At 45.6% G+C, this 230,686-nt stretch carries 215 protein-coding genes, 1 tRNA gene and 2 riboswitches (1 of these 218 cut by a window edge); of the genes, 141 read left to right on the plus strand and 75 right to left on the minus strand.

Translation table 11 applies throughout. The annotated features are described in order from the left end of the window. Positions 1–577: 577 nt before the first annotated feature. The 5 genes from CES81_RS00005 to CES81_RS00025 form a co-directional block, all read right to left on the minus strand. Positions 578–1,063 carry a GNAT family N-acetyltransferase gene (locus CES81_RS00005; protein WP_089120178.1) on the minus strand — a complete coding sequence of 162 codons (486 nt, stop codon included), beginning with the start codon at positions 1,061–1,063 and terminating at the stop codon, positions 578–580. Positions 1,064–1,169: 106 nt separating this feature from the next. Continuing rightward, positions 1,170–1,799, minus strand: a complete 630-nt coding sequence (locus tag CES81_RS00010) for a BglG family transcription antiterminator (protein ID WP_089120179.1) — start codon at positions 1,797–1,799, stop codon at positions 1,170–1,172. Positions 1,800–2,052: 253 nt separating this feature from the next. Further along, positions 2,053–5,124: a carbamoyl-phosphate synthase large subunit gene (gene carB, locus CES81_RS00015; RefSeq protein ID WP_089120180.1), complete on the minus strand. Its 3,072-nt coding sequence runs from the start codon at positions 5,122–5,124 to the stop codon at positions 2,053–2,055. Next, positions 5,117–6,187: a carbamoyl phosphate synthase small subunit gene (locus CES81_RS00020; RefSeq protein WP_089120181.1), complete on the minus strand. Its 1,071-nt coding sequence runs from the start codon at positions 6,185–6,187 to the stop codon at positions 5,117–5,119. The genes carB and CES81_RS00020 overlap by 8 nt, the downstream gene beginning before the upstream one ends. 554 nt (positions 6,188–6,741) lie before the next feature. Beyond that, the gene (locus CES81_RS00025) at positions 6,742–6,969 is read right to left on the minus strand and encodes a P8 family protein (protein WP_089088278.1); all 228 of its coding nucleotides are present in this window, start codon (positions 6,967–6,969) and stop codon (positions 6,742–6,744) included. A 234-nt stretch (positions 6,970–7,203) separates the two neighbouring features. On the opposite strand from CES81_RS00025, the gene CES81_RS13405 reads away from it, so the two are divergent. After that, a complete protein-coding gene (locus tag CES81_RS13405; protein ID WP_089088279.1) occupies positions 7,204–7,350 on the plus strand; it encodes a hypothetical protein in 147 nt (48 codons plus the stop codon). 90 nt (positions 7,351–7,440) lie between these two features. Here CES81_RS13405 and CES81_RS00035 read toward each other — a convergent pair whose 3' ends face one another. Beyond that, positions 7,441–7,812, minus strand: a complete 372-nt coding sequence (locus CES81_RS00035; protein WP_089120182.1) for a biotin/lipoyl attachment domain-containing protein — start codon at positions 7,810–7,812, stop codon at positions 7,441–7,443. A gap of 146 nt (positions 7,813–7,958) precedes the next feature. On the opposite strand from CES81_RS00035, the gene lplA reads away from it, so the two are divergent. Both lplA and CES81_RS00045 read left to right on the plus strand, forming a co-directional pair. Continuing rightward, a complete protein-coding gene (lplA, locus tag CES81_RS00040; protein WP_089120183.1) occupies positions 7,959–8,999 on the plus strand; it encodes a lipoate--protein ligase in 1,041 nt (346 codons plus the stop codon). 7 nt (positions 9,000–9,006) lie between these two features. Next, on the plus strand, positions 9,007–9,315 hold the full coding sequence (locus CES81_RS00045; RefSeq protein WP_089120184.1) for a DUF7671 family protein: 309 nt from the start codon (positions 9,007–9,009) through the stop codon (positions 9,313–9,315). Positions 9,316–9,437: 122 nt separating this feature from the next. Here CES81_RS00045 and dapF read toward each other — a convergent pair whose 3' ends face one another. Together dapF and CES81_RS00055 are read right to left on the minus strand one after the other, a co-directional pair. Continuing rightward, a complete protein-coding gene (dapF, locus tag CES81_RS00050) occupies positions 9,438–10,448 on the minus strand; it encodes a diaminopimelate epimerase (RefSeq protein ID WP_089120185.1) in 1,011 nt (336 codons plus the stop codon). A gap of 71 nt (positions 10,449–10,519) precedes the next feature. Then, a complete protein-coding gene (locus CES81_RS00055) occupies positions 10,520–11,884 on the minus strand; it encodes an aspartate kinase (protein WP_089120186.1) in 1,365 nt (454 codons plus the stop codon). A gap of 371 nt (positions 11,885–12,255) precedes the next feature. Next, positions 12,256–12,435: riboswitch (Lysine riboswitch) on the plus strand. 98 nt (positions 12,436–12,533) lie between these two features. Between CES81_RS00055 and lysA the strand changes: the two genes are divergently transcribed. The 8 genes from lysA (at position 12,534) to recQ (ending at position 21,867) form a co-directional block, all read left to right on the plus strand. Next, on the plus strand, positions 12,534–13,850 hold the full coding sequence (lysA, locus tag CES81_RS00060) for a diaminopimelate decarboxylase (RefSeq protein WP_089120187.1): 1,317 nt from the start codon (positions 12,534–12,536) through the stop codon (positions 13,848–13,850). A gap of 47 nt (positions 13,851–13,897) precedes the next feature. Next, the gene (dapD, locus tag CES81_RS00065; protein ID WP_089088286.1) at positions 13,898–14,608 is read left to right on the plus strand and encodes a 2,3,4,5-tetrahydropyridine-2,6-dicarboxylate N-acetyltransferase; all 711 of its coding nucleotides are present in this window, start codon (positions 13,898–13,900) and stop codon (positions 14,606–14,608) included. 4 nt (positions 14,609–14,612) lie between these two features. Further along, positions 14,613–15,764: an N-acetyldiaminopimelate deacetylase gene (locus CES81_RS00070; RefSeq protein WP_089120188.1), complete on the plus strand. Its 1,152-nt coding sequence runs from the start codon at positions 14,613–14,615 to the stop codon at positions 15,762–15,764. Between the two features lie 45 nt (positions 15,765–15,809). Continuing rightward, the gene (gene dapA / locus CES81_RS00075) at positions 15,810–16,718 is read left to right on the plus strand and encodes a 4-hydroxy-tetrahydrodipicolinate synthase (RefSeq protein WP_089120189.1); all 909 of its coding nucleotides are present in this window, start codon (positions 15,810–15,812) and stop codon (positions 16,716–16,718) included. A gap of 16 nt (positions 16,719–16,734) precedes the next feature. After that, positions 16,735–17,514: a 4-hydroxy-tetrahydrodipicolinate reductase gene (gene dapB / locus CES81_RS00080; protein WP_089120190.1), complete on the plus strand. Its 780-nt coding sequence runs from the start codon at positions 16,735–16,737 to the stop codon at positions 17,512–17,514. A 51-nt stretch (positions 17,515–17,565) separates the two neighbouring features. Further along, positions 17,566–18,750 (plus strand): aminotransferase class I/II-fold pyridoxal phosphate-dependent enzyme, encoded by a 1,185-nt coding sequence (locus CES81_RS00085; protein ID WP_089088290.1) that lies wholly within the window; start codon positions 17,566–17,568, stop codon positions 18,748–18,750. Between the two features lie 72 nt (positions 18,751–18,822). Continuing rightward, complete coding sequence (asd, locus tag CES81_RS00090; RefSeq protein ID WP_089120191.1) at positions 18,823–19,914, plus strand: aspartate-semialdehyde dehydrogenase; 1,092 nt, start codon at positions 18,823–18,825, stop codon at positions 19,912–19,914. 174 nt (positions 19,915–20,088) lie between these two features. Continuing rightward, positions 20,089–21,867 (plus strand): DNA helicase RecQ, encoded by a 1,779-nt coding sequence (gene recQ / locus CES81_RS00095; RefSeq protein ID WP_089120192.1) that lies wholly within the window; start codon positions 20,089–20,091, stop codon positions 21,865–21,867. Positions 21,868–22,103: 236 nt separating this feature from the next. Here recQ and CES81_RS00105 read toward each other — a convergent pair whose 3' ends face one another. Then, the gene (locus tag CES81_RS00105) at positions 22,104–23,765 is read right to left on the minus strand and encodes a peptide ABC transporter substrate-binding protein (protein ID WP_089120194.1); all 1,662 of its coding nucleotides are present in this window, start codon (positions 23,763–23,765) and stop codon (positions 22,104–22,106) included. A 94-nt stretch (positions 23,766–23,859) separates the two neighbouring features. Between CES81_RS00105 and CES81_RS00110 the strand changes: the two genes are divergently transcribed. The 10 genes from CES81_RS00110 (at position 23,860) to CES81_RS00150 (ending at position 30,835) form a co-directional block, all read left to right on the plus strand. Continuing rightward, the gene (locus tag CES81_RS00110) at positions 23,860–24,672 is read left to right on the plus strand and encodes a MerR family transcriptional regulator (protein ID WP_089120195.1); all 813 of its coding nucleotides are present in this window, start codon (positions 23,860–23,862) and stop codon (positions 24,670–24,672) included. Positions 24,673–24,676: 4 nt separating this feature from the next. Next, positions 24,677–25,801 carry an A/G-specific adenine glycosylase gene (gene mutY, locus CES81_RS00115; RefSeq protein WP_089120196.1) on the plus strand — a complete coding sequence of 375 codons (1,125 nt, stop codon included), beginning with the start codon at positions 24,677–24,679 and terminating at the stop codon, positions 25,799–25,801. A gap of 35 nt (positions 25,802–25,836) precedes the next feature. Further along, positions 25,837–27,306, plus strand: a complete 1,470-nt coding sequence (locus tag CES81_RS00120) for an MDR family MFS transporter (protein ID WP_089088296.1) — start codon at positions 25,837–25,839, stop codon at positions 27,304–27,306. Further along, a complete protein-coding gene (locus CES81_RS00125; protein WP_089120197.1) occupies positions 27,303–27,806 on the plus strand; it encodes a DUF4811 domain-containing protein in 504 nt (167 codons plus the stop codon). Before CES81_RS00120 ends, CES81_RS00125 begins: the two co-directional genes overlap by 4 nt. An 86-nt stretch (positions 27,807–27,892) precedes the next feature. Further along, the gene (locus CES81_RS00130; protein WP_089088298.1) at positions 27,893–28,234 is read left to right on the plus strand and encodes a hypothetical protein; all 342 of its coding nucleotides are present in this window, start codon (positions 27,893–27,895) and stop codon (positions 28,232–28,234) included. 314 nt (positions 28,235–28,548) lie between these two features. Then, on the plus strand, positions 28,549–28,749 hold the full coding sequence (locus CES81_RS00135) for a cold-shock protein (protein WP_054736490.1): 201 nt from the start codon (positions 28,549–28,551) through the stop codon (positions 28,747–28,749). Positions 28,750–29,160: 411 nt separating this feature from the next. Continuing rightward, positions 29,161–29,868 carry an NAD(P)H-dependent oxidoreductase gene (locus CES81_RS00140; protein ID WP_089120198.1) on the plus strand — a complete coding sequence of 236 codons (708 nt, stop codon included), beginning with the start codon at positions 29,161–29,163 and terminating at the stop codon, positions 29,866–29,868. Further along, entirely contained in the window at positions 29,868–30,044 is a 177-nt protein-coding gene (locus CES81_RS13410; protein ID WP_180949673.1) for a hypothetical protein, read from the plus strand. The genes CES81_RS00140 and CES81_RS13410 overlap by 1 nt, the downstream gene beginning before the upstream one ends. A 75-nt stretch (positions 30,045–30,119) precedes the next feature. After that, complete coding sequence (locus tag CES81_RS00145; protein ID WP_089088300.1) at positions 30,120–30,437, plus strand: DMT family transporter; 318 nt, start codon at positions 30,120–30,122, stop codon at positions 30,435–30,437. Between the two features lie 11 nt (positions 30,438–30,448). Further along, entirely contained in the window at positions 30,449–30,835 is a 387-nt protein-coding gene (locus CES81_RS00150) for a DMT family transporter (protein ID WP_089120199.1), read from the plus strand. Between the two features lie 159 nt (positions 30,836–30,994). Here CES81_RS00150 and CES81_RS00155 read toward each other — a convergent pair whose 3' ends face one another. Together CES81_RS00155 and CES81_RS00160 are read right to left on the minus strand one after the other, a co-directional pair. Further along, complete coding sequence (locus CES81_RS00155) at positions 30,995–31,684, minus strand: potassium channel family protein (RefSeq protein ID WP_089120200.1); 690 nt, start codon at positions 31,682–31,684, stop codon at positions 30,995–30,997. Further along, on the minus strand, positions 31,677–33,020 hold the full coding sequence (locus CES81_RS00160; RefSeq protein WP_089088303.1) for a TrkH family potassium uptake protein: 1,344 nt from the start codon (positions 33,018–33,020) through the stop codon (positions 31,677–31,679). Before CES81_RS00160 ends, CES81_RS00155 begins: the two co-directional genes overlap by 8 nt. 201 nt (positions 33,021–33,221) lie before the next feature. Between CES81_RS00160 and codA the strand changes: the two genes are divergently transcribed. After that, positions 33,222–34,478, plus strand: coding sequence for a cytosine deaminase (codA, locus tag CES81_RS00165; RefSeq protein WP_089088304.1), 1,257 nt, complete (start codon positions 33,222–33,224; stop codon positions 34,476–34,478). A gap of 169 nt (positions 34,479–34,647) precedes the next feature. Here the strand turns inward: codA and CES81_RS00170 are convergent, their stop codons facing one another. Continuing rightward, positions 34,648–35,121 (minus strand): hypothetical protein, encoded by a 474-nt coding sequence (locus tag CES81_RS00170; RefSeq protein ID WP_089088305.1) that lies wholly within the window; start codon positions 35,119–35,121, stop codon positions 34,648–34,650. A 193-nt stretch (positions 35,122–35,314) separates the two neighbouring features. Here CES81_RS00170 and CES81_RS00175 point away from each other — a divergent pair, with 193 nt between their 5' ends. Next, a complete protein-coding gene (locus tag CES81_RS00175) occupies positions 35,315–36,154 on the plus strand; it encodes a ribonuclease H family protein (RefSeq protein WP_089120201.1) in 840 nt (279 codons plus the stop codon). A gap of 22 nt (positions 36,155–36,176) precedes the next feature. Here CES81_RS00175 and CES81_RS00180 read toward each other — a convergent pair whose 3' ends face one another. Then, positions 36,177–36,749, minus strand: coding sequence for a DUF2179 domain-containing protein (locus tag CES81_RS00180; protein WP_089120202.1), 573 nt, complete (start codon positions 36,747–36,749; stop codon positions 36,177–36,179). A gap of 122 nt (positions 36,750–36,871) precedes the next feature. Between CES81_RS00180 and CES81_RS00185 the strand changes: the two genes are divergently transcribed. The 5 genes from CES81_RS00185 (at position 36,872) to CES81_RS00205 (ending at position 42,659) form a co-directional block, all read left to right on the plus strand. Beyond that, a complete protein-coding gene (locus CES81_RS00185; protein WP_089120203.1) occupies positions 36,872–37,423 on the plus strand; it encodes a sugar O-acetyltransferase in 552 nt (183 codons plus the stop codon). A gap of 465 nt (positions 37,424–37,888) precedes the next feature. Further along, positions 37,889–39,484 (plus strand): BCCT family transporter, encoded by a 1,596-nt coding sequence (locus CES81_RS00190; protein WP_089088309.1) that lies wholly within the window; start codon positions 37,889–37,891, stop codon positions 39,482–39,484. 422 nt (positions 39,485–39,906) lie between these two features. After that, the gene (locus CES81_RS00195; protein WP_089120204.1) at positions 39,907–41,046 is read left to right on the plus strand and encodes a GGDEF domain-containing protein; all 1,140 of its coding nucleotides are present in this window, start codon (positions 39,907–39,909) and stop codon (positions 41,044–41,046) included. A gap of 75 nt (positions 41,047–41,121) precedes the next feature. Next, the gene (locus CES81_RS00200; protein WP_089120205.1) at positions 41,122–42,063 is read left to right on the plus strand and encodes a phosphoglycerate dehydrogenase; all 942 of its coding nucleotides are present in this window, start codon (positions 41,122–41,124) and stop codon (positions 42,061–42,063) included. Between the two features lie 170 nt (positions 42,064–42,233). After that, positions 42,234–42,659 (plus strand): OsmC family protein, encoded by a 426-nt coding sequence (locus CES81_RS00205; protein WP_089120206.1) that lies wholly within the window; start codon positions 42,234–42,236, stop codon positions 42,657–42,659. A gap of 257 nt (positions 42,660–42,916) precedes the next feature. Here CES81_RS00205 and CES81_RS00210 read toward each other — a convergent pair whose 3' ends face one another. Together CES81_RS00210 and CES81_RS00215 are read right to left on the minus strand one after the other, a co-directional pair. Further along, a complete protein-coding gene (locus CES81_RS00210) occupies positions 42,917–43,579 on the minus strand; it encodes a YczE/YyaS/YitT family protein (protein ID WP_089120207.1) in 663 nt (220 codons plus the stop codon). Between the two features lie 138 nt (positions 43,580–43,717). Then, positions 43,718–44,077: a DUF488 domain-containing protein gene (locus tag CES81_RS00215; RefSeq protein WP_089120208.1), complete on the minus strand. Its 360-nt coding sequence runs from the start codon at positions 44,075–44,077 to the stop codon at positions 43,718–43,720. Between the two features lie 57 nt (positions 44,078–44,134). Here CES81_RS00215 and CES81_RS00220 point away from each other — a divergent pair, with 57 nt between their 5' ends. Further along, on the plus strand, positions 44,135–44,770 hold the full coding sequence (locus tag CES81_RS00220; protein WP_089120209.1) for a DNA-3-methyladenine glycosylase: 636 nt from the start codon (positions 44,135–44,137) through the stop codon (positions 44,768–44,770). On the opposite strand, the gene CES81_RS00225 is transcribed toward CES81_RS00220, so the two are convergent. Both CES81_RS00225 and map read right to left on the minus strand, forming a co-directional pair. Continuing rightward, a complete protein-coding gene (locus tag CES81_RS00225) occupies positions 44,771–45,496 on the minus strand; it encodes a demethylmenaquinone methyltransferase (protein ID WP_089120210.1) in 726 nt (241 codons plus the stop codon). A 91-nt stretch (positions 45,497–45,587) separates the two neighbouring features. After that, the gene (gene map / locus CES81_RS00230; protein ID WP_089088317.1) at positions 45,588–46,379 is read right to left on the minus strand and encodes a type I methionyl aminopeptidase; all 792 of its coding nucleotides are present in this window, start codon (positions 46,377–46,379) and stop codon (positions 45,588–45,590) included. A 506-nt stretch (positions 46,380–46,885) separates the two neighbouring features. On the opposite strand from map, the gene CES81_RS00235 reads away from it, so the two are divergent. From CES81_RS00235 to CES81_RS00275, 10 genes are all read left to right on the plus strand, one after another. Then, the gene (locus CES81_RS00235) at positions 46,886–48,064 is read left to right on the plus strand and encodes an RNA-guided endonuclease InsQ/TnpB family protein (protein WP_225356306.1); all 1,179 of its coding nucleotides are present in this window, start codon (positions 46,886–46,888) and stop codon (positions 48,062–48,064) included. A gap of 151 nt (positions 48,065–48,215) precedes the next feature. After that, positions 48,216–48,923: a zinc metallopeptidase gene (locus CES81_RS00240; protein WP_089120211.1), complete on the plus strand. Its 708-nt coding sequence runs from the start codon at positions 48,216–48,218 to the stop codon at positions 48,921–48,923. A gap of 48 nt (positions 48,924–48,971) precedes the next feature. Then, entirely contained in the window at positions 48,972–49,142 is a 171-nt protein-coding gene (locus CES81_RS13415; RefSeq protein ID WP_179211618.1) for a hypothetical protein, read from the plus strand. Positions 49,143–49,315: 173 nt separating this feature from the next. After that, positions 49,316–50,695 carry a DHA2 family efflux MFS transporter permease subunit gene (locus CES81_RS00245; RefSeq protein ID WP_089120212.1) on the plus strand — a complete coding sequence of 460 codons (1,380 nt, stop codon included), beginning with the start codon at positions 49,316–49,318 and terminating at the stop codon, positions 50,693–50,695. 670 nt (positions 50,696–51,365) lie between these two features. After that, the gene (locus tag CES81_RS00250) at positions 51,366–52,613 is read left to right on the plus strand and encodes a carboxylate--amine ligase (RefSeq protein ID WP_089120213.1); all 1,248 of its coding nucleotides are present in this window, start codon (positions 51,366–51,368) and stop codon (positions 52,611–52,613) included. Between the two features lie 1,214 nt (positions 52,614–53,827). Further along, a complete protein-coding gene (locus CES81_RS00255; RefSeq protein ID WP_089120214.1) occupies positions 53,828–55,480 on the plus strand; it encodes a bifunctional aspartate transaminase/aspartate 4-decarboxylase in 1,653 nt (550 codons plus the stop codon). A gap of 27 nt (positions 55,481–55,507) precedes the next feature. Next, the gene (locus CES81_RS00260; protein WP_089120215.1) at positions 55,508–57,154 is read left to right on the plus strand and encodes an aspartate-alanine antiporter-like transporter; all 1,647 of its coding nucleotides are present in this window, start codon (positions 55,508–55,510) and stop codon (positions 57,152–57,154) included. A gap of 93 nt (positions 57,155–57,247) precedes the next feature. Continuing rightward, positions 57,248–59,032, plus strand: a complete 1,785-nt coding sequence (gene aspS, locus CES81_RS00265; RefSeq protein WP_089088323.1) for an aspartate--tRNA ligase — start codon at positions 57,248–57,250, stop codon at positions 59,030–59,032. A 57-nt stretch (positions 59,033–59,089) separates the two neighbouring features. Then, the gene (locus tag CES81_RS00270; RefSeq protein ID WP_089088324.1) at positions 59,090–59,812 is read left to right on the plus strand and encodes an aspartate/glutamate racemase family protein; all 723 of its coding nucleotides are present in this window, start codon (positions 59,090–59,092) and stop codon (positions 59,810–59,812) included. Positions 59,813–60,475: 663 nt separating this feature from the next. Further along, on the plus strand, positions 60,476–62,176 hold the full coding sequence (locus CES81_RS00275; RefSeq protein ID WP_089088325.1) for a phosphoenolpyruvate carboxykinase: 1,701 nt from the start codon (positions 60,476–60,478) through the stop codon (positions 62,174–62,176). A gap of 207 nt (positions 62,177–62,383) precedes the next feature. On the opposite strand, the gene CES81_RS00280 is transcribed toward CES81_RS00275, so the two are convergent. Continuing rightward, positions 62,384–63,331 (minus strand): hypothetical protein, encoded by a 948-nt coding sequence (locus CES81_RS00280; RefSeq protein ID WP_089120216.1) that lies wholly within the window; start codon positions 63,329–63,331, stop codon positions 62,384–62,386. 295 nt (positions 63,332–63,626) lie between these two features. On the opposite strand from CES81_RS00280, the gene CES81_RS00285 reads away from it, so the two are divergent. Continuing rightward, positions 63,627–63,857, plus strand: coding sequence for a YbaN family protein (locus CES81_RS00285; protein ID WP_089120217.1), 231 nt, complete (start codon positions 63,627–63,629; stop codon positions 63,855–63,857). A gap of 63 nt (positions 63,858–63,920) precedes the next feature. Here CES81_RS00285 and CES81_RS00290 read toward each other — a convergent pair whose 3' ends face one another. Further along, positions 63,921–65,276 carry a DUF2252 domain-containing protein gene (locus CES81_RS00290; protein WP_089120218.1) on the minus strand — a complete coding sequence of 452 codons (1,356 nt, stop codon included), beginning with the start codon at positions 65,274–65,276 and terminating at the stop codon, positions 63,921–63,923. Between the two features lie 218 nt (positions 65,277–65,494). On the opposite strand from CES81_RS00290, the gene CES81_RS00295 reads away from it, so the two are divergent. The 5 genes from CES81_RS00295 to CES81_RS00315 all read left to right on the plus strand — a co-directional run bounded on the left by CES81_RS00295 (position 65,495) and on the right by CES81_RS00315 (position 72,255). Next, entirely contained in the window at positions 65,495–67,222 is a 1,728-nt protein-coding gene (locus CES81_RS00295; RefSeq protein WP_089120219.1) for a phospho-sugar mutase, read from the plus strand. 262 nt (positions 67,223–67,484) lie between these two features. After that, a complete protein-coding gene (locus CES81_RS00300; protein ID WP_089120220.1) occupies positions 67,485–68,657 on the plus strand; it encodes a galactokinase in 1,173 nt (390 codons plus the stop codon). 98 nt (positions 68,658–68,755) lie between these two features. Next, positions 68,756–69,760: a UDP-glucose 4-epimerase GalE gene (gene galE, locus CES81_RS00305; protein WP_089088338.1), complete on the plus strand. Its 1,005-nt coding sequence runs from the start codon at positions 68,756–68,758 to the stop codon at positions 69,758–69,760. Between the two features lies 1 nt (position 69,761). After that, positions 69,762–71,225, plus strand: a complete 1,464-nt coding sequence (locus CES81_RS00310; RefSeq protein ID WP_089120221.1) for a UDP-glucose--hexose-1-phosphate uridylyltransferase — start codon at positions 69,762–69,764, stop codon at positions 71,223–71,225. A 34-nt stretch (positions 71,226–71,259) separates the two neighbouring features. After that, positions 71,260–72,255, plus strand: a complete 996-nt coding sequence (locus CES81_RS00315) for a LacI family DNA-binding transcriptional regulator (RefSeq protein ID WP_089120222.1) — start codon at positions 71,260–71,262, stop codon at positions 72,253–72,255. Positions 72,256–72,428: 173 nt separating this feature from the next. Here the strand turns inward: CES81_RS00315 and CES81_RS00320 are convergent, their stop codons facing one another. Next, complete coding sequence (locus CES81_RS00320) at positions 72,429–74,348, minus strand: M13 family metallopeptidase (protein ID WP_089120223.1); 1,920 nt, start codon at positions 74,346–74,348, stop codon at positions 72,429–72,431. Between the two features lie 213 nt (positions 74,349–74,561). Continuing rightward, a complete protein-coding gene (locus CES81_RS00325; RefSeq protein WP_089088342.1) occupies positions 74,562–74,786 on the minus strand; it encodes a hypothetical protein in 225 nt (74 codons plus the stop codon). Positions 74,787–75,029: 243 nt separating this feature from the next. Between CES81_RS00325 and CES81_RS00330 the strand changes: the two genes are divergently transcribed. The 3 genes from CES81_RS00330 (at position 75,030) to CES81_RS00340 (ending at position 79,153) form a co-directional block, all read left to right on the plus strand. Further along, positions 75,030–75,458 (plus strand): universal stress protein, encoded by a 429-nt coding sequence (locus CES81_RS00330; protein ID WP_089120224.1) that lies wholly within the window; start codon positions 75,030–75,032, stop codon positions 75,456–75,458. Positions 75,459–75,620: 162 nt separating this feature from the next. Beyond that, the gene (locus CES81_RS00335) at positions 75,621–77,354 is read left to right on the plus strand and encodes an ABC transporter ATP-binding protein (protein WP_089120225.1); all 1,734 of its coding nucleotides are present in this window, start codon (positions 75,621–75,623) and stop codon (positions 77,352–77,354) included. Beyond that, the gene (locus tag CES81_RS00340; RefSeq protein ID WP_089120226.1) at positions 77,351–79,153 is read left to right on the plus strand and encodes an ABC transporter ATP-binding protein; all 1,803 of its coding nucleotides are present in this window, start codon (positions 77,351–77,353) and stop codon (positions 79,151–79,153) included. The genes CES81_RS00335 and CES81_RS00340 overlap by 4 nt, the downstream gene beginning before the upstream one ends. Positions 79,154–79,231: 78 nt before the next feature. Here CES81_RS00340 and CES81_RS13725 read toward each other — a convergent pair whose 3' ends face one another. Further along, positions 79,232–79,354, minus strand: a complete 123-nt coding sequence (locus tag CES81_RS13725; protein ID WP_263849857.1) for a hypothetical protein — start codon at positions 79,352–79,354, stop codon at positions 79,232–79,234. Between the two features lie 184 nt (positions 79,355–79,538). On the opposite strand from CES81_RS13725, the gene CES81_RS00345 reads away from it, so the two are divergent. Next, entirely contained in the window at positions 79,539–80,675 is a 1,137-nt protein-coding gene (locus CES81_RS00345; protein WP_089120227.1) for a YibE/F family protein, read from the plus strand. Then, positions 80,654–81,421 carry a YibE/F family protein gene (locus CES81_RS00350; RefSeq protein WP_089088347.1) on the plus strand — a complete coding sequence of 256 codons (768 nt, stop codon included), beginning with the start codon at positions 80,654–80,656 and terminating at the stop codon, positions 81,419–81,421. The genes CES81_RS00345 and CES81_RS00350 overlap by 22 nt, the downstream gene beginning before the upstream one ends. A gap of 225 nt (positions 81,422–81,646) precedes the next feature. On the opposite strand, the gene CES81_RS00355 is transcribed toward CES81_RS00350, so the two are convergent. The 3 genes from CES81_RS00355 to CES81_RS00365 all read right to left on the minus strand — a co-directional run bounded on the left by CES81_RS00355 (position 81,647) and on the right by CES81_RS00365 (position 83,853). Then, positions 81,647–82,645, minus strand: coding sequence for a peptidoglycan recognition protein family protein (locus CES81_RS00355; RefSeq protein ID WP_089120228.1), 999 nt, complete (start codon positions 82,643–82,645; stop codon positions 81,647–81,649). Positions 82,646–82,918: 273 nt separating this feature from the next. Continuing rightward, complete coding sequence (locus tag CES81_RS00360; protein WP_089120229.1) at positions 82,919–83,383, minus strand: Fur family transcriptional regulator; 465 nt, start codon at positions 83,381–83,383, stop codon at positions 82,919–82,921. 80 nt (positions 83,384–83,463) lie between these two features. After that, on the minus strand, positions 83,464–83,853 hold the full coding sequence (locus CES81_RS00365) for a hypothetical protein (protein WP_089120230.1): 390 nt from the start codon (positions 83,851–83,853) through the stop codon (positions 83,464–83,466). A 180-nt stretch (positions 83,854–84,033) separates the two neighbouring features. Between CES81_RS00365 and CES81_RS00370 the strand changes: the two genes are divergently transcribed. The 3 genes from CES81_RS00370 (at position 84,034) to CES81_RS00380 (ending at position 86,403) form a co-directional block, all read left to right on the plus strand. After that, positions 84,034–85,077 carry a lactonase family protein gene (locus CES81_RS00370; RefSeq protein WP_089120231.1) on the plus strand — a complete coding sequence of 348 codons (1,044 nt, stop codon included), beginning with the start codon at positions 84,034–84,036 and terminating at the stop codon, positions 85,075–85,077. A gap of 193 nt (positions 85,078–85,270) precedes the next feature. Continuing rightward, complete coding sequence (locus CES81_RS00375) at positions 85,271–85,552, plus strand: hypothetical protein (RefSeq protein ID WP_125924006.1); 282 nt, start codon at positions 85,271–85,273, stop codon at positions 85,550–85,552. A 137-nt stretch (positions 85,553–85,689) separates the two neighbouring features. Continuing rightward, on the plus strand, positions 85,690–86,403 hold the full coding sequence (locus CES81_RS00380) for an SGNH/GDSL hydrolase family protein (RefSeq protein ID WP_089120232.1): 714 nt from the start codon (positions 85,690–85,692) through the stop codon (positions 86,401–86,403). Between the two features lie 238 nt (positions 86,404–86,641). Here CES81_RS00380 and CES81_RS00385 read toward each other — a convergent pair whose 3' ends face one another. Genes CES81_RS00385 through CES81_RS00395 form a run of 3 tightly spaced genes read right to left on the minus strand, consistent with a single transcriptional unit; the run spans position 86,642 to position 90,623 of the window. Further along, the gene (locus tag CES81_RS00385) at positions 86,642–87,541 is read right to left on the minus strand and encodes a sce7725 family protein (RefSeq protein WP_089120233.1); all 900 of its coding nucleotides are present in this window, start codon (positions 87,539–87,541) and stop codon (positions 86,642–86,644) included. Continuing rightward, a complete protein-coding gene (locus tag CES81_RS00390) occupies positions 87,538–88,233 on the minus strand; it encodes a hypothetical protein (protein ID WP_089120234.1) in 696 nt (231 codons plus the stop codon). Before CES81_RS00390 ends, CES81_RS00385 begins: the two co-directional genes overlap by 4 nt. Positions 88,234–88,235: 2 nt before the next feature. Beyond that, positions 88,236–90,623 (minus strand): ATP-dependent DNA helicase, encoded by a 2,388-nt coding sequence (locus CES81_RS00395; RefSeq protein WP_089120235.1) that lies wholly within the window; start codon positions 90,621–90,623, stop codon positions 88,236–88,238. A gap of 386 nt (positions 90,624–91,009) precedes the next feature. Here CES81_RS00395 and CES81_RS00400 point away from each other — a divergent pair, with 386 nt between their 5' ends. From CES81_RS00400 to CES81_RS00415, 4 genes are all read left to right on the plus strand, one after another. After that, a complete protein-coding gene (locus tag CES81_RS00400) occupies positions 91,010–91,954 on the plus strand; it encodes an aspartate carbamoyltransferase catalytic subunit (RefSeq protein WP_089120236.1) in 945 nt (314 codons plus the stop codon). 2 nt (positions 91,955–91,956) lie between these two features. Beyond that, positions 91,957–93,237, plus strand: coding sequence for a dihydroorotase (gene pyrC, locus CES81_RS00405; protein WP_089120237.1), 1,281 nt, complete (start codon positions 91,957–91,959; stop codon positions 93,235–93,237). Between the two features lie 74 nt (positions 93,238–93,311). Beyond that, positions 93,312–93,521 carry a hypothetical protein gene (locus CES81_RS00410; RefSeq protein WP_089120238.1) on the plus strand — a complete coding sequence of 70 codons (210 nt, stop codon included), beginning with the start codon at positions 93,312–93,314 and terminating at the stop codon, positions 93,519–93,521. A 133-nt stretch (positions 93,522–93,654) separates the two neighbouring features. Continuing rightward, a complete protein-coding gene (locus CES81_RS00415) occupies positions 93,655–94,044 on the plus strand; it encodes a hypothetical protein (RefSeq protein WP_089088360.1) in 390 nt (129 codons plus the stop codon). Positions 94,045–94,111: 67 nt separating this feature from the next. Here CES81_RS00415 and CES81_RS00420 read toward each other — a convergent pair whose 3' ends face one another. Further along, the gene (locus CES81_RS00420) at positions 94,112–94,450 is read right to left on the minus strand and encodes a hypothetical protein (RefSeq protein WP_225356308.1); all 339 of its coding nucleotides are present in this window, start codon (positions 94,448–94,450) and stop codon (positions 94,112–94,114) included. 216 nt (positions 94,451–94,666) lie between these two features. On the opposite strand from CES81_RS00420, the gene CES81_RS00425 reads away from it, so the two are divergent. The 3 genes from CES81_RS00425 to CES81_RS00435 all read left to right on the plus strand — a co-directional run bounded on the left by CES81_RS00425 (position 94,667) and on the right by CES81_RS00435 (position 96,249). Then, the gene (locus tag CES81_RS00425; RefSeq protein ID WP_089088362.1) at positions 94,667–95,347 is read left to right on the plus strand and encodes a Crp/Fnr family transcriptional regulator; all 681 of its coding nucleotides are present in this window, start codon (positions 94,667–94,669) and stop codon (positions 95,345–95,347) included. Between the two features lie 68 nt (positions 95,348–95,415). Beyond that, positions 95,416–95,488, plus strand: a tRNA-Ala gene (locus CES81_RS00430). Positions 95,489–95,586: 98 nt separating this feature from the next. Further along, the gene (locus tag CES81_RS00435; RefSeq protein WP_089120239.1) at positions 95,587–96,249 is read left to right on the plus strand and encodes a hypothetical protein; all 663 of its coding nucleotides are present in this window, start codon (positions 95,587–95,589) and stop codon (positions 96,247–96,249) included. Between the two features lie 81 nt (positions 96,250–96,330). Here CES81_RS00435 and CES81_RS00440 read toward each other — a convergent pair whose 3' ends face one another. Then, the gene (locus CES81_RS00440) at positions 96,331–97,038 is read right to left on the minus strand and encodes an MIP/aquaporin family protein (RefSeq protein WP_089120240.1); all 708 of its coding nucleotides are present in this window, start codon (positions 97,036–97,038) and stop codon (positions 96,331–96,333) included. A 90-nt stretch (positions 97,039–97,128) separates the two neighbouring features. Beyond that, the gene (locus CES81_RS00445) at positions 97,129–97,497 is read right to left on the minus strand and encodes a hypothetical protein (protein ID WP_089088365.1); all 369 of its coding nucleotides are present in this window, start codon (positions 97,495–97,497) and stop codon (positions 97,129–97,131) included. 173 nt (positions 97,498–97,670) lie between these two features. Between CES81_RS00445 and CES81_RS00450 the strand changes: the two genes are divergently transcribed. Together CES81_RS00450 and CES81_RS00455 are read left to right on the plus strand one after the other, a co-directional pair. Further along, on the plus strand, positions 97,671–99,122 hold the full coding sequence (locus CES81_RS00450) for an MFS transporter (protein ID WP_225356309.1): 1,452 nt from the start codon (positions 97,671–97,673) through the stop codon (positions 99,120–99,122). Then, positions 99,123–99,809 carry a YjjG family noncanonical pyrimidine nucleotidase gene (locus CES81_RS00455; protein WP_089120241.1) on the plus strand — a complete coding sequence of 229 codons (687 nt, stop codon included), beginning with the start codon at positions 99,123–99,125 and terminating at the stop codon, positions 99,807–99,809. Positions 99,810–100,111: 302 nt separating this feature from the next. On the opposite strand, the gene CES81_RS00460 is transcribed toward CES81_RS00455, so the two are convergent. Together CES81_RS00460 and CES81_RS13420 are read right to left on the minus strand one after the other, a co-directional pair. After that, positions 100,112–101,389, minus strand: a complete 1,278-nt coding sequence (locus CES81_RS00460; protein ID WP_089120242.1) for an O-acetylhomoserine aminocarboxypropyltransferase/cysteine synthase family protein — start codon at positions 101,387–101,389, stop codon at positions 100,112–100,114. A gap of 403 nt (positions 101,390–101,792) precedes the next feature. Further along, positions 101,793–101,945 carry a hypothetical protein gene (locus CES81_RS13420; RefSeq protein ID WP_180949674.1) on the minus strand — a complete coding sequence of 51 codons (153 nt, stop codon included), beginning with the start codon at positions 101,943–101,945 and terminating at the stop codon, positions 101,793–101,795. Positions 101,946–102,077: 132 nt separating this feature from the next. Here CES81_RS13420 and CES81_RS00465 point away from each other — a divergent pair, with 132 nt between their 5' ends. After that, entirely contained in the window at positions 102,078–103,244 is a 1,167-nt protein-coding gene (locus CES81_RS00465; protein WP_089120243.1) for a hypothetical protein, read from the plus strand. Positions 103,245–103,260: 16 nt separating this feature from the next. After that, entirely contained in the window at positions 103,261–103,596 is a 336-nt protein-coding gene (locus CES81_RS00470) for a hypothetical protein (protein ID WP_089120244.1), read from the plus strand. Between the two features lie 155 nt (positions 103,597–103,751). Here CES81_RS00470 and CES81_RS00475 read toward each other — a convergent pair whose 3' ends face one another. Next, a complete protein-coding gene (locus CES81_RS00475) occupies positions 103,752–104,591 on the minus strand; it encodes a DegV family protein (RefSeq protein ID WP_089120245.1) in 840 nt (279 codons plus the stop codon). A gap of 143 nt (positions 104,592–104,734) precedes the next feature. On the opposite strand from CES81_RS00475, the gene CES81_RS13425 reads away from it, so the two are divergent. Beyond that, the gene (locus CES81_RS13425; protein WP_179211622.1) at positions 104,735–104,911 is read left to right on the plus strand and encodes a hypothetical protein; all 177 of its coding nucleotides are present in this window, start codon (positions 104,735–104,737) and stop codon (positions 104,909–104,911) included. Between the two features lie 9 nt (positions 104,912–104,920). Beyond that, positions 104,921–105,412 (plus strand): O-acetyl-ADP-ribose deacetylase, encoded by a 492-nt coding sequence (locus tag CES81_RS00480; RefSeq protein WP_089120246.1) that lies wholly within the window; start codon positions 104,921–104,923, stop codon positions 105,410–105,412. 91 nt (positions 105,413–105,503) lie between these two features. On the opposite strand, the gene CES81_RS00485 is transcribed toward CES81_RS00480, so the two are convergent. Continuing rightward, the gene (locus CES81_RS00485) at positions 105,504–105,692 is read right to left on the minus strand and encodes an LBP_cg2779 family protein (protein WP_089088373.1); all 189 of its coding nucleotides are present in this window, start codon (positions 105,690–105,692) and stop codon (positions 105,504–105,506) included. Between the two features lie 284 nt (positions 105,693–105,976). On the opposite strand from CES81_RS00485, the gene CES81_RS00490 reads away from it, so the two are divergent. Both CES81_RS00490 and CES81_RS00495 read left to right on the plus strand, forming a co-directional pair. After that, positions 105,977–106,570 (plus strand): C40 family peptidase, encoded by a 594-nt coding sequence (locus CES81_RS00490; RefSeq protein ID WP_180949675.1) that lies wholly within the window; start codon positions 105,977–105,979, stop codon positions 106,568–106,570. Between the two features lie 103 nt (positions 106,571–106,673). After that, positions 106,674–107,267: a hypothetical protein gene (locus CES81_RS00495; RefSeq protein ID WP_089120247.1), complete on the plus strand. Its 594-nt coding sequence runs from the start codon at positions 106,674–106,676 to the stop codon at positions 107,265–107,267. 97 nt (positions 107,268–107,364) lie between these two features. Here the strand turns inward: CES81_RS00495 and CES81_RS00500 are convergent, their stop codons facing one another. The 5 genes from CES81_RS00500 to CES81_RS00520 all read right to left on the minus strand — a co-directional run bounded on the left by CES81_RS00500 (position 107,365) and on the right by CES81_RS00520 (position 111,940). Then, entirely contained in the window at positions 107,365–107,724 is a 360-nt protein-coding gene (locus CES81_RS00500; RefSeq protein ID WP_089120248.1) for a hypothetical protein, read from the minus strand. 49 nt (positions 107,725–107,773) lie between these two features. Beyond that, positions 107,774–108,430, minus strand: a complete 657-nt coding sequence (locus CES81_RS00505; protein ID WP_089120249.1) for an energy-coupling factor transporter transmembrane component T family protein — start codon at positions 108,428–108,430, stop codon at positions 107,774–107,776. Next, positions 108,427–109,866: an ABC transporter ATP-binding protein gene (locus CES81_RS00510; RefSeq protein WP_089120250.1), complete on the minus strand. Its 1,440-nt coding sequence runs from the start codon at positions 109,864–109,866 to the stop codon at positions 108,427–108,429. The genes CES81_RS00505 and CES81_RS00510 overlap by 4 nt, the downstream gene beginning before the upstream one ends. A 15-nt stretch (positions 109,867–109,881) precedes the next feature. Beyond that, positions 109,882–110,454: an ECF transporter S component gene (locus tag CES81_RS00515; protein ID WP_089120251.1), complete on the minus strand. Its 573-nt coding sequence runs from the start codon at positions 110,452–110,454 to the stop codon at positions 109,882–109,884. Between the two features lie 105 nt (positions 110,455–110,559). Next, positions 110,560–110,649, minus strand: a riboswitch (TPP riboswitch). 67 nt (positions 110,650–110,716) lie between these two features. After that, positions 110,717–111,940, minus strand: coding sequence for an MFS transporter (locus CES81_RS00520; RefSeq protein ID WP_089120252.1), 1,224 nt, complete (start codon positions 111,938–111,940; stop codon positions 110,717–110,719). A gap of 271 nt (positions 111,941–112,211) precedes the next feature. Between CES81_RS00520 and pyrF the strand changes: the two genes are divergently transcribed. The 4 genes from pyrF to CES81_RS00540 are packed head-to-tail and all read left to right on the plus strand — an operon-like array spanning position 112,212 to position 115,254. Beyond that, positions 112,212–112,922 carry an orotidine-5'-phosphate decarboxylase gene (pyrF, locus tag CES81_RS00525; protein ID WP_089120253.1) on the plus strand — a complete coding sequence of 237 codons (711 nt, stop codon included), beginning with the start codon at positions 112,212–112,214 and terminating at the stop codon, positions 112,920–112,922. A 2-nt stretch (positions 112,923–112,924) separates the two neighbouring features. Next, positions 112,925–113,569 (plus strand): orotate phosphoribosyltransferase, encoded by a 645-nt coding sequence (pyrE, locus tag CES81_RS00530; RefSeq protein WP_089120254.1) that lies wholly within the window; start codon positions 112,925–112,927, stop codon positions 113,567–113,569. Between the two features lie 15 nt (positions 113,570–113,584). Further along, the gene (locus tag CES81_RS00535; RefSeq protein ID WP_089120255.1) at positions 113,585–114,391 is read left to right on the plus strand and encodes a Cof-type HAD-IIB family hydrolase; all 807 of its coding nucleotides are present in this window, start codon (positions 113,585–113,587) and stop codon (positions 114,389–114,391) included. Between the two features lie 53 nt (positions 114,392–114,444). Beyond that, positions 114,445–115,254, plus strand: coding sequence for a Cof-type HAD-IIB family hydrolase (locus CES81_RS00540; RefSeq protein ID WP_089088383.1), 810 nt, complete (start codon positions 114,445–114,447; stop codon positions 115,252–115,254). 87 nt (positions 115,255–115,341) lie between these two features. Here CES81_RS00540 and CES81_RS00545 read toward each other — a convergent pair whose 3' ends face one another. After that, a complete protein-coding gene (locus tag CES81_RS00545) occupies positions 115,342–116,301 on the minus strand; it encodes a nucleoside hydrolase (protein ID WP_089120256.1) in 960 nt (319 codons plus the stop codon). Between the two features lie 263 nt (positions 116,302–116,564). Here CES81_RS00545 and CES81_RS00550 point away from each other — a divergent pair, with 263 nt between their 5' ends. Together CES81_RS00550 and CES81_RS00555 are read left to right on the plus strand one after the other, a co-directional pair. Continuing rightward, on the plus strand, positions 116,565–117,584 hold the full coding sequence (locus CES81_RS00550) for a PrsW family intramembrane metalloprotease (protein ID WP_089120257.1): 1,020 nt from the start codon (positions 116,565–116,567) through the stop codon (positions 117,582–117,584). Between the two features lie 21 nt (positions 117,585–117,605). Further along, positions 117,606–118,598, plus strand: coding sequence for an NAD(P)/FAD-dependent oxidoreductase (locus tag CES81_RS00555; RefSeq protein ID WP_180949676.1), 993 nt, complete (start codon positions 117,606–117,608; stop codon positions 118,596–118,598). A gap of 125 nt (positions 118,599–118,723) precedes the next feature. Here CES81_RS00555 and CES81_RS00560 read toward each other — a convergent pair whose 3' ends face one another. Continuing rightward, positions 118,724–120,859, minus strand: a complete 2,136-nt coding sequence (locus CES81_RS00560; protein WP_180949682.1) for an LTA synthase family protein — start codon at positions 120,857–120,859, stop codon at positions 118,724–118,726. Positions 120,860–121,062: 203 nt separating this feature from the next. Between CES81_RS00560 and CES81_RS00565 the strand changes: the two genes are divergently transcribed. Further along, positions 121,063–121,719 (plus strand): histidine phosphatase family protein, encoded by a 657-nt coding sequence (locus CES81_RS00565; RefSeq protein ID WP_089120260.1) that lies wholly within the window; start codon positions 121,063–121,065, stop codon positions 121,717–121,719. A 129-nt stretch (positions 121,720–121,848) separates the two neighbouring features. Here CES81_RS00565 and CES81_RS00570 read toward each other — a convergent pair whose 3' ends face one another. Next, positions 121,849–122,778, minus strand: a complete 930-nt coding sequence (locus CES81_RS00570; protein WP_089120261.1) for a VOC family protein — start codon at positions 122,776–122,778, stop codon at positions 121,849–121,851. Between the two features lie 116 nt (positions 122,779–122,894). Here CES81_RS00570 and CES81_RS00575 point away from each other — a divergent pair, with 116 nt between their 5' ends. Further along, positions 122,895–123,317 (plus strand): GNAT family N-acetyltransferase, encoded by a 423-nt coding sequence (locus tag CES81_RS00575; protein WP_089120262.1) that lies wholly within the window; start codon positions 122,895–122,897, stop codon positions 123,315–123,317. A gap of 77 nt (positions 123,318–123,394) precedes the next feature. Here the strand turns inward: CES81_RS00575 and CES81_RS00580 are convergent, their stop codons facing one another. Continuing rightward, positions 123,395–123,883, minus strand: coding sequence for a C40 family peptidase (locus tag CES81_RS00580; protein ID WP_089120263.1), 489 nt, complete (start codon positions 123,881–123,883; stop codon positions 123,395–123,397). Positions 123,884–124,130: 247 nt separating this feature from the next. Here CES81_RS00580 and CES81_RS00585 point away from each other — a divergent pair, with 247 nt between their 5' ends. Further along, the gene (locus tag CES81_RS00585; RefSeq protein WP_089088392.1) at positions 124,131–124,586 is read left to right on the plus strand and encodes a MerR family transcriptional regulator; all 456 of its coding nucleotides are present in this window, start codon (positions 124,131–124,133) and stop codon (positions 124,584–124,586) included. A 53-nt stretch (positions 124,587–124,639) separates the two neighbouring features. Here CES81_RS00585 and CES81_RS00590 read toward each other — a convergent pair whose 3' ends face one another. Continuing rightward, positions 124,640–127,354, minus strand: a complete 2,715-nt coding sequence (locus tag CES81_RS00590; protein ID WP_089120264.1) for an MMPL family transporter — start codon at positions 127,352–127,354, stop codon at positions 124,640–124,642. A gap of 254 nt (positions 127,355–127,608) precedes the next feature. On the opposite strand from CES81_RS00590, the gene CES81_RS00595 reads away from it, so the two are divergent. The 8 genes from CES81_RS00595 (at position 127,609) to CES81_RS00630 (ending at position 134,410) form a co-directional block, all read left to right on the plus strand. Beyond that, positions 127,609–127,854, plus strand: coding sequence for a hypothetical protein (locus tag CES81_RS00595; RefSeq protein ID WP_089120265.1), 246 nt, complete (start codon positions 127,609–127,611; stop codon positions 127,852–127,854). 4 nt (positions 127,855–127,858) lie between these two features. Then, the gene (locus tag CES81_RS00600) at positions 127,859–128,836 is read left to right on the plus strand and encodes a linear amide C-N hydrolase (protein ID WP_089120266.1); all 978 of its coding nucleotides are present in this window, start codon (positions 127,859–127,861) and stop codon (positions 128,834–128,836) included. An 85-nt stretch (positions 128,837–128,921) separates the two neighbouring features. Then, the gene (locus CES81_RS00605) at positions 128,922–129,551 is read left to right on the plus strand and encodes a glycoside hydrolase family 73 protein (protein ID WP_089120267.1); all 630 of its coding nucleotides are present in this window, start codon (positions 128,922–128,924) and stop codon (positions 129,549–129,551) included. A gap of 87 nt (positions 129,552–129,638) precedes the next feature. Continuing rightward, entirely contained in the window at positions 129,639–130,406 is a 768-nt protein-coding gene (locus CES81_RS00610; protein ID WP_089120268.1) for a TerC family protein, read from the plus strand. After that, positions 130,381–130,701, plus strand: coding sequence for a thioredoxin (gene trxA / locus CES81_RS00615; RefSeq protein WP_089120269.1), 321 nt, complete (start codon positions 130,381–130,383; stop codon positions 130,699–130,701). Before CES81_RS00610 ends, trxA begins: the two co-directional genes overlap by 26 nt. Positions 130,702–130,713: 12 nt before the next feature. After that, positions 130,714–131,580 (plus strand): NAD(P)-dependent oxidoreductase, encoded by an 867-nt coding sequence (locus CES81_RS00620; protein ID WP_089089104.1) that lies wholly within the window; start codon positions 130,714–130,716, stop codon positions 131,578–131,580. Between the two features lie 511 nt (positions 131,581–132,091). Then, positions 132,092–133,225 carry an aminotransferase class I/II-fold pyridoxal phosphate-dependent enzyme gene (locus CES81_RS00625; RefSeq protein WP_089120270.1) on the plus strand — a complete coding sequence of 378 codons (1,134 nt, stop codon included), beginning with the start codon at positions 132,092–132,094 and terminating at the stop codon, positions 133,223–133,225. Between the two features lie 15 nt (positions 133,226–133,240). After that, on the plus strand, positions 133,241–134,410 hold the full coding sequence (locus CES81_RS00630; RefSeq protein ID WP_089120271.1) for an aminotransferase class I/II-fold pyridoxal phosphate-dependent enzyme: 1,170 nt from the start codon (positions 133,241–133,243) through the stop codon (positions 134,408–134,410). 90 nt (positions 134,411–134,500) lie between these two features. Here the strand turns inward: CES81_RS00630 and CES81_RS00635 are convergent, their stop codons facing one another. The 5 genes from CES81_RS00635 to CES81_RS00655 all read right to left on the minus strand — a co-directional run bounded on the left by CES81_RS00635 (position 134,501) and on the right by CES81_RS00655 (position 138,712). Then, on the minus strand, positions 134,501–135,274 hold the full coding sequence (locus CES81_RS00635) for an ABC transporter ATP-binding protein (RefSeq protein ID WP_089120272.1): 774 nt from the start codon (positions 135,272–135,274) through the stop codon (positions 134,501–134,503). After that, the gene (locus tag CES81_RS00640; RefSeq protein WP_089120273.1) at positions 135,267–136,175 is read right to left on the minus strand and encodes an ABC transporter permease; all 909 of its coding nucleotides are present in this window, start codon (positions 136,173–136,175) and stop codon (positions 135,267–135,269) included. Before CES81_RS00640 ends, CES81_RS00635 begins: the two co-directional genes overlap by 8 nt. Then, positions 136,172–137,167: a tryptophan ABC transporter substrate-binding protein gene (gene trpX / locus CES81_RS00645; RefSeq protein WP_089089109.1), complete on the minus strand. Its 996-nt coding sequence runs from the start codon at positions 137,165–137,167 to the stop codon at positions 136,172–136,174. The genes CES81_RS00640 and trpX overlap by 4 nt, the downstream gene beginning before the upstream one ends. Positions 137,168–137,623: 456 nt before the next feature. Beyond that, positions 137,624–138,298, minus strand: a complete 675-nt coding sequence (locus tag CES81_RS00650; RefSeq protein ID WP_089120274.1) for a CPBP family intramembrane glutamic endopeptidase — start codon at positions 138,296–138,298, stop codon at positions 137,624–137,626. Positions 138,299–138,328: 30 nt separating this feature from the next. Further along, positions 138,329–138,712: a VOC family protein gene (locus CES81_RS00655; protein ID WP_439951261.1), complete on the minus strand. Its 384-nt coding sequence runs from the start codon at positions 138,710–138,712 to the stop codon at positions 138,329–138,331. A gap of 447 nt (positions 138,713–139,159) precedes the next feature. Here CES81_RS00655 and CES81_RS00660 point away from each other — a divergent pair, with 447 nt between their 5' ends. Beyond that, positions 139,160–140,707 carry an ABC-F family ATP-binding cassette domain-containing protein gene (locus tag CES81_RS00660; RefSeq protein WP_089120275.1) on the plus strand — a complete coding sequence of 516 codons (1,548 nt, stop codon included), beginning with the start codon at positions 139,160–139,162 and terminating at the stop codon, positions 140,705–140,707. A gap of 86 nt (positions 140,708–140,793) precedes the next feature. Beyond that, the gene (locus tag CES81_RS00665) at positions 140,794–141,381 is read left to right on the plus strand and encodes a L,D-transpeptidase (protein ID WP_089120276.1); all 588 of its coding nucleotides are present in this window, start codon (positions 140,794–140,796) and stop codon (positions 141,379–141,381) included. A gap of 45 nt (positions 141,382–141,426) precedes the next feature. On the opposite strand, the gene CES81_RS00670 is transcribed toward CES81_RS00665, so the two are convergent. The 4 genes from CES81_RS00670 to CES81_RS00685 form a co-directional block, all read right to left on the minus strand. Further along, complete coding sequence (locus CES81_RS00670; RefSeq protein ID WP_089120277.1) at positions 141,427–142,509, minus strand: DUF4097 family beta strand repeat-containing protein; 1,083 nt, start codon at positions 142,507–142,509, stop codon at positions 141,427–141,429. Continuing rightward, positions 142,502–142,855, minus strand: a complete 354-nt coding sequence (locus tag CES81_RS00675; RefSeq protein WP_089120278.1) for a PadR family transcriptional regulator — start codon at positions 142,853–142,855, stop codon at positions 142,502–142,504. Before CES81_RS00675 ends, CES81_RS00670 begins: the two co-directional genes overlap by 8 nt. A gap of 155 nt (positions 142,856–143,010) precedes the next feature. After that, the gene (locus CES81_RS00680; RefSeq protein WP_089120279.1) at positions 143,011–143,922 is read right to left on the minus strand and encodes a proline-specific peptidase family protein; all 912 of its coding nucleotides are present in this window, start codon (positions 143,920–143,922) and stop codon (positions 143,011–143,013) included. Between the two features lie 50 nt (positions 143,923–143,972). After that, a complete protein-coding gene (locus CES81_RS00685) occupies positions 143,973–146,372 on the minus strand; it encodes a Xaa-Pro dipeptidyl-peptidase (protein WP_089120280.1) in 2,400 nt (799 codons plus the stop codon). A gap of 128 nt (positions 146,373–146,500) precedes the next feature. On the opposite strand from CES81_RS00685, the gene CES81_RS00690 reads away from it, so the two are divergent. Further along, on the plus strand, positions 146,501–147,643 hold the full coding sequence (locus CES81_RS00690; protein ID WP_089120345.1) for a cation:proton antiporter: 1,143 nt from the start codon (positions 146,501–146,503) through the stop codon (positions 147,641–147,643). Positions 147,644–147,706: 63 nt separating this feature from the next. Here CES81_RS00690 and CES81_RS00695 read toward each other — a convergent pair whose 3' ends face one another. After that, a complete protein-coding gene (locus tag CES81_RS00695) occupies positions 147,707–149,113 on the minus strand; it encodes an amino acid permease (RefSeq protein ID WP_089120281.1) in 1,407 nt (468 codons plus the stop codon). 211 nt (positions 149,114–149,324) lie between these two features. On the opposite strand from CES81_RS00695, the gene CES81_RS00700 reads away from it, so the two are divergent. From CES81_RS00700 to CES81_RS00740, 9 genes are all read left to right on the plus strand, one after another. After that, positions 149,325–149,750 (plus strand): bis(5'-nucleosyl)-tetraphosphatase, encoded by a 426-nt coding sequence (locus CES81_RS00700; RefSeq protein WP_089089117.1) that lies wholly within the window; start codon positions 149,325–149,327, stop codon positions 149,748–149,750. Between the two features lie 11 nt (positions 149,751–149,761). After that, positions 149,762–150,325, plus strand: coding sequence for a nucleoside/nucleotide kinase family protein (locus CES81_RS00705; RefSeq protein WP_089089118.1), 564 nt, complete (start codon positions 149,762–149,764; stop codon positions 150,323–150,325). A 113-nt stretch (positions 150,326–150,438) separates the two neighbouring features. Further along, positions 150,439–150,876, plus strand: coding sequence for a Fur family transcriptional regulator (locus CES81_RS00710; RefSeq protein ID WP_089120282.1), 438 nt, complete (start codon positions 150,439–150,441; stop codon positions 150,874–150,876). 110 nt (positions 150,877–150,986) lie between these two features. Further along, complete coding sequence (locus CES81_RS00715; RefSeq protein WP_089120283.1) at positions 150,987–151,496, plus strand: hypothetical protein; 510 nt, start codon at positions 150,987–150,989, stop codon at positions 151,494–151,496. A gap of 14 nt (positions 151,497–151,510) precedes the next feature. Continuing rightward, a complete protein-coding gene (locus tag CES81_RS00720) occupies positions 151,511–152,452 on the plus strand; it encodes a DUF6681 family protein (RefSeq protein WP_089120284.1) in 942 nt (313 codons plus the stop codon). Positions 152,453–152,992: 540 nt separating this feature from the next. Further along, positions 152,993–153,733: an amino acid ABC transporter ATP-binding protein gene (locus CES81_RS00725; RefSeq protein ID WP_089089122.1), complete on the plus strand. Its 741-nt coding sequence runs from the start codon at positions 152,993–152,995 to the stop codon at positions 153,731–153,733. Between the two features lie 18 nt (positions 153,734–153,751). Further along, on the plus strand, positions 153,752–154,585 hold the full coding sequence (locus CES81_RS00730; RefSeq protein ID WP_089089123.1) for a transporter substrate-binding domain-containing protein: 834 nt from the start codon (positions 153,752–153,754) through the stop codon (positions 154,583–154,585). After that, on the plus strand, positions 154,582–155,220 hold the full coding sequence (locus tag CES81_RS00735) for an amino acid ABC transporter permease (RefSeq protein ID WP_089089124.1): 639 nt from the start codon (positions 154,582–154,584) through the stop codon (positions 155,218–155,220). The genes CES81_RS00730 and CES81_RS00735 overlap by 4 nt, the downstream gene beginning before the upstream one ends. Positions 155,221–155,232: 12 nt before the next feature. Further along, entirely contained in the window at positions 155,233–155,886 is a 654-nt protein-coding gene (locus CES81_RS00740) for an amino acid ABC transporter permease (RefSeq protein WP_089089125.1), read from the plus strand. A 320-nt stretch (positions 155,887–156,206) separates the two neighbouring features. Here CES81_RS00740 and hflX read toward each other — a convergent pair whose 3' ends face one another. After that, positions 156,207–157,484, minus strand: a complete 1,278-nt coding sequence (gene hflX, locus CES81_RS00745; protein ID WP_089120285.1) for a GTPase HflX — start codon at positions 157,482–157,484, stop codon at positions 156,207–156,209. Between the two features lie 385 nt (positions 157,485–157,869). Here hflX and CES81_RS00750 point away from each other — a divergent pair, with 385 nt between their 5' ends. The 5 genes from CES81_RS00750 (at position 157,870) to CES81_RS00770 (ending at position 163,659) form a co-directional block, all read left to right on the plus strand. After that, positions 157,870–159,501 (plus strand): peptide ABC transporter substrate-binding protein, encoded by a 1,632-nt coding sequence (locus CES81_RS00750; protein ID WP_089120346.1) that lies wholly within the window; start codon positions 157,870–157,872, stop codon positions 159,499–159,501. Between the two features lie 110 nt (positions 159,502–159,611). Next, a complete protein-coding gene (gene opp3b, locus CES81_RS00755; RefSeq protein ID WP_089120286.1) occupies positions 159,612–160,541 on the plus strand; it encodes an oligopeptide ABC transporter permease in 930 nt (309 codons plus the stop codon). Positions 160,542–160,557: 16 nt separating this feature from the next. Beyond that, positions 160,558–161,580: an ABC transporter permease gene (locus tag CES81_RS00760; RefSeq protein ID WP_089089128.1), complete on the plus strand. Its 1,023-nt coding sequence runs from the start codon at positions 160,558–160,560 to the stop codon at positions 161,578–161,580. 13 nt (positions 161,581–161,593) lie between these two features. Further along, positions 161,594–162,691, plus strand: a complete 1,098-nt coding sequence (locus CES81_RS00765; protein WP_089120287.1) for an ABC transporter ATP-binding protein — start codon at positions 161,594–161,596, stop codon at positions 162,689–162,691. After that, positions 162,691–163,659 (plus strand): ABC transporter ATP-binding protein, encoded by a 969-nt coding sequence (locus CES81_RS00770; protein ID WP_089120288.1) that lies wholly within the window; start codon positions 162,691–162,693, stop codon positions 163,657–163,659. Before CES81_RS00765 ends, CES81_RS00770 begins: the two co-directional genes overlap by 1 nt. A gap of 144 nt (positions 163,660–163,803) precedes the next feature. Here CES81_RS00770 and CES81_RS00775 read toward each other — a convergent pair whose 3' ends face one another. The 3 genes from CES81_RS00775 to CES81_RS00785 all read right to left on the minus strand — a co-directional run bounded on the left by CES81_RS00775 (position 163,804) and on the right by CES81_RS00785 (position 168,275). Beyond that, complete coding sequence (locus tag CES81_RS00775; RefSeq protein ID WP_089120289.1) at positions 163,804–165,582, minus strand: ABC transporter ATP-binding protein; 1,779 nt, start codon at positions 165,580–165,582, stop codon at positions 163,804–163,806. 147 nt (positions 165,583–165,729) lie between these two features. Beyond that, positions 165,730–166,392, minus strand: a complete 663-nt coding sequence (locus tag CES81_RS00780) for a histidine phosphatase family protein (protein WP_089120290.1) — start codon at positions 166,390–166,392, stop codon at positions 165,730–165,732. Positions 166,393–166,418: 26 nt separating this feature from the next. Continuing rightward, positions 166,419–168,275, minus strand: a complete 1,857-nt coding sequence (locus CES81_RS00785) for a monovalent cation:proton antiporter family protein (protein WP_089120291.1) — start codon at positions 168,273–168,275, stop codon at positions 166,419–166,421. A gap of 106 nt (positions 168,276–168,381) precedes the next feature. Here CES81_RS00785 and helD point away from each other — a divergent pair, with 106 nt between their 5' ends. The 3 genes from helD (at position 168,382) to guaA (ending at position 173,562) form a co-directional block, all read left to right on the plus strand. Beyond that, positions 168,382–170,676: an RNA polymerase recycling motor HelD gene (helD, locus tag CES81_RS00790; RefSeq protein ID WP_089120292.1), complete on the plus strand. Its 2,295-nt coding sequence runs from the start codon at positions 168,382–168,384 to the stop codon at positions 170,674–170,676. A gap of 213 nt (positions 170,677–170,889) precedes the next feature. Further along, on the plus strand, positions 170,890–171,813 hold the full coding sequence (coaA, locus tag CES81_RS00795; protein WP_089120293.1) for a type I pantothenate kinase: 924 nt from the start codon (positions 170,890–170,892) through the stop codon (positions 171,811–171,813). A gap of 198 nt (positions 171,814–172,011) precedes the next feature. Further along, a complete protein-coding gene (guaA, locus tag CES81_RS00800) occupies positions 172,012–173,562 on the plus strand; it encodes a glutamine-hydrolyzing GMP synthase (protein ID WP_089120294.1) in 1,551 nt (516 codons plus the stop codon). Between the two features lie 267 nt (positions 173,563–173,829). Here the strand turns inward: guaA and CES81_RS00805 are convergent, their stop codons facing one another. The 5 genes from CES81_RS00805 to CES81_RS00825 form a co-directional block, all read right to left on the minus strand. Beyond that, positions 173,830–174,198 carry a hypothetical protein gene (locus CES81_RS00805; protein WP_089120295.1) on the minus strand — a complete coding sequence of 123 codons (369 nt, stop codon included), beginning with the start codon at positions 174,196–174,198 and terminating at the stop codon, positions 173,830–173,832. Then, positions 174,188–174,655, minus strand: a complete 468-nt coding sequence (locus CES81_RS00810) for a hypothetical protein (protein ID WP_089120296.1) — start codon at positions 174,653–174,655, stop codon at positions 174,188–174,190. The genes CES81_RS00805 and CES81_RS00810 overlap by 11 nt, the downstream gene beginning before the upstream one ends. Before the next feature lie 102 nt (positions 174,656–174,757). Continuing rightward, positions 174,758–175,141, minus strand: a complete 384-nt coding sequence (locus CES81_RS00815) for a hypothetical protein (RefSeq protein WP_089120297.1) — start codon at positions 175,139–175,141, stop codon at positions 174,758–174,760. A gap of 13 nt (positions 175,142–175,154) precedes the next feature. Further along, the gene (locus CES81_RS00820) at positions 175,155–175,556 is read right to left on the minus strand and encodes a hypothetical protein (protein WP_089120298.1); all 402 of its coding nucleotides are present in this window, start codon (positions 175,554–175,556) and stop codon (positions 175,155–175,157) included. A 24-nt stretch (positions 175,557–175,580) separates the two neighbouring features. After that, on the minus strand, positions 175,581–176,765 hold the full coding sequence (locus CES81_RS00825; protein ID WP_180949677.1) for a restriction endonuclease: 1,185 nt from the start codon (positions 176,763–176,765) through the stop codon (positions 175,581–175,583). A gap of 923 nt (positions 176,766–177,688) precedes the next feature. On the opposite strand from CES81_RS00825, the gene CES81_RS00830 reads away from it, so the two are divergent. Together CES81_RS00830 and CES81_RS00835 are read left to right on the plus strand one after the other, a co-directional pair. Further along, positions 177,689–178,270 (plus strand): zinc ribbon domain-containing protein, encoded by a 582-nt coding sequence (locus CES81_RS00830; protein ID WP_180949678.1) that lies wholly within the window; start codon positions 177,689–177,691, stop codon positions 178,268–178,270. A gap of 35 nt (positions 178,271–178,305) precedes the next feature. Further along, on the plus strand, positions 178,306–178,887 hold the full coding sequence (locus CES81_RS00835) for a hypothetical protein (RefSeq protein ID WP_089120301.1): 582 nt from the start codon (positions 178,306–178,308) through the stop codon (positions 178,885–178,887). A 68-nt stretch (positions 178,888–178,955) separates the two neighbouring features. On the opposite strand, the gene CES81_RS00840 is transcribed toward CES81_RS00835, so the two are convergent. Then, complete coding sequence (locus tag CES81_RS00840) at positions 178,956–179,798, minus strand: homoserine O-acetyltransferase/O-succinyltransferase family protein (RefSeq protein WP_089120302.1); 843 nt, start codon at positions 179,796–179,798, stop codon at positions 178,956–178,958. A gap of 554 nt (positions 179,799–180,352) precedes the next feature. Between CES81_RS00840 and CES81_RS00845 the strand changes: the two genes are divergently transcribed. Next, positions 180,353–181,225 (plus strand): hypothetical protein, encoded by an 873-nt coding sequence (locus CES81_RS00845; protein WP_089120303.1) that lies wholly within the window; start codon positions 180,353–180,355, stop codon positions 181,223–181,225. A 108-nt stretch (positions 181,226–181,333) separates the two neighbouring features. Here CES81_RS00845 and pdxT read toward each other — a convergent pair whose 3' ends face one another. Both pdxT and pdxS read right to left on the minus strand, forming a co-directional pair. Further along, complete coding sequence (pdxT, locus tag CES81_RS00850) at positions 181,334–181,906, minus strand: pyridoxal 5'-phosphate synthase glutaminase subunit PdxT (protein WP_089120347.1); 573 nt, start codon at positions 181,904–181,906, stop codon at positions 181,334–181,336. A gap of 15 nt (positions 181,907–181,921) precedes the next feature. Next, positions 181,922–182,806, minus strand: coding sequence for a pyridoxal 5'-phosphate synthase lyase subunit PdxS (gene pdxS, locus CES81_RS00855; RefSeq protein ID WP_089120304.1), 885 nt, complete (start codon positions 182,804–182,806; stop codon positions 181,922–181,924). A 117-nt stretch (positions 182,807–182,923) separates the two neighbouring features. Between pdxS and CES81_RS00860 the strand changes: the two genes are divergently transcribed. Both CES81_RS00860 and CES81_RS00865 read left to right on the plus strand, forming a co-directional pair. Next, the gene (locus CES81_RS00860; protein WP_225356311.1) at positions 182,924–184,363 is read left to right on the plus strand and encodes an aminotransferase-like domain-containing protein; all 1,440 of its coding nucleotides are present in this window, start codon (positions 182,924–182,926) and stop codon (positions 184,361–184,363) included. A 174-nt stretch (positions 184,364–184,537) separates the two neighbouring features. Then, positions 184,538–185,410 carry an SDR family NAD(P)-dependent oxidoreductase gene (locus CES81_RS00865; protein ID WP_089120306.1) on the plus strand — a complete coding sequence of 291 codons (873 nt, stop codon included), beginning with the start codon at positions 184,538–184,540 and terminating at the stop codon, positions 185,408–185,410. Positions 185,411–185,515: 105 nt separating this feature from the next. Here CES81_RS00865 and arsB read toward each other — a convergent pair whose 3' ends face one another. Continuing rightward, entirely contained in the window at positions 185,516–186,595 is a 1,080-nt protein-coding gene (gene arsB, locus CES81_RS00870; RefSeq protein WP_180949679.1) for an ACR3 family arsenite efflux transporter, read from the minus strand. A 218-nt stretch (positions 186,596–186,813) separates the two neighbouring features. Here arsB and CES81_RS00875 point away from each other — a divergent pair, with 218 nt between their 5' ends. Genes CES81_RS00875 through CES81_RS00885 form a run of 3 tightly spaced genes read left to right on the plus strand, consistent with a single transcriptional unit; the run spans position 186,814 to position 188,857 of the window. After that, on the plus strand, positions 186,814–187,272 hold the full coding sequence (locus CES81_RS00875) for a MarR family winged helix-turn-helix transcriptional regulator (protein ID WP_180949680.1): 459 nt from the start codon (positions 186,814–186,816) through the stop codon (positions 187,270–187,272). A gap of 14 nt (positions 187,273–187,286) precedes the next feature. After that, positions 187,287–188,240, plus strand: a complete 954-nt coding sequence (locus CES81_RS00880) for an alcohol dehydrogenase catalytic domain-containing protein (protein ID WP_089120308.1) — start codon at positions 187,287–187,289, stop codon at positions 188,238–188,240. A 20-nt stretch (positions 188,241–188,260) separates the two neighbouring features. Then, entirely contained in the window at positions 188,261–188,857 is a 597-nt protein-coding gene (locus tag CES81_RS00885; RefSeq protein ID WP_089120309.1) for a hypothetical protein, read from the plus strand. 90 nt (positions 188,858–188,947) lie between these two features. Here CES81_RS00885 and CES81_RS00890 read toward each other — a convergent pair whose 3' ends face one another. Both CES81_RS00890 and pnuC read right to left on the minus strand, forming a co-directional pair. Next, positions 188,948–190,519 carry an alpha-L-rhamnosidase-related protein gene (locus CES81_RS00890; RefSeq protein ID WP_089120310.1) on the minus strand — a complete coding sequence of 524 codons (1,572 nt, stop codon included), beginning with the start codon at positions 190,517–190,519 and terminating at the stop codon, positions 188,948–188,950. Then, entirely contained in the window at positions 190,516–191,325 is an 810-nt protein-coding gene (gene pnuC / locus CES81_RS00895; RefSeq protein WP_089120311.1) for a nicotinamide riboside transporter PnuC, read from the minus strand. The genes CES81_RS00890 and pnuC overlap by 4 nt, the downstream gene beginning before the upstream one ends. Before the next feature lie 670 nt (positions 191,326–191,995). Here pnuC and CES81_RS00900 point away from each other — a divergent pair. Together CES81_RS00900 and CES81_RS00905 are read left to right on the plus strand one after the other, a co-directional pair. Next, on the plus strand, positions 191,996–193,168 hold the full coding sequence (locus CES81_RS00900; protein WP_089120312.1) for an aminotransferase class I/II-fold pyridoxal phosphate-dependent enzyme: 1,173 nt from the start codon (positions 191,996–191,998) through the stop codon (positions 193,166–193,168). Between the two features lie 170 nt (positions 193,169–193,338). Beyond that, positions 193,339–193,971, plus strand: coding sequence for a hypothetical protein (locus CES81_RS00905; protein WP_089120313.1), 633 nt, complete (start codon positions 193,339–193,341; stop codon positions 193,969–193,971). A 122-nt stretch (positions 193,972–194,093) separates the two neighbouring features. Here CES81_RS00905 and CES81_RS00910 read toward each other — a convergent pair whose 3' ends face one another. Further along, a complete protein-coding gene (locus tag CES81_RS00910) occupies positions 194,094–195,080 on the minus strand; it encodes an AraC family transcriptional regulator (protein ID WP_089088887.1) in 987 nt (328 codons plus the stop codon). 139 nt (positions 195,081–195,219) lie between these two features. Between CES81_RS00910 and CES81_RS00915 the strand changes: the two genes are divergently transcribed. From CES81_RS00915 to CES81_RS00930, 4 genes are read left to right on the plus strand one after another with little or no spacing between them, the layout of a single operon-like run. Beyond that, positions 195,220–196,497: an MFS transporter gene (locus tag CES81_RS00915; protein WP_089120314.1), complete on the plus strand. Its 1,278-nt coding sequence runs from the start codon at positions 195,220–195,222 to the stop codon at positions 196,495–196,497. 37 nt (positions 196,498–196,534) lie between these two features. Continuing rightward, positions 196,535–198,136: an alpha-L-rhamnosidase-related protein gene (locus CES81_RS00920; protein WP_089120315.1), complete on the plus strand. Its 1,602-nt coding sequence runs from the start codon at positions 196,535–196,537 to the stop codon at positions 198,134–198,136. Next, entirely contained in the window at positions 198,126–199,397 is a 1,272-nt protein-coding gene (locus CES81_RS00925) for an MFS transporter (RefSeq protein WP_089120316.1), read from the plus strand. The genes CES81_RS00920 and CES81_RS00925 overlap by 11 nt, the downstream gene beginning before the upstream one ends. A gap of 52 nt (positions 199,398–199,449) precedes the next feature. Further along, complete coding sequence (locus tag CES81_RS00930) at positions 199,450–201,408, plus strand: alpha-L-rhamnosidase-related protein (RefSeq protein ID WP_089120317.1); 1,959 nt, start codon at positions 199,450–199,452, stop codon at positions 201,406–201,408. A 140-nt stretch (positions 201,409–201,548) separates the two neighbouring features. On the opposite strand, the gene CES81_RS00935 is transcribed toward CES81_RS00930, so the two are convergent. Together CES81_RS00935 and CES81_RS00940 are read right to left on the minus strand one after the other, a co-directional pair. Further along, a complete protein-coding gene (locus CES81_RS00935) occupies positions 201,549–202,676 on the minus strand; it encodes an aminotransferase (RefSeq protein WP_089120318.1) in 1,128 nt (375 codons plus the stop codon). A gap of 12 nt (positions 202,677–202,688) precedes the next feature. Next, complete coding sequence (locus tag CES81_RS00940) at positions 202,689–203,735, minus strand: ornithine cyclodeaminase family protein (protein WP_089120319.1); 1,047 nt, start codon at positions 203,733–203,735, stop codon at positions 202,689–202,691. Positions 203,736–204,037: 302 nt separating this feature from the next. Here CES81_RS00940 and CES81_RS00945 point away from each other — a divergent pair, with 302 nt between their 5' ends. The 12 genes from CES81_RS00945 to CES81_RS01000 all read left to right on the plus strand — a co-directional run bounded on the left by CES81_RS00945 (position 204,038) and on the right by CES81_RS01000 (position 218,583). Continuing rightward, positions 204,038–204,694, plus strand: a complete 657-nt coding sequence (locus tag CES81_RS00945) for an ABC transporter ATP-binding protein (protein WP_089120320.1) — start codon at positions 204,038–204,040, stop codon at positions 204,692–204,694. After that, positions 204,687–205,445: an ABC transporter permease gene (locus CES81_RS00950; protein WP_089088879.1), complete on the plus strand. Its 759-nt coding sequence runs from the start codon at positions 204,687–204,689 to the stop codon at positions 205,443–205,445. Before CES81_RS00945 ends, CES81_RS00950 begins: the two co-directional genes overlap by 8 nt. Positions 205,446–205,458: 13 nt before the next feature. Continuing rightward, positions 205,459–206,136: a type 1 glutamine amidotransferase gene (locus tag CES81_RS00955; RefSeq protein WP_089120321.1), complete on the plus strand. Its 678-nt coding sequence runs from the start codon at positions 205,459–205,461 to the stop codon at positions 206,134–206,136. Between the two features lie 101 nt (positions 206,137–206,237). Then, positions 206,238–207,578: an MATE family efflux transporter gene (locus tag CES81_RS00960; RefSeq protein ID WP_089120322.1), complete on the plus strand. Its 1,341-nt coding sequence runs from the start codon at positions 206,238–206,240 to the stop codon at positions 207,576–207,578. 374 nt (positions 207,579–207,952) lie between these two features. Beyond that, entirely contained in the window at positions 207,953–209,074 is a 1,122-nt protein-coding gene (locus tag CES81_RS00965) for an NAD(P)-dependent alcohol dehydrogenase (protein ID WP_089120323.1), read from the plus strand. A 56-nt stretch (positions 209,075–209,130) separates the two neighbouring features. Beyond that, complete coding sequence (gene aldA / locus CES81_RS00970; RefSeq protein ID WP_089120324.1) at positions 209,131–210,606, plus strand: aldehyde dehydrogenase; 1,476 nt, start codon at positions 209,131–209,133, stop codon at positions 210,604–210,606. A 265-nt stretch (positions 210,607–210,871) separates the two neighbouring features. Beyond that, the gene (locus CES81_RS00975; protein ID WP_089088874.1) at positions 210,872–212,095 is read left to right on the plus strand and encodes an NAD(P) transhydrogenase subunit alpha; all 1,224 of its coding nucleotides are present in this window, start codon (positions 210,872–210,874) and stop codon (positions 212,093–212,095) included. Position 212,096: 1 nt separating this feature from the next. Beyond that, positions 212,097–212,408 carry an NAD(P) transhydrogenase subunit alpha part 2 gene (locus tag CES81_RS00980; protein ID WP_089088873.1) on the plus strand — a complete coding sequence of 104 codons (312 nt, stop codon included), beginning with the start codon at positions 212,097–212,099 and terminating at the stop codon, positions 212,406–212,408. Continuing rightward, on the plus strand, positions 212,408–213,826 hold the full coding sequence (locus tag CES81_RS00985) for an NAD(P)(+) transhydrogenase (Re/Si-specific) subunit beta (protein WP_089088872.1): 1,419 nt from the start codon (positions 212,408–212,410) through the stop codon (positions 213,824–213,826). Before CES81_RS00980 ends, CES81_RS00985 begins: the two co-directional genes overlap by 1 nt. A gap of 171 nt (positions 213,827–213,997) precedes the next feature. Then, the gene (locus CES81_RS00990) at positions 213,998–214,951 is read left to right on the plus strand and encodes a serine hydrolase (protein WP_089120325.1); all 954 of its coding nucleotides are present in this window, start codon (positions 213,998–214,000) and stop codon (positions 214,949–214,951) included. Positions 214,952–215,188: 237 nt separating this feature from the next. Next, complete coding sequence (locus CES81_RS00995) at positions 215,189–215,986, plus strand: CPBP family intramembrane glutamic endopeptidase (protein WP_089120326.1); 798 nt, start codon at positions 215,189–215,191, stop codon at positions 215,984–215,986. A 62-nt stretch (positions 215,987–216,048) separates the two neighbouring features. Then, positions 216,049–218,583: a M1 family metallopeptidase gene (locus CES81_RS01000; protein WP_089120349.1), complete on the plus strand. Its 2,535-nt coding sequence runs from the start codon at positions 216,049–216,051 to the stop codon at positions 218,581–218,583. A gap of 139 nt (positions 218,584–218,722) precedes the next feature. On the opposite strand, the gene CES81_RS01005 is transcribed toward CES81_RS01000, so the two are convergent. Continuing rightward, positions 218,723–219,037, minus strand: a complete 315-nt coding sequence (locus CES81_RS01005; protein ID WP_089120327.1) for a hypothetical protein — start codon at positions 219,035–219,037, stop codon at positions 218,723–218,725. 85 nt (positions 219,038–219,122) lie between these two features. On the opposite strand from CES81_RS01005, the gene CES81_RS01010 reads away from it, so the two are divergent. The 5 genes from CES81_RS01010 (at position 219,123) to CES81_RS01030 (ending at position 224,188) form a co-directional block, all read left to right on the plus strand. Beyond that, complete coding sequence (locus tag CES81_RS01010) at positions 219,123–220,214, plus strand: hypothetical protein (protein WP_089120328.1); 1,092 nt, start codon at positions 219,123–219,125, stop codon at positions 220,212–220,214. A 95-nt stretch (positions 220,215–220,309) separates the two neighbouring features. After that, the gene (locus CES81_RS01015) at positions 220,310–222,070 is read left to right on the plus strand and encodes a thiamine pyrophosphate-dependent enzyme (RefSeq protein WP_089120329.1); all 1,761 of its coding nucleotides are present in this window, start codon (positions 220,310–220,312) and stop codon (positions 222,068–222,070) included. Positions 222,071–222,090: 20 nt separating this feature from the next. Next, on the plus strand, positions 222,091–222,972 hold the full coding sequence (locus CES81_RS01020) for an RluA family pseudouridine synthase (RefSeq protein WP_089120330.1): 882 nt from the start codon (positions 222,091–222,093) through the stop codon (positions 222,970–222,972). A gap of 161 nt (positions 222,973–223,133) precedes the next feature. Further along, positions 223,134–223,325: a hypothetical protein gene (locus CES81_RS01025; protein WP_089088861.1), complete on the plus strand. Its 192-nt coding sequence runs from the start codon at positions 223,134–223,136 to the stop codon at positions 223,323–223,325. Positions 223,326–223,465: 140 nt separating this feature from the next. Next, complete coding sequence (locus tag CES81_RS01030) at positions 223,466–224,188, plus strand: DUF1003 domain-containing protein (protein ID WP_089120331.1); 723 nt, start codon at positions 223,466–223,468, stop codon at positions 224,186–224,188. A gap of 225 nt (positions 224,189–224,413) precedes the next feature. Here CES81_RS01030 and CES81_RS01035 read toward each other — a convergent pair whose 3' ends face one another. Then, positions 224,414–225,358: a dihydroorotate oxidase gene (locus CES81_RS01035; RefSeq protein WP_089120332.1), complete on the minus strand. Its 945-nt coding sequence runs from the start codon at positions 225,356–225,358 to the stop codon at positions 224,414–224,416. Between the two features lie 198 nt (positions 225,359–225,556). On the opposite strand from CES81_RS01035, the gene CES81_RS01040 reads away from it, so the two are divergent. The 5 genes from CES81_RS01040 to CES81_RS01060 form a co-directional block, all read left to right on the plus strand. Continuing rightward, positions 225,557–225,967, plus strand: a complete 411-nt coding sequence (locus CES81_RS01040; protein WP_225356312.1) for a hypothetical protein — start codon at positions 225,557–225,559, stop codon at positions 225,965–225,967. A 212-nt stretch (positions 225,968–226,179) separates the two neighbouring features. After that, positions 226,180–227,544 (plus strand): cytosine permease, encoded by a 1,365-nt coding sequence (locus tag CES81_RS01045; protein WP_439951262.1) that lies wholly within the window; start codon positions 226,180–226,182, stop codon positions 227,542–227,544. Positions 227,545–228,572: 1,028 nt separating this feature from the next. Beyond that, entirely contained in the window at positions 228,573–229,118 is a 546-nt protein-coding gene (locus CES81_RS01050) for a GNAT family N-acetyltransferase (protein ID WP_089088858.1), read from the plus strand. 113 nt (positions 229,119–229,231) lie between these two features. Further along, positions 229,232–230,155, plus strand: a complete 924-nt coding sequence (locus tag CES81_RS01055) for a cation diffusion facilitator family transporter (RefSeq protein WP_089120333.1) — start codon at positions 229,232–229,234, stop codon at positions 230,153–230,155. Positions 230,156–230,172: 17 nt separating this feature from the next. Then, positions 230,173–230,686, plus strand: the 5' portion of a protein-coding gene (locus CES81_RS01060) for a metal-dependent transcriptional regulator (RefSeq protein WP_089120334.1). The gene runs 146 nt beyond the window's last position; only the first 514 of its 660 coding nucleotides appear in the window; the start codon lies at positions 230,173–230,175; its stop codon lies off the right edge, out of view.

Below are 230,686 nucleotides of genomic sequence, written 5' to 3' on the forward strand. Positions count from 1 at the left end.
AAAGCCCCGGCGTGCCGGGGCTTTTCTGTATTATTTAACTTTCAACCTTTAGTCATGTATTAAAGGTGCTCTTGCTTAACGTTTCTGTATGGCTATCTTACCTGGAAATTAGCTAGGGAATTTTAATACAAGGGTAAACATTACCTGACAGTCTGTATCGGTATAAGATAGATGAGTGGTTCTGGGAGCGATTTATAACAGCGCCGGTTAATATTGGAGAGAATATTAATTTGACTGCAACTGCTAAACGACTTGTTTACCGTAACCGTATAGATCAAGCAATTAAAGTTGTGTTTGTCGAAGCGTGGGGGCGCAGCGACAAGTTGCAACGTTAGATAAAAGCGTTTGATGATGACGAATCATTTAAACGCTAGCGGTAATGATTTTGAGATGATACCACTGGTTTCCCGTCAGAGTGTTTCATTTATGAAATTACCGCAACAACTTCAAGACTTTACTTCGCGTTCCCCAACAACGGTAAGGTTAAAAAATAAACAGGTGATCAATGCGTAGGGACATTGATCACCTGTTTTTGTGTCTAATCTTAGCATCTTGAGGCACAATCAGTCAGGATATGCTAAAGCTCGTTTACCATGTTATACCAAGTTTCACCGGCGTGTTTTGAAGTAGAAACACCTTCGTTAACGTAGCCGTTATGCTCATAAAACGGCACCCGTTTTTTTAAACAGGTCAGGGCGATGGCTTGACGATGTTGTGCTTTTGCGACCTTTGCCAATTCAGCAAGCAGTTTACTGCCCACCCCGTGACCACGAACACTTTTGGCTACAGCCAGGCTCAAAACAGTTTGATAACGGTCTGTTGGGTTGTTAGCTTCAAGGTGATCGTAAAGCGCATCACTCAGGTAACGGGTATTGGCTGCGGGTCCCACAATGTAACCTAAAACGCGTTGGTTTTGCGTAGCAACAATAAAAGTATCACTAATACGTTCGATGCGTTCGGCCATGCTGGCTTTGGTGGCGGCTTCATCTGGGGTGAACCCCTGATTTTCGATTGCCATGATCGCATTGAGCTGAACGGGTTGGGCAGGTTGAAATGTAAGCATTTTATCCTCCGGAAAGTTTTAAAGTTAACAGTAATGATTTCATTATAGTCGGCCTTGAGGCAAAAAGAAAACGCCTCAGTAAGTGTCAACCAAGACGTTGATAAGGCTAATTAGCATAAAGCCAAACTCTTAATGTCAATAGGTAAGCTTCGACGAGCGGTAAATCTTTGTTAGCTGGTAAGTCACCCTCTAAAACTTCGATCGTTTTTTGTGACCACGGGTGGATTTCCTTTTCATTTGAAATCAGTGCCAACTGACCGGGCGTAAACAGTTCTGCTAAGCCCAATCGTTTAACGCTGCCGTACCGATAGCGCATTGCTAACGTCCAGATGTAATCATAAATAGATTGCTGAGCAGCGAGGTCTAGCGGTGTTATCTTAACTAGTGCTTCCAAACGTTCTTTTAACTGTGTCTCTAATTTTTTATCGGTGATTGGGAATGATGTTGTCAGTTGATCGGGTTTCGAGCAAGACTTTAAAATGTCTAAAGATGCCCGGAACAAGTGATTTTCCTGACCGTAAACGGCTACTTGCTGGTCAACGGAAGGATCAACAACCAGATTGTAAGGTTCGAAAAAGTCTGAGACCCAGTTCAAATCATGACGAATCGTATCAGTATCGGCGTTTAACGTTTTGGTCAATTCTTCTAAGGAAACGTGGTTAGGTGCGTGAACCACTAACAAAAGAGTCAAATGAGTGAGTCGATCAGTGGCTTGCGGATCTTGGTTTTTAATCATTTTCAATCCCTCCCTAGTGGGTGTCGGTTACAATTCTGAAATATTCTAACTTTATCATCGCAGGTTCAAAGCTGGGTGTCAATTAGAAAGTAAACGTTTTCGTTAAAATCCCATTTCCCAGTTATTTCCAACTCGTTTTTACTAAAGCAGCATGAATTTATTTGGCAATCATTGTTTCGTTTTCATTTTATTGGGAATTGTAAAAACCTCCAGCAATTGACTGTTGGAGGTTTTTACAGTTTGGTTTTAAAATTTAGCCCGCTTGTTTAGCACTGCTGTGTTTGACTAGTGCAGCAACGGTATCAGAGGCAGTGAACAAAGTAACTTCGTGGCTTAAAGCACGGGCTGTTAACTGCTTAGCCAAGTCACTTTCATCTTCGGTAGCCAGTACAAAGGCTAAGTTGTCCGGCCATTCCTGATCCATTTGGTAAACCTGATGCGGGTAACCGCCAGCATCAAGCGCGGCCATTAGTTCAGTGTTTTTGGCATCGTACGGGGTCACAAGAATTGGCCCGGTTGTGTCACTATCGAAATGGTAACTGTCAAAGAAGGCTTTATGGAGGGCCTCGGATAACGTTTTCCCGTGGCCAAGGTCTTCACCAGTTGATTTCATTTCCGGACTGAGTGCCGTTGGCGCGCCTGGCAGTTTAGCAAAGGAGAAGACGGGCGCTTTGACATAGACGCTGTCCGGTTCTGGGTACATCCCCGGCTGCAGGTCAATTTCGCTTAACGACTTGCCGATAATCAGTTGCGTCGCAAGTTGTGCTAGGTGCATGTGGGTGATTTTACTCATGAACGGCACGGTTCTAGAAGCCCGTGGGTTAACTTCAATGACGTAAATCTGATCCGCGGCGATAAACTGGATGTTCATCATGCCGATGCAATGGACCGACTTACCGATTTTAGTTGCGATCTGTACGATTTCAGCTTTTTGTGAATCAGTCAATGTCTGCGGCGGGTACATGGCAATTGAATCACCGGAATGCACACCGGCGCCTTCCAAGTGTTCCATGATGCCGGGAATAAAGACTTGTTTGCCATCGCTGAGAATATCGACTTCACACTCGGTTCCCTTGATGTACTTATCGATGAGAATCGGTTCGCCATGACTATGCTTTAGCGCCGGGACTAGGTAGTCATTCAGTTCGTCTTGGTCGTGGACGATTGCCATTCCTTTACCGCCAAGAACAAAGCTTGGCCGTACCAAAACGGGATAGCCTAGTTTAGTCGCGATTTTGTGAGCACCAGGGATGTCAGTTGCCGTATCACCAGCTGGATGTGCAATTCCTTGATCGATCAGCAGTTCTTCAAATGCGTGCCGGTTTTCGGTCTGCTCGATTCCCGTCATGTTGGTGCCAAGAATCTTCACGCCGCGAGCAGTTAGTTGCTTAGTTAAATTGATTGCGGTTTGACCGCCGAATTGAACGATGACGCCAATCGGCTTTTCCAAATTAACAACGTTCATGACCGAATCAACGGTGAGCGGTTCAAAGTAAAGCTTATCGGAAATCGAGAAGTCGGTTGAAACAGTTTCGGGGTTGTTATTAATAATGATGGCGTTGTAGCCAGCAGCCTGAAGGGCTTTAACGGAGTGAACGGTTGTGTAATCAAATTCAACTCCTTGCCCGATCCGGATTGGGCCGGCACCAAGGACGATCACGCTATTTCCTAATGGCTGGCTTTCGTTTTCAGTTCCCACCGTACTGTAGAAGTAGGGGGTCTTACTTTCGAATTCAGCAGCGCAGGTGTCTACCATTTTATAAACGAGGTGCTGATCAGTCATGCTATGGAGCTTGGCAAGTTCCTGGTCGGAAACGTCGGTTACCGCTTTGATCATATTATCATCGAAACCGAGCTTTTGCGCTTTTTGAACCAGCTCAATGGTGAGGGTGCTCGTTGCCAGTTCTTTTTGCATATCGATAATATTGATTAACTTTGCCAGAAAGAATTCATCGATTTTAGTGGCGTCGTGCAGTTGCTCAACGGTTGCGCCTTTGTCAATAGCAGCAAATATTTCAAACAGGCGAATATCCGTTGGGGTCTTGATCGTTTCCAGCAGGTCTGCCAGAGATTTACCTTTAGCATCGTCCGGTACCAGACTAGTTTGCATATGAGTATCTAATTCCAAGGATTGAACCGCTTTTAGCAGGGATTCTTCAATGTTACTGCCAATCGCCATCACTTCTCCAGTGGCTTTCATTTGAGTCCCTAGTTTACGGTCGGCGTGGTAAAACTTATCGAACGCAAAGCGTGGGATCTTAGCAACGACGTAATCTAGGGCTGGTTCGAACATGGCATAAGTTGTTTGGGTGATGGGGTTGATAATTTCGTCAAGGTTAAGGCCGACCGCGATCTTGGCCGCAATCTTAGCAATCGGGTAGCCAGTCGCTTTTGATGCCAGTGCTGACGAACGGCTGACACGCGGATTAACTTCAATCACGTAGTAGTGTTCGCTGTAAGGGTCTTGGGCGAGTTGGACGTTGCAGCCACCCTCAATTTTAAGCGCGTTTACAATGGTCAATGACGCGTCACGCAAGCGTTGATATTCTTTGTCGGTCAGTGTTTGGGTGGGTGTAAAGACGATTGAGTCGCCGGTGTGAACCCCAACTGGATCGAAGTTCTCCATGCCAGCAACAATGATGGAAGAACCCTTATGATCGCGCATGACTTCAAATTCAATTTCTTTGAAACCAGCAATGCTCTTTTCGACTAGGCATTCCGTTTCCGGCGACATGGTCAAACCACGGTTTAAAACGGTTTTCATTTCGGCATCGTTGTGAGCAAAACCGCCACCGGTTCCACCGAGCGTGTAAGCTGGCCGAATAATGACCGGATAGCCGATCTCATGAGCGAAATCCAAACCGGTTTGGAGGTCATAGACCGTTTTCGAAGGTGGAATCGGCTGATTAAGATCCTTCATTAAATCTTTGAAAGCTTCACGGTCTTCGGCTTGATTAATGGTATGCAGGTTAGTTCCTAACAGCTCAATCCCCAATTCGTCAAGCGTACCCTTTTTGGCGAGTTCCACGGCTAAGTTGAGCCCCGTTTGGCCACCCAAAGTAGGCAGGATAGCGTCCGGTTTTTCCTTCTTTAAAATAGCGGTGACACTGTCTAACGTTAATGGCTCCAGATAGACTTTATCAGCAATCTCATCGTCCGTCATAATTGTGGCGGGGTTGGAATTGATCAGGACTGTGTCGTAGCCCTCTTCTTTTAAGCTCAGGCAGGCTTGACTGCCGGCGTAATCAAATTCTGCGGCTTGGCCAATCACAATTGGGCCTGAACCGATAATGACAATTTTCTTTAAGTCGTTTCTTTTAGGCATGCTGTACTCCCCCGTTCGTGTGCATTGAATCAATGAACTTACTAAATAAACGCGTCGCCTCGTGCGGTCCTGGTGCAGCCTCCGGGTGATACTGAACGGAGAAGACTGGTTTGCCGGGATAGCGGAGCCCTTCGCAAGAGTGGTCATTGATTTCAACGGCAGTGACTTCAAGGGGTGTGTCAGAAACTGAATCGATGTCAACAGCGTAACCGTGGTTTTGAGTGGTGATAACGACTTGGTCAGTAAGTAAATTCTTAACTGGATGATTGATTCCCCGGTGACCAAACGTCATTTTATACGTTCGAGCACCGTTCGCCAGTGCTAGCAGCTGATGACCAAGGCAAATCCCGAATAACGGGTAGTGTTCCTGTAATTTTCTAATAACCGGCAGAAAGTCGCACCAGTCTTCGGGATCGCCAGGACCGTTAGACAGCAGAATGCCGTCTGGGTGCAACGCGGTAATCGCATCAAAACTGGCTTCTGGTGTTACAACCGTGACGTTGGCACCGAAGTTCTTGAGCGATTCAAGAATATTAGCCTTAACACCAAAATCCACTAAGACAACGTGTTTCGGGTTTTCGTCTGAGTGATGTGAGAAAGTTGCCGATTTAACGACCATGTCAACTGACTTGGTTTTATTAAACGTACTTTTTGCCAGCGGCTGGTTAGTCAAGCTGGCTTTCATGGTACCGTGTTTTCTAATGATCTTAGTCAACTTACGGGTATCTACGCCAGTAATACCAGGGACGCCTGATTTCTTTAAAAAGTCGTCCAAAGTCATGACACTTTGATAATGAAAAACCGTCGTTGCAATTTCTTGCATAACAACGGCCGATGCGGCAACCGTTGGCGATTGATTCGCGTGAAGCGAAATGCCGTAGTTGCCGATTAGTGGATAGGTAAAGGTAATGATCTGGTTCGTATATGAAGGATCAGTGAGTGTTTCTTGGTAGCCTACCATACTGGTAGTAAACACTAACTCGCCCTTGATCTCTTTTGCTAGATCGCCAACGGCGGTGCCGACGAATTGATCCCCGTTTTCAAGCGTTAAATATTTTTTCATGTCTAATAACCTCCTCAATTGTCGCCTCGCTGGACGGAATTAATTGCTTTTTGTATAAGATAAGATTTTTTAGGGGAATTGTCAAGACGATTTATACATAAAATGAGCTATTTTTAATTAAATATAAGCTATTTAGTTCATATATGAATACTTATAGAGAAGAAATGTAACTTTATTTTATGCATTTATGTTAAAAAGTCTAGCGGTATTCACTAGCTCAAACCCTGATACAAAAAGGTTTACAGTAAACAATGGCAAAATCAGTAAGTCGTTAAGCAACCCATGTTATGCAGGAAAATGAATATGCAAAAGTTTTTTCTGAATATTGGTAGTCAAACCTAACAAACTTACTAGATTTGAATTGATTTTATACTATATTTACGAATAAAGCTAGTCAAAATCAAATAATTAATCGTATTTAATTGACGTTTTTCGGTGCAACACCAATTATATCGTGCACGATATTGTAATTCACAAACAATTTCATACAAATAAGGGTGACCACCAATAACTGGTGGTCACCCTCGTTTTAAAAATCTTTTACTAATGATAAATTACTTAGCATCCGCAGTCTTCAAATTATCTTCAACAAACTTGCGAATATCAGCTTCGGATTCAGTCATGAATGGTTTCATTTGTTCTTCAGTCTTCATCGTATCATGACTGTTTTGCTCCATGAAGTAATCCCAAATGGCGTCGCGGACTGGCATTTCTTGATCGCTCCAGTCAAAAGCGTCATTCATATTATAATCTAAGAATAAAGTCTTATCTACATCTGCCATATTGAATTCCTCCTTATAAATACAGTGTAGTCCCTTTATTCTGGTGTGTTAAATTATTAGCTTATGGCTTAAATTAGATTGGTTTAGGTGATTTGTCAAAAGTGTTTAAGAGACTATTAAATCAAGGCGCAGCCAAGGTCAATATTTAACAAAGACCACGATTAGTGCTACGATGAAGTTGTTAGAAAAGTTCTAACATATTAATTTATGAAAATAAAAGGGAGCGCGATTTAAATGGCTAACAAGTTAAGCAAAGAACAGCGTAAGGCATTGATCGAAAAGGCAGAGGAAGACCGTGCTAAGCACCCAAAGGCTAAGAGTGGCAAGTCAGGTTTCGCAACCATTGATGAAGCTGCTGAAAAGCTAGAAAACCAAAACTAATCAAAAACGGCTTTGGCAAATGCCAAAAGATAAATGAAAAGAACGTGATCATCGGCTACTCGGCTGATGATCACGTTCTTTTTGGCTATTTTAAGCTGTTTTAACATCGACTAACCAATTGTCCTGAGTTGAATGCTTTGCTAACGCATCACTTTGTTTCAGCAACTCGTTGTTACGAGCAATAATGGTGCCCTTAACCGGTGATTTTAAAGTTTCAACGGCTTTGGCACCCTCCATCTCAAGCAAGTCATCGTCTAACTCTAACTGGTCACTTGGGGATGAAAAGTCCATGAAGGTAATGTCGCCCAGATCTTCGTAAGCCTGATCAGCAATACCGACGCGAACAATGCCGGGCTTAATTTCCTGATACCAGACACCGTCCCTTTCCGTTGGCTCAAACTGAGCTGCCTTCTTGCTGAAGAGATGTTTGAAACTGCTGATTAATTTGGTCCAAAATGCCATAATGATCCCCTTCTTTTTGTTTCTTAATGGTTTAAGTATACCGACCTTGATGAAAGAAAGAAAGCGTTTCACATTATGCTGGTATCGGTGGTGGAAAAACCGTAAAATGGAAGTATCAAATATCAGAAAAAGGGGCGTCTCTTCCTATGTTCTTAATCGATACGAGCCGCGATGGCAAACCAGTTTATGATCCAATTGTGAATCAATCGCTTGATAACTATTTGATCAACGATCTTAAGCTGCCGGGTCACGGACTCATGGTGTACATTAATGAACCCTCAGTGATCGTCGGTGTGAATCAAAATGTGTTTGCCGAGGTCAACGTCCCGTATTTGCGTGAGCATAACATTGCGTTAGTTCGGCGAACGTCAGGCGGTGGTGCTGTCTATCATGATATGGGTAACTTAGTTTTTGAAAATATCGTGGTGGGTGACACGGATGACGATGCACAGTGGGGAAATTACCATGTCTTTGCCCAACCGATCCTCGATGCGCTGCACGAGTTAGGCGCAACGGATGCGGTGTTGCGCGGTAATTCCGATCTTGTGGTTAATGATCATAAGTTTACCGGAATGACGATGGTTAAATCGGGCGATGCCTACGCAGCTGGTGGTACACTGATGTATGATATGGATCTGCAAGCTGCCAGTCAGGCGCTTCACCCAGTAGAAACCCGGATCAACGGAAAGTGGGTCAAGTCTAACCGCAGTAACATTGAAAATATTAAAGGTCATTTGGCACCAGAATATCAGCAACTGACCAGTGAAGAATTTAAAACGCAGCTGTTACTGAAGCTATTTCATGCTGAGCGGTTAGAAGACATTGAAACTTATCACTTGAATGACCATGATTGGCAGATTATTGATGAACGGCTGGCGGAGCAATACCGGACAGTTGATTGGAATTTCGGGGCTAATCCCGGTTTTAACCGTTATCGGGTTAAGCACTTTGACGCGGGCTCAGTGGCACTAAATTTGATGGTTGAAGGCCAACAAATCACCAAAGCTGCCGCTTATGGCGACTTGTTGGACGATAAACAGACGCGTCGATTAGAAGGGCAGCTGACCAATGTCGCTTTGGACAAAAGCGAGCTGCAAAAACGGCTCAGCAAGCGCTGGTTGCGTAAGGTACTGAGTGACACAGAGATTGACGCGTTAGTTAATGAATTATTAATTGAAAAGCAGTAGGTGAACCATGGCAAAAGCAAAGTATCCAGTTGAAGAATATATTGGTGTACCAGTTGAACAGGATGATAGTGGGCAGTACGTGATTCGTGACGAACGGGATTTTCAGCTGCATTCCTGGCGTACTGGCCGGCATACCAAGGGGAAACTTAAACGTATTGGGCAGGTCTTTTTGACTGAAAACCACTTAACGGTAGCGGTTATTGCGACCAAACCGGTGGCGTATAAGGACCGTCACGCGATCACTCCGATGCAGCGGTTTACCAGTGAATTTGTCAGCGATGATTTGATCCAACTGGCAAAGACCAAACTTAAATAAGCATCATGCATTAACCAATAAAAACCAATAAACGCCATTCCGTTGAAAATCGGAATGGCGTTTATTGGTTTTACAAGATTAGTGTTCGGGTTGCGGGGCTGATCTTGTATACATATTCATATTTATTTTTTAACAGCAATTGCCGAAACCTTTGGCAGCTGATCAACAAATTGCTGGTAAGCGGCTTCTTCAGTAGTTTGCTGAATCGAAGCGGTCTCAGTTGTCACGTTAGCGTGATGAAGTTCAGACTCATCGACGTTGATGAGGTGAGTTTGCGTGGCATTGCCAATCAAATCGATCCAGTAACGGTCGCCTTCTTGATGTACCTGAGTTTTGACCATACCACCTGGGTTATAAACCGTAATAGTTTGGTCAAATTGGCCCACGTTCGGGTGGGTCATCGCAAAGGCCAAGCTGGTAGCAGACATTCCCGTACCACAGGCATTAGTAAAGCCAACGCCCCGTTCGTAAGTGCGAACGAAAAGCTGATTTTGACCCAGAATTTGGGCAAAACTGACATTTACGCCATCTGGGAAGTAGTCGTTAGCACCGTTTAACCGTGCGCCTAATTCACCTAGAGCATCACTGTTCATGGTATCTTCGTCCACAAAGCTGATCAAATGAGGATTCGGCACAGCAATTGCAGTGAAGTTTAACCCCGGAACGAAGGCGGGAATCGGTTGATCGATTAGTGCACCGTCACCCAGGTTGGCAAACGGAAAGTCAGCGGGCTTAAAACGAACCGGTGAAATCTCCACACTGAAGGCGGGAACTTCTGGCGCCAAGTCATTTTGGCGGCTGACCTGTAAATCAGCGGTGAGGGTCTCAACTTTAAATTGATTGGTGTGGTGCTTCTCGGCTAGATACCGGGAAACGGTTCGCAAGCCGTTTCCGCACATTGAAGCTTCACTGCCATCAGCGTTAATGACACGCATTTGGCCTAAAACGTTGTCATGATCAGAAGAATTAACAACTAAAATGCCATCAGCACCGTCTAAAATCCCGGTTTTCGGATTCGTGACCTGCTGGGCTAGGGCGGTTAACTCACTGTCAGTTAGCGGCTGGTTAAGGGTCGATTGATCCAGCAAGAAAAAGTGGTTTTCGGATCCGTGTACCTTACGTAATTGCACCATAATTTTTACTCCTTATTGTCGAAAATAATCGTGAGGCCATTCTATCAGTTTCTTGATCAAATGTCCCTTTTTTAAACTGTTTCTTTGCTAAAAAAAGCGTTATAGATACTTTTAACGGCTTCCTCGGCATCTGCACGGCGGGTACCTAACATAATTGAAATCCGTGAAGCACCCTGGTTAATCATGTGTACGCCAATGTTGTGCTGGGCTAATGGCTGGATGATTTGTTCAATGACGCCGATCTTATCTCGCATACCTTCACCCACCACCATGATGATGGCGTAGTCATCGATCCATTCCATAGTGTCAGGCTTAAGTGCTTCACGAATATCGTGGCACATGTTATGAACCGTATCTTCATCAAACTGGGTACGGTCGAAAATAACGGTTAAGTCATCGATCCCAGAAGGCATGTGTTCATACGATACGTTGTACTTTTTAAAGACTTGCAGCAGCTTCAGGGTGAAACCGACTTCTTTGTTCAGCAGATAACGGTGAATGTAGAGGGCGGCAAAACGGGTAGAACTGGCGACACCCGTGATGGTTTGAGCCGGCTTGAAGCCCTTTTCAGGGACGATCAAGGTACCCGGTAATTCGGGTCGATTGGTATTCTTTACGTTGATGGGAATATCACCTTGGATTGCGGGAATAATCGCTTCATCATGGAATACAGAGAAACCGGCGTACGAAAGCTCCCGCATTTCCCGGTAAGTCATTCGGTGAATGGCAATGGGACGATCAACGAGTTTGGGATTTGCCGCGTAGATGGCATCCACGTCCGTAAAGTTTTCGTATAAATCGGCTTTTAAGCCGCGGGCGACAATTGCACCAATGATGTCAGAACCGCCCCGCGAAAAGGTGGCAATTTGACCTGCTGGTGTAAAGCCAAAGAAGCCAGGAAAGACGAGGATGGCATCGTCAACGTTAAAGTGAGATAGGTTTTCGTAAGTTTCTGGCAGCACCATCGCGTTATTGGGTTCGTCACTGACGATAATCCCCGCTTCTTTAGGGTCAACGAAGCGGGCCTTCATCCCCAGGTGATTCATCACGGTGGCCATTAAACGGGCATTCAGCCGTTCACCGTGCGCTTTAAAGGCCGCCATCAAGTAATCATCATCAGGATAATCAGCGTTTGGTAATTCGCTTAGTGCCTGCAAAATGGGAGCAAGGGCAGTTTCATTGAGATCAAAGTATGCACCAATGGCTTGATAACGGCTGAAAATCTGCTTCAAGATCTCACTGGTATTTGCATGTTTAATCGTTAATTTTGCATATTTTATGAGTAGGTCTGTCACCTTAATATCGCCATCATGACGTTTTCCCGGTGCGGATGTAATGATCACCTGACGCTCAGGATCAGCTTTCATAATCGAAATCACTTTTTCAAATTGAGGACCATCAGCTAATGAGCTGCCACCAAACTTAACGACTTTCACATTTAACACTCCTTGTCTATCTGGATTTTGCCAGAAACTGTTAATAATTACATTGAATTCTAACAGTTTATTTTTCTTTGGCAACTGTTTCATTAACGGAAAAGCGCCGTGTTTTGGGGAGCTATAGTAGGTGCAACTTTTTTTGAAATTAAGTTTATTAAGTTTGAGTGGGTGGCTGAAAATGCCTTATTGCTACGTTTCCCAATCAGACTACATCGAGCAGAGCCTTGCACCTAAGGACACTGGGGCATAAATCCAAGCCCGGGATTTATGCCCCAGTGTCCTTAGGCTCCAGTCTCTTAACGCTCGTTTCCGCACCTTTATTTTCATAATTCCCTTGACTATCTTAAAAAACAATTATAGAATTTGATTAAATCGAAGAGGTTGCAACCGACATTAGTCAGTTCACTCAGTCACTGTTATGACGATGAGGTGAACCAAAAGGGGACGTTGCCGAAGCACTGGTTGTTGCAGCAATCAGTTAGCTGGGACGTGATTCAACAAATCACGGACTGTCGCAGATATAACGTCTGCGGAGCGCTATCGAAAATGAGTCCATAATGAATTAGTCATTTAATTGGGGTCCTTTTGTTTAGCGTAAACAAAAGGATCCTTTTTCGTACAATCTATAATTACCGGAGGGCAAAACATGAGCGAGCAATTGACAGATGAACAGATCAACGAAGCAGGACATTTAACCATTGGCGGGGTCGATGCGGATGAACTCGCAACGAAATACCAAACACCGCTGGCAGTGTATGATGTCTCCAAAATTCGTGACCAGATTCGCCGGTTCAAATCAGTTTTTGAAGCCAACGGCGTAGATTACGCAGTCAGTTATGCCAGCAAAGCTTTTGCCACGGTGGCTATGTTTCAAGTGATCGACCAGGAACAAGGGCACATTGATGTAGTTTCCGGTGGCGAGTTATATACAGCTATTCAAGCTGATTTCCCAATGGCTCGGGTCAGTTTTCACGGTAACAACAAATCACGTGCAGAATTGGAAATGGCCGTTAGAAATCATGTTGGTGTGATCGTGTTAGACAATTTTCACGAAATTGAATTGTTAGATGAGGTTCTAAAAGAACAGGATGCCAGTTCAGCAGTGATGCTGAGAATCACTCCGGGCATTTCAGCCCATACTCACGAGTATATTTCAACCGGTCAGGAAGACAGCAAATTCGGTTTTGATTTGAAGACCGGCCAAGCCGACAAGGCCCTTCAGGAAGTCTTGGCGAATGACCGCATGAATATGCTAGGCATTCACGCCCACATCGGCTCACAAATTTTTGAACTAAACGGGTTTCAAATGGCAGCCCAAAAATTGGTTGAAATTGCTGCTAACTGGCACAATCAGTATCAGTATCAACCAGAAGTCATTAACGTCGGCGGTGGATTTGGTATTCGTTATACTAAGGACGACCATCCATTAGCACCTGAGGACTTCGTTGATGCTATCGTTAAAACCATCAAGCAAAGTGCAACGGATCAAGGCCTCGATATGCCGGCAGTTTGGATCGAACCTGGTCGTTCCATTGCTGGACCAGCTGGGTACAATCTTTACACCGTTGGTTCCCGTAAAGATGTTCCTGGTTTGACTTCCTACTTAACCGTTGATGGCGGCATGGGGGACAACATTCGACCAGCACTTTACCAAGCCGAGTACGAAGCGGTTTTAGTTGATCAGCCAACAGCGTTACCGACTGAAACGGTCCACATTGCCGGCAAGTACTGCGAGTCCGGTGATATTTTGATCGATCAGCAGCCGTTGCCAGCCAGCAAGCCGGGTGACGTTCTTGCCATCTTGGATACGGGTGCCTATGGTTATTCCATGGCTTCCAACTACAACCGTAATCCGAGACCAGCAGTGGTCTTCGTTGAAGACGGTAAATCAACGTTGGTCGTTAAACGTGAAACCTATGCTGATTTGACACGGTTAGATCAACCGTTACCTGAATCATTTTAAATAAAAACTACCTATTATAAATAACTTAAGAGAGACGAGGTCATGACATGGCAAAATTAGACGCACAGGAAATTATTGATTACATTGGCAATGCACCAAAGAAAACGCCCGTTAAGGTCTATATCAAAGGTGACTTAGCAAAACTGAAAGTACCAGATAGTATTAAAGCCTTCATTGAAACTAAGACCGGCGTGCTGTTCGGTGACTGGTCAGATGTCAAAACCTTCCTGGATCAGCATCAAGCAGAAATTACCGATACTGAAATTGAAAATCAGACCCGTAATTCGGCTGTGCCTTTGCTGGATATGAAAGACATCAACGCCCGGATCGAACCAGGTGCCATCATTCGTGACCAAGTTTTGATTGGGGATAATGCCGTTATTATGATGGGTGCCACCATTAATATTGGTGCCGAAATTGGTGATGATACCATGATCGATATGGGGGCGGTCCTCGGTGGCCGTGCCATTGTGGGAAGCCATTCCCACATCGGTGCCGGTACCGTTTTAGCCGGCGTCGTTGAACCCGCCTCAGCACAGCCGGTCCGGGTTGACGATAACGTCTTGATCGGAGCGAATGCGGTGGTGATCGAAGGCGTTCACGTTGGTGAAGGTGCCGTTGTTGCTGCTGGTGCCATCGTCACTAAAGATGTTGCGCCGCACACAATGGTCGCTGGTGTACCAGCGCGGTTCATCAAAAACGTTGACGAGAAGACCGAATCAAAGACCGGGCTCGAAGACGATTTAAGAAAGTTGTGATGAAATGGCAGTTTTAACGGAAGAAAATCTCATTAAAATTCGTCGTCATCTGCACCAGATCCCAGAATTAGCGTTAAAGGAAGTGCAGACGGCAGCCTACCTTGAAAAAGTGATTGCCAGTTTTGATCAGACCCATTTGCAAGTTAAAAAAATTCCCGATTTACCAACCGCGTTACTGGTTCGCGTTGAAGGCAGTGCCCCGAAACGCACGGTTGGCTATCGCACTGACATTGATGCCCTACCCGTTAGCGAGAAAACCGGCTTACCGTTTGCCTCGAAAAATCCCGGGGTCATGCACGCTTGCGGACACGATATTCACATGACGGTAGCGTTAGGCGTGCTGAGCTACTTCGCTGAACACCAGCCAACTGATAATCTGGTATTCTTCTTCCAGCCGGCTGAGGAAAGTCAAAACGGCGGGAAGCTGGCCTACGAACTAGGTGTCTTTAAGGGACAGTGGCGACCGGATGAATTTTACGGTTTGCATGATAACCCTGATTTACCAGCTGGTGCTATCGGCTGCCGGATGGGCACCCTGTTTGCTGGTACGACAGAAGTGAACATCGACCTTGAAGGCAAGGGCGGCCACGCTGCTTACCCGCAAGATGCCAATGATATGGTAGTGGCAGCGGCGGCGTTGATCAGTCAGGTTCAAACCATTGTTTCCCGGAGCATTGACCCCATCGAAAGTGGCGTCATCACTTTGGGCAAACTGGAAGCCGGTACGATTCGTAACGTGATTGCTGGCCATGCCCGCATTGAAGGGACGATTCGCGGGTTGACGCAGGTGATGATTCAGCGGATTGATCAGCGCCTCAAAGACGTGGGTGAAGGAATCGCCAGAAGCTTTAATGCCGAGGTGACCGTTGACTTAAATCAGGGCGGTTATTTACCGGTTGAAAATAACCCGGAACTAACTAAACGTTTCATTACTTATATGCAGGATAATTCTGACGTGAACTTTGTGGAAACGAAGCCTGCCATGACGGGTGAGGACTTCGGTTACTTACTTTCCAAGATTCCAGGAACCATGTTTTGGCTGGGAGTCGAAGATGACTCACAGCTGCACTCAGCAACGTTAAACCCTAAAGAATCAGCCATTGAGGCAGGTGTTAATGCCATTACCGGTTTTATCACCGCCAGAATGGCCGAGTAGTTAATCGTTAATCGAATCAGTCAATGAAAAAGGAGACGTATCAGCATGACAACATTAAAAAACGTAGATTTAATGACGGCTATCATCACCCCGTTTGATGAAGATGGGCATATTAATTACGCTGCTTTGGAAAAATTAACGAATCACTTGATCGATACGGGCAGCAAGGGATTTGTCATCGGTGGAACTACTGGTGAGACCCCAACTTTGACCCATGACGAAAAAATTGAATTGTACACGCGTTTTGGTCAAATCATTGGCGGCCGGGTTCCCGTAATTGCCGGGACTGGCAGTAACAACACTTGTGAAACGGAGGCTTTCACCAAGGAAGTCAGTGAAATCCAGGGTGTGGACTATGAATTAGTCGTGGTTCCTTACTACAACAAGCCAAGCCAGCGCGGCATGATCGCGCACTTCACCGCGGTTGCCGACGCCGCTGAAAAACCGATTATCATTTACAACATTCCTGGTCGTACCGGTGTGACGATGGCTAATGAGACGGTGGTGACCTTATCCAAGAACCCTAATATTGTTGGTGTTAAGCAGTGTACCTCAATTGATGACATTGAGTTCTTAGTGGAACACACTGATGATGATTTCTACGTCTACAGCGGTGAAGATGCTCAGGCATTGTCTGCCCGTGTAGTTGGCGGTGCCGGTGTGATCTCGGTTGCTTCCCACATTTACGGTGAACAGATTCGGACAATGTACGATGCGCTCTATGCTGGTGATCTGACTAAGGCCGGCGGTTTGAAGCGCCAGTTAACACCAAAAATGGCAGCGCTTTTCATGTTCCCATCACCAGCCCCCGTTAAGGCGGTGTTAAACGCCCAGGGTTATGCTGTTGGCGACTGCCGTCTGCCAATCCAGTCATTGAACGACGAAGAACGCCGTCAGCTGGCGATTGCTTTGGACATGGACGCGGATGCATTATCAGACCAATTAGTGGATTAAGCAAGGAGTTATTAAAATGACAAAAGTATTAGTTGCAGGTTTTACCGGTGCGATGGGCCAAAAGGCGGTTCACCTCGTTCAAGAAAGCGATGGTTACGAATTAGTTGCGGGCTTTGCCGCTGGGCTGAAGTCAAAGGATCCTAAAAATTACGGTTTACCAGCCGGGGTCGCCATTTATGGTGATTTGAACGAGATTCAAACCGATGCTGATATCTGGATCGATTTCACGCTGCCAAGTGCGGTTTACGCCAACACCAAATTTGCCATTGAACAAGGTATCCATCCCGTGATTGGGACCACCGGGTTAACCGATGAACAGGTCAGTGAACTGCAGTCCTTAGCTTCAGCCAAGCATCTTGGCGGCTTGATTGCACCTAATTTTGGGATGTCGGCCGTTTTGCTGATGAAGTTTGCCAAGGAAGCTGCGAAGTATTTCCCAGACGTGGAAATTATTGAAATGCACCATGACAATAAAGCCGATGCACCATCGGGGACTGCGCTGAGTACCGCTAAACTGATCGATGAAGTTCGGCCAGAGCACGAACAGGGCAATCCTGATGAAACGGAGAGCTTACCGGGTGTCCGCGGCGGAAACTACCACGGGATTCCGATTCACGCGGTACGCTTACCCGGTTACGTTGCTCATGAACAAGTTTTGTTTGGCGGTCCGGGTGAAGCGTTGACGATTCGCCAAGATTCGTTTGACCGTCAGTCGTTTATGGGCGGGGTCAAGGTTGCTATGGACCACGTTTTGGACTTGAAGGACTTAGTAGTTGGTCTCGAAAACGTCCTTTAATAACCAATAAGATTAATATTAATAAATTTAAACTAAAAATGGAGTGACAACATGCCTCAATTAGCCAGTGATTTAAGTCAGCAAGTCAATCAACGATTGAATCAAGTGGGTCCTTCCGGTATCCGGGAAGTTGCCCAAAAGTTCTCAACCATTCCGGGACTCATTCAACTGACCCTGGGTGAACCCGATATGAACGTCCCAGAACACGTTAAAAATGCCGCCATCAAGAGCATTCAAGACAACGATTCCCATTATTCACCCCAAAAGGGAACCATGTATCTGCGTGAGGGGATTCACCATTATCTGATGGAAAGTCAGGGCTTAAACTACGATCCCGAAACGGAAATTATTGCCACAGTGGGTGCTACTGAAGCGATCTGCGCTTCGTTATTCACCATTTTGAATCCTGGTGATAAGGTGGTTATTCCGACACCCGCCTTCGCGTTGTACTTTCCGCTGGTAACGATTGCCGGTGCGACCACAGTCCAGGTTGACACGTCAAACAGTCATTTTATCTTGACACCAGAACGGCTGGAAAAAGTCCTCGATGAAGAAGGCGATTCGGTCAAAGCCGTGTTGCTGAACTACCCAGGCAATCCAACCGGGGTTGAATATCCCCAGTCGACGATTGAGGGCTTAGCCAAAGTCATCGCTGATCATCACCTGTTTGTGATTGCCGATGAAATTTACAGTGAACTAACATACGGTGTTGAGCACTACTCGATTGCAAACGTCATTCCCGAACGCACGATCCTGATCAACGGGCTCTCTAAGTCGCACGCCATGACGGGTTATCGAATGGGCTATCTGGCGGGGCCAGCACAGCTGATCGCCAGTGCGACTAAGATGCACGCGTTTATGGTAACTTCGCCGTCTAACCCGGCACAGGCCGCTGGTGCCGAAGCCTTACACAACGGCCTGCAAGATCCAGTAGCCATGCGCAAGGTTTACCAGAAGCGCCGCGATTTTGTGCAAAAATCGATGGATGAAATGGGCTTATCAATGGCAACGCCATCCGGCGCGTTCTACGCCTTTGTTAAAATTCCTGCTAGTTATGGTAAAGATGATGTTAAGTTTGCTTACGATCTGGCGGAACAGGGCAAGGTCGGGGGCGTTCCTGGCAGTGCCTTTGGTGCCGGCGGTGAGGGTTACGTCCGTTTCTCTTACGCTGCTTCTGATGCTGATTTAGCAGAAGCCATGAAACGGCTGAAGGCTTTTATTGCCAGCAAGGGTTAAGACTTGATTAATTTAGAACAAACAAGTTAATGTTAATTACTAAAAATACTGTGTTAAAAAGAGGGATATCTAATGAGTGAGAAATTACGAGTAGGAATTATTGGTGCAACGGGTATGGTCGGGCAGCGTTTCATTAAGATCTTGGCTGATCATCCCTGGTTTGAGATCGCGTTAGTTGCAGCTAGTGCGCATAGTGCCGGCAAGACGTACGCTGAAGCTGTAAAGGGCCGTTGGAAGATGGAAGGCGACATCCCAGAAGCTGTAAAGGGCATGGTACTGCACGATGCAGCTAATGTGGACGAAGTTGCCTCCCAAGTTGATTTTGTTTTCAGTGCGATCAAGTTAGATAAGGCGGATACCCGCAAGCTTGAAGAAGCTTATGCTAAGGCCGAAACGCCGGTAGTTTCTAACAACAGCGCCCACCGGTGGACGCCAGACGTCCCAATGGTGATTCCTGAAGTTAACCCCGACCACACGGATGTGATCAAGTATCAACGGGAACGTTTGGGGACGAGCCGTGGGTTCATCGCCGTTAAACCCAATTGTTCGATTCAAAGTTATACGCCAGCCCTTTCAGCATGGCGCCAATTTGAGCCAACTCAGGTTATTGCTACCACTTATCAAGCGATTTCTGGTGCCGGTAAGACCTTTAAAGACTGGCCAGAAATGGAAGGTAACGTGATTCCCTATATTGCTGGTGAAGAAGCTAAGTCCGAAGGCGAACCGTTAAAAATTTGGGGCCACGTTGATGACGAAAAAAAGGCCATCGTCCCGGCAGACGATACGGTGATCACGTCTCAATGTCTCAGAGTACCCGTTTTATACGGACACACGGCCGCGGCCTTCGTTAACTTCCGTCAGAACCCGTCAAAGCAGGATCTGATCGATGCATTGGAAAGTTACAGTGGCGAGCCGCAGCGCTTGGGCTTACCGAGTGCACCCAAGCAGTTTATCCGCTACATGACGGAAGATGATCGTCCCCAAGTTCGCTTAGACGTGAACTTCGAACACGGGATGGGCGTCTCCATTGGCCGGCTTCGCGAAGACAAAATCTTCGACTGGAAGTTCATTGGCCTGTCACACAATACCGCTCGTGGTGCTGCCGGCGGTGCCGTTGAATGTGCTGAATTATTAAAAGCTCAAGGTTATCTCACAGCTAAATAAGTCCTTCAAACCAGTTAGACTATTTGTTTGACTGCTTACCGCCAGGTCCTGTTGCATGCAGGCTTGGCGGTTTTTATTTGGTTTTAAATTTTACTGGCGTGATTAGCGTAGTTAACATTCAGATCGGTATTCTGTTAAACTGGAAGAAGATTATTTTGGAGGGGACGGAAATCCATGAAGCCGCAAACCATATTAAAATCCCAGTTCGGTTATGACAGCTTTCGGACAGGGCAAGAAGAAGCAATCAACGACGTTTTGAATCACCAAAACGTGCTGGCAATTATGCCCACCGGTGGCGGTAAATCGCTTTGCTACCAGATTCCGGCTTTGATGCTGGACGGCGTCACACTCGTGGTGTCACCGCTGATTTCACTGATGAAAGACCAGGTAGATGCCCTGAATGAAAATGGCATTGCGGCAACCTTTATCAATAGCTCGCTGGATTATGATCAGATCAATCAGCGGTTTAATGACGCGGCTAGCGGCAAGGTCAAATTACTGTACGTTTCACCGGAGCGGCTGGATTCAGGGTATTTAAACCGCTTAGCTGAGCTGCCCATTGATCTGGTGGCCATCGATGAAGCCCACTGTATTTCTCAGTGGGGGCATGACTTTCGCCCCAGTTATTTAAACCTGGCACAAACCATTCAGCAGTTACCTAGTCAGCCGACGATCATTGCCTTAACAGCTACTGCAACACCGATCGTGGCAAAGGATATTCGGCAGCGGCTGGGGTTGGATGAAGAAGTGAAGACCGGTTTTTCCCGGCCAAACTTAGCCTTTAAGGTGATCAAGCACCAGGATAACGATCGGTACCTGATTGATTATTTAAAGCAAAATCCTGGTCAGTCTGGCATTGTTTACGCCAGCACCCGGAAAGAAGTCGAACGGTTAACCAAGCTGCTCAATAAAAAGCACATTGAAGCAACCATGTATCACGGCGGCCTTTCCAAGGACGTTCGCCGGCAAAATCAAGAAGATTTCTTGTATGATCGCGTGCCAGTTATGGTGGCGACGAACGCGTTTGGGATGGGGATCGATAAAAGCAACGTTCGGTTTGTGATCCATGCCCAGGTGCCCGGCAGCCTTGAGTCGTACTATCAGGAAGCTGGCCGTGCAGGGCGTGATGGTTTGCCCAGTGAAGCAATCTTACTGTTTCGGCAGTCGGACGTTTCGATTCAGCACTTTTTGATCGATCAGTCCGAACGAGACGACGCCGGTAAAAAGCAGGAATACGAAAAGCTGCAGGATATGACGCAGTATGCCAACACGCAGGAATGCCTCCAGCGCTTTATTTTGAATTACTTTGGCGAGGAAAGTACCGACTGCGGGCAGTGTTCTAACTGTCTGGACGACCGCGAACAGCAGGATATTACCGTTGATACGCAAAAGGTGCTGTCGTGTGTTAAACGGATGGGCGAGCGGTTCGGGAAAATCTTAGTTGCCCAAGTACTGACCGGTTCCAGTGTGGCACGAATCAAGCAGTTCCACTTTGAGGAACTGTCAACCTATGGCATTATGAAGGGTTCATCGCAAAAGTCGGTCGCCGAATTGATTGATTTCTTAACGGCCTCAGGGTATTTAATCGCCGAGGGTGGTCAATACCCCGTGCTGCGGGTTAGCGATAGCGGTGTGGCGGTTTTACAGGGCAAGGAAAAGGTTTATCGCAAAGTTGCTGTTAAGGCCACTCACGTATTACCGCAAAACGATGATCTGTTTGAGCGGCTGCGAGCTATTCGCCGTGAATTTGCCAAAAAGCAGGGTGTCCCGCCGTTCGTTATCTTTTCGGATAAAACGTTGCGCGATATGTGTACGGTGATGCCGCAAACCAAAGCAGAAATGCTGACTGTTAGCGGTGTCGGTGAAAGCAAACTAGCTAAATACGGCGAGGCTTTTCTGAACGAATTAAAGGCTGAAAACGACTTCGAATCGGACGATGTAACGGTTAATTAAATAGCGAAAAGGAACTGTGACTCAAGGCTATATCGATAAGAATTCCAGTTGATTTCTTAACTAAAACACAGTCTAAAATGTGCTTTAGTTCACTACTCAAATATAGCCTTAGCCTGTTCCACAACTCAGATTCCGGCCATATAACACCCAAAAGCACGATTCCGATGGTTTTTATCGGGATCGTGCTTTTGGGTGTTATATTCTGGAATCTACCGAGTTGTGTCGCAGCCTCTTTATTACTTGACCCAGTAAGCACTCTTATAATCTTCAACGACACCGCTGATGTTATGAACGACCCCGTTTAACTTGGGATTGGTCAGGAAACTGTCAGCTTGCTGGTATAACGGTGTTACACCCTGCTGCTCAGTGAGCCTTTTTTCGGCAGCCAGCATTTGTTCCCAGCGTAACTGGTTATTAGTGCTTTGGTTATTACTGATGGTATTTACTAGTCGATCGTACTTGGCATCGTGCCAGTGGCCATAGTTATGGCGGCTATTACTGGTCATGGCCTGTAAGAATGAGAGTGGATCGGGATAATCTGCTCCCCAGCCAGTCAGTAATAAATCAAATTTACCGCGGCTGACCCGACTGGTTAAGCGGCTTGAATTCGACAAATTGACGTGAATTTTCAGACCTGGCAGGTGGCTTTCTAACTGGCCCTTAATATTTTGGGCAACCCTGGTGCTAATGGCATCGTTTGAGGCTGATAGGGTTAGCGTCGCTTTTTTCAGGTGCAGCTGTCGTTTAGCTGCCGTCCACTCCCGAACCGCTAGCTTAGAATTGTTCTTCACAACAGAAGATGCTTCCTGCTGGTTGGCAAAGTCGGAGTGGTTGAGGTTGTTTTTACTTAGCCCGGCGGTAACAAATCCCTTTGGTGGCAACGATGCGTTTTGCAGTGCATGATTAATAAGCTGACGGCGACTAATTGCGTGCGAAATTGCGAGACGTGCGTTACGATTATTAATGAGTTTTTTATTGGTAGCATTGCTTGTGTTAAAATTGTATGCGATTATGCGCATTAACGAGAACGGCCGGACAACGTAGTCCCGGTTATTTTTATTTTCGGGAATCTGTTTGCCGATGAGTTGGATCTCGGCAACCTTGCCATCGTGGTAAGCTTTTAAGTCTTGAGAGGGAGATTTTGAGGTGACGATGGTCAAGCGCTTTAAATAAACGTGGGACTTATCCCAGTAATAGGGGTTAGGTACCAACGTTCGGGCAGCACTGTTGGCATGCCATTTGACGAGCTTAAACGGGCCGCTATAAATTTGTTTGTTAGCGCTGGCACCGTATTGTGAGCCGTAGTGCTGAACGGTGGCTTGATGCTGCGGTGCAAACAAGGGGTAGGCCAGCAGGCTTTCAAAGTAAACCATGGGGTGGTCCAATGTCACCCGAAGTTCGTGCATCGAGAGGGCTTTAACGCCCAGACTGCTTACCGGACGTTCCCCCTTTCTAATTTTTTCGGCGTTCTTAATGCCGTCAAATAAATTAGAATTCACGGATCGGGTTTGGGGTTTTACGCTTCGCTGCCATGAGTAAACGAAATCAGCAGCAGTAATCGGCTGGCCATTGCTCCAACGGGCGTTTTTTCGTAGCTTAAAGGTGTAGGTTTTGGCGTTTTTGCTGATTCGGTAGCTCTGGGCTAAGCCATGATTGACCCGCCCGTTATTGCCTAACCGAAAAAGGCCCTCCGTTGAGCTGCGCAGCTTATTGAAACTGTTGACCTTTGAAATGTCGACGGTGTTCAAACGGGTCTGTTCAACGACGGTGACGTTTTGGTTTCGAGACATGACACCTTTGCTGTCCGAAACCTGCTTTGAATTTGACATGTTTTGCTGGCAGCCGCTTAGAAAAAAGGCTGCCGCAATCACAGCAATAAATTTTAGTTTTACTTGCATGGATGATTCCTCTCAATCCCATTAACTCTATGTTGATAATAATGAAGCTGTTTCATAACGTCAAGTTACGAGACGCTTTACGAGGTGAATAATATTGATAGAAGGGCAACAACTTTCTGCAGGGCAGTTTGCACAACTGATGGGAATTGATCGGCACGTCCTGAACCGGTTTGATGAACTGGGACTATTTAAGCCAGCTAATCGGGATAAGAACGGCCATCGGTCATACGATTTGACCCAGATCAATCAGTGGCTGTCTCTGCAAGCGACGGTTAAATTGGAAAATGATCTGAACAAAACTAAAGCTACTCTACAAGCAAATAAGAACAATCACGTTGCTATGCTGAAGTATCAGCAGCAATTAATTGAAGAACAGCTTCGTCAGTTAAGTACGGCGCATCAACAGATCTCCCAGGAGATCACTAACCAAGAAACGGCTCGCCGGGCGATGCCGGAAGCCGTTACAGTGGTAGACCGGTCGCCCATTAATTTACTAACGACGACTTTTCCGGAAGAACGAGAAGTTACGGGTGAACAGGTTCAAAAACATGTCAGCCACGTGCTGTCGGTAATGGGGACGCCCCCCGTCAACTTGCTGGTTGGCAGGGTACGTTCACGGCACGCGATTGAGGCAAGCCGAACTGAGTTGATCACTGCGCTGTATACGCCGCTCAATCCCGGCAGTAAGATAAAGGCTGATATGACGGAACTGGGCGGTCGGGCAGTCCTTACCTATCACCATTTGGACACACCATTAATAGAAGGGTTTAACCACCTGCGTGACTACGCGAAAGACCACCATCTTTCACTGGGTACCAATTACTATGAGGAACCAGTAGTTGGCTGTTGGCAAACGGATGAGCTATCAAAGCAAGTGGTTCGTCTGTTAGTTGAGGTAAGGGAGTGATTTAATGATTGAATGGTCGAAAAGCCAAATTCACGCCTTTCGGAAAACGTTACTGGATTGGTATGACGCCCATGGCCGCCAATTACCGTGGCGAAGAGACCATGATCCGTACCACGTTTGGGTCTCAGAAATTATGCTCCAGCAGACTCAAGTCAATACTGTCATCCCGTATTACGAACGGTTTATGGCGCAATTTCCAACCGTCCAAGATCTGGCCAATGCGCCTGAGGAAAAGTTGATGAAAGCCTGGGAGGGCTTGGGTTACTATTCTCGAGCTCGTAATTTACAGAGAGCTGCTAGGCAAATTGAAAATGAACACAACGGTCAGTGGCCTCAAACTGCCGAGGGACTGCAAGAACTGGCTGGCATCGGGCCTTATACGGCTGGTGCCATTGCCAGTATTGCTTTTAACGAGCCGGTCCCTGCCGTGGACGGTAACGCATTTCGGGTCTTTGCCCGTTTGTTGGAGATTGATTTAGACATTGCTAAACCGCAAACCAGACTAGTTTTTGAACGCGTAATTGGCCGCATTATGTCCCCTGAGCGACCCGGCGATTTTAATCAGGCAGTGATGGATTTGGGTGCCAGCTACATGACGGCTAAGAATCCTGATTCGGCCCATTCGCCCGTGAAGGCTTTCAACCAGGCCTATTTAGATGGTGTTGAAGAACGGTATCCGGTAAAATCAAAAAAGCCTAAGCCGGTTAAAGTAGCCTACTATGGCTTAGTGATTCAACAGGGCAAGCGATTTTTAATGCAGAAACGGCCTAGTACAGGATTACTGGCTAACTTTTGGACGTTTCCGCTGATTGCAGAAGACGACGTGCTTGCTTTAAGTGAAACGCCTGAGCTAGTGACGGACGAGGAACGGCTAACGTTATTGGAACGGTTGGTTCAGCAAGAGTTGGGGCTGGCGGTTCACGTCGTCCCAATGGGCGGTAAACCCGTCAAACACACTTTTACCCACCGTCAGTGGCTGATCTCATTGTTGAGTGCGACAGTGAAGCCGGATGCGGACCTCAGCTTTTTTCCCGGCAAGTGGTTAACTAGTGATGAGCTCGAAAAAACGGCACTGTCAAAAGTTCAGGAGAAGTTATTTACCCGGATACACCAAATCGGGAAACCATAAACGTTAAATATTTAAAGAGAAAGAAAGTGATACTCATGGCTGGAAAAATCGACACTTCAAGGCAGCCAGTTGATCAAATGGGACGGCCATATAATCGAATTGCACTCGTTTTTACGATGCTTGTTGGGACGTTTAGCACCTTTCTGACGTCCACCATGCTAACAACGGCTTTTCCAACGTTAATGAAGTCGTTTCTCATTTCGGCGAATACGGTTCAATGGCTAACCACTGGGTTCATGTTGATGATGGGAATTACCATCCCCATTACCGGCTTTTTCCTCCAGCGCTTTGATTCACGGAAATTATACTTATCAGCTATTTTAATTTTTAGTGTTGGGACGATTATGTGTCTTTTTGCAACCGATTTTGGGGTGATTTTAGTTGGTCGGCTCATTCAAGGCGCCGGGGTCGGTATTACGGCTCCGGTGTACCAAACCATTATGACTTCTATCTTCCCGCCGTCGCAACGTGGCACAGCCATGGGGACCGCTGGAATGGTGATTGGACTGGCGCCTGCGATCGGGCCAACGCTTTCGGGCTGGATTTTGATGCACTATTCCTGGCGCATGCTGTTTCTATCTATTTTGCCAATCTCGTTGCTGGTTGTGATTATGGGCTGGTTTACCTTACGCAAAGTACTACCAACGAGAAAAGCACCCATTGACTGGCTGTCAGTATTACTGTCAGTGATCGGTTTCGGATCCATGCTGTTTGCTTTTTCAGCGGTTGGTGATTACCAGTGGACGGATCCGGTTGTATACGTTACGCTGACGATTGGGGTAGTTGTCGTTTGTCTGTTTATTTGGCGGTCGATAAAAATTAGTAATCCATTATTGCAGCTCAAAGTTTTTACTCACCGCGAGTTTTCGCTATCAGCAGCTTTAGTGGCAGTATCATTTATGTCGATGAACGGCTTTACACTGATCTTACCCCTTTATCTGCAGACTATTCGTGGCGAAACGCCGTTAGCATCAGGACTAACGCTGTTGCCCGGAGCAATCGTGATTGGGCTGATGAACCCGATTACTGGTCGAATCTTTGACCGGATGGGTGCGCGAAACATGGCCATGGCCGGTATGTTCTTGTTAACGGTGACGACCGGGTTCTTTATTCCAATTACCGCGACTACGCCTGTGGCCGATATCGTCTGTGTGTACATGGTACGAATGCTGGGAATTTCAATGGTGATGATGCCCGTCACCACTACTGGTATGAATGCCTTGCCGCTAAATTTGATCAGCGATGGGACCGTTGTTAACAACACCGCGCGACAAGTTTTTGCTTCGATGGGGACGGCTGTTTTGGTTTCAGTGATGTCAAACGTGACAAAGAATCATTTTCCAAATCGTGCGGTGGTGAAGGCAACTCCGATCCTGTTTAAAAAATTGGCCTTACATGCCAATGTAGTCGGGTTTCGGTACGCGTTTGCGATTGCGACCTGCTTTGCTTTGATCGGCCTTGTGATGACGTTCTTTTTGAAACCGCACAAGGAGGTGGCATCATGATTGCTGTCATTTTATTTGTTGGCGCCTTACTCTTTGCCTGCAGCATGATTTTTATCTCTGGGGGCTTTAAAAAGGCCTTTTGGGTCACCGTTGGGCTGATTCTGACAGTCGGCAGTATTATTTTGATGAGTCTCAACTATAATCAGTCCTTCGGTATGAAGCCGGTGACGGTGAGTCATCGATATCCGCTGACTTCTAGTATTTCTGGAAAACGGCCGGTTTTGCTTTACCATCAGCTTGGTACCAAAAATGAGCGGGTATACCTTTATAAGTCCAATCCGCTTGAGCACCGCTTGCAACGGACGAAGCCAGCTCAAGGGCCGGTGACAGTGACGCCAAATGCCAGTCGCAATCAAGTAGAAGTGACCAAAACGTATCGGGTTTACCAAAACGAAGAGCTGCGGCTGCTGTTTAGTGTGGGTGTTAAAGACCATCAGTATGTGATGACTCAGTGGCACTTTAGTCTCAAACCGGGGTGGCGGCTGGTTGGGACTAAGTAAAAGATAACAAACGATTATCTTTAACAGTAATAAAACATCATGTATAATAAGCACAATGTGATAACTAAATTAGGGGGGTGCTAAATATGAATAACGTTTTTGATGTATTAAACGTTTTTGATGTATTAAAAATGGTTACGATCAATCACCAAGGGATTGATGGTGCGCAACTTGTTGTCACCGATTTGGAAGGCAAACCCAATAGTCTGCTGACCGACCTTTTACGCGATACAGTGGTTAATATGCGATTATTTATTGATATGAAAAAAGTCGATTCACCTGACGAGGTTTTAGCAGAATTAGGGGATACGACACCACTTCCAAATGATGTTTTGGATGAATACTCGAAGATCCTTAAAGAACGTGTTGCAGGACTCAATTTTGCGCCTCAAAAAGACATGATTGAAGTGCTGATTCGAGGCATTTAATAAGCAATTGCTAAACTAACGATAATTAAATTAATATCATTTTTTGCTTATGCGGGGGGGTGTTTAAACACCCTAAAGTTACTATAAATGCCCGTATTTAGGCATAATCAATTGCTGGGATAAGATGGGTTATTCAAAATAAAGTTTCGTTTTTAGGGAGTTTATTGTTGCACTTTTTCGCATTACCTGTTATTGTATTGTTAATGTATTTATGCTTCGGAATTAAGGTACAACGTTCTTTTTAGAATGGCTCCTTATTCAAAAGTTTCAAATGCAAAATTTATTTGCGCATAGCGCATGGAGGTTTCATTCTAATGGAACAAGGTACTGTTAAATGGTTCAACGCTGACAAAGGTTACGGTTTTATCACTCTTGAAAACGGCTCAGATGTATTCGTACATTTCTCAGCTATTAATGCTGACGGCTTCAAGACTCTTGAAGAAGGCCAAAAGGTAACTTTGGACGTTGAAGACGGCGACCGCGGCCCACAAGCTGCTAACGTTACTGTTGCTTAATTCTTAATTAAGCCTATAAAAACCACCAATCATTGCGATTGGTGGTTTTTTTATGCAGGTAAGTAAGTCACGATTTTAGTTCATAGTGCTAAACAGAGACAAATAGACTATCCTGCAAACTTTACGTAATCGATACGAAAATGACAAACAGTCATTACAGAAAAATGGCATACTTATCTCGAATAGTAAGGGTGTAGTGGCAGAAGCCACTTATAAACCCCATTGCTATTCCCAGTAGTTCGGTCGCTACTGTGCTCTCCCTATAAGACACTGCATAAAACGGTTTTGAGAAGCCTACTCTCAAAACCGTTTTGTAGTCGCTAGTTTTCCCAAAGCGTGAATTTGAGTCTTGAGACACCCAGTTACTAATTGATGTGATAAGATGAGCTTAATTGAAAAAATCGTAGAAAGGTGAGTGGGGGTGTTTTTATCAAAACTTTAGTTGTTGTGGGTCATCCACAAATTGAAGATTCCAGTACCCAGCAGTTTTTAAAGGAAGCGGCCAAATTACCAGATGTCACGTGGCATTCATTAACGGGTTTTGATGTCAATGTTACGGCAGAGCAAACGCTGATTGAACAGGCTGATCGGTTGGTACTGCAGTTTCCGCTATATTGGTATGCTGCTCCGGCAATTCTAAAAAATTGGCTGGATCAAGTGCTGACGCGGCAATTTGCTTACCCCGGGGCAACGGGAGGCTTGATTGGCAAAGAATTGGGAACCGTTGTGACCCTAGGATCACCGGCCCGAAACTTTGCCGCGGGAGCTAGTGAGGGCTATAGTCTTTCCCAAGTGATGACGCCGTTTCAGGCGCTGGCACATAAACTACAAATGTCTTTTTTGCCAACGTTTGCGGTTGACCAGTTTGGTTATCAATCTGATGAGATGAAGGCTCGTTTATTGATCCAATATCAACGTTATTTAACTCAGGAACAGCTTGGCCATTTTAATGATCAGGCAAATTGGTTAGTTGATCGGTTAACGAAACAGATTGCTGCGGCGCCAGAAAAAAAGCGGCAGCAGCTGACTTTAATTTTGGAACAGCTTAAAAATAATCAGGCAACGTTAGAGGACTTGCAAATGAATCTTAAAATGATTCAGGATATGGAGGATAGCTAATGGCAGAACAGACCTGGGCGGCTCAGCAATTATTAGCGCTAGCAGCACAAACACCGCAGTTTAAAGAACGAGCGTTATATTTAGCCCTAGCAGAACTTAGCGAAGAGCAGCAGCGGCGAATCAAACTAGCACAGGCTGAGTTGGATGGCAGGACTTGGAACCCATCACGGTGGTGATGACTGATGGTTTTCTGTTTGGTTAATTAGGGTTAGAATAATCTGTAATGAAGTTTTTGGAAACGGGATGATCGCTTGTTATTAGGATACGGCTTTTTGTGTGCCGCGATAGTGTTTGAAATTATTAGCAGTTCGTTGTTGAAGGAATCAGATGGTTTCCATCGGCTGATTCCAACGATTTGCTTGGTAATTGGCTATGCGATTACCTTGTTTCTGTTTTCAAAGTCGCTGCGATGGATGGATCTGGGTATCGCATATGCATTGTGGGGCGCTATTGGCACGCTATTTACGACCATTATTGGGATCATTTTTTTCAAAGAACGGGTTAATCGCTCTAAAATCGTCGGCGTTGCGTGCATTATCATTGGAACGGTGATGCTTAATGTATTGTGAGGTGAGGACGGATGTTTAAATACTATGTGGCACTGGCAGTTTCAATCGTGACTGAGATTGTGGGCACAATTTCGTTGAAATTATCGAAGGAGTTTACGCAGCTTTCCTGGACTTTCTTGTGTCTAGCGGCTTTCTTGGTGATGTTATACAGCCTGTCATATGCTATGCGAGTGGTTCCTCTAAGTGTGGCGTACGGTCTGTGGTCCGGTGCCGGGACCGTCTTAACCGCAGCACTGGATGTCGTGATGTTTCAGCAATCGTTTTCAATTGGCGAAATTCTTGGCCTGGCGTTGATCGTGGTCGGTATTGTGTCTTTGAACTGGTCTGGTGAAGCAGAAGAGAAGATCGATTATGAATCTTTGCAAGTGGAAGATAAGATGAACATCAATAGGCCGTGACATCGCCCAATTGATGCCAGAGTTTAGCACCCAAAGGCGTCGTTTCGATGATCTTGATCGAAACGGCGCCTTTGAGTGCTAAATAGTCAGAATATGAATTGTAAAGCCTGGTGAGAAAGTTAGGCTTTTAGCTCAGAAATTACTTATCAATCAAAACGCTTAGTCGGTCATTGCAGATGATTGTGCGTCCGCATTAAATTGATTAACATCGGTGGTGTAGCCAACAACCGAAATTAAATCGTTAGCCTTTAGCCGATCATTAGCATCAGGTGAAAGGTTCACCTTTCCGTCGGAGTTGATCGCAATGATATTGATATGGTATTTATTACGCACGGCGAGTTCATCCAGTGATTTACCTACGAAATTAGGATTATCAACTTTGATTTCGGCCATGGTCACCTGATTATTTAACATGAGGTAGTTGACGATGTTGGGCTGGAGATGATGAAAGACGATTCGCCGGGCCATATCACGTTCTGGACGCACGATTTGATCTGCACCAATTTTTTCCAGGACCCGAGCATGACTTTCATTTTCAGCCTTACAGATGACATCTTGGGCACCCAGCTCTTTGCTGAGTAAGGTAGCCATGATGCTCGCTTGAATGTTTTGACCAATGGAAATAAAAACGTGGTCAAAGCTGCCAAGTTCAAGTTCTTTCATCGTGTCTTCATCCTGGGCATCGGCAATCACCGCCCGTGTAACCAGGTTAGTGAATTCGTTAACCTTGTCCTCATCAATATCGATAGCGAGAACTTCTTGTTTGGCCTCAACTAATGACTGGCAAATGGCACTGCCAAATTGTCCCAGGCCGATTACGGCGTAATTTTCACGTTTTTGTTTAGCCAATTGGCACACTCTCCTTTGGATAACGATAGGTGGGCTGTTTGCGGTTAGCGTTCAAAATGGAAAACATGACGGTGTAAATGCCGACCCGGCCGATAAACATCAAAAACATAATGATCAGTTTACCCAGTACGTTCAGGTGCGGCGTTAACCCCAATGAAATGCCGGTTGTTCCAAACGCTGCTAAGACTTCAAAGGTGACGGTTTCCAAACCATTGCTCTTGGGAATCGGCTGAGTGGCGCACAGGATCAAAGTGGCGATAGATAGGATCGTTAACGCAACAAAAATAAGGGTTAGCGCGCGAAAAATGTTATCCTGCGTAAACCGCCGGTGACCAAAAGTCGTATCACGTTTACCACGTAAAGTCGCGATGCTTTGTAACGTGAGTAAACCGATGGTTGTCGTCTTGACACCGCCAGCAGTTGATCCGGGAGTGCCGCCAATGAACATCAGCAGCATGGTGAACGCAATTCCGGCAAGGGATAATTGCTGGTAAGGTAGTGTAATGAGGCCGGCAGTTCGCGGGGTAATGGCCATAAAAACGGTGTTGACTAGCCGGTTACCATAGGAAACGCGTGAACTCAGAACGGCTAAATTATTTTCGCTGAGCAGGTAAACAACGATTGAGAGCATAAATAAAGTGGCGCCGGTTCCTAGGGCTAACTTGGTATGAAGCGAAAGGTGATGGCGTTTGGGATATAGTAATAAATCCTGCCATACTAGGAAGCCAAAGGAGCCCGCAATAATTAAGACTGACATGATAGTGAGTACATAAGAATCATTGGCAAAGCTTTCCAGACTGTTACCGAATAAATCAAAGCCCGCATTGCAGAAGGCCGAAACAGCGTGAAAGACACTGAACCAAAGGCCCTTAACCAGCCCGTAACGCGGATAGAAATCCACCAGCAGTAAGCCGGCACCCGCCAACTGAATAATGAGGGACAACAATAAGATTAATTTGACCACGTTGAGCTGAGATAAGTTATCGAGATTTAGTGACTCCTGTGCTAATAATCGGGTAGAGAGTTTCATCTGACGACGCATAAACAAGAACAGCATGACGGTAAATGTCATGAAACCCAGACCGCCGATTTCCATTAGGAATAAAATGACTGTCTGCCCAAAAATTGTCCAGTGAAAGGCGGTACTGACTAGTGTCAATCCAGTAACGCACGTTGCACTGGTGGCGGTGAAGAGGGCATCTAGTACGGAGGTAGTATGTGCTCCGCGGGTGGCGATTGGCAGGCTGAGCAGCAAGGTACCAATAAAAATGATGCTCAAAAAGCCCAGTGTCAGTGTTTTGGGAAGTGAAAGATGCTGACGTTTAGGGATCGACATGGTCTAGCCTCCTTTTGACTGCTTTAGTTTAACTATAGCGAAGATGCTGGTGCTTGGAAAGCAATATGGTATGATTTAGCGTAACCGCTTTCAAAAACGGATATCAATATCGTGAAATTGATAACGTGATAAATAATTGGGATGTCTCGTGTTATAATTTGATTGTATGCATTAACTAATTCTGCTGGAGGTTGTAATAAGATGCTGATACAGCAAGTGTCAATTGAAAATAGCGAGACCTTGAAAGACGTTCGGATCGAAGACAGCAAGTTTGTTGAAATAGCTGACCACATTACGCCAAAGGAGAGCGAAGGCCTCATTGACGGTCGCGGTAAACTTTTATTGCCGCCGTTTGTTGACCCCCACGTTCATTTGGATTCAACTTTAACAGCTGGGGATCCGGAATGGAATCAATCCGGTACGCTGTTTGATGGGATTCGAATCTGGTCGGCAAGAAAACAAAAGCTGACGATTGAAGACGTAAAAAAGCGTGCGACACAAACTTTGATGAAGCAGGCTAGTCATGGGACGCAATTCGTCCGTTCACACGTTGATGTGACGGACCCTAATTTGACGGCTCTAAAGGCGCTGCTTGAAGTGCGGGATGAGGTCAAAGATTTCATTGAATTGCAATTGGTCGCCTTCCCCCAAGAAGGGATCCTTTCTTTCCCTCACGGTAAGGAACTAATGACTAAGGCTGCAGAAATGGGTGTCGATGTGATCGGTGGGATTCCCCACTTTGAATTCAACCGTGAATATGGCGTGCAGTCCCTTCATTTTGTGAGTGATTTAGCCGAAAAGTATGATAAGCTGATCGACGTTCACTGTGATGAAATTGATGATCCAGCGGCCCGGGGGCTTGAAACACTTGCTACACTGGCTTATGAAACCGGTATGCACGATAAGGTGACCGCTAGTCACACTACGGCGATGGGCTCTTATAATGACGCCTACGCCTATAAACTATTCCGCTTACTGAAGATGTCTGGCATCAACATGATTGCTAACCCGTTGGTCAACACGTTTTTGGGCGGTCGTTTCGATACTTATCCTAAGCGTCGGGGCATGACCCGGGTTAAAGAACTGACGGAAGACGGTATCAACGTTGCTTTTGGTGAAGATGATATCAAGGACCCTTGGTACCCAATGGGTGACGGCAATATGCTGGATCCATTGCACCTTGGCCTTCACGTTGCGCAGACGATGGGTTATGATCAGATCATGAACTCATACAAGTTCGTTACCCAAAACGGTGCTCGAGCAATGCATATTTTAGACCATTACGGCATTGAAGTTGGCAAACAGGCTAACTGCATTATTTTAAACCGCGATAACTTCTACGACGCACTCAATGAACGTGCCGAAGTCTTGTACGCTATTCACCATGGTGTTGTCACCGTTAAGACACGGCCACAGGAAGTTAAGACTTACTTTGGTCAAAGCAGCATCACAAAGTAAATAAACCGCACAGTTGTATATGCAACTGTAACTATCAAGGTAAACACTAAAATCCCTTAGGGCAGCATTGGTTGATCAACTGCACTAAGGGATTTTAGTAAATGATTTAGGCAATTTTGGTTATTTACGTCAAACAAAAAAGTTCTGAATTTAATCAGAACTCATTTGGTTAACCGTGTTTTTTAGCCTTGGCTTTGGCCTTAGGCTTGTGAGCGTGAGACTCCGTCGCTTTCTTTTTGGCAACCGCATCCTTATGCAAGGAACGAAGCTGTTCCTTATAGCCTTCGATTTCATCCGCGTGGCTGTCATGCCATTCTTTGAATGAAAATTGACTATCGGTATCGCCTGGCTTAAGGCCGGTTTGAAGCCAGAACAAAGCTTGGGTTAAACTTGAAAAATTACGCATCCAAAGGGTTTGACCATTCTCAGAATCGAAGGCCACGTAGGACTTGTAATGTTTCTTCAAAAAAGTATGTCGACGAATTTTAAAAGCTTCCCGTTTACGAGTTAGTCGATAATCTGGTAGGATGTATTGGCCAGTAAGCGTGAGCTCTGGGAAAAATTCGTTTGCTTGGCTATGCTGCTCTTTCAACAGGGCGTGGGCTTGATCGATGTTGATGAGCTGAGCGCGGATTTCAGACATCAGAGTTCCTCCTCTTGAACAACTGGTTAAAATGACAAAGTTCACGAATGAACGTCGATTTTCTAAATAAGTTTCTTACACTAATAACTTTAGCATAATTTTCACAGAATTAGTATGATTGACTATCGTAAAATTGGGATTGTAATAAGAATTTACTAAATTAAATCAACTTTAAACGGATAAGCGGGTGACAATGATGGGTAAATATTACGCAGTACGAAAGGGCCAGCATCCCGGCATTTATACTAGCTGGCCTGAAGCTCAAAAAGAAGTTTCGGGTTATTCGGGAGCTGAGTTTAAGGGCTTTAATACTGAAGAAGAAGCAAAAGAATTTATGGGTGGACCCAAGCCCGTTGTTTCTAATAATCATGACATGATTATTGGTTACACGGATGGCGGTACACGTAATTCAGGCAACGTCAAGGGCGGTCACGTTAAAGCATCAGACCCGGCTGCCTGGGCTTATAGGTTAGAACTGCCGCATGAAGTACTGAGCGACTCTGCTGGTGAATGGGGTGCCACTAATAACCGGATGGAAATCATGGCGTTTATAAAAGCGCTGGAAGAGTTGATTGCACAAAACCAGCAAAAGTCCGATATTACGCTGGTTTTAGACTCAAAGTACGTGTTGGATGCCATTAACAAGGGGTGGCTAAAAGGCTGGCAGAAACGTGGCTGGCGTCGCTCAGGCGGTGAGTTGATGAACGCTGAGCTTTGGCAGAAGGTCAGTCAACTCTTGCCGCAGTTCCCCAAACTGTCGTTAGTGTGGACTAAGGGACATGCGGATAATCAAGGTAACATTTTTGTTGATACTTTACTCAATAAGACGATGGATGCGATGGTAAAGTCCGGTCGGCCGGTTCGTACCGAAGCAGCCACTGAGCATCAGCCTGCTGATGCAAAAACAGTTAAGCCAACACAGCCAGCTAAAACCACTGACAAGCCAGAGCCGAAGCAGCAAAAGAAAGTTGATCAGTCGGTTTCAGACATTCAAAAAGCACTGGGACAACTGGATTTATTCAAAAATCCATAGCCTAGTGCTCATTCAATGCCATTTAATTTTGCTTTCCTTTATGGGTGACTTTTCTGAACCGTCGTTCGACTTCTTTACTCCAAAAACCGCCGGACATCTGGGTTGGCTCATTGACCATCACGAAAGCCTCAGGTGCCAGCTGATGAATCAGATCCATGAGGCGGTGGTCAGCTTTTCGGGGTGCTAAGATGTTTAAAATCAGGCGCGAACCATCACGGCCGTAGCCCCAAGTTTCCGTAACCCCGTAGCCGTTGTTACGCAGGGCTTCCGGAAGCTTTTTATTTTGCTGATACTTAGGGTCGTCATTATCAATTTTAACCGTGACTTGAAAGTTGACCCAGCCCAGGGCAACGTGATCTTCAATGAGAATGCCAAGGTAGATTCCCAGGCCGAAACCAACGGTATAAGCGATGACGTTAACTGGGGAATGGATGTTCTTCAACGCGATTGCCAGTGCAATAACGTACACGAATTCTTCCAGGACGGCTAGCAGCGGCGCCCATAAGCGTTGGCGACGGACGACTAGCATTGTTCGAAACGTATTTAACGTAATATAACAAGCATTTAAAAGAAAAATAGTCAGTGCAAGTTTCAAATAAATCGCCTCTTCTTTCTTAGTTGTACCCTTACAGTTTAGTGCAAATAACGGCTGATGAAAGTAATTTAACTCAAATTTGTGACGTGTGATATGCTTATTGACAAAGGAGTGTTCAATCTATGACAACAGAGCGTGAAAAAATGACGGCGGGGGAGCCTTATAACCAGTTTGATCCAGAACTGATCAACCGCCGGGTATACATGAGACAGCAGCTGGAAGAAATTAATCATATCACGGATAACGACGATCGAAATAGCCGCTTTAAAGCGTTGCTGGCAGACGTTGGCGACGATTTCTTTGTGGAATCATCGTTTAAATTTGATTACGGCTTCAATATTCATATTGGCAATCATTTCTATGGTAATTATGATATGACGTTTTTGGATACCTGCCCGATTACCATTGGTGAACACTGCTATTTTGGTCCCAATATTGGGCTTTACACGCCAGTGCACCCATTGGATCCCGTGCAGCGAAACGCTGATGTGGAACTCGGAAAACCAATCACGATAGGTGATAATGCTTGGTTAGGCGGTCGGGTAACAATTTTACCTGGTGTGACCTTAGGCGACAACGTGGTTGTGGGCGCCGGTTCAGTGGTGACCAAGTCATTCGGCGATAACGTTGTTATAGCAGGCAACCCGGCACGGGTCATTAAAAAAGTTAAATAGGTTTGTTTTTCAGAAAATGCCAGTCATTTTACTTATTCTTTCAAACGTGTATAATAAAAATGTAAATTCATACGGGTTACATTAGGAACTGGCAATTTGTTGCAGAGAAAGCTGTTGCAGGTGGTCTTAGACGATCTCGACAGTTTTTTTGTGTTTTGTACTTTGCTGACCTGGATGAAAATACGTCGGGCGTTTTCAGAGTTGAAAGGTAACAATTTCATAAGTGGTTTCAAGTACATCCTAGCTAATAAAAAGTCACGGTGTACTTCACGAATTAAAGCACGAGACGCAAGGTAGAGGTTTTAACCGGCTCACAAATGGTTTGAATTCAATAACGGGATTCTGATTGAGGAGTGGGCTGGAAGCAACCTTTTACAGCCTTGCCGGACACTTTGACTTGCGCCACACTCTGTCCCCGGTATGTACAATTATTAGAGGAGGAATATTATTTTAAGAAGCAAGTTAATCAACAAGTGGGTCTTTGTACCAACTGTGGGATTATTCTTACTGGCAACTTTAGTGTTAATGATAGGTGGAAAGGGTCTTCAATCACCTCTATCTGGCCTATTGAGCTGGATGAACCTAAAGTTAGGGTGGATGTATCTGAGTATTTATATCATCAACTTCGTCTTCTTAATCGGATTGGCATTTAGCCGATATGGGAAAATTAAAATTGGAAAACCTGATGACAAACCGGTTTACAGTGGGTTCAAGTGGGGCGCTATGGTGTTTGCTACAGCGATTGATGCCAGCATTATGATGTTGTCGATCACTGATCCATTGACGGTTATTCAAAACCCACCCTTTCATCTTAAAGCCTATTCAAACGCCGCTTATGTTTCTGCCACAATGACTGGGCAGTTTAACTGGGGGCCAATGGCTTGGATGATGTTTGCACCCGCCGCTGTTTTGATTGGTTACCTGTTGTACCGTAAAGGGCAACCCGTTCAAAAGCTCAGTGATGGGATCGGCATGTTGGATGGTGACAAGCATCAATCGATTAAAAGATTCGTTGGTGGCTTGATCAACGTCCTTGTCGTCATTGGTATTATTGGTGGTGTCGGTTCATCAATCGGGATGGAAGTCCCAATTACAGCCAAAGCATTTTCAAGTGCAACCGGTATTAAGTACGGTTTGCCACTGGAAATGGGCTTATTCTTTGTTTTATTCTGTCTCTTTGCCGTGACGGTCTTTAAAGGCTTGAACGGTGGAATTGACCGCTTAAGCATGGCACATATTTGGTTAGCCATCGGTTTTCTGGTCTTAATTTTACTCTTTGGTCCTACACGTTACATTATTACTAACGAAGCACGCAGCTTAGGCATGCTGGTTCAAAAGTTCGTACCAATGGCTACGAATACGCATCCAAGTGCTCCTCAACAGGATACGATCTTTTACTGGGGCTGGTGGTTGTCATACATGCCAGTGATGGGATTGTTCATTGCGAAAATTTCTCGTGGTAAGACGATTCGTCAGATGCTTATGGGTATGCTGATGTACGGCTTTACCGGCTGTGCTTTGTTCTACGCGGTAATGGGCGGCTACTCACTCTGGCTGCAACAAAACGGGGTCATTAACTTGGTCCACATTTTAAACACTCAGGGTCAGGCTGCTGTGATTGCGACTGTCATTGGAACATTACCAATGAAACAAGTCATGACATTACTTTACTGCCTGTCATGTTTTATCTTCTTAGCAACGACTATTTCTGGTTCAGCTTACATTCTGTCATCCTTTACCAGTACGCCGTTAAAGCGCCGCGAACCAACTCGCTTCAACCGAATGACTTGGGTCGTCGTCTTCATGGTCTTTGCAATTTCACTGGTCTTAGTGGGTGGCTTCAAAGTCATTCAGACGATTTCGGTTTTGGCTGGCTTCCCGTTGATCGGGGTTTGTGCGGTGATATTAATGTCGATCCGTCGCTTAGTTAAGCACGATCACGAACTGGTCTTTACACCGTCTCCGGAAATTACCGAAATGGCGCATCAACCAGTTACAGTGGAACGCAAGTCAGCGATCCGTGGCAAGCTTATTTTATCGCCTAACCGACTGGCTAACTAACTTATAGTTATGATTAAATCGTAGTTCTGAAGCCGTGACATAACTCGGTAGATTCCAGAATTTAACACCAAGAAGCGTTCTTCCGATGGGTTTTATCGGGAGGACGCTTCTTGGTGTTAAATGGCTGGAATCTGAGTTATGGAGCGGGTTAAGGCTACATTAAAGGAGTGAACGAAAGTAAATCCTAAAATGTGTTTTAGTCAAAAAACTTGATTCCAGGTTTATCAATAGAGACTTATAGTACAACTTCAGAACTTTTTTGTTAAAAATAGGGTTAAATTAATTTGTTGAATCCCCTTAATTAAGGGCGTTTATCGACTATGTACTTTTGGGAACGATAAGTTTTCCTTTACAGAAATCGTCTAGTGAGGCAAACTAAAAGTGGTAATTTTCAAAATTAAATTGAAAATGGGGGAAACAACATGTTGATATGGGCAATTCGGGGTGTCACCTTTGTCATCAACCTGCTGCTATTAACGGGTTTTGCATTACTGTATTCTTGGCTGCAGCGAACTCGGTTTCAGTTTTCAATTGGGGGACGGTTTCGAAATGCCAGTCAGATTACTTTAACCATCGGCTTTTTGGTGCTTTATCACTTAGCCTCAGTTCTGCGCATTATGGTGAATGTTCATAATAGTGAGGCCTTTGGCTGGAGCTATCTAGCGTTTCAAATTGGGGTATTGATTTTTGCACTGTTCTTTAATCAAAGTCGCTGGCTTTTCTTATATTTATCGGTAACGCTGCTGCTTTGGTATTGGTGGCTGCCAAACGTGGAGTGGTGGGGTTACTTTTTCGTTGCTAGCATCGTGATGATGTATATTGCGGAACGGTTCGGTCGCCTGATCATTAATCGGCCATTGCTGTATTATCCGTTTTGTTTTTTGTTTGCGACGCCGTTTATGTGGGCTAACTGGATTTCCCTAGACGGCATCGAACCAGGATGGCTATGGGAACTGACTGCGAGTCTATGCGTTTTTTATCTGATCTGGTTCATTTATTATCGCTTAAAATGTCGGGCAGAATGGCAGGCTCGTCTTATTCGGGATGCCCGGCAGGATAATTTGACAAAGTTAAGCAACTTTAGGGTCTTTAACGATGATTTACAGCGGGCGTTTAAAGATTATCAGGAACATGGGACACAATATTTGCTGTACACGTTCGACGTTGATCATTTTAAATGGGTGAACGACCGTTATGGGCATTTGGAAGGTAACGAAGTCCTCAAGCGAGTTGCCGGTGAGCTGATCCGGCAAATTCCTCAAATCAGCTGTAATGCCAAAGCTTATCGGGTTGGGGGAGAAGAGTTTTCGTTTCTCGTTTTTGATGATCAAACGCAGCGTAACACACCGGAAGCGATTGCTAATCAAGTCCGTAAAGCTATTGGTCGCTTAAAATTTAGGACGAAGCAGGGCACCCAGTTTCAAATCACCATTTCCATGGGTGAGGATCAAATTGATGCGGAAGACCAAAATTACTTGGACGTTTATAAGCGCGCCGATCAACGCTTGTACCGTTCCAAGGAGACTGGCCGAAACCGGGTGACTACGGCGGAAAAGGCTTAAATTCGGGTACTTGAATGGAATCATGTTAAAATTTAAGCAGTATCAAACTCTTTAGACCAGAAAGGAATTTTCAGTATGCAAAAAGTAATCATCCCTGAGGTGGCTGACAGGCAAACTGATCACTATTTAACCAAGCGGGGCTATGAAGTCCTCACGGTTGATAATCCAGACGAGGCGACGATTTTAGCCACGGCACCCGACGTTGCTGGGATCATGATGTTTGTCGCGCCTTTCCCTAATCATTTGTACGATAAATTACCTCAATTAAAGGTTTTGGCTCGCTATGGCGTGGGCTATGACAGTATCGATGTTGACTACGCGGCAACTAAGGGTGTTTGGGTCACCAACACACCAGGTGCGAATGCAACAAGTGTCGCTGAAAATGCAGTCACTGATATTATGTTGCTGGCCAAGCGGTCATTTGAAATATCAACGTTAATGCGGCAGGGACAGCAGAGAGCTGCCAAGCAGATTTTTGGCCACGAACTAGCAGGTTCGACAGTTGGTATCATCGGGTACGGCCACATCGGGCAGGCAGTGGCTAAGATGCTCAGCGGTTTGGGTGTGAAAACGCTGATTTATAACCGCACGAAGCGCCCGACCAAGTTCGGTGAATACGTTGATTTAGAGACTTTATTGCAACAATCAGATTTCGTTACACTTCACATTGCCGCCACCAAGCAAACGGAGCACTTACTCGGTGAGCGGGAATTCGGCATGATGAAGCCGAGTGCTTCGCTGATTAATCTAGCACGTGGCTCCGTCGTCGATGAACAGGCTTTGATCAAGGCGCTTAATGCACGTCAAATTGCCAGCGCCGCTTTGGACGTGTTCGATGAAGAACCGCTACCTGCCGATAGTCCGTTTTATCAGATGGATAACGTCTTTTTAACGCCGCATACGGGTTCAAGTACCGTTGAAGCTGGTCAAAATATGGCCATGGGTGCGGCGAAAATGATTGATGAGGTGTTATCGGGGCAAAAACCGGAATGGGCGGTCAATGAGCCTCAGGTTTAAGCGTGATTTTATCGATTAGCCATAATTTACCCCTCTTATAAGCTGATTTAAAATTTTAATGATTATTTTAACGCCTATTTATTTGCCATTTTAAAACAAGCTAAACGTTTTGGAATCGCTTTTTTGCGTGCTACACTACAGGCACTAAAAACAAAAGGGGGATCCTGACAATGGCAATTGATGGATCGTTGTATCATACAGAGGCAGTAAATGAAAAAGGTTTAAGCGGTGTCAGTTTTATTCGTGGTAATGAAGGCCTAGCACTGGGCGTCAGCAGCTCATTAGTCAAGGGTTCTGGTACTAATCCAGAGCAGCTAGTGGGCTTAGCAATCAGTACGTGTTTCAACGCGACCATTCAAATTATTGAACAGCAGCATCACTTACCGCACACCAGTGTTGTGCAGACGGGTGTGGATCAATTAAAAGATGAGACGGGCTACAAGTTTGTGGTGCGTGTTCAAGTGATGATGACAGGCGTTGACCGTAATCAGGCACAAAGCCTCGTTGATGAAGCCAAAAACTATTGCCCAGTCGCTAAGATGATCAAACAAAACGCTAACGTCTCGTTTGAAGTTGTGGATGAGTTTTCGTTTTAGAGACTAATAGTTAAAGAGATATACAGCAAACGTGTCTGTGACTTAAGTCTATGTCGATAAGGATTCCAGTTGATTTCTTGACTAAAGCACAGCTTAAAATGTACGCTGGTTCAATACTGGAATATAGCCTTAGCCTGCTCCACAACTCAGATTCCGGCCATATAATGCCAAAATGCACCATCCCAATGGTTTTTATTGGGATGGTGCATTTTGGCATTATATTCTGGAATCTACCGAGTTGCGTCACACCCGCTTATTTACAAGCGTTGGTGCTTTAATCTTCGAAAAACGTAGCGGTCGCTTAGCGCAATGAAGGTGCCTTGGAACAGCAGCGCTACGATGGTACCGATGTTGACGGCCCATAACTGATGCTGAATGAGAAAACAGACGGTAATAATCGTGATGGGGGTAATAAAGGCGACTAACGACGCAATCACCGCGTTACCGTGCAAGTATTTGAACCTGAGGATCTGCATGAAATCATCGTTGGGATGAAGAATTAAATTAATCCGTTGATAGATCGAAATCCCGCAGCCAATCATCATCACGCCAATTACATCTAGGACCACGGAAGGTATGAGTGGCAGCTGCTGGATATGAAAAACGGTCAGCAACTGAGCGATACCGCTGACTAAGTAGCTAAACGGTACCATGAACAGGAGGTTGCCGAGCATCCGGTGCCAATCAAACTGTCGCAGTAAGACAGCATTGGATAAAATGACGGCAATGCCTTCGAGAAACAAAACGTTACCTAAGTTCATCTGAAAGAGGTGTGCCATGTTGACAGCAGAAGCGGTCCATAACGCGCTGCCTAAGTTAAGGGAAACGGTTAGTGCGTTTCCTAATGAGTTGATGATAATAGAGACGATAAGTAGTATACAGTCTCCCAAAATAGTTGGTTTGCCGTTATCTTGATACACGCGTTGATCCCTCCGTAACGATTCTATTATACGGGACTTAGTTGAAAAAGAAAGGCTAGTCGCCCTTAAACGGTCCGAGTCAAAACCCCCAAAGCAGATTTACTTTGGGGGTTCGCATCAAACAAGTCAGTTTTTTGATTATAGTAATTTTTCCAAATATTCTTTGAGTACAACCGCTTGATTGTGGGTCTCGTCCTTTGCGCCATAGAGCATGATGACGTTGCCTTCAGCTAAGTGGTTTTTGATCAATTCCAGAAATTGGTTTCGATCGGGGTTAGCGTCTAGTTCAGCAATATAGCGGGATTTAAATTCCTCATATTTTTCGGGATCATGGCCGAACCACTGACGCAGTTCCTTCGAGGGAGCGATGGTTTTGAACCATTCATCTAACGCAGCCTTTTCCTTAGAGATCCCCCGTGGCCACAGACGGTCGACTAGGATCCGATAGCCGTCCATGTCAGCAGGTTTTGTGTAAATTCGTTCAATTTTGAGTGCCATTTTGTATCACCTCTTCTATAATTAAATATAACATAACGACGGGAGGGGGAAAAAATAATGATAACTATGGCAGAATTTTTCAGTGGTCGTTCGACTGAAACCGTTACTCGTGATTTGTTGGGGAAACTATTGCGCTACAGGTCACCCAAGGGACTGGTCAGCGGCTACATTGTTGAGGCGGAAGCCTATTTAGGTGCTGCTGATTCGGCGGCTCACGCGTATCAAGGGCGCCGTACGAAGGCCAACGATGCCTTGTATGGTGCACCCGGGAACATTTACATTTATACGTCACGCGGTTACTACGCGTTTGACATTGCGGCTCAAAGTGAAGGCGAACCGCAGGGAATCTTAATTCGTGGCGTTGAACCCAAGGACGGTCTGAGCATTATGATGGCTAACCGACCGAAAACGGGTTCAGAATTGACTAACGGACCGGGTAAACTGATGCAGGCATTTGGTGTCAATGATTTACACTGGAACAACACCATGCTTGATGATAGTCCGTTTAGTATTGATCTCCAGGACAGCCGGACGCCAGTCAAAATTGTCAGTTCCGCACGAATCGGCGTCAGCAAACGCGGTGGGCAAACGAATGCGCCGTACCGGTATTACGTTGCCGGGAGTCCTTACGTTTCTGGTATGCGGAAGCGGGATATGGACTTTGAGACGCACGGCTGGCAAGAAGTGAAGTAATTAGCTTTGAGTGTATGGTTTTCTGGCGCTATGGAATGCTGCGGCGCCCATATCAAAGGTTTGGTAGGCGATGCGGTTAAAGCCTGCTTTAGCGTACATGGCGGCTAATTGCTTCGCGTTCACAAAGTTGGCTGCGGTCTGTTCCAAGTAAACGTAGTCTTGATAATTGTGGACGGCCAGTTTAGTCATCATTGGAATCAGTTTGAAGTAAATCTTCCAGCCTAGTTTGACCACTGGATGAGTAGGCTGGGAGGTTTCCAGGGAGGCAACTTGGCCACCGGGGCGGACTACCCGGTACATTTCGCGTAGCACTTGATTGGCATCCGGAACGTTACGCAGGCCAAAACCGATCGTAATCACGTCAAAATGGTTATTAGCGTATGGCAGTGCCATGGCATCGCCCTGGACTAAAGTGACACGATCATTCAAGCCGGCTGAGGCAACTTTTTTCTTGGCAACGGAAAGCATTTCCCTGCTGAAGTCCAGCCCAACAACCTGGCCGGATGGGCCGACCGCTTTAGCTAATGCGATTGTCCAGTCACCGGTACCGCAACATAAGTCCAGTACAAAACTGCCAGGCTTGATAGCTAGGCGGGCCATCGCTACTTTTCGCCAGTGCTTATGCGTACCCAGTGAAATAAGATTATTCATTTGATCATAATTAGCAGCTACTCGTTTAAAGAGTGACTGAACCTGTGATTCAGGTGTTTGATTAGTTAGTGACATCGTTTGCCTCCTTGGTAAATTCAACAAATTAATCATAACAAAAAAACGTCCCGCCGGCTCATTTGAGCTGCGGAACGTTTTTCATTTTAAGTTAAAGGTACTTGGCATCTTCGACCGGGTCTTGAGAAGTTAAGATCTTAGGACCGTCTTTAGTGATGACCAAAGTATGTTCGTACTGAGCTGAAGGAGTACCGTCAGCTGAAACGTAGTATTCCCAAGTATCACCAGGAACTTGCTTAGAAGCAATCTCCCAGGTACCAAGGTTAACCATTGGTTCGATAGTGATGGTCATGCCTTCACGTAAACGTAAACCTTGACCAGGTTCGCCATAGTGAGGGACGTTGGGTTCTTCGTGCATGGTCGGTCCAATACCGTGACCAATCAACTCACGGACGTCGCCCATGTGGTTTTCGTCTTCAACGTAGTGCTGAATTGCGTAACCAATGTCACCGATCCGGTTACCGACAACGGCTTGGTCGATGCCCAAGTAAAGGGCTTTTTTAGTGACGTCCATTAAGTGCTGCTTTTCTTCGCTGATCTCGCCAACGGCGTAGGTCCAGCAAGAATCACTCATGAAGCCGTCCAAGTTGACCACCATATCAACGGCAACAATGTCGCCGTTCTTAAGTAAGAGATCCTTACGAGGAATGGCGTGGGCAACTTCGTCGTTAACGCTGACGCAGGTAGCGTATTTGTAGCCTTCAAAACCCTTTTCTTCGGCCTTAGCGTGGTGTTCTTCGATGTAGTTGTTGGCAAACTTTTCGATGTCCCAGCTAGAAATACCTGGTTTGATGATGTCGCGTAGACCCAGGTGAACACCAGCTAAAACGGCACCGGATTTACGCATCATTTCAATTTCACGTTCTGATTTTAAAGTAATCAAGAATTTATGCTCCTTTGTTCTTTTTGAATTCAACAGTTATAATGGTACACCAAAAACCGATGGTGTGGAAGCAAGCGTTTTGAGACTGGAGCATAAGGCGCTTTCGGCAAAAATCCATGGGTCTCGGATTTATGCCGAAAGCGCCTTATGTGCAAGTCTCAGCTTGCTGCAACCCGAATAGGCAATGATGCCATTCCCCCTTATTTCTTTACCCAACAGTAACCTTAAGCATTCATTAAATTTCTTGTTCCCGCTGCAATTCCTTGCTACAATGTTCTGCAACGATATGACTGACAATAGATAGGAGGTATGAAAAGTAACTGTTTTGCTGTAAAAGAATATCAATCTTTGTAAAGCGGTGCTTCTATACTATTTCGTATTATCTGATAGCATATAAGTAGTGATTTATATGAATTTGATTAAAGAGCTTTTTGGGATAAATCCATCCTGTATAATGTGAGGGACACCTCATCTTGGTGATTAAATTCAATAAGGCGGCACAACTGATGTTACTCACCTATAAAGTCGAAATTAAGCCGACTAAAAAACAAGCCTGGCAGATTGATTGTCATATTGGTGGCAGTCGTTGGGCCCATAACCTGTTTTTGGATATCAATCAGCAGCGCTACGAAATGGGTTACTGCTACTTAAACGCATACGCCTTTAGTAAGTGGTTTAACCATGAGTATCTAGAAGCTAATCCTGATGACAGGTGGATCAAGGATTTATATGCCAAATCGGTTAAACAGGCCTTCATCGATGCCGATATGGCTATGAAACGGTTCTTTAAGAAACTGAGTGATTTCCCACATTGGCGCTCGTTTAAACGTGGTCAGGGCTGTTACTACTTTGTTAAGAACGGTAAAACGCAAATCATCCCTTGTCAGCGCCACCGGATCAAGTTGCCGAAACTTGGCTGGGTACGCCTCAAAGAATTTGGCTACATTCCTACAGACTCAGAACACTTCGTTATCAAACAAGGCCGAATCAAATGCAAGGCTGGTCGGTATTATCTGACCTGTTTAGTGGAACAGGCTGAATTGCCGAAGTTAGAACTAACCGGTGAGCCCATTGGCATCGACCTTGGTTTAAAAGAATTTGCCATCTTAAATGATGGTACTTTGTATCATAATCAAAACAAAAGCAGCCGCGTAAGGCGCATCAGAAAACGTCTGCGCAGGCTGCAAAGAAAAATGTCCCGTCAGTATCACGCACTGAAAGCTAGAAGACAGAAAGAAGGGAAAACTGCTACTGATTTGAATCTAGCCAAAACTCAGCGGAAGGTGCAACGCTTGTATCAACGATTAACCAACATTCAGTTGGATTACCAAAATAAGATTATTGCTGCTGTGGTGAGAACCAAACCGCAGTGGGTAGCCTTAGAAGACTTGAATGTTAAAGGTATGATGAAAAATCGGCATTTAGCTAAAGCGGTCAGTTACCAAGGCTTCTATAATTTTCGGCTTAAACTGATTGCTAAGTGTCAGCAGTTAGATATTCCGGTACACTTAACCAATCGTTTTGAACCAACTTCTAAAGTATGTCATCAATGTGGCCATAAAAAAGTTGATTTAAAACTGCAAGATCGGGTGTATGAATGTCAGAATTGCAGCTATACCGCGGATCGTGATATTAATGCGGCCCTGAATATCAGGGATACTGAAAACTTTGAATTAGCCTACTAAAACAGGCATCAGAGTATGTACCGGTGGCTAGCCGGGAATTAACGCTTGTGGACTATCATATCAACTGTATTAGCGAGTTTCATGCGGGGCAGGATAGGGAGAAGCAAGAATAATCTATAACTTTTTATAAGTTATCAGTAGCAGGGGTTAAATGACATCACCGATCTTCGCTTTTTTTGATCCAACGTATATTTTAGTGATTGCTGGATTACTGTTATCCATGGCAGCTTCGGGTTACGTTAATTCAACTTATGCTAAATATGACCGTTACCGCGCCCAGAGCGGCGTGACGGGGACAGCTGCTGCCCAATATATTTTGCAGCAGTCGGGTATTAACAACGTTTCGGTGCATCCAATTGCTGGTAACTTAACCGATAACTATAATGGCAGCAACAAAACACTGAATTTGTCGGAATCAACGGCTAATTCATCTTCGGTCGCAGCGGTTGGTGTCGCGGCGCATGAATGCGGCCACGCGGTCCAAGATGCCCGGAATTATTTTCCAATGAGGCTGCGAACTGCTATTGTACCGGTTGCTAACTTGGGTTCAACGCTTTCTTTCCCACTGATTTTAGTTGGTGTGCTAATGGGAATGAACCAGACTTTGATTCACATCGGGATCCTCTTGTTTTCATTAGCACTGCTTTTTCAGCTAGTGACATTACCAGTGGAGTTTAACGCGTCGCACCGTGCACTGCGAATTCTCAGTGATGGCGGTTTGTTAACTGCTAATGAAGTGCCAATGGTTAGACGGGTGCTGACATCTGCGGCACTCACTTATGTTGCTGCTGCGTTAGCTACCTTTTTACAGCTCTTAAGATTAATCCTTCTCTTTGGTGGAAATCGTGACGACAATTAAGCATGATTGACTTATAATGGTAGTAGGACGAAAAGGTTGGTGGAGATAATGGACTTAATTTCATATTTAAAAGATCAAATTGAATTTTTAACTGAGCAGTTTAATCAAGCAGAAACAGATAAAGACGTAACGATGAAGTACATTACGGAGTCACGTTTGGACGAAGCAAAGAAGATTAAAAAAGCAATTGACGATGGCACAATTAACAGCCTGAGTTAATTTTGACACGGCCAAGGTTGCCGTGTTTTTTTGTGCCGATATGTTTAGGCAAGCATGACTTAAAAGTAAAATAAATTGTAGTTTTATCTGTGTTGTTGTTTAATCTACGTTTTGTGCAATTGATTTTAGCCTCTTTTACGCTTATGATAATGGTAATAAGGGGGAATCTGAAGATGAGTCAATCAACGACTACGTTATCCGGCCGCGCACGTTTGTGGTTCGTGATGACACTACTGATGGGGACATTTACAATGTCAATTAGTCAATCAGCAGTGTCCACCGCCTACCCAACGTTGATGCGGTATTTTTCAATCTCAGCTTCAACAGTTCAGTGGTTAACGACGGGGTTCATGCTGATTATGTGTATCATGATGCCGGTAAGTCCATGGCTGCTGAGTAATATTGGTTTTAAGTCATTATTTTTATCCGTTTTAATCATGTTCGATGTTGGGACACTGTTAATTATTTTAGCACCAAACTTTCCGTTAGTTCTCTTGGGACGTGCACTGGAAGCAATTGGTGTGGGCATCCTGTTTCCGTCGTATCAAACGGTTCTTTTAACCATTACACCCCGGGAAGAACGTGGCGGTGCCATGGGCTTGGCCGGATTGGTCATGGGGTCCGCACTAGCAGTTGGACCGATTATTTCTGGGATCGTTCTGCGTTTTACGACTTGGCAGGGATTGTTCATCGTCTTTATGATTATCATTACTTTGGTCATTTTACTGTCACTAAAAACGATCATTAACGTCATGCCGCAAGTGTCCTCGCACCTTGACTGGCTTTCAGTTGTCAGTTTAGTTGGCTTTATCGGGGTCCTTTATGTGATCAATTTGGTCGGTACGCCAGGTGTCAACTGGGGAAGTGCCAGTGTTATTTTGATCGTCAGCATTTTGTTGCTGCTATTTTTTGGTATCAGACAATTACGCTTAAAGGAACCGCTGCTTGATTTACGGGTCTTTAAGGTCGTGCAGTTTAATAAATCGGTCTGGTTAACCGGGCTGTCATATATTGCGCTGATCGTCGTCACCATTGTTTTTCCACTGTATTACCAAATTATTTTGGGTGTTAGCCCGTTTATTTCAGGAATGGCGCTGGTTCCAGGGGCTGTGTTCCTAAGTATTTTGAATCCGGTAACCGGTCGATTAGCTGATAAAATCGGCTTTAAAAAGGTTTTGCTGATTGGCATGACCATGATCTTAGTTGGCTGGGGTATCTTAGCATTGATTCCAGGTAAGTTCTCACTATGGGCAATGATGCCGATTGCCATGCTGATTGAAGGCGGTAACGCCTTTGTGATGATGCCTGCGACTACTTTGGGTGCGGATGCACTGCCAAACGAAAAGGTTTCTCACGGGACGGCCGTGATTACGACTATGCGTCAATTACTGGGGTCCACCGGGGTTGCTGTTGCAACGATTTTACTCTCGCTAGGGGGCGTTGCTACGGCGACACTAGGCAATTTCCATATTGCTTTCATTGTTTTCTTTATTCTGGAAATCATTGGTTTGCTTTTAGCTTTGAGTTTGAAAGATAAGAAAATTCAAGATTAATCAGGAGTATGACTGTCAGACTAAAAATCTTGACTAGATTAACCAATTTTTAGGTAAGAGGGTTAAAAGAAGAATCGAAATGCTAACGGCATTTTGGTGCTTCTTTTTAATTTACAATTATTATAATAAAACTACAAATTGGTGTGATTGCGGTAAATTGAGTCCCTAACTTGAAGAAGATTGCTGTGCAAGCTATCGAAACTTATTGCTTTGTAATTGAGTCAGCTAATGTTGCACGGAACAATTATCACTTTTAGTAAAAATGGGATATTGATGTGAAAAATATTTGTTGATCTTTTTAAGCTAGTCAATTTGGAATTAAGCGAGAAATTAAACGGATATTTATAAAATATATAAATTAAGATAAGCTAATAATTGATAACATAGCTAGTTGAAGTATTGAATAAAGGCGTGATTCATAGTATTCTGAATTGAGGTCAAGTATTGATTTGTAATGTAAACGATGAAGTGGTAATCGTTTAGCACTGGGTTAATTTAAATTATGAATTTATATTTTTGACGGCGAATTATTTTAGATGCTTATTTTTGATGTATATAAATATATATTTATGTAACCATTAGTGAGTGCGTGGCCAGTGACACTAAATTTGGTTGCCTTAATAATAAAAGATATTCGTATGCGGGCAAAATTCTTTTTGAGGTGTACATGATGAAAATATATAAACAATTTGTTCCAGTTATTTTGGGAAGCGATTTTAACGCATATGGGATGGCTCGAGGATTTTTTGCAGAATATGGGATCAAATCTGAACTTTATGCAAAAGCACAATTGGCGCCTACAAGATTCAGCAAAATTGTAAACATACACCTAGTAGAAAATTTTCAGGCTCCTAGTGTTTTTACTAAAAAGCTAGTCGAAGTAGCAATGCACTATGAACAGCAGCATATCACCCCAGTACTCATTAGTTGTGGGGATGACTACACAGAGCTCGTTTCGAAGAATCGTAAGGAACTAGCTGCTCATTTTGTCTGTCCATATCCTGAGTATGACACCGTTGAACAATTGACCGATAAAGAAAAGTTTTATGAGGTTTGCGAAGCTACGGGCTTACCATATCCTAAAACGAAGATCATTTCTTCCAGTATGGATTACCAGCATACTAAATCACCATTTGGCTATCCGGTAGCATTGAAAGCTGCTGATGCTGTTGAATGGCATAAGGGTAATTTTGATGAATATGAAAAGGCATATATCATTAAGGATGAAAAATTTTTGCAGCATATTCTAACGCGAATTTATGAAGATAGTCCGTACAAGGGGGATATGATTTTACAAGATTATATTCCTGGCGATGACAGCAATATGCGAACCATTAACGTTTATGTTGATCAAAATCATCAGGTAAAATTAATGAGTTTGGGACACCCACTTCTAGAAGACCCTACTCCGGATGCGGTGGGTAACTACGTCGCCATAATGCCCGCTTATGATGAGCAAATTTACGGTGCAATTAAGTCGTTTCTGGAAAAAGTTCACTATACTGGTTTTGTGAATTTTGATCTCAAATATGACAAGCGTGATCAGACTTTCAAGGTATTTGATTTAAATCCTCGTCAGGGCCGCAGCAGCTTTTTTGTCACTTTAAGTGGCGAAAATCTAGCCAGCATGCCAGTTAAAGACTATATTGAAAATAGCTTAAGTGGCGCTGAAACTATTTATGCAAATAAGGACACCCAAAAAGCACGGCTTTGGTTAGGTGTGGGTGTTGGAACATTCAAAAAATATGCAAAAGATAATCAAATTAAGCAGGACGCACTGGAGTTAATTCGCCTCGGAAAAGTTGGCAATACTTATCATTTTACGAGTGATTGGAATCCTAAACGTTGGTTAATGGAGAAATACATTGATCATCGTTACGAAAATACGTTTAAACAGTATTTTGTTGAAAAGCAGTAACTCACGGCTTTTCGAAGAATTTTAAAGGACCATTTTTTCAGTTAAGGCTTAGTATTATTAAAAAAGCATTAGAAAAAATAGTGGAAATTCACTTAATCATCATAGTTATTAAAGATAAATCAGCACTACCGGTAAAAAAACTTAAGTTTCATCCTTTTTTTAAAAAAGTGTTGGATAGGCCTTGCTACGGGGTTTGTTGCAGGACACATAGCAGTTTAAAACTTGTAAATTAAAATAAATATAGCTTGTAAATTGACAAATCTGAAGTTGGGAATTAACATGAAGCCATACTAAAAAATAATAATTAAAAACCAATGAAGATGAATTATTAGCGCATTCGGAAATTTACAGCAAGCGATGATGATGGAAGATCGTAATTAACCAATGTGTGAAGACAGCATCCAGGCGGTAATCCGTGTAATTTTTTTCTTTCACGTTATCCAAGAGTGATAAATTTAAGGTGGTACAGCGTAACGCGCCCTTGTTAAAACAAGGGCGCGTTTTTTTATACATAATTACGGTGATTCATACACTTTTTGATAAATTTATACACACGTCAACTGTAAAAGGAGCGGTAGAAATGAAAATATCAGCAGATTTTAGCCACGGTTCTGGATAAATTAGATGGTTTGGTGAATTACAAATATGTCAGCCATGCGGGGCCAGAACATATATAAATAAAACTATCTCTTATCTTGATCTTTCGAGACCTAATCAATCTCGAGTTAAAGCAACTCATTCTGCTTTAGCGTTAAAAATGATCAATATAACCGTTGGCAGGGAATCTAATCGTGAGGTTAGGTTCTTTTTATTACATAAATTAATTTTCCAAGATTTTGGTGGTGTACATCTTTGCGAAATTAGCTAAAAGTATTTAATAAAATTTTTTTAAGAATAAATTAAGATAATAAGAAATTTCACTTTTTTAAAATTAGTTTGTGAAGCATTGAGCCGCTTTCTCACTGCAATATAAGTAATTCTGAAATTTATTTATATAATTTTTTTATTGTTTAATTAGGGAAAATATTTTTTATTGTAAAAAAAAACGTGAGTGTTATAACTGATTTGGATGGAAACGATTTCTTGCCCCGCACAAAATGTCGTTCTCCGCCAAACTACTGGCCGGTAGAAAAAATAATTTGCACATTTAGTTAATTGACTTGAACCGATTATTCAAGTTTTATGCTAAATGTCATGGAATGAGGTTATTAATTATGGCTGACAATACAGTATCAACAACAACGGATCTGGATACTTTTGAAAAAGTTGACGAATCTGAATTAAGTAAATTCACCAAACTATCTAATTTTGAAGTTTCTGCAATCTTTTTACAGTACGCTCAAAATAACCTTAGAGACAACCGTGTAATTAACGCAGGACGTGGTAATCCAAACTGGATCAATACGTTGTCTCGTGCCGCTTTTGCTAAATTAGTTCAGTTTGGGATTGACGAGTCGGGCAATACCTTTCAGCGTGATGATGGGGTAATGGCCGGCTATATTGAGTCCAATGGTGTTGCCGACAGGGTACTGAACAAGTTATCTGACACTGATACCGTAGATCAATTTATTCGTTCATCCATTGATTATGGTGCAAATAAATTAGGCTTTGATAAAGATGCCTTTGTAGCAGAATTATTGAATGGTGTCATTGGTAACAATTACCCAGTCCCATCACGTTCTCTTAAGTACACTGAAGACATTTTGAAGCAATATTTACAAAAGAATTTATTTAAAGATGCTGACTTAGCTGATGAAACGGACGTTTTCCCAACTGAAGGCGGAACGGCTGCAATGGTTTATTTATTCCAAGAACTAAGTCAATCACACATTCTAAAACCTGGTGACACGATTGCTATTAATTCACCAATCTTCACACCATACCTTCAAATTCCAGAATTGCGCGAATACAATCTTAAGATTGTTAAATTAGCCGCAACTGAGGACGAGAATTGGCAAATGACTGATGAGCAAATGGATGTTTTAAAGGATCCTAGAATTAAAGCGTTCTTCGATGTTAACCCAACAAATCCAGCAGCTCGTGCATACAGTCCACACACTCTTGACAAATTTAAGGATGTCGTTAAAGAAAATCCAAACCTTATCGTCGTTACTGATGATGTTTATGGGACTTTTGCTGATGATTATCAATCTATCTACGCATCTATTCCTGAAAACACGTTGCTTGTATACTCATTCTCAAAGCTATATGGTGCAACTGGCCATCGCTTGGGCTTGATTGCCATGGACAAGAACAATGTTTGTGACAAGATGATTAAGGAAGAAACAGCTAAAGATCCAGAAATCAAGAAAGAATTCGATGAACGTTATTCAATGGTTGTTACTGAACCTGAGGACATGAAGTTTATTGATCGTACTGTTGCTGACAGTCGTGCTATTGGGTTGTACCACACATCTGGATTATCAACCCCACAACAGATCATGATGGATTTGTTTGCTATGAACAGTTTGATTTCAGGCGACGTGGTAGATGATTATCTTGTTGAATCTAAGAAATTAGTTAACTACCGTTACCATGCACTTTGGGATGAAATCGGTGTAAACGTTGATAATTCTCATGGAAATACTAAGTACTACACTCTAGTTAATATTTATGATTTAGTTGAAAAAATTCATGGTGCTGATTTTGCAGAGTACTTCCGTAACCATTATTCATATCTTAGCTTCCCATATCGACTTGCTCGTGAATTTGGCGCGGTTGTAATGGATGCTTCTGGATTTGGAGCAAATGAAGGATACGTACGTATTTCGTTAGCAAACTTAACTTCTGCTGATTACCGCGATTTGGCACATTGCATGAAGACGTTAATTGACGAATATTATCTAGAATTTCGGGCAAACAAATAATATTTAGGAAGCGCAGGCAGGATAGTTATGAATTCACTAGCAAGTTTTATGGTTGCAACTCCTATTTTCTCAATTTTTATTTGCCTAGGCTTGGGATACCTGTTAGGCAAGGTTAAGTTTGGTTCCTTTAACCTTGGTGCTACAGTTGGTGTCTTAATCGTCTCATTAATTATTGGGCAAGTTGGAGTATTTACCAGAGATAAGGTTCTTGGCTCTATTTTCTTCGACGCATTTATGTTTGCGGTCGGATATAGAGTTGGACCATCATTCGTTTCAAGTATGAAAAAGTTTGGGACGAAAATTGTTATTCAAAGTTTGTTTTATTTGATGTCAGCCTTTTTAGTGGCTTTGGCATGTTTCAAGATTTTCCACGTTGGGCCAGGGATCGCTGCTGGTACTATCGCTGGTTCATTAACGCAATCAGCTGTTATTGGTAGTTCTTTGCAGACCATTACCAAGTTACCAGTTAGTGCGGCAGTGAAATCAACGTATGCAGCGCAGATACCAATTGTGTATGCACTGACATACGTGTTCGGTACCATTGGTGTATTGATCTTTCTACGTGATATCGCACCTAAACTGTTACACATCGACATCAAAAAGCAATCTACAGATGTTGCATTGAAGATGAAATTTCATACAGCACAACCAACTCGGACTAGAATCAGAACGTTTGAAATTCTGAGTGAATCACGTTTTATTGGCTGGACATTACCAGTATTAAGTAAATCAATTGGCTATGGCGTTGTAGTTCTGAAGGGCTATCACAATGGCAATCCTATTGACGATAACTATGAACTTCAAGCTGGTGACCAAGTTACACTTGCTGGCTATATGAATGATGTTTCTAAGGCTGCTAATGGTGAAGATGTTTCTGAAGTTGGGAATCCTAAATCTCGCTTTAAAGAAAAGATGTTTGTTATTGGTCGTCATTTTAAGGCTAGTCAAATTCAAAAGTTACAAAGTAATGGTGTTTTTGTTAACTTCTTTAGTCCCAAAGATGGCAACGAACAAAAGGTAGAAGATTTGCGTGCTGGCTCAATCATCGGATTAACTGGTACTGGTGAATCAGAAGTAGTCAAAGACACGTTGAAACAAATGGGTTCTTGGCGTTCTGAACGTGATGCCATTAATTACGCTCTGTTCTGTTTCGGTATCGCATTCAGTGCGTTGCTAGGTGTCGTTGGTATAAAGGCTAATGGCATTCCACTTGAACTTGGTGATGGTACTGCTGCCTTACTGTTAGGGTTAGTTATGAGTATCTGGGTCAACCGGTATCAATCGCTTGATTCTATTCCCGATAGCGTCATGATGTTTTTTCAAAGCCTTGGATTAAACTTGTTTATTGTTACTGTTGGTCTAAGTGCGGCACGAACATTCGTTGGTGCGTTTAAGTCAATTGGTATTAGTATCTTCCTGATCGGAGCGATTATTTCGATTTTGCCTCATATTATTGCTCTATACTTCGGCAAATGGGTATTGCATATGGAGCCAATCTCACTTATTGGTTCGTTAACTGGTGCTGATACGTTATCAGCTGGATTAAATGCGATTACCGTCAAGTCTGGAGAAATTGGTGGACCTTACTATGCAGCGACCGTAGCGCCAGCTTATGTTATTGGTAATATTGTATTGACATTGTTGGGACCGATTTTCTTAGTATTATTAAGTTAAAAAAGAATCCTGAAAATGTAGATTACATTTACGTTGGGTAATCGTTTAGGTTATCTTTCCAGTAAAAATTCATTTGAACGGAGTCTAGAGAGAATGGAAAGAACAAGCTATGCTGGTTTGGTCGATGCTGATTTAATTGATCAAAAAGTTGTGTTAGAAGGATGGGTTCAAAAGCGTCGTAATTTAGGCGGATTAATCTTCGTTGATTTAAGAGACCGCGAAGGAATTGTCCAATTAGTATTCAGCCAAGAGTTTGATGAGAAAGCTTGGCAAGCTGCAGATAAACTGCGCAATGAATACGTTATTGCAATTGAAGGGGTAGTAAAAAGACGTAAGGACGCAGAGATTAATCCGAATATGAAGACCGGCGAAGTTGAAGTTGAAGTTCATAAACTGAATGTTTTAGCTAAAGCTGATAATTTACCATTCGAAATTGAAGACGGCATCAATGTTTCCGAAGAGCTCAAATTAAAGTATCGTTATTTGGATCTTCGTCGACCAGAAATGCAACGAAATATTCGAATTCGAAGTAAAATCGATCAGGTAACTCACAGCTACTTCGATTCACATGATTTTTATGATATTGAAACACCTGATTTGACGGCTTCCACTCCGGAAGGAGCTAGGGACTACTTAGTTCCATCCAGAGTATATCCAGGTCACTTCTATGCGTTACCTCAATCACCTCAACTTTTTAAGCAATTGCTTATGGGGGCTGGCTTTGATAGGTATTATCAAATTGCGAAGTGCTTTAGGGATGAAGATTTACGAGGAGATAGGCAACCAGAGTTTAGTCAAATCGATGTAGAAACCAGTTTTCTTAGTGCGGAACAAATTCAAGATCTCACTGAAGGATTTTTGAAGAAGGTTATGCATGACGTTCTAGGGATTAACATCAAAACGCCTTTGCCTCGTATCGAGTGGCAAGATGCAATGGATCGGTTTGGTTCAGAGAAACCAGATGTTCGGTTTGGCATGGAAATTAGGGATCTATCTAAAGTCCTACAACATACTGATTTTAAGGTATTTAAAAATGCGTTAGATAATGGTGGCTTTGTAAAAGCAATTTGTGTCTCTGATGGGGCAGAAAAGTATTCGAGAAAAGATCTTGATAAAAAAGAGCAGTATATCGAAAGATTTGGCGCAAAAGGTTTACCTTGGGTTAAAGTAACTGAAGATGGATTCTCTGGCCCAATTGCAAAATTTATCAATGATTATTCAGACGATATTTGCAAAGTTTATGATGCTAAGCCTGGGGACTTAATCCTATTTGCTTCGGACACTTTCAAGGTTGTCTCTGATACTTTGGGGTATTTGAGAAAATCCATCGCACATGAGATGAATTTGATTGATGAGTCAGAGTTTGCCTATGTTTGGGTGGTCAATTGGCCATTGTTTGAATATGATGAGGGAGATCAACGTTGGGTTCCAGCGCATCATCCATTCACAATGCCAAATGAGGAAGATCTGCATTATCTTAATGACGGTGAAGATCCTCACAAGGCGCATGCACAAAGTTACGACATCATTTTAAATGGTCAAGAAATTGGTGGTGGTTCGATTCGTATCCACACCAAAGAAATCCAAGAAAAAGTCTTGAAAGCTTTAGGCTTTACTCACGAAAGAGCACAAAAATCATTTGGATTCTTAATCAACGCATTCGACAAAGGATTTCCGCCTCATGGTGGTATCGCAATTGGAATCGATCGTTTCACGATGATGTTGGCTGGACGTCATAATATTCGTGATGTGGTAGCATTCCCAAAGAATTCGAAAGCAACTGAGCCTATGACGGGTGCGCCTGCGGCAGTTACGGACGACCAGCTGAAAGAATTGGGTATTCAAACAATTCATAAGAGTGACGATTCAGATTCTTAATGGTTAACGAGGTTTGTATTCAATTCGAGATTAAATAGATTTAAGGAGGGTTGTATGATGAAACATTTCTTTACAATTATTGGTGGTATGGGTACTGAAGCAACTGAAACTTATATTCATCAGTTGAACGATAGAACACCTGCAAAACAAGACCAAGACTATTTAAACTATATTTTGGTAAACCATGCTACGATTCCTGATCGGACAACTTATATTAAGGATCACAGCAAGCCCAATCCACTTATACCTCTTTTGGAAGATGTTAAAGCTCAGAGCAAACTTGGACCAGATTTCTTCGTGTTACCTTGCAATACTGCTCATTATTTCTATGATGAGATGCAGGCTGCGACAGATGTCCCAATTCTGCATATGCCACGTGAGGCTGTGAAGGAAATTAAGTCTAAGTATCCTAAGGCACGTAAAATTGGATTGATTGCGACTGAAGGTACGATCTACGATCACATTTATGATCATGAAATTATGAATGCTGGTTATGATTTCTTGGCACCTAGTAAGTCAGTTCAAGAAAAAACTAATGCTTTAATTTACGATAACATTAAGGAAAACAATTATGTTGATCGTGATTTATATCACGGCTTAGTAGACCAAATGTTTGAAGAGACTAACTGTGATGCGTTAGTTCTTGGTTGCACAGAGCTTTCATTAGCACAGGATCGTGAACCAGTTACAGATAAACCAGTGATCGATAGTCAATCTATTATTGTTGACAGGTCTTTGGAGTTAGCATTAAAGGAACAAAAAGCTGTTGTCCAACAATAAGTAGTTAGACTTTAAAACAGATTGAGAGTTCTTTTGACGTCAGTTGATTCCTTGTTAACATAGTTGTAAAATTTCAAAGAATTTGAGGTATCGTTCAGATTCTAAGAATAAAACAGTACGACAATTTCCAGTTTTGGATATTTGCCGTGCTGTTTTTGATTATTCCAACAAAAATAGACCTTATTTTAAAGTTAATTGATGAAGGAATGGCGTTAAGGTGCTTTCTTGGGGCAACGAAGATTCTGGTTGTGCTTTTAAAGTTTTGCAGTAACCATGGAAATTAAATTCAAATGATACTTGCTTTTCTAGTTGTTAACCGTTCATTTTAAGGTTAAATTTGGTTAAATTTAGTTTATTTCGACACCTTCAAAGATTCGTACTATTTAATAGATAAGCTTTTTTAGATTAATAAGCTTTAATTGAGAAAAGCTGGCCAGTATTTGGATTCATAAAAATTGCTTAAATATAATAACATTCTAAAAAGGTCAAATCAAATTCTCATTATAATTATTGAAAATTCTCTGAATCCCTGATATTATAGGGCGAAATATTTAATTTATTTCTAATTGATTACTTATAATTCTCATTTTTACTTGAGTTTAAATTTTTTTAAGCTACAATAGAACTATGCAAGACAATTGCATTGGAAGGAGAATTGTCCACATGACTGAGTCAGGAAAAGTTGAAACGTCTGCGTTATATATGAATCCAAGTCGAGATGTTGCGGTGCTTAATTATACGAACAAATATATCTCTGATATCTTTGCCTTAATTAATAGTAAAGAAGCAGAGGAAGTTGTTCGATTATTTCTAGAGGATCGGCATCATACTGCTGAAAGCCAACGAAACGATTTTGAGGATGCAGATCCGCAAACTTACATTGATACATTGAAGGCAGTTCTACTTGATCGTCCCGACGCTTACGATACATATAATCGGGATGAGATTTTGTTTAGCGTTGAAGAGCTGTATTCATACTACCGTTCGTACCTTCGAGTTGGCGTTATCAATTTGCATGGTAGTGAAGCAACCGCGAAGAACTTCATGCAAATGGATAATCAGTTTAACGACGTTGTGATTGAAGCTTATCGAACAATTGAAGAAAAGCTTCAGGGTTTCCGTATTAAAACTTATCGGCAGGTCAGTGCCGGGACTTCCGCATGTGTCCTGACTCAGTCGCTGGACTGGCCGATTCCAAAAGGCTATGAAGCATTAAAGCCAATCCGCTTCCTGGAAACTTTAATGTTACGGCCGCCAATGATGATGAAAACTCCTTCTAATAAGCGTGAAGGGACCTTTACAGCGGTACCTGATAACCCGATTAATAAATTTCACGGATCACGCAGCGAGTGGTACTGCTTCCCAGCAAAAATTGGTGAAAGCTTAGCTTATATTTACTTCCACCGTGATTACTTCGTTAGTGGTGTTTCACTAGCCAACTTGTTTGAAGTCGCTAGTGCTAAAGAAGTTGCTGGTCATAAGCCAGACGAGATTTTACTGTTTGGTTTACCAGAGACTGAGGGCGATGTTTGCCACTACCACCACGATGAAGAAAACGATATCTGGGTCGGTGAAGTACCTTACAACGATAAGACCACTTACTTCGGCTACATGAAGAAGATGTGCTTAACGTTGCATAACCTGCACATGATTTATGAAAAGCGTTTGCCAATTCATGGTTCAATGGTTCGCATCAAGTTTGCTAACGGTAAGAACAAGAACGTGGTCTTCTTTGGTGACTCTGGTGCCGGCAAGTCAGAATCCTTGGAAGCACTGCAAGAAATTGCCGATGACAAGATTTTGAGTTTGGAAACCATTTTCGATGACATGGGTAGCTTTGCTTTAACGGATGATGGTGATTTGTACGCGCAAGGGACTGAAATCGGTGCCTTTGTTCGACTGGACGATTTAAGTTCAGCGGTGGCCTTCAATAACATGGACCGTGGTGTGTACTTGAACCCTGACCGGAAGAACGCTCGGGTCATCATTCCTGCTGATACGTACAATCGGGTCGTCAAGCACCATGGCGTTGATATGTGGGTCTACGCTAATAACTACGATAAAGATATTGGTATTCACCGCTTCGACACTGAAAAGGAAGCTAAGGCAACCTTCATTGAAGGTAAGCGGTTCGCCTTAGGGACCACTGATGAAGTCGGTATGAGTACCACCTTCTTCGCTAACCCATTTGGGCCAGTGCAAGAAGAAGAAAGAACTCGTCCAATTATCGATAAGGTGTTCAAACACTTCTTTGATAAGGGGACGTACGTTGGTGAAATTTATACTCACCTTGGTACGGATAAGAGTAAAGATAGTTTGAATGAAAGTGCTAAGCAGCTGTTGGATGTGCTGTGGAATAGCTAGAGCGTGAACCACGACGGTTAGATAGCGGCGTGTAAGACAAGGACCACCTAAATCCCTGAACTTGGGATTTAGGTGGTCCTTGTCTTACACATAGCTATCTGTCGTGGTGAACGCGTTTCGGCAATGTAATATTAATGATCCCCGACCTTGGGGTTGGGGTGGTCCTTCTTCTCAAAATATCTAAATGAAATGTCCGCTTAGTATCTTTTAGTAGGTAGAAAAGTTAGTATCCTTCTTAAAACTTTGATTACTTCTGTTCAGCCCCGTAATCAGGTTCGAAATATCACCAGCAAGCTGGCCACTGTAAGCACTGCCGCTAGTATCCAATGATGAGCCCATTACATGATGAAGTTCATAATTGACATACTCACTTTCACTCATCTTCGAAAATGATTTCAGCCGATTATATTCTTTATCATAAGCTTTCATGGATGGTACTTCTTTGGCAAATCTTGGTCGGAAGTACTCGTAAACTCGCATAACGAATTTAACGTTTTCAACGGGATCGGAAGTATCATCGTCTTCATTATTTGAATCAATTTGTTCTGAGTTATCTAAGGCGTCGGTAACGACATCACCAAGAGCTGTAAAGTTATTGTCCGCCATTGATTTTTCAAAGTTACTCTCGGTTAAGGTCATCCAATGTGAAGGCCAGCCATAATTGGAGTATGCAGTTCCCGGTTCAACCTTACTCAATTCATTTAAAGCTTGCTGACGTTCTTTTTCCGTTCTGAGCAAACTGATGGCGCTTTTCATGAACGCAATATCTTTTTTAGGTTGGCTTTGACTGACTTTGTGGTATAAATGCTTGTGCCATGTCCAGCCGGCCAGCCGAGGTTCACTAATTGTCATGCCGGGAATCATGGCGCCAACACCGTAATAGATTGCTTTTTTTCCAGCTGGCGTTTTGACCGTTGCTTTATACAAAGTACCAAAATAAGTTGATTTATGGCGGTCTTTAGACGTGACTTTCTTAGTAAATTTTTCGTTCCAAATCGTTCCTTTGACCCAGTATCTCTGAGGATTTTTGATCTTCGAAATTTTTTCGATTTTATAGTGACTTTTAGCGGATGCTGAAGTGTTTGCTATTCCTAGAAAAGCTAAAAAAGATAGCGAACATACTGCTGCCATTAAGAAAAATTTTTTTCGCTTCATAAGTTTCCCCCCAAGTCTTCAAATCAATAGACAACGTTACTTATCTGCCAATGACCAATGGTGACATTAACTTTACTTGATATTATCATCAGGCAGTTAGATGTTCAAGCAGATATTATTCAATCATAATGGTTTATTTGCCGTCGAAAAATTGAAATTTTCAATAAGTAATTGTTACCGACAGATGTATCTGTTACGAAATGATTAACATTATGTAAACTCACTTCATTTTTCTTGCTAGTCGATTGATTTGCAGATATAATACTTTCAAATCGAAGTAAAAAGGGATGGTAACGTGCAATTAATTTTTACAAGACTGCTATGGTCAACGTTAATGGTGACAGGGCTAATTGGGTCAATTATTGGCTTCGTACTGCCAATCATCCCGGGAATTCCGTTCATGATCTTAATGATTTATAGTCTGAAAAAACTCTCACCAGCATTTCACCGTTGGCTGAGCCGAACACGGCTGGCAGAATGGTTAAAAAAACATCAGCCAGCGTTAGCAAAATGGCTGGTTAATTAAATAAGTACCAAAACGGGACTTAAACAGCAATAAAACGCTGTTTGGGTCCCGTTTAGTTTCGGCTCATAATCGATACTGCTTAAAGGCGCTATAATCTTGATCCACCTGTTTAACATAAGCGGTTGTCCAATTTTGGATGGCGCTACCGAATTGATCTGAATGGCCGGTATAGCCGAGAACAACGCCAGCGGTGGGACTTTGAGCATGGGCGGTACCCAATACCCAGGCACACGTTTTGGCGTAGGCTTCAAACTGATCCCAGTCAAGCTCGGTAAGTTCGATTGACGCTTTCATATCACGGAACTGACGCACGTAAAAACTCTTCTTTTCCGTTGCAAAGTAGCCTAAAAATGGGTCAGAAGCAGACTGGAGGATTCGTTGGCAATCGACGATCCGCTTACCTTCATTTTGCTCATACTGGGCATCTTCTTCATCTAACTGGTCGGCTAATTGACGATGAGGAAGGGCTTCTTTGATCTGTAAAACCAAGTGCGAGCTGTCGGTGCCGGTTAATAGCAGCAAATAGCACAGCGAGCCGAAACTACCGACGCCGACGCTGTGACGAACGATGTCTGTGACGCTGTATTGTGACAGCATCAAACTGACATCAGGTGCGAGAGTTTCACGGTACCGAACCAGGTATTTTTCAACGTGCTTGGTAAGCCGATCCTTAACGTGACGGGTTTTAGGTGGGTTTTCCTTAAACGAGATCTGTCCGGCACCATCCGTCATGGTAAACTTACGAACCACTTGTTCGGAGTCACGTTTGCCGGCTTTGGTGAGAAACTTTTTCAGCTTCTTAGTATGCATTTCCTTAGACGGGATCGTATTCAAAATATTCTCAACGCTATTGACTGGGTAGAAGCGGTTCAGCGCAGTTCTTTTAAACATATCCTGCAAACTCTTCCGGTAAGTGTCACCGAGTTCTTTTACTAAGCCCGTTAATTTATCAGTTTCAAAGTGATGTTCACGACCAGCTAAAAAGGTACTGACGGCTAACCGCTTAACGTCCCACTCAAAGGGGTTGATGCCAGCTTCATCAAAGTCGTTCAAATCGAATAATAACTGACGTTCTGGTGAGCCGAAGAAGCCAAAGTTACCGATGTGAGCGTCACCGCAGCTGACGGTATGAATGGGTGAATTATCTTGGTGGGCCAAATCATATTCCATTAATTCAGCTGTCCCACGGAAGAAGGTAAAGCTGGACTGACTCATGCGCTGTGTTCGTTCCGGCAGTAGTTCCGGGATCAAAATCGAACGGACTTCATCCATTAATTGGTTGGGATCCCGCTTAACGGCAGTGTAGGTTCCCAGTTTTTCGAACGGGTAGGCGGAACGCAGCTTTTTGCCGAACCTTTTTTGTTCTTTTAACGGTAGCTGCACGAATAACTGACTAAAATCAAACGGTTTAACACTCATCACAGTCTGCTCCTCATTGATATTATTACGTTTAGTTTAGCATGATAAGTTGCATGCAAACAAAAACGAAAAATGGTAAACTTGAAAAGGCATTCATAGAATTCCAAGAATTAGAATTGTTTAGTAAAATTTTTACTATTTTCAGGCATTTCGGCTTATACTTAATCTGTAAGCATAATAGAGAATGAGCAATTTAAAACAAGAGGAGTGGCGATACGATGACTTGGCAAGATAACTATCAAGTATGGAAGAACTATCAAGACTTAGATCCATCATTAGCACAAGAATTAGCTGACATGGCGGGTGACCAAGAAGCTTTGGAAAACGCCTTTACGAAGCCGATGGCCTTTGGAACGGCCGGTATGCGGGGCTTGATTGGTCCCGGAATCGGTGAGATGAACATTTACACCGTTGGTTCAGCTGCTGAAGGATTGGCCCGTTTCATGGACACCTTAGACGATAAGGATAAGCAGCGCGGGGTCGCAATTAGTTTCGACTCACGTTACCATTCACGTGAATTTGCCCACCATTCAGCACAAGTGCTGGGTGCCCATGGCATTCCAAGTTATGTGTTCGATGATATTCGGCCTACACCAGAACTGTCCTTTGCCGTTCGTCACTTGCACACCTACGCAGGTATTATGATTACGGCTAGTCATAACCCTAAGCAGTACAACGGGTTTAAGATCTACGGCCCAGATGGCGGTCAAATGCCACCAAAGGCTGCTGACCAGATCACTGAATACGTCAACGGTATCGATAATATGTTCACCATTAAGACCGTGAAGGAAACAACGCTTCGCAAGCAAAACCTCGTTCACATTATTGGTGAAGACGTTGATGAGGATTATCTGGCAGGGGTCAAAGCGGTTTCAGTTAATCCTAAATTGGTCGATGAAGTTGGTAAAGATATGACTTTGATCTACACGCCGCTGCACGGGACTGGTCATATCATCGGTTACCGGGCACTAAAGGATACCGGCTACAACCACTTTACGATGGTTAAGGAACAAGCCATTGCCGATCCTGAATTTCCAACGGTCGTTCACCCTAATCCTGAATTTCCAGAAGCCTTTAATATGGCGATCAAGTTAGGCAAGAAGGAGGGCGCTGACCTGTTAGTTGCTACTGACCCTGATGCTGATCGGTTAGGTGCTGCTGTACGGATGCCTAACGGTGAGTATCAACTGATGACGGGTAACCAGATTGCCTCTGTACTACTAAACTACATTTTAAAGGCTAAACAGGATGCTGGAAAGCTGCCGGCTGATGGCATGGTAGTTAAATCCATTGTCTCCACTGAACTAGCAACTAAGATTGCTGAGCACTATGGCGTTAAGATGGTCAACGTGCTGACTGGGTTCAAGTACATTGCCGAGCAGATCAAATTGGCTGAACAGAACCACGACCACACCTTCCTGTTTGGCTTCGAAGAAAGCTTTGGTTACTTGATCAACCCGTTTGTCCGTGATAAGGATGCCATTCAATCCACGATTCTGCTGGCTGAAGTGGCTGCTTATTACAAGCAGCAGGGGCTGACACTTTACGATGGTATTCAGCAACTGTACAAGACGTATGGTTATTACAGGGAAAAGACGACTGCTAAAGAATTTGATGGTGTTGATGGCGCCGATAAGATGGCTGCCATTATGAAGTCATTGCGTAACAGTCGCCCAACTGAATTTGCCGGCTTTAAAGTCAACACGACTGACGATTATCAAACCCAAGTTGCCACCCATGCAGACGGCAGTACTGAAAAGCTGACGTTACCAGTCTCCAACGTTTTGAAGTACTGGCTGGAAGACGGCACCTGGATCGCCGTTCGGCCGTCAGGGACTGAACCGAAGATCAAGTTCTACGTTGGGACTAACGGTAAGACTGACGAAGAAGCTACTCAGAAATTAACGCAATTTGAAGCGGCTTTAAAGCAGTGGGTCAAGGATTAAAATAGCTGACAGTAAAAGTTCGTGACAGGATCATCAAAAATAAAAGCAATTTGATTTAATCAATATTTTAGTGATTAAGTCGGATTGCTTTTATTTCGCTAAAGCCCGCCAGTTTGGTAAGCGTTAATATTGATCAGTTCTGAACACGTCAAAAGATTGATGTGAAGCTAAAGAAAACGATTTCATTTTGCATTGACATCAACTAAGTTTTAGGGTACTTTAGAGGTAGTAAAAATTTAGTAAAATTTGTGGAGGCATTATTATGGACTATCAAAGCTTAAAAGATGAATTTAACAAAGCTTTTGGTTACGAAGGCGATCGCGTTTACTTTGCACCAGGCCGCATCAACTTGATTGGTGAACATACTGATTACAATGGTGGTCACGTTTTCCCTTGCGCCATTACAATGGGTACTTACGGTGTCTATAAGAGCCGTGACGATGATCAAGTCCGCGTCTATTCTGGTAACTTCCCGGATGCCGGCATCTTGAGTTTCCCAATCGATAAACTCGATTTTGATAAAAACGATAGCTGGGCTAAATTCCCACGTGGTGTGATGTATGAAATGGCTAAGCAGGGTAAGACCGTTAATCATGGGTATGACCTCTTCGTTCACGGTGATTTACCAGATGCTTCAGGACTTTCATCATCAGCATCAATTGAACTTTTAATTGGTAACATTTTAAACAAGGAATTCAACTGGGGCGTTGATCAATTGACCTTGGTTAAGAACGGGCAAGCTGTTGAAAACGACTACTTAGGCTTGAACACCGGGATCATGGATCAATTCGCTATTGGCATGGGCAAGAAAGACCAAGCTATTTTGCTTGATACCAATACCCTTGATTACGAATACGTGCCCGTTAAGTTAGGCGATAACGTGGTTGTCATCATGAACACTAACAAGCGTCGTGAGTTAACTGACTCGAAGTACAACGAGCGTCGTTCAGAATGTGAAAAGGCTTTGGCTCTGATTCAAAAGGGCGGCGAAGACGTTAAGACGTTAGGTGATCTATCACAAGAAGAATTCGATAAGGATGCTTACTTGATCAACGATGACACTTTGATCAAGCGTGCCCGTCACGCAGTGATTGAAAACCAGCGGACGTTGCGTGCTAAGAAGGCGTTGAGCAACGGCGAGCTTGAAGAATTCGGTAAGTTAGTCAACGCATCACACGTTTCCTTACACTATGACTACGAAGTTACTGGTAAGGAACTGGATACGCTAGCTGAAACCGCATGGAAGCAACCAGGTGTCTTGGGTGCTCGTATGACTGGTGCCGGCTTCGGTGGCTGTGCCATTGCCATTGTTAACAAGGCCAACGTTGATGACTTTATTAAGAACGTCGGTGACGTTTACAAGAAGGAAATCGGTTACGCCGCTAGCTTCTACGTAGCAAGCATTGCTGATGGTCCTAAGGAAATTAAAGCTTAATCTTTATAGGTTATAGGCAAAAAGCGCAAAGCAATTAAACTTGCAGAGCGCTTTTGTATCGAAATTAGGTTAAAGAGAAAGTATGGAGGTAATTATTTATGACAGTTGTTGTATTAGGCGGTGCGGGCTATATTGGTTCCCACACTGTTGATCGATTGATTGAAAAGGGGTACGACGTTGCGGTAATCGATAACCTGATCACGGGTCACCGGGCAGCGGTTAACCCTAAAGCCCGTTTTTACCAGGGTGATATTCACGACCGAGCCTTTTTGGATGAAGTCTTTAACAAGGAAACCAACGTTGAAGGTGTCATTCACTTTGCGGCCTTCTCAATCGTGCCGGAATCAATGAAGGATCCGTTGAAGTACTTTGATAACAACACCGGTGGCATGATTACCTTACTTAAGGCCATGAGAGATCACGATATTAAGCGGATCATCTTCAGTTCAACGGCTGCAACCTATGGCGAACCAAAGCAGATTCCAATTAAGGAAACTGATCCGCAGATTCCAACCAACCCATATGGTGAGAGTAAGTTATGCATGGAAAAGATCATTCACTGGTCTGATTTAGCATACGGCATCAAGTTTGTGGCTTTGCGTTACTTCAACGTTGCCGGTGCTAAGGCCGATGGTTCTATCGGTGAAGATCACCACCCAGAAACCCACTTGATCCCGATTATTTTACAAGTTGCCGCTGGCGAACGCACGGGCTTAAAGATCTTCGGTACTGACTATCCTACTAAGGACGGTACCAATGTCCGTGACTACGTTCACGTTGTGGACTTAGCGGACGCTCATATCCTGGCTTTGGAATACTTGAAGGCTGGTAATGACAGCAATGCCTTTAACCTTGGCTCATCAACTGGGTTCTCCAACAAGGAGATCCTGGAAGCTGCCAGAAAAGCAACTGGTCAGCCGATTCCTGCAGAAGATGCACCGCGTCGTGCCGGTGATCCTAGCACTTTAATTGCTGCGAGTGATAAAGCCCGTAAAGTCTTAGGCTGGAAGCCGCAGTACGATGATGTGGAAGAAATTATCAAGACTGCTTGGAACTGGAAGCAGACTCATCCAAAGGGTTACAACGACCGAGGTGAAGCTTAGTATGTCAAAAACTGTTGATCAATTTGTTGATGCCATCATCGATAGCGGTACTTATCAGCCCCTGGACCGCATTTACGTGACTAATCGGGTACTGGGATTAGTTGGTGACGATCCAGCGGTTGACGCTAAAAGTGATGACCTGTTAGACATCGTTGATGCCTTACTTGAAACTGCAGTTAAGAACGGCAAAATTGAAGATGGTCAATCTGACCGGGACATTTTGGAAGCAGAGTTAACGGATCTACTGACACCTACGCCAGCAAAGGTCAACCAAAAATTCTGGAATGAATACGAAAAATCACCGGAAGACGCGACTAACTTCTTCTACGATTTAAGCCGTAAAAACGACTACATTAAAACGCGCTCCATCGCAAAGAACATCGTCTTTAACGCGCCGACACAGTATGGCAATCTAGAAATCACCATTAACTTGTCGAAGCCCGAAAAAGATCCGAAGGCCATTGCGGCAGCGCGGAATCAAAAGAGCAATACGTATCCGCTGAGTCAATTAGCCATTGAAAACGAAGGCTACCGTGGTCGACTGGGTTACCCAGCACGGACGAACCACCGGGTCATTCGCTTAGACCTTGGCGGTGAACCTTGGGGCTTCCAGTACTCGCCGTACGCTTACTTTAGCGAACACGCCATCTTCTTGCTCCAAGAGCACCGGCCAATGCTGATCAATCAGCATACCTTCAGTAACTTACTGGAAATTGTCCGGTTGTTCCCGCACTACTTTGTGGGCAGCAACGCTGATTTACCAATTGTTGGCGGTTCGATGCTGGCACAAGACCATTATCAAGGCGGCCGGCACGACTTCCCAATGATGAAATCACCGGTGGACCGTAAAATTAAGTTAGCCGGTTTTGATGATGTGGACGCTGGTATCGTTAAGTGGCCAATGTCGACGATTCGGCTTTCGGGCGATACACCTGAGCCGCTGATCAACGCTGCCACTGCCATTGCTAATAGCTGGAAGCACTACGATGACGAATCAGTTGATGTTCGTTCGTACACTGATGGCGAGCGGCACCACACGGTGACACCGATTGCTTACCGTCGTGGGTCTAAGTTCGTTTTGGATGTCGTTTTGCGTGATAACCAAACCTCAGAGAAATACCCAGATGGTATCTTCCATCCACATCAGGATGTTCAACATATCAAGAAGGAAAACATTGGTTTGATCGAAGTTATGGGCCGGGCAATTTTGCCAGCCCGCCTCAAGACTGAAATGCAAGAAGTCAAGAAGTATGTCTTAGGTCAACCGAACGAAATGAAGGATTACCACAAGACCTGGGCAGATCAATTGAAGGCCGACAACCAATTTACCGATGATAATGCTAACGACATTATTGACCAGTCAATCGGTCAGGTCTTTGCACGCGTTCTGCAAGATGCAGGTGTCTTCAAGTGGGACGACCAAGGACAGGCAGCATTTGATAAGTTTATTGCTCAAATTGGTTAGTCAAGTAGCGGTATAAAAGGAGGGAAACATCAAGATGAAAGTGACTTTAAAAGACATCGCTCAAAAAGCCGGTGTTTCCCTGTCCACGGTTTCTCGCGTTCTCAATTACGATACCACGCTGTCGGTTAGTGACAGTACGCGGCAACGTATTTTTGAGGTTGCGGAGGAGCTGAACTATACTAAAACGAAGCGGGTCTCGCAAACACCTGAAACTTATAAAATTGCGGTCGTTCAATGGTATTCGATTAATAAGGAGCTGGATGACCTCTACTTTATGACGATCCGAATGGAAATTGAAAAGCGGAGTCAAGAGTTGCATATTCAAACGATCCCCGTCTTTCAAAACCAAGTCTCGGAAATCAGTAAGGATGTTGATGGCATAATTGCGGTCGGTAAGTACAGTGAAGCGCAGGTTGACGAACTCAGTGCCATTAGTGACAATTTGGTGTTTGTTGATTGGAGCGAAATGCACCGCGGCTTTGATAGCGTGATGACTGAATTTAAGCCAGCCGTCCTCAAAGTCGTTGACTATCTGTTATCCAAAAGTCAGAACTTAGGCATTATCTACGGGTCTGAGTATACGACGGATGGCAAGCTGAAAATTCCTGATCCGCGGTTTAAAGCTTTCAAATCGATTATGACCGAGCGCGAACTTTTTGATCCGCGGTTTGCTTATGAAGGTAACTACACCAATCAGTCCGGTTACGATGCCATGAAAAAGGCTATCAAGGACTTAGGTGATGATTTACCGCACGCTTTCTTTGTCAGCAACGATCCGATGGCAATCGGCGCGCTCAAGGCTTTGGGTGAAGAAAACATTGCTATTCCTGACCGGGTCAGTCTGTTTAGCTTCAATGATACTTCAGTTGCTAAGTACGTCTATCCAGAATTAAGTGCGGTACACGTGGCAACTGATCAGATGGGAATCAGCGCCGTTGAGTTGATGAAGAGTCGCTTGGAAAACGGTCGCGAGGCCCCGCTAAAGGTCACTGTTGGGACTAAACTGGTGATTCGAAAGAGCACCCGGTAAAGTCCGGTCAAATAAGGGTATATTTAAAGCGTCTAGTGAGGCATTTGGCCAAACTGGACGCTTTTTATTTGCACAATCAAAAAATCCCCCTGAAACAAGCGGATGTAATGAAAGAAAATCATCTGCCAATTTCAAGGGGACTATTTTAGTATTCGGTAATGAACCGTTATTTTTTACCAGATTTTTACGCGGTTCTCAGGTGCCCGGTACATCTTATCGCCAGGTTGAACGTTAAACGTGGTGAAGAAATCATCTAGGTTTTGAACCTGAACGTTCGCCCGGAGTTTAGCGGGGGCGTGAACATCAATGGAGAGTAACAATTGTTCACGTTCTGGGGTGGCCTTTTGGCGCCAGATCTTTGCCCAGTTAAGGAAGAAGGCGTTAAGGTCGGCGTCTGGTTCTCCCTTAGCAGCTTCAAGGGCACAGCTTAAGCCGCCGCCGTCCGCGATGTTTTCGGAAACGGTTAGTTTACCGTTGACCTTTTGACCGGCGTATGGCAAACCGTCAAATTCTTTGACCATCTTTTCTGCTAACTTGTGGAAGTGGGCGTTATCCGCCTCAGTCCACCAGTTATTTAAACTGCCGTTTTCGTTAAACAACGAACCGTTGTTATCGAAGGCGTGGGAAATTTCGTGAGCAATGACGGCGCCGATACCGCCAAAGTTTTTACTGGAAGACTGCTTCAGACTGTAGAACGGTGTCTGTAAAATGGCAGCAGGGAAAACAATAATGTTGTAGAACGGATGGAAGTACGCGTTTACGGTTGCCGCACTCATTTCCCACCGGGTTCTGTCTACCGGCTGATTCCAGCGTGAAAAGTCGTCTTCATTGCGGATGCGGGTGAACGTCATGAGGTTTGATAAGACGCTGCCACCGTCATTAGCTGCAGTGACTCTGAACTTGCTGTAAAGCGGGTCGATTTTATCCGGGTAGCCAACTTGAATACCAAGTTTATCAAGCTTTAAAATGGCTTTTTCCCGGGTAGTTTTACCCAGCCACGTATTGTTGGCAAGTCGCTTCTTGTAAACGTTGATCATTTTAACGACCATGTCATGGACATCTTGTTTAGCAGCCTCACCAAAGTATTTGCGGCCGTAGTAGTCGCCGACAACTTGATCAAAAACGCCGGTTGCTAAATCGTACGCGGCTTTTTGCTGGCTGCGGGCTTCTTTGCGGCCGCTCATTGCTCGGCTGTAAGTGGTGCTGGTTTGACGCTGTTCTTCGGTTAAGTAGCCGGAAAGGCCCATCACCGTCTTAAATAATAACCAGCTCTTCATCATCTGGAAATGATCATCAGTCAGTAGATCGTTTAAGGCATCGAAATAAGCTGGTTCAGTCGCGATGATCTTTTCTGGTGTACCGTGAACTAAGGACTTAATAGCCGTTCTTAAATCCAGTTTTTCGGTACTGTCAGCTATTTGATCGAGTGAGCGGGGATTATACATCTTACTGTAGTCGGCGCCCTCTTCGGCTGATTTTACGTGCGGAGCGATCAGTTTATCAAAAGCAGTGGCGTTTTCGATAATGGCTTTCGCCTGAGCCTCTTCATAACCGGCTTGCTGGAATAAAGCCGTCATCATTTTTTGAAGTACGGGCATTAATTGCTTGGCGGCCTGGTTATCCTTTTCATAATAGGTTTTATCAGGCAAGAATAAGCGCGGACCACTGGCGAAGAGGGCGTACTTTGTGGAATCCTTCATATCCGAATCAATGTCGAGTGAAAACGGTGTTGGCAGACCGGTCAAAATCCAGTCAGCCAGCTGATCGCTGAGATCTTGATAACTGTTGAGAGCTTCTATGCGGTCAAGGTAAGGCTTTAAAGGTGCACTGCCGTCTTTTTCCCGTTTATCAAAATCACTGACCAGTTGATAGAATTGCTTGAATTCGTTCATTTCATCATTATCAGGTTTTAAGTTACCGGCTAATAATTCTTTAAAGTCCGCCATTAAGGTCTTTTCAATATTATCTGAGAGATCGGTAAACCCACCCGTGGTTGAATGGTCACCCGGAATCGTGGCTGTTTTGAGCCATTCGCCGTTTACGGCGTCATACAAATCTGTTTTGATTAAGCTATGATCAATTTTATCTGCCATTTGATAACCTCCATCTTTTTGTAGACTGTGTTCATTATACAGCTACCTGAATTGCTTGGATACAGCCGACCAATCAAAAAACGGCGGTATCCAAGGTTGGTTTTCCCCGGGTAATCGCCGAATGCTTATACTGATTATTTTTGGTCAAGTTACTTTAACAAATGAACAATTCTAACGACCTGTAAGCCGCACTTCGGAAAGTTGACTCACTTGTTAAACTTTCCACCAGTGTTTTTCAATGACCGTGACGTCGTTTAAATCGTCCAGGTCAAATCGCTCGATGTCACCATTATGCGTCAGGTAGAATGCGCCATTACTTGGGGAAGTATTGACCATTCCCGTGACTGCTTGAGATCGGCTTAGTTTAAGCTTAATCACCCAGTTATGATGGTAAGCTTCTGTAATCGTCGATGATAAATCCTTTGTCGTTTCTTGCATTGCTATCCCCCCGATTTGAAAACTCAAGCTCCATTATAGGGAGCCAAAATTTGGAATTCAATCTTGACATTTTGGGAAGGTGAAGCGACATACTGTTACGGTGCGATTTACAAAAATAAAATTTTTTTGTGCCATTTCCATGAAAGAAGGCGTGAAAAGCGTTTCAGTTTTTAGACCGAATTTTAACGGTGGCGCTTTCAAATGTGGTAGCATACAGGTATACAATTAGTGGAGGTGTCAGCCATGTTTGAAAAAATTTTGGTACCAGTAGATGGCAGCGAGAACGCCTATCGGGCACTTGATGCTGCAGTTGACATTGCAAAGCACTACGATTCAAAGATCACCGTCGTTGCGATTGCAAATGATCAAAGCTACACCCAGTATGGGGCAGTCTTTGGTGATGACATTATGGCACACATGAAAAAGCAGGCTGAAGAAACGTTAGTGGCAGCCAAAGCACGTGCTAAGGATGACGGCGTTGAAGTGGAAACGGATTTTGAAGTTGGTATTCCCAAGCAGGCAATCTCAGAAACCTTACCGGACCTGCTCGATACCACACTGACCGTCATTGGCAAGTCTGGTGTGAACGGGTTGAACCGGGCCATTATGGGCTCCACGACGGGCTATGTTGTTCGTCATTCCATCACACCGGTGCTCGTTGTGGGTGATTAAAATTAAAGGATGTATCTAGGATATGAAAAGCATGTATTACGGCTGCTTCTTAGTCGGGATACATGCTTTTTGTGACATTTAAATAGCAAGTGTTTATTTCATTAAAATGTGATGACCCATGGTAAACTTACGGTAATTTCAACACGTGGGGGTGTGTAAGCGATGCTGCACACGTTATTAAAATCGGTTCGTGAATACCGTATCCAAACGATTATTTCACCGTTGCTGGTCGTTTCAGAGTCAGCGATTGAAACACTGATTCCGTTTTTGATGGCCGCCATTATTGATCAGGGAATTCGTCCAGGTAATCTCTCTGTTGTGATTCGAATTGGTTCGTTGCTATTGTTCATGTCACTCCTATCGTTAACGTTCGGCGCCAGTGCCAGCTGGGTATCAAGTCAAGCGGCAGCCGGTTTTGCCAAGAACCTACGGCACGATATTTTTAGTCAGATTCAGACTTTTTCCTTCCAAAATTTGGATCATTTTGCGACTTCCAGTTTAGTGACCAGGTTAACGACCGATATCACTAACATTCAGACGGCTTATCAGATGCTGATCAGAGTGGCTGTGCGGGCGCCTGCCATGCTGCTGTTTTCGATTGTGATGGCTTTCTTAGTGAGCAAGCAAGCCGGCTGGCTGTTTGTTTGCGTGGTTCCGGTACTGGCGATCGGTCTGTTTGAGATCGTTAAAGAATCACGGCCGTTGTTTCGGCAGGTGTTTAGGCAATACGATAAGTTAAACCGGGTTGTGCGCGAAAACCTGCGGGGAATTCGGGTAGTCAAAACCTATGGTCAGCAGAACGCGGAAACGGCCAAATTCCGTCAGTCGGCCAGGGAGATCGCCCAAGTTTTCGCTAAGGCACAGCGAATCGTGGCGTTCAACATGCCCCTGATGCAGTTTGTGATCAGTACGACGATGCTGATTTTATCGTGGCTGGCGGCGAAATTGATCGTCGGCAACAGCCTTGAAATCGGTCAATTTGTGAGCCTATTTACTTACAGTATTTCAATTTTGTATAGTCTCAATATGCTGGCCATGATCTTTTCTCAGCTGTCCGTGTCACAGGCTTCTGCAGAACGGGCGGCCGAGGTACTGGAAACGGCACCGGACATCGTGGCTTTGCCAGTTGCTGAAACCAACGTTACTAATGGCAGTATTGATTTTGAACACGTGTCGTTTCGTTATCCTGGTACCGATGAGGATCAGTTGGAGGACGTTAACCTGCACATCAATAGCGGTGCGGTTGTCGGGATTATTGGTGAGACCGGGACGGCGAAGACCACTTTAGTCTCGCTGATTCCACGCCTGTATGATGCCTCTGACGGTGTGGTACGGGTCGGTGGCAAAAACGTTCGGCAGTATGACTTGAAGGCACTGCGTGACCAAGTTGCCATGGTTCTGCAAAATACCATTTTATTTTCAGGAACGATTCGCGAAAATTTAAAGTGGGGTAATTCTGAGGCAACGGATGCACAGTTGAACCAGGTACTTGAACAGGCGCAAGCAAAGGACTTTGTGGCGGCTTTACCCGAGGGACTGGACACCAAAATTGAACAGACTGGTCAAAATGTATCGGGCGGTCAGCGGCAGCGGCTGACCATTGCACGAGCCCTTTTGAAACGGCCGAAGATCTTGATCCTGGATAACGCGACCAGTGCGACTGATACCCAAACCGAAGCACGGATTCGGCAGATCTTTAAACGTGATCTGCCCAACGTTACTAAGCTTATGATCACGCAGCGAGTCGCCAGTATTGTTGATGCTGATCAAATTATTATCATGCGCCACGGCGGTATCGAAGCCGTTGGGACACACGCTGAGTTAATGGCGGCTAATCAGTGGTACCGTCAGCTTTATCAGGCGCAGCAGAAGAGTACTGGGGGTGATCACGCATGAACGGACGACGTGAGACGTTCTGGCGGCTATTGCGACTGCTGGTGAGTGATTACAAGGGCTGGCTTTCAGTTAGCCTAATCGCCATCATTTTAAGCGCTTTATCGGGGGTAGCGGGTTCCCTGTTCATTCAGCGGCTGATTGATCATTATATTATGCCGCTGACCCGAACGGCTAACCCGGATTTTAAACCGCTCCTATTTGCCATTGGTGTCATGGCCGTGATTTTCTACGTTGGGGTGATGGCTACCGTGATCTACTCGCAGATCATGGCCGTGATCGGTCAGCGGATCCAAGAAGCAATTCGCGACCAGATGTTTGAGAAAATGCAGTCGCTGCCGCTGCGTTACTTTGATCAAAACGACTATGGCAACGTGATGAGCCGCTATACTAACGATGTTGATACACTCATGCAACTGATCACGCAAAGCTTTCCGCAGTTTGTGGTGGCCTTGTTCAACGTCACTTTTGCACTTGGGGCGATGCTTTTGTTAAGTCCGGTACTGACCGTGGTGTCACTGGCAATTTTTGCTGCCAGTATCATCATAGTTCGCTGGCTGACGCATCATAGTGCACGATACTTCCGTGCTCAGCAGGCGTCTCTTGGCCAACTGGATGCTTTCGTTGAAGAAATGCTGAACGGCGAACGGGTGATCAAGGTCTTCTCCCACGAAAAACAGGTTCAAGCTGCCTTTGAGACGTATAACGATGCGCTGCGAAACGATGCCAGATACGCCAACGGGTTTGCTACCATGCTGTTTCCGATTATGGGAAATATGGGAAACCTGCTTTACGTGCTCATTGCACTATTGGGCGGCGGCTTAGCCATTGTGCACCCAACATTGATTACGTTGGGCACCATCGCCGCGTTTTTGCAGCTTAGCCGGTCTTTCAGTCAGCCGATCGCGCAGATCTCACAGCAGCTCAATTCAATCGTGCAGGCCATGGCAGGTGCCGGCCGCATCTTTCAACTGCTGGATGAACAGCCCGAAGATGATCGGGGGACCACTACCCTGGTTAAAGAGGGTGAAAACTGGTTTTGGCAGCCGGCTGATCCTTCGCAGTCACGGGTACCAGTAAGGGGAGATATTCAATTCCAGCACGTGAACTTCACTTATCCGCAGTCTAAGGCTGGCCTGCATGATTTAAATTTTGAAGCTCAGGCCGGCACAAAAATTGCCCTAGTCGGCGAGACCGGGGCGGGGAAGACGACCACGACGAATATGCTTAATCGTTTTTATGATATTGATAGCGGTCAAATTATGTATGATGGCGTGGCGATTTCAACGATTAAAAAAGCTGATCTGCGCCGAGCGTTAGCCATCGTTTTACAGGATACGCACTTATTTACGGGCACTATCAGGGACAACATTCGGTATGGTGTGCCTGAGGCTGATGATGCGGCGGTGCTTGCTGCTGTGCAGTTAGCCCGCGCGGATGTTTTTATTAAGAAACTGCCGGCGGGCTATGATACCGAAATCACGGGTGACGGGGAAGAATTATCTTCAGGTCAGCGTCAGATGCTGGCCATTGCCCGGGCAGCTATCGTGGACCCGCCAGTGATGATTTTGGACGAAGCAACGTCTAATATCGACACCCGAACGGAGCGTTTGGTGCAAGCTGGGATGGATAATTTGATGGCTAACCGGACGACCTTTGTGATCGCCCACCGACTGTCAACGGTGTTTAACGCGGATTTGATCTTAGTGATCGACAACGGTCGGATCATCGAGCGCGGGACCCACGAAGAACTGCTCCGGTTGCATGGTCGTTACTACGAACTCTACCAGGGTTTAGCGTAAAAAAAGTCTCATTTAAGTGACCATGCATAGCCGCTTAAATGAGACTTTTTTACTCGCAATGCTTGCTAATCAGAAGAATTACTTCTTGTTTTCGCTCTTAAGCCATTGTTGCAAGTTTGAAATTTCTTTTTGGCGCTTCGTGTCCTTCTTTTGGTTCACTGGACGGCGACCTTGTACGCCATGTGGATGTGCTTTTCTCATGTGTCTAACCCTCACTTTATAAATATGATGTAATCAATCACTCGACCATTCTACCTTATATACCCACTCAATTGCAAGGACAGTTATTTAAAAAGTAAAGCTAACGGTTAGTTTAAATCTGCAAATGCGTTTAATTCAGGCACTCCCGTTATGATATGATGGTTTGTGACAAGGTGGTAGTGAAATGATAAATGAAGCAAATAAGCCGCACTCATTTTGGCAGCGCTGGTGGCCGTACGTAGTGGTAATTTTAGGCGCGCTGCTAGTGCTGGGGGTGGCACATGATGACGGCCTTTATCAGACCCCAATTTTAAAGATCCAATCAGTGAAAACGATCAGTTCGGACAAGCAGACCGATCAATTCAATAATGAGGATCGTCAAGTCGAACAAGAACTGCATGGTGTAATTACCAATGGCCCCAACAAAGGGAAGAACTTGAAGATTGAGAATACCTATTTAAAGTCAGGAGCCACGACCCTCGGTTATCATACGGGGCAGAAAGTGTTTTTGACCGTGCATCACCATCAGGGGCATCTTTCAGCCACCATTAGTAATCTCAAGCGGGATACGGCGCTGGCCTTTACGGTTTGGCTAACCATTAGCCTACTATTAATACTAATGAGGTTCAGCGGGTTAATGGCACTGTGCAGTGTCGTTGTTAACGGTGTCCTGTTCTGGCTGGCTGTCAGCTGGAACACGCATACACAGGGCGGTATTGTTTTACTGATATTCGGCGGTTTAGCAATTGTCTTTGCGGCGCTGACACTGCTGATCGTAATCGGCTTTAACCGGCAGATGCTCATGACGCTGCTAGCAACGATCGGTGGAACGGCGCTTTCCATTATTGTGGCACTGATTGTCTTCGCCCTGACTCATGAACGCGGCGTGTATTACGAGTCGATGCAGTACGTGACGCAGCTGCCGCGACCGTTGTTTTTAGCAGAAACGATCCTCGGTTCGTTGGGCGCCGTCATGGACGAATCAACGGATATCATTGCGTCTTTAATGGCGCTGAAAACGGAAAAACCGGATATTTCGGCTAAACAAATTTTTAAATCAGGCAGACAGATTGGCGGCGAAATCATGGGGCCGTTAGTGAACGTGCTGTTCTTTATTTTCGTAGCCGAAACGCTGCCGCTGGCTTTGTTATTCTTAAAGAATGCCAACTCTTGGGGTTACACCTTCAATATGACCATGTCATTGGGAGTTGTTCAAAGCCTCATTAGCGGCATTGGTATCGTACTGACGATCCCACTTGCCTGCGGGATTACAAGTCTAATGATTGGAGGTCATAAGTCATGGGGACGATTACGGCACTAGGATTGATTTTGCTGATTTGTATGGTTGCAGTGGGCGGTACCCAAGGTTTACAGGCTTGGATCAGTTTGATCTTTAATTTTAGCGCACTCTTCTTTGCCATGGTCTTAATGGCCTTTCATTTACCGCCAGTTCTCGTGACGCTGGTGACTGGTGTCATCGTGTTAGCCATGACCATCTTCTTAGGTGGTAATGATTCAAGCAGCACGATGGTGGCGTTTTACGCTTCCGTGGCAGTTTTGATCTTACTAGTGATCCTAATTATTCCAGTTGAACACTGGTCTCAAATTCAAGGCTTTGGTCAAGAAGATAGTGAAGATTTAGAAGGGATGTCCACGATTTTAGGGATTAGTTATCTAAACGTGGCAATCTCAACGGCGATCCTCAGTACGCTGGGGGCAATCGCTGAAGCGGCGATTGCGATTGCTGCCGGCTTAGCAGAAATCTTGGAACAGCACCCCAAAATCACGTTAAAGAACTTGCAGGGTGCCGGGTTTAAGGTCGGTTCACAAATTATCGGGACCACGTTTAATACGTTGTTCTTCGGCTTCTTCGGTGGCTTTTTGGCACTGTTCATTTGGTTTGCTGGGGTTCATTATTCTCCGGGTGAAATTTTAAATGATAAAATCTTGGTGGGGGAAGTCCTCATGGTCCTGTTTTCAATGATGGCTGTGATCGCCACTATCCCGTTAACCACTTGGGCAATGGTCGCTAGTGAACGTCAGGCACGAAAAAGGTTTTTGAAGTAGCAAAAAGGCCCTGTTACTTAAGGCTATACTGATAAGAATTCCAGTCGGTTCCTTGACTAAAACACGACGTAAGATTTACTTTCGTTCACTCCTTTAATGTAGCCTTAACCCGTTCCATAACTCAGATTCCGGCCATTTAATACCAAAAAAGTCCTCCCGATAAAGCCCATCGGAAGGACGTTTTTTGGTATTAAATTCTGGAATCTACCGAGTTATGTCACGACTTTAGTTTAACGTAATCGCACCAGAGTATGCCCAGTACGTTTTAGCGTTAGCTGCATTGCTAAAGCTGAATCGGTACCAAGTTGTGCCAGCCTTGTCCTTTACACCCTTATTGTTGATGTAAATGGGTTTGCCTGGTGCAGCCTGAACGGATGTCCAACTGTACTTGGTTGTGTTAGCGTAGGCGTTTTTAACGTGATTATAAAGCCGGTAGTTAGCATATTGATTAGAAAGTTTACCCGTTGCGGTAGTCTTGGTGTAAGTGACTTTGTCCAACGGCTTTGCAGAAGCTGAACTGCTTGCTTTGGAAGCAGAACCGCCAAAATCACTATAATAGTAAGAATGAACTAATTGATAGAAGGAGGCCATGTTGTAGCTTTGGCCAAAGTACCGCTTACCAGTGGTTGAATAGTAGCCGACTGGATCAGTGTGATCAGATCCGCCAAGGTGTTTAGCAACTGAAGCGTGAGACCAAACGGTTCCCTTGCCATCATAGGCAGCGTCGTTTGGTTTCAAGCCATATTCGTGAAGCAGGTATGCCGTGTACCAAGCAGCGTTAGCAACTTCGTGTGCAAAAGCACTCTTACTGTGAACTTCAACTTGTTCGAACTGAACAAACCGGGCGTTACCTGGGAAGGCAACTCCCCAAGCAAGGTAGTTGGTATTCGCAATGTTGATGATGTGTGAGGCATCAACAAATGAGTGAACGAAAGCACTTCGGTAATGTGACTTCATATAAGCGATTTCGTTGTAAATCGTGGAGTTGGGGTTCGCCGTTTCGTGGACGACCACACCTTCAGGTTTACCGACACCATGACGGTAAGCATTCTTAGGGAAACCGCCCCAAATGCTTTTGGTAACACCAGCAGGTTTAATATTTTGACTCTCAATATAACTATTTACGGCAGAACTGGCATGAGCAGTAGTCGCGTTCGCAGCCCCCACTGTGAACAGCGTCAGCAAACCAGTAAGCAACAATGAAAACTTTTTCACATTAATCATCTCTCTATAAACAAATTTTTTAATGAACGGTCGATTCATTCTCTGAAGCCATACTACCGAGAAAAAGGTGTGTTGACAAGTGAGCAAACGCCATAAAACCCTAATATTACAGTCATAGATGCTGCTTTAGTAGGCTAAGCCGGGCTTGTTTTCATTCATGTTAAAAACAGGTAACAAAACGGGCAATGTTCAAGCAATTGTCCACACCATTTTAAAAAGCCGAATTAACTTAAGAAATAAAGTTAACTCGACTTTGCGTTTGAAATTAATAAATTAAGAAGCGAGGGTAACGCCCTTCGCCTGGCATTCAGGACAAAGACCGTAAAGTTCGATGTGGCAGGAGTTAAATTGATAACCAGATTGTTTCTTGGCTGTGTTTTGCAGCATACCATCGATCTGGGGCAGGTTCGGATCGTAAATATCCGTGACCTTACCACAATTTTCGCAGATTGCGTGATAGTGAGGCCGGCCAAAGAAATCGTACCGGACACCACCGTTTTCATTTGGAATTTCAATGACGATTCCCAACTCAACGAAAAGGTTCAGCGTGTTATACACAGTGGCCAAACTCAGAGATGACATTTTGGGTGCCAGTTCTTTATAAATTTCTTCCACTGGCGGGTGATTTTCATGGTTCATCAAGTAGTCTAGAATTAATTTACGCTGAGGGGTAATACGAACGTGCTGCTCGCGGAGCTTTTGCAGGGCAGAACTAAGGGTAGCGTCAGGTTCTTTCATGACTATGGTCTCCTTTCAGATTAGAGTAATTATCAGTTACCTTTATTAAAACACTTTTTTTAGAAAGATTCCAGAGAGCTTTATTTTAATTTGGTTTCCAACGGGGAACTTTGAAGCTGATTTTTTGCAAACTTAGTCATATAAGCTTGAATTTCAGCCACTAGATCCTGGTCATCTTCGTTCACCCGGATAATGGTCAGAACTGCCGTTTTAAAATGATTATCGCCGGGTGCTAAATTAACGATGCCGATAAAATCGTCTTGTTGTTTGTTACTGATGCCCCAGGTGAGCGCTTGATCGTTCATTACCGTGCTCATTTCACGGTTAACGTAGGTCGCCGTTTCAATCATCGATTCATGAATATTGAGCCGTTGGCGCAGGGCATTAATGTCTTTCACCTTGAATTGAGTCAGCCAGTTCAGCTGATAATGCGGCGTTAAGATAGGATGATAAAGTTCAAATTTTGCCATGTTATGCTTCCTTTTGATAAGTAGATGCTTAAAAGTGTAACATAAATGAACCGTAATTCGAAAGCATTTAAGTCCTCGTAAGATTTATCACAAACTTTTTTCTGGGGCTGTAGAGCTGGCCTAGACCTGTGCTATAATTAACACGTTAAAATTAATCTATAGCATAGCGGAGGATTGAACATGATCGAAACATTTTTAATCGGTACCTATACGCATAAAAGCAGTGAAGGTGTCTACGAACTGCAATTGGACACGGATAAGAAGCAATTACAAAACCTTGAAATAGTCGGCCAAGCCGGGAACCCCACCTACGTTGCTGAATCAAAGGCGCACAAGGTTTACGCCATTGATGCTGAATCAGCTGACGGTAAGAAGCTGGGTGGCTTGAAGGTATTTGACGCAACGGAAAAGCCGTTCAAGGAACTGGATAAGAACCTCACATCAGGAGCTAATCCAGCTTACGTGGCCGTTGATGAGGACCGCCAGCTGGTCTTCACGGCTAATTACCACACCGGTGTCATTACGGTGTACAAGATCAATGCCGATGGTACACTGACCACGGCAGATACCGTTCAGCACACTGGTGCCGTTGGTCCCGCTCCCGAACAGCAGGACGGCCCGCACCCGCACTTTGCGGATCTTACCCCGGATAAGCGGTTAGTTTCCTGTGATCTGGGTGAAGACGTGGTCTACCTTTACGATTTGAGCAATGAAGGTCAGCTGACTGAAAAGTCCAAGTTTAAGTGTGCACCAGGCTTTGGCCCACGGCATATCGTTTTCAACACGGATAAGAACGTGGCATACTTAGTCGGTGAATTAGGCAGCGGCGTGGATGTCCTGGACTACGATGCGCAAGCTGGCACGTTTACCTTACGCGAAGAATTAAAGACGATTCCTCGTGATTGGACCAAGCATAATGGGGCAGCAGCCATTCGCTTATCCAGCGACAACAAGTACGTCTACGTATCGAACCGAGGGTATAATTCAATCGCAACGCTTAAGGTTGAAGATAACGGTGAGTTATCGCTGATCGATCAAATTTCTTCGGAGGGTGATTTCCCACGTGATTTCAACTTTAACGCTGATGAAAGCTTCATTATTCTGGTTAACCAAAACACGGATAACGCAACGCTATACAGCCGTGATGCTGACACCGGCAAATTAACTTTGGCACAGAAGGATTTTAAAGTACCAGAAGGCGTTTGCGTTGCTCCTGTTAAATAAGTAAATAGCAGTGGATAAATAAGATTTATCTAAGCACTCTCATTTTTAAAAGCCCGTGTCTATCATCTTTATGACACGGGCTTTTTGACTGTATTAGAACTTGCTAAAAACGGCTATAAATCCTTATAAAACGGTATTGGGGGCGTTACAATGTCCTTGGTTAGAAATCTATAAGGTTAGGAGTGAGTTAGACATGATGAATCGGATTAATCTTCAGTTAGTGGCTATGGGACGAGAGGTAACATGGGGGCGAGTCCTAGTATTGATACTGAACTTTGTCACCTTCATCAGCCTGATTCTAGGCACTTCAGAACTACTGTATGCCGGCCTGTTATTTGCAAGCCTGGTGCTTTTCAGCGGTCACTTTATGGCCTTCGATACAACGAAACAGGCACGCGGCCTGCAGGAACTTGATTTGTGGCTGATTGGCTTGACACTGGCTGCCGGTTATTTGAAATTAGTGATGGGAATTTAATAATAGAAAAATAAGGCAAGTGTTCGCTAGGTATCCTTCAAGTTTGAGGGATACCTTTGTAGTTGTTTGATGCGGATCACTAATTTCCCGCAAAAATGGTAAAATGAAAGTAGTGAATAAAGAGGAGAAAGTTTGCCATGAAACGACGTGCAGCACCAAAAAAATTTTTGCTAAAGCGACCCGCTTTTTGGATCGTCCTCATCTTGATTGTGGCGCTCGGCAGCGCAGCAGTTGCTCATGAGATGCTTACCCGCTTGGCCAACCGCGAAGCGGCGGTCAAGACTATTTCCAAGCCCAAACCTAAGCCCGTTAAGTTGACGGCGGCTGAGAAGAAGGTTGCCAAAAAATATTATTTAAGTCCCAGGGTGACCGCCAAAGCACATGCCGCTAAGGTAACCGCAATTGGTGATTCGGTGATGGTTGATATCAAACCGGAAATAAAGCAGGTTTTTCCGCATGTACTGATCAATGGTGCGGTGGGCCGGCAATTCTATGAGTTACCCAACATTACCCAAAGTTTAAAAGCCGAAAATAAGCTGGCGGATAACGTCGTCGTCAATCTAGGAACTAACGGACCGCCCGAGAAGGCCGACGTTTCGCGATTCTTGAAAGTGGTCGGCAATAAGCGGCAGGTTTACTGGATCAACACCCACGTCCCATCGCAAAAGTGGGAAGGCAAGACTAACCGGCTGATTGCATCCACCGCCAAGAGCCACCGCAACGTGCACATGGTGGATTGGCATGACTTTAGTGAAGGCCAAACTAACTTTTTTGCTTCCGACGGCGTGCATTTGCAAACCAATGGTGCGATTGCATACGTTGCCTTGCTGGCGAAAACAATGGCTGAATAGAAGCCGTGACATAACTCGGTAGATTCCAGAATTTAACACCTAAAAGCGTCCTTCCGATGGTTTTTATCGGGAGGGCGCTTTAGGTGTTAAATGGCCGGAATCTGAGTTATGGAGCGGGTTAAGGCTACATAAAAGAGGTGAACGAGAGTCAATCCTACGCTATATTTTAATCAAGGAATTAACTGGCATCCTTATTGATATAGACTCAAGTCACAGGCCCCATTATGCTTCACGTGATTCAAATCGAAGCTGAGTCTAAATACCTGGTCATGATTGCCAAATGGTGTTCGATCGTCAGTGCCTTCAGCACCCCCATACCAGGGAAGTGATGGTCCTCAGCTAACGTGGCCAGCTTAGCGGTAGCAGTTGTTTGATTGATAGCGGGTTGGGTTTTGATCCATTTCACCGCTTTTGCCAACGCTTCAAAATACTTCTCCCGTTGATGTTTAAAGTCATCGTGCTGGTCGGAAACGAAGTGGCGGATGCGTACTTGACCGTTCGCTAGGTAAATCAAATGAAGTGCGACGGTGCGACTCGGATGACCATGGTCAAAGTACGTAGCACCCTGAGTGAGATAATCGCTAAAGCCGATCTCATGATACTGGCGGGCGAATTCGATATCGTTTGACCAAAAACTGTCGGGCATCTCGGTGAAATCAAAACTATGCTCTGGTACCGCGTAATGGTCAAAGAGGTGACCGAAGCGGCGTCCCGTCAATAGCTGACGAATGCGTGCTTCAGGTGGGACCAGCAGCGTCGCGGAATCCGGAATCCAGCCACGGTCAAGGAACAATTTTAAATCCGCGTAATGTTGAACGATTACCAGGCTGTCATTTAACAGGCGAGCGGGTAACAGCGGCGTCAAGACGTAGGCACGCTGTATGCTAGGCGCCGTAAACAAGTCATCGATGGGGTAACGCTTTGCGGCCTGAAAATTGTAGTGGTCCACCTGCGGGTTTTGAATCACCGCTAATGGCTGCTGATGCGCACCAAAAGTAGCAATCGTCTTTGGCAATGCCGGCACGTCACGCACCGGTTCAATGATGGGGATAACGTTTTTCGTCATAGCTTGGCTGGCAAATTCAGTTAGGGCGCGCAGATCGAACTGGCGACCGCGAAAGTAAGGATAATAGATCATTTTGAATTCGCCTCGTAAAGCTGGTGCTGCAGTTTGGCAATTTCCAAATTGAGCGCATCAACTTCTTCTTGCAGTGCTGTTACGGCATTCGTCCGGGTTTCATCTATAAAGCGGTCGTAGAAGTTATTTTCCGGATCATAGATGTCGTAGTGCTGGTGACGCTTTTTGAGTTCTTTAAAGAGCCGGTCAGTTGAATATTGGCTGATGCCGGTTTCAACCCGTTTAGCTTTACGAACTTCGCGCGCTAAAGAATAGAGGAAGTGGCGCATTAACTCATCTTGATCAAGGGTGATCTCCTGATAACACGGTTTCTTCTCCACGGTGAGGTATCCGGGTGCTAAAACTGGTTCGGTACTGGCGGCTAACTGAGCGGGATCATATTTTTGATAACTCAGTACCCCAATTTCAGCCGGAATTTCGGCTTGCACTTCCTGATAAAGCGCTAGCGGCAAGACAAAATAATTATAGTTACCAACAAAGGAAAGTTTGGCGTTTGAATGAAAATCACTTTTAGTGACCTTTAATTCGTAACAGCGCCACTCATCTTCGCCGCTCGGTAAATGCTGGTAGCTTAAGGTGTCCACGATGCCCTGATCATCTGGCATGGTCACTTCTTCAACTGCAATACTGCCTGCTTCAACGCAGGTTTCATACAGCGTCTTTTCCAGTTCTAGCGTGAGTTTGGTTTTCACGATTAATTCGACTCCTTATCGGTCAATTCCCAGAAATGTTCAATGGTGGGTGCCAGTTCGTTAGCAGCGTGCAGGATTCGATGATACTGCCAGTGCGGCGGGAAGTAGCGGGTATAGCGCTGGCTGGCAAACCGCTGATCCATCAAAAGCACGATGCCCTGATCAGAAGTACTGCGGATCAAACGGCCAGCAGCTTGAAAAACGTGGTTCAAGCCGGGAATTTGATAGGCGTATTCAAAACCGGGTTCGCCCTGAGAATCGAAGTAGTCGCGCAGCAGGTTATTTTCCGTGCTGATGCCCGGCAAACCAACGCTGACGATGGCAACACCAATCAAGCGGCTAGCGGTGAGGTCAATTCCCTCGGAAAATAAACCACCTAAAATGGCGAAACCAACCAGCGACTCATTAGGGTCAGATTTGAACGCGGCTAGGAAATGTGCCCGGTCTATCTCGCTCATATTAGGGGCCTGGGTGACCGTTTTTAAATCCGGGTAGGCGGTTTGGAACGCTAGACTGACAGTACTCAAAAAGCTGTAAGAAGGCAGAAAGACTAAGTAGTTGCCCACTTTCCCGTTAACGAGGGTTTTGATACTGGTAATGATTTTGGCTAAGTTGGCGTCCCGGCTACGATAAGTGGTGCTGATGTAGTCGGTGATCAGAATACTTTGGTGTTTGGGCGGAAAGGGTGATGGCAACTGGTAACACAGGCTGTCATCGCTGCCGCCCAGGACGCGTTGATAGTAAGCTAACGGCGACAGTGTAGCGGAAAACAAAACTGCACCGCGGCCCTTGTCCAGACAGTCGCGCAAGAAAGCACTGGGATCCAGGCACAGCTGTTTAAAGGTGATCTCACGGTCATGGTCGTCGCCTAAATTAATTTTGGTACGGTAAGTTTCATCGTAAAAATCGGCAATCTTCAGGTAGCTTAAACAAGCAAAATAGTAATCGAGGACCGCCTTCGTGTAGTCGGTTTGCGGCCGCTGTTCGTCGCCGAGCCAGTCACTGATATGGTCGCTTAACTTGGTAACGGCCTTGTTAAAGTCATCGGCAGGACTGTTAAACACGCTTTCTTCCTCACCGCTTTCCAGCAGCGGGCCGGCAACCTTAAAGAATGCCCGCCGCATGGCGCGGAAAGCTCTCAGTAGGGTTGGCGTGCCCTCATCGGCATTTTTAGTGGTGGCGATCAAATCCGTCAATGGCGCCAGTGAGAGTTCCGTGGAGTACATATCCCGGGAGCGGCTGACCAAGTTATGTGCTTCGTCCACCAGGAAAAAATTATCGTCGTCATGGTCGACAGAAAAGAAGCGCTGCAGGTAGACTTGCGGATCGAACAGATAGTTGTAGTCGCAGATGATCACATCACAAAATAAGCTGACATCCAGTGAAAATTCAAAGGGGTCCAGCTGATGTTTACGGGCGTAAGTTTCAACCGTTTCCCGGGTGATCGCCGTTTCGTTGGTTAAAATATCCTTCAAACCGGGTTTTAAGCGATCATAATAACCCACCATATACGGGTTTTCTTCTGGGGAGAGATCTGCTTCCTCTGGAAAGGTGATCGTATCCTTAGCCGTCAGCGTAATGCTGCGCAGCTTGAGTCCTTGTTGTGCCATCAAGCCGAGTGCCTGTTCGGCGACCCGGCGCGTACTTTGCTTAGCGGTCAAGTAAAACAGCCGCTGAATCTGATCTTCACCCATGGCTTTAATGCACGGAAAGACGGTGGAGATGGTTTTGCCGGTGCCGGTGGGGGCTTCGATAAAGAGCTGCTTTTTTAAACGCAGGGCTTTGTAAACGGCAACGGCTAGCTCTCGTTGCCCGGTTCGATAATGATCGAAGGGAAACGGCAGGTCCTTGATTGAAGCGTTGCGCGTTCTGCGTAGGTCAGCCTGCAGTTTCAGCCAAGTTTCATACTCCGCGGTGACGGCATTAAAAAACTTCGTGGCTTCCGCTAAAGTGTAACTGATTTTTTTGGTAGTGACTTCTTCGGTAGTTCGCCGGTAGTAGGTCAGTTGCAGGGTCAGCTGACTGAGATCCTCATCAGTCATCAAAATGTAGGCATACATTTTAGCCTGTCCCCAGTACAGCGTGAGGGTGTTTTCAGTGAGGTCTTCAAAGGCAGCGTCAGACGTTTTGATTTCCTCAATCAAAGTGTCGTTGCCGTTTAAAATGACACCGTCCGCCCGGCCGTGAACCAGGTAGGGCTTACCCGCCAGTTCGACTTGGTGCTCAAGGCTATATTCTTTTTGATAGTTGGCTCCGCGGGACTTTTGCAGCATACGGTGGATCTGGGCGCCTTCTAACGCCGTATTCATACTGTTCATACTAGCGTTCAGGTCGCCTGACCGTAACGTAAATTCAACTAGTTCGCGGATACCTAATTTGGTGATCGTCATTTTTTCGAATCCTCTTTGTTCATAGCTGAAACCCATTATAGCATGATACGTCACTGACGAATGAATGATGCTGGATCGTGGAATTAGAAAAGACGGCGTTGGAAAACGCTTAAAAAAATTGAAAAAAAGCTTGTTTCAGACAAGCAAACAGGGTATGATATCACCAATGAAACCTTTAACAAATAGTCCTGTGAGGCTAAGAAGGTACGGTGAAATAGGCGTAAAGTCTAGCTTTTATTGAACCTCTCTACCCACAGGCGGCAGAGAGGTTTTTGTTGTCTGACGATTTAATTGTCTCCCGTGAGAGCAAAACGTCCAATGGTCAAACCCAAAAAGGCGCGCTTTGCAAACACGGCAAGGCGCGTTTATTTTAGGAGGAAAAAACTATGATTGAAACCACCAAGCCGTTAAGTTACGCAAACGTACTCAGTATGAAAGATCTGGAAGCCGATGAAGTGATGGCCTTCGTTAGGGAAGCCCAGGCTTTTAAAGCTGGTAAGCAAATTCAGTTGACCAGACCGGCATACGCAGCCAACCTGTTTTTTGAAAATAGTACCCGGACCCACACCAGTTTTGAAATGGCAGAACGCAAATTGGGCCTGCAAGTCGTTGATTTTAACCCAGCTGTCAGTTCGGTCAATAAGGGTGAAACGATGGCCGATACTGTGAAAGCCCTGCAAGCCATTGGTGTGGATGTAGTGGCTATTCGTGACCGGCACAACGAGTACTATACCAAGCTGGTTAACGACCGCCACATTCATCTGGGGATTGCTAACGGTGGCGACGGTTCCGGTGAACATCCTTCACAGTCCTTATTGGATATGATGACGATCTACGAAGAATTTGGCAGTTTTGCAGGCCTGAAAGTAGCCATCATTGGTGATTTATCACATTCCCGGGTGGCCCGCTCCAACATGGAGGTCTTGAATAAGCTGGGAGCTCAGGTCTTCTTTGGCGGCCCCAAGAAGTGGTTTGACGACCGTTTTGATGCTTATGGCACTTGGATGCCGGTGGACGATTTGGCAGATCAAATGGATGTCATGATGTTCTTACGGGTTCAGCACGAACGGCTGGACGCTTCAGAAAACAAGCACTTTACCGCTGCCAAATACAACGCAGAGTACGGCTTGACACCCGCCCGTAAAGCGCGGATGCAGGAACACGCCATTATCATGCACCCGGCACCAGTTAACCGCGGCGTTGAAATTGCCGATGAGTTGGTTGAATGCGACTGTTCCAGAATTTTTCAGCAAATGGCCAACGGTGTTTACGTTCGGATGGCGATTATGGCCAGTCTGCTGCGGTATCAAGGACTGGTGGATGAGGATTAATGATGAAACGATTAATTAAAAACGGCCAGTGTTTAGTTAACGGGCATTTACAAGTCAGGGACATTTTAATTGCTGATGGTAAAATTGCGAAGATTGGCCAGCACCTGAGTGCCCAAACGCCCGTTGATCAGATTATTGATGCACAGGGATTATTTGTGAGCCCCGGGTTGGTGGATGTTCATGTACACTTGCGCGAGCCTGGACAAACCGCTAAAGAAACGGTTAAAACGGGTAGCTTGGCTGCTGCACACGGTGGCTATACCACCATTGCAGCGATGCCCAACGTAATTCCAGCGCCGGATACGCCGGAACGGCTGAAAGCCATGCTGGCGCTAAATCAGCGTGATGGGGCGGTACACATGGTTCAATACGCCACGATCACCACTGACCGCGGCGGTGACGAGCTGGTAGATATGGCTGGTTTGAAGGCCACGGGGGCCTTTGCGTTCAGTAATGACGGTAACGGTGTCCAAACGGCGGGGACCATGTATCAAGCCATGCAGCAAGCTGCCCAGTTAAACATGGCCGTGGTTGCCCACGCGGAAGACGATAGTTTGACGTTTGGCGGTGTGATGCACGAAGGCGGCGTATCCAAACGGTTAGGACTGCCAGGAATCCCCAGTGTATCTGAAACTGCCCAAGTGGCACGCGACGTGGCCTTAGCGGCAGCAACCGGGGCCCATTATCACGTTTGCCACGTGTCATCAGCCGCCACGGTACAAGTGATCCGCGCGGCTAAGGCTGCCGGCGTAAACGTGACCTGTGAGGTTTCACCGCATCATCTACTATTGCGTGATGAGGATATTACCAGCGATAATGCCATGCTGAAAATGAATCCGCCGCTAGGCAGTGAGCAGGATCGCCAGGCCCTGATTACTGGCTTATTGGATGGCACCATTGATTTAATTGCCACGGATCATGCTCCGCACACGGATGCAGAGAAGGCGCGGTCCATGCTTAAAGCACCCTTTGGCATTACCGGCAGTGAAACGGCCTTTGCTATGCTGTACACCAAGTTTGTTAAAACGGGATTGTTTAGCTTGGCGCAGCTCATTAATTGGATGGCTGCTTCACCAGCGGCACGTTTTGGGTTAAATGCCGGTCAGCTAATGGCTGGTGCACCAGCAGACGTGGTACTGTTTGATTTAACCACCCCATTTACGATTCAAGCTGCGGATTTTCTTTCTAAGGGACATAATTCACCCTTTATCGGTCAACAAGTTCTGGGAAAAACCATCCGGACTTTAGTTTCGGGTGAGGATGCTTACATCAATCGGCCTTAACTTTGGGGTTGTGCTTGCGGGGAACTCCCTCCAATCAGTATAATGAGTGTGATGAAGATTGGAGGGGAAACGGTATGACTGAGGAAGAATTGATCGCATTAAAACCGCTTTTGGCAGCGTATAACGTGGAACTGGTCACTCAGGGGACCATGGTCACACGCGTGAATGACCATGAAGCACAGTTAGACGCAACCGGGTACATGCCGGAGCAGTTGATCAAAGTTGTTTTAGAGATCATTGCTGCTGATTTAAGAGCAGCGTTGTTTAAACAAATGCACGCATAATATAACAGAAGTATGACAATTGTTTCAAAACACCAACAAATATTAACTTGAATGAGACGCCTACGTAATTTTCTTTGATTATACTAGTCCCTGTTGTATAAATTAGGAATTAGTTATTTGAGGAGACTTTATCTTGTCAATTAAAACTTGGGTAGCGGGGTTATTACTTGCTATATCAATGTTTGTGGGCGTTGCTGGTGTGACCGGAACGACTGCAGCTGCAAAAGTTAAATATAATCCAAAGGCTGATGCGATTATGAGTGTGTCAGCGTTTAAACGAATGGGCCGGGTGCATTACCATAACCGGGTCTTCACGTATTACTCACCAAACGGCTCGCATATTTTTGGGCTGGGTGCGTATACTTCAGATGGTACATACACGTTGAACGGTCATGATAAGAACGGTTATTTGATTTTAGCGAATAATAAGAAGTTTGGGACTAAAATCAAGACACCGTTGGGCGTAGGCGTTGTTCACGACCGCGGCACCTATGGCGGTCATTATGACATTGTCGTTAAATAAAGGCGTAAAATAATAGCGGCTAGTTTTCCGAATCGGAAGACTAGCCGCTATTATTTTACGTAATGGATCAATTAAATTTCCAATTGTCCAAGTCTTTTTCGTGTTTACCAAGATAATTAATTGCTTGGTGAACCAGTGATTCCGAATCCTTATCAAGCTGGTCAGCCGACTTATCGCTCTCATAGTCTGAAAGGAACCCTTTACCAATGGCTTTGTAGATGCGTTCACGGGCTTCACCATTATCTTTAAACAAGGTATCTAAACCCTTAACATCATCTTTTGCTGCTTTGTAAATGACTTCAGCAAGGTCGTCACGGTTGCCTAATTTCTTAGCACCGTATTCCATTAAGAAGTCGTTCATATCGACAATAACACTCTCTTTGCGTTCTCTCTCAGATTTTTTCAAGAATAATCACCTCTAAGTTTATTTTAAGGCTTTACTAGGTCGGAATTCAACGTGTAAGCGCGGATAAATCAATGTCAAAGGTGAATCTTTTTCGATTGACCGATAATGGTAAAAAAATGGGCGTTACTTGATGTCCGTCAAGTTAAGTTACTGTTCTAACGGCTACAATCAAGTTAGAATAAAGTTAGTGGCCAACTTGATTGGAGGGATAACGTTATGTTAGAGCATCATGATGCGATAGCGTGTGTCAAATTAGTACCGATCTTTCAACAGCTCGATCACGAGACGATTTCTGCCGTGGCCGACTTGGTGCAGGAACGGCACGTCAATAAGGGTGAATTTGTTTTTATGGCAGGTGAGCATGCCGATTCATTGATGATTATGGCTCACGGACAAGTAAAGGTGACGCAGAGCTCAGCTAGCGGCCGTGAACAGATGATTCGGCTGCTTCAGACGGGTGATTTTGACGGTGAGTCAGTTCTGTTTGAAGATAAGGAACGTCAAACTAGTGCTGAAGCATTGACTGACACACAGATCTGCTTGATCACCCGGCAGGACTTTCAGAAGTTGATCAAGCAATCCCCAGCGGTGGCGATCAATATGCTGAATGCTCTGGGCAAACGGGTGTCTGAACTTGAAGCTCAAGCGGCTGCTACTTTGACCACTAGCGTTGGTGAGCGGTTAGCGAATTACTTAGTTGAAACCGGCTCAGAATTGGACACGAACGATTTTGACCTACCGTTGCAAAAAAAAGATCTGGCGCTTTATTTGGGCACTTCTCCCGAAACAATTAGCCGTAAGTTAAAGCAGTTCTCAACGTCGGGGCTGATTTCTCAGCGCGGGCGTAACCATATTAAGCTCAATGATATTGATGGTTTGATGATGGTTGAAAGTTAATCATTAAAATTAAAACGCTTAACCATTTAACAGACTATGCAATTAGTGGTAGTCTGTTTATTGTTGTTGGGTCCATAGCTCAGTTGGGAGAGCGCCTGCTTCGCATGCAGGAGGTCGACGGTTCAAGTCCGTTTGGATCCATTTTATTTTTAGAAAAAAGGTAATAATTGTATTAATAGTTTTTGCATGATATGATGCGGTTAATGTTATTGGTTACTATTTAAGGGGGAACCGCAACAATGAAAAAAATTGGAACCAAGCTGTTAGTTGTGTTGACGGTGGCACTTGGCGGTCTCGTGGCTTCACAGGAGCCGACCACGGCGCACGCTTCAACGACTTTTTCTTCAATTCCAAGTGGTCATTTTAAGGTCTCAAAGGCGGGGTATGCGTTTCGTTGGCAGACCTTTAAGAGCGGGAGTAAAAAGGGGAAGATTCTCGTATTTGGTGATTTTAAGAACTTTGCAGTTCGGTATGGTATTCCTACTAAGTATAAATTGAGTAAGAGTCACCGGACGCTGACGACTTATTATCGGCTAATGAATAACAACAAGCTCGATAAGACCACTTACCGGATGGATGTTTACAAGTATAGTAACAGTAAATACCGGGTCAAACTAAACCACTACAAAGCTGGACTGTTCCCAAGCTATAAGGGCTCATCCTATAAGGTCAGTCTGACAAAGAGTTCACCTGCTCAGTCCTTTGCAACGACTTATTCAAAGCCGGCATTACTAAAGCAAGTAACTGCAAGCTACATGCAGCAGATTCAAAGCCAGTTTGATCAGGGCAAAACCAAGATCGACCCAAGTGACGCAAGCGTTCAGCAGCAAATTAAGGATAAAGCAGCTGGCGATGTTGATAAAGCGGTTCAAGGTTTCGTTACTGCATATAACGCATATTAGTATGATTAACATCAATTAAAAATCTGTTTATCAGTGATTTACTGATAAACAGATTTTTTTGAAGAGTTAATCGTTTAAACGTTATTTAATTGCCACTTTAATTGCCGTTGCAATAATACCGCCTAACAGCGGACCAAACATCGGCACCCAGGCGTAATTCCAATGAGCGGAGGCCTTGTTAGGGACCGGCATGATGGTGTATGCAAACCGGGGTGCCCAGTCACGGGCGGGGTTAATGGCGAATCCCGTAGTTGACCCTAAACCGGTACCGACAACGAAAATCAGCATACCAACGATAAAGGGTTTGAGCCCGGTTGTAAAGTTCCCTAAGTTTAACAGGGCGAAGACGAAGGCAAAGGTTGCAATGACTTCAGACAGGAAGTTAAAGAGGGGTGATGAAATGGCGGGCTTTGTCGCAAAAATGCCCACGGTATTCCCGGCTTCTTCCCCCTTAGTTGTTTTAAAGTGCGGGGTAAATTGAATGATGACTAAAGTTGCCCCGACAAAGGCACCTAAAAATTGTCCTAAAAGATAAGGTACCACATTGTGCCACGGAAACAGACCGAATAAAGCGTACGGAATGGTTACCGCTGGATTTAGATGACCGTCTGAACCTAGCATACCGGCGATATAAACACCCATCGTAACGGCCATTCCCCATGAAAGACTGATGTAAGTCCAATCTGCTCCCGTCGCGTAGGTCTTTTTGAGGTTAACGGCAGCGCAGGACCCCGTTCCAAATATGATCAAGAAAGCGGTTCCAAAAAACTCACCAATAAATCCTTGCATAATGATACCCACCTTTATAGAATAATTTAACATCAGAAACAATCCTAATTTTAGCAGGTTAAAGGTCTGATTACAAAGGCTTGCATTCCCTTAATGACGAACCGAACGGTGGCCGCCGCTTCTACGGCCCTTAATGACCTTGCGTTTAAATTTAGGTTGAGCGTTATCAGGTTCGAATTTAAAGTGCCGCATTTTGCCGGCAAACGGCTGGCCGCTCATGCGGATCCGTAACCAGGACTGCATGGTTTGCACCATTTGATTGGCGTTTGCCACTTGCAGCGGCTGATTGTCCCTTTGGGCTGTCGGTAAAATATCTTCTTGAATCTGTTTGACCAGTTTTTGATGATAAGCAACTAATTCCATTGTCAGTGGTGCCTGTGCGTACTGGTTGAATAAGCCCTCGATATAGCGCAGGGCATCCTTAGCATTTTTAGGTTGATAATAGCGATCATCTGTCATGTTTTTACACCTCGAATATATAGAATAGCAGTCCCAAACAGGTTAAGCAAGAAGGGTGATCATTGGTGGTAGAAAATTAATGAGGCTGCGGGGTTAGTGTTTGATTAAAACGACAAAAAAGCGTAAATTTAAAGGTTGTAAATGGTTAGTTTTAAGAGTGAAAGAGGTGCAACGTGGCAACTAAAAGTTATTCAACCGACCAGCGAGTTCAAAGTCATCGCTGGTGGATTTTAGCCGCAGTAGGATTGTTTACCTTCATGTCGACATTAGATGCCAGCATCGTTAATATTGCGCTGCCAGTTATTTCAGGTGACTTAAAGATACCGATGAACCAGGCAGAATGGGTGGTTTCAATATACTTGATCGTCATTTGTTCACTGTTGCTATTATTTGGTAAATTAGGCGATTCTGTTGGCAAAATTAAGGTTTTTCGGATCGGTACTGGGCTATTTGTTTTCGGGTCTTTATTAGCCGGGTTTAACGGCAGTTTTTACCTATTATTATCAGCCCGGGTCGTTCAGGCACTGGGTGCATCAATGACCATGGCCAACAATAATGGGATTATCACCGAAGTTTTTCCCTTCAGTGAGCGTGGCCGAGCGCTAGGGATGATTGGATCGTTCGTAGCATTGGGCTCCATCGCGGGACCTGGATTGGGCGGTATTGTACTCTCTCACCTTTCGTGGGGGTATATTTTCTGGCTGAACGTACCGGTTGGTGTCGTGACGATCATTATCGGCCACGCCATTTTACCCAAAGACATTACGAAATCACACGAAAAGATCGATCGCTTAGGCGCGGTTACAATGGCATTATTCATGGTTTCGTTATTCGTGGGGATCTTTTTAGGCCAGGAAATTGGTTTTTCTAATCCCGTGATTTTAGGTCTATTTGCTTTTGCAATGATTATCGGAGCGGTTTTTGTCCGCATCGAAAATCACAGTGCTAAACCGTTATTAGCGTTTAGTTTGTTTGAAAACGGCGCTTTTACAATGAGTCTGCTGTGCGGCTTTTTAATTTTCGTGACGAACTTCTTCTTTAACGTGATCTCACCGTTTTACCTGGAAAATGCCCGCGGGTTAAGGCCGAATATTGCCGGCTTGATCTTAATGGCCTTTCCAATTGTCCAGGTGATCGTGGCCCCCATGGCCGGGGCACTGTCGGATCGTATTGGGCCGGAATTAATTACCTTTTGCGGTTTGATATTGATCCTCCTGAGTCAAATTGGGTATATGCTGACAGATCTTGGCACACCGCTGTGGCTTTTTACCGCCATCGTGGGCTGCGTTGGCTTAGGAAACGGGATTTTTCAGGCGCCCAATAACACGATTGTGATGAATTCAGTGGCCCCTCAAGACCTGGGAATTGCGGGCGGTATGAATGCCCTGGTACGTAATTTAGGCATGGTCGTCGGTATTTCCTTTGCAACAACGGTACTTTTCGCTGGTATGAGTCATGATAAGGGGACCAAGGTGACGACTTACCTTAAAGGTCAGCCCGACGTGTTCATTTATGGCATGCACATCGTCTTCTTAATTGCCGCGGTGATTTGTGCGATTGCCGCGTTAATCACCGGGTACCGATTAATTAAACGACCGACTAAACCAGTAAAGGATGAATTTTAAATGGCATACCAAACATTACTTTTTGACATTGACGATACGCTTTTGAACTTTCAAGCGGCGGAAAAGCAGGCTTTAGAGGGGTTGTTTAAGGAACTTAAACTGCCGCTGACCAGCGCCACTTACGATTTCTATCACGCTAAAAATTTAGCCCTGTGGCAGCAGTTCGAACTCGGTAAAATTAGTAAGCCCAAGCTGCTGGTTAAGCGCTTTGCAGCGCTCTTTGATCGGTTGGGAATTCATGATATCGATGGTCAAAAAATGGAAGAGCGCTATCGCTTTTATTTGGGACAGGGGCATGAACCGATGCCACAAGCACCGGAAGTACTAAGTGACTTGAGTACGGATTATGATTTATACGTGGTCACAAACGGCGTTGCTAAAACCCAGAAAAAACGGCTTGCAGCAGCTCACTTTGATCACTACTTCAAAAACGTTTTTATCTCTGAATTAGTGGGTGCGCAAAAACCTTCCAGGGCCTTTTTCCAACGGGTGACGGCCGATATTTCAGACTATCAGCCAGCACAAACCATCGTCATCGGGGATTCCCTGACTTCCGATATTAAGGGTGCCGCCAGCTTTGGTTTAGACTCTGTGTGGTATAATCCGATGCATCAGTCCAATCAAACCGGTATTAAACCGACTTATGAAATTGACCAGCTTGAAAAGTTGGAACAGATTGTTGAGTAGGAAGAGTGTGTGGCAAAACTCGGTAGATTCCAGAATTTAACCTAAATAGTGCCTGTTCCGGCGAACTTTGTCGGGACAGGCACTATTTAGGTTAAATGGCCGGAATCTGAGTTTTAGAGCACGATTAAACTATGTCGACACATTGAACTAAAGAAACACTTTTAGCGAATTTCAATCAAAAGCCAATTGAAAGACTTATCAATACAGACTTATGTCACAACCTTTTACGTTTGAAAAACCGTTTTTAGTTTAATCATTCATGAACGGGTAAGTCGAGAAATTTGCACTTCATCGATGCTAAACTAAATTTTATCTAATCCCTGTTTCAGGTCAGCAATCAAATCATCCACGTTTTCGATACCAACTGAGATCCGGATCAAATCTGGCGTGATCCCCGTTTGTTTCAGTTGTTCTTCATTCAGCTGTGCGTGGGTGGTTGAGGCTGGGTGAATGATCAGTGAGTGAGCGTCACCGACGTTAGCAAGCAGTGAGAACAGCTTCAGGTTTTCAATCAATTTCTTACCAGCTGCTTCACCGCCCTTAAGACCCAGTGTGAAGATCGAACCGGTCCCCTTAGGAAAGTACTTCTTAGCTAAGGCGTGATACTTGCTGTCTTCAAGGCCTGGATAGTTCACCCAAGCGACCTTTGGATGATCGTTCAAGAAACGGGTAATCTTTTCCGTGTTGGCAACGTGGCGTTCAACACGCAGTGATAAGTCTTCTAGTCCTTGAAGGAGTAAGAATGAATTAAATGGGCTGATCGCACCGCCAATATCACGTAGCGTTTGGGCACGTACCTTGGTTGTGAAGGCCGCCGGTGCGACATCGTTCCAAACCAGGCCATTGTACGTTGGATCAGGTGTTGTAAAGTCTGGGTACTTGCCAGAAGCCGCGTAGTCAAACTTGCCGTTTTCAACGATCACACCGCCCATAGTTGTACCATGGCCACCAATGAACTTGGTTGCTGAATGAACGACCACGTCAACACCGTGATCTAGTGGCTGAATCAAGTACGGGGTACTAAAGGTGTTATCGGCGATCAGGATGATGCCGTGATCGTGGGCCACTTTTGCGACGGCTTCAATGTCGATTAAGTTGATACCGGGGTTACCAATGGTTTCAATGTAGAGGGCCTTAGTATGGTCGTCGATGGCTTTGGCAAAGTTTTGCGGGTCGTCCGGGTCAACGAAGGTCGTGGTGATCCCTAGTTTTGGCAGCGTGACGCTAAATAAATCATAAGTGCCGCCGTAAAGGGTGCTGGCAGAGACAATGTTGTCACCTTGATTAGCAACGTTTAAGATGGCTGCCGTTACCGCGGCTGAACCAGTTGCTAGAGCAACGCCGGCAGTCCCGTTTTCAAGGGCAGCAACCCGCTTTTCTACCACCGCGGTAGTGGGGTTGGTCAAACGGGTGTAAATATTACCTGGATCCGTTAACGCGAAACGTCCCGCAGCTTGTGCGGCATCTTTAAAAACGTATGAGGTCGTCTGGTAAATCGGCACTGCTCGAGAACCCGTTTCATCGACAACTTGACCTGCATGTACTTGTTTGGTTTCAAAATGTAATTGTTCTTCCGTCATATCAATCGCTCCTTATTATTTTTTGCGAATCCGTTATCCGTTGTTAACTATGTGTGTTAGAAATTGAAATTAAAAAGCGTTCGCCCCATACTAGCTCAAAGCCAGTATGGGACGAACGCCGTGTTACCACCCATTTTTCACAGTTTACTCACATAAACTGCCTCAACGACACCTGCTGATGTCTGGAATGATAACGCATCCTTGCGAGCCAGCTGCGTCAACAGCTGACCATCAATTTGGGCTCATTCGCTAAGTCGACTATCCGCTGTCTTTCACTATCTGCAGCTCGCTGTATGACGTCTACTCAGGTACTATTCCCATCAGAATTTCACTTTCTAATTACTGTCTAATATAGACGCTCTTAGTTTAGAAGTCAAATTTTTTTAGGTAATGATGCAATTGCTTATTTTTTGTTCTTCTTAACAAAGAGTGACTTGAACCACGCGAATAGCGGTCCCCAGTTCATGACGCCGCCGGAACTGGGCGGTGTTTTAATATCAGCCTTAATTTCAGGCAAGCTGTGGTGCTCTTTAACTTTTGGGGGCTTTTCCGGCATCTTAAAATCTCCTTATCAGTGAAACAGAATTTTAACTACATTTTAACGCAAATCGATTGTTTTCAGCCCCAAAATAGCGTAAAGTTTCAGTGTTGTACCAGATGAATTAATCAACGGAAAGGTGGTGTGCTAATGAATTCAATCGTGAATGACCTGCAATTTGCGTTGCAGCGAAAAGCCTTAGTCAATGTTTATCAGGTTAAGCAAGACGTCGTTTATACGGGATACGTAGATATTGTTGATGCGGCTGGCATCATTTTAACCACGTTTGACGATAGCGGCAGCGAAGATGGTGCCGTTTACTTGACGTTTGATGTGATTGAATTTGTTGAGTTTGAAAGCGACGACCTGGATAACATGCGTTATCGGATCGAAAACGCCACGGCCGAACACTTTTTCACCTTTGGCCGCATGACCACTGAATTTGATCAAAAACGACCGTTGATTCGGCAGGTACTGGAGACTGCAATGGCGGATGAAGCTACCGTGATGGTCCTTGATCGAAAGAACAACCAGCTTCAGGAGGGCGAAGTGACCCAGATTTCAGACCGGCAGTTTGGCTTTCAGGTCTTTAATAAATTTCATTTAGACCAGCACCCCAAGGTGATCATGAACTTTGACGAAGTGGGTTTGATTGAATTTGAAGGTAAGGAATTGACCTTACAAACCGCCGCAATGGGGTATTTACAGACCCTGACGCCAGTTAAAAAGGTGGCCGTCTCCAGCTTAACCGACATCGCCACCGTCCTACATCAAGCTGAACAGACCCAGCAGCTCATTTCTATTAACCCAGTGGCAGATGAAGGGATGTTTTTCGTTGGCCGGGTAAACACCATCGGCGAAAACAGCGTGGTGATCAATTTAGTTGATATGACGGGCCAGTTTGGCGGGTACTGGTTAGTTAAGCTGACCGCTATTGCGCAGGTCACTGTCCAATCGGATTACTTGGCGGTGATGAAAACTTACATTAACTTGGATAAAGCTTTAGGCGTTGTCTCCCAGCCGGGATTAAATGATGAACGGCTGTTTGACAGTAACGATGATCTTTTTCAAGAAGTGCTGAGTCAAGCCAGTAAGTTTCAACGAGTGATTCGGTTGCAACTGGACGATGATGAAAGCGTTACGGGCTATATCAGCAAGTTTGGCGGTAACGAAATTATTTTTCACTTGGTTGAGCAGGAAACTGTCGTCGACAAAGTAGGAACGTTAATCGACTTAGGTGAGATTGATGAAGTGGCGTTTGATTATTTAGACGCCCTTTTAACCGAAAAGCAGTTACGCAGCCAAGGCGAGCTTTAGGGAGGGATCTCCTGTGATGAAGAGATGGCAGAAAATGCCGAAATGGTTTAAGGATACGATGGCAATCATCGTACCAATGGCAATTTTGCTTATTTTGTATGATTTATTCGCGCCGCAGTTGACGCATCAGTCATACTCGTTAATCACTTTTATCGCATTTCCCTTCCAGGTGATCGTCGGGTTTGTACTCGTTGCCCTCTATAATTACCGCAAAAATAAATTAATTGAAAAGGAAAAAGCACGAAAGGCTGAAGCTAAGCGGCTGGAACAGCTCAAAAAAGACCAGCAAGATCGCCAGCACGCAGAAAATAGTCAGCGTAATCGACACGCAAAACAGCACCGATCACGTTGATTGAATGAACGCAGGAAGTTGCGGCGTAAGTCGACAGCGTTTAAGCGTGCGCTAAAATTCAGATTAACCCAAAAAGAGTGCCTGTTCCGGCAAGTTTGTCGGGACGGGCACTCTTTTTGGGTTAAATGCTGGTAACTACCAAGTTTTAGCGTATGTTAGTCTGTATAGAATTCAATTGCCAGGGCCCCCACACTCGTATAAGTGCTGATGACGGGTCCGGCTTCATGAATCGTGACCAGGGTGTTTGGTAAAGCAGCTTTAATTTGATTGGCCACTTCACTGGCCTGGGTCAGATTATCCACGTGGGTGAGGCCAACTTTTGCTGGCGCAAGTAACTTAATGCGCTCAACGAGGTCGGTGATTTGTTTGCGGATAAACCGTTTGCCCCGCCCTTTGGCGGCAACCCTTAATTCGCCATCTTTGACTTCTGCCATAACTTTGATATTCAGCAGGTTGGCGATACCGCCGGCTGCTTTACTGATGCGGCCGCCCCTAATGAGATTTTCGAGGGTGTTGAGAAAAACGTAAATTTCAGTATGGGAACGGTGCAGGTCAATGGCATTTAGAATGGTTTCCAGCGGCGCACCATTTTGGGCCAATTTAGCAGCCGTGATCACCTGGAAGGCTAACCCACGGTCAATTGACAAAGAATCCACAACGGTGACTTTAGTTGATGACATTTGCGCTGCTTGTCGGGCGGCGTTAACGGTGCCGCTTAAAAAGTGAGTGAGGTTTAGGCACAAAACTTCATCGCCATTTTTGCCGAGCCGGTCAAAGACCTCTAAGAACTGGCCGATTGAAGGCTGGCTGGTTTTAGGGAGCTCGTCATCATTGACTAGGTGACTGAGAAATTGTGCGTTCGTAATTTGTTTACCATCATTCAAAAATTCGTGATTTCCTAGACGAACGATCAATGGCACCACTGTAATCGGCAAAGTTGCTAATTCTTGCGCGGTTAGCTGTACCGTTGAGTCCGTTACGATCTGAATAGACATAAGGCCACCTCTTTAACAAAATCAATGTCCTTAACTAAAGGGCATCGTCATTCACCAAATTCAAGTTTGGCTGTATACTAAATATACGTACTAGCCACATTATACCGTAAAACAAGGTCAAAAAATGAAAGATGGGTTTAAAAATGACTGACACACAAAAACATGATCATCCAGATGAGCCCGATTTAAAAAAGACGCCTTTGAACCTTAACGAATTAGCTGCTAATCCCATGCGAGTCGGGATGGCAAGGTTGGGTAAAGGCAAACAGCCGCAGTCAAAACAGCCAAAGAAACACTGGTGGTCCAGAAAAACGAAGTGAGGTGGTAAAATGGCTGATTTAAAATTAATTAAGGGTGACGTTACGCAGTTTAAGGGGGATGCCATTGTTAATGCTGCTAATACTGGCTTGGTCGGCGGTGGCGGGGTTGACGGTGCCATTCACCGTGCTGCGGGGCCCCAGTTAGACATTGCTTGCCGGAAACTCCACGGCTGCCCAACCGGTGAGGCCAAAGTAACCCCCGGTTTTAATTTACCGGTACGGTTCATTATTCACACGCCGGGTCCGATATGGCGTGACGGCTCTTTTGAAGAACCTAAATTACTGCGCAGCTGTTATGAGAATAGTTTGAAGCGCGCCGTGGAAAACGACTGTCAAACGGTGGCCTTTCCTTCGATCAGCACCGGAATTTACGGGTACCCATTAGCTGATGCCTGTCAAATTGCAGTGTCGGCGATTCGCCAGTTTAACGCGCCGCTTCAAGTCACAATGGTGGCGTTTGATGAAACGACTTACCGTGCGTTTGAAAAAGCAATGGGATAATCAAAAACCGCTTGCTTATCAGAGTTGATCTGGTAAACAGGCGGTTTTGCCTATCTATTGTCCTCATACTGCTTGTGCTGCCTTCAATGAGTTAGTTTACACCGATAAAATGGTTTAGTACCGCAGTTTCTTCAGAGGTTGGGTTGCTTTCCATTGATTTAATATTGTGCAACCGTTCAACTGTAATGTGAAGATTTAAGGCCAGTTCAGTATCTGTAAGATTATGTTTCTTTTGATATTGAATAATTTTTTCTGCAATACCGCTTACTTCTTGCTCCATAATATACCTCCACCTGATATGACTTAAAACTAAACACAATTGTACTTACACTTTATTATATACGATTTTTAGGAGTCCGCCAAAGATTTAGAGCGGTTTTGATATGTGAATTAGGCTACAAACTATAAGACAGAACTAAATGAGTGATTGCAATGGGCTAACTTAAGCTTCTATTCGGGGAAGATAGATCAACCGATGTTACATAAACCCAATTATCCTGTAACCTTGTCGTGATGTGGACCACGTATAATTAACACCATCAATAATTAAATGAGGTGATGAATTTGAAACTGACACACAGTTTATTAATGTTAACAGCGGTCACCGCCTTATTTGGAACAACGGTGACGACGGCTTCAGCCGCAACGCGCTCTGAAATTCAGGCTTTGCCTCACCAGAGTGCCACACGGGCAGCCCACGATGCGGTTGAGGGAAGCAGCAGTACAGCTGGCATTCAAACCGATGATGTTCATGCTGATACCGTGATCAACGGTGGTCAGACTGCTCAAACCTCACGGTCAAAAGCAGTGGTGAACTTAGCTAAGAAACTTGCTAGCATGAATATTCCTTACGTGTGGGGCGGAGAATCGCTGCATGGTATGGATTGTTCCGGGTTAACGGATTACGTTTACGCGCACGTTGCTGATATCCATCTCGGTCATTATACGGTTACGCAAGAAAGTAAAGTGACGACCAAACCAGTTTCAAAAGCGAAACCTGGCGATCTGCTTTTCTGGGGTTCGGCGGGTGCGACCCACCACGTTGCCATTTACATTGGTAACCACCAGTTCGTAGCTGCGCCGCAACCGGGGCAAAACGTGGATGTTGAAACAATCTGCAGTAGCTTCATGCCAAGCTTTGCCGGGACAGTTAAGTAACCTTGACTTACCCCTTATTTCTATTGAGACTCATGTTATAATGGGCGTAAATAACTAAGGGGGAGAGGCAGACCCGTGGGATGAGTTTGCCGAATGATAAGCTATGAAACAATTAATTAAAGTCGTTTTACCTTTAGCCGTTTTGGGATTACTTGGCGGTTGCGGTTCACAGACGAAGTCACATTCTGACTCGGCTAAGACTAAAACTGCCAAGGTGACCAAAAAAACAGCTAATCACGTGAGTTCAACCAGTGAATCTACGTCAGAAAAACCGGCTTCCAGTGTTGACTCATCAGCACAATCAGGCAAAGCCAGTGGGTCCGCTGAGGAAAATACGGCTTCAGCGCCACAGCAGACTAAGACTAGTCAGGCTAAGACAAACACCAACAATGGCTCAAAGACGGCGGTGACTAAAGCCCATCCGGCAGTAACTCAGCAGTCGGTTGCGAGTCGCATTTCGCAGTCTTTAAGCAGTCAATACAAGCCGCAAGATTTAGCTTTTCAATTTAGTCAGTCCGGATCCGGTACTTATACTGTTCAAGTGCAGGAAAACCACCAGTCGGCTAATATGCAGGCTAAGGGGGCTGATCCAAGCACGAGTCCGACAATTGCCTGGTTCAAGACCAATGCTAGCGGTCAATTGCTGAAGTCAGTTGATGGCGGTGTGACTTATGCCGTTGTAGGGAACGCTTATTAAACTAAAAAGAACTAAAAACAATCTGCCTACCGTTAATCTTGACGGTAAGCAGATTGTTTTTTTGATGGACCTGGGTTTAACTAATGAGCGGATGGCACTACCACATGCCGTGTTTTTTTCGGATGGATGATCTAAACCCAAACAGGGTGATGATAAAAGCAAAGAATGCTATTGCAGCGATGATCGTCCACAGCCAGCTATGCGTTTGAACGAAAATATAATAGCCAATTCCAATTGAACTGAAAAACGTTAAAAATAATGATAGTAATAAGTTATCAGTGCCATAAAAGGCATGGCCGACAGTCACAACAATGGCCCCCGTAAAGACGGCCTCGGCACTGACCATACTGCCGTTGTTGTAGAAAAACGCGCCCAGTTCAAGTAGCGCTCCCAGTACCATGACGATGACGCCGAATGCTGTAGTGAATTTGAGTGGCTTTCGAGCGATAATGATCACCTTCTTTAGACAATATTATAAGTCTTTTAAGTAAAATGAGGTAATCAAATTACCGGAGGTGCAGGCCAAACAGCGCGATCTGAAGCAGTGCCAGGCTACCGGCAAAGATCAGCCAGTCCCACCAATGGATGCGAATCCGTTTAAAATAAGTCCGCGGCGCACCTTCAGTAAAGCCGTGTGAAGTCATTGCTTCTGCAAGATTTTCTGACCAGTCCAGTGAAGCAAGAATCGCTTTAAAGTATAGCTGGGGCGACCAAATATGCAGCACCTGTCCCCGCATATTGCCGGCTGCCCGAATGACATTAACTTCACTGACGATTTTAGGCAGTAGGTTAAAAGCACCCAAAAAGCCGTAGGCAAATTTACTGGGAATACGTGCGTTTTGTTCCAAGGACATGACTAAATCGGTAACGGTGGTGGTTAAAGTGGCAGCTGAACCGACAAAAACGTAAGCGTAGATCCGGGTGAACAGAACCAGTGCAAAATGCGTGCCGGCATTTGACTGCAACAAGATGGCCACTGCCAGCGCCAGAGCTGGAATTAAAGGGACAAAGAACAACATTGCCAGGCGTTTGAGCGTTGGCCGACTACTGAGAATGATGAGTAAGCCAATGACAGCCAGCCCTAGGTTGACTAGCCAGGTACTGGTGAAAGAAATTTCCAATGCTATCAAAACGGCTAATAAGAATTTTAAACTCGGATTCACGCTAATTCCTCCACATACTGTAATCGTTTGTTGGTAAGTGTGACGTGGTAGTCGACTAGGGTATCCAAACCAAAGAGCTGGTGACTGACGATAACCAAGGTTTGCTGATTGTCATGGGTCACTTGTTTCATGATTGCGATAATGGTCTGAAGTGAACTAAAATCCAGTCCAGTAAACGGCTCATCAAGCAGTAGAACCGGCGTAGCCATGATCAGCATTTCCAGGATCTGCAGCTTTTTCTTCTGACCGCCGCTTAACGTGTAAACAACGTGATCTTGCAGGTCTTCTAAATGCAATTTGGTTAAAAATTCTGGCAGCCGTTCTTTGAAATAAGCTGGTGTTCGGCTATTTTTCAGGGATAAAGTTAATTCTTCCGAAACGGTCACGTTTAAAAACTGCTGGTCAGCGTCCTGAAAGATGAGAGCCACTTGCTGATACAACTGGCGGGTCCTCATTTTGGCAATTTCCTTTTGGTTCAGCAACAGTGAACCAGCGTACTGGTGAAGCTTAGAAATAGCCAGCAGCAGGGTGGATTTGCCAGTACCGTTAGCCCCGGTTAGTAAGGTAATGTGATGCTGAAAAAAATTGATTTCAGGCTGTGCCAGTAAAGTTGAATTGCCTGCAGTTAAGGTTAAGTGGTGAGCCTGAATGAGTGGCTGATCAGTTGTCGCAGGTAAACCCAGCTCTTGATTGGAAGTGTCCTGACGCTTAAAGTGATCCAGTTTCTGTTTGGCAGCTTCGTCACTCAATAATTTTAGTGAATCGCCGTTGGCATTAAGGACGAAAAGATGGTCAATATAGTGGTCATAGTCTTCCAGGTCATGATCAGAGATGAGAATTGTTTTGTGTTCCTCATGTTGCAGCTTGGCGAGCTTGGCTAACAATAATTGACGGGCAACTGGATCAACACTAGCGAAGGGTTCATCCAGTAAAATCGTGTCCGCTTGCATCGCAATGATAACCGCCAGCGCGACTTTTTGCTTTTCACCGCCGGATAAACTATTCAGCTGACGTTGACGCAGCTCGTTAATTTCCACGTAGTCCAGTGCACGGTTTACCCGAGCCATCATGTCAGCTGGTGGCACGCACTGGTTTTCCAGTGCAAAAATCAATTCACGCTCTACGGTATCCATGGCAAACTGCTGATTAGGGTTTTGAAACATCATCGCAACCAGGTGACCACGATCCGTTTCGGGAATGTTACTGATTTTCGTGCCGTTTAAGCAAACTTCACCGGCGGTAATCAAGCCGCCGAACTTTGGGTAAAGACCACTGATGATTTTCATCAGGGTTGATTTACCAGAACCGGAAGGACCGGTCAACAACGAAAAGCCACCACTGGGAAAGGTGGTTGAAAGATCAGCCAGAGTTAACGGCTTTTGACCGTCTTCAGTTGGATAGGAAAACGATAAATGATTGACCGAAATAGTTGCCATGATGTGACCTCAATTCTAGCGAGTTTGGGTTTGCATTAAGTGTGTTCGGTCAAGCAGGTTAACAATTGCTTTAACCAGCACACCAGCAAAGAGCCAAGTGGAAACCAAACGGATGATGAACAGGGCGATCAACAGTCCAAGATGATACTGAGCGTATCCGTTACGGATCATATCCCAACCGAAAGTGACAATGGTGGTGGTCAGCACGCTCAGGTTCAAGCTGAACCAGTCATAGCGCTTGTAGCCGGTAAATGCAAAACCCAGTTCGGAGGCAACCCCTTGGACAACGCCGGAGATCATTGTGCTAGCGCCCCACTGACCGCCAAGAAACATTTCAACCACGGATCCGAGAAACTCACCCAGGGTAGCGGAACCGACTTTCTTAAAAACATAGCCCGCTAGCGGACCGGCCATGACCCAGATCCCCATCACAACGTCGTTGGCTCCCGGTCCAAGACCAATTGGGGTCAAAGCAACCGTTAGAACGTTGTACAGCGGACCGACGACCCAGTAAATGACCCCAAAGAAGATGGCGATCAAAGTTAATAGGATAATGTCACGTAAATGCCAAGCATTTGAATATTTCATCGTGTAAAGCCTCCTAATAAATTGTCGCTAAACGTTTTCCACGCAAAAAAAGAGTCAAAGATAAACGTTTATCTTTGACTCGTCCCTTTGGCTTTTATAATTAAAAATTAAAATGCATTATGCTCCCTTCGCTGGTATTGTCCAGATCAGGTTCAATGGGTGTATCTCAGCCAAAAGGCACCCCAGATAACGTTTAGTTCACGCTTAAGTTTACACGGCCTACTCAGCTTTTGCAAGTGGGCAGCCGACGAGTCCAACGGTTTTAAGCACGGCCTAATTTCTTAAGGTTCGGAATAGTCAGCATCGTGCATAAACTGATGAGGTAGAGCACTGACAGAAAGCCCATGACGACGATTAAACTGTAGTGGTCCATCAAAAAACCGATTGCAACACTGGAAAAGCCGCCAATTGCACGGCCAATATTGACGATCACGTTATTAGCAGTTGAGCGGATTTCGGTTGGATAGAGACGGGAGATGACGGCGCCATAGCCCCCAAACATGCCGTTGGAGAAGAAACCCAGTACTGCGCCGGCAAGCAATAGAGTCACCTCGTTGACAGCCAGTGTGATACTAAATACTGCTAAAGCAGAGCAAACCAGGAAAATGCCAAACGCTAATCGCGGACCAAAGTAGTCCAGGATGCTACCAAACGTCATCATGCCGATGCTCATACCGACGATGGTTGCAATCATCCAGATTGAAGAACCGGAAACACTGAGGTGAAGCTTTTGCTGCATGATTGACGGTAACCAGTTCATCAGGCCAAAGTACCCCGCAATTTGCACGATGACCATAACACTCAGGGCAATGGTTTGGTAGGCCAGCTTCGGTGTTTTAAACAGCGCGCTGATCCGTACCCGCTTATTGGGGTCGGCCTCGGCCTTTTTAGCAGCCAGGAACTCGTTGCTTTCGTGCAGGTGCCGACGGATGAAGTAGGTCAAACCGACGGGGATCAAGCCGAACAAGAACAGTGCCCGCCAGCCAAATGCCGGAATAATGAAGGCAGCGGAGATTGCCGCCAGAATGGCACCCAGTTGGCCGCCAATGGCAGCGATGGACGTCATCTTGCCAATTTTATGATGGTTAAAGTTTTCGGCGATCAGCGTGATGCCGACGCCGTATTCACCACCGGCACCGATACCGGCGATGAAACGGCAGAGGTAAATCAGGGTAATGCTATTAGCAAAGTACATGGCAGCAGTGGCAAAAGCAAAAATAAAGACGGTGTGCGAGAAGGTCCGTACCCGGCCAAAGCGGTCAGCGATGACCCCAAATAAAATACCACCCACTAGCATGCCCAAATTAGTGATCGATGAAATCAGCCCTGCCTGAGCACCGTTGATATGTAAATCAGCGATGATGGAAGAAAGTGCGAAGGAGAGGAATAAAACGTCCATGTTCTCCAGTGCAAATCCTGCCGAGGTAGAAGCGATCGTCCACTTTTGGTTCTTGCTTAGTGCGTGGCGTTGTACAGTAGTTTCCATATTTAGTTGCCTCCAAAATAAGTGCTCACTGGCACTTGTTATTTTTGCGGTTATGGTTCTAACCATCGCTGGTATTGTGCCATAGTTTATTGACGAATACAAGTCCTTCTTGACGCTGGCTAGCGGACTGATGTAAACTCAATGCAAGATATCTTTAACTTAGCCCAGAGAGACTAACAAGTTTACGGCAGAAGACCACTTTTTTAGTGGTATCAGTGAACCGTTTAGCGCTCGAGCTAGACGGTTTTTTTGTGCAGAAAGGAGAAAACGTATGCGACCCATCATTATTGCGTTAGATTTTGAAGACCGTGAGCAGGTGTTCAGCTTTCTTGATCAGTTTGAACACCAGGATCAATTATTTGTAAAGGTGGGGATGGAACTCTTTTACTTTGAGGGGCCCAAAATCTTGCTGGCATTACGGAAACGCGGCATTCAAGTTTTTCTGGATTTGAAACTGTACGATATTCCCAATACCGTTGAACAGGCGATGTATCAGTTGGGACAGCAGGAAGTTTCCATGGTCACGGTCCATGCGGCCGGTGGTGCGGAAATGATCAGCAGGGCTAAACGGGGACTATTGCGTGGCAGTCAGAAAGCTGGCGTCAAGCCTGCCAAGTTGCTGGCGATTACCCAGCTGACGTCCACTTCCGAAGAGCAAATGCGGACTGAACAGCTGGTCAACGCCAGTTTAACGGAGTCGGTTCGGCACTACGCCCAACTAGCGGAGGGCAACGGTGCGGACGGGGTCATTTCGTCAGCCCTTGAAGACCCGATGATTCACCGTTCTACGAGTGATGAGTTTCTGTGTATCAATCCCGGTATCCGGTTAGCCAGTGATAGTGCGGATGATCAAAAGCGGGTGGTTACGCCAGCTCAGGCTGCTGAACTGGGCAGTGACGGGCTGGTAGTCGGCCGTTCGATTACAAAAGCAGCTGATCCAGCAGCTGCATATCGTAAAATTGCTAAAGAATGGGAGCTATGACTATGACAGAAATTGCGCGTCAAATTGCTAAGGATCTTCTAGATATTAATGCTGTGACCTTATCCCCTAAAGCACCCTTTACTTGGGCCAGCGGCATCCAGGCACCGATTTACACCGACAATCGCCGGACGATTGCTTTTCCAGCAGTCCGAACGCACATTGCGGATGGTCTTGCAGCTTACATCAAGGCTAATTTCCCGGAAGCAACCGTCATTGCCGGTGTTGCGACAGCCGGGATCCCCCACGCTGCCATTGTGGCCAACAAGCTGGAGCTGCCGATGAGTTACGTGCGCTCAAAGCCTAAGGATCATGGAACAGGCCAGCAGATTGAGGGGCAGATTTTAGCTACTGACAAAGTGGTCTTGATTGATGACCTCATTTCAACCGGTGGCAGCGTGTTAGGCGCCGCCAAAGCCGTTCAGCGGTCTGGTGCAGAGGTGCTCGGCGTTCTTGGAATCTTTTCTTACGAATTGCCAGACAGCACCGAAAACTTTGCTAAAGCAGAACTTTCCTTGCACACGCTGACAAATTACAGTACGCTGATTCAGTTGGCTAACGAAAACCATGACATTGATCAAGACGAACTCGATTCACTGCGGCAGTGGCGAAAGGATCCGTGGCACTGGCAGCCAGCTCAAACTAAGTAACGGAGATGATTTGCCGTGTCCATTAAATTAATCGCGACTGACATGGATGGGACCTTTTTAAACGATCACAGTGATTATGATCATACACGTTTTCAACGGCTGTTAACTAAGATGCAGGAACAAGGTGTCCGGTTTGTGGTGGCCAGTGGTAATCAGTATCCCCACTTGCCCCAGTATTTCACTGACTTGACTGGTGAAATAACGTATTTAGCTGAGGACGGGGCACACATTGTGGCCAACGGACGGACGATCAGTGAAGACGTGATCCCCCAGCCGGTGTTGACGGCGTTCTTAAGCTGGATCCGGACTCAGCCCCTGTTTGAAAAGGCTTGGGTGCTGCTTTCTGGTCGGCAGGCAGCTTGGACGGAAATGTTGGCATCGTCCAAACGGTTTAAGCAGTCGAGTTATTTTTATGGTAATTTGACCCACGTTATGGATCTGACGGAAGTCACGGATGCGATTTATAAGGTGGACATTACGTGGCCTTCGTTTGACGTTTCCGCGCAGGAAGCCTTAGTGAACCAGGCCTTTGGCGGTAAATTACGTGCGACCTCCAGTGGATTGGGCGGGATCGACGTGATCTTGCCCCAGGTTAATAAGGCGTACGGCTTGTCAAAACTGCAGCAGATTTGGCAGATCAGTCACGATGAGACGCTGGCTTTTGGAGATAGGGGTAACGATTTAGAAATGGTGCAGCAAGCAAAGTACGGGTACATCATGAAAAATGCACCTGAAGCAGTTCGGCGGCAAGCCAATTTAACGACACCCTTATCAAATAATGAGAGCGGTGTCCTCGCGATTATTGAAGATTTCCTCAAATAGTGTTAAAAGCGTTATACTAAATTAATGATGAATTCAATAATGAGGTGGACAAAATGATTAAATTAGTGGCTTTAGACTTAGACAATACGTTACTCACCAACGATAAAAAAATCAGTAAGGTCAACGAAAGAGCGTTGAAAGCATTATCCGCGAAGGGCGTTAAGGTGGTTATGTGTACGGGAAGACCCATTAACGTGATTTGGCACTTTATTGAACAGCTTGGTTTGACGGCGGATGATGACTACACTATTACGTTTAACGGTGCCCTGGTGATCAACAATAATTCGCGTCAAGCAATCGCTAAGCAGGGGATGAGTAAGGCTGATTTGGAGCCTATTTATGATTTTTGTAAGCAAAATAATTACCCGCTTGATGTTTTGAGCTTTGAAAAGGTCTACCCAATTACTGATTTAATGAAGTCAACTTATAAACTGAATGGTGACATTAAATTTGAACCAACCACTTTTGAAGAACTGCCTGAACAGACTTACGCGAAGGCTGTAGCTTCCCAAAAACCGGCCTTATTGGATAAAATGGCCGCTGAGTTAACGCCTGATCTCCGTAAGAACTATCAGCTTTATCACGTGGTTCGGTCACAGCCGCATATTTTGGAATTCTTGAGTCTGACAACGGATAAAGCAGTCGGCCTGCACGCTTTACTGCAGCACTTCGGCTGGGATGAAAGTAATTTGATGGCGTTCGGTGACGCGGAAAACGATGCCGGTATGCTGCAAAAAGCTGCCGTGGGCGTTGCTATGGCAAACTCTCAACCAGAAATTGCGGCATTGGCCAAGTACCACACCGGAACGAATGAAGAAGACGGTGTAGCGGAGTTTGTTGATAAGTATTTTAAACTAAGTTAAGCATCGCTATTCATCAGCAAAAGAGCACCTGATTTCCTAGCTGGAATCAGGTGCTCTTTTACGATACTTTAATTTTTAGTTTTAATGCTAGTTCTTAGCAAATAGTCCAGTTAAGTACTTCATGAAGGTTGCTAAGTAACGGTCAGCATCAACGTTGATGCCGACGTTAACGTTGGTCTTAGGCTGATCTAAGCGAGCTTGGTCACCGATCGTCCGGCCGTAGGTTTCTTTGTCGGTAGAAACGAACATGTTCAGTCCCAGTGTGGTAATGAAGCTTGGGTCTAAGGCAACACCAACGGCCAGTGGGTCATGCAGCGCGCAGCCAGGAACTTGCGGGTTAGTTTCTTCGTAAGCTTCAATGTAATAATCAACGATATCAGCGAAGGCAGTACCAGCTTTGGTGTTCAACTCACGCCATTGAGACGTTTCTTTACGCGTTAACAGGGTCCGTAAAGTAACGTCCAAACCAACCATCGTTAACTGCATTGGGCTAGTGAAAACGGCGTTAGCAGCTTCGGCATCCTGGTTAATGTTTGCTTCTGCGTAAGCGTTAACGTTACCTTCAACGGTTAAAGCACCGCCCATAAAGGTGACGTTGCCGATTTCAGTAGCAATTTCCGGGGCCTTTTTAAGTGCCGTAGCTAGGTTGGTCATTGGACCAGTTGGGACTAAGGTCAGGTCTTTACCGTATTTCTTAACTGAATCAATCAAGAAGTCCACGCCAGAAGTGGTCTCTAATTGACGTTTAGGGTCTGGCAGTTCAACTTGACCGATCCCGTTTTCACCGTGAATTCGAGCACTGACTGCCATCCGGTCGAAGTGGTCACTTGTAAGGGAGTGACTTTCACCGAGATAAACGGGGACATCAGGAGCACCCAATAATTCCAAAATCTTAAGTGAGTTGATACCGCCGTCCTTAACGTAGACGTTACCATATGAACCGATAATACCAATTAAATCAACGTTTGGAGCTGCCAAGGCATAGGCAATTGCTAGTGAATCATCAATACCCGTATCCAGATCCAAAATCATTTTTTTTGTAGCCATCAGAAAACCTCCATTGAACAATTTATACCTCATTGCTCTTTGATATTATTGAAAGCACTGCACTATACCCTTTAATGATAAGTGAAGAAGCAGACAAATACAAGAAATTTACCAGTGAATTCGGGGATTGTCGGGGGTCTAGCTGAAAACCGACAGGGGGTTGAAAACCACATCGGGACACACACGGCTACTGGCTGTCGAAGACATGTGGTACAATATTTTTGTTCAGCACTACGAAAGAAGCAAGCAGTTGGGGGCAAATCATGACTGAGAACTTATCAGAAGAACAGTTAAAAAAGAAGCGTAAAGAAAGCCTCCTGGATGATGCTACTAAGGAACTCAATGAGTGGACGGGTGATGATACTGCCGTTGAAATTCACTTATTCCGGATGTTTTCGGAAGTGTTTAAGCGCCACGATAAAGACGATGCGGATGCACTCTTTATCGTTGGAACGAAGACGACCACGCCCAGTTTATCGGCAGTTTCCTCAGCACCGGTTAAGCCGTGGGTCTTCTCGCGGGTTTTAGCATTATTAGGGTTAAGCTTTGGGTTACTGACATTATTATTTTTAGTTTTCCATAGTGATAAGGCCGTTCCCGGTATGGTTTTCATTGGCTCGCTGGCAGTGCCGTTTTCATTAGCCATCATGTTTTTTGAAATTAACGTGTATAAAAATATCTCCGTCTTTCAGGCGACGGAAGTATTTCTGATTGGCGGCATCGCCTCCCTGGTAGCCACTATGGTCTTGTATCAGATCATTCCTTCGGGAAACGGTGTCGACTTGGGCTCAGCGCTAACGATCGGCTTCATTGAAGAGACTGGCAAACTGTTAATTATTGGCTATTTTATCAACAGTTTCAGAGTGAACTATATTTTTAACGGGATGCTGATCGGCGCGTGTGTCGGTGCCGGTTTTGCTGTCTTTGAGACTTCCGGGTATACCGGTGAATTTGGATTAGTTACCCTGTTTGTACGGAGCTGGCAAGCCATCGGCACCCACACCATTTGGTCAGCCATGATTGGTGCTGCCATTATTTTGGCCAAGGGCCGTCATAAGCCGGTCAAGGGAAAAACGATGGTGCGGCCAAAGTTTCTGCGGTTTTATTTGTTGGCCGTTTTGCTGCATGCCGGCTGGGATTGGCAGGCGCCAATGCCGTGGCTATCAGACTTTGATATTCAAAAGTGGCTGATTATCATCGTTGGCTGGATCGTCATCTTTGTCCTGATTGACGCCGGTCTGCGTGAAGTAAGGACATTACAGGGACAGCATATTATTAATTAAACGTTTGGAGAGGTGTCGAAATTGGATAAACAATACGATTTAACCATTATTGGCGGAGGCCCCGCCGGTATCTTTGCCGGTTTTTACGCAGGGTTAAGGGAAGCTTCTGCACAGCTGATTGAAAGCCTTCCCGTTTTAGGTGGACAAGTAAGTGCGCTGTATCCAGAAAAAAGGATCCTGGATGTGGCTGGGATTCCGGACATTCAAGCCCAGCACTTGATCGATCAGCAACTGGAACAGTTTAAACAGTTTCCAATCGATGTTAAAACGGACCAAACCGTCACCAATATTGAGCAGACCGAAGACGGTTTTACCGTCACGACACCCAGTGAAGTGACCCATTCGAAAACGGTGCTGATCGCCGTTGGCAACGGTTCTTTTTCACCGCGGCCACTAGCCATTGATAACGTCAAAGAATTCGAAGGCAAAAGTTTATTTTACGCCATCACGGATTTAGACCACTTCAAGGGACACCGGGTATTGATCGCGGGCGGCGGCGACTCCGCCTTGGATGAAGCTTTAATGTTAGAGCCAGTGGCTAAATCGGTTCATCTGGTTCATCGGCGAAACGAATTTCGAGCTTTGGAACACACGGTCGCTCAGGTCAAGGATTCTACCATTGATATTCAAACGCCTTACATGATCAACACCATTCAAAAAACGGATAACGGCATGCTGGTCACCATCAAGAAAATGCGTTCGGAAGATGAAACGCAAACCATTGAAGTTGACGATGTGATCGTTAGCTACGGCTTTACTTCCGACCATAAAACCGTCGATGGCTGGGAAATCAATTTGGAGACAGATCACCGCTTGTTTAAAGTAAATACGCAAATGGCTACCAGTGTGCCCGGCATCTATGCAATCGGTGATAGTGTGACGTACCCTGGCAAACAGGCGTTGATTGCTACCGCTTATGGTGAGGCACCAATTGCGGTAAATGCCATTATGGCGTCACTCTACCCTGATCGGCGTGGCCCAATGCATTCTTCATCGATCATTCGACAAAAGTAAACTGTTTTTTTAACACAAAGAGTCAAACTTTAACATCAGCTAAATGTGTTTCAACCCAAAAACGCCATCCCGATAAAATTTGGGATGGCGTTTATTTTGTTAGTTGTCGATTTACAGTAAAAGCATTACTTATCGCCACTCGTATCGTCCGGATTGGTAATCTTGATTCGGTTAGTATCCGTTGATTTGTGGTGCAATTCCGGCGCATCCGTCTGGTAGTCCGATTGCGTTGATTTATTGCCATTCAAACTGTAAAGACTGGTGGACTTACCCTTTAAGCGACGTTCAATCTTAATTTCCTTACTCAGACTATTAGCATAGTTATACTTGCGTGGGTCAACGGGTTTCAATCCCTTAGGGTGGTAGAAGCGCAGCAGGTTTTTTTGGTTAAGCGAATCCGACAGGCTGAGTTCAAGCTTGACCTTAGCCTGCATTTGATTGATCTTTGCTTGCAACTTCTTATTCGGGTGCAGTTCCTGTCCCGTCTTGTTGTCATAAACGACACCGGACAGACAGGTGTACTTATCGCTGACCCAATCCTCATTTCGAAAGGCAACGACCGTATCGTGCTGCTTTGAAAAGAGGTCGGTTCCAAATTGAATGTACTGCTTGGTACTGATGCCCAACAAATGTAATAGCGTTGGCAAAACGTCGATCTCACCGCCGTAGGTGTGGTCAATGTAGCCACCCTTCGTGCCGGGCATGTTGTACATTAATGGGACCCGTTGCAGCTGGGCGTTGTCAAAGTCGTTCCAAGTACTAGGATTCTTACCCAAAAGCTTGGCGAGACTAGTGTTTTCAGAGTTAGAAATACCGTAATGATCACCGTACAAAACGATGATACTCTTTTTATCCAAACCGGTTTTATGCAAATAGCTGTAAAATTCTTTGATTGATTCGTCCAAGTAATGAGCGGTCTCAAAGTAGTGGTCAACCGTTTTGTCGCCGGTATTAGGGCCCTTAAACCCATCATCTCGGTCTTCTTTATCAAGTGAGAACGGGAAGTGGTTAGTGACCGTCAGGTATTTAACATAGAATGGCTGCTGAAGGCGCTGCAGGTACTTCACGGAATCGTTGAACAATAACTTATCTTTCAAGCCGAAACCAAGGGACTTATCCCCCGAAGTATCGTAGTAGCTGGCATCGAAGAAGTATTGATACCCGAGATTTTTATACGTGTTATTCCGGTTCCAGAAACTGGCCACGTTGCCATGGAACACGGCACTAGTATATCCGGCCTTTTGTTTCAGGATCGATGGGGCACCTTGGAAGGTGTTATCGCTGCCGAGCTGTGCAAACAGTGATCCTTGAGGTAAACCATAGGTACTGGTTTCCAGCATGTTTTCAGCGTCACTGGTTTTACCCTGGCCAACCTGGTGGTAGAAATTGTCGAAGGAATAAGTTGATTGACTGTGGTAGAGCTTATTTAAAAATGGCGTCACTTCTTTACCGTCGATTTTTTTGTCAATCATAAACTGCTGAAAACTTTCGAGATGCAGGACGATCACGTTCTTACCCTTGGCTTTGCCGTAGTAGGCTGAGTTGGGCTTGGCGTAATGTTTATGGACAAACTTTAAAATATCGGTGAGCTGAGATTTTTTTGCTGTCGCACGCACATCACTGTTATGCTGAGTTTTGAGGCCATCGTAAATGGTAAACGAATCTAATCCCAGATATTTAACCACGTATGAGCGGTCAAAGGTCTTGGTCAGTAATTGAGGCCGGTTCATTTCACTAATAGCCATGTTAAAACCAAAGACTAGAAAACCAATTGAAGTAACGGCGAAACCTGCGCGCCAGTTTAGCTTGTGATTGTCAGTCTTGATTCTTCTAGTGAGGAGTAAGCCAACGATAATGACGAGGTCCAGCCAGAAGAAAATATCGTGAAAACTGGTGAGGGCGACGGAACTGCCACTGAGTCCCTGATTGACTTTGTTGTAGCCCAACATGGTGGCCACGGTCATGAAGTCGGTGAATTCACGGTAATAAATGACGTTCAAGTAAAGCAGAACGGTATTCAAGATATCCAGGACAATAATTGACGTATAAAACAGCCGGGTACGCTTAATGTAAAACGCCAGGCTGTAGAAGATGATGGCAGTGGGAATCGGGTTTAAAATATATAAAATTACTTGTAGCGGATCGTTGAGCGTAACGTGGAAATCAACGAAGTAGGCAAGCAGTGTTTTTAACCAAAAACAAATCAGCAACAGGGTCGCGAAACCAAGCCGCGTATTTGTTCTTTGCCATAAGCGCTTTATGAACTGCAAAATAATGACTCCTTTTAACGATGATGTATTAATGTTCATAAGTTTAGCAGACTTTTGAGCCCTGTGCTGAATTAGCAGTAAAATTTATCAAAATGTAAGAAGTAATCAGGGATAGGCAACGCTTTCATTTTGCACTTTAGTTCCTTAGAGATGGTGATATACTTAAATTAACTAAAGAAATGAGGTCCCAAGCAATGACAAAACTCAATCTATACGTTGTCCGTCATGGGCAAACTTATTTTAATATTTATAATAAATTACAGGGCTGGAGTAATTCACCACTCACACAAAAGGGCATTGATGGTGCGGTGGCTACGGGTAAACGATTAGCTGATATCCATTTTGATGCTGCTTATTGCAGCGATACTACCCGAGCAATGGATACTGCAAAATTAATTTTAAAGGAAAATCAGGCTTCTAATATTAAAGAACCGCAAACGACCATGTTCTTCCGGGAAGAATTTTACGGCTATTATGAGGGCAATGATATGGCACAAGCCTGGTATCTGGCCGGTGCACCTCACGGCTTGCCAACGTTTAAAGACATTGTTACCAAGTACTCCATCGGTAAGGCCAAGGATTACTTAAAGGAAGCCGACCCCTTTCATCAAGCTGAAAATAACGAGGAGTATTGGGCAAGGGTGGATCAAGGCTTTGATTTGATTCGGCATAATGCGCATCTCAAAGACGGCGATAACGTCCTCTTGATCAGTCACGGCAATACACTTTTGAGCCTAATGGAGCGTTACGGCGGCGGTAAGTATGACTTGACCGTACGCCCAGCTAACGGCAGTTTGACTAATCTTACATTGACGGATGACGATGTGATCGTGGAAAGTTATAACAAGTAAGTGTGAAACCAAGCAGTTAGAGAGCGAAGATTAAGAAAAGCCCACCAAAATTCTCAAGTTCACGAGAATTCTGGTGGGCTTTTTTAATTGTAACTGTTCGCCTGGCGCAGCCTAATCAGTAAGGTTGACTTAATGATCCTGCCAGCTCAAATCACCGTCATCGCTAAAATCAATTCCTTGCTTGGCGTAGTAGGCCATAATCGTTGGCCGCAGTGATTCAAATTTTGGCGGCAGCCCGAGACTGTTGCCCAGCTTTAGGATGGATTCATCCAAACTGAACCCGGGGGTAGGCGTTGCTAATTCGATGCGATTATCACCGGGTTCGCGAATGTAGAGACTCTTAAACCAGCCGCGATCACGGTACATTTCGATGTCCCAGCCCTGTTCTTCGGCCAGGTGATAATAGTGCACTAGTTCGGCTTCATCTGCTACTCGTAAAGCAACGTGGTCGATTGAACCGCGACCGAACCGGGTTACCTGACTAAAGTCGGGTGTTGGCACGAGTTTGATTTGTTCGACCCCCTCCAGTTCAACCACGTTGTTGGTGACAGTTAAGTGTAATAATTTTTCAAAAAAAATCTGTGAGGCGCTCACGTCTGGCACGTGGAGCTCGGTACCTAAAAAGCGGCTGATTTGATACTTAGGCTCGATGCCATTATGGGGAACGATTTGCCACTCGGTCAACTGATGGTCCGTCTCGATCATGGTAATGGGAATCTGATCAGGATCAGCGAATGCAAGGCCTTCGCTGGTTTCAGTTACGGTAATACCCGTGTTGGATAGTCGCTCTTTCCAGAAGGCTTTGCTGCCGGTTGGAATGGCTAAACGAATGCCATTGATGAAGTGATTGCCGTCTGTCCGGTGGCCGAGGAGGGGCAGGACAAAGAAGGTGATCACGGAACCAGGGGTGCCTAAGTAGTCGCCGTAAAATAAGTGGCGGATATGGATGTTCTCCTGGTTAACAGAGTTTTTGACTAGCCGTAAACCTAAAACATAGGTGTAAAGATGGATATTTTGCTTAGCGTTTTTTGTCAAAAGTGAAATGTGATGAGTTTGCACGACCGTCGCCTGCTTTCGTCATTTTATTGCTCCAAGTATAGCATATGACCGCTAAAATCCCGTGTATTTCGCTTATCAGAATTAGGGTATAATATAATCTAAAAGGAGTGTCAGTAATGAAAATTGAGTCAGCTGCAGGCACTAACAATCAGGTCTACACGGATGCTGTCAGTATTCGTCAGACGGTGTTTGTAAAGGAGCAGGGGATTTCAGCAAAGTTAGAATTTGATGGTTTAGACGATCAAGTGATTCACTACGTCGGCTACGTGAATGATCAGCCAGTCGTGACCGCTAGGATTCGCCTGGAAGATCATACGGCGCGCATTCAGCGGGTGGCCACTTTGAAGCCGTTTCGCCACCACGGTTACGCCAACATGCTGCTGCAACAAGTAATTGCGGAAATGGCTGACGGCACGTTTTTAGAGTTGAACGCGCAAGTAACAGCTATCGGGTTGTACACCCAGCTTGGGTTCCAGCAAACGGGTGAGCCGTTTGAAGAGGTGGGCATTAAACACGTGAAGATGGTTAAGCAGGTGTAGCCTATTTAAAGCTTTATTCTAAGGGTATTAAAAAAACGTGATATCAGTTGATATCACGTTTTTATTATATGTGCAAATTAATCTTGTGAAGCAGTGGTACTGAAGTCTGTCACGTGTGCGTAACCAACAACGTGCCACCATGGTGCATGAACTCTTTCCTTCACAACACCGCGGTTTTGTGCATCGATCATCTTGCCGTGACCAACGTATAAACCAACGTGGCTAATGCTACCTGTGCTGTAACCGAAGAAAACTAAGTCACCCTTTTTAACACTTGGGCCACTGACATGCTTATAAGCATTGTATTGTGCTTGAGCTGTCCGTGGAATGGTAATCTTGGCTGCTTTTTTATAAACGTAACCGGTAAATCCGGAGCAATCAAATGCAGAAGGACCAGTAGCACCCCAAACGTATGGCTTGCCTAAATTTTGCTTTGCTGTCTTGTAAACGGTACTGTAAGATGCGTCCGTGCTTGCAGCGTGTGCGGTGGTCATTTGACTACCAGCAACTGCTAAACTAAAGAATGCCACGATGGCAATGATACTTTTTGTGAATAAATTCTTCATTGAACTAGAAACCCCTAACTTTTCCGTTTTTTATGTACAATGATTAGTGTACGTGTTAATTATTTCATTCTTGTAACAAAGCAGTGTCAATGACGTTAAACAATCATTTTGATACTGTAATTTACGTAATAATTTTCACAAATGAGCCATTTGACCCCTACTATTTGAATGATTCAAGCAACTCACTTTGCTCAATAAGTCAGAATGTGAAATAATAAAGGGGCAATATTTGAGAGGCGGTTATGAGATGAAATATCGAATCCCTAATTTAGTAAATTTCGATAGTTTTGTATTTCGAATTGGTGAACTGAGCCGAATGACAGGTGTATCATCCCGCCAGCTTCGATACTGGGAGCAGCGTGGCTATATTTCAGCCATTACTCGTGATGACCAAAACAAAGCGCGGGTTTATGATTTTCACACTTTTATTCAGGTCAGTATTATAAAAAAATTGCAGGACGAAGGGTACCGGCTTCCGGCAGCCGTTGAGAAAATGCGCAGTATTGAAGAAGAAATTTCGCTGTCGAGAAAGTTCTTTCAAGTGGCTTTTGACGGGGTTGAAGTTATTGATGGCAAGATGTTTTTAAACCTGGGTTACTTTGATAAAGCTAAAACTAAAATTCTTTATGGTCTGTACGAAAATGGCGAAGCCAGCTATGAGGTTCGACCAGCAACTAAAAATAATAATGATGAAGTAAAATAAAAGAACGATCAAAACAGATAACACTGTTTTGATCGTTCTTTTTTTAATGACTTCTATTTTGCGTGACGCTTCAAATGCGGTCGCATTGAAGGCAAAGTCACGGTTAACTTGCCAACCGATGTGACGATGATTGGTAAGATAATATCGAAAATGACTGTTGCAAACAAGATGATCAGACCAGCCTGTGTTAGTGGGGCAAAATTGGCACTAAACAGGACTAAGCAAATCACAATGGTAGTGAAGAGCTGGTAGCGAAGCGTTTGTCCAAGAGAACTGACCCCCGGCTCCAGCCAGTCCATTAAGCTCGAATCCCTAAAGCGGTAGCTAATGGCGAGTTGAATCAGCAAACTGGTATTGATAACCAGTAATGGCACGAAGGCAATAAACGGTACTTGCCAGTTGAAACTCGGGTCACCAGACATGAAGTGACTTGTGAGCTGTGCCAGCTGAACGCCGCCCATTACTGCTAGTACTAAGCTTGCCAACCAGTAAATCGGCTGTAGGACGGAACCGCTGATTAAAGCAATGATCAGGAAAGTAATGATGCCAATGGTTAACAGCACCCAACCGGCATTAGTTCTGACAGAATGTTCAACCGTGTTTTGAACAACTGGCTGACCAGTGTAGGCAACCTTAGCCTGACCTAAGGACGTTCCCTGCAGCTGGGTCTTAACTTCGGCCTGCAGCTGTTTGATCGTTGCTGCGTTATTATGACTTGATGCTGAATGCTTCAAGTAAACCTGCAACTGGGTAGTCTTGTAATCCTGGCTGGTGTTATCGGAAAGTGACTGCTGGAACTGCATGCCAGTCAGCTGCTCAGGAGTAATGTAATAAACTTTGGCAGCGTCGGAGGCCTGCAGAGCAGATAAGTAACTGTAAATGTTATTGTATGACTTGATCAGCCCGTTCATACTGGTGGTCGTCTTCTTTAGACTGCTCTTGACGGAAGAAACTTGAGCGGCGTAGTCGGAAACGTTGCTTTGAACGCTTTGACCAGTATTACCAGCGGAAGTTGCTTCATCGTTAAGTACGCGCATGTTACTTTCGACGGTCTGGAGTTGGCTGCTGACTAAGTTCAGTAAGCGCTGGTAATTTCTAACCCGGCGAGAGGCGGATGCACTTTGTGAAACGCTGGCACGTCCAGCAACTTGGGAAACTTGTGACCGAACGGTGCTGGTGTCATCAGAAAGACGGTTCGTTCTTGAAACTAAACTGTCAAGCTTATCGGCGGATTCACTTAACTTAACTTGACTCAAATCAGACCGGTTACCCTTTAAATCCGATTGAAGCTGAGTCAGCTGATCCGTAGCACCTTTAAGGGTCATATTCATTTGGTTCAACTGGGTGTTGACGTAATATTCATTCATCGGCTGACCGTTGGGCTGAGTCAATGACGTTACGCCAGCAACACCCGGCATTGATTTTAACTTGGTAGTTAAATTATCGATTTGAAGAAGGGCCTTTTCGTTGTCGACCCGGTCCTTATTTTTAATGTAAACCGTAACCGGCGTTGCCTTCCCTTCGCCAAAATGGGCGTTGAGTACTCGCATCCCAGCAACCGCTTCATTGGTCGGTGCCACCGTTTTGGCAGCTGAAAAGTTCAGGTTATCGCGGTACAGGATCGCAAAGGGACCAACCACGTAGAGAACAGCAATGATTGCGATAAATGGCTGCCAGAGACCGAAACGGGCCATCCAGTTCCAGAAACGGTGCGGCTGTGAAGGTAAATCAACTGCTGGCCAGAAGAAGCGATCACCAAGAAGCTGCATGAAAATGGGGGCAATCGTGTAAAGACCGATAATAGTGACCACTGTGACGATCGCTAAGCCAGACATTGCGCGGATCGTTGAAAAACCGAAGGCGTAAAAACTAGCGAAAATAATCGTTAGTGCTCCGCCGAGGATCAACAAGAAATTGCGAATCGAGTGGACACTGTGGGTAGTGGCTTCTTCGGGTTCCTGCCCATCGGCCACGCTTTGTTTGAACGCGTTAAAGAGGTAGTAGTGCCCTAACGTCCCAAGTACGAGTGTCAGTAGAAGCGTTAATAAGGGCAGGTACTCCGAATACGGGAAGCTGGTGTGATCAGCTAAATTGTTGATGATGCCTAACGAGACGGCGTACATCATTAACATCGATAAGGTCGAAATCAATGGTGCAATCAAGGATTTAAAGATGACACCGATGATCAGTAGGCTTAAGATGAAGCCGAGAATTGCGGTAAAAGTAGTGACACGGCTGATGTTTTCGTTTGCTGCATCGTTAACTAGTTCGGGACTGGTCAGATAAGTGGACAGACCCGAAGTTCGAATCTGCGTTCGTAACTGTTTAGCGAGCGTCCGGAAATCACCCTGATTTTGGGCAATGGCTAGTTGAACGGTTTCAGTAGAACCATCCTTCGAATAAAACTGGCTCTTAGCAGCGGGATTAGTGGTCATGGTCTGAATGGACTGAATCCCGTAAGTCCTTTGTTTCTCAGATAATCGTTGAACAGTTTTATTGATGTTAGCCTGTTGCGCTGCGGACAACTTACCGTTAGGATTATTGAAAACTGCTGTAACTTTATAGGTGCCGGAAATGTTGCGTCCCCAGGTGTTTTGCATACTTCTTGCCACCATGGGCTGGCTGTTATTAGCCAATTGCGGCTGACCCTTTGTTTGAATCATATCAGAGGTGTTGGGCATCATGACGATTGCAACAAAGATTGCAATGAGCCAAAACAGCAATGAAAAGATTCGATGATTGTGTAACTGACGTATCCGCTCTTTCATTGAATAATATCTCCCTTAAAATGTCGCCATTGAAGACGCATATATGTAACTACTATATTAACATAGCCGATAAAGCTTTGTATTTCAATTCCCAAAACTGAAATAATTAACATTCGGACTGGTTGATGGCTCAAAAGCTCAATTATTCCACTTTAGCTTTCTGTCGTCAAAGATATTTTGAAGTCAAATTGCTTCTATTTAAGTCAAAGTTTGCTTATAATTAGACTTTTCGAAATGAAGGGTGGAAGAAGAGAATGCCGAAGCACGATCAAAGTCGTTTTGCCGGATTAAATACCAATCGTCGATTTGAGATTGCGAAACAGTTAGCTGCCGATTATCATTTAGATGTCAGCCAAGTTTTGTTTACCTATTTAAAGGTTGCAGAACCCATACTTGCAAAAAATCAGGCGGCCAAGCAAATTTCTGAAACAGCGCAGAGAAAAATTGACGAACGGTTCGAACAGGCTTTAACCAAACTGAGTCAAATAAAAAAGGGGTAGCAATATGTGTACTAGCATCTATCAAATTGCAATCGATGGCACTCACGTCCTGGGTCGGACAATGGATTGGCACGTGTTAGGTGCTAGGCCCGTTTTTGTTCCCCGTCAATTTCAATGGCGGTCGGTGTACGATAATCAAGCTTATCAAAATCGTTACGCCATTATTGGCAGCGGCGGTGCTCACGATGATGAAATTGACATTTCTGACGGCATTAACGAATTTGGCTTGAGTGTTCAAAAACTCACTTTTGCTAACGGGGCGCTTTTTGAAGATCAGCCGGATCTGAACAAACATTCCATTGCACCCTTTGAATTGCCGCTGTATCTGTTAGGCCATTTTAAGTCGATTGCTGAAATTGAGGCGCACATGGATGAAATTCAGCTGATGAGCGGCGAACGGGCATTTAAGCCGTATGGACATCCGGAACTGCACTACGTTGCGGCGGATGCAACGGGACGGATCGTTGCAATCGAAACCTCAGCAAAGCCGTTAAAAATATACGAAAATCCGTTGGGAATCCTGACGAATGCCTACGATTTTAAGCGGCAACTCAACCAGTTGAAAGATTATATGACCTTTACGCCAGCCTTTGAGAATGGCACGGTGGCATTGAACACACCGCGGGTGACTACTGGCAGTTTCTCGGGTAAGAAAATTCCCGCTGGGTCGTATACCCCAGGTTCGCGTTTTATTCGAGCAGCTTATTATAAGGAAAGAACTGATCAGCCAGCTGATGAAGCGTCCGGCATTGTCAGTATGTGGCACCTTTTAAATGGTGTCAGTGTGCCCAAGAGTACGGCTTATCAGCAGAATTATTCAGTTTACCGAGCAGCAACGGTAACCGAATCGCTTTCGTATTATTATGAACCCTATAATCGGTTAGGAATGGTTAAATTACAGCTGACGCCGAAATTGCTGCAGCGCAAAACGCCCAAGCTTTATCAGGTCCCTGACAAGTTGCAGGTATCTAAGCTAAATTAATGAATTATTAATTCTTGTTGAACGGCGTCGCATGTTAAACTAAGTTTAAAAGTATGTCAGTTTTTGAAGAATGGAGACGCAGTTTTTGGCAAAGAAAAGACGCCGTAGTCGAAAAAAGAATAATTCCCAGGGGACCGCGACCATCATCTTTCTGTTAGCGCTATTTGTCATTGGCGGCGGGATGGGTGTACGCTATGTGATGGATAATTATATAGCTGATCAACGAACCCAAACCAGTAAGCCGGCTAAATCTGAAACACCTGAACAGCGCCAGCAGCACCGCTTTATTAATTCGGTGGCAAAACCCGCAGTTAACGTCTATAAGGACAATCATCAAGTTTTGCCCAGTATCGTGATTGCTCAAGCCATTGTTGAGTCCAATTGGGGACACTCGCAACTGTATCAAGAGGCAAATAACCCCTTTGGTATTAAGGGCAGCTATAATGGGCACACAAAGTCGTTTCCCACCAGCGAATACGTGAACGGGAAAGAGGAACGGATCAACGCGAACTTTCGGGTCTACCCTAACTTAGCGGCTGCCATATTGGATCACGATGCCGTGGTTGCCCAGCGGTTTTTACCACCTCACGTGACGAACTACCGCACGGCGGCCAAACTGCTGCAGCAAAATGGCTATGCAACGGATCCGTCCTACGCCAAAAAACTAGTTAGCGTCATTAACACTTACAGCTTAAATCGGTTCGATGGTTACTAAAAAAACGTTGAGACTTCCTACTTGCGACCACTAGTAGGTTTCTGTATGATGCGAATATCAACACAATGATAGGAGATAGGTACGAGATTGTTTGATCTAATAGGAAAACTTTATGGTCCCTTTTTTAGTGTTCATAATTGGGAAACTGTCATCAGCTCTGGGAGTGACTGGCTGGTTATTTTCTCCCTAGTGCTGATTGAATGTTTGCTTTCGGTAGATAACGCGGTAGTACTAGCCGCACAGACACAGGCTTTGCCAACCCAGAAACTACGCGAAAAGTCCCTTTTCTACGGGATTTGGGGCGCCTATATTTTTCGTTTCTTAATTATTGGCATTGGTGTTTATCTAATCAACCTTTGGGAAATTAAGGTTTTGGGAGCTGGCTACCTGCTCTTCTTGACCGTTCAATACTTCTCAAAATCACGGGTGAAGCATACCCGTCGGCTAGTTTCTAATAAGAAGCGGCATATTTCAATGTTCTGGTCCGTTGTGATGCAAATTGAGTTAATGGATATCGTCTTCTCGATTGATTCAGTGTTAGCTTCACTGGCGATTTCATCTAATCCAGTCATTGTGCTGATTGGTGGGATGATCGGTATTTTAGCGATGCGTGGTGTGGCTGAAATGATCATGAGACTGATGCGGATCATTCCCGAACTTGAACCCATGGCATATGGTTTGATCGCCTTGATTGCGATTAAGCTATTTATTAGTATTCCAATGATTGATATTGAGGTACCAGCTGCTGCTTTTGGTCTGATCGTTGTCGCGGCAGTTGTGATCACACTTATCATCCACTTCATTCGCAGAAAGGGGAAGCAGACAACAAATGGCAGTCACGATAACCAAGGCTAATTTAGCCTCAGAAACAGCTACCGGATTGGTGCTGATTGATTTTTGGGCAGACTGGTGCGCGCCGTGTAAAATGATGGATCCGATCCTGGAACAGTTGGAAGCAACGTATGGCGATCGTATCAAGTTTGGTAAGCTGAACGTGGAACACAACCAGGACCTGGCCATGAACTACAAGGTAATGAGTATTCCTAGTCTGGTCCTGTTTCGCGACGGTAAAGCGGTTGAAAAGGTAACTGGGTTGTATCCAAAAGAAAAATTAGCAAAGTATTTAGACCGGAAATTGGCAACCGATTAAGGGGGCTGTATCATGAAATTAGGATTTATCGGTACGGGTGTTATGGGCGGTGCCATTGCTTTGCACCTGTTAGAAGCTGGTCATGATTTAGTAGTCTATAACCGGACCAAATCAAAAACGGATACGTTAGTAGCTAACGGTGCTACTTGGGTGGAGACACCTGCTGAAGTAGCTGAGCAAGCAGACGTCATTTTTTCAATGGTCGGGTATCCGGCCGACGTCGATGCTATTTATTTTGGTGATCAGGGTATTTTTAGTACACTGGCTGCTGGTAAAACGGTGGTTGATATGACCACTAGTACACCAACATTGGCTGAGAAGATCGCTGCTAAAGCAGACGAGCTCAATGCGCACGCGCTAGACGCCCCCGTTTCCGGTGGGGACGTCGGTGCCAAAAAGGCCACGCTGACGGTGATGGTTGGCGGTGATCAGACCACTTACGATGCCGTGAAACCATTATTTGAGTTAGTGGGTCAAAAGGTGCATCGTTTTGGACCAGCCGGTAAGGGTCAGCATACTAAAATGGCCAATCAAATCATGATTGCCGGTACCATGACTGGCACCGTTGAAATGATGGTTTACGCGCAGCACGCGGGGTTAAACATGACTGACGTGCTTGATACGCTTAGCAGCGGCGGTGCTGACAACTGGAGCATGGATAATTACGCCCCCAGAATTCTAAAGGGTGACTACACGCCGGGATTCTTTGCCAAACACTTCCTGAAAGACCTACGAATTGCATTAGATGAAGCCGATAAAATGAAGCTCGACCTGCCAGCTACCAAACTGGCAAAGCAACTCTATGAAACCATGGTGGATAAAAAGGGCCTTGGCGACGATGGTACTCAGGGCTTAATTAAACTGTATGAGAACCTTTAAAGGTGATGTTTCAGTAACTCCTAAAATGGGGTTACTGAAACTTTTTTATTCTCATTTAAGTTACTTAGGGATGACCGTTTCGAAGCCGTGGCGAACACCGACTTTCAGGTGAAAACAAACCTGTGGAAGAAAGCGGCTTGACATGCTGTAAAATGAGAGTTACATTAAAAACAATCTCATATTAAGTGATGACGAGAAGAGTACGTTGGGTCGATTTGTTAAGAGAGCTGCGGCAGGTGCGAGGCAGTCAAATTGAACAACCGAAGATGATCCCCGAGCTTGAGTGGGGGTAGATGTCTGCTACCCACTCCGTTAGCAATCGATATCTTGCAGAGTATAGCAGAAAAACTGCCGTACTTATTAAGGCTTGAATTGTGAGATTCAAGTAAATTTCAGGTGGTAACGCGAAACCTTCGCCCCGATCAATTTGGGGCGAAGGTTTTTTATTGTCCTGATATGAGACCAAACATTGATGATGACGCATTTGGATTAAGTCAAGGAGGACAAGTGTATGACAAAAAGGGAACACATTGAAACAATTTTAGCTCAAGCAGGTAACCGTACAGACGATGCTAAGACAGGATCAGTTTCGACCCCATTGTATTTTTCCACGGCTTATCGCCACGCAGGTTTGGGCCAGTCAACCGGTTATGATTATTCCCGCGAATGCAGTCCAACAAGAGATGTTCTGCAGCAAACACTGGCGAAGCTGGAAAACGGGGTGGCAGCGTTCGCACTTAGTTCCGGGATGTCTGCGATTCAGCTGGTCTTTTCTCAGTTTAAAACTGGTGACGAAATTATCGTTTCTGACGATCTTTACGGTGGCTCGTACCGGTTCTTTGATTTACTAACGGATAATTACGGGCTGAAATTTCACCTTTGGAACGGGCAAGACTTTGATCAGTTAGATCAGTTGGCGGCTCATGAGCATGCCAAAGGGATTTGGTTAGAAACCCCGTCCAACCCAACCATGAAAATAATTGATATCCAGCAAACGGCCAAGGTAGCGCATCGTCACGAGGTGCAGGTGATCGTAGACAATACCTTCTACACACCGCTGCTCCAGCAACCGTTAAATGAGGGTGCTGACCTGGTCGTTCATAGCGCAATGAAGTATTTGAGCGGGCACAACGATATTTTAGCTGGCGCTGTGATCTGTAAGTCCCAGTCGGATGCCCAGTGGCTTGAGCGCAACTTAATGACAACTGGGGCAACGTTAGATCCCTTTGACTGTTGGCTCTTGCTGAGAAGCCTTAAAACACTGCCGTTGCGATTAGCGCAGCACGAACGCAACGCCAAAGCAATCGTGGCAGCACTGGAGAAAAATGGTGCGGTTGATCGGGTCCTTTATCCCGGCCATGGCGGCATGATCAGTTTTTACGTCCATCGTAGTGAGTGGGTGGATGCCATTTTAAAGCACCTCAACGTGATCTCGTTTGCTGAAAGCCTGGGCGGTGTGGAAAGCCTAATGACGGTCCCAGCAATCCAAACCCACGCTGATTTATCGGAAGAGCAACGTCAAGCTAAACACATTACCGCAAACCTGCTGCGCTTGTCCGTTGGGCTTGAAAACAGTGACGATTTAATTGATGATCTAACGCAGGCGATTCAAGCTGCCATTGCACCAGCTAAGGTTGCAAAATAGGGAGGAGAGATTCGTATGAGTCATTCAGAATTTAGCGATGCCACTAAAGTAATTAAAACCACAACTAAACCGGATCCAGCAACGGGGGCGCTGAATACGCCCATCCAGTTATCATCAACGTTTGTTCAACCGGATCTAGATCACTTTGGCAAGTATGATTACACGAGAAGCGGCAACCCGACCCGTGATGTGCTGGAAGACAGCATTGCAGCCCTGGAACACGGGACTCGCGGCTTCGCGTTTGCCACTGGCATGGCGGCCATTTCAACGGCGTTTTTAACCTTGCACCAAGGGGATCACGTGATCGTTACCAAGGACGTTTATGGCGGTACGTTCCGGTTGGTGACTCAAATCTTGCCCAATTACGGCATTGATTATACGTTTGTTGACTGCGGTGATAAAGCGGCACTTGAAGCAGCGTTTAAGCCGAATACGAAGGTGGTTTACATTGAAACGCCGTCTAACCCGACACTTAAGGTAACGGCTATCAGGCAAGTCGTTGCGGTGGCACATGCACACGATGCGTTAGTTTTTGCTGATAATACCTTTATGACCCCAATTTTCCAAAAGCCGCTGGACCTTGGCGCTGATCTGGTCTTGCATAGCGGCACCAAGTTTTTAGCTGGTCACTCGGATATTTTGGCTGGCTTGATCGTGACCAAGACCAAGAAATTAGGTGACGCTGTTTACTTTATCCAAAACGCAATGGGGGCCACACTTGGCATTAGTGACTGCTGGTTACTGCTGCGGGGTATTAAAACGCTGGGCGTTCGCGTAAAAGCGGAGGCTGATAGTGCGTTGACTCTAGCAAAGTGGTTCCAAAAACAACCCCTTGTTACGAAGGTCAATTATCCTGGGCTAGCCGACTTTGACGGGCATGACGTTCAGTTCAGCCAAGCCACTTCCGGCGGTGCGGTGCTCTCCTTTGACGTCGGGTCTGAAGATAACGTCCGCCGGTTAGTCCAAGACTTAAAGATACCGGTATTTTCAGTGTCACTCGGTGCCGTGGAAACGATCCTTTCATACCCGCCAAAGATGTCCCACGCGGAAATGTCAGCTGAGGAGCGCCACGCTTGCGGGATCTCTGATGGATTGTTACGATTATCCGTCGGGGTTGAAGACGTTGATGACTTGAAGGCGGACTTCGCGCAGGCCTTTGCAAAAATTGAACAGCTACAGCATTAATGAAGACGACTTCTTAGCAGCGTGACTAAAAACAGCGTTTCAGCATATCCGAAAGATGGATGCACTGAAACGCTGTTTTTTAAATGGTGATTATTCTTGCAGATCCGAGAAGAAACTGTACAGTTTCTCCTGTGTTAATTGCTGTTTTTCTTCACCGGAAACGTCATAGGTAATTTTACCGTCGCTAATGACGATCAGCCGATTGCCGTACTTTAACGCATCATCCAAATGGTGGGTGATCATTAAGCAGGTAAGCTTCTGGGCAGTAATTCGTTCGTTGGTAGCTGCCATCAGCTCCTGAGAAGTTTTCGGATCAAGGGCGGCTGTATGTTCGTCTAACAGTAAGATGTCGGGCTTCTTCAGCGTTGCCATCAAGAAGCTTAGGGCTTGCCGCTGACCGCCAGACAGGCTGCCAGTTGGCGTTGTCAGCCGTTCATCCAAGTCGTTACCCATGCCGCTGGTCATTTGCTTAAACTCAGCCATGTGCTGTTTCAGGTGGCGGGGTTTCAGGTGACGGTGCTCACCTCGTTTAGTGGCTAACAGTAAGTTCTCCGCAACAGTCATCCGCGGTGCAGTCCCTAACTTGGGATCTTGGAAAACCCGGCTCAAGAACCGGGTGCGCCGTTCCTCAGATTCATTGGCAATAGATTGGCCCCGCAGTAAGATATCGCCGGAATCGATGGTTAAATTACCCGCAATAGTGTTGAACAGCGTGGACTTACCAGCACCGTTTGAACCCAAGATCGTGATGAAGTCGCCCTCGTTAATGCTGAGGTTTAAATCTTTCAGTAGGGTGAGTTCTTCAGGTGTGTTGCGGTTAACTTTGGTAACAACGTGACGTAATTCTAAAATTGGTTTAGTCATGAGCGGCAATCCCCCGTTTCCAAACGCGTTTGAGATCGAACATGTCCCGGAAGACTGGTACCATCATGCAAAGGGCTAAAACCACGGATGAGAACAGTTTCAAATCATTTGTGTTAAAGCCTAGTTTCAAGACGATCAGCAGGACAAACCGGTAAAGAATCGACCCTAATGTGACGGCCACTAAACGCTGGTTCATGGTCAGTTCACCAAAGGCGACTTCACCGATAATGATGGAAGCCAGTGCGATCACGATGACCCCGATCCCCATATTAACATCAGCGTAACCGTCGTTTTGCGCGACCAAAGCACCGCCTAAACCGATAACACCGTTAGAGACCATGAGGCCCATGATCTTCATGTTGTCGGTTTTGATTCCTAATGACCGGGCCATTTTTTCGTTATCGCCCGTTGCGATGAAGGCTTGACCGAGGTCGGTTTGCAGGAAGTAAATCAACACTAACGTGAGAATGACGATCACGGTAAAGCCAAGGAAAACACTGTCGAAGTACATTGGTGTGTGTGCAAAGATCGGCAGCTTTAATAGTGACGGCTTATCTAGCAGCGTTAAGTTTGAACGGCCATGCATGATCCGCAGGTTAACCGAATACGCTGCGGTCATGACCAAGATACCGGCCAGCAGAATCGGAATCCGGCCCTTGGTGTATAGCAAGCCAGTTGCTAACCCGCATAACATCCCGACACCGATGGCAATTAAGGTTGCCCAAATCGGGTTGATACCGTTATTGATTGCTGCCACACAGGCCGCTGCTCCCATAGGAAAAGTCCCTTCAACGGTCATATCAGGGAAGTCTAAAATTCTAAAGGTCAGAAATAATCCGAGACCGAGGGTTGCCCATAATAGGCCTTGACCAACGGCAGAAACGCCTAATCCAAATGTCATTTGATGATTTCCCCCTTCTTTTGGGCTTCTTTAACCAGTGAGCCGGGGAAGGTGATCCCCAGTCGCTTAGCTTCTTTCATGTTTAAAATCAGATCACCGTGACGAATGAACTTCACGGGAGTGGTGGCCGGCTTTTTACCCTTTAAGATGGCAGCCGTCATCTTGCCAGTCAAAACGCCAAGCTTGTATTGGTTGATACTGTAAGTTGCTAAGCCGCCGCTTTTAACCATGGTGTCAACGGCTGGAAAAACGGGTACTTTGGCAGCGTTGGAATTTTTGATCAGTGTCTGCATAGCAGAAGCCACCGTGTTATCGGTTGGTACGTAAACCGCGTCCACGTTTTGGACCATTTGCTGTGAGACCTGGTCTACATCATTGGTGTTAGAAATGGAGTAAGCTTTTAACCGGATGTGTTCCTGCGCGCATAATACCTTAAATTGCTTGTACTGAGCAGCAGCTGAATCATCGCTAGAAGTGTAGAAGATGCCTAACGTTTTCATTTTCGGCATGACTTGTTTGATCAAACCAAGCTGTTCTTTTAATGGGGCTTGGTCCGAAACACCGGTGATGTTGTGGCCGGGTCGCTGGTTGTTCTTCACTAAGCCAGCCCCCTGCGGATCGGTAACGGCACCTAAAACGATGGGTATTTTAGACGTTGCGTTTGCTAGAGCTTGAGCTGACGGTGTGGCAATTCCAATAGTAGCGTCAGCGTCTTCGTTAACAAACCGGTTGCTCATGGTCATTAAGTTGCTTTGATCGTTTTGAGCGTTTTGAAAATCAATTTTGATGTTCTTGCCTGGTCGATAGCCCTCCTCCTTTAAACCGTGAATGATACCGTGGTGGATGGCATCTAGGGCCGGGTGAGACATCAGTTGCAAGATACCGACCGTTGGTTTGGCAACCGTAGCTGGTCGGCCAGTTCCGCCTTCACCAACGTAAGCGAAGCCTAGAAAAATAACAATAATAGCGATTAATGCATATAGTCGCTTCATGATTCGATTCCCCAATCTAAATAAAATTATTGAACAAAAAAAGACGACCCCTCACAGAAGTCGTCTAGGAAGCGCGACGTGCAAGGTTAGTCATGCAGCGTCACTCAAAAAACAAAGTAACCGGCATAGACACGTATTGAACATGGTGTTCAAACCGCATCAAATCAGCGGTTCGGTTACCGGGACTGCCAAGGATCAAACTGTTTAGTAGTCCTTGCCAGTTGAATTCCTCCGAACTAGAATATCTCCTATTATAGAGACCGGCACTGGGTTGCGCAAGTATCACTTGTGTTTCATTGTGATTGACCGTCATGTAAAAATAGGTGAAACAAAAGGACCCAACCCCGTAAATGAGGTTGAGTCCCTTCGCGCTTGATGAACTACATTTGTAGTTATCGTGACTATATTATACACCATGCTTTGTAATATAGAAACAAGAATATGTTTTTTTTCATGCTAGATAACGGCCCAGAGATTATTCAGGAAATGCAGTGCAATACTGTATCTGATGTCTTTAAAGTAAAGATACGCACCGGCCAATACCCAGCCCAATGAGGCGTAGAACAGGGTGGTTACTGAAAACGACATCGTGTGCAGATAACCGAAAATCAAGCCGCTGACTAGAACGCCCAAAACGTTGCTGGTCAGCGAGTTTTTTGAAAAGAAGAAGTTGAAAAAGAAACCGCGAAACAGGTATTCTTCAAAGACGGGCGCAATGGCAACACCGTAAGCCATATTCCAAAAGGGCAGTTGCCGTATCTGACCGTTCAAGGCGGACTGATTACTTGGTATGGGCAGCAGGTGGTGGATAATAAGCTGCGACCAGCCAACTTGAACGGCAAGCATTAGCATAAAGAACATCACTAGCTGGCCAATACGGTGGCGATTAAAGGCCCAATGACCCAGCCGTCTGGGATTATATCGTTTAAGTTGTCGCTGGTATAGCCAAGTATAGAGTACTAGTATCGCTGCCGCAGAAATCAGCATGGCACCGATAAACTGATCAGCTAACGGCACGTTTTTGCCGGCGTACTTGGTTGCAAATTCCAGCAGTATGGAATTGGTCAGGTACGCAATGAGTAATAATATAAAAGCGCCGATTCGTAAAGCTTGTCGTCTGATGTAGGACATGGTTCGGCACCCCGTTTCTGTTAATTAAAGTTAATAGGTAATGATCTTAATGAGATTCTGATCTGGATCGCGTACCCACAGTGCGGTTGCCGCACCCTTTGCGCCTTCGTATGGGACGGGCCCATCAGCAATTTCTACCGCGTAATTCGTTAGGTGAGACAGGGTGTTTTCCAAGTCGTCATGGGTCTCTAAAGCTAATTCTGCGCTGCCTGGTGTCACGACGTGAGCGGTGATAACGTCCTTGTCATTGACGGTGCGAAATTCCAAGTGATGGTGACCTAGAAGTAGGCTTGGCTGTTTAGCATCCTTGATGATGGGCAGGTCAAACACTTCGTGATAAAAACGCATTGCGCGCTCAACGTCACTGACAGTTAAAGTCAGGCTATCAATATCTTTAATATTCAACTTTGTCATCCTTTGTTTGGTTTATAGTATGGCAATTATTATACCACAGGACGTCAAAGGCTAATGGCTTTCAATATGATGGCTAATTCGCAAAGTGATAGTGGATAAACAGTTAAATGGCAAAAATTATAAATCAAAATGCAAGCGGAACCATCTCATTCACAAGCGGAATCAGACATATTTCAAATCATGTTTTAGAAACCCCGATATCATGCCGGTTTAGGGCTTGATTTCTTGCTATTAAAAATGTTTCGTGATAATGTAAAGTGTTGTGAAAAATTGAAAATGAACTTAAATTTAGCCGTTAAAGGCTGTTTAAATGATGGTGTTCCGGCAGGCTGGGAGTCGCAGCTAAGGGACTTTTAACAAACGGGTTAGTATCAGGTTTGTTGAAAGTCCCTTAGATATGCTTTAAAGCTTACCGCTGCACACGATTGAAGGAGGTAAATTAAAAAAATGTCTTTACTAGAAGTTGAAAACTTAAGTATGGCCTTTGCTGATAAACAGCTGTACGATGATGCGAGTTTTCAGCTAAATAAGGGTGAGCACATGGGAATCGTGGGCCAAAATGGCGTTGGTAAATCAACGCTGATCAAGGTGCTGACTGGTGATGAATTGCCGCTTTCCGGTTCCGTGAAGTGGCAGCGCGGGGTCCACGTTGGTTACTTGGACCAGTATGCCGATATTCCAGAGGGCATGACGCTGATTGAATTTTTACACACTGCGTTTCAGGACCTGTATGATAAAAACGCCCGCATGACGCAAATGTATACTGATTATGCTGAAACGGCGGATGACAAGTTGTTGGAACGTGCCGGTCGGATTCAAGAAGAACTGGAAGCCAGCAACTTTTACGATATTGAAACTGAAATTGAACGGATCATTACGGGGCTTGGCTTGGATGATATTGGCCGGGACCACGAAGTCGCTCAAATGTCTGGTGGCCAACGGTCTAAAATCATTTTAGCCAAACTGCTGCTGCAAAATCCCGACGTTATTTTACTGGATGAACCGACAAACTACCTGGACGTGGCCCACATTGCCTGGTTAGTTGATTACTTGAACGGTTTTGAAGGTGCGGCCATGATCATCTCCCATGATTATGACTTCCTGGAACAAGTGACTAACTGTATTATTAACGTTGCGTTTGGTAAGATCACCAAGTATCGTGGCAGTTTTAAATCAGCCATGAGACAACGTGCAGAACGTGAAGAAGCACAGCGTAAAGAATACGAAAAACAGCAAGTTAAGATTGAAAAAACCGAAAAATTCATTGCAAAGTTTAAGGCTGGGACGCGTTCTAAACAAGCTAAGTCCCGTGAGAAGCAGCTGTCGCACATGGAGTTGGTGGATCCGCCTTCGAGTAATATCCAAGCAACCTTTAACTTCCCGTATGAAGATACTGGTTCGCAGAACGCGTTAGTCGTTGACCATCTGTCCGTTGGTTATAACCGGCCGTTGCTGAAGCCCGTCACATTTTCTGTGAATACCGGCGAAAAAGTCGGATTTGAAGGGTTTAACGGGGTTGGTAAGTCAACTTTGATCAAAACGATTCTTGGTCTGATCAAATCAAAGGGCGGTTCAGCTCAATTTTCACCATCGGCTAAGGTCAGTTACTTCAGCCAGGACTTGGAATGGGAAAACGATCAGGAGACACCATTGAAGATTATTCAAGCGAAGTACGAAAAGCTGCCCCAAAAGGCCATTCGAACTAAGTTAGCCAAGTGTGGGTTGGACGCCGCTAACGCCATGAAGCCGATCGGTCAGCTTTCTGGTGGTGAACAAACCAAGGTCAAATTAGCCATGATGGAGTTTGAACCAAGTAACTTTTTGATTTTGGATGAACCCACTAACCACTTGGATGAAGAAACCAAGGAAGCGCTAAAAGACGCCATCAATAAATTCCCTGGCAACGCGATCGTCGTCAGCCATGAGGTTAGTTTCTACGACGGTTTAGCTGATAAAGTGCTGAACGTTGAAAAATTAAGTCTTAAGAATCAGTAATAATCTTTTATCATTACCTGAATGTTATCCACTTGAAACATTCACATGCTACAATAATGGTACTAAGTCATGTTTGGAGATTAATTATGAAGCGGGTTTTGCAAATCATTGCTGTTATCATTGCCATCACCGTGCTAGGAATTACGGCCAATCATTTAATGATGCCAGATACGCACGATCAGGCAGCAACGCAAATGACAAAAAGGGCGGCCGCTCCTAAAAAAGCGTCGCCGACTCATATTAACTGGCGTCAGCCTTCTGAGAATAAACCGTATCCTAAGTGGAAGCAGCTGAAGGATCCCTGGGTTCACGTCTCAGTTCAGCAGCAACGGGTTTTCATTATGGATGGTCGCAAGACGGTTTATACCATGTATGCTTCAACTGGTGTTGATAATTCGACGCCGCGCGGGACCTACCACATTCAAGCTGAACGGGGTAAGTTTTTCTATAATGGTGAATCTAAAGAGGGCGCCAAAGATTGGGTGTCATTCAAGGATCACGGCACGTATCTTTTCCACACCGTACCTACTGATCAGTACGGTCACTTTAACGTTAAGGAAGCTGATATGCTGGGACGAACTGCTCATTCCCACGGCTGTGTGAGATTAGCAGTTCCGGATGCTAAGTGGTTCTACGACAACGTTACCTATGGGACTAAAGTTGTGATTAATTAGTGATACCAAAAAAGGCTGACTTTTAAAGTCAGCCTTTTTTGGTCGTTAACTTAAACGAATCGTCCCGGAATGGTCTTCCACCTTGACGTCATATTGCGGCCTATCACCAACTTGACCGATTGCAGCGCCAAGTACTTGAACGCTATAAGTTGCGTTACGGGTAACTTTGACTGTACCTGATTTTGCTTGCAGGTCAAACTTGAACGAATCTTTCATGGGCGTTTGGATTTTCACGGTTCCCGAATGATTAATGACAGTCACGTCACCATTGACGTGCTGCCAATCCAAGAAAAGTGCGCCTGAATGGGCGGTAAATTGACCCTTTCCTGTCAATACATTCCCCTTAATTGTTCCGGAATGGGTACTAATATCAAAGGTGGACTCTACGTTTGATAATTGAATCGTCCCGGTGTGAACATCGAGTTGTAAGCTGTTGCTGGCAAAGTGACGGGCTTTGAATTGACCAGAGTTGATTTGGGCACTTAACGTTTTGATCCAAGCGTGGTTAATTGAAAGACTGCCCGAAGACAGTACCACTTTCGCCTGAAGCTGATTTTTTACATTTTCTATGGATAGGGTACCGGATTTTAGTTCGGCCTCTAAATGGCCCGCAAATTGTGACGGAAGGGCAATTTCAACCGTGGATTTTGGGTGTCGAAACGGGATTAGGTACTGAAACCACCGAGGTGAAGGTGCTTCTATGGACAGCGTATTTTCAAGTGTCTTGATTTGAACCTTGGTGGACGCTAATTTTGGCTGCTGATATTGATGTACATGAATCTGATCATCAGGACTAGCCACCAGGTTAACCTTGGTTTCGTCAGCGTGCATAACAATACGTGTTATCAGATCGGCTGACCAACTTGAATTGGCTGAGCTGTTTTGGCTGATAGCTGGTGATTGAGTACCGCTGATTAATTGCAGTGGTTCCGTTAAATCACCTAGTGAATCAACGGCCAGTTTAACCGCTTGTTCCGGAGTAGTTGCATCGTTGCTATCCAGTAAATCCTGTGCTGCTTCCCGGACATCAGCCGCTACCTCGTTGTAGAAATCACGGCTATCATCGGTTTGCGGATAGTTCGCAAAAATGGGTTTTAAAAAAGTTGAAATCAAGTTGTCATCAATCATGTTTTAACACTCCCGTTGTGAGTTGAGTAATGGTATTTTTAGCGAACTGCCAATCTTTACGGAATTGCGCCAGTTCAGTAATACCAGCTTCAGTAATGTGATAGTACTTTCTTCGGCCACCCTGGGTCTCGGACCCGTAGTAGCTGTCGATTAACCCCTTCTTGCTTAGTCGTCGAAAGACCGTATATAGAGTCGCTTCGTTGATTTCATAGTGACCATCGGAAAGCTCAGCTATTTGCTGAACCATCTGGTAACCATATGAGTCGCCTTGTGACAGAACGTTTAGGATGATACCATCCGTGGCGCCACGGATAAGATCTTTTGAGATATCGGGTCGGATAGTCATGATCCGCCTCCTCTAATTACTATTTGACAAATAATAATTTACAGCATATTACTGTGTGTGTCAATATAATATTCGAGTATTTACGTGAGCCTTCATTTCTAACCGGCAAAAAAAGTCTGGCTACCAATTAACTGGTAGCCAGACTTTTGTATTGATTAATCGTTAAAGTTGTTGTTTTCAACATCGCGGATAAAGGTTGCTAAGTGATCGTAATAAACTGGCGCGTTATCGATCATGTGGTGATGGCCGCCTTCAGGCGTAGTCACTAAGCGGGCGTGCGGAATTTCTTTTGCCATCCGCTTAGCCGTTGAAATCGGCATGGTTTCGTGTTCGCCAAAGGTCAGCAAAGTTGGTACTTTGATCTCCTTCAGGTGCGGTTCAAATTGCCATTCCTTCAGTTTACCAGTGATGACGAATTCGTTGTCACCCTGGAAAGCACCATAAACGGGGCGTGACATGGTTGGAATCAAGTGGGAAATAGCTGCTGGCTTTTTACGATCAACGTAGCCATCATTTAACACGTCTACGTACTTTTGGTACTGTGGGTCATCGTAGTTGTTGGCAGCTTCCTGCTTTTTCATGTAAGCCACAGCATCAGCTGGCAAAGCTTCTTCACGGACTTGGTTGATGTGAGTGACGTATTCGTCAATGTTATCGACCATGGAAGAAATAATGGCACCCTTTAAGTGCTGGCCGTATTTCGCTGCGTACATTTGAACTAATGCACCGCCCCATGATTGACCGATCAGGTAGAAGTGATCCAGACCTAGTTTTTGACGGACTTCTTCAACTTCACCTAAGAAATAGTCGTAAGTTAAGTATTTTTCAGCAATCTTGGGATCACTGTAGTCGGGCTGGTCTGAGTACCATGAGCCCAGTTGGTCGTACATATGAACCTGAACGTTAAGGCCCTGTTTCTTGAGCTGCTGAGCAGTGTCTTCCCAGTATTCATGGTTGCCGCCGGGGCCGCCGTGTAATGCTAATAGGTGAATGTCGCCTTCACCCTGCGTGTTGGTCCACAGATGATAGCCGTTATCTAGCGTAATGATCGTGGTGCCTTGTTTCATGTGAATTACCTCGTTTCAAATTGAAGTTAGTTACCATAATATCACGAAGTCTATAGGTGGGGAAGTTCTAGCCAGCTATTTGCCAGTGATAATGTGTAGGTGATGTTTTGGTTACCACGGACGGTCATGCCAAAGTCGGTGGCATAAACGATCAGTCCCAACTGATGGCCCGCTGCCAGCCGGTAATGAGTCGGCTGCAGTTCCAGCTTGATAGAATAGGTCTGACCTGGCGTAATAGGATCGACTTGGGTTAATGCGTGCCGGTTTTGTAAATTCATGTGGGCTTTTGAAATCAGCTGATAGGATGTTTCCTTTTTAGCGAGTTCATATTCACGTAAGTCTTCTTTGCGAAAATGATTGCCCAGTGCCATAGCCTGTCTGGCCAGCGTGGTTGGCAGCGGGTTAAGTCGCGTAAATTCGCCTGAGTCTACCAGTTCAGCACTAACCAGGCCAATTGATTGGTCGGACGCAGCATCGAGATGCAGGATTGGGCAGCCATCGATAACCAGTTCATTAGTTTGAGCAGATGCTTGGAAAAGCTGACGGTGGCCTTGGAGGGGCGAAGAAGGCTTAACTAAATCGCGCTGCCACCGACCGTTGTCCTTGGCATACAGCTGAAAGGTTGATTTATCCAGTTGATCATTGAACTGAACCGTTTCCTGGCTGGACGTGTCGGTGGAAAGACTATTCGGCGTTAAATGATACTGAGTTGTCTTGTTAGCGGGGTCACCCCAATCCGGATAGGCCTGCCAGTTTTCAGCACTGGTATTATCCTGAATTAAAACGTCGGGCAAGATCTTTTCAGCGTGATTATCCAAATCATAGAGTTCATGGGATAACCAAAGGTTGACCATGTCAGTGAAGTCTAATGAACGGAAATTATTGATGTAAATGTGTGGTCCCTGGTGCAGGATGATTTTATGGTTGATGGGTAAGTCATGAATGGCCCGCCATAGTTTTTCGGCGTTACGCGGTTTAACGTTCCAGTCGTTGAGCCCGTGAACGATCATGACGTCAGCTTTGATTTTTTTAGCGTTTTTACGGTAGTTCCGCGCGTCCCAGAAATCATTGTAGTTGCCGGTACTGCGGTCTTGGCCATTCTTAATGGCGGTTAATTGTTGCTGCCACTTATTCTTGATGCGGTCGTAGTCGCCGGCCTGCTGCTGGCGGGAGAAGGTTTCTTCTGCCAAGACGTCGGCGTCTTCACCAGGGAAGCCACCGGGAGCAATCACCAAGCCGTTTTCACGATAATAGTCGTACCAACTAGAGATCCCAGCCTCACAAATAATCGTTTTGAGGCCGTCCACGCCAGTTGTGGCAGCGGCGGTGGCCAACGTACCGAGATAAGAACGACCGGTCATTGCCACGTGCCGGTTTGACCAGGTTGCGTCAATAGCGACGTTTGCGGTGCGGTTAGTAAAGGCGGTCCGCTTGCCGTTTAACCAGTCGATGATTGCCGTAGTCGACGTTGTTTCTGCCGGATCACCAGTGGTGCGCAACCCGTCAGACTCCTTGGTGCCGATGCCGGCAGCGTAAACCACCGCGAACCCGCGGGCCAGAAAATAATCGTTCAGGCTGTAATCAAAGGTATTGCCGAAACCTTCGTCAGCCTGTTGGGTGCGGCTGTCGACCACCCGTGGATCGGGAACCTTTGCTTGGACCGATCTTTTGCCGCTGAGAGTGTTGGCAGTTGCTGGCTTTTCTGTCAGTGGGACGTTGACATTGTGTGTCAGGGCGTCACCATCGGCATCGTTAGTACCCTGATTATAGGGTGACGCGGTATAAAGCACGGGTACCGGCTGCCGATTCGACTCGGCTGGCCTGGTGATCTCGGCTTTTAGCAGATCACGCAGGCCATCGTGGTCGCTATCTTGCGAAGATTCCACGTAAACGACTTCGTGAATCAGCCGTGAGGTATCGAAGACGGGCTGAGCCTTACCATTGAAAAATAGCGGTTTCGGCAGGTTCTTTAACCGGTGGTAGTAGCCGCGACCGGCTAACTGATCAAGAAAAGTCTGACCAGTAGTGGTATGGGTGATCAGCAGCTGATACCAGGCGTGAATTAAGTCATCGTTAGCTAACGCCTCGTGATCAAATTCGGGCAGGTTAACTTTAGAGGTGATTTTTTCCGGCGCATCGATCTGAAAATCTCGACCGGCTTCAAAACCAAGCAGCTGCAGAATTAGGTTGTCAATATGTAACGGTTTAATGTCATCGCTCATTTGAGTCAGCGAAAGGGCATCTAAATGGTCAGCTGCCAGCAAGTTAGCTATTTTACTATCCGCGGCTTCATGGCTGGTGACTTCCGGGAAACTCTGCTGGAGCAGTCGGCGTAAAAACCGGTGGGGTGTCAGCTGTAAATCAGATTGGCGGACGAACTGAATTTGCTGCAATTCCTTTTTTTCATCGGCTAAAGTTGTTGGTGCAATTGCAAATTGATTGATTTTCATTAAGTAAAACCTCCTGCAGTCGAGTATTGGTTTCATTATAACGCAGGCGGGCTGATAGCCAGGGATGTTTGAGTCATGATACACTAGGAGATGTTAACTGATTGACGCGGACAGAAAGGAACATTCATTTGAACTATATCGGCGAAATTGCCCTTATTTTATTTGCCACCACCATTGCTGGTGCCCTTAGTCAGAGAATCGGGATACCAAGTGTGATCGGCCAGCTGCTGGTCGGCATTTTACTTGGCCCGGCGCTGCTGAACTGGATTCGACCGGGGGAACTATTAACTGCCGGGGCGGAAATCGGCGTGATCATTTTGATGTTCATGGCCGGCTTGGAAAGTGATCTGAAACTGTTAAAGAAGTACTTTAAACCCGCCATTAGTGTTGCCACTCTGGGTGTGATCCTACCGATGGCTTGCTTCTACATTTATGGTGTCGTCATGCATCAAAACTTTGAACGCGCCATTTTCTGGGGTGTGGTTTTTGCCGCTACTTCGGTGTCGATTTCGGTTGAGGTTCTGCGGGAGTTTGGCAAATTAAATACGAAGGAAGGCGCCACTATTCTGGGGGCTGCCGTGGTTGATGACATTATGGCGGTACTGATTTTAAGCATTTTTGTCAGTATGTTTTCCAGCGGCAGCAGCCAGCCTAATTTAGCCCTCAGCATCGTTGAACAAATCGCCTACTTCGTGATGGTTTACGTGGTGATTCGCTGGGTCGCACCGCTTTTGATCCGGTTGTTCGAACGGCTGCCGGTGCCGCAGTCGGTTCCCATCATGTCTTTGATTATTTGTTTGGGGATGGCTTACATTGCGGATCTCACTGGATTAAGCGCCGTTATTGGGGCCTTCTTCGCCGGAATTGCGGTGGCCCAAACCAGTGCCCATGAGGAAGTTGCCACTAATATTAGTCCTATCGGCTACGCCTTTTTTGTACCCATCTTTTTTGTCAGTATCGGGGTGGAAATGCGGTTTGACCATTTCTGGAGTAATATTTTGCTGATTTTGGGAATGACGATCGTTGCCATTTTATCCAAGCTGATTGGCGGCGGACTGGGTGCCAGAATTTTAGGCTTCAGTTTTAACAGTGCTTACGTTGTCGGTGCCGGCATGGTTTCCAGGGGTGAAATGGCACTGATCATTGCTCAAATCGGGTATCAATCCAAACTGTTGGCACCTGAACTCTATTCGGAACTGATCGTGGTCATTATTTTAAGTACGGTGATTGCACCGTTGCTGCTAAAACACGCCATTGCGCGCTTGGAATGAACTTAAACAGACACGAAAAAGCCACAGAAATCATATTCGATTTCTGTGGCTTTTTCGTTTTAGCTATTCGACGTTATCCGGATTATTCAGCCGGCTATGACGCACACCGTAACTGAAGTAAAGGATCAGTCCGAATAAGAACCAGACGCCAGAGGCAATCCAGGTTTCGGCCTGCAGCTGCGTCAGCATGAACATGCATAGCAGCCCAGAAATCACGGGTAATACTGGATAGCCGGGAACTTGGAAACCCTGGTTGTTTTCAATCTCCTTATTGTGGCGAAGGGGAATGATACCAAAGGAGACGAACAGAAAGGCAATTAACGTGCCGATATTAACTAGGTTAGTCAATTGATCCAGAGGGACGAAACCGCCCATGACTGCAATGACAACGGTGATGGTGCGTAAACTGTTGATGGGATTCCCGCGACGGTCTAACTTACCCAAGAACTTAGGCAGCAAGCCGTCACGACCAACCGAATAAATCAGTCGCGAGGAACTGTAGATCATGGTCACCATCATCGTAAACATACCGGCTAACGCACCTAGTGCAATAATACCGGCAGCCCAGTTTTGGTGGACGACCTGCAGGGCAAAGGAAACCGGGTCAGCAACGTTTAACTTGGTGTAGCTGATCATCCCAGTAAGGACAATGGCAACCAGCACGTAAAGCAAAGTTGCAATGATCAAGGTACCAATGATGCCAACGGGCATGTTCTTTTTTGGATTCTTAACTTCCGCTGCGGAACTGGAAACCGCATCGAAACCAAGATAGGCAAAGAAGACGGCTGAAGAACCGGCCAATACACCGTGGAAGCCGAAGGGCATAAAGGGGTGCCAGTTTCCTGGCTTGACGAAGAACGCACCGACAACGACAAACAGTAAAATAATAGCAATTTTCACAAAAACGATAATGTTGTTCAGCCGGACGGAAGATTTCACCCCGTGTGCCAGCATTGAAGAAATGATCAGTACGATGATAATGGCGATCCAGTTACCGTAGGAACCATGGGCAATGTCTAGGGGACCAACGATGGCTGCTGGAATATCAACGCCAAAACCGCTCATAAAGGATTTAAAGTAAGCTCCCCAAGCACTGGACACGGCAGCAACGGCCAGCACGTATTCCAGGATTAAGGCCCAGCCGAGGATCCAGCCGATGATTTCACCATAGACCAAGTTACCATAAGAATAGGCACTCCCAGCGACGGGTAAAGCGGAAGCAAACTCGGCGTAACACATGGCAGCGGTGGAGCAGACCACAGCCGCTAAAACGAAGGATAAAATAATTCCGGGACCGGCCTTAGTAGCGGCCACAGTACCGGGCAGAATAAAGATCCCGGTACCAATGACGGCACCGATTCCAAGGGAGATCAAGTCAACGGCTGACATGGTTTTAATGAACTTCTTGTCCGTTTCCAAGTAGCGGTCAACTTTCTCTCGACGAAATAGACGCGAAACAAATGATGACATATGGGTTCCTCCAAATTAAATATTGAAAAGAATTTTAAGTCTATCTTAACCATGTTGCACTTTAAAAGCAATGCGTCAATTGATGTTAAGGTTGTAAATGAAACATATTTTTTTGAGAAATTTCACTAAAACAGGTATTTCGCAGTTTGTTTGCAACTCTGATTAGGCTAAAATAAGAGGTATTAATATTTTCGGAAGGAATGATTGTAAGATGACAACGGAAGTGGCTAGCGGTGCCGTAGTTTACCGGGTTAAAAAAGGACAACCGGAGTATCTGTTACTTAAAAGTGCAACCAGTAACTTTTGGGGCTTCCCAAAGGGGCACGTCGAGGGCGATGAAAAGCTGGATGAAACAGCGATTCGAGAAATCCGCGAGGAAACCCAGCTGCACGTTCAAATTGATACTCACTATCACGATGAACTGCAGTATGATATGGCCAATGGCAACCACAAGGAAGTCCATTTGTTCACCAGTGAAGTTCCGGCGGATGCTCAGGTAACTAAGCAGGATGTGGAAATCAGCGATTATGGCTGGTTTACGGCAGCTGAAGCGGTTGACCGGCTGACGTACGATAATTTAAAGCAGCTCATGAAGCGGGCACACCAGTATATTTCAGCTAAGATCGCAGCTAAATAGTGGGGGAAATCATGAAACACGTCATTGTCATTACGGGGGCAACGGGAACCGGTAAAACAACGGTGAGTACCTATTTAAAAACCGAATATCAAATTCCACGAATTATTACGCATACGACGCGGCCAATGCGGCCCGGCGAAAAAAACGGGATCGATTATTATTTTGAAACGGATGCCAGCTTTGCCAGCAACCATTACTTAGAATCCGTGACCTATGCGGGTTATCAGTATGGCTCTTCGTATGAAGGGCTGGAGCGGGCGTTTAAGAAATCCGATTTGGTCAGTATCGTCCTGGATACTAAGGGCGCTGAAACTTACTTTCATGAATTAAAGGAGCAAGCGTTTATTTTATTTTTAACGGTGGGCAAAACCGTGATGCTGCACGAACGGCTTAAAGATCGCGGTGACCAGTTGGAGATGATCCGGTCCCGAATTAAAAGTAAGGAATATAGCCGCGATTTGACTCTGCCGGAAGATCTCCGAGGGATCGCTACCGTGATTCAAAACGATGACTGGCAGCAGACACAGGAACGGCTTGATGAGATTGTGTTAGGTTTGCAGACGTCTTCCGTTTAAAAAGCGGTGGACATATGTGTTATTGTTCATATATTTGTGATACACTATCTTAAACGTAATCATTATTATTTAAAGCGTACGTTATCACGTTATAGCTAAAGAGGTGTCATCACATGCAGGCGGAACTTACACAGGCATTAACGGAATTAAAAAAGAACCATTTAAAGGTGACCAAACAGCGTAGAGCACTTTTGAGTTACCTCCTTCAAAATCAAGATCACTACCACGATGTGACCCTTGTTGACGACTATATGAGAAAGCAGTTTCCCGGGATGAGTCACAACACGATTTATCGCAATATCAAAGAATTTGAAGAAGTCGGCATGGTGGAACAGCAGGTTCAAGGAGACCAAGCACGGGTCAAATACCAGTGTGATTTTCGGCACCTTCACCACCACCACTTTATTTGCCAGAACTGCGGTAAGGTCACTGAGCTTAAAGAGTGTCCGCTAGATGCGTTTAAGGCGCAATTGCCGGGTTACGAAATCGTGGGTCATCGAATTGAACTGTATGGCATTTGCCCAGACTGTCAAAAACGGTTAGCAAAGTAATTTCTGTAAACAAACCTTATTCAATATTTAAGGTTTGTTTTGTTGTTTATTAATAATAATTTGAGATACTAGGGACTAATAAGAAGTTCAATTAAGGGAGGCAATTTATCATGGCATATCGGACACCGCCATTTATCACGCCGTTTGCAATTGTTTCAATCGCACTAGCACTTGGTGCGACCAACGTGGTGGTCAACTCAGTCAGTCACGCCCAGGAGGGGAAACCAGCCAGCTCGCAAGTGGTTTCTAATCATTCAATGATCGATTCGACTAAGCAGTCGTCTGATTCTGACAGCAAGTCCTCAGATAAAAAGAATTCTAGCAGCGACAGTTCAAAGAAGGATGCTTCTAGTTCACAGGACAGCGAAAACGACACGAGTACCACGTCTTCCAATCCGCAAACCGCAACAAGCAATGCGAATAAAACCGCTAACAAGTCGAGGTCAGCTGGCAAAGAAACCACGAATAACGGCGGGACGAATAATTCTAAATCAGCTAACGCATCCTCACAAACTAACAATACCCAAACCAATAATGATTCTGGCGGTACTGGTGACACTGGTAATACGGACAATACCAGTGATACTGGTAACACCGATCAGACTTCGGGTCAACAATAAGGAGATGACACCACTTGTTTAGTTTCTTAGATATGATCAATCACTACTTGGGATACGTGAACTTAAACGTCAAACTAAAAAACCGGATTTACACGATTCTTGGTGTTTTAGGTGTCATCTACTTGCTGTACGTTTCGGTACGCTGGATCAAGAACGGCTTTGCACTGCGCGGCAGCCTTATCCTGCTAGTGGGCTTGATCCTTGCTTACTTCTCGATCATGAATATTTTCTACTATTTTACTGATAAGCAGGCGCCGCTAGATATTTCACCAAAGATTGAAAAAGCACTGGGTAAAACGCTGGGCGGAAATGAGCAAGCACATGAAGAAGCTCAATACTCCAGGGAACAACGTGGCAATAGCCTACTAAATGGTGCTAATATTCCGGCGAACGGTTATTTTGATAGTAAAAAGATTTTACCTGGTAAAGTGGCAGTCAGCCCAGATCAAAGTAGTAATATTGCACAATTGGCCAATCAGTTGCAGCAAATGAATTTGATGACGCCTAATTACGGCGGCCTGGGTTCACGTGAACTGGCTCAGCAGCTTAACAAAAATAAAAAGCCGGTTTACGCGATCGGGCTAGGGGTTAATATTCCCTATTTCGAACTTAAGCAGGACGGCCAGCAGATGGTCGTTTATGCCGGAATGAACCAAGCGCAAAAGGCGCCCATGGGCAGAATTACTACGGTGGGACTGCAACCGATCGAAGACGTCTACGATAAGGTGAAACTCTACCTTGCTAACGTCATCCTAGTTGGCGGCCCGTACATGGTGATGGGTAGAAATGAACCCATTGAAAAGCAGGCCCCGTATACAATTCGTGTTCAGTTAGCTTATGAACGGGAAAAGAAGGCTCATACGCATCAAGCGGAGCCGGAGACGGCAAGCCATACTGTTTCACCCGCCAGTTCAGCGACAAATCAGCCAACTTCACGGATGAGACGGTATCATTAGGTTAAAAAGCGTGTTAAAGCACGTGCGGCTTTAAGAACGCAATGTAAAAAACGTCATGCTGATAAACTTTGTCGGCATGACGTTTTTGCGTTAAGTAGCCTTTATTGAGCGATTAATGACATATATGTTTTAATGAAACTCTCATGCTACTAAATGGCCATCTCAAAGAAGTGAATATTCTACCGTTTGATGAAAAAATTATCGCGGTTAATAAGGCCTGATTTAACGCTGTTTGTGTAGGCACACACCCCAATGAGGGGGATAGTGGGCGACTGATTGTTTTGACCCAAGCGTGAATATGGTTTAATATTTAAACTAGAGTTAAAATGAGAAGCGTGTGAAATTAGTCAAATATTTCAGCGCTTTCGAACGTGCGCTTTAATTGAGTGCAACTCACGCGAACCAAATAATAAGTAATTTCCAGCCGTCTAAGCGAGCAGGCTGTATGCCTCTATCAGACCATGCAGCTTGTTCGCTTGTCTTGTTGTAAACTACTTTAGCGTTTGGTCGCTATTTTTTCATAAGGCGGAGGGGAAAAACATGTCAATGATTGAATTTCATAATGTTCAAAAGTACTACGGCGATTTCCATGCTTTGCATGACATTAACCTAACCATTGATGCTGGAGAAACTGTGGTGCTGATTGGCCCATCAGGCTCTGGTAAATCAACTTTGATTCGAACAGTCAACGGGCTGGAGCGGATTCAGGAAGGCAAACTGATCGTTAACGGTCAAGATTTGGCGGACCGAAAAACGGATATGAACCGGATTCGTAAGAACGTTGGAATGGTGTTCCAACACTTTAATTTATATGCGAATAAAACGATTTTGGAAAATATCATGCTGGCGCCTCGGCTGGTTTTGAAGCGGCCAGAAGAAGAGAATAAAAAGATTGCTATGAACATGCTGGATCGGGTCGGCTTGGCTGATCAAGCACCCAAGATGCCTGCACAGCTTTCTGGTGGGCAGCAGCAACGGATTGCCATTGCCCGTTCACTGGCCATGAAGCCTAAAGCACTGCTATTTGATGAACCAACCAGCGCGTTGGATCCAGAAATGATTGATGATGTCCTAAACGTCATGAAAGACATCGCCCGTGACTCTTCAATGACCATGTTAGTGGTGACCCACGAAATGGGCTTCGCCCGCGAAGTGGCTAACCGGGTTATTTTCATGGCGGATGGCCGCATTCTTGAAGATGATAGTAAAGAGAAGTTCTTTGATGGGCAGCCAAGTAACGAACGTGCCCGTCAATTCTTAAGCAAGATTATCACTCATTAAAAGTCAGGAGATGGGAGCATGAAGAAATTTTTCCGATTGGTCAGCGTTATCATCTCTAGTCTTGCATTAGTACTTGTATTGACTGCCTGCGGATCAAAATCGCTGGCAGATCAAAACGTGGTGACACGTGCTAAGCGGACCAATACGATTACTTGGGGTGTTAAAGCTGATACGAAACTGTTTGGTTTAATGGACGTGAAAGATAGTCACATCAAGGGCTTTGAAGTCGATATGGCAAGGGCGCTCACTAAGCAGATTTTAGGACCCAAAGGGAAGGCCGAGTTTGTTCAAGTAACAAGTTCTACCCGGGTACCATTACTGAAAAACGGGAACATTGATGCCATTATGGCAACGATGACCATTACACCAGAGCGGTTAAAGCAGGTCGACTTTTCTCGGTCGTACTTTGATGCCGGACAATCCTTGCTGGTTAAGAAGGGCAGTCCAATCAAAAACGTGCGGGACCTAAACAAGAAAGGTGCTACCGTTTTGGGCGTGGTTGGTTCTAACTCCGTTCAAAACGTGGCTAAATTTGCTCCGAAGGCCAAGGTGCTGCAACTTTCTGATTACGCCCAGGCCATGACGGCTTTGAAGTCGGGCCAAGGTGAAGCACTGACTACTGATAACGGTATCTTAGCCGGGATGTCAGTGGAAAACCCCGGTTATGTTCTAACCGGCGGGGCCTTTACGAAGGAACCTTACGGGATCGCTATCAATAAAAATCAACCCGAGTTTAAACACGATCTTAACCGTGCTTTAACGAAGGTTGAACAGAGCGGTCAGTATAACCGGATTCTGAAGAAGTGGTTTGGTAACGTACCAGGCATGAACGTGAAGGAGATGGAACGATGATAGCTATTTTTCATAATTACGGCAGTCTGTTGCTCCAAGGATTTGGTCAAACCCTCCTTTGCAGTGTGATTGCGTTGATTTTCAGTCTGGTGATTGGATCAATGTTTGCCATTTTTGAAACCACACCAATTAAGTTCCTGCGGGTCATTGCCCGAATCTACATTGAAGTTTTCCGGAATATCCCGTTACTGGTAATCACCATGTTTTTCTACGTGGTAATTCCCATGTTTGTGACGAAGATCAACGGATTCACCGCCGGGACGATTGGATTGACTATTTACACGTCAGCTTTTATTGCTGAAACGGTGCGTTCCGGGATCAATTCAGTGGATCCTGGTCAAATGGAAGGGGCCCGCGCCAATGGGTTATCCTGGTGGCAGTCAATGCAGCACATTGTTTTGCCGCAGGCCTTTCGTTACGTTATTCCGCCACTGGGCAACCAGTTTATTAACTTAGTTAAAAACTCCTCAGTCTTAGCCTTCGTGGCTGGATTTGACCTGATGTATCAAGGTAACGTCATTGCCTCAGATTCCCTGAATACCATGAGCACTTACATCTGTATTGGTATTTTATATCTGATCATCACGTTGCCGCTGAGTTATTGGATGCGTTATCTCGAAAAGAAATTAGCCTAGGGGGGTGCAGTCATGAAAGACTTTATTAACGCATATTCATGGATCAACATCCATTACTTACTTCAGGGCCTTTGGATTACGGTGGCTGTATCTTTGGTGTCCATTGTTGGCAGCTACGTCTTAGGCTCAATTTTAGGCATTGTCCGTTACGTCAACATTAAGGTGATCTCTCCAGTTGTGGGTTTGTTTATCGATATTATTCGTAACCTGCCATTACTGCTGATTATTTTCTTTACGTACTTTGGGTTACCCAACCTGGGTCTTCGGCCAAGCAGTGTTTGGGCAACGATTTTAGCGATGACCGTCTTTGAATCAACGATGATCGCTGAAATCGTCCGATCTGGGATTGCGGCTGTTGATCCCGGCCAAATGGAGGGTGCTAGAGCTAACGGGTTATCTTACGGGCAGGCAATGTACCACATTGTTTTACCGCAGGCGATGAAAAAAATGATTCCAGCGCTGGTCAGTCAATTTATTTCACTGATCAAGGATACCTCACTGGCTACGATTATCGTGCTGCCGGATTTGATGCATAATGCGCAGATCGTTTACGGCCAGAATTCAACTTATATCCTGCCAATGTTCTTGATGATTGCCGTGATGTACTTTATCGTATGTTACGCGTTGTCGCTGTTATCACGTTCGTTGGATAGAAGGATGAGTTAATTTTCAGAGAGTGTGAACCAAGTTGCTTAGAGACTGAAGCAGAACGGCACCCCACCATAAATCCCGAACTTGGATTTGTGGTGGGGTGCCGTTCTGTGCAGGTCTCTGGCTTGGTGAGCACGTTTAGTAACAGAGAGTGTGAAAACAAGCGTTTAAAGAGTGGAGTCTAAGGGCGCGCAACGGAAATCCCCTGAACTTGGGGATTTTTGTTGTGTGCCCTTAGATGCAACTCTTTGCTTGTTTGAGCACGTTTACAGCCAATACAAAAAGAGCCGCCATCCCAATGTCTTTGTTGAGGTGACGGCTCTTTAGTGTTGAAATTACTGTTCCAAAACGTATTTTTCAAAACGTTTATAATCAACGTTAGTGACTTCAGCTTCGATCTTCGTCCCGTTTTCCAGGTAATCCGTTGATTTGACGCTGGCGTGTTCGTTTAAATACGAAACGACATCGCCCTTTTCGAACGGAATCAGGAAGGTTGCGGTGACGTAGTTCTTGAAGACTTTTTCGCGAATGACTTGAACCAGCAAGTCGATGGACGCAGGATCTTTGGCGGAGACAACGATTTCGTCGCCAGCGCGGGACGGATACTCGTTATCCGTTAAATCAGCTTTGTTGTAAACGGTGATCATTGGCAGATCAGGGACACCAATTTCCGTTAAGGTTTTTTTAGTTGTCGACATCATATCGATCCGGTTGGGACTGGAATAGTCAACGACTTGAATCAGTAGATCAGCATTGGCGGCCTCGTATAGAGTTGATTTGAAGGCTTCCACCAGGGTGGTCGGTAATTGCGAAACAAAGCCGACCGTATCACTGAGCAGCAGTTTCTTTGAATCATCAAACTGTAATTGGCGGACGCTGGTATCCAAAGTCGCAAAGAGCATGTTCTTGACCATGACTTGCTTGTCTTCATTCATGCCGTACCGTTTGATCAGTTCATTCATGATGGTTGACTTGCCGGCGTTGGTGTAACCGATCAATGCAACGTTAGGCAACTGGATTTTTTCGCGTTGCTGGCGTTTAACTTCAGCTGACTTATCAACGTCTTTGAGTTCGTGACGGACATGGTTGATCTGCCGCTGAACGGTCCGCCGGTTTAATTCGATCTGGGCTTCACCGGCACCACGGTTGGTGAAACCGCCACCGGAACTAGTCCCAGTTTGTTGGTCTAACCGCTGATTCATCGCGGTATGCAAACGTGGCATCTGGTACTGCAGTTTAGCCAATTGAACTTGCAGCTTAGCTTCCCGACTTTGGGCCCGGTTGGCAAAAATTGCCAGGATCAAACCGGTTCGATCCATGACGGGCACCTTGACGATTTTTTCCAAGTTTCTGATTTGACTGGGTGTCAGCTCATCGTTTGCGACCACGATTTCGGCACCCGTATCAACGACAATATCACGTAGTTCTTCAACTTTACCAGTTCCAAAATAGGTTCCGGCAACTGGCTGACTCAGATTTTGTACGGTGGTTTCTACCACTTTCATGTTATTGGCTTCTGACAATGCCTTTAACTCTTCCATGGCATAATCAAAGTTATAGCGTCCTGTATTAAGGCCAATGTTAATGACCGGCACAAGTTCGCTGTTATCCATGTTGTCACCATCCTTAATTGTTTAGCCCCAGTATAACATACGCTATCAGGCAGAGCGTGTGATATCAGGCAGGTGATAATTGCTTTTGCACAATTGATTTTTATGTGGTGACAGTTTACAATTAAAAGTGTTTTTTACGTCTCCTAAGAAGGAAACTTTTAAGGAAAATAATTTAGGAAAAACGGTTGATTGAACGAAAAGATATTCTAATGAGCGAAAATATATACAGCCCTTTACGACTAATATTCCCGTGGTTCACTGTGTTAGCTGTACAAAATGATAAAGTCGCATTGATTTTAATGCTTTTCTAATATACAATGTATCCACGAATTCGTTACTACATATTCTTGCACGTTTATCCGATATTTGAGGGAGTGAAATGGCTATGAAGTTGAGCAGAACTTTGGCGTTAGGGGCTGTTTCGGGGACTTCTTTGCTATTATTAGGGGCGTGCGGCTCAAAAAATAGTCAGCACTTGGCCAGCAATCAGACATTGCACTGGGTGGTGACAGCCAATTTACCCACCATGGATCCGTCAAAATCAACGGATGTTGTTAGTGATGGCGTTTTAAATAACGTTGACGAGGGCCTGCTTAGAATCGGACAGAACTCGAAACTGCGGCCCGGAGTTGCCAACGCGTATCACGTTTCCAAAAATGGTAAAATCTGGACGTTTGATCTGCGTCATTCTAAATGGAGCAACGGCGCACCTGTCACCGCCAACGACTTTGTTTATGGTTGGAGACGAACAGTCAAGCCAAGTACGGCGTCACAGTTTGCTTACCTGTATAATCACGTTAAAAACTATCGAGCCGTCAATCAGGGCAAAAAGGCACCTGCTAAACTTGGTGTTAAGGCCCGCGGTAAGTATCAGTTAGTTGTAACGCTGTTACGGCCACAGCGCTATTTTAAGTACCTCGTGGCGTCACAGGCGTTTCTGCCGCAGAATCGGCAAGAAGTTCAGCGTTATGCTTCAAAGTACGCTACCAATTCTCGTAGAGCAGTTTATAACGGGCCGTTTAAACTGACCGGCTGGAACGGGACTAATGATGACTGGACGCTAGCCAAGAACCAGCAATACTGGAACGCGAAAGCCACTAAGCTTAAAGCAGTGAAATACCAGGTGATCAAGGACCAGGGAACTTGGCTAAGTCAGTATCAAAGCGGTAAAGTCGATGAATTGATCACCGACGGGCCGCAGTACCGGGAATTGAAAAATTCACCCGATATGCATGTCCGCAATTCAGCATCCATGTTTTACCTGGAATTTAATCAGCGCGACGGTTTCTTTAAGCATAATCTTTATGCACGCCGAGCGATTTCGCTGGCAATCGATAAACGGTCGTTTACGCATAATATTTTAGCGGACGGTTCTCAGCCGCCGAAGGGCTTAGTCCCAACCAAGCTAGCCAAGAAGGACAGCATCGACTTTGCCAATGCAGCCTACGTTAAGTCAGGGACGACTTACAACGTGAAACGGGCCCGTGTACTGTGGCAAAAAGCCTTGCGGCAGTCTGGCCGGTCCAGTGTAACGTTGAACCTGCTGGCAGATGACACGCCGAATGGCAAGCGGACGGTTGAATTTGTTCAGAGTCAAATGGCGGAGCTGCCTGGGTTGAAGCTGACGACCACGACCGTACCCTTTAACGTGCGGCTTGACCGTTCCACACAGGGAAATTTTGATATGGTCGTTGGCGGCTGGATCGCTGATTTTCCGGATCCGATTTCGTTTAGCGCGTTGTTTACTTCCAATAATGCGTATAATCGCGGACAGTGGAAAAATCGGGCTTATGATACGGCCGTTAAAAACGCTGAGGGTCAGGATGCAAATGATCCGGATGCCCGCTGGAACGATTTAGTTAGCGCTGAAAAAACGTTGATGCAGCAGCAGGGTATCGTGCCGTTATACCAGCCGACTCAAGCGCAGATGATCAAACCGTATGTTCATGGGTTGCAATACTTCCCAACGGGCGCTCAATGGGATTTCAGTCGGGCGTATATTGTTCATCATAAATAATAATCGTGTTGTTTAAACCATTGACGAAGTTGGGCTTCACTCCCAGCTTTGTTTTCAAATTGTTAAGTAAAAGAGCATTAATAATAGTAAGCAGAATGAGGGGTATTTTCATGGCGAAATATTTATTAAAGCGGATTTTTTATCTGCTGTTAACTTTATTCATCGTCATCACCGTGACGTTTTTCCTAATGAAATTATTGCCGGGGACGCCACTGCAAAACCAACAAAAGTTGTCGCCAGCAGAGCAGCACCTGATTTTAAAACAGTACGGGTTAACGAAACCCATCTGGCAGCAATATTTGACTTACGTTGTCGGTGTCTTCCAGGGTAACTTTGGGACTTCCTTCCAGTTCAGTGATCAGCCGGTTTCCTACTTGATTTCAAGTCGAATTGGACCGTCTTTGCTGCTGGGAACGCAAGCCATGATCATTGGTGTGATTCCAGGAATCCTGGTAGGTGCTTTAGGCGCCATCAAGAAAAACACCTGGATTGATACTACTGCCACCATCGTTTCGATCCTCGGGATCTCAATTCCAAGTTTCGTGCTGGCGGTTTTGCTGCAGTACTTTGTCGGTTTAAAGCTGCACTGGTTCCCAATTGCTGACTGGGGCGGCTTTGCTTACACCGTTTTGCCAACCCTTGCGCTGGCCGCGTCACCGTTTGCGGATACGGCGCGGTTTACCCGAACGGAAATGGTGGACGTATTGAATTCCGACTACATTGAACTGGCTAGGGCTAAAGGGCTCAGTAAGTGGGGCGTGATTTATCACCACGCACTGCGAAACAGTTTGATCCCGGTGGTCACAATCATTGGACCACTGGCGGTCAACATTATGACCGGTTCCATGGTGATTGAAAACATTTTCTCAATTCCCGGTATTGGTGAACAATTTGTTAAGTCGATCCTGACCAACGATTATCCAACCATCATGGCGGTCACCATTGTCTACAGTGTCATGTTGATGGTGGTGCTGCTGATCACCGATATCGTATACGGAATTATCGATCCGCGAATTCGGCTTTCCGGCAAAAGTAATTAATGAGGAGGCAAAATAAATGGCTGATGAAGTAAAGCTTCCCGCAGATAGTTTTGAACCTCTTGATAAGTCAAAACATCTCGACAGTGAAAAAATTGCAGCGCCTAACCTGACTTTTATGCAGGATGCATGGCGTCGCTTAAAAAAGAATAAAAGTGCCATCATTGCGATGGTTATTCTCGTGATTTTCTTTGTGTTAGCGTTTGGTTCAGCGTTTTTTTCACCGCATAATCCTAACGCGGTCAATCCCCAGTATGCGAACTTACCGCCGAAGTGGCCGGGCTTGAACATTAACGGTGTCAACGGGACACTGGTTCAGGCTGGCACCCGGGTCAATGCTTACCAGGCAGCTGGTGCAGGAGCTGGCGTGCACTACTGGTTAGGGACCGATTACCTAGGACGTGATATGTTATCCAGAATCCTCTTTGGGACCCGGATTTCTCTAACGGTTGCGGTCGTGGCAACCGCCGTTGATCTGCTGATCGGTGTTACCTTCGGGCTCTTTTCCGGCTGGAAAGGCGGTTGGATCGATAACTTCATGCAACGGGTGATTGAGATTATCATGTCGATTCCAACGCTGGTTGTGGTTGTGCTGCTGATTTTGATTTTAAAGCCCGGCATGATGTCAATAACGCTAGCCATTGCGTTCTCAAGCTGGACGACAATGGCCCGGCTGATACGAGCCCAAACACTAGAGTTAAAGGAACAAGAGTACGTACTGGCAGCTAAAACGTTAGGTGAAAGTTCGTTTAAGATTGCCTTTAAGCACTTGCTGCCTAACCTGTCCAGTATCATTATCATTCAAACGATGTTCACCATTCCAAGTGCCATCTTCTTCGAAGCGTTCCTGTCCTTCGTTGGGATCGGAATTAGTGCACCACAGGCATCACTTGGGACGTTGTTGAACGATGGTCAAAAGAACTTTCAATTTTTACCATATCAAATGTGGTATCCAGCCATCGTACTGTCAGTGATCATGATTGCCTTTAACATTTTCGCTGACGGTCTGCGTGACGCCTTTGATCCGCAAACGAAAGAGTAGGTGAAGTTAAACAATGCAAAGTAATGAAACTATTTTGAAGGTCAACCACCTCAAAATCAACTTCAACACCTACGCTGGGACTGTGAAGGCCATTCGTGACGTCAGTTTTGACCTGAAAAAGGGTGAAACGCTAGCCATTGTTGGTGAATCCGGTTCTGGTAAGACGGTAACGACCCGGTCGATCATGGGCTTACTAGCGAATAATGCGGTGGTTGAAGGCGGCAGCATTCAGTTTCACGGCAAAGACGTGTTGAAGATGTCGCAAAAAGATCTGGAAGGCCTACGTGGCGCCAAGATTGCCCAAATTTTCCAAGATCCCATGACGTCGCTTGACCCAACAATGCGCATCGGGCGCCAAATCGCTGAACCGCTGATGGTGCATAGGGGTGTTAAAAAAGAAAAGGCGATGTCACAGGCTTTGGAGATGATGAAACTAGTTGGAATCACCGATGCCGAAAACCGGATCAACGACTACCCGCACCAATTTTCAGGTGGGATGCGGCAACGGATCGTCATTGCCATCGCACTGATCAACTACCCGGAAATTCTGATTGCAGACGAACCTACCACGGCCTTGGACGTGACGATTCAAGCCCAAATCTTAAATCTCATGCGTGAGCTGCAGGATAAGATCTCAACTTCCATCATTTTCATCACCCATGATTTAGGTGTTGTTGCCGGCATGGCGGACCGAGTAGCGGTGATGTATGCTGGTAAGATCGTGGAGTACGGAACGGTTGACGAAATCTTCTACAACCCGAAGCACCCGTACACTTGGGGGCTTTTAAGCTCCATGCCAACTTTGGATACGCATAGTGAAGAACTGGCTTCGATTCCGGGCACGCCGCCAGATTTACTGGATCCGCCAAAGGGTGATGCCTTTGCGCCACGGAACCCGTATGCGTTGAAGATCGATACCGAAAAGCAACCCCCGTTTTTCAAGGTTTCTAATACGCATTATGCGGCTACTTGGTTACTGCATCCAGATGCACCACAAGTCACGCCGCCCAAACAAATTATTGAACGGCAAAAAAAGTTTGCTGAAATGCAGCGTGAAGCTGCAGCTAAAAACCAGCATCATCAAATCGAAGAAGAGGAGGAACAGCAATAATGGAGCTTGATAACGCTAAAAAAGTGCTTGAAGTTCGTCATTTAAAGCAGTATTTCAACGTTGGCAAACGCGATGAAGTTAAAGCTGTTGACGATATCTCCTTCGATATTTATGAGGGTGAAACCTTTGGTCTGGTGGGTGAATCCGGTTCAGGTAAAACGACTACTGGCCGCGCAATTATTCACTTGTATCGGCCAACCAGCGGGTCGATTAAGTTTAATGGTCAAGAGATCATCGGCTTAAAAGACCATCAGAAAATGCAGCAGTTTCGACGCGACATGCAGATGATTTTTCAAGACCCCTATGCTTCCTTGAATCCGCGGATGAAAGTCAAGGATATTGTGGCAGAAGGCATCGACATTAACCACCTGGCCAAAAGCGACGCGGACCGCAGCAAGCAAGTGGCCGATTTACTGGCTACCGTTGGGTTGAACCGTGACCATGCCAGCCGTTACCCCCACGAATTTTCTGGCGGGCAGCGGCAACGGATTGGAATCGCGCGGGCCTTGGCTGTGCAGCCGAAGTTTATCATTGCTGATGAACCGATCTCTGCTCTAGATGTTTCCATTCAAGCGCAAGTGGTCAACTTGTTGAAGAAATTGCAGCGTGAACGGAAACTCACTTACCTGTTCATCGCCCATGACTTATCGATGGTGAAGTACATTTCCGATCGCATTGGCGTGATGCACTACGGCCGGATGCTGGAAGTGGGGACGTCGGATGAAGTTTACAACCATCCGTTGCATGACTACACCAGAAGTTTACTTTCGGCGGTACCGGTGCCAGATCCAGAGTTTGAACGGACGCGGACCCAGATCAAGTACGATCCGAAGTACGAAGACGGGTCTAAGAAACGTGAATTAGTGGAAATTGTGCCCCATCACTTTGTCCAATGCAGTCAGGATGAGATCCCGATGTATAGGGAGAGAGCGGAGAAAATGGGGCTGAGCGTGAAAGAACTCGGGTAGAGCGTGAAAAGACTCGATTAGAACCCAGAGTGTAACGAAAAAAACAGGTAGGTCCTTGAACTTTAGGACGTACCTGTTTTTTTCGTTACACGGCCGGGCTCTGAGTTCTTGAACGCGTTACGACTATATAAAAGCGAACTGGGTTTATTCAAATTGAGCGTCATACAGCTTCTTATAAGCCCCATCAGCCTTCAAAAGACTCTCATGTGTCCCAGTCTCAACCACTTGCCCATTTTCTAACACAATAATCTGATCCGCATCGTGAATGGTGGACAGGCGGTGTGCGATGACTAGGGACGTACGGGACTCCAGCAGGTTATTCAACGCGTGCTGGATGGCTTTTTCAGATTGGTTGTCCAGACTGGCGGTTGCTTCATCTAAAATGATGATGGGCGCGTTTTTCAGCAAGGCGCGGGCAATCGATACCCGCTGTTTTTGGCCCCCGGAAAGTTTGACACCGCGTTCACCAACTTGGGTATCCAGCTGGTCCGGTAACTCACGGATAAAGGTATCCAGGTCGGCTAGCTTAGCCACTTCCCACACTTCTTCGTCAGTGGCGTCTGGCCGACCGTACAAAATGTTGTTGCGGATGCTGCCATCGATAATAAAGATGTCTTGGGAAACGATGGCGATGTGCTGTCGCAGCGACGAGATGTCGATAGCTTGAATTGGCAGATCGTCAAAGGTAATACTGCCGCTTTCTAAATCATAGAACCGGTCAATCAAGCGGGTAATGGTGGTTTTGCCGGAACCTGACCGGCCAACTAGGGCCGTGGTCTTACCGTACGGGATCGTAAAGCTGATATCTTTCAGTGTGGCGTCGTGTGTACCAGGATGTTTGGTTGCATCGTAATTGAAGTTGACGTGACTAAGGACAATGCCCTTAGAAAATTTTGGGAACGGCTTGGCGTCTGCTGCGTTTAGCACTTGTGGCTGTTCCTGCAAAATTGATTGGATGCGCCCGTAGGAGACCAGGGACTGCTGCAGCTGGTTCAAGAGCCGGGTAAACGCCTGGATCGGTGACTGAACCATGGCCACGTAACTTAAGTAGGCAACCAGTTGACCAACTGTCAGTTGCCCCTTGATGATAAAATAGGCGCCTAATGCCAGTACGATGGCGATCCCCAGTGTATTGATCCCGTCGATTAGCGGTGAGAAAATGGCCTGATTTTGACCGGCAGAAATCATGTCTTTTCGGTTAGTATCGGCGAAATGATCAAACCGCTGTGCTTCGGTAGCCTCGCTGTTGAAGCTTTTAATGAGGTCGATTTGAGTGAGGGTCTGCTGCATCTGGTTTGACATTCGTGCTTGTGAGCGGCGAGCGTTCGTAAAGGCGGTTCGGATGCGCACCCGAAAGACCCGGTAAACGAGAAACATCAGCGGAAAGGTGAGGCTGACGGCTAGAGCCATTTCCCAGTTGATGTAGAAAATCAGTGCCAAAACGCCCACGAAGGTAAATAGGTTGCCGATCATGTTGAGCATGTTGGCCGAAATGAGGCTTTGTAAATTATTGATGTCACTAGTCAGCCGGGTCATCAGATCGCCGGTTTTACTGGCTTCAAAGAAACTGGTATCTAACTTTAACAAGTATTCGTACAGCTGGTTGCGCAGCTCTGTGATGGCGTTTTGACTCATGACGGTCATGTAATAAGCCGAAATGTAGGTAAAAATGCCAAAGACGATAGCTGTCAGCAGCAAGACAGCAATGGCCGCGATCAGCCACTGAAAGTTTTGCTGCGGGATCACCTTATCGATAATGAACTGCTCAATCTGCGGCATCACGAACTGCAGCAGCGTGATCACGGTTAACGCCATGATATTTAGTACCAGCAGCCAGCGCTTTTTGAGTACCTTGCTGAAAACGAAGCGAAACATTTCTATCAGCGAGCCGTTTGACTTGGACTCAGTTTGTTTATCTGCCATAAAAATCACCCCCGATATGCGTTCGGTTTTAATCCGTTCGCTAATGTAGCACGGGGGGCAACGGGTTGCAAACAAATCGATTGGGGATTCAAAAAAGCCGACATCAGCGTTAACTCGCTGATACCGGCCCCGGTATAAATAAAATAGTTAATCTAACTGATCGTCGACGCGATTGTAGTAAGCCACGGAAATATTGCTCCCGTGAACCTCTAACTTGGTAACTGAACCGTTCAGTGCGGAAACCGCCACATCGATGTCTGGCTGGAAGCGTGACACGATACTGCGGATGGTCGTGCCGTGGCTGGCCACTAGGACTTTGTCGCCGTCGACGCAATCGTGCAGCAACGTGTCAAACCCGGGCTGCAGCCGGGCCCAGTAGGCGGCGTCATCTTCCGCATCGTGGAAGGGGTCTTGCGCCGCAATGCGGTCCCGCAAGCCTTCAATGGTGTAGGCGGTGATCATCGCGTTATAGGTATTGTGACCATCTGGCCCGCCGATCATGTGCCAGGTTTGGTTTTCGTCATTCCCTTCAAAGTAGCCGAAGTTTTCTTCGCGGAAAGCCGGGTTGACAATGGCCTGTTTGACCGTGCCACTATTGGCCGCCAAGATGTACGCGGCCGTTTTTTGCGCGCGGTCAGAATCGCTGGTATAGGCCTTAGTGAAGGGGATGTGCGCGAGTCGCTGACCGGCTAACTGGGCGTCTTTAACACCCTTATCAGTCAGTGCCGCGTCGACCCAGCCCTGAATACGGTGGTACTTGTTGAGAACGGTTTGCCCGTGACGGACAAAGTAAATGTCAAAATTAGCCAAGAAATTGCCTCCAAAAAGTGATTTTATTAGTTGAGTTTGCCCAATTCGCGCCGAATTTGAGCGGACTGCTGTTTGCTGCTGGTAAAGAGGATACGGTCATTGAGCTTCAACGGCGTATCGCCTGTAGGCCGGACAAAGCGGCCTTCACGGTAAATCTGTGCAATGGTGATCTCGTCGATAAACGGTAAGTTGCGGACCTGGATATCCACGTACTTGTGGTTGCGCAGCTGAACTTCGTAAACGGACGCGTCGGTGGAAGTGAGCAGTTCCAGTGTTGACGGCGTTTCAATCAAGCTTCGCAGCATGCTGATCTGAACGTCAGGCGTACTGTAGACTTCCACGCCCATTTTGGTCAACGTATCCTTTCGCTCATCGAGAATGTTGGGATCCTCAAAACGCGCAATGACACGCGGTACCCCGTACTGCTTAGCAGACTTGGCCAAGCGGTAGTTTTCCTTAGAATTACTTTGGCCGAGAACGATGATGTCAGTATCAAAGACGTCCGCTGCCACCAAGTCATTTGGCACTAAATTTTCCAGCAAGTGGACGTCAATCTCACTGTTAAAGGCGCGGTAGTTGCGTTCCTGATCAGTATACATGTGGATGTCATAACCGTTTTTGGTCAACTGCTGAGCCACCGGTACGGTGAGCAGGTTGGTGCCGATAAAGTGAACGTTTAACGGCTTGGCGTCAGCCGGTTCGACCCGGTAAAGCCGGTTAAACGTTACCGGACCGATGATGCAGGTGAGAATGGCAGCCAGCAGGTAAGCCCCGGACTGCTGAGAAGTAATCCGGTTTAAGTGCTGGGCAACTTGTAAAACGGCTAGGACAACGGTCAAAGTCGTGGTACTCATGGCAGTGCCGGCAAAGGCGTTGCCGTTTTGAAATCTGAGTCGCAGGATCGGGTAAATAGCTGCTTTAGCCAGCAGGTAAGCGACCAGAAAAACGGGAATCAAAATCAGCGTTTTCGGGTCCGCTAACAGGGCTTTCAGGTTCAAGCCGACACCGCTCATAATGAAGAAGATGGGGATAAAAAAGCCGTAGCCGATAGAATCCAGCCGGACTTTAGTTTCTTCGTGAGGCTGCAGTAACTTGATGACGATACCGGCTAAAAAGGCACCCAGAATGCCCTCGGCGCCCACCGATTCGGCAATGGTAACTAAGAGCACGATCACGAAGAAGGACAATCGGACGTCCAACTGGGTCGTTGACTTATTGATGCGGTCGAAAAATTTAAAGAAGGCCTTAAAGCGCCAAACCAGCAACCCGGCGGCCAGTAAAATCAGCAGTAACAGCCATAGTGATTTAGCAGTGGGACTATAAGCAGACGCGTAAAAGGTCAGCCCGATCATGGGGACCACTTCGCCCAGGGCAGAGATCAGGAGAATCGTCTGGCCAAAGGGTTTACTCAGCAGTTCCTTTTCCTTCAGTGCGGCAATAACGATCCCTAACGAAATTGTCATGAACAAAATGGTGGCCAACCAGACGTCGGGAAACAGGCCTGACACCTTCAGTAATAATGCGATGATCGCCGACATGGCCACGATTGAAGCATAGCCCATAAAGGCCAGTATGACGGGTGAATACTTCGGCGCATTGATCGACTGCTTTTGTTGTAAGGGCGTCAAATCGTTGCGCTTCCGGCTAAAAAGACTGAAGTCGATTTCCAGCCCACTGAGGAACAGCAGGACGATCACGCCGACATCTTTTAGCATGCTCAGCGTGTCATTAGTATGAATGACGTTTAGCAGACTGGGGCCTAAAACGACGCCCACGATAATTTCTACCACCGCAGTGGGCAGCAAGGTAAGCTGAAACCGTGCCATAATTAACGGAATTGCGAGGGCGCACAACAGAATAATGACTAATGAAATTTGATCCATAACCATACCTCGAATCATTTAAAAAGGGATTAATGAAGCTATTTTGTTCTTATCAGCGGCAATTAGTGCTATACTTTACTATCGAATTTACGACTGGAGGGCGCCTATGGCAGACACGATTAAACAGCAAGAACAAGCACACTTAAATGCAGTTATTGATAAAATCAAAATTGCTCAGGCTAAATCGCAAGAACGAATTGATACCGCAAAGTCAGATGAGTCCGGTATTCGTGATAACCTGGTGAACGAATTACGGCTTAAAACCGATTCGTACGAAGGGATGATGGAGACCGGCCTGTCCGTTCATCAGCAGCAACAGCAGCTCAGTGAGCGTCAAAATAGCTGGCAGCACGCCACCGATGAACTGAACACGTTGAAAAAAATGGAAAAAACGCCCTATTTTGCGCGGATCGATATTCATGAAGACGGTGAACCTAAACCGGAGTCAATCTACATTGGGCTGGCTTCCTTTTCTGACGAGCCTGATCGATTTCTAGTATATGACTGGCGTGCGCCGATTTCTAGTGTTTATTACGATGGCGGTTTAGGTGAAGTCACCTACCAGACGCCAGATGGTGTACAAGAAGTCAATCTAAAGCTGAAGCGTCAGTTCCAGATCGAAGATGGCACTATTAAAACGGTATTTGATACCGAAGAGGCCGTGGGCGATCAGATGCTGCTAGACGCTTTGAGTGAAAAGTCGGATACCAAGATGAAGAGTATCGTGACGACCATTCAAAAAGAGCAGAACCAAATTATTCGGGATACTAAATCAGACTTGCTGTTCGTTCAAGGGGCTGCAGGTTCTGGTAAAACCGCCGCTGTTTTGCAACGGGTGGCCTACCTGCTGTATCGCTACCGCGGCAAACTGACTTCCGGTCAAGTGATCCTGTTTTCACCTAACCAGTTATTTAACGATTATATTGACCAAGTGCTGCCAGAACTCGGCGAGCATAACATGGTGCAAATGACGTATTACCAGTACACCGGTCACCGGCTGCCGAAGATGGCCGTGGAGACCCTGGCGCAGCGGTTTAGCGAGGATTACACGGATGCTGAAAAGCGGATCGATGCACTGAAGGGCAGCTTGGCCTTCTACGATGCCGTAACGGTGTACGCCAACCACCTGGAAAAAGAAGACATGATTTTCCGCAACATTAATTTCAAGGGGAAACCGTTCTTTACTAAGGAAAAGATTCACGAAATCTATTACAGTTTCAACGAAAACTACCGTTTGTTCAACCGCCTGGACGGGACCCGCGAGCAACTGATCAAGTTACTGAATCGCCGGGTCAGCTCCGAAATGCGGGCAAAATGGGTTGAAGAAGCCGTGCAGGATCTGAGCCAAGAAGAAATGAACCAGATGAAGGGTGAAGATCCTAAGGAAATCGAAGATGCCGACAAAGAATATAAATTCTATGCCAGAAAAATCGTGATGAAGGCTTTCGCCCCCATTCGTGAGGCGGTTGTCCGAAACCGGTTCTTAAGCATTAACAGTCAGATGGTTCACATGCTGCGCAGCATGCCAGCCATTATTGATCTGGCTGAATACGGTATCACCAAAGCTGATTGGAAGGCCAGCGTTGAGCGGACCATTAGCGATATCAAGCTTGCCAAAATGACCTTGAGCAACATTTCACCGTACCTTTATCTGTACGATAAAATGACGGGCCGCAAGGGTGAAAAAGAGATGCGTTACGTCTTTATCGACGAAATTCAAGACTACACGCCGTTCCAGTTAGCTTACCTGAAGTTCAGTTTTCCACGGGCGAAGTTTACCCTGTTAGGGGACTTGAACCAAGCTATTTTCACTAAGGAAAACAGTAAAACCTTACTCAGCGAACTGAGCACCATGTTTGATCCCGAAAAGACCCGGGTAGTTCAGCTGACGCAGTCTTACCGGTCAACGGAGCAGATCACCGACTTTACCCGCCACATTTTAGTGAACGGCGAAGCGGTGAAGGCCTTCGACCGCAACGGCGCCTTACCGGCAGTCAGCGTGCAGCCTGATCGTCAGGCAACGTTGAAACGGCTGATCAAACAGTTGCGGGCTAATAATAATTCTAAGGAAACCACGGCGATTATCGGTAAATCATTGGCTGATTGCCGGGACTTGACGAAGGATTTGCACGATGCCGGTGTTAAGGCCACGCTGATTCAATCTGAAAACCAGCGGCTAGCACCTGGTGTGATCATCGTACCGTCCTTCCTGGCTAAGGGGCTGGAATTCGATGCCGTTATTGTTTGGGAAGCCTCAGACAAAAACTACCACGACGATGATGAGCGACAGCTGCTTTACACCATTTGTTCACGGGCAATGCATCAGCTGACGATCTTAGCGACAGGCAAACTGTCACCGCTGTTTGACACCGTTCCCGACGACGAATACGTTAAAGAATAAGCGCTGAAACGGTTCGGTAGGTGAGTATAAAAAAGGGTATCCCGGTAGTTGAGGATACCCTTTTATGCTACTAAAAGGCCAACAGTTGAACGGTGAGACGCGGGTTCAATTGGATGGGCGTGTCGAGTTTTCACTTGAGATATAGCGTTGATCAGGTAGCTCGTGTATAATGGTATCAATTTAGTATGACGGAATATAATGAGGCTGACACGAATGACTGATTTGATGAATTACGATGTATTTAGCAAAGACCAATGGCGCGATTTTTATCAGGACGCATCGGTGCCGCTGACTCAGGCAAGTTTGAAACAGATCAAGGCTTTTAATGACCAGATCTCCGTTCAGGATGTTCAGGACATCTACATCCCCTTGATTCACTATCTGGAACTGTTGATTCAGCACTTTGATGACTGGCAGAACTCCAAGGCACAGTTCTTGCGGCAAAAGCCACGGCACGTCCCCTATATTATCGGGATCGCCGGCAGTGTGGCAGTGGGGAAGAGTACCACCGCCCGCCTGCTGAAGGTGCTGATGAATCACTTCTTCTCTGATAAGCGAATCGAGATGCTCACCACCGATGGTTTTCTCTACTCCACCGCGGAGCTAAAGAAGCGCGGGCTGTTAACGCGGAAGGGGTTTCCCGAAAGCTACGACATGAAAGCGTTGATCACGTTCTTAAACGACGTTAAGTCCGGCAAAGAACTGATGAAGGTGCCCGTTTATTCCCACAAGGTTTACGACATTGTGCCCAATGAAGTTCAGGAGATTCGTCGACCGGATGTCTTGATCATTGAAGGAATCAACACCCTTCAATTACCAAGTTCTGAGCAAATTTACGTGTCGGACTTTACCGATTTCTCGATTTACGTGGACGCGCGGCCGATGCTGGTCGAAAAATGGTATTTGGAGCGGTTCAAGGCCCTGCTGAAATTAGCGGAAGACGACCCGGATAACTACTATCATACTTACACTAAGCGGCCGTTAAAGGACGCTGTCGAGTCCGCCAAGAATATTTGGTACAGCGTTGATCTGCCCAACCTGGAAGACTATATTTTGCCCACCCGTTCCCGGGCGAACATGATCATCCACAAGGGCGAAGGACATATTATTGATCAAGTGATGCTGCGTAAATCATAAGGCGGTCTGGGAAGCTTTTTAAAAATAGTTAGTAAACTACGGTAAATGTTAAGCGCTGTCACGGTATTTTACGTCAAAAATCAGCTTAAATGCGAACAATTAAACTTTCCTCATTTTGATTGACCGGCATTAGAAGAATCTGTATAGTATAACTAATGGTTTCAAATCCTGTTTGATATTAAGAAAGGTGTGAATGGATTGGCAAAGGTGGATTTATCGTCCTTTGATAAGATCATTGTGCTGGACTTCGGTTCCCAGTACAATCAGCTCATTACCCGTCGGATCCGTGATCTGGGTATTTACTCAGAATTAATGTCCCATGAGATCACCGCTGACGAAGTTAAAGCTCTAAATCCCAAGGGCATCATCTTTTCTGGTGGGCCTGACAGTGTATACGCAGACAGCGCACTGGGAGTTGACCCTGAGATATTCAAGTTAGGGATTCCCATTCTGGGGATTTGTTACGGGATGCAGTTAATGGCTTATAATTTAGGCGGTCAAGTGAAGTCCGACAACGGCCAGTACGGTCGCGCAGCCATTCAGGTGACCAGCGATGATGCCAAGTTATTTGCTAATACGCCTAAGAAGCAAAACGTGTGGATGAGTCACGGTGATTTAGTGACCAAAGTACCCGAAGGTTTCACGGCCGTTGCGACGAGTCCGGCATGCCCGATCTCTGCTATGCAGGATACTACCCGTAACTTCTATGGCATTCAATTCCACGCTGAAGTCCGTAACACCGATTACGGTAACGAAATTTTAAAGCACTTTGCTTTTGACGTCTGCCACGCCGAAGCTAACTGGTCAATGGACGATTTCATTGACTTGTCGATTCAGCATATTCGCGAAACCGTGGGCGACAAGAAGGTCCTGCTGGGGCTTTCCGGCGGTGTGGATTCGTCCGTTGTGGGCGTGCTCCTGCACAAAGCCATCGGAAACCAGTTGACCTCGATCTTCGTGGACCACGGCCTGCTGCGGAAAGGCGAAGCTGAACAAGTCATGAACAGTCTGAAAGGCAAGTTTGGCTTAAACATCATTGAAGTCAACGCCGCTGATCGGTTCTTATCCAAGCTCAAGGGCGTCTGCGAACCAGAAAAGAAGCGGAAGATCATCGGTAACGAGTTCATCCAGGTATTTAACGATGAAGCTCAGAAGCTGGATGGCATCGATTTCTTAGCCCAAGGCACTCTGTATACCGACGTGGTTGAATCTGGGACTGATACGGCGCACACCATCAAGTCTCACCACAACGTTGGTGGCCTGCCCAAGGACATGCATTTCCAATTGATCGAACCGCTCCGGACCTTGTTTAAGGATGAAGCCCGTGAATTAGGCGAAAAGCTGGGCATGCCTGCCGACCTCGTTTGGCGCCAGCCATTCCCAGGCCCAGGCTTAGGTATCCGGGTGATTGGTGAAATTACACCTGAAAAGCTTCAAATCGTCCGTGATAGCGACTATATCCTCCGTGACGAAATCAAAAAGGCCGGCTTAGACCGTGACATCTGGCAATACTTCACCGTTCTGCCAGGAATCCGTTCAGTCGGTGTCATGGGTGACGGCCGGACGTACGACTACACGGTTGGTATTCGCGCCGTAACCTCAATTGATGGGATGACCGCGGACTTCGCACGCATTCCATACGACGTGCTGGCTAAGATCTCGACGCGTATCGTAAACGAAGTGGATCACGTAAACCGCATCGTGTATGACGTGACGAGCAAGCCGCCTTCGACGATTGAGTGGGAGTAAGCCCCACTCAAAACAAGCTAAATTAAATTGAATTAAATCAAAAGGAAGTCCTAGAAATAGGGCTTCCTTATTTTTTTGTTTACAGAATAATCTGCCTAATTCTGTGCTCTACGTTGCACCTGCGGTTGCACCCACTTAAAAATAGCGTTAGGTGCAACCATCTCAATGGACTAGGTGCAACGAAGTCTAATAAATGTATTTCAACGGTTGAAATACATTTATATGTTCTTTCTAAGTGCTAAATAAAAGCCCGGATAGGGGGCTAGTTCAATGATTTATCATTAAGCTCATAATATAGCTTAGTATTCCAATTCCTGCACTTACGACAGTAACTACTGTACCAATTAACCAAACCTTTTGGATAGCAAATTTAGTATCAATATTTGCTGATAAGTTGTCAATTTTACCTGATAAAGTGTTTATTTCGCTTTTGGTCTCAAGTTCAGATTCTTTGATTTCATGTTTTAGATTATTTTCAACGTGGCCTAATTCTTCATGGGTGACATAATCTGGTTTCATTCCATCCCCACCTCCAGTGGTGTTATTACCACCATTATAGTGAGATGGTATTTGAGGTGGTAGTGGGTTATACCCCTTGAATTGATCTAGGGGTATTATTTGGGCCTTATTTGCCATTGCCATCACCTCGAATTGGGAAGTTAAGTTGTGAAACGGGTGATATATAAGAGTTATCACTAGTATGGATTGGGCGCATTGCCATTAATATCAAATAACCAGTTTTAAAAGTGGCATCATTAATTGGAAAATTGAAATCTAAATCCACTGGCACACTATTGATTGGAAAAACTTCATTGAAATCTATACTGAAAACTTGGATCGGATCAAGTTCCAAATCAGGGTAATTAAAATCAGAGGCATTATTTAGAATAAATAAACCAAACCAGATATGAGGTTCAAACTCAGCCTTGTCATTTCCTTCGTATACTCGTGCAAGCTTTTGTAAGACAAATCTTCCGGTAATTTTTACCTCATTTTGACCATTAGAATGGACCATCATATTATTACCAGTTTTGCCATTTACCGTAATATTAAATTGTGAAAATCCACCAAGGTGGGGTGTTTGCAATTTCAAAAGATCACTTCCTCTGGTTCGTTCATTTTATAGTACGAGTGTTCAATTCTTCTCAGTTACAAGATAGGATTAGAACAAAAGCTCAATAGGGGCTGTTTGATCCTAGTGGTTCACGTAGTAATAGTAGTGTGACTTAGAAACCTTGTGGAAATGTTTTCCGGCATATTTAAACCTGTTGCATGCATAGTGGTTAAGCTTGTACGTCACGTAAGATTTGCCACCCATATTGATATATGTGTGAACTCGATAGGTGTGGCCACTGCGAGTAACGCGGGTAACGTGCATGGCATAGCCATCTGCTCGTGGGATTACATCATGAAGTGTGTGCTTCGTGATCCAGAAAGCCCGATTGCTAGATGAAATGTAATATCCTCTCAATAAACTTGGCATTGAATGATACGTACTTGCTGAAGCCTGGGTTGCAGGAATACCTGCACCGAGAGCAAGGCCAGCAGCGCCTAATAATACATAATTGCGTAATTTCATTTGAATAGTCTCCTCATTTAACCATTTTGTAGTAAAGATCAGTTGGTTGAGAATTACCGACACCTACATACATTTTTAAAATTCGCATTTCGTCATAATTAGAATCAAAGTCATAACCCACATGAACACTGATAGATTGCTCATGCTTGATGTGTAATGTGTAATGATCTTTCCCATGGGCTGTTACATACATTTTGTATGTTTTATTTCTCAGACGAATACTATGATGACTGATTTTAATTGTTTTGTGGAAGCTATCATCAGAATAAAGACGGTGCCATGTGCCAACTAAATTGGGTGTGGCTTCATAGAGCTGGAAAGATTTGGCTTGAGCAGACGTGCTCGCTATTGAACTACTTGCAAGCGCCACTAAGAAAATAGACATTATGGATAAGAGAAGCTTTCTTAACCTCACAATTATTATCTCCTAATATTCAATTCAGCTTTTATAGTCATCAGTATCTGGACTTCCTTCATCAAAAATATTGTAATTCTCCAAGATTAATTCTTTTAGTTTGTCACGATCCCATAAGTCAACATCCATAGTTTCAGCTGCTTGGACAGCATTAGGTGTGAAGTAGTTATTCGTAATCACGATATTTTTGTCAGTTTTATAATATGACCCGCCAGAGTATGCTTCTTGAACAGCAGAATTTCCAACGGGTGCGGTATACAATTTGCACTGAATACCATAATAGGTATTTCCATTATGTGCTAAAACATCCAGGCCATTATCACCAGAAGCCGAAGTGGTGGCTACGTTTGTATACCCAATTCGTTTTAACAGATCAGCGACATATTTTTCAAAATCTAAACCGCTCATACCATCAATTTTTGCCAGTTCATTATCAGCTTCGTAATCCAGAAAATTCTGAAATATTTCACTGGAATAGAAAGATACTACTTGCTGTTTCTCTTGGTTTATTTGTTCGATTTCTTGTAATGCTTTGGTGTTTTCGGGGTCAGAAATTTTTTTATTAAGTTCTGTAATCTTATTATTAGCCTCTTGTAGATCCTTTTTTGCTTCTTTAACTTGGTTTTGAATGGAATCAAGCTCGGAATTCTTATCGGCAATCCGAGATTCTATTTGATTTACCTCTTGTTCTCGTATAACTTTTCTGTTCTCAATTTCTTTAACAGCTCTTTTGGCATCATTTAATGCAATTTGTTCTTGCATAATTTTGTTGTTTTTAATTTCTTCAGTTTCACTATTGGCGTTTTCTAACACTGCTTGTTGATGCTCAATATCGGTTTTGAGCGAATCTAAGCTTGACTGTTTTTCAGCAAGATAAAATTTCAAACTATCTAAATTGGCTTGTTTCTTTTTTATGTCTGAATTAAGTTCAACCAGTTTATTGTTTGCCTCGGCTTGCTGCTCACGGAGTTGCTTTGTGTTTTCTTTCAGCTTTGCTGTTTTAGATGCATCAATCGACCCACTGAGTTTTGACCAAATCGGGGGCATAATAAGAATCCCAATTGTGAAGATTATAAACGCAATAATAAAAATCGCCAATCCGTCGCCAAAACCTATACCTGGCTGGAATATCGCTAAGAATGAAATTAATCCAACCAAAATTATAATAAATGATAAAAAATAGCGGAAGATAGTTAATATTTTGTACATCACATTTCTCCTTATACTGATGAATATAAATGCTCTATTTATTAATAGATTTGTAATGAAATCCATACATAATTCCAGCTTCATGTAGGTAGTTAGTCTGTACACCTAAGTCACCAGCTACTTCTTCATCAGTTTCAAATTGATGTTTAGCCAGCTTATCGAGCTTTTCTTTTGGAATACGATGGCGCATTCCTCAATGACGTGCTTTGTTTTCGTCGCTCATGTTATAGTCAGTAATATCTCAAACGGTAGTTGCTATGTGGGCTAATTCTTCATATAACCATTAGAGTTGTACTTCTCTTGGTAATTCAGAATTAATGATGATCTTTTTTCTAACGTTAAGACCATCAAGTCCATAAGGCGTTTTATCGAAAACAGTATCCAGTTGCGGGTATTGAGCTATTACTTCATCTAGCTTGTCACTAAAATGCTGGTAGGAGGTAGATTGAGAAACGTTAGCGGTTCTAATTAAATCCAGTGTGGTTATTTTGGCTAACGGCTTTTCGTTCAGCAAGGTAATAAAAGCAGGTAATAACTGATGTGAACTTGGGGGTATTTTACCAGCTCCTTTTTGGTTTAACTTTAATTATAGTTTACTTCAACTGTTCATTTAGAGGTAGGTGGCACTGAGATTTATTTTAGAGCGTAAGAATTGGGGAGGAGCTTCGCATTTCATGTGTTGAAGTAAAATAATGTTGTGCAGCACCACCTACTATGTACAATCAAGGCCCATATTGACACTTCGTATGAATTTCATTAGTATTAGCTGTATAAAATGCTGGTATTACCAACATTTCAGCTCAGTCAAAAAGCGATACTTTAAGGGCTATTTTGATAAAAAACAGGGTTATCGCCGATTGGTTACAAGTTTCAGTCAATATGCAGGGACAGGGAAAAAAGAAGTTAAATATGGGGATGAGGATTTGGAAACTAAAGCAAAATTTTGCCCGAAGTGCGGGGCTCCCGTAAGCCCGGACGATGTGTACTGCGGCAATTGCGGGACCAAGTTGATTAAGGATAAAGACTCGGGTACACCAGAAAATAAGGCAACTGCTTCTCAAACAGAAGTTGCGGCCGAACGGCACGACGACGATACTAGAAAAGCTGTCAGGACCCAGTCGGTGCACCAGAAGAAGTCACCTTGGTTTATCGGTGCTGTTGGTTTGATCGTGGTGCTATTGGTCATCATGGTGATTTTTAAAATGCCGAGGTGGTACAACGGCACCTTTACGTACCATGCTAGGGGAACCGTTCTTGGATCAGATGCCAAGGATACGGAAACTTTCGTGGTGAAGAATAAGACCTACACCTATCACCGAACCTATAGTTATCAAAACGGGCTTGGCGATTACAAATCTGAGCACAGTCACGACAAGGGCGCTGTGAAGGTTAAGGGGAATCAAATCACCTTTACCGATAAAAAGGGTGACAAGATACGCGGCAAGTTCTCGCAGAACAACAAGGTGCTGATCATTAATCACGGTTCATTCAAGAAAGCTCGGTAGTGACTGTCAGTTGAGATTGAATGGGGGAATTGTAAATGAATAAAGTAGCATTGCCCATGACTTTATTATCGATGTTGCTGCTGTCTGGCTGCGGTAATCAAAGTGCCAAGCACGCCGATAGCAGTCAGCAAAGTACCAGCAGCAAAGTGGTTGCAAGTAAAAAAGCGTCTCAGCAAACCGCGACAAGTCAAAGCAGTTCTAGCAGTACGAGCAGCACAAGCAGTACCTCCGCTTCGACCAGCAGCTCTTCTTCCATGGCAGTTGCTGATAACAGCAGTACGGTTAAGCAGTTCGTCGCGGGGCAGGACTTTAAGATCGAACCCGTTTTATATAACGGTGAACCTGTCAATAAAGCAATGGATCAACAAAAAGCGCCGCAGAATACGGTTCACGACTACACGGTCTTAGTTAATTTTGATCAGGCGTCAAAAGCCACTACTCAGTACATTGGTGAAATGCGTCCGGAGCATAAGAGCTATACGGTTGCAAACAACACGCTGACGCTGGGTAAGTACCACATTCCGTTTTCGACGAATGGAAAAACGGTCACCTTTTTACCGTGGAAGGCGTCAGACGGTCAGGGTGGCACGATTACTTACAAGTTTACTAACCAATAAAGAATTGATTGTGTTAAAAAAGGAGACCGACTTGAGTGACATCGTTGTCACTCAAGTCGGTCTCCCTTTCATTTACACACGTACACACGAACTTTTTTCAAACTGTGAACCCAGTTATCGTACAAGTGAATGCTGTCCGCTTGCCAGGTATTGGTGGGTTCGTTTGCGCGAAGATAATTTTTGGGAATTTGGATCGGTTTCCCCTTTTTACGGTCACGGCGAAATTCGTTGAACAGCGTGTTGGTTTCGTACTCCGGGTGACCGCTGATATACGTCGAACGCGTTTGATCGGATGCTAGAACGACTGGGCCAGCCTCCGGATCACTGGCTAAGACTTCCAGCTGCGGGTCGTTAATGTGACCAAGTGTCGCGTGGCGTGACTGCGGCATCGATAATTGATCGAACCCGGCTGTCAGTTCTGTTTCCTCATCGATCTCGCAACGATAAATGCCAAACAGTTTTTTCGGGAGGACCTGTTTGTTGATGCCAAAATCGACGTAGACACCGGCTTGGGCAGCCCAGCATTCCAGAATCGATTCCCGGACGTGAGCACGGCGCCAATCAAGCAAGGTTTTGAATTCGGCCCAGTAGTCAACGTCTTCGTAAGGAAGCTCCTCTACTGGCGCGCCGGTGATGACCATGCCGTCGAAGTAGGCGTCTTCGATATCGGCCAACGTCGCGTAGGCTTGTTCAAGCTTGTCTTCCGGAACGTGTTTGCTGTGGTGTGATGCCATGCGTAAGAAGGTGACGTCCACGTCCATTGATAAGTGGCTGAATAAGTGAATAAACTGCCGTTCAGTTTCAAGCTTGTTGGGCATCAGATTGACTACTAAAAGCTTCACCGAGCGACTAGTATCGCCCGTGTCAGCACTTTGATGTTTCAAAAATCCGTTGTTTAATTGTACAGTCATATTGTGTCCTCCCTCGATCAGAATGTAAAACGTCCCAAGCTGTGATTAACAGCCTGGGACGTTTTTAACGCGGTACCACCCATTTTTGCAGCAGTCTTACAACCGTTGCCTCAAGAGTATTGTCTACTCTGCAGATAACGAATGCCCCGTGGCGGTAGCCTCACTGACCCCGCCATTCTCCAAGATCATCTTCATCATAGTACCCGGCCCTGTTCCAGCAACGCCAAGGCTCTCTTGCTCTAGGTGCTATGACTACTCTTCTTATCACTGACTCATTTTCTAATTACGCTTTAATCTAGCACAAAAGTGGGGCATCGTCAACTATCGGGAACCGTTACTAGTTTTAAATGAGTGCGTCTAGTATCAATACTGAACAGCCGAAAAATTAGGCTAGATTAACTTTTGCTAGAAGTTAAGCCAGTATTTTAACTTTAATAGCAAATGACAGTTAAATTAGGATTGTTTAATGTTGACATAAACTGTTGCTTGATATTATACTCCCTGTATGGGTATATAAGTGATGAATACCTAATCTATTTTAGGGGGATTTTAGCATGAAACACCTTGTTGCAAAGAGTGGATTGACAGCGCTTACGTCCTTGGCTTTATTTGGGGGCGCCAGCGTTTTAGCGACGGATTCAAACACACCGTCATTTAGCACAGTGGCGAAGGCCGCTACCGTTTCGCAAAGTCAGTTAAAGAGTGACGTTCAAACGATGGTTGCAGCTAGAAACGAGGGTGGCAATTACGTCAAAGAAGTGATCGATGGCGAACAGCTTTCCGAATTTTCAGATGATCCAATGGAAGCTTATAATGACGAGCGGGGACGCGGTTTTGGTCAAGTTCCCGGTGCCCTGCACTACGAGCTGAGTCAGGACTTCAGTATGTTTAATCAGGACTATGCCGGGTTGATGATCGTTTATAACGGCTTTAAAGACCGCTTCTCAAGCACCGACCAAGCTGTCCTGGCACAGGATATCAAGGATATCAACAGCGCCAAGAACAGTGAGGACAAGGCGGAAAAGGCGAGTGCCTTTGGTAACGATTTGGGCAGTGCCGTTGATAATTACGGCGCGACGGTTACTAAGATTGAATCTGCCAGCGCGGCAGCACCGAAGCCCGCAGCGCCAAAACCTGCTGCTAAGAAGACGGTCACTAAGAAGAGTTATGTTAGCAAGTTAACGGCTAAGAAGACGAGCTCAAAGAAGTACGTTAAGATCACTGGTACCGTCAAGCTTTACAAGAGTGCTAAGTATGCTTACATTTCCACGTACAAGGGTCACGTTCACGTTAAGCTGAACAGTAAGCACCAGTTCAGCAAGACGGTTTACGCACCTAAAGCAAAGCACGTTAAGGTAAAGGCTGGTTCATACTCGCACGGCCACTTTAAGGCGGTCACCAGCTATAAGACGGTGACAGTTCACTAAATTAAGCTGTGAATTAAGCCCAATTAAATTAATAAAAAAACGACAACTTAAATAGCGTGAGCCATGATCGTTCGTGGCTCACGCTATTTGTATCATCCTGTTTAATTGTTAGCTCGCTTGGGTAAGCGACGGTGTCACTATCTGATCGATAAAGTATTGGTGGAACCGGGTATCCGACGTTAGTTCCGGATGAAACGATGTCACTAAAACGTGATCCTGCTGAGCGGCAACGATGCGTCCATCCGCTAACGTGACCAGTGCTTTGGCCGGCTCTCGAACCTCAGATAAGTAAGGCGCCCGGATAAAGATCCCGTGGAAGAGCTTTGACCAGCCGGCCACGGTCAGCTCGGTTTCAAAGCTTTCGCGCTGCCGACCGAAGCCGTTGCGGACCACCGTTCCGTTCAAGCCGGCCAGTGATTCTGGCTGGGCTAATAAGACCAGTCCCGCGCAGGTGCCAAAGACGGGGAACCCATTTTGAACCAGTCCCTTTAATGGGTCTAACAGCTGTTCACGAACCAGCAGCTTACGGATGGTGGTACTTTCGCCGCCAGGGATGATCAGGCCATCCAAGTCCTTTAAGTCAGTGGGGTTCTTAATTGGCCGTGGTGTCGCGCCACAGGCCGTGACCATGTTTAAATGTTCGCTAACTGCACCTTGAAGTGCTAAAACACCAATTATCACGTGCATTACTCCCTTCTAGATGCCGCGGTCAGCCATCTTTTGGTCTTCCGTCAAGGTTGACATTTCGATGCCCTTCATCGGCTTGCCCAAATTCTCGGAGACCTTTGCAATCAGGGCGTAGTCGGTAGGGTGAGCCGTTGCGGTGACAATGGCCTTGGCAAACTTGGCCGGGTTCTCGGACTTAAAGATCCCGGAACCAACGAAGATACCGTCAGCGCCCAAGTTCATCATCAAAGCAGCGTCGGCGGGAGTCGAAACACCGCCAGCCGCGAAGTTGATCACCGGCAATTTACCTAAGTCGTGAACTTGTTTGACCAAATCGTAAGGCGCTCTTAAGTCACGGCTGATCGTCATGAGCTGCTCAGGGTCGGCGCTAGCCACGTGCTTGATCTGTTCGTTGACTTTTTCCATGTGGCGGACCGCTTCGATAATGTTGCCGGTTCCGGGTTCACCCTTAGTCCGTAACATTGAGGCACCTTCACCGATCCGGCGCAGGGCTTCGCTTAAATTACGGCAGCCGCAGACAAACGGAACCTTAAAGTCTGCCTTATTAATGTGGTAGTTATCATCGGCTGGTGTTAAAACTTCACTTTCATCGATGTAATCGACACCGATGGCTTCCAGGATCCGTGCTTCAGCAGTGTGACCGATTCGAGCCTTAGCCATGACGGGAATCGTAACGGCCTTCATGATTGCCTCGATCATCGCCGGATCAGACATCCGCGCGACACCGCCCGCTGCTCTGATATCTGAGGGTACCCGCTCCAGTGCCATGACGGCAACCGCGCCGGCTGCTTCCGCGACCTTAGCCTGTTCCACGTTAGCAACATCCATGATGACGCCGCCCTTTTGCATCTGTGCCATTCCTCGTTTTACCGTTGTTGTTCCTGTCTGTGTCATAGTTAAGCCTCCATCTCTAAAAGTTAGTTACATCTTAGGGCCTAGGGGCTATAATGAAAACAACCAATTGGTTGGTAAAATATCCACCCAATTTAACGAAAAATGAAAGAAGATGGCATGATGAACTGGCAGCTTCCCAGCGGCACGCAATCGTTGTACGTGAAGGTGATCACACTGATCACCGAAGCCATTAATAATGGTGACCTGTTACCCGGTCAGCAGTTACCGGCGGAACGGGAACTCGCCGACGTTTTAAAGGTCAACCGCTCGACCATTCAGCGAGCCCTAAACGAACTGGTCAGCAGCGGGATGCTCACGCGGAAACGCGGCAGCGGCACCTGGGTCAGTATGGATAAATGGGGGATCTTGACCAAAAACGTCAACTGGCGGACTTATTTAACGGCTAACCGGTTTGGCGACCCCGAAAGCTATCTGAAGCAGGTACGCGTGTTGGAGTCGGATCCGGAGACCATTAACCTGGCCCACTTTAATATTCCCAGCAACTTAGCGTTACCCATTTCACTGAACCACGTTTCGGCACCTCAGCTGGTGGAACAGGAGAACCGCGTTGATATCAGTGGCGCCGGCACGCTCAAGCACCAGTTGATGGACTGGTTATCCCCGCTGTTGCAGCAGTCGATTGCTGCTAACCAGCTGCTGATCACTTCCGGTGCCCAGCAGGCGTTTTACCTGATCACGCAGGGGCTGCTGTCATACGGGGATGCCATTGCCATCGAAAAACCGTCCTACTTTTACCAGCTGACCCTTTTCCAAGTGGCCGGCATCCGGGTTTACGGGATACCGCTGCAGGCAGACGGCAGCCTTGATTTAGAAGAACTTCAGCAGGCGTATTACAAGCACCGGTTTCGCTTTCTGTTCGTGAACCCGAACGGCCAAAACCCCACCGGGCAAATGATGCCGCTGGTAAAACGGCAGGCACTGATCAGGGTCTGTCGCACGTTGAAGCTGCCCATCGTTGAAGATGACCCCTTTGGTATCACCAGCGCGGTGGCAACCAGCAGATCGGTCCCGCCCCTGAAAGCCCTTGATCCTGATAACGTCCTCTATGTTGGGTCATTGTCGTCGTTAGTCGGCAACCAGGCCCGCATCGGCTGGCTGCTGGCGCCGTCCTTCATCGTGGATCAGTTAGCCGATATTCGTCAGCAAATGGAATCCGGCATGAGTATTTTCCCGCAGATCATTGCCGCCCAGTTTCTAGCCCAGCCGGACCTGAAGCAGCAGATTCAGCGTCAAAAAGACCGCCTGCAGCAAAAACGGCAAATTTTGCAGGACGCGCTGCAGCCCTTTGTCGACAAGCACCAGCTGAGCTATAAATTACCGGTGAACGGCAATAGTTTTTGGGTGCATTTACGGACCACTCGTCAGCTTAACGTGGCTGACTATAATTTATTTCTCAAACAGCGCGTCCTGATCAGGCCGGGTTTCTTGTTTGGGACTCATCAAAACAACGTGCGGATGGGCTTTGCCAGTCTTGATTCAACTCAGGTGCCGCAGCTGCAGCAACGGTTAAAGACGATCTTGGCAACACTGCAGTGATTAGGGTATATAAAAATGGATCAACTATTACTACGGTTAAGCTTAGTGGTTGATTCGGTGCTAAAAGCTTAACGATTGCGGATTTAAAACCAGTGATGCTAGTGTAATAATGGTGTTAAACTGTTTTTACGTTAAATCAAAATTTGCTAGGCACACTTTAAAGGAGAACCAACAATGACAAAAACGGTAATTATCACCGGTGCTAACTCCGGCTTGGGTTTTGAAACGACTAAACAAATTGCGGAGCGAGGCAGCGATTATCAACTGATCATGGCCTGTCGCAACATGGAAAAAGCACGAGCAGCCAAAGCCAAGATCCTGGAAAGTGTTCCATCTGCCAACCTGATTTGCCTTGAACTGGATACGTCATCCCTGGCGAAGGTCCGGGCATTCGCTGCCGCATTTAAGCAATTGAATTTGCCGCTTTACGGTTTAGTTTGCAACGCTGGAATTGCCGGGCGGACGGTTTCACAAACCGATGATGGTTTTAGCAATATATTCGAAACCAATTATCTCGGCCACTTTCTGCTGACGCAACTGCTATTGCCACTGATGGCAGACAACGGCCGGATCGTCACGGTCAGCAGTGAGCGTCACGACGCACTGCTGAAGGATGTGTCGTGGCCTGGGGTCAAAGCACTAGCTTACGGTGGTGACGCGCAGGTGGATCAGCTAAGTTATCCGTTTTCCAAATTATGCATGATTTTATTTAGTTATGAACTGGATCGGAAACTGAAAGAATCTGGCAAACAGATTGCGGTTAATACTGTTAATCCGGGGGTGATGACTGAGACTGGACTCGCTAAAGATAAGTCCCGGTTCACACCGGAAGTGCTGGCGCAATTCGCCGATATTATTGGTACGGCTAAGGATTCGGGGAAGATGATCACGGATCTGATTTGTGCTGAGCAGTTCGCGGAAGGACCAGCTAAGTACTACGACCGTAGCAGTGATAAACCCGTTAAATCTTCGGATCTGTCCTACGACAAGCGGGTTCAACAAGAACTGTGGGACTTCAGTATGAAAGCTGTGGGCTTAAGCAAATAAGTAAAATCGATTAAAAAATAAGCGTTATTTCCGATGGTTGGGCTGCACTTTCAACCGGGTGGAAATAACGCTTATTTCTATTAACATTAGTGGTGATTACGCCCATTAACTCTTTGAACGAGCCTGTTCCACTGTACCATCGTTCTGCTCCCAGTTTAACGTGTGTCGCAAATGCAAGGCGACGTTGACTAAACCCAGCATGACGGGCACCTCAACAAGTGGACCGATCACTGCGGTAAATGCTTCGGGTGAATTGATTCCGAAAACCCCAACGGCGACAGCGATGGCTAACTCAAAGTTATTGCTGGCGGCGGTTAATGATAATGACGTGGTTACAGCATAGGACCGCTTCATGCGGTATGAGATGATAAAAGTAATGCTGAACATGAGGACGAAATATAAGATTAGCGGAATGGCAATTCGAACCATATCCAAAGGTAACGCCACAACCTGTTTACTCTTGATTGCAAACATGACTAGAATCGTAAAAATCAACGCCCAGAACGTGATGCGGTTGATGCGCTTTAAATAGACGGCTTCAAACCATTCGCGACCACGCCAGTGAATCAGCAGGTAGCGGGAACTGATGCCTGCAATAAACGGGACACCAAGATATAAACCAATACTTTTGGCGATGGCACCCATGGAAACGGCAACGTGATAAGCACTTAAACCGAACCAACCGGGTAGAATGGTTAAGAAGACGTAGGCTAATCCGGTATAACAGACGATTTGGAAAATCGAGTTTAAGGCGACTAACCCGGCTGTGTATTCGTTGTCGCCGTGTGCCAATTGACTCCAAATAATCACCATCGCGATACACCGTGCGAGTCCAATTAGAATGAGGCCGGTCATATAGCCGGGTTCATGACGTAGAAATGTAACAGCGAGCAGGAACATCAATAGCGGTCCAAAAAGCCAGTTTTGAAAGAGAGAAACACTCAATGTTCGCCAGTCACTGAAAACATGGCCTAATTCCGCATACTTAACCTTAGTTAAGACGGGATACAGCATCAGGATCAAACCAATGGCGATGGGTACTGAAGTTGTCCCGACCTGAAGTTGTGTGATGGTGCGGCTGACTTGAGGGAACAGCACACCTAAGCCAATTCCTGCAACCATCGCAATGATGATCCAGACGGTCATATAGCGATCGTATTTTGATAATTTTGCCGAATTTTTCATGATTAACGCCTCCACATTACACTTTAAATGGTAGTGCTACGGTGTAAACAGGTCAACGCAAGCAGTAAGGAAAAACAAAGTCATATAAGTATGCAGACCATCTATTTGCGAGCGCAACTAAATGATGATAAAATACGGTTGTAGTTGCATGGGGATGTGAGGTTGTTTAAAATCACGGCAAATACATGGTGGTACTCAATCAGGAAGGAGCGGATGAAGTGATCGATACCGGTGATGATTCAATTGTTAAGTGGCTGATAATCGCTGGCCGTCAAAGCAGTCAGCACTTGGGACAGCAGCTGGCGCGCATCAACGTCAGTGCCAGTCAGTATTACTATTTACTAAAGATCCACGATAACCCCGGACTGACACAGAAGGACTTGATCGAAGCTGAATTTATTAATCCTAGTAACGTGACGCGGGCAATCAAGCAGTTGGTGGACCAGGGGCTGGTAAACAGGCAGCGGTCGGCCAAGGATAAGCGGGCGCAGGAGCTGGAGCTGACACCGGCAGGTCAACGGGTTTACCCCCAGATCAAGGCGATCTTAGATCAGGAAGAAGCGCAGTTCAGTCAAATCGTTAAGCAACAGTTCCCCGATTTTGACCCTGAGCAGATGGCGAAAGTATTACAGTCATTTGCCCGTCTTCATGGGGATACTGAGAAAAACAATCAATGAAGGGAAGCATTAAAATGAAAGCCATTGTGATCGAAGAAGCAGGCGGTCCAGAAACTTTGAAGTTAAAGGAAGTGCCAACACCAAAGGTTAAGCCGGGCTGGAGCTTAGTCCGGGTGAAGGGCTTTGGCATCAACCATTCTGAAATTTATACCCGTAAAGGGGAGTCGCCAACCGTTAAGTTCCCACGGATCTTAGGTATTGAATGTGTTGGTGAAGTAGCTGACACGACGGATGCTCAGCGTTTGCCTGTTGGTCAGAAAGTCGCCAGTATCATGGGCGGCATGGGCCGTGAATTTGACGGCGGTTATGCTGAATACGCCTTGTTGCCAAACAAGCAGATCTACCCAGTGAACACCAACTTATCGTGGGCTGAACTGGCGGCCATTCCCGAAACGTACTTTACTGCTTATGGGTCGTTGAAGAACGCCCATATAGAAGCTGCCAAGAATTTGCTGGTTCGTGGTGCTACCAGTGGTGTCGGCAGTGCGGCGATTAAATTAACTAAGGCCATGAACCCGTCAGCCAAAATTTTTGGCAGTACCCGTCATGAAGAAAAGTTCGACAAGCTGAAGGCAATTGGCTGTGATGAACCAGTTTTGGACAAGGACGGTCAGGTTCAGACAGACGAACATTTTGATACCATTGTTGAACTGGTGGGGCCTGCAACACTTAACGACTCGCTAGCACACCTTAATCAGTTCGGGTATTGCTGCATGACAGGCGGCTTAGGTGATCAGTGGACCGTGCCGAACTTCAGTGCGTTTGTGATTCCTAACGGTGCTTGCTTAACGGTCTTTGAATCGGGCAAGGCAAGCAGTGATGATGCCTTTAACGATATGCTCAACATTATCGAAACCCACCACATTGACGTTAAGCCAACCAAGACGTTTGACTTAGCTCACACTGGCGATGCTCAAGCAGCGCTGGAAGCAAGCGACAGCTTTGGTAAAATGGTCGTGCTTCCCTAAAAAATGAAAGAAGGTGCCTAATGACAGCTTTAACAGTTGCAGGAAAGACTTATCCGGATTTACAGATTCCTGATGATTATCAAATCGTAGTGAATCAATTAGTGCTACGGAATGATGAACAGGTTCACTTGTTGCGGTACCAACCTGCAGACTTACCAGAAGAAGCTCTGGGAAGAGAACACATCACCGTGATCTATAGTGATGCCAATGGCTTGTATTCCTATAATGCTTTGACTCAGCCGTTATCCGGTCCGATGCCCAGTGAGCAGGAAGCCTATGATAAAGCAGAAAAGCTCTGGCAGGAAATTGCACCAGATTACCGCAATAAATTGGAACGTCTGCGAATATTAGACGGCCAAGAGCGGAGTTACACAGATGCTAATGGGAAGACCATTACTTTTCCATTGTTGTGGGCTAAGTATGCAAATACTGCGGACATGGGCAGTTACGAATGGATTGGTTTAGGTCCGAATGGCCATTTGGTTGAATTTGAACGCTATAACTTCTGGGACTACGCGGCTGGCCGGCAAAAAACGGAGATGTGGTATGGTGATGATTGGGTCCGTGCCCGTCGCGGCTTAGGCCCGCAACTGCAGGCACCGTTGCCGTTAGCTTAGTTTAGCGGTTTAAAATTTAATGGTGATATTAAAAGGGTTCATTTGCGAATCCTTTTTTGGTGCAATTTTGACGTTAGAGGTGAAGTTTGACTAGTCTTGGCCGTTAACTTGGTACTTCCGAAATAGGTAAGCGGGGTAGCTGCTCCAGCCAAAACAATGCCCGTTTAATAAGATCGATCCATAGGGCGAGTAAGCGGGATCGTTTTCGTCGTAAACTTCCCAAAAGGTATCGGCGCCGCGCTTTAACATGCCCGTCCAGTAGTGCTTAATGCCTGACAGGGCTTCTTTTCGGCGTCCGTGTTTGAACAGCGCCTCCGCCAGCAATCCCTGGATGCTGGGTGTTGTTAGTGTTCGGGCCAAGTCAAACCGGCTGAGCAGCTGGTCGATCACTTGTTGTGCTTCCGGTTCCGTTAACAGGTCCGTGAGCAGCATGTAAACCTGACTTAGCGGGTTGATCTCTTGTTTAGGTCCGCTGGTAAACAGGTGCTGCTGCGCGTCATAGTAGACTTGACGGGTACTGGTTTCTAAGCGGGTTAATAACTGCTGATAGTGCGTGATGTCGGGGTCGTTAACCGTTTTGGCCAGGGTAATTAGACTCATCACCGCCATGATGACCTGAGCTTGAACGGCGGCTTCTTTATCAAAGTCGGTGGACCAATCAACGAAAATATCCTGACGAGGTCCTACGGTCAAATCGGCTTGCAGCTGGCTTTCAATAAATTGCATGACCCGTTTAGCTACGGGGTAGAGGGCTTCAGCCGTATCTTGGTCAGCTGTGGCGGAAACGTACTCCGCCAACGCCATGATAAAGACCAGGTCATAGTCGAACCAGAATAAGTCGTCGGCGACCGGCTGCGGCAGCCTCGTTAGGACATCAGCCGGCAGGCGGCCGTCTTCATCCAAAAAGCTGCCCAGCAGGTACAAACACCTTTTGGGGACGGTTTGGTTATGGAAAGTGACGTAATTGACCCGGGCTTGAATTCGAAAATCGCTGACCCAAAGCCGCTGGTCGCGTTTAGTGCCGTCTTCAAAAACACGCTGCATGGTATTACGGAGGGTTGCCACGCAAGCTTGATCAACTTGCTGGACCCAGGATGGCGCTTGTACTAAGGGAGCTACTTGTTCATTTAAAACGGCACTTTCAGCCGTGAACTGCGGTTGGGTAAATTGCGGCTGCCACTTTAGGGACTGACCAACTGGTTCCAAGTAGATGTAACGGCAGCTGTATCGCCGAGGAAACGCTAATTGCTGGGGCAGCAGATCAACGTGCAAGGTTTCGTCTTGGATCCACGATAACGGCAGCCAGCTTTTGACCTGACTTGCGTCCACGTCAAGTTCTTGGCGGGTTTCAGCGAACCGCACGTTTAACAGCAGCGGCGCGTCCATTGGCGAACCGGTAGCGGAACAGTCGACCGAAAAGCGGCCAACGTACAGGTTTCCCAGGTCATAGAGCAACTTTTGCCCCGGTTTAACCTCGATGATGTCGTCATTGACCGTTGTTGCCTGATGACCGGTAATGATCTGGGCACTTGCGGGTTGGACGGTTTTCGTCTCTAAACGCGGTGCTTTGGCCTGAGCCAGTAAGTGCGCATTTACCTGAAAACTGCTGTTAGTGACCTGCTGGAATTTTTCATCACTGCTGTTTACAAATGAATACGTCATAGGGCAGCTTCCTTTTTCTGGTTCGTACGGTCCGTCAGCTTAAAGGTCCAAACGTAGAAGCCGTAGATCGAGTTGATGGAAAAGGCGATCCATAGTGCCAGCATCACGGGGTTAAAGTTGACCGTCCATAGGATCAGCTCAGCGATGTGGGAAATATTCCACAGTGTCCATTGACTGGCCCCAAAACGGAACGCCATCAGGATCATGGCGAAGACTTGGAGTACGGTACTCATTGAGTCAACGTAGGGGTGCGGGTCGAGCTGCGGTGTGATAAACGGTACCCTTAACAGAAATTGCGACAGCAGCCACCAGGCAACCAAAATCGAAATGGTCAACAGCAGCCAGCCGCGAACCGACATCGCTCTGGAAATGACCTTTTCCGTGTGTTTTTGGTTCTTTTGATGGTCGGCCTTGCTCCACTGGTAAATGCCAATAAAGTCCATGGTGATAAAGAAGAGGTTTAAATAAACTTCCCCGTACAGGTGGCTGTCAAAGGAGACGTAGATGTACGCTAAGCTCTCCACAACGCCCCAAAAGTAGTTGGTGATCCGGCCGTTAGCCACTAAAACCACGCTAAACACGCCGGTGACAGCCGCTAAGAGACTCACCATGTTAATGATGGTCGGGTTGACTTGCAGGTGGAACTGGCCGTTACTGAAGATGACAAAAAACGAGACTAACTGAATGGCAAGTAAAAAGAGCAGGTAGAGTCGTTTACCGCCACTGACATCAAATAGATCACTGAATAAATACTTCGGGTGAAAAGCGCGAACTAACCCGTCTCGCCAGATACCTTTGTTTTCCAACAGATTTTCCTCCTTAAGTTTCAAAGACAAATTTATGGGGGTGTCTTGACACTCAAAACTAAGTACAAGATACCCCAATTAGTGGTTAAACGTCAAATAAAAGTTGGATGCACTTTTAATTTGATAAGGTAGCCTTTTTTTGTAAACTAAAAATGATCAAAAGCGGTTTAAATCCGTTGGTAAATGATTTAGGCTATGAATGTCATTGTTTAGTTAGTGAAAATCGGTGATCAACCGATTGGCCGTCCTGGCAGAGGGGGCTGCTAAGAATCGTTCTGATAATGGATATCTAGGAACTTTGCCATTATTTTAAGTAAACAGTCAGGGGATTGGGTCTATTCGGCGCAATCCCCTTTTATTATTAGGAGCAGACAAAAAATGATAAAAATGCAAAGATAAAATTAGAATTTGATTTGAATAAATACTGGAAACTAAGCTTGAATACTGCTATATTATATTTCAAAGGCAGAAATTAGCTGTTGTAGCTGCTAATCTGATTTTAATATTAATGGAGGAAATATTTAAACTGAATAAATAATGACACTGTCACGTTAGTTTATTCATATTAATCTGCTCATTATAACGGTGAAGACTGCTTTGATCTTAAGAAGAATAATGGGCACTGCTGATTGTTAACATGACTCACAATTTACTTGGAGGCATCAATTTTATGGAAATGAATGAATTGAATCCCGATGTTTTGTCAGTTCAACCATCCGCGTTACGTGTGTTTGACCACGAGATCAGTCAAGATCCTGAAATCATTAAACTCACACTGGGCGAGCCTGATTTCAACGTACCAGACCACGTTAAGCAGGCGGCGATCGCTTCGATCAACGCAGACCAGTCGCATTACCCCTATTTCTGGGGGATTCAGGCGTTGCGGGAGGCTGCATCGACCTACTACCGCGAAAAGTTCGGCTACCAGTATTCGGCGGATCAGATCGTTTGCACGGTCGGTGCTACCGAGGGATTGTCAGCAACGTTTAAGACGCTGTTTCAACCTGGTGACGGGGTCTTGATCCCGGCTCCGGCCTACCCGGTCTATAAAGCGTTAGCATCGATCAATCACCTGGTACCGATCATGGTGGATACGACTGAGACGGGATGTGTCTTGACACCGCAGCAAGTCAATGAAGCCATTGCGGCACACCCGGATGTCACCATTAAAGGCGTTGTCATTACTGATCCTTCTAATCCGACTGGTGTCGTTTATTCGAAAGCACAATTGTCAGCCTTAGTGCCGGTATTTCGGGACCACCAAATTTGGGTGATCAGTGACGAAATATACGGTGAACTCACGTACGGGGTTAAACACTACTCTCTGTCCCAGTGGCTGCCTGATCAAACCATCGTCATCAACGGACTGTCAAAATCCCATGCCATGACTGGCTGGCGAATTGGTTTCGCGTTCGGGCCAACCGGCGTGATCGATCAAATTGCTAAAACCCATCAATTTCAAGTGACCACGCCAACTTCGATCGTTCAGCACGCAGCGGTTGAAGCACTCACCCACGGTCAAAACGATGCCGCGGTGATGCGTCAAGTTTATGAGCAGCGCTGCCAGTACCTTACTGACTCGCTTACTAAACTGGGTATTTCTTACGTTGAACCCAAGGGCGCGTTCTACATTTTCATGAAGATCCCTGAACGTTGTCACCAAGATAGTTTCACGTTTGCGCGGCAGTTGGCAAAGAACTATCACGTTGGTTTGATGCCGGGAGCACCGTTTGGCGATCCTCAGGCGCTGCGAATCAGTTATGCTTCCAGCAATGAGAACCTTCACGCAGCAGTGGATGCCTTGACTAAGGAATTGGTACGAGACGGCGTATTAGCTAGGTGAGATTGACCAAGTGAATCAGCGATTAAAAGCACGCAAGTTCGTTGTTAGTTGTTAAAGGACTGGCGTGCTTTTAGTGTGGCGAATATTTGCTTGAGGGTGCTTGTTTTAAACTTGAGGGTAATGACGATTGTGAAAGTGATATAGTAATTTTGAAAAGAGGTGCCAATGAAATGCGGGATCAGTTTAACGAATTCTCTGTTGCGCAACTAATCGCGATGATTGAAGCTAGTCAAAGGCGGCTTCAACTGACGAATCGGGCCATTATGGACTTAATGGGTCTTGATTCCGAAAAAGAAGACTGCTTTTTCTCAGGAAAAGCAAACCGCATTACCTATGCACGTACTGCCAAAACACTGCAAATGATTGAACGATTATTAGCAGGACTGGATATTCCGTTGACCGCTTACTTACAACAGTTACGCGCATTACCGTTACATAATGTTTTTCTCCGAAACCGGTATGCATTTTGGTTCGCTAATTTTATTGATGCGGGTGGGCTGGAACCGTGCCTTGTGGCGGATGCGAAGGAGTCTGGTTTTGAGATTATTAAACAAATCGTTTGGAGTAGTCATTTACTGACCAGTACCGCTGGGATAGCGCATTTAAAGACGCATCAAAAACAACTGGTACAGTTATCAGAAAATGAGTATCAAACAATTAAGGCCGTCATGACGCATTTTTCAACGGCATCACCGTTATTCTTTTACAATTTAGACCAGCTCTTTAGTGAACGGCAGATTCTCGAGTTACCCGATTTAGCGAGGTATTGGGATCAAGAAGCAAGATTAATAAATATAGAATAAGAACTATTAGTTCTAGTTGTGAGCGCAAATACCCACTATTTGGATATAACTGAAATCGAAATGAATTAAGGCCGATTGAAAGAAGTGGTCGTCAATTGATAATTGCCATAACGCGATTAAGTTTAATTGCGCTGATGCCCACTAACCTTATGCTTATAGTCTGAAGGCGTGGTTTTGAGGTAATTCTTAAATAGTCGAAACAGTGACGAGGTATTTTGATACCCAATAATGTCGCATATTTCAGCCATTGTACAATTCGTTTTAATCATCAGATTTTGAGCAGCAGATAATCGTCGCCGGTCAACAAGTTCAATGAAGGTTCGACCAGTAGTAGCCTTGATTTTATTCCCAAGGTAATTCGTATTGTAACCAAATTTTTTGCTCACATCTGCCAATGAAATGTCAGTGAAGTTTTCATTGATATATTGCAGAATTGGTAAAAGTCGATCATCCGTGGCATCCGCAAAGTTGATGTATTCCTGCTCAATGGATTGGGACAGTTCGATAATAAGGCTGGATAACAATAACGACATGGATTTATTTCGTTGACTAGCAGTTGTTAATCCTTTAATAATTAGACTTTCAACCAAATTGATGGCAACGTCTTGTTGATCAAGGTTGAATAAAATGAAATTATTATGCAGGGTGTTTACTTTTGAAGCGTTGTACAAGAACTGAGTAATTTGATTAGATGATACCGAAATGTAATCGAATAGCTTGTTAATTGCAGAGTCATCCTTAATCAAGATGTTAATGAGGATATCGTTTTCACCCGTATATTCAATTTGCTGAACAATATCCTTGTCCATCATGATTAGGTTATGCTTGTAAAGCGTGACAGCTTCGCCATTAATGTACTGGGTGCAGTTGCCAGAATACATATAATTTAATTCAATAAAACTATGAGTGTGCGCAGGAACATAGGAAAACCGGTTATTTTTGGTGATAGCAATATCACCATCTTTGAATAAATCTGCTTGCGGCATTTGTGGAATAGGGTTGTTAATATAATCCAGATCCATATAGTTCACGTTACTTTTCATGCTCCGTTGCAGAGACTCAACTTCGCTTAATTTAAATAATTGTTGATCTAACCATTTTGAGGCCAACTCACTCACTCCAGCTAAATAAATTTACTTTATCGTATCATGAACCTGTGATTTTGCAATGCAAGTCATGTGTTCGAGATATGGTTGCCTCCTTTGGAATCGCTTACAATTAACTTGTAAATTAAAGGAGGAAGTCATTATGAATAACGACAATTCAGATCAATCACTAGTGAGCAAATATCGGCCATTAGCGGTTGCCGCAGGAATTGGTTCAATCCTAGGCTCTGGTATTATTGTTGGATTATCAGCTACGATTACTGTTTGGCAGACTGGATTAGGGCTGACAAATGGGCAAGTTGGTATTATTTCAGGGGCACTAACTTTTGCAATCGCCCTGGGTTCTTTATTAGCTGGACAGATAACAAAGTCATTTGGTCTAGTTCGTTCATTTAACTGGTTAAACCTGATTTATGCCATCGGTGCATTGGCTTGTGTTTTTTCTAATAGCTACGTCATGTTACTCATTGGTGTGGTCGTGACCGGCTTTGCTTCTGGTGCAGATTTACCAATTAGTTTAACCGTAGTTTCGCATGATTCACCCGATGAGAAGACGTCAGCAAGTTTAGTTTCTTCAACTCAAATTTTTTGGCAAATCGGAGTTTTCATGTCTTACGTTTGTGCCTTTATTGTTTCTAAGATGGCGGGTGCAACTGGTGCCCGGGTCGTCTTTACAATTCTTGCTATTTTTGCACTCATTACTTGGCTCTGGCGGACATTCTCAACTAAGTTCAAGGTTTTCCATGAGGAGGGAAATCATCGTTGGGCTGAACGCGAAAAAGAAGCCAACGTTACTGAGAAAGTTTCAATCAAAACGGTGTTTACTGGCAGTAATAAGCGTAAATTTATGGGTTTCTTTTTCAGCATTTTGATTTTTTACGTTTGCTGGAATTTATTAGCTAACACCTTTGGTCAGTTCCAAACCTTTACGCTGGTTCAAGCACATGCGAGTCAGAGTTTTGCTACCGGTGCCGGCATTGTTTTGAACTTCATTTCACTGCTTGCTACGATGGCCTTTGCATCAGTTGCCGGTGGTAAGTATCGCAACAAGTTCTTCTTAGTTGGTATCACGGTTCAGTTCCTCGCCATGTTAGGCCTTGCAATTAGCAGCCACGCATTATGGCCAATTGTCATTGCCATCGGTGCTTACAATATTGGCAATAATATTGCCGGTGAAGCCATGTATAAGGTTTGGACTCAGGAAGCCTTTCCTGTTGAAGTACGGGCTTCCGTTCAGGGATTTATTAATGGTTTCTCACGTGTTTGCTGTGGCTTGTTCGCACTGATCACTCCAGCTCTGGTTGTTCCATCTGCTATTCGTAACTCTATGTTCGGTTTTGCCGGCATTGTTTTCATCAGCTTTATTGCTGGTGCAATCATGATGCACTTAGAGAAGAAACATGGTGTTAATGATTTTTAAGCGACAGTGACTGCGAGATAGAAAGTGAGCGACTACGATGGGATTTACATTTCAAATCAATAATGATATCCATTTTAAGCACGATAAACAATTGTTGGCAAAGGCTGCTAGTTATCGACCAAAGCTTAAGCATCAAACGATTAACGCAAAGTCAATTGTTGAACTTGAAAAAAACACTGATTTGCTGGAAGACTGCGGTGTTAAAAAAGTTGCTGACATTAATGAATTGGCTAACAGAAAGTTAAAACGGAACGATAAAGTTATTTTAGATTTTGGCGATCATTGCGTGGGCAATTTCAGCTTGAAGGTTAAATCAGTCGGTTCTCCAATGGACGCACCCTTGTTTTTTAAATTAAAGTTTGCGGAAATGCCTGCTGAGTTAGCAAGCAAGAGCGAGGATTATGACGGATGGCTGAGCAAGTCTTGGATCCAAGAGGAGTATCTCCATCTGGACACCTTACCAGCTCAGTTAGAACTGCCACGGCGTTATAGCTTTCGTTATGTTGAAATTACCGTGTTAGACACGTCGCCAAAGTGGCAAGTTGTTTTCGAACAACCCACAGTTGTGACCCAAAGTGCAGTGACGGCTGATGCTGTTACAAAACCGAGATTAGCAGATCCTGAATTAAACCGCATTTATCAAGTCGGGGTCAAAACCCTGGAAGATTGTATGCAGGACGTCTTTGAGGATGGTCCAAAAAGGGATCGCCGCTTATGGATCGGTGATCTGCGTTTGCAAGCATTAGCCGATTATGCCACCTTTAAAAACACTGATTTGGTTAAACGCTGTTTATATCTTTTCGGTGCTATGCCAACTGAGGATGGCCGGATTCCAGCCAATGTTTTTACTCAGCCAACAGAAACGCCAGACGATACCTTTTTGCTGGACTACAGCTTATTCTTTATTTCGATTTTAGCCGACTATGAGGAATTTAATACGGATCAAATGGTCCTAAATGATTTGTATCCGATTGCTAAAAAGCAGATGGATGTTGCGTTAAAACTGGTGAATGAGCAAGGGGAGCTGCAAATTACCGATGATTATCCTGTATTCATTGATTGGTCCAATGATTTTGATAAAACAACTGCTGGTCAAGGAATCTTAATCTACACACTTAAACAGTTCATTTCCTTAGCTAAGCAGATGCATGATAGCGATGCAGACAGATATATTTCCAAATTAACGTTGATTAGTGAATTTGCGACCAAACAGTTATTTGATTCAAAGTCACAGTTATTTGTTTCTGGGAGTAACCGGGAGTTAAACGTTGCCAGCCAAGTTTGGATGGCACTCGCTCACGTTTTGGATGACCAGTCAACTAAGCAATTAATGGTGCAAACAGTCAAACAACTATTTCCGATTAAAGGAATTGCGACTCCGTATATGTATCACCATGTGACGCAGGCCTTGTTTGAAGCTGGCATGCAAAAGGAAGCCATTCGGCTGATGAAGGGGTACTGGGGCAAAATGATTCAGCTTGGAGCCGATACCTATTGGGAGGCCTTTGATCCGGATAAACCTGATTATTCACCTTATGGGAGTGCCATTCTGAATAGTTATTGCCATGCCTGGAGCTGTACACCAGTTTACCTCATTGATAAATACCTGTTACGGGAAGGTGTAAGTTATGACAACTGAGAAAGTTAAATTAACCCGTGACAATGTCATGTTGATCGTCGTTGCCGGGTTAGCCTCGTATATGGATGCAGCCCTTTTAGTCAGTCTTGGCGTTGCTTTACCTATTTGGGCAAAGTATCTGTGGTTAAACAGTTGGTTAGTCGGGTTAATAAGCACGTTGTTAACCGTATCAGTAGCAGTCGGTTCTTTTATCGGTGGCTGGCTTGCTGACAAATTTGGTCGGGTGACAGTGTTTAACGCCGATATTTTGTTCGTGGCTATCGGTTCGTTTATCATCGCGTTGTCACAAGATGTAACCGTTTTATTTATTGGTGTCATTATCGCTGGATTGGCATCTGGCGCTGATTTGCCAACGTCTTTGGCGGTGATCTCTGAACGGATGTCGAAAAAAGTATACGGTCGGGCAATCTCTTCAACACAAATTTTCTGGACGGTCGGTATTCTGCTCTCACAGCTTATTGGCTTTTTGACGGCAAATAGTGGGATGGGCAGTCCCGCCGCACTATTTGGTTGGATTGGAGCCGTTGCACTGCTTAACTGGTGTGTTCGTGTCTTTTCAAAGAAATTTAAAACGATCGAAACAACGCTTGCGGTTGAAGAAAGTGCTGAATTAGATGTTCAACCTCAAACGAAGACGTACAAAATAAGTGATTTATTGAAGCATCGAAACATTTTGCTTTCAATCTTGCTGCTGACAGTCTTCTATCTTTTTTGGAATCTGCCAGCAAACACTTGGGGGTCGTTCGTGAACTACTTCCTAGTAACTGTGGATAATCGCAGTCAGGCATTCTCCACAATCATTGCTTTGATTGCTAACATCGCCTGCTTATTCTCGACTTTCTTTTACTTCAAAGTTTCAGATACCAAGTATCGTTACCCAGTGATGTACGGTGGCCTATTAGTGGGGTTAATTGCCTTTGTCACTGCCGGAACATTCAGCAATTATTGGCAGGCATTCACGATTGCGTACATTTGCTATTCAGCTAGCAACATTCTGTGGGGCGAGGCACTTTATAAGATTTGGACACAAACCTTTTATCCCGTTGATGCAAGAGCTTCATTAACCGGGTTTTCGTACGGGATCGTTCGAGCGTTAACAGCGGTATTTTCTTTGGTCACCCCAACGTTAATGGCGTTCTCACCCAAGCTATTACTTTCGATCATGGCCGGATGTACCTTAGTTTCAGGAATTTGTGCCCTCATCATTGTCAAACATGTTAGTAAGTTTAAAATGACGGCCGCTGCTTTAGAAAAAGAATAAAGAACTTAAGTCAGGCTGAGTGTCTGGCTTATTTAAAAGGGAGATAATACACATGCGAACTAAAAATTCGGTTTGGTTATGGTATCCCGGTGACTTCGAAATTCACCAAGGAATGCTTCAAAACTTTAGGCGTGAAGAACGCGGGATGGGTTGGCCAGCTTATTGGTACATTGACGACTGCAATCGCAACGTTAAGTTTATGCGGACTTATCAGCTAAAAGAGAGTACTCAGTTTACTGTTCACGCCAAAGGAACGGGTTACGTTGCCATCAACGAACGAAAGTATCGTTTAGGTGATAAGCTCACGTGTGAACCGGGAGAAAATCAGATTGAAATTCATGTTGGTAATATCAGCGGCCTGCCGAGTATTTATATTGAAGGTTCAGTCATTAAGTCAGATAGCGGTTGGATTGCATCTAATTTTGTTAACGACGCGCCCGCGGGTCATGATCCACTATTTACACAGCCGTATCAAGATCCTAATGTAATTGATTATCAAACTAAAATGGTTGTTCCAGTTTCGCGTCAGGCAGTTGACGGTGGCGTCTTATTTGATTTTGGCCGGGCAGTCAATGGAACTTTGACGGTTACTTTGGCTGGGCCGCGTTCAGTCACACTGTGCTATGGTGAATCCGAAACGGAAGCACGGGACGTTGAACGCTGCTATTACAAACAAGAAAGTGTAAACAGTACAACACCAATTCGTAAACGTGCTTTCCGGTATGTATTTGTACCCAACGTCGAACTGGGCAATGTTGATTTAACTGCTATTCATGAATTTGTTCCGAAAACTAACCCTTCCTCGTTTAAATCGGATAACAAATTAATTAACCAAATCTGGGATGTTTCAACAGAAACCCTCAATCTATGCAGTGACGTCTTCTTCATAGATGGCATCAAACGTGATCGCTGGATTTGGGCAGGTGACGCCTACCAAGCCAACTTTATTAACCAATACTCTTTCTTTAACGAAGATATTGATAAGAGAACCCTTTTAGCCTTACGCGGCCAAGAGGATATTAAGCAGCATATGAATACCATTGTTGATTACTCTATGTTGTGGGTAATCGGCATCTTGAATCATTATCAAATGACGGGTGATAAAGACTTCTTGGAAATGATTTATCCTAAAATGGAAAGTATGGTGCAATACTTCATCAAGCAAACCAACGATAAAGGCTTTATTTATGGTCGCAAGAATGACTGGATCTTCGTTGACTGGTCTAAGATGGATAAGGATGGCACCGTTGCAGCAGAGCAAATTTTGCTGCTGGAAGACTATAAAACTATGTTAGCTTGCGGTAAAGTTCTTGGTAAGGAAGTCGATACTTATCAAAAGAAGTATGATCAACTCTATAGCAATTTGATGACGTATTTCTGGGATGATGAAAAAGGCGCTTTTATCGATTGTTATGAATCAGGTAAGCGTCACGTTACCCGGCATGCTAATATCTTTGCAATCCTGTTTGATATGGTGGATGAAGATAAACAGCAGTCTATTTTAAACAATGTTTTGCTGAATGACGATATTACCCAGATTACGACGCCTTACTTTAAGTTCTTTGAACAGGATGCGCTATGTAAACTTGGTGAGCAAAAACGGGTCTATCAAGTATTGCTAAACTATTGGGGCGGCATGTTAGACCGCGGTGCCGTGACATTTTGGGAGGAGTTTGATCCCAGCCAGCACGGTAAAGAGATGTATGCAATGTATGGCGATCCATATGGTAAGAGTTTGTGCCACGCTTGGGGTGCTAGTCCAATTTACTTATTAGGCCGCCATTTCATTGGTTTACGTCCAACTGAACCAGGCTATAAGACCTTCAAGCTGACACCAGTCTTGGATGAATTTAAAAAATTGCACACGGTGATGCCAATAAAAAATGGCACTGTAACCGTTGATAAGACAAATGAACAGTTAACAATTACCGCATCACGTGCCGGTGGCAGTGTCGATTATAAGGGCCAGACTTATGAACTCAAGGCTAATCAGCCAACGGTTATTGCTTAACGTCTTCAAGAAAATGAATTCATGTGGCACGCCTTTTGAATGCTACTGGCTGTCTAATTGCAAATAGGTGCTGACGATATGCTTTAATCACACAGCGCAAAAAGGGGACTGGACAATTGTCCGGTCCCCTTTTGTGTTACTCATGCGTTGAGTGTTTCCATAAAACTGCTCAGCTTATCCAAGCCGTTTTGCAGTTCCTGACTTTCAAAAGCGTAGCCGATCCGCAGCGCGTGTTCCACGTCGAATTCAGCACCTGGCACTAAGAGTACGCCAGTTTGTTTAAATAATTGGTCACAGAACGGTTCGCTAGGCAGGTCAAAGTCGTAATGCAGCAGGGCAGTGGTGCCCGCTTGCGGTTTAACCCAACTGATATGGTCTTGTGAATCGACCCAGTCACTTAAAATGGCTAAATTTTTCCGCACGATGCCGCGGTTTCGTTTGATTAAATCATCCTTATGGTCAAGGGCGACTTCGGCGACCATTTCATCCAGTACACCACAGCTGATGGTGTTGTAATCACGGTGTGACAAAATTGTTTGCATGAAGGCTTCGTCGTGAGTAGCGACCCATCCCAGCCGTAAACCGGCCAGTGAGAAGACCTTAGACATACTGCTGGTGGAGATTCCCTTGTCATACAGGTCAATGATGGAAGGTGAATAGTCATCGGCTTGCGTCAAGTGACGGTAGACTTCATCACAGAGGATGTAAGCGTCCACTGATTTGGCTACGTTAATGATCCGTTGCAAGTGCTCTTGCGGCATCAATGAACCTGATGGGTTGTCGGGGTTATTCAGTACGATCAATTTAGTCTTGTCGTTGACCAGCGCCTTTAACTGGTCAATATCAGGCAAGTAGTCGTTTTCTGGTTTCAGGGCTAATAAGCGCACGGTCGCACCGATTGCTTCCGGAATGGATTGCAGCTGCTGGTAAGTGGGGGTGACGACTATCACTTCATCGCCGGGTTCAACTAAAGTGGTTAATACCAGACTATTAGCGCCAATGGCCCCGTGGGTGGTAACCACGTTTTTGGGAGCTAAATTTTGGTAGAGTTGAGTGATGCCTGCCCGTAATTTAGGGGCACCCACGATGTCGCCGTAGGTCAGCCGCGTATGCAGCATTTTTTCGGTAAAGACTTTTTCGTCAGTTTGGGTTAAGGCCAATAAAGCATGCAGTGATAAGGGTGAGACACAGGTTTCACCTAAATTATAGGTCGCGGTGGTTTCGTAATCGTTCATCCATTGTTCGACGCCAAAGGTTTTCATTTTCATAATTCATTCCTCCTATAAGGTGATGGTTTGACCAAGATTTAATTTAGCGGCATTTTCCAGCGCCAGGTTTGCTGAGGCGATATCTTGCAGGGCAATTCCCGTGCTGTCAAACAGGGTAACCGATTTAGCATCCCACTGATTATCGTTGGTTTTTGCGAGTAATTCGCCAATTTCTGGTAACTGGTCAGCAGTGGTGATGCCGGCTTTAACGGCCGTTTGGGCTTCACCCACTTCAGCCGCCTGGGTCCGGTCATCGACGTACACGTTTGCCGAACGCAATAACTGTTCATCGACTTCTTGCTTACCGGCCATATCAGCACCCATGGTATTGATGTGGGTGCCAGGCCTGACCCAGTCAGCGTTGATCATGGCTTTGGTAGACGGCGTCGCGGTAACAATTACGTCAGCCTGTTGAGTGGCTGCTTCAAGGTTATCACTGGCCGATACTGCTAGCTGATTGAGTTGAGCAGCAAGCCGTTGGTGATCGTCGCTGTTTTGATCAATTGCCGGCAGAAACTGCGTGGTCAGCTGCTCAACAAGGGTTTGAGCTAAATCGGTGGCGTGCGCCAGTGAAGTCACGTTGACGATGGTGACGGTTTTTAACTTTGGCAAGACCGTTAATTCCGCCATGACTTGGAAAATCGCCTGTGAGCCCGAGCCTACCAGCAACAAGTTGGTAGCATTCGGATTAGCCAAAATTTTCGCGGCCACGGCACCGGCAGCACCCGTCCGGTAACCGGTCAGAGCAGCCGCGTTGACGATACCCTTTGGTAAGCCGGTCTGATCATCATACAGGTTTACCGTACCGTTTAGTTCTGGCAATTGTTTGGCATCATTACCAGCGAACCAAGACAGTAATTTCATACCATAAACACCCTGTGATTTGAGGTAGCCGGAGCGAATATCCATATCAGCCTGATCAGAAATGAATTCGTGGTAGATCATCGGCCAAATGGTACCCTCACCGGTTGCCTTTTCACGGTAGGCATCTTCAACCACCTTAACGACACTTGGAAAATCTAATACTTGCTGTAAATCAGCTGCGGTTAATACGCGCATGCAAAAACCTCCTCAGAATTGTTTAAAGAAAAAGGTATCCATCATTCAACCCTTGTAACGCTTTACGGCGCCGTACCTACGGGTAGAATAATGAATACCTTCATTCTTATAGTCTGGTATATCCGGTGACATACCGACCAAGTTTGTTTAATTGCAATGAGTCTAGCACGGCCTAATTTGAAAGTCAATTTTAATTTTGAGACGGTCCGTCAGTAAAGCGGTGTCGGGTGCTGCTAGTTGCTAGTAAAATGAGACTATCTACGCTAAACTATTGTCAGTAAAAGTTATCGGGGGGAATTCACATGACAGAACCAATTTTTGATGTTCAAGAATTAGGGTATCAAAGCGGGGGGCAGCAAATTTTACAGGATATTACCCTGCAAATTGAAAGGGGTGCCAATCTAACGATTGCTGGGCCTTCCGGTTCCGGTAAAAGTACCTTTTTAAGAATCTTGGCAACGTTGCTGACACCGACGGCTGGGACCGTGAAGTTTGCTGGCAAAAAGCAGTCGGCTTATCCCAAACCGGTTTACCGTCAGCAGGTCTCGTATTGCTTCCAGCAGCCGACCCTGTTCGGTGAAACGGTACGGGATAACCTGGCGTTTCCGTTTGAAATTCGTGAAAAAACATTTGATGAGCAAAAGGCATTAGCGGCCTTAGATTCCGTAGAGTTAACAGCGAAAATGCTGGATCAGCCCATTATTGAACTATCTGGCGGCGAAAAGCAGCGGGTCGCACTGGTGAGAAATTTGCTGTTTAAGCCGCAGGTATTACTCCTGGATGAAATTTCAGCTGGACTCGACGTCGATACTAAGGGCGTGGTCCACCGGTTGATTCAGGCTTATCGGGAAAGCGGGGTAACCGTTTTGTCCGTTACCCATGATGAAACGGAAATTGCGGCTGCGGATGACCTGTTAAGAATTCGCGACGGAAAGATCGAGGTGCCCGCACATGAATAATTTAATCGTCAGTCCAACTGCTTTGGCTTTCGCTGTTGTGCTAGTCGTGATTGCTTTAGCCATCAATTTAAAAGAGAAGATCGGTCTGGAACGTGACATGATCGTCGGTGTGATTCGGGCAGTCATCCAGCTGACGGTGGTTGGCTACGTGCTGACTTACGTTATCAGGATCGACCGGATCTGGTTAACCGGATTAATGGTCGCAATTATTATTTTTAACGCAGCGATTAACGCTAATAAGCGTGCTGAGGGTATTCCCCACGCATTTTGGATCAGCTTGCTAGCAATTGCGACTGCTACTTTGCTGACGATCGCACTGCTAGTATTGGCACGAGCGGTCCGCTTTACCCCGAGTCAAATCGTACCGATCTCCGGGATGATCGCCAGCAACGCCATGGTGGCCATCGGTTTGGCTTACCGCAGTATGAACACGAGTTTTCATGATCAGCGTCAGGGCGTTTTGGAACGGCTGGCACTAGGAGCTAATCTAAAACAGGCTTCCAAGCACATTGTTCAAATGGCGATTCGCACCGGTATGGCGCCAACCATTGATTCCGCTAAGACGGTGGGGATCGTCAGTCTGCCAGGGATGATGTCCGGTTTGATTTTCGCGGGTGTTGACCCCACCAAAGCCATCATGTATCAGATCATGGTGACTTTTATGATATTAGCGGCAACGAGTATTGGCAGCGTGATCGCTTGTTATCTCGCTTATTCGCAGTATTATAATAGCGATATGCAGTTGAGATAGGAAGGGGTATCTTATGAGAATAAACGTTTTACAGCACACACCTAGTGAGGGGCCGGGCAGTATTGCCGACTGGGCGTCAGCTCACGGCCATGAACTCTATATTTATCACCCCTATCAGTTTAACGGGGTGTTGCCGACCGCGGCCGAGACGGATCTACTAGTGATTTTAGGCGGGCCGATGAGTCCCAATGACGACCTGGACTGGATTGAAAATGAACGGCAGCTGATCAAACAGTTATTAGCACAGCACAAACCGATTTTCGGCGCCTGCTACGGTGCGCAGCAGATTGCTAAGACGCTGGGGTATGGTGTTTTAAAAGCACCGCATAAGGAAGTGGGCTGGGCGCCGGTTTACCGGCAAGCAACGGTGGTACCCGGACTACCCGAACAGCTCACCGCGCTGCACTGGCACGAAGAAATGTTCGAAGTTCCGCGTGAATCTCAGTTGTTATTTACTAGTGATTTAGTTCATAACCAGGGGTTTGTCCTGGGGGATAACGTGATTGGCCTGCAATTTCATTTGGAACCTAAAGCACTTAATGTGCGCACCATGGTGGTCAACGATGGCCAGTATGCCATGGCTCATAACGACCTGCACCAGACGCCCGAAACGATTTTAAAGACGGCGGTGCCGGTTGCAAATAGAGCGGCCATTGATGCGATTTTTGATTTTTTAACAAATGCCCATTAGTAAAAAGCCGTTTGAGGCTTGTCTCAAACGGTTTTTTACTGCCAAGCGGAATGGACTTTGTGATATCATAATCCCTATGAATATCAGCGGGGGATGATACTATTATTGAGCTTTTCGAAAAAGCCCCGATACCGAAAGCCTACTTTACATTAGCTTTGCCGGTGGTTCTTGGTACGGTGGTTTCAATGATTTACAACTTAACGGATACGTTTTTTATTGCACAGACGCAAAATACGAATTTAGTTGCTGGTATTACGCTGTGTACGCCGCTGTTTTCCATGATGATCGCGCTAGGCGATATCTTTGGGTTAGGCGGCAGTTCAGTGATTTCACGATTATTAGGCCAAAGAAAGTTTGCTTTAGCGGGCCGTATCAACAGCTTCTGTTTTTACAGTGCATGCTTACTTGCTGTGGTGGTGACGATCGCACTGTTTGTTTTTAAAAGCCAGGCGTTGTCGCTACTGGGTGCAAATACCAGTACGTATCGCTATGCGGTGATTTACTATGAAATTATGGCGGCGTCCAGCGTCTTGATCATCACGTCTTTGGTGCCGATCAACACGTTGCGAACTGAAGGTTTGGCGAAACAATCCATGATTGGTTCGGCCTCAGGGACGGTACTGAAGATCTTTTTAGACCCGCTGTTTATTTTTGGCTTTCACCTGGGCGCGGCAGGGGCTGCGTTAGCAACCATGGTCGGCTACATCGTAACGGATGTGATTTTAATTGGCTATACCGTCAGACGGGCCCGGTATCTGCAAATCCATTTTCACCAGAAAAAGATTCCAGCAGCGGGGATCAGGGACGTCTTAATGATTGGCTTGCCCGCTTCGGTCACTAACCTGATGACCATGTTGGGAACCGCCCTCATGAATAATTTCTTGATTGTTTACGGGGCTGGTAAAGTTGCTGGTTTTGGGATCGCCATTAAGGTTGAGACCATTGTGATCATGGTGCTGGTGGGCTTTTGTTTTGGCTCTCAAGCACTGATTGGCTATAACTATGGTGCTAAAAATAAGGAACGGCTAAAGAAAATCATTCAATTTGACCTACTAGTGAACGTTGGCTTTGCTTTTTTGATTGCGCTGGGGCTGATGGTAGTCGCACCGGGGTTGTGCGGCTTATTCATGAAAAATCACGGCGTGGTTCAAGCGGCCAGTTACATGTTACGCTGGTTTTTGATCACGACGCCCTTTATTGGGGCGGCAATGGTGTTTACCACGATTTTTCAGTCGGTTAATCAGCCCCTGGAAGCCTTCGTGATGTCAGTTTCCCGGCAGGGGGTTGTTTTTGCGGTGGTGATTTTTATCATGGCAGCACTCATGGGGTATCAGGGCGTGATCGTTGCGCAGCCCATTGCTGATATCATTACGGCGCTGATCGGGTTAGGCCTGTACCACTATGAATTTGGTCCAAATGGCAAAGTGGTTGCACACTGGTAAATTAATTGAGCACCTTAAAAAGCTGCTGAACGGTTGAGACTCAACTGATCGGCAGCTTTTTTGGTAGCGTGAAAATAATGAGTGAGTTTCATTTGAAAAATTATCATGTGATAAAATAACAATCTTAAAATATTCTTAGAGAACTGTAACAAAAAAATCTGTACAAACACTTTAATTTTGGGATAAAAAGAGCTATAACAGACTTGTAAGCAAATGAGAAGTAATTCACAAGCAATCCTTAACGGTGAAAGATGTCATAACGCTTTAATTATAGTTGCATGATTTAAGGGTGATTTGTTAATTGCTTTTCATCTCAACTTTCATCAATTTATTTTGTTTAATTTTTAAATTAATCATTTGGAGATGATGGAGTTATGCGTATTAAAGCAGCAGTTGTTGATAAAAAAGGTGCTTCATTTGAAATGCGTGACGATGTTGAATTAGCACCAATGCAAGCAGATGACTTGCAGATCCATATGGTGGCTTCAGGGATTTGTCATTCTGATGAAGCGCTTCGTAAAGGTGACGCCGAAATTGGTTACCCAATTGTCCTTGGTCATGAAGGCTCAGGCATCGTCGAAAAGGTCGGCCCCGAAGTTAAAAACTTCAAGGTTGGCGACCACGTTGTTCTTTCCTTTTATGGTTGCGGCAATTGTGTGAACTGCTTGAGAGGTGTTCCGACACAGTGCTTGAACTACGCTGCAAATAACCTGTCAGGTGTTCGTCCAGATGGCAGTGCCCACTTTACTGAAAATGGTAAGGACGTCGCTGATATGTTTGACCAATCATCATTTACTACGACTACCATTGTTCGTGAACGCAACGCTGTTAAGGTCGATAAGAGTCTTGATTTACGTAAATTAGGACCTTTGGGCTGCGGCTACGTTACAGGCAGTGGGACCGTCTTCAACACGTTGAAGCCTCGTCCAGGTCAAACCATCGCCGTCTTCGGTACTGGTGCCGTTGGCTTAGCAGCGATGATGGCTGGTAAGATTTCCGGCTGCACGACCGTTATTGCCGTTGATGTCGTTGATTCACGGCTAAAGCTTGCTAAGGAATTGGGCGCTACCGACGTCATCAACAGTAAGAGTGAAAACGCCGTTGAAAAGATCAAGTCATTAACTGATGGTCATGGTGTTGACTGGGCTGTTGATACGACCGGTGTTAAGTCCGTTATGGAAGATTCCATCCAAGCCTTAGCACAAGGCGGCACTTCAGCTTGCATCGCCGTTACCCCTAACCACGTTGACCTGGATACTTGGAACGACCTTTGCACCAGTGATCGTAAAGTGATCGGTGTTAACATGGGCGACGCGGTTCCGCAGATCGATGTACCGCGTTTGATCAAGTTCTACAAGCAAGGCATGTTCGACTTTGATAAGACCGAAAAGTTCTACAAGTTCGATCAAATCAACGAAGCCAATGCTGATTCAATCAGTGGCAAGACCATCAAGCCAGTTTTGGTTATCGATCCAGACTACGAACCAGGTAAGTAATCCATTTGATTGGAAAGTTTCAAAGACAGTTTCAGATTTGAAAGGAAGCAATCGTCATGTCAGAAACTAAAACAGGTTTAAAGCACTATCAAATGTATATTAATGGTGAGTTTAAGGATTCCAAATCGGGTAAGCTCTTAACCGTTATCAACCCTTCAACTGGTGAAGAGATTTCGACGGTGCCAAGCGCCACCCGTGAAGAAACCCAAGAAGCCATTGATGATGCCTATGAAGCTGAAAAATCATGGAAATTTGTCCCAGCCGCAACACGTGGCCAATACTTGCACGATGTGGCAACTGAGGTTCGTAAGGATGCAGACCATTTGATTGACATGCTGCAAGAAGAACAGGGTAAGATTCGTTCGTTAGCAACGACTGAAATCATGTTTTCTGCAGACTACTTCGATTACATGGCTTCCGCTGCCCGGACTTATGAAGGGGAAATCCTTCAATCCGATAACGCTAACGAAAACATTATGATTCAAAAGCAGCCAATCGGTGTTGCAGCCGGGATCCTCCCATGGAACTTCCCGTTCTTCCTGATTGCGCGTAAAATGGGTCCGGCTTTGGTAACGGGTAACACGATCGTGATGAAGCCAAGTTCAGATACACCAAACTTAGCCCTTGAATTTGCTAAGATCGTCGACAAGGTTGGTATTCCAAACGGGGTCGTTAACTTCGTTACTGGACCAGGTGCGGTTGTCGGTGACGAATTATCAAAGAACAAGAAGGTCGGCATCATTAGTTTGACCGGTTCGGTTGACTCTGGTAAGCGTGTCATGGCTTCAGCTGCTACCCATATGGCTAAGGTCTCATTGGAATTAGGCGGTAAAGCACCTGCCATCGTCATGGATGATGCTGACATTGATCTGGCCGTTCAATCAATTATTGATTCACGTGTCGATAACAATGGCCAACTGTGCAACAACTGTGAACGGATCTACGTTCAAGAAGGGGTTGCCGATGAGTTTATCAAGAAGCTCAGTGACAAGATGTCTGCTATCAAGGTTGCTAACCCGATCACTGACAAAGATTCCGGCATTGGCCCTCTGATTAACCAAGCCGCTTTGGACAAAGTCTCCGGTATGGTTGACCGTGCTGTTAAAGCCGGTGGTAAGATCACCGCTGGCGGGCACAAAGTTCAAATCGAAAATGGTTTCTACTACGAACCAACGGTAATCACCAACGTTAAGCAGGATTCTGAGATTATTCAAGACGAAATCTTCGGCCCAGTTCTGCCGGTTGTTACCTTCAAGACATTGGATGATGCCATTGAAATGGCTAACGACAGTGACTTTGGTTTGACTTCATCGATCTTCACTAAGGACATTGATGTTGCCCAACGCGCTGCTAACGAATTGGAAGATGGCGAAACTTACATCAACCGGTTCAACTTCGAAGCCATGAATGGGTCTCACTCAGGCTGGAAGGAATCCGGTATTGGTGGTGACGATGGCCGTCACGGTATTGATGAATTCTTGAACACTCACGTTATTTACCTGCAGGGTCACCCTGAGAACACGAAAGCATAATTGAATTAAGTTAAATAACGCACAAAAGGCATCTAGGGGTGATTGTCTCTAGATGCCTTTTCTGTTAAGCTATAAGTGGAAGCGATACCATGCTATAACTGGACTAGTCACTTGTCTGATAAAGTTGCAGGTACGGCATAAATAGTAGTTTAATTTCGGCGCGAGACAAGTGCTTTCAATCACGAACTTCTGTTGGGCAGGGTTAGTGACGGGTTGAAATTAAATTTTTAGGGAACGCTTCAAATATGAAGTGGAGGTAATTTTGATGAGTATTGTGGTTTCTGCTCTAAAAGAAGAACAACCCCATGAAAAACGGGTTGCCATTGATCCAGACGTCACGAAACGGCTGATTAAAGCCGGCATGAAAGTGCTGATCGAGAAGGGTGCTGGCGTTGCTTCTTACTACAACGACGACAGTTATCAACAAGCCGGCGCGGAAGTGGTGGATCGTAAAACGGCACTGTCTCAAGCTAATATAGTTGCAGTCATTAACTTGCCCAGCGATGAGACACTGAACGCATTGAAGCCCGGTCAAGTGATTTTAGGGTTACTGAGTTCACTGATCAAGCCAGAAAAGATGCAGCAGTTGGCGGATAAGAAAGTCACTGCGTTATCGTTTGAGCTGCTGCCAAGAACGATCAGTCGGGCCCAAACAATGGATGTGCTGAGTTCTCAATCCAGTGTGGCCGGGTATAAAGCTGCCTTGGTCGCCAGTGATGCCTATTCTAAGTATTTCCCAATGATGATCACTGCCGCTGGTACCGTTAAGCCAGCTAAAGTGTTAGTGCTTGGGACCGGGGTTGCCGGTTTGCAAGCTATTGGGACTGCCAAGCGTCTCGGTGCCATTATTTCCGGTTACGATGTTCGGCCAGCTTCTAAGGGTGAAGTTGAATCCCTGGGTGCCAACTTCTTGACCAGTTCGGTTTCCAACGGTGCTGGTTCTGGTGGTTATGCTCGGGCATTGACGCCTGAAGAAACGGCCGCTCAGCAAAAAGAACTGGCAGGCTTCATCGCTGATAACGATGTGATTATCACCACTGCCCAAGTTCCAGGTCATAAGCCGCCTTTGATGGTTACTCAAGAAAGCGTTGATAACGCTAAGCCTGGGACTGTCTTTGTTGACTTAGCCGCTAGTGACCTTGGCGGCAACATTGCCGGCAGTAAGCCGGATGAAACGGTCACAACGCCCAATCAAGCCACCATTATCGGCGGTAATAATTTTGCGAGTGAGCTTTCTAACTCAGCTTCACAGCTATTTGCCAAAAACGTTCAGTCCGTCATCAATGCCATGGTTGACAAAGATGGTAATCTAGCCATTGATCCTAAAGATGATGTCTTTAGTGGACTGACAGCTACGACGAATGGTGAAATTATTAATGCACGTTTACGTGATGCCCTAAAGCTTGATCCATTGCCAAAGGATGAACCGGCAAAGGACGAAAGCGACGAAAAAGCTGATCAATCAGCTAAGTCGAAGGGAGCTGAGTAGAATGAGTCAGGAATTATATACGAATCTTGCTATTTTTGTATTAAGTTTATTAGTTGGTTTTGAAGTTATTAGTAAAATTCCCGCAACCTTGCATACACCAATGATGTCTGGTGCCAACGCTATTCACGGTGTGGTTGTTGTTGGTGCGATTTTGGTTGCTTTGGAAGCAAATACGGTAACCTTTTACGTCATCGCCTTTATTGCAGCCTTTCTTGGCGCTATCAACGTTTCCGGTGGTTACGTGGTCACTGACCGGATGCTTGAAATGTTCTCGAAGCCTAAGGACAAGGGTAACAAAGGAGGCGACAAGTAATGTCAGGATTAATGACGCTTGTTTCTCTGTGTTATTTAATTAGTGCGATCTGCTACGTTATCGGGTTGCACATGATGCGGACACCAAAAACTGCCCGTAATGGTAACCGGTTATCATTTGTCGGTATGATCATTGCCGTTGTCATGACTTTCTTGATCGTTTTGAAAAAGAATGATACGACAATGTCAGCATGGCTCGTCTTGCTGGTTGCCCTGATCCTTGGGGTCGGCTACGGTGTTTACAGAGCCCGGACCGTTAAAATGACTGATATGCCGCAACTGGTTAGTCTATTTAACGCCGTTGGTGGCGGTGCCGCTGCCGCAATCGGGACCTTTGATTATTTGAGCAAGCAAAACGGTGTTTCTTTACCGGTTGCCTTCTCACTGCCCGTTATTTTGGACTTGATCATTGGTAGTGTGACCTTCTCAGGTTCACTGATTGCGACTGGTAAATTAGCCGGTAAAGTTTCTGGTAAGCCGATTACTTTCCCAGGGGCTAAACTGTTAAACGGTATCGTTGTCATTATTATCTTAGCTGCAATCGTCTTGACGGTTGGTTTTCCAACAAACGTTTGGACCCTTGTGACCGCTATCGTTGCCAGCTTGATCTTTGGTATTTTAATGACCATCCCTATTGGCGGTGCCGATATGCCCGTTGTGGTTTCACTGTTAAACGCCTTTACTGGTTTAGCGGTTGCTATGGCCGGTTTCGTTATCGATAACCAAGTCTTGATCATTGCCGGTGCCTTGGTTGGTGCTGCTGGTACCATTTTGACCTTGCAAATGGCTGCTGCTATGAACCGTTCTGTGGCTAACATCATTGCCGGTGGTTTCGGTACTGGTGATAGCGGCGGTGCTAGTGCTGCTGACGATGTTCCCGTTAACGTTAAGGAAACTTCTGCTGACGATATTGGGGTTCAACTGGCCTACGCTAAGAACGTCATGATCGTTCCTGGGTATGGTCTTGCTGCTGCCCAAGCACAACACGAAGTGGCCGAATTAGCGAAGTTGCTGACTGACAATGGGATCAACGTTAACTATGCTATTCACCCAGTTGCCGGACGGATGCCTGGTCATATGAACGTGCTGTTGGCTGAAGTCAACGTACCATATGATCAAATGAAACAGCTTGAAGACGCTAACTCCATGTTCGAAAACACGGATGTTTCCTTAGTTATCGGTGCTAACGATGTTACCAACCCAGCTGCCCGTGAGCCAAATACGGCTATCTCAGGGATGCCTATCCTGGACGTTGATAAATCGAAGTCGATCGTTGTTATTAAGCGTTCTATGAGTACAGGTTATGCTGGTATTCAAAACGCCTTATTCTCCAACGATAAGACCAGCATGTTCTTCTCAGATGCTAAGAAGGGTCTGCAAGAAATCATTGCTTCTACCAAGGAATATTTGGATCAATAAAGTGTTAGGTTTCAGTTTCAACTGAAAGCAGTCTGATTGCCACCTAGTATTGGTGTGCGGTCAGACTGTTTTTTGATCAGTAATCAAAAGCAGTCAGACGACAAAATAACGTGAATCAGTCATACAAAAGTGTATAATAACGGTAAAATACGCCGAAAGGAATGAACAGCGATGAACGGGCAAAGTAGGGTGGAACGACACGCGAGTTCCCCTAAAAAATATTTTCCGTTAATAATGATTCTGGTTGCCGTCATTGCCATTTTTCTTGGCGTTGGCTTTTTGAAAGCACCCGTGCATGCTGATCCGCCCAAGGCTAAGGTCAGCAGCCAGCAAACAGCGGTGAAGCAACAGCTGCAGAAGTACGTTGATTCAGTGAGTAAGGATGGCAGCGTCAGCGTTTCGTTTTATAATCTCGGTGCCAAGTCGACAACTTCAGCTGGTTCAAGCAATACAGCTGATTTTTACAAGGCTGGCCGGCTAGCAGTGTCTAGCCGTAACGCGCACAAGGCCTATACGTCGGCTAGTACTTATAAGCTGTTTATCGTGGCTGACATTTTAGCACGGATCGATGCCGGCACTATGGATAAAAGTGTTTTGAGTTCGTCCGGCTTTCGGGAAATGATCTTGCATAGCGAAAATGATTTTGCCGAGAGCTATTTGGATACCACTGGTTTAGTAACCCTGAATAATTTTGTTAAGCAACAGGGGTGGTACCCGCAGCCGTTTATTGCTTACCAGTCTGCGCGCACAACTTCCGCGACGCTGGTTTCCGTTATGCGCAAGCTTGATCAGGGACGCTACCCATTTGATAACGCCGCTAATCGCCGCCAGGTGCTTTCTTTGATGAATCACCAGGTGTACCGGACAGGTATTCCGGCTGGAGCGGCTCAAGCGGCTGCGGGGTCGACCACGGCAGATAAAGTTGGCTGGATCAATTCTGACAATAACGATGCGGGAATTGTGACGCTGCCCAACGGCGAACGGTATGCCATTGCCATTATGACGCACGGCCATGGGCAGTCCGGCTTTAGCGGTTTTTCCAAGATTGCGAGGATCACTAAAAATGTGCAAACCATTGTTTATGGCCAGGCAACCACCAACAAGGTTAAGCAACTGTATCAATGATAAAAAGAGCTGTAATACAACGCAGTCGATTCCCGAATATAACACCGAAAGGGATCATTCCGATAGTTCTTGTCGGGATGACCCCTTTTGGTGTTATTGGGCCGTAATCTAAGTTGAAGCACAGCGTGTTCTGGCAGCATGAAGTATACTGCTTGGCTTTAATGGGGATCAACACGATTCGTTAAGATACGGCTGCGGGTGGTATTGTAGTAGTAATTCGTTTACTTGGAGGCAGTTATGTATAAATTAAAGGTTGCCGGTGATCAACGCTGGAAACTAGTTGCTATCGTGGGGAGTTTAGTTATTTTCTTCGGGGTTTCCAATTCATTGCGGCAATCCGTGACCATGACCGATCACGGTATTGTAACACTGACTTACGCGGCTTCACGGCTGATTCTGGCGCTGGTATTAGGCCTTGCGATGGCTTATTTTTTCAAAAAGGTCAGGATCACTTCACCCGGGTCGATCGGTTATCAACGGCCCATTAGGACGTGGTTAGCCTTGATCCTGTTCTTTTTCATTAGCCTGTTACTGGTGAAACTGGGGGTTATTTTTTCGATGGGGTTTCAACCAGCGCAGCTTTTTAATATTGCCCTGATTGCACTTTCGGCAGGGATTTTTGAAGAGACACTGTGTCGCGGGCTGCTATTTTCCTTTTTCCTTGGCATTTTTCAATCTAAAAACCAGTCGCTATTGTGGACGGCCGTATCCAGCAGCTTGGTATTCGGCCTCCTTCACTTGTCACACTTGTTTAATGGTCAAAGTGTTCAGACAACCATGCAGCAGGTGTTCTATGCTTTCGTGATTGGCATGGCGTTTTCAGCGATCCGTATTTCGACTAACGGTATTTGGGTAGGCTTAGTGATTCATTCGCTGATTGATTTTGATCCAACCATTACCGCTCAGATGCAGGGCAACGGCAACTGGGCCGCCGCCGTGATTGTTTTTACACCGCTGCTGCTCATTTCTTTGGTGTATTTAGTGAAGGCCAATACGTTGATCGACCATCGGCCCGTACTGAAGTTGGGTCAATAAACCACCGGCTGATCAGTGAAAGTCGTATAATGGAGGTATTCTAACTATTAATGGAGGCCAACATGACAGAAACAAACCATTTTTATGAGACCTTTCAACCTAGTCACTATGACTTATATCTTGATATTAACCGGGAAACCAAGCTGATTTCCGGTAAAACCACGATTACGGGGAACGCCTCGCAATCTGCTATTTCACTGCATCAAAAATTTTTAAAGGTCACCGCTGTTGAAGCAGACGGCCAAGCAGTTGATTTTAAACTTGATCAGCCAGCTGAAGCCATCCGCATCAACTTGAAGCAGGCCGGCGAGACCACGCTGACGGTCACTTATACGGCGCCGTTGACCGATTCCATGATGGGAATTTACCCGTCGTACTACGAAGTGAACGGCGAAAAGAAACAGATTATTGGCACCCAATTTGAGACGACCTTTGCGCGGCAAGCGTTTCCTAGCATTGACGAGCCCGAAGCAAAAGCGACCTTTGATTTAGCCATTAAGTTTGACGAGCATCCTGGCGAAACGGTTATCAGCAACATGCCGGAAGTCCGTACGCAAGACGGTGTCCACTACTTCGATACCACCATGAAGATGTCCACGTACCTGATCGCCTTTGCGTTTGGTGAGCTGCAGACAAAGCAGACGAAGACCAAGAGCGGGGTTACGGTTGGCGTGTTCGCTACTAAAGCGCATCAGGCTAACGAGCTGGACTTTGCCTTGGATATTGCGAAACGGTCGATTGAATTTTACGAAGGCTTTTACCAGACACCATACCCGCTGCCGCATTCATGGCAGTTGGCGCTGCCTGATTTCTCCGCCGGTGCCATGGAAAACTGGGGCCTGGTCACTTATCGGGAAGCCTACTTACTCTTAGACCCAGACAATACCTCATTGGAAATGAAACAGTTAGTTGCAACCGTCATTGCCCATGAACTGGCTCACCAGTGGTTCGGGGATCTGGTCACCATGAAGTGGTGGGACGATCTGTGGCTCAACGAAAGTTTTGCTAACATGATGGAATACGTGGCGGTTGACGCCCTTGAACCTGACTGGCACATCTGGGAAACTTTCCAGAACAGTGAAGCACCCATGGCCTTGAACCGGGATGCTACCGACGGCGTTCAATCCGTTCACGTGTCGGTGGAAGACCCAGCGGAAATTGACGCGCTGTTTGACAGCGCCATCGTTTACGCTAAGGGTGCCCGGATGCTGGTGATGGTACGTTCACTCATTGGTGATGATGTTTTACGCAAGGGCTTGAGAAAGTACTTTGAAGCACATCAGTACGGTAATGCTACGGGGGCTGACTTGTGGTCAGCACTGGGTGAAGCCTCTGGTCTAGATGTTGGCGCCATTATGAACTCCTGGCTGGAACAGCCTGGCTATCCGGTAGTCGACGTACAGGTGATCGATGGTGAACTGACCTTGAAACAGCACCAATTCTTTATCGGTGATGGCAAGGATGCCAGCCGTCTGTGGCAGGTCCCGCTGAACAGCAATGATCCACAAGCACCAGTGATTTTTAAGGATGTTGAATTATCATTAGGCAGATACGACGATGTCCGCAAACGACTCAATGAACCGTTCCGCGTGAACGTTGGCAATAACTCACACTTTATCGTCCACTATGATGAAACCTTGCTGAACGATATTTTGGCCCACTTGGATCAGTTCGACGCCATTACTCAGCTGCAGTTGATGCAGGATCTGCGTCTGTTAGCCGAAGGGCAGCAGATTTCCTACGCCAGCATCGTACCATTGCTGAAACGGTTTGCTGACAGCAAAGCTGCCGTGGTCATCACCGCGCTGTACAGTTTGGCCAACAACTTGAAGAAGTTTGTTCTGCCAGATTCAACCGCCGAAAAGCAGTTGCAGCAGCTGTTTGATCAGTTAAGTTCGGCACAGGTCAAGCGGCTTAGCTGGCAGCCGGTAGCTGGTGAATCCAACGATGATCAGCTGGCGCGGCCAACCATTTTGAGCGCGGCTTTATACGCCCAGAACAGTGATGCCATTGCGGATGCCCACCAGATTTTTACGGCTAACCAATCACGGCTGTCGACCTTATCCGCAGATGTTCGCGGCCTGGTACTGACCAATGAAGTCAAGCACTACGGTAGCAAGCAGCTTTTTGATCAGCTGTTAGCCGACTATCGTCAAACGGCAGACGCCAGTTACAAGAGCAGTATTCGCGCTGCTTTGACCAGTACGCCGGATGCCGGCTTGATTGATAAAATCATTGCCCAGTTTGAGAACGCGGATGTCATCAAGCCGCAAGATCTTCGTGGCTGGTTCCGTGGCGTGCTAGTTAATGCTCACGGTGAACAGGCTGCCTGGGACTGGATCCGCAACGACTGGCAGTGGCTGGAAGACACGGTTGGCGGCGACATGGAATTTGCCACGTACATCACGGTCATTACCGGTGTCTTCAAGACTGCTGACCGTCTGTCAGAATTCAAAGCCTTCTTTGAACCGAAAATTAACACGCCAGGTTTGACCCGTGAAATCACCATGGATATTAAGGTGATCGAAAGTCGGGTAGCGTTGATCGAAGCTGAAAAAACGGCTGTGAATCAAGCAGTTGCCAACGAAGTTAAGTAAATAGATAATACAAAGAGCCACTAGTGTGTTCAGTCGTTTGACTAATACACTAGTGGCTCTTTGTATCAATTTGTATCGACTTAAATTTATCACTCGTTAAGTAAGCCGATTTAAGGTAATCTATTAATAGTAATTTGGCCTATTCCTCTGCACCAAAGCTGAGGTCAGCCATGGAATCCTCTAGTTCTTCCACTAAATTATTTTGCTCGATCAACTGCTTCCAGGCTGCTGGGTTCTGTTCACCGCGCAGTTGCTGACTGATTTTACCGTGGATTTGTTCAATGAATTCGCTGTACAATTTGTCAGCTTGCCGTTGAATAATGGCACTGTTGTACCGCCGGGCGGGTGCGCGCTTTAAGTTTTCGTCGTTCAGGTAGGGCAGGGCCTTCTCCGTAAAAAGGGACTCGACTTGGCTATTAGCTGCTAGGTACGCTTGTAATTCCGTGGGATTCAATTAATTCACATCACTTTCCGAACGAATGTTCTTTTCTAATAGTATAGCCGAAACGTGACGATAGATAAACAGGAGAAATAAAACGATGAAACGAATTCAGCTGCTGCTATGCGGCCTATTCCTGATTGCAATGATTGCCGGGTGCACGCCCAGACGGGAAAGTGGCTCTACAGCTAACCAACAGACGGATGCATTAATACCGAAAACGAAATATGGTTATCAGCAGGAACGGGTCGATCAGCTGGCGAAGTTTGTTTCAACTAGTCTGATTAAACCAACAGGTGTTCTTAGTCAGAACCAAACCGGCGGTGATAGCGACTTCCTCCTTTCTGAATCAGCAGGGCTGTGGCTGATTTACCTTGCTCAGTCTGGTAAAAATGCCCAGTTTCGGGCAGTATATCGTCAAACGGTTAAAAATTTCGATTCGAATAGCTTGCTGATGTATCGGCTGCAATTAGCCCCTAAGCGGCGTTCTAAGGTAAATGCCACGCTGGACGATTTACGGGTGATTCGTGCTCTAAGCTTATACGCCGCCCAAAATCATGATGATCGGTATCAAGAAAAAGCAGCTCGACGGTTTGCTGATCTAAAACGAAAGGTTGGTCGGGCTGGTCAGTTGCGGGATTTCTATGATAGTCATTCTCATCAAGTCAGTTCATTGACCTCGCTGGCTTATTACGATTTGCTGACACTGAAGATATTCGAAACACAGCAAGCTTATAGTCGACAGCTACAGCTGGTGCAGCAGGGCTACCTTGGTTCACAGTTTCCACTATATGCTGCCAACTATGACTGGTCGCGCAAGCAGTATTCACGGCAACCGCTGAATACCTCGGAAGCGCTATTAACACTCTTGCATCTAGCGGAAGTGAAGCATTTACGCACTGAATCGTTGCAGTGGCTGAGCCACCGGGTGACTAGCAGGACGTTATATAACCGGTATCAGGTCAGCGGTGCGGTGAGCAACCGGGAAGAATCGGCTGCCAACTACGCCATTGCCGCCCGTATTTTTGCTGTTACCAAGCATCCGCGTTTATATCAGCTGGCGATGAACCATGTTTGGCGGTTTCAGATTCAAGACCGACGTTCAAAGATTTGGGGCGGACTGGGCGATGCCAACCAATCAGTCAGTTATGCGTTTAACGATCTACAGGCTTTGATTGCCGCCGGCTACTAAGGTCTGGACCACTATATTACAAGTCCTGGTGAGAAAATATTTTGGCTCAAGAGCATGGTAGAATGAGGGTAACTTATACGTAGGAGGCAGCGATGATGGCAAAGATGAAGGCATCTCAAGCACTGGTAAAAGAATTAGCTAATTGGCACGTGGATCACGTTTATGGTATTCCTGCTGATTCACTGATTGACGGTTTTGCAGCCGAACAGGATCTGGTGAAGTACATTCAGGTTCGCCACGAAGAAGTGGGCGCCTTGGCAGCTGCAGCGGAATCAAAGCTGACCGGTAAAATTGGTGTGGCTTTGGCCGCTGTAGGGCCGGGTGCCATTCATCTGATATACGGCCTGTGTGACGCCAAAATGGACCACACCCCGATGCTCGTGATCATTAGTAACGTTGCCACAAGCATGATCAACACTCACTATCTGCAGGATATGGATGAAGATGAACTGTTTGCCGGGCTGGATACCTTTCACCGCCAGGTCAGTGATGCCAAACAGGTTCCGGGAACGATTCGAGCAGCAATTCAAGCGGCTTATGAAACGCAGTCGCCATCGGTGGTGATCATTCCGGATGACTTGGCGAACGTGACAATTGATTATCAGGCCCTGCCGGTTCGCAGACTGCCCCAACCAGTATTTGCGGGGGCCGATGAACAAGTGAACGAAACCATTTCGCTGATCAAACAGGCTAAACGACCAGTTATGCTGGTAGGTACCGGCATCCGTCATGCCCAGTCAGAAGTGGTGGCGTTCTCGAAGAAATTCGGTCTGCCGGTGATCACTACCGCACCAGCCGTGGGGTACGTGCCCAGTAATTTTGTGAATAATCTAGGACCGCAGGGGACAATCGGGACGCAACCGGCTTTTGAAGCGATGCACATGGCCGACCTGGTCGTCATGGTGGGGACCAGTTACCCGTTCATGAGGTTTATGCCCGGCGACATTAAAACGATTCAGATCAATCACCGTGCTCAGGCTTTGGGCGAACAGTTCCCCGCGACACAGATGGTGCAAGCGGATGCCAAAACCTACTTAGCACAGGTGATCAAAGCCGAAAATGAGGATGCACCAGAAAGTCAATTTTTGCAGGCTTGTCACGCTGCGCGTAAAAACTGGCAGGGCTACCTCAACGAACGGGTAGCTGCACGGCCTGATGGGCTGCTGACACCCGAAGCTGTGCTGCGAAAAGTGGCTGAGTTAGTGACCGATGACACCATTTATGGCCTGGACATTGGTAATAACACCGTGTGGTCAACGCGGATGCTGCCGTTTGGCGATGGTCAGCAAATGACCATGTCTTCGTGGTTTGGCGCCATGGGCTATGCGTTATCAGCCGGGATCGCTGCTAAATTAAGCTACCCGAACCGTCGAGTGATCACCGTTTCCGGTGACGGCGGTTTTTCAATGGTGGTGCAAGACCTGCTGACTCAGGTACAGTATCAGCTGCCAGTAATCAACGTCGTTCTTGAAAACGGCGGTTACGGGTTTATTCGCCAGGAGAAAGCCAAGACCGGTCAAAGTGATTACGCCTTAAAGTTTATGAACGCTAACTGGGCCGGTGTTGCCGAAAACATGGGTGCCGTTGGTCTACGAGTCACCGATGATGACAGCTTGAAAGCGGCGGTCGAGACGATCAAGCAGCACCTGGCAGCCGGTGATAAGCGGCCCGTCGTGTTAGATGCCGTGGTGACCGATGAGGCGCCGTTAGACACCAGCACCATGAAGCTGGATCCGGATAAGTATTCTGACCGGATGATCGGCCAGTTTCGGGTGAAGAACCACTTGGACGGCGACCGTTACCCATCATTAAGACGAATCTTAAACCGCATTGAAGCAAATAATGCAAATAATTGAGACTGGAGCGAATCTATTAAATGGAATTTACGTGGACAGTAAACGACACTGGCTTATCAGCAAAGCAGTTTTTAGGCCAGCATGGCGTCAGCCACCGGATGTTTACGCAGTTAAGCCAGAGCAACGGACAGGTACTGGTGAACGGTGTCACTGCAAAACCGGCCGTCAAAGTGCAGCCAACTGATAAGGTGACACTGGTGGTGCCGGTGGAACCGGCCGATCCCGAAGTGCCTGTTAGTACAGAACCGCTGGAGATCGTCAGTGAAGATGCCAACACGCTGGTGGTCCTAAAACCGGCTGGACTAACTTCAGTGCCTGGCCCGAGCAACCGGACGGATACCTTAGTCAACCGGGTCAAAGGACATTTAGCAGCAGCTGGTGATCAAAATTTAGTACCGCACGTCATTACCCGCCTGGATCGCGATACCAGCGGCTTGGTACTGATTGCTAAACACCGGCTAGCAAATTCGTGGCTGAATCAGCAGTTAGCAGATCACCGTTTAAAGAAGCGCTACTTAGCCATCGTCAGCGGTCAGCTAAGTCAGAATCATGATTTGATCGATGCGCCGTTAAAACGTTCTGCTGATGGTTTTGATCAGATTGTGGCACCAGACGGCAAGTCGGCTCAGACTGAATACTGGGTTCGTGAGCACAGTACCAATTGGACCTTGGTGGAAGTTTTACTGCACACCGGACGGACGCATCAGATTCGGGCACACTTTCGCTCGATTGGGCACCCGCTGCTTGGTGACGAGCTGTATGACGGCCCCAGAGACTTGATCAGACGTCAGGCATTGCACGCATACCAATTAGACTATCAAGACCCAGTGACTGGTCAGGCACGTCATTTTGAAACCGAATTACCAGCTGATATGTTAAAAATAATTAAGTCTGTCGGTTGAAAAATTATGTAGGCCAATGCATGATTATCTGAGTAATGCATGATGAAAATGGTGGCAATTTAAGAATTCATCTCATAGTGAACTTTTAAGTGTAAAACGCTTGATATTCCCTAAAAATTCTGTATTATGGCTATTATAAAAACCACTAAGGAGTGAATTTAATGACAACTAATGATGAGTCACAGCAGGCGATTGCAAAGATTTTGGCCCAAATGGACGAGAACCTTTCTGAATTATCGTGGTTTGACTGTGACCTTAAAGATGAGAACTTTGTGAAGCACATGGCTGAAATGAAAGCGTCTTTAAAAGCTGCTAAAAAGCCATTTGTGGACAAGGACTTAGTTACAGAATAGACCGTTGCTGGAGACATCTGTTTGTCGCCATTAATTTGAAATACCTTACTCGGACGATTTCCAAATGGCGCCCATCGTAAAACAGTCGTTTTGCGGTGGGTGTTTTTGCGTTAAAATATTGGGGAGGGGAGTGACGAACCATGGCCGAAAACTTAATGGTACAGTGCATCGTGGACGGCAAAGAATACCGAGTTGACGAAGGGGTGTACCTCGCTGATCTGTCCACTGCGATTCGGCAGCGGGTCAAACACGATTATCCCAAAGCAAAGGTGACTGATTTTATCTGTGGCCACCATTTACTGAAGTATCGGTTAGCTAACGTGGATGCAATGATCAACTCTGATCTCAAACAAAGCCACAAAATCAATCGTAAGTTGACCCGGGCGATGCAAAGCGACGACTACGAAATTACTGATGTTAACGAAACCCTCAATAAGAGCCTGACGTTTGGCGAACGGGTAGCGGATAACGTGGCTCGCTTCGGCGGTAGCTGGGGCTTTATCGGGATCTTCGTGTTCGTACTCATTTCCTGGATGCTGGTTAACGGGCTGCAATTGTTCGGCGTTCGTTTTGACCGGTTTCCGTTCATCTTACTTAACTTGGTATTAAGCTGCATTTCAGCGATTCAAGCGCCCATTATCATGATGAGTCAAAACCGTTCGGCTGATCGTGATCGGATGGCCGCTGAAAACGACTTCCACGTTAACCTGAAATCGGAACATGAACTGCGTATCCTGCATGCCAAATTGGATCATCTTTCTCAAAATCAGATTCCCCATACCCTTGAAATTGAAAAACTGCAGATTGAAATTCTTTCTGAGATTCATTCAGAGCTAGCGGAATTGCGGCAGGATAGGGAGTAGGAAAGAAGTCTATATTGATAAAAATTTCATTTGGTTTCTTGACTTAAAGACAATTTAAAGCTTGCTTTTGTTCAATACTTTAATCTAGTCTAAACCTGCGCCACAACTCAGATTCCGGCCATTTAACGCAAAAAAGCGTATTCCGACAAAGTTCGACGGAATACGCTTTTTTGCGTTAAATTCTGGAATCTACCGAGTTGTGGCACACTCTTGTTATTTTATTGATTAGTCATCAAAGGTTTTTAGTTTACCGCGAAATTGCTCAATGTTGGTGTAGCCCTTTTGGTTCATGATGTCCTTCAGCTCTTGAGACAGCCGGTCAAAGAGCTTGGTCCCTTCGTAGCCGAACTGGGTGCCAATTTGGACCATGGAGGCCCCGCAAAGAATGTGTTCAAACACATCGACCCCGTTTAAAATACCACCGGTACCGACGATAGCGATTGCCGGCTTCAGTCGCAGTGCCAGACCGCGCACGTTAGCTAAGGCGGTCGGTTTGACAGAGGCGCCGCCGATACCGCCAAAACCGCCTTTAGGACGGATGACGACTTGTTCCGAACGGGGGTCAACGACTAACGCGTTGCCGATACTGTTGATGGTGTTCACAAACGTAAGGTGGTACTGATTCAAGATGGCCGCGATTTGATCAAAGTGAACCAGATCAAAATAGGGCGGCAATTTGACTCCCAGCGGTTTGGTATAAAACTGAAAGACTTGGTCCAAAACGTCGTTGACCCGGTCGAAATCATAGCCGACCTGAGGCTTGCCAGGAACGTTCGGGCAGGATAGGTTTAACTCCACGAACCCGTTAAATTCGGACTCCTGAATCTGGTGCAGCATGGCTAAGTTGTCTGCTAAACTTGTGCCAGCTACGGAAAGAAAGTTGGTTGCTTTGGGCCGCTTGTGCTGATCGTCGATCACGTAATCCAAGTAGTAATCTAAACCGTTGTTGGGTAAACCCATGGAATTAATGCTGCCCTTGTTCAACGTGTGCATCCGCGGTGAGGGGTTACCCGCCCGTTTTTGAGGGGTGGCACTCTTTGTCACGTACGCGCCGGCACTAGAAGCCACCAGTGCATCCAAATCCTTTTTGTTTTGGCAGCGAATCCCCGCTGCATTCATCATGCAGTTCTCGAAAGTTCTGCCGCCAATACTCGTTGCTAAACTCGTCATCAAAAATCAGCTCCCTGTCTGAATTTATTTGGTATTCAATTGCCGTTAACTTTACCGTATAAATTTGTCAGCGTCAAGGTATCGCGGGCTTTCAAATCATTACATTTAGATTAACTTACGACGTTTCGGTCATTTCCACGGTAATTGTGCCGCAGAACTGGTAAGATAGAGCGTAAATGTTTAAGGGAGGTAGAATCAGTGAGTGAAAATGACAAGCCAGCTTTAAAGCTTGGCGACGATAAGTTTGCTGAGATGATGCTGTTTTTAAAGACACCGATCAACCAGCAAAATCACCGGGACTACAAGTTTGGAGACTCGGAACTACGGGAGTTGCAAGAGGGTATCTGGGCTATGCCAGCGTATCTGGAAGACGATGATCCTTACAGCTTATTTTTCCTGTTCACAACGATTGATAGCGGCGAAATGGTGGTCGCTTTTGCGGAAGGCACCCGGCAGGATAAGCAGCTGAAGTTAGGCCAGCCGTTAACGACCGGTGCCGGTCTGAACAGCCTGTTTGCTCAGCAGGAAAAGCGGGCACAACGGGTATTAAAGTTCTTAAACGATATTTCCCGTGCCGATGAAGCAGAATGGCACCAAATTGTGGATTAAGGTATCTTTAGAAGGCCGGTTGACAAGTTCAACGGGTAAATCTATACTGAATTCAAATTGAGAAACCTTTTAAATTTAGTCCCGTGAGGCTAATAAAGGGTCGGCGCTGGTAACAGCAATCAACCACGACACCTCTATACCTGCGGGCATAGAGGTGCTTTTTTGTTGTCCAGATCAATGACACTGCAGAATGCGAGACGGGAGTGGTTAAGTTGTCAAAGAATGGGTTAGGACGGGTTCCAGCAATTCCAATGAATGCACGGCACATGTCCTACTGGGATATGTTTGCAACCTGGGTCGGTGCCAACGCCAATAACGGCACGTGGTATATTGGCGGTGTGATTGCGGCTTGCGGATTTTTGACGGCGTCGACGACTTTGATTGTCACCGGTATTATTTCGTATTTATTGCTGGCAGCCGCCAGTTATATGGGCTACAAAACGGGTCTCACCGCCATGACGCTGACCAGAGCGTCCTTTGGGCTGAGGGGCAGTCTTTTACCATCCGTGATCAATTTGATTCAGTTTATCGGCTGGGCAGCGGTGAATACTTTTATTGCGGCCACTTCGATGAGCTATCTGTTCCACGATCTGTTCGGCTGGCCAGTGTATGGTAAACCCGGCGGTACGATGGGGCTTGCTATTGGGATCATTGTGATGAGTATCTTTCACCTTCTCAGTATTTCCCTGGGACAACGTTCCGTTCAGCTGATCGAACGGATCGGCATCGTCTTGGTCTTCATTTTTGTGATTTGGGAATCCATTGTCGTTTTCAAAACGGTGTCCTTCCATGAAATCTTGAACTGGCAGCCGCCGCATAACTTAAAAATGACGCCTGGAGCGGCAATCGATGTGTTAGCAGCCTTTAACTTGGCATGGGTAACGGCTGCTAGTGACTTTTCCCGGTTTACCGGAGTTAAGAAAAACGCAACGCAGGCGTCTTTCCTCGGCGCCAACCTGGGACTATTCTGGTTTGCCTTTATTGGGGTGATTGCTACGATTGGAACTGCCATTACGCTCAATCACTTTAATCCCAACGATTCAGATCCCAGCACGATTGCCAGCAAGCTGGGGCTCGGTTTTTTAGCCATGATCGTGATTATTTTAACCAGTACCACGGCTAACGCGGTGAACTTGATGTCAGCCGGGTCAGCACTAACGAATATGACCCGCCGGTTGAGCCTGAGGGTCAGTTTATGGGTGGTAACGTTGGTGGCAACCGCCGTTACCTTCCTGCCCATCTTTGTAGCATCGTTTTTAACCATTTTTGAAGCCTTTTTAAACGGTATCGGGATGGTATTAGGACCGGAAATCGGTATTTTCTTAGCGGACTACTTCTGGCTGCGTCACCGTCAATATGACATCGATGATTTTACTAAGGTTCATGGTCAGTATTGGTATCGGGGCGGGGTGAACTGGATCGCCATTTTCGTGTGGGTGGTCTCAGTAAGCTGCTATATCGGTTTAAAACACGTGGCAATCATTGCGGACACGATTGGGGCAACTTTCATTGTGATTGTTGTTAGCATGGTTCTGTATGGCTGCCTCATGAAATTCACACAAAAGCAGGGTGAATAGGTTCCCATCAGAGATTGATAATGTTATTCTTACTATAGTGGTAGGATATGACTGATCGATACTGGAAATACTTTTGAAGTTTTGTCTTTAAATGTAGTTTGATAAACGTCGCTAGTCGCTAAACTTGACAGATTTGCCATGGATGGCGCTACAATGCGCTTTGAGTGTTCAGTGTAAGCTGAGCCAGTAATCGTATCTGATTGACGGGTAAGTGAAAATTAAGAAATTGATTTTCTCAGTGCCGGTTGGTCACCCTATCACTCGGAAGGCGCCTTCAGTGAAAAACTGAGGGGGCCTTTTCGCGTAGAGTAGAGTGTGAAACGAGGCGTTTAGGGACCGGAGTGTAAGGGCGCCATACCGTAAATCCCGGGTTTGGATTTATGGTATGGCGCCCTTACATGCAGGTCCCTGCCTCGTTGAACACGTTTCAGCTAGATAAAATTAACGCACGTAAATCCCGGGTTTGGATTTATGGTATGGCGCCCTTACATGCAGGTCCTTGCCTCGTTGAACACGTTTCAGCTAGATAAAATCAACGCACGTAAATCCTGGGTTTGGATTTATGGCAGGCCTTCCTTACATGCAGGTCCCTGCCTCGTTGAATACGTTTCGGCATAGCCAAAGCCATGAAAAAAGTGAAAACAATGAAACCATTTTCAACTTCAAAAAGGGGTACCAAAGTGTCAAGCTGAGTAGCTTTATTGGCTCAAAATCAAGGTAATCCCAAGCAACTTCAGCACGATTCACAGGCTAAAACCAACCCTTAGCCCCCAACCTGTGAATTAGTGAATTTAATGGTACTGGCCTTCTCATTACCAGAATCACGCTAAAAGCGCCACTTCCCCTGCTTCACAATCTTCGTGAGAAAACCATTTTTTTACCCGCTTACATCGCTAGCCTAGCAGTCTTTAAAAATTAGAGAAATCTTAATGGAATTATTAGGAAATTTCTGAACGATTTTGCTAGACTTCTTTGCAAATAGAAGGTAAGATATGAAAATCTTGTGAAAACAAAAAGGGGTGGAACAAATGTATTTACGTCGCGCAGAAATGAAGGATTTACCACAAATCGAATCAATCATCCAGGATGGGAAAACTCACCTGGCGGCTCAAAACATTGATCAATGGCAGGGGGGATATCCCAATACCAATTCGCTGGTTAATGACATTCAAAATGGTCACACGGTAGTTCTTGTTGAAGGCTACGAAGTGTTAGGTACGGCTGCGGTCGTGCCAGCACCAGACGAAAGTTATCAAGGCATTGATGGCGAATGGCTGACGCACGACGATACGTACGTTGCCATCCACCGGGTAGCAGTGTCCGCTCATCATCGCGGCCAGGGCTTGTCCGGCAAACTTTTTGCTGCCATTTTCAAAGAAATCGAAGCGAATTCTTCTGTTAAGGGGATTCGAATCGACACGCATCCGGATAACAAAGGCATGCAGCACGTTATCGACAAGTCTGGGTTTACCAAAACTGGGACGGTTGAAGTTTTAGCTGACGCTGAAACGACGATTCGCGATTATGCTTACGAAAAACTAACGACAACTGGGTTGCTTGTTAAAACCCATTAATATGACGAGAACGCTTGCCAATTGGCAAGCGTTTTTCTTGTTTTTAAGCCCCTAACTTAATCGGGGCTTTCCCCTAAAAATGTGATATTATTGTCTTCTAGGGAGGAATCAGTATGGCTGAAGACGAACACATGTCAGGTAGAAAGTTTTTCGCGGTTACCGTACTTAATAGTGCCATCACGATAGTGGAAGCGGTTGGTGGCCTGCTGTCTGGTAGTTTGTCCTTGCTTTCTGATGCCTTCCATAACCTCGGTGATACCTTTTCTGTTATCATCAGCTACATTGCACACCGGATCAGTTTGCGGGATGAAGATGAACGTAACACCTTTGGTTACGGACGGGCGCAAATTTTGGCAGCCATGCTGAACGCCGTTTTACTGATCGTAGTCTCTATTTTTCTTGTGATTGAGGCTATTAAGAGGCTTACCCATCCAGAAACGATCAATGGCGAACTGATGATGACGGTTGCCATTATTGGCTTAATCGCCAACTTAGCTTCAACTGTTTTAATGCATCGTGGTGCCAAACATAATTTGAATATGAAGGCCACTTACCTGCATTTTCTAAGTGATACGTTATCGTCAGTTGGTATTATATTCGGTGCTGCGATGGTTCAGTGGTATAATGTTGTTATCATTGACCCGATCATCACGATAATTGTGGCCGTTTATATTACCTGCGAGTCGTGGCCAATTGTACGCCACACGATCACCATTTTGATGCAGGGTGCTCCCAAAATTGACTACGACACCGTTAAGCAAGATCTAATGCAAATAGATGGTATTACCAATGTTCACCACATTCACATTTGGATGATCGATGAAAATCGCATCATGTTTTCAGCTCACATTAATATGCGTGATATGCTGCTCAGTGAAGCTGAACCGATTTACCATCAGGTTGAAGAATTACTGGCGAAGAAGTATGGTATTTGTCACGTGACGCTGCAAGCGGAAGATCTCCGCGGACGCGGTGAAGAAATGATTTTGAATGAAGATTTAAGACAGCAACTTTTAAAACGGCAAAATGAAGAATAACAAGGAGTAAATTAACTATGACACCCATGAAAGAGGATTATTTAAAAATTATCTTTGAACTTGGTGGCGCAAGCGAGAAAGTTTCTAACAAGCAGATCGCCATTAGTCTTAACATTGCGGCTGGTTCGGTCACTGAAATGATCAATAAGATGGTTGAAGAAGACCTCGTCATTCACGAACCTTACGCCGGCATTTCGCTGACTGACAAGGGCCGTTCAAAAGCGGTGACGCTAGTTCGTAAGCACCGTCTGTGGGAAACGTTTCTGGTTAAAAAGTTAAACTATGCCTTGCCTGATTTGGACGTTGAAGCTGAGAAACTGGAACACGTCACTAGCGAAAAGCTGGCAAATGCGATGGATGACGCGCTGGATCACCCTAAGAAGTGTCCCCATGGCGGCACGATTCCGGATCGTAACGGTCACTTCGACAGTGAGTCCCACTTGATCTTAAACGCCGCTAAGGATGGCGAAATCGTTACGGTATCACGGTTTATCGATAACCATGACCTCCTGACGTACTTGGGCGATATCA

Origin of the sequence: Secundilactobacillus pentosiphilus (genome assembly GCF_002217985.1) — a bacterium.
In the GTDB taxonomy this organism is placed as follows: domain Bacteria; phylum Bacillota; class Bacilli; order Lactobacillales; family Lactobacillaceae; genus Secundilactobacillus; species Secundilactobacillus pentosiphilus.

Excerpts from the sequence above, each read along its gene's own strand:
- CES81_RS00320 (WP_089120223.1), bottom strand. The coding sequence starts at position 74,348 with ATGGCAGATAAAATTGATCATAGCTTAATCAAAACAGATTTGTATGAC.
- CES81_RS00340 (WP_089120226.1), top strand. The coding sequence starts at position 77,351 with ATGAACGGACGACGTGAGACGTTCTGGCGGCTATTGCGACTGCTGGTG.
- CES81_RS00545 (WP_089120256.1), bottom strand. The coding sequence starts at position 116,301 with ATGGCTACAAAAAAAATGATTTTGGATCTGGATACGGGTATTGATGAT.
- CES81_RS00035 (WP_089120182.1), bottom strand. The coding sequence starts at position 7,812 with ATGGCATTTTGGACCAAATTAATCAGCAGTTTCAAACATCTCTTCAGC.
- CES81_RS00330 (WP_089120224.1), top strand. The coding sequence starts at position 75,030 with ATGTTTGAAAAAATTTTGGTACCAGTAGATGGCAGCGAGAACGCCTAT.
- trxA (WP_089120269.1), top strand. The coding sequence starts at position 130,381 with ATGGCAGTCACGATAACCAAGGCTAATTTAGCCTCAGAAACAGCTACC.
- CES81_RS00475 (WP_089120245.1), bottom strand. The coding sequence starts at position 104,591 with ATGTCTATTCAGATCGTAACGGACTCAACGGTACAGCTAACCGCGCAA.
- CES81_RS00325 (WP_089088342.1), bottom strand. The coding sequence starts at position 74,786 with ATGCAAGAAACGACAAAGGATTTATCATCGACGATTACAGAAGCTTAC.
- CES81_RS00250 (WP_089120213.1), top strand. The coding sequence starts at position 51,366 with ATGAAAATATATAAACAATTTGTTCCAGTTATTTTGGGAAGCGATTTT.
- CES81_RS00700 (WP_089089117.1), top strand. The coding sequence starts at position 149,325 with ATGACAACGGAAGTGGCTAGCGGTGCCGTAGTTTACCGGGTTAAAAAA.
- CES81_RS13405 (WP_089088279.1), top strand. The coding sequence starts at position 7,204 with ATGGCTAACAAGTTAAGCAAAGAACAGCGTAAGGCATTGATCGAAAAG.
- CES81_RS00510 (WP_089120250.1), bottom strand. The coding sequence starts at position 109,866 with ATGGCAACTATTTCGGTCAATCATTTATCGTTTTCCTATCCAACTGAA.
- CES81_RS00355 (WP_089120228.1), bottom strand. The coding sequence starts at position 82,645 with ATGATTAATGTGAAAAAGTTTTCATTGTTGCTTACTGGTTTGCTGACG.
- CES81_RS00445 (WP_089088365.1), bottom strand. The coding sequence starts at position 97,497 with ATGACAGATGATCGCTATTATCAACCTAAAAATGCTAAGGATGCCCTG.
- CES81_RS00470 (WP_089120244.1), top strand. The coding sequence starts at position 103,261 with ATGAAGAGATGGCAGAAAATGCCGAAATGGTTTAAGGATACGATGGCA.
- CES81_RS00360 (WP_089120229.1), bottom strand. The coding sequence starts at position 83,383 with ATGAAAGAACCTGACGCTACCCTTAGTTCTGCCCTGCAAAAGCTCCGC.
- CES81_RS00630 (WP_089120271.1), top strand. The coding sequence starts at position 133,241 with ATGAGTCATTCAGAATTTAGCGATGCCACTAAAGTAATTAAAACCACA.
- galE (WP_089088338.1), top strand. The coding sequence starts at position 68,756 with ATGACAGTTGTTGTATTAGGCGGTGCGGGCTATATTGGTTCCCACACT.
- mutY (WP_089120196.1), top strand. The coding sequence starts at position 24,677 with ATGATTGAATGGTCGAAAAGCCAAATTCACGCCTTTCGGAAAACGTTA.
- CES81_RS00650 (WP_089120274.1), bottom strand. The coding sequence starts at position 138,298 with ATGTCCTACATCAGACGACAAGCTTTACGAATCGGCGCTTTTATATTA.
- CES81_RS13415 (WP_179211618.1), top strand. The coding sequence starts at position 48,972 with ATGGACTTAATTTCATATTTAAAAGATCAAATTGAATTTTTAACTGAG.
- CES81_RS00620 (WP_089089104.1), top strand. The coding sequence starts at position 130,714 with ATGAAATTAGGATTTATCGGTACGGGTGTTATGGGCGGTGCCATTGCT.
- CES81_RS00945 (WP_089120320.1), top strand. The coding sequence starts at position 204,038 with ATGACAGAACCAATTTTTGATGTTCAAGAATTAGGGTATCAAAGCGGG.
- CES81_RS00375 (WP_125924006.1), top strand. The coding sequence starts at position 85,271 with ATGATGAATCGGATTAATCTTCAGTTAGTGGCTATGGGACGAGAGGTA.
- CES81_RS00350 (WP_089088347.1), top strand. The coding sequence starts at position 80,654 with ATGGGGACGATTACGGCACTAGGATTGATTTTGCTGATTTGTATGGTT.
- dapB (WP_089120190.1), top strand. The coding sequence starts at position 16,735 with ATGACAAAAGTATTAGTTGCAGGTTTTACCGGTGCGATGGGCCAAAAG.
- CES81_RS00730 (WP_089089123.1), top strand. The coding sequence starts at position 153,752 with ATGAAGAAATTTTTCCGATTGGTCAGCGTTATCATCTCTAGTCTTGCA.
- CES81_RS01025 (WP_089088861.1), top strand. The coding sequence starts at position 223,134 with ATGACAACTAATGATGAGTCACAGCAGGCGATTGCAAAGATTTTGGCC.
- CES81_RS00045 (WP_089120184.1), top strand. The coding sequence starts at position 9,007 with ATGGCAAAAGCAAAGTATCCAGTTGAAGAATATATTGGTGTACCAGTT.
- dapF (WP_089120185.1), bottom strand. The coding sequence starts at position 10,448 with ATGGTGCAATTACGTAAGGTACACGGATCCGAAAACCACTTTTTCTTG.
- dapA (WP_089120189.1), top strand. The coding sequence starts at position 15,810 with ATGACAACATTAAAAAACGTAGATTTAATGACGGCTATCATCACCCCG.
- CES81_RS00235 (WP_225356306.1), top strand. The coding sequence starts at position 46,886 with ATGTTACTCACCTATAAAGTCGAAATTAAGCCGACTAAAAAACAAGCC.
- CES81_RS00785 (WP_089120291.1), bottom strand. The coding sequence starts at position 168,275 with ATGGATCAAATTTCATTAGTCATTATTCTGTTGTGCGCCCTCGCAATT.
- CES81_RS00515 (WP_089120251.1), bottom strand. The coding sequence starts at position 110,454 with ATGAAATATTCAAATGCTTGGCATTTACGTGACATTATCCTATTAACT.
- CES81_RS13420 (WP_180949674.1), bottom strand. The coding sequence starts at position 101,945 with ATGCCGGAAAAGCCCCCAAAAGTTAAAGAGCACCACAGCTTGCCTGAA.
- CES81_RS00485 (WP_089088373.1), bottom strand. The coding sequence starts at position 105,692 with ATGGAGCAAGAAGTAAGCGGTATTGCAGAAAAAATTATTCAATATCAA.
- CES81_RS00900 (WP_089120312.1), top strand. The coding sequence starts at position 191,996 with ATGGAAATGAATGAATTGAATCCCGATGTTTTGTCAGTTCAACCATCC.
- CES81_RS00930 (WP_089120317.1), top strand. The coding sequence starts at position 199,450 with ATGCGAACTAAAAATTCGGTTTGGTTATGGTATCCCGGTGACTTCGAA.
- CES81_RS00245 (WP_089120212.1), top strand. The coding sequence starts at position 49,316 with ATGAGTCAATCAACGACTACGTTATCCGGCCGCGCACGTTTGTGGTTC.
- CES81_RS00175 (WP_089120201.1), top strand. The coding sequence starts at position 35,315 with ATGATGGGTAAATATTACGCAGTACGAAAGGGCCAGCATCCCGGCATT.
- lplA (WP_089120183.1), top strand. The coding sequence starts at position 7,959 with ATGTTCTTAATCGATACGAGCCGCGATGGCAAACCAGTTTATGATCCA.
- CES81_RS00435 (WP_089120239.1), top strand. The coding sequence starts at position 95,587 with ATGAAAAAAATTGGAACCAAGCTGTTAGTTGTGTTGACGGTGGCACTT.
- CES81_RS00370 (WP_089120231.1), top strand. The coding sequence starts at position 84,034 with ATGATCGAAACATTTTTAATCGGTACCTATACGCATAAAAGCAGTGAA.
- CES81_RS00935 (WP_089120318.1), bottom strand. The coding sequence starts at position 202,676 with ATGAAAATGAAAACCTTTGGCGTCGAACAATGGATGAACGATTACGAA.
- CES81_RS00985 (WP_089088872.1), top strand. The coding sequence starts at position 212,408 with ATGTCAGGATTAATGACGCTTGTTTCTCTGTGTTATTTAATTAGTGCG.
- opp3b (WP_089120286.1), top strand. The coding sequence starts at position 159,612 with ATGGCGAAATATTTATTAAAGCGGATTTTTTATCTGCTGTTAACTTTA.
- CES81_RS00775 (WP_089120289.1), bottom strand. The coding sequence starts at position 165,582 with ATGGCAGATAAACAAACTGAGTCCAAGTCAAACGGCTCGCTGATAGAA.
- CES81_RS00980 (WP_089088873.1), top strand. The coding sequence starts at position 212,097 with ATGAGTCAGGAATTATATACGAATCTTGCTATTTTTGTATTAAGTTTA.
- CES81_RS00425 (WP_089088362.1), top strand. The coding sequence starts at position 94,667 with ATGTTAGAGCATCATGATGCGATAGCGTGTGTCAAATTAGTACCGATC.
- CES81_RS00715 (WP_089120283.1), top strand. The coding sequence starts at position 150,987 with ATGGCATATCGGACACCGCCATTTATCACGCCGTTTGCAATTGTTTCA.
- CES81_RS00280 (WP_089120216.1), bottom strand. The coding sequence starts at position 63,331 with ATGAAGCGAAAAAAATTTTTCTTAATGGCAGCAGTATGTTCGCTATCT.
- CES81_RS01050 (WP_089088858.1), top strand. The coding sequence starts at position 228,573 with ATGTATTTACGTCGCGCAGAAATGAAGGATTTACCACAAATCGAATCA.
- CES81_RS00335 (WP_089120225.1), top strand. The coding sequence starts at position 75,621 with ATGCTGCACACGTTATTAAAATCGGTTCGTGAATACCGTATCCAAACG.
- asd (WP_089120191.1), top strand. The coding sequence starts at position 18,823 with ATGAGTGAGAAATTACGAGTAGGAATTATTGGTGCAACGGGTATGGTC.
- CES81_RS01035 (WP_089120332.1), bottom strand. The coding sequence starts at position 225,358 with ATGACGAGTTTAGCAACGAGTATTGGCGGCAGAACTTTCGAGAACTGC.
- CES81_RS00455 (WP_089120241.1), top strand. The coding sequence starts at position 99,123 with ATGGCATACCAAACATTACTTTTTGACATTGACGATACGCTTTTGAAC.
- recQ (WP_089120192.1), top strand. The coding sequence starts at position 20,089 with ATGAAGCCGCAAACCATATTAAAATCCCAGTTCGGTTATGACAGCTTT.
- CES81_RS00660 (WP_089120275.1), top strand. The coding sequence starts at position 139,160 with ATGTCTTTACTAGAAGTTGAAAACTTAAGTATGGCCTTTGCTGATAAA.
- CES81_RS00300 (WP_089120220.1), top strand. The coding sequence starts at position 67,485 with ATGGACTATCAAAGCTTAAAAGATGAATTTAACAAAGCTTTTGGTTAC.
- CES81_RS00865 (WP_089120306.1), top strand. The coding sequence starts at position 184,538 with ATGACAAAAACGGTAATTATCACCGGTGCTAACTCCGGCTTGGGTTTT.
- CES81_RS00995 (WP_089120326.1), top strand. The coding sequence starts at position 215,189 with ATGTATAAATTAAAGGTTGCCGGTGATCAACGCTGGAAACTAGTTGCT.
- trpX (WP_089089109.1), bottom strand. The coding sequence starts at position 137,167 with ATGAAGCGACTATATGCATTAATCGCTATTATTGTTATTTTTCTAGGC.
- lysA (WP_089120187.1), top strand. The coding sequence starts at position 12,534 with ATGAGCGAGCAATTGACAGATGAACAGATCAACGAAGCAGGACATTTA.
- pyrC (WP_089120237.1), top strand. The coding sequence starts at position 91,957 with ATGAAACGATTAATTAAAAACGGCCAGTGTTTAGTTAACGGGCATTTA.
- CES81_RS00595 (WP_089120265.1), top strand. The coding sequence starts at position 127,609 with ATGCCGAAGCACGATCAAAGTCGTTTTGCCGGATTAAATACCAATCGT.
- CES81_RS00220 (WP_089120209.1), top strand. The coding sequence starts at position 44,135 with ATGATAACTATGGCAGAATTTTTCAGTGGTCGTTCGACTGAAACCGTT.
- CES81_RS00310 (WP_089120221.1), top strand. The coding sequence starts at position 69,762 with ATGTCAAAAACTGTTGATCAATTTGTTGATGCCATCATCGATAGCGGT.
- dapD (WP_089088286.1), top strand. The coding sequence starts at position 13,898 with ATGGCAAAATTAGACGCACAGGAAATTATTGATTACATTGGCAATGCA.
- CES81_RS00205 (WP_089120206.1), top strand. The coding sequence starts at position 42,234 with ATGGCAATTGATGGATCGTTGTATCATACAGAGGCAGTAAATGAAAAA.
- CES81_RS13725 (WP_263849857.1), bottom strand. The coding sequence starts at position 79,354 with ATGAGAAAAGCACATCCACATGGCGTACAAGGTCGCCGTCCAGTGAAC.
- CES81_RS00880 (WP_089120308.1), top strand. The coding sequence starts at position 187,287 with ATGAAAGCCATTGTGATCGAAGAAGCAGGCGGTCCAGAAACTTTGAAG.
- CES81_RS00950 (WP_089088879.1), top strand. The coding sequence starts at position 204,687 with ATGAATAATTTAATCGTCAGTCCAACTGCTTTGGCTTTCGCTGTTGTG.
- CES81_RS00185 (WP_089120203.1), top strand. The coding sequence starts at position 36,872 with ATGACAACAGAGCGTGAAAAAATGACGGCGGGGGAGCCTTATAACCAG.
- hflX (WP_089120285.1), bottom strand. The coding sequence starts at position 157,484 with ATGGATAACAGCGAACTTGTGCCGGTCATTAACATTGGCCTTAATACA.
- CES81_RS01055 (WP_089120333.1), top strand. The coding sequence starts at position 229,232 with ATGGCTGAAGACGAACACATGTCAGGTAGAAAGTTTTTCGCGGTTACC.
- CES81_RS00705 (WP_089089118.1), top strand. The coding sequence starts at position 149,762 with ATGAAACACGTCATTGTCATTACGGGGGCAACGGGAACCGGTAAAACA.
- CES81_RS00805 (WP_089120295.1), bottom strand. The coding sequence starts at position 174,198 with ATGGCAAATAAGGCCCAAATAATACCCCTAGATCAATTCAAGGGGTAT.
- CES81_RS00965 (WP_089120323.1), top strand. The coding sequence starts at position 207,953 with ATGCGTATTAAAGCAGCAGTTGTTGATAAAAAAGGTGCTTCATTTGAA.
- aspS (WP_089088323.1), top strand. The coding sequence starts at position 57,248 with ATGGAAAGAACAAGCTATGCTGGTTTGGTCGATGCTGATTTAATTGAT.
- CES81_RS00590 (WP_089120264.1), bottom strand. The coding sequence starts at position 127,354 with ATGAAAGAGCGGATACGTCAGTTACACAATCATCGAATCTTTTCATTG.
- CES81_RS00295 (WP_089120219.1), top strand. The coding sequence starts at position 65,495 with ATGACTTGGCAAGATAACTATCAAGTATGGAAGAACTATCAAGACTTA.
- CES81_RS00825 (WP_180949677.1), bottom strand. The coding sequence starts at position 176,765 with ATGTACAAAATATTAACTATCTTCCGCTATTTTTTATCATTTATTATA.
- CES81_RS00010 (WP_089120179.1), bottom strand. The coding sequence starts at position 1,799 with ATGATTAAAAACCAAGATCCGCAAGCCACTGATCGACTCACTCATTTG.
- CES81_RS00675 (WP_089120278.1), bottom strand. The coding sequence starts at position 142,855 with ATGACTATCCGACCCGATATCTCAAAAGATCTTATCCGTGGCGCCACG.
- CES81_RS00600 (WP_089120266.1), top strand. The coding sequence starts at position 127,859 with ATGTGTACTAGCATCTATCAAATTGCAATCGATGGCACTCACGTCCTG.
- CES81_RS00130 (WP_089088298.1), top strand. The coding sequence starts at position 27,893 with ATGAATAACGTTTTTGATGTATTAAACGTTTTTGATGTATTAAAAATG.
- CES81_RS00735 (WP_089089124.1), top strand. The coding sequence starts at position 154,582 with ATGATAGCTATTTTTCATAATTACGGCAGTCTGTTGCTCCAAGGATTT.
- CES81_RS00460 (WP_089120242.1), bottom strand. The coding sequence starts at position 101,389 with ATGACGGAAGAACAATTACATTTTGAAACCAAACAAGTACATGCAGGT.
- carB (WP_089120180.1), bottom strand. The coding sequence starts at position 5,124 with ATGCCTAAAAGAAACGACTTAAAGAAAATTGTCATTATCGGTTCAGGC.
- CES81_RS00585 (WP_089088392.1), top strand. The coding sequence starts at position 124,131 with ATGAAATATCGAATCCCTAATTTAGTAAATTTCGATAGTTTTGTATTT.
- codA (WP_089088304.1), top strand. The coding sequence starts at position 33,222 with ATGCTGATACAGCAAGTGTCAATTGAAAATAGCGAGACCTTGAAAGAC.
- CES81_RS00635 (WP_089120272.1), bottom strand. The coding sequence starts at position 135,274 with ATGACTAAACCAATTTTAGAATTACGTCACGTTGTTACCAAAGTTAAC.
- CES81_RS01000 (WP_089120349.1), top strand. The coding sequence starts at position 216,049 with ATGACAGAAACAAACCATTTTTATGAGACCTTTCAACCTAGTCACTAT.
- CES81_RS00195 (WP_089120204.1), top strand. The coding sequence starts at position 39,907 with ATGTTGATATGGGCAATTCGGGGTGTCACCTTTGTCATCAACCTGCTG.
- CES81_RS01010 (WP_089120328.1), top strand. The coding sequence starts at position 219,123 with ATGAAACGAATTCAGCTGCTGCTATGCGGCCTATTCCTGATTGCAATG.
- CES81_RS00685 (WP_089120280.1), bottom strand. The coding sequence starts at position 146,372 with ATGAAAATCAATCAATTTGCAATTGCACCAACAACTTTAGCCGATGAA.
- CES81_RS00465 (WP_089120243.1), top strand. The coding sequence starts at position 102,078 with ATGAATTCAATCGTGAATGACCTGCAATTTGCGTTGCAGCGAAAAGCC.
- CES81_RS00750 (WP_089120346.1), top strand. The coding sequence starts at position 157,870 with ATGAAGTTGAGCAGAACTTTGGCGTTAGGGGCTGTTTCGGGGACTTCT.
- CES81_RS00695 (WP_089120281.1), bottom strand. The coding sequence starts at position 149,113 with ATGTCATCATTTGTTTCGCGTCTATTTCGTCGAGAGAAAGTTGACCGC.
- CES81_RS00770 (WP_089120288.1), top strand. The coding sequence starts at position 162,691 with ATGGAGCTTGATAACGCTAAAAAAGTGCTTGAAGTTCGTCATTTAAAG.
- coaA (WP_089120293.1), top strand. The coding sequence starts at position 170,890 with ATGACTGATTTGATGAATTACGATGTATTTAGCAAAGACCAATGGCGC.
- CES81_RS00655 (WP_439951261.1), bottom strand. The coding sequence starts at position 138,712 with ATGACAAAGTTGAATATTAAAGATATTGATAGCCTGACTTTAACTGTC.
- CES81_RS00385 (WP_089120233.1), bottom strand. The coding sequence starts at position 87,541 with ATGATCTATTATCCTTACTTTCGCGGTCGCCAGTTCGATCTGCGCGCC.
- CES81_RS00085 (WP_089088290.1), top strand. The coding sequence starts at position 17,566 with ATGCCTCAATTAGCCAGTGATTTAAGTCAGCAAGTCAATCAACGATTG.
- CES81_RS00975 (WP_089088874.1), top strand. The coding sequence starts at position 210,872 with ATGAGTATTGTGGTTTCTGCTCTAAAAGAAGAACAACCCCATGAAAAA.
- CES81_RS01015 (WP_089120329.1), top strand. The coding sequence starts at position 220,310 with ATGGCAAAGATGAAGGCATCTCAAGCACTGGTAAAAGAATTAGCTAAT.
- CES81_RS13410 (WP_180949673.1), top strand. The coding sequence starts at position 29,868 with ATGGCAGAACAGACCTGGGCGGCTCAGCAATTATTAGCGCTAGCAGCA.
- CES81_RS00395 (WP_089120235.1), bottom strand. The coding sequence starts at position 90,623 with ATGACGATCACCAAATTAGGTATCCGCGAACTAGTTGAATTTACGTTA.
- CES81_RS00200 (WP_089120205.1), top strand. The coding sequence starts at position 41,122 with ATGCAAAAAGTAATCATCCCTGAGGTGGCTGACAGGCAAACTGATCAC.
- CES81_RS00070 (WP_089120188.1), top strand. The coding sequence starts at position 14,613 with ATGGCAGTTTTAACGGAAGAAAATCTCATTAAAATTCGTCGTCATCTG.
- CES81_RS00955 (WP_089120321.1), top strand. The coding sequence starts at position 205,459 with ATGAGAATAAACGTTTTACAGCACACACCTAGTGAGGGGCCGGGCAGT.
- CES81_RS00990 (WP_089120325.1), top strand. The coding sequence starts at position 213,998 with ATGAACGGGCAAAGTAGGGTGGAACGACACGCGAGTTCCCCTAAAAAA.
- CES81_RS00240 (WP_089120211.1), top strand. The coding sequence starts at position 48,216 with ATGACATCACCGATCTTCGCTTTTTTTGATCCAACGTATATTTTAGTG.
- CES81_RS00725 (WP_089089122.1), top strand. The coding sequence starts at position 152,993 with ATGTCAATGATTGAATTTCATAATGTTCAAAAGTACTACGGCGATTTC.
- CES81_RS00135 (WP_054736490.1), top strand. The coding sequence starts at position 28,549 with ATGGAACAAGGTACTGTTAAATGGTTCAACGCTGACAAAGGTTACGGT.
- CES81_RS00835 (WP_089120301.1), top strand. The coding sequence starts at position 178,306 with ATGAATAAAGTAGCATTGCCCATGACTTTATTATCGATGTTGCTGCTG.
- pdxS (WP_089120304.1), bottom strand. The coding sequence starts at position 182,806 with ATGACACAGACAGGAACAACAACGGTAAAACGAGGAATGGCACAGATG.
- CES81_RS00480 (WP_089120246.1), top strand. The coding sequence starts at position 104,921 with ATGGCTGATTTAAAATTAATTAAGGGTGACGTTACGCAGTTTAAGGGG.
- CES81_RS00170 (WP_089088305.1), bottom strand. The coding sequence starts at position 35,121 with ATGTCTGAAATCCGCGCTCAGCTCATCAACATCGATCAAGCCCACGCC.
- CES81_RS00905 (WP_089120313.1), top strand. The coding sequence starts at position 193,339 with ATGCGGGATCAGTTTAACGAATTCTCTGTTGCGCAACTAATCGCGATG.
- CES81_RS00410 (WP_089120238.1), top strand. The coding sequence starts at position 93,312 with ATGACTGAGGAAGAATTGATCGCATTAAAACCGCTTTTGGCAGCGTAT.
- CES81_RS00940 (WP_089120319.1), bottom strand. The coding sequence starts at position 203,735 with ATGCGCGTATTAACCGCAGCTGATTTACAGCAAGTATTAGATTTTCCA.
- CES81_RS00740 (WP_089089125.1), top strand. The coding sequence starts at position 155,233 with ATGAAAGACTTTATTAACGCATATTCATGGATCAACATCCATTACTTA.
- CES81_RS00760 (WP_089089128.1), top strand. The coding sequence starts at position 160,558 with ATGGCTGATGAAGTAAAGCTTCCCGCAGATAGTTTTGAACCTCTTGAT.
- CES81_RS00260 (WP_089120215.1), top strand. The coding sequence starts at position 55,508 with ATGAATTCACTAGCAAGTTTTATGGTTGCAACTCCTATTTTCTCAATT.
- CES81_RS00520 (WP_089120252.1), bottom strand. The coding sequence starts at position 111,940 with ATGGAAACTACTGTACAACGCCACGCACTAAGCAAGAACCAAAAGTGG.
- CES81_RS00680 (WP_089120279.1), bottom strand. The coding sequence starts at position 143,922 with ATGAAACAAGGCACCACGATCATTACGCTAGATAACGGCTATCATCTG.
- CES81_RS00255 (WP_089120214.1), top strand. The coding sequence starts at position 53,828 with ATGGCTGACAATACAGTATCAACAACAACGGATCTGGATACTTTTGAA.
- CES81_RS00125 (WP_089120197.1), top strand. The coding sequence starts at position 27,303 with ATGATTGCTGTCATTTTATTTGTTGGCGCCTTACTCTTTGCCTGCAGC.
- CES81_RS00275 (WP_089088325.1), top strand. The coding sequence starts at position 60,476 with ATGACTGAGTCAGGAAAAGTTGAAACGTCTGCGTTATATATGAATCCA.
- CES81_RS00150 (WP_089120199.1), top strand. The coding sequence starts at position 30,449 with ATGTTTAAATACTATGTGGCACTGGCAGTTTCAATCGTGACTGAGATT.
- CES81_RS00105 (WP_089120194.1), bottom strand. The coding sequence starts at position 23,765 with ATGCAAGTAAAACTAAAATTTATTGCTGTGATTGCGGCAGCCTTTTTT.
- CES81_RS00670 (WP_089120277.1), bottom strand. The coding sequence starts at position 142,509 with ATGATTGATGACAACTTGATTTCAACTTTTTTAAAACCCATTTTTGCG.
- CES81_RS01030 (WP_089120331.1), top strand. The coding sequence starts at position 223,466 with ATGGCCGAAAACTTAATGGTACAGTGCATCGTGGACGGCAAAGAATAC.
- aldA (WP_089120324.1), top strand. The coding sequence starts at position 209,131 with ATGTCAGAAACTAAAACAGGTTTAAAGCACTATCAAATGTATATTAAT.
- CES81_RS00160 (WP_089088303.1), bottom strand. The coding sequence starts at position 33,020 with ATGTCGATCCCTAAACGTCAGCATCTTTCACTTCCCAAAACACTGACA.
- helD (WP_089120292.1), top strand. The coding sequence starts at position 168,382 with ATGGCAGACACGATTAAACAGCAAGAACAAGCACACTTAAATGCAGTT.
- CES81_RS00365 (WP_089120230.1), bottom strand. The coding sequence starts at position 83,853 with ATGGCAAAATTTGAACTTTATCATCCTATCTTAACGCCGCATTATCAG.
- CES81_RS00270 (WP_089088324.1), top strand. The coding sequence starts at position 59,090 with ATGAAACATTTCTTTACAATTATTGGTGGTATGGGTACTGAAGCAACT.
- CES81_RS00550 (WP_089120257.1), top strand. The coding sequence starts at position 116,565 with ATGACTGAGAACTTATCAGAAGAACAGTTAAAAAAGAAGCGTAAAGAA.
- CES81_RS00845 (WP_089120303.1), top strand. The coding sequence starts at position 180,353 with ATGAAACACCTTGTTGCAAAGAGTGGATTGACAGCGCTTACGTCCTTG.
- CES81_RS00625 (WP_089120270.1), top strand. The coding sequence starts at position 132,092 with ATGACAAAAAGGGAACACATTGAAACAATTTTAGCTCAAGCAGGTAAC.
- CES81_RS00580 (WP_089120263.1), bottom strand. The coding sequence starts at position 123,883 with ATGAAGAATTTATTCACAAAAAGTATCATTGCCATCGTGGCATTCTTT.
- CES81_RS00005 (WP_089120178.1), bottom strand. The coding sequence starts at position 1,063 with ATGCTTACATTTCAACCTGCCCAACCCGTTCAGCTCAATGCGATCATG.
- CES81_RS00765 (WP_089120287.1), top strand. The coding sequence starts at position 161,594 with ATGCAAAGTAATGAAACTATTTTGAAGGTCAACCACCTCAAAATCAAC.
- CES81_RS00440 (WP_089120240.1), bottom strand. The coding sequence starts at position 97,038 with ATGCAAGGATTTATTGGTGAGTTTTTTGGAACCGCTTTCTTGATCATA.
- CES81_RS00315 (WP_089120222.1), top strand. The coding sequence starts at position 71,260 with ATGAAAGTGACTTTAAAAGACATCGCTCAAAAAGCCGGTGTTTCCCTG.
- CES81_RS00020 (WP_089120181.1), bottom strand. The coding sequence starts at position 6,187 with ATGAAAAAATATTTAACGCTTGAAAACGGGGATCAATTCGTCGGCACC.
- CES81_RS13425 (WP_179211622.1), top strand. The coding sequence starts at position 104,735 with ATGACTGACACACAAAAACATGATCATCCAGATGAGCCCGATTTAAAA.
- CES81_RS00710 (WP_089120282.1), top strand. The coding sequence starts at position 150,439 with ATGCAGGCGGAACTTACACAGGCATTAACGGAATTAAAAAAGAACCAT.
- arsB (WP_180949679.1), bottom strand. The coding sequence starts at position 186,595 with ATGAAAAATTCGGCAAAATTATCAAAATACGATCGCTATATGACCGTC.
- CES81_RS00925 (WP_089120316.1), top strand. The coding sequence starts at position 198,126 with ATGACAACTGAGAAAGTTAAATTAACCCGTGACAATGTCATGTTGATC.
- CES81_RS01020 (WP_089120330.1), top strand. The coding sequence starts at position 222,091 with ATGGAATTTACGTGGACAGTAAACGACACTGGCTTATCAGCAAAGCAG.
- CES81_RS00860 (WP_225356311.1), top strand. The coding sequence starts at position 182,924 with ATGATGAACTGGCAGCTTCCCAGCGGCACGCAATCGTTGTACGTGAAG.
- CES81_RS00380 (WP_089120232.1), top strand. The coding sequence starts at position 85,690 with ATGAAACGACGTGCAGCACCAAAAAAATTTTTGCTAAAGCGACCCGCT.
- CES81_RS00885 (WP_089120309.1), top strand. The coding sequence starts at position 188,261 with ATGACAGCTTTAACAGTTGCAGGAAAGACTTATCCGGATTTACAGATT.
- CES81_RS00345 (WP_089120227.1), top strand. The coding sequence starts at position 79,539 with ATGATAAATGAAGCAAATAAGCCGCACTCATTTTGGCAGCGCTGGTGG.
- CES81_RS00225 (WP_089120210.1), bottom strand. The coding sequence starts at position 45,496 with ATGTCACTAACTAATCAAACACCTGAATCACAGGTTCAGTCACTCTTT.
- CES81_RS00920 (WP_089120315.1), top strand. The coding sequence starts at position 196,535 with ATGGGATTTACATTTCAAATCAATAATGATATCCATTTTAAGCACGAT.
- CES81_RS00495 (WP_089120247.1), top strand. The coding sequence starts at position 106,674 with ATGAAACAATTAATTAAAGTCGTTTTACCTTTAGCCGTTTTGGGATTA.
- CES81_RS00025 (WP_089088278.1), bottom strand. The coding sequence starts at position 6,969 with ATGGCAGATGTAGATAAGACTTTATTCTTAGATTATAATATGAATGAC.
- CES81_RS00120 (WP_089088296.1), top strand. The coding sequence starts at position 25,837 with ATGGCTGGAAAAATCGACACTTCAAGGCAGCCAGTTGATCAAATGGGA.
- CES81_RS00915 (WP_089120314.1), top strand. The coding sequence starts at position 195,220 with ATGAATAACGACAATTCAGATCAATCACTAGTGAGCAAATATCGGCCA.
- CES81_RS00215 (WP_089120208.1), bottom strand. The coding sequence starts at position 44,077 with ATGGCACTCAAAATTGAACGAATTTACACAAAACCTGCTGACATGGAC.
- CES81_RS00665 (WP_089120276.1), top strand. The coding sequence starts at position 140,794 with ATGAAGCGGGTTTTGCAAATCATTGCTGTTATCATTGCCATCACCGTG.
- CES81_RS00575 (WP_089120262.1), top strand. The coding sequence starts at position 122,895 with ATGAAAATTGAGTCAGCTGCAGGCACTAACAATCAGGTCTACACGGAT.
- CES81_RS00540 (WP_089088383.1), top strand. The coding sequence starts at position 114,445 with ATGATTAAATTAGTGGCTTTAGACTTAGACAATACGTTACTCACCAAC.
- CES81_RS00400 (WP_089120236.1), top strand. The coding sequence starts at position 91,010 with ATGATTGAAACCACCAAGCCGTTAAGTTACGCAAACGTACTCAGTATG.
- CES81_RS00840 (WP_089120302.1), bottom strand. The coding sequence starts at position 179,798 with ATGACTGTACAATTAAACAACGGATTTTTGAAACATCAAAGTGCTGAC.
- CES81_RS00640 (WP_089120273.1), bottom strand. The coding sequence starts at position 136,175 with ATGACATTTGGATTAGGCGTTTCTGCCGTTGGTCAAGGCCTATTATGG.
- CES81_RS00890 (WP_089120310.1), bottom strand. The coding sequence starts at position 190,519 with ATGACGTATTCATTTGTAAACAGCAGTGATGAAAAATTCCAGCAGGTC.
- CES81_RS00565 (WP_089120260.1), top strand. The coding sequence starts at position 121,063 with ATGACAAAACTCAATCTATACGTTGTCCGTCATGGGCAAACTTATTTT.
- CES81_RS00815 (WP_089120297.1), bottom strand. The coding sequence starts at position 175,141 with ATGAAATTACGCAATTATGTATTATTAGGCGCTGCTGGCCTTGCTCTC.
- CES81_RS00290 (WP_089120218.1), bottom strand. The coding sequence starts at position 65,276 with ATGAGTGTTAAACCGTTTGATTTTAGTCAGTTATTCGTGCAGCTACCG.
- pyrF (WP_089120253.1), top strand. The coding sequence starts at position 112,212 with ATGCGACCCATCATTATTGCGTTAGATTTTGAAGACCGTGAGCAGGTG.
- pyrE (WP_089120254.1), top strand. The coding sequence starts at position 112,925 with ATGACAGAAATTGCGCGTCAAATTGCTAAGGATCTTCTAGATATTAAT.